The 230,686-nt window shown below is 39.6% G+C and carries 202 protein-coding genes (1 of these 202 cut by a window edge); 179 read left to right on the top strand and 23 right to left on the bottom strand.

Going from position 1 to position 230,686, the window contains the following annotated elements:
- The 4 genes from T375_RS00005 to thrC form a co-directional block, all read left to right on the top strand.
- A partial coding sequence (locus T375_RS00005) for an integrase core domain-containing protein (RefSeq protein WP_044933647.1) occupies positions 1-283 on the top strand: 283 nt, incomplete at its 5' end.
- Positions 284-710: 427 nt separating this feature from the next.
- Positions 711-1,412 (top strand): ABC transporter ATP-binding protein, encoded by a 702-nt coding sequence (locus T375_RS00010; protein ID WP_033153693.1) that lies wholly within the window; start codon positions 711-713, stop codon positions 1,410-1,412.
- 25 nt (positions 1,413-1,437) lie between these two features.
- Positions 1,438-4,263: an ABC transporter permease gene (locus tag T375_RS00015; protein WP_044933648.1), complete on the top strand. Its 2,826-nt coding sequence runs from the start codon at positions 1,438-1,440 to the stop codon at positions 4,261-4,263.
- Between the two features lie 105 nt (positions 4,264-4,368).
- Entirely contained in the window at positions 4,369-5,859 is a 1,491-nt protein-coding gene (thrC, locus tag T375_RS00020; protein WP_044933649.1) for a threonine synthase, read from the top strand.
- Between the two features lie 152 nt (positions 5,860-6,011).
- Here thrC and T375_RS00025 read toward each other — a convergent pair whose 3' ends face one another.
- Both T375_RS00025 and T375_RS00030 read right to left on the bottom strand, forming a co-directional pair.
- Positions 6,012-6,893 carry a hypothetical protein gene (locus tag T375_RS00025; protein ID WP_044933650.1) on the bottom strand — a complete coding sequence of 294 codons (882 nt, stop codon included), beginning with the start codon at positions 6,891-6,893 and terminating at the stop codon, positions 6,012-6,014.
- 3 nt (positions 6,894-6,896) lie between these two features.
- Positions 6,897-7,277: a response regulator gene (locus T375_RS00030; protein WP_033153704.1), complete on the bottom strand. Its 381-nt coding sequence runs from the start codon at positions 7,275-7,277 to the stop codon at positions 6,897-6,899.
- A 200-nt stretch (positions 7,278-7,477) separates the two neighbouring features.
- Between T375_RS00030 and T375_RS00035 the strand changes: the two genes are divergently transcribed.
- The 3 genes from T375_RS00035 (at position 7,478) to T375_RS00045 (ending at position 10,259) form a co-directional block, all read left to right on the top strand.
- A complete protein-coding gene (locus T375_RS00035; protein ID WP_044933651.1) occupies positions 7,478-7,828 on the top strand; it encodes a hypothetical protein in 351 nt (116 codons plus the stop codon).
- Positions 7,829-7,911: 83 nt separating this feature from the next.
- Positions 7,912-8,583, top strand: a complete 672-nt coding sequence (locus tag T375_RS00040) for a response regulator transcription factor (protein ID WP_044933652.1) — start codon at positions 7,912-7,914, stop codon at positions 8,581-8,583.
- Between the two features lie 14 nt (positions 8,584-8,597).
- On the top strand, positions 8,598-10,259 hold the full coding sequence (locus tag T375_RS00045) for a sensor histidine kinase (RefSeq protein ID WP_044933653.1): 1,662 nt from the start codon (positions 8,598-8,600) through the stop codon (positions 10,257-10,259).
- A gap of 29 nt (positions 10,260-10,288) precedes the next feature.
- Here T375_RS00045 and T375_RS00050 read toward each other — a convergent pair whose 3' ends face one another.
- A complete protein-coding gene (locus T375_RS00050; protein ID WP_044933654.1) occupies positions 10,289-10,933 on the bottom strand; it encodes a phosphoribosyltransferase in 645 nt (214 codons plus the stop codon).
- 238 nt (positions 10,934-11,171) lie between these two features.
- Between T375_RS00050 and T375_RS00055 the strand changes: the two genes are divergently transcribed.
- Positions 11,172-13,184, top strand: a complete 2,013-nt coding sequence (locus T375_RS00055; protein WP_044933655.1) for a methyl-accepting chemotaxis protein — start codon at positions 11,172-11,174, stop codon at positions 13,182-13,184.
- Between the two features lie 29 nt (positions 13,185-13,213).
- Here the strand turns inward: T375_RS00055 and T375_RS00060 are convergent, their stop codons facing one another.
- Positions 13,214-14,074, bottom strand: a complete 861-nt coding sequence (locus T375_RS00060) for a patatin-like phospholipase family protein (RefSeq protein ID WP_044933656.1) — start codon at positions 14,072-14,074, stop codon at positions 13,214-13,216.
- Positions 14,075-14,250: 176 nt separating this feature from the next.
- Here T375_RS00060 and T375_RS00065 point away from each other — a divergent pair, with 176 nt between their 5' ends.
- The 16 genes from T375_RS00065 (at position 14,251) to T375_RS00140 (ending at position 31,158) form a co-directional block, all read left to right on the top strand.
- Positions 14,251-17,064 (top strand): glycoside hydrolase family 3 protein, encoded by a 2,814-nt coding sequence (locus T375_RS00065; protein ID WP_044934859.1) that lies wholly within the window; start codon positions 14,251-14,253, stop codon positions 17,062-17,064.
- Between the two features lie 17 nt (positions 17,065-17,081).
- The gene (locus T375_RS00070; protein ID WP_044933657.1) at positions 17,082-18,164 is read left to right on the top strand and encodes a PTS sugar transporter subunit IIC; all 1,083 of its coding nucleotides are present in this window, start codon (positions 17,082-17,084) and stop codon (positions 18,162-18,164) included.
- Between the two features lie 113 nt (positions 18,165-18,277).
- Entirely contained in the window at positions 18,278-18,619 is a 342-nt protein-coding gene (locus tag T375_RS00075; RefSeq protein WP_044933658.1) for a hydrogenase maturation nickel metallochaperone HypA/HybF, read from the top strand.
- A 21-nt stretch (positions 18,620-18,640) separates the two neighbouring features.
- A complete protein-coding gene (locus T375_RS00080; protein WP_044933659.1) occupies positions 18,641-19,480 on the top strand; it encodes a formate/nitrite transporter family protein in 840 nt (279 codons plus the stop codon).
- 26 nt (positions 19,481-19,506) lie between these two features.
- Complete coding sequence (locus T375_RS00085; RefSeq protein ID WP_044933660.1) at positions 19,507-20,202, top strand: MgtC/SapB family protein; 696 nt, start codon at positions 19,507-19,509, stop codon at positions 20,200-20,202.
- A 21-nt stretch (positions 20,203-20,223) separates the two neighbouring features.
- Entirely contained in the window at positions 20,224-21,801 is a 1,578-nt protein-coding gene (locus T375_RS00090) for a helicase HerA-like domain-containing protein (RefSeq protein ID WP_044933661.1), read from the top strand.
- 79 nt (positions 21,802-21,880) lie between these two features.
- Positions 21,881-23,143 (top strand): transglutaminase domain-containing protein, encoded by a 1,263-nt coding sequence (locus tag T375_RS12990; RefSeq protein ID WP_049960209.1) that lies wholly within the window; start codon positions 21,881-21,883, stop codon positions 23,141-23,143.
- 6 nt (positions 23,144-23,149) lie between these two features.
- Positions 23,150-23,857, top strand: a complete 708-nt coding sequence (locus T375_RS00100; RefSeq protein WP_044933662.1) for a cysteate racemase — start codon at positions 23,150-23,152, stop codon at positions 23,855-23,857.
- 14 nt (positions 23,858-23,871) lie between these two features.
- On the top strand, positions 23,872-25,380 hold the full coding sequence (locus T375_RS00105) for an amino acid adenylation domain-containing protein (protein WP_044933663.1): 1,509 nt from the start codon (positions 23,872-23,874) through the stop codon (positions 25,378-25,380).
- Between the two features lie 111 nt (positions 25,381-25,491).
- Positions 25,492-25,725 (top strand): phosphopantetheine-binding protein, encoded by a 234-nt coding sequence (locus T375_RS00110; RefSeq protein ID WP_044933664.1) that lies wholly within the window; start codon positions 25,492-25,494, stop codon positions 25,723-25,725.
- 3 nt (positions 25,726-25,728) lie between these two features.
- Positions 25,729-27,321, top strand: a complete 1,593-nt coding sequence (locus tag T375_RS00115; protein WP_044933665.1) for an MBOAT family O-acyltransferase — start codon at positions 25,729-25,731, stop codon at positions 27,319-27,321.
- A gap of 12 nt (positions 27,322-27,333) precedes the next feature.
- Positions 27,334-28,392 (top strand): SGNH/GDSL hydrolase family protein, encoded by a 1,059-nt coding sequence (locus T375_RS00120; RefSeq protein WP_242839243.1) that lies wholly within the window; start codon positions 27,334-27,336, stop codon positions 28,390-28,392.
- 114 nt (positions 28,393-28,506) lie between these two features.
- On the top strand, positions 28,507-29,319 hold the full coding sequence (locus T375_RS00125) for a flagellin (protein ID WP_044933667.1): 813 nt from the start codon (positions 28,507-28,509) through the stop codon (positions 29,317-29,319).
- Positions 29,320-29,475: 156 nt separating this feature from the next.
- Positions 29,476-30,348, top strand: a complete 873-nt coding sequence (locus T375_RS00130; protein ID WP_044933668.1) for an NAD(P)/FAD-dependent oxidoreductase — start codon at positions 29,476-29,478, stop codon at positions 30,346-30,348.
- Between the two features lie 30 nt (positions 30,349-30,378).
- Entirely contained in the window at positions 30,379-30,690 is a 312-nt protein-coding gene (trxA, locus tag T375_RS00135) for a thioredoxin (protein WP_044933669.1), read from the top strand.
- A gap of 21 nt (positions 30,691-30,711) precedes the next feature.
- Complete coding sequence (locus tag T375_RS00140; RefSeq protein WP_044933670.1) at positions 30,712-31,158, top strand: MarR family winged helix-turn-helix transcriptional regulator; 447 nt, start codon at positions 30,712-30,714, stop codon at positions 31,156-31,158.
- Here the strand turns inward: T375_RS00140 and T375_RS00145 are convergent.
- Complete coding sequence (locus T375_RS00145) at positions 31,151-32,335, bottom strand: hypothetical protein (protein ID WP_044933671.1); 1,185 nt, start codon at positions 32,333-32,335, stop codon at positions 31,151-31,153. The genes T375_RS00140 and T375_RS00145 overlap by 8 nt on opposite strands.
- 9 nt (positions 32,336-32,344) lie before the next feature.
- Positions 32,345-33,292 carry a tetratricopeptide repeat protein gene (locus tag T375_RS00150; protein WP_044933672.1) on the bottom strand — a complete coding sequence of 316 codons (948 nt, stop codon included), beginning with the start codon at positions 33,290-33,292 and terminating at the stop codon, positions 32,345-32,347.
- Between the two features lie 163 nt (positions 33,293-33,455).
- Between T375_RS00150 and T375_RS12995 the strand changes: the two genes are divergently transcribed.
- Both T375_RS12995 and T375_RS00160 read left to right on the top strand, forming a co-directional pair.
- Positions 33,456-35,786 (top strand): hybrid sensor histidine kinase/response regulator, encoded by a 2,331-nt coding sequence (locus tag T375_RS12995; protein WP_049960210.1) that lies wholly within the window; start codon positions 33,456-33,458, stop codon positions 35,784-35,786.
- 10 nt (positions 35,787-35,796) lie between these two features.
- Positions 35,797-36,039 (top strand): hypothetical protein, encoded by a 243-nt coding sequence (locus T375_RS00160; protein WP_044933673.1) that lies wholly within the window; start codon positions 35,797-35,799, stop codon positions 36,037-36,039.
- 44 nt (positions 36,040-36,083) lie between these two features.
- On the opposite strand, the gene T375_RS00165 is transcribed toward T375_RS00160, so the two are convergent.
- Positions 36,084-36,539 carry an acyl-CoA thioesterase gene (locus tag T375_RS00165; protein ID WP_044933674.1) on the bottom strand — a complete coding sequence of 152 codons (456 nt, stop codon included), beginning with the start codon at positions 36,537-36,539 and terminating at the stop codon, positions 36,084-36,086.
- A gap of 119 nt (positions 36,540-36,658) precedes the next feature.
- Between T375_RS00165 and T375_RS00170 the strand changes: the two genes are divergently transcribed.
- Both T375_RS00170 and T375_RS00175 read left to right on the top strand, forming a co-directional pair.
- Complete coding sequence (locus T375_RS00170) at positions 36,659-37,999, top strand: butyryl-CoA:acetate CoA-transferase (protein WP_044933675.1); 1,341 nt, start codon at positions 36,659-36,661, stop codon at positions 37,997-37,999.
- A 153-nt stretch (positions 38,000-38,152) separates the two neighbouring features.
- Positions 38,153-39,709 carry a family 43 glycosylhydrolase gene (locus T375_RS00175; protein ID WP_049960211.1) on the top strand — a complete coding sequence of 519 codons (1,557 nt, stop codon included), beginning with the start codon at positions 38,153-38,155 and terminating at the stop codon, positions 39,707-39,709.
- Between the two features lie 2 nt (positions 39,710-39,711).
- Here T375_RS00175 and T375_RS00180 read toward each other — a convergent pair whose 3' ends face one another.
- Positions 39,712-40,500: a biotin--[acetyl-CoA-carboxylase] ligase gene (locus T375_RS00180; protein WP_044933676.1), complete on the bottom strand. Its 789-nt coding sequence runs from the start codon at positions 40,498-40,500 to the stop codon at positions 39,712-39,714.
- 197 nt (positions 40,501-40,697) lie between these two features.
- Between T375_RS00180 and leuB the strand changes: the two genes are divergently transcribed.
- The 35 genes from leuB (at position 40,698) to T375_RS00355 (ending at position 86,672) form a co-directional block, all read left to right on the top strand.
- Entirely contained in the window at positions 40,698-41,789 is a 1,092-nt protein-coding gene (gene leuB / locus T375_RS00185) for a 3-isopropylmalate dehydrogenase (protein WP_044933677.1), read from the top strand.
- 2 nt (positions 41,790-41,791) lie between these two features.
- Positions 41,792-43,462, top strand: coding sequence for a dihydroxy-acid dehydratase (gene ilvD / locus T375_RS00190; protein ID WP_044933678.1), 1,671 nt, complete (start codon positions 41,792-41,794; stop codon positions 43,460-43,462).
- 1 nt (position 43,463) lies between these two features.
- The gene (gene ilvB, locus T375_RS00195) at positions 43,464-45,134 is read left to right on the top strand and encodes a biosynthetic-type acetolactate synthase large subunit (protein WP_044933679.1); all 1,671 of its coding nucleotides are present in this window, start codon (positions 43,464-43,466) and stop codon (positions 45,132-45,134) included.
- 4 nt (positions 45,135-45,138) lie between these two features.
- Positions 45,139-46,221: a 3-phosphoserine/phosphohydroxythreonine transaminase gene (serC, locus tag T375_RS00200; protein WP_044933680.1), complete on the top strand. Its 1,083-nt coding sequence runs from the start codon at positions 45,139-45,141 to the stop codon at positions 46,219-46,221.
- Between the two features lie 14 nt (positions 46,222-46,235).
- Positions 46,236-47,399 carry a phosphoglycerate dehydrogenase gene (locus tag T375_RS00205; protein ID WP_044933681.1) on the top strand — a complete coding sequence of 388 codons (1,164 nt, stop codon included), beginning with the start codon at positions 46,236-46,238 and terminating at the stop codon, positions 47,397-47,399.
- Positions 47,399-48,634, top strand: a complete 1,236-nt coding sequence (locus tag T375_RS00210) for a DUF1015 domain-containing protein (RefSeq protein ID WP_044933682.1) — start codon at positions 47,399-47,401, stop codon at positions 48,632-48,634. The genes T375_RS00205 and T375_RS00210 overlap by 1 nt, the downstream gene beginning before the upstream one ends.
- Positions 48,635-48,928: 294 nt before the next feature.
- Positions 48,929-52,711, top strand: coding sequence for a DUF7604 domain-containing protein (locus T375_RS00215; protein ID WP_044933683.1), 3,783 nt, complete (start codon positions 48,929-48,931; stop codon positions 52,709-52,711).
- 37 nt (positions 52,712-52,748) lie between these two features.
- A complete protein-coding gene (locus tag T375_RS00220; RefSeq protein WP_044933684.1) occupies positions 52,749-53,786 on the top strand; it encodes a DUF5979 domain-containing protein in 1,038 nt (345 codons plus the stop codon).
- Positions 53,787-53,809: 23 nt separating this feature from the next.
- The gene (locus tag T375_RS00225) at positions 53,810-54,328 is read left to right on the top strand and encodes a hypothetical protein (RefSeq protein ID WP_049960212.1); all 519 of its coding nucleotides are present in this window, start codon (positions 53,810-53,812) and stop codon (positions 54,326-54,328) included.
- Between the two features lie 11 nt (positions 54,329-54,339).
- Complete coding sequence (locus tag T375_RS00230) at positions 54,340-55,083, top strand: hypothetical protein (protein ID WP_044933685.1); 744 nt, start codon at positions 54,340-54,342, stop codon at positions 55,081-55,083.
- A 14-nt stretch (positions 55,084-55,097) separates the two neighbouring features.
- The gene (locus tag T375_RS00235; protein ID WP_044933686.1) at positions 55,098-55,940 is read left to right on the top strand and encodes a hypothetical protein; all 843 of its coding nucleotides are present in this window, start codon (positions 55,098-55,100) and stop codon (positions 55,938-55,940) included.
- A 1-nt stretch (position 55,941) separates the two neighbouring features.
- On the top strand, positions 55,942-56,982 hold the full coding sequence (locus T375_RS00240; protein ID WP_044933687.1) for a MucBP domain-containing protein: 1,041 nt from the start codon (positions 55,942-55,944) through the stop codon (positions 56,980-56,982).
- 101 nt (positions 56,983-57,083) lie between these two features.
- The gene (locus T375_RS00245; protein WP_197019829.1) at positions 57,084-57,953 is read left to right on the top strand and encodes a mechanosensitive ion channel family protein; all 870 of its coding nucleotides are present in this window, start codon (positions 57,084-57,086) and stop codon (positions 57,951-57,953) included.
- A 12-nt stretch (positions 57,954-57,965) separates the two neighbouring features.
- Complete coding sequence (locus T375_RS00250) at positions 57,966-60,875, top strand: insulinase family protein (RefSeq protein ID WP_330371717.1); 2,910 nt, start codon at positions 57,966-57,968, stop codon at positions 60,873-60,875.
- A 16-nt stretch (positions 60,876-60,891) separates the two neighbouring features.
- Complete coding sequence (gene era, locus T375_RS00255; RefSeq protein WP_044933690.1) at positions 60,892-61,806, top strand: GTPase Era; 915 nt, start codon at positions 60,892-60,894, stop codon at positions 61,804-61,806.
- Positions 61,807-62,532 carry a DNA repair protein RecO gene (gene recO, locus T375_RS00260; RefSeq protein WP_044933691.1) on the top strand — a complete coding sequence of 242 codons (726 nt, stop codon included), beginning with the start codon at positions 61,807-61,809 and terminating at the stop codon, positions 62,530-62,532. It begins immediately after the preceding gene.
- Complete coding sequence (locus T375_RS00265) at positions 62,529-63,308, top strand: hypothetical protein (RefSeq protein ID WP_044933692.1); 780 nt, start codon at positions 62,529-62,531, stop codon at positions 63,306-63,308. Before recO ends, T375_RS00265 begins: the two co-directional genes overlap by 4 nt.
- Positions 63,309-63,328: 20 nt before the next feature.
- Positions 63,329-64,726: a glycine--tRNA ligase gene (locus T375_RS00270; RefSeq protein WP_044933694.1), complete on the top strand. Its 1,398-nt coding sequence runs from the start codon at positions 63,329-63,331 to the stop codon at positions 64,724-64,726.
- Between the two features lie 17 nt (positions 64,727-64,743).
- Complete coding sequence (locus T375_RS00275; RefSeq protein ID WP_044933697.1) at positions 64,744-65,382, top strand: coiled-coil domain-containing protein; 639 nt, start codon at positions 64,744-64,746, stop codon at positions 65,380-65,382.
- A 21-nt stretch (positions 65,383-65,403) separates the two neighbouring features.
- Positions 65,404-67,047 (top strand): putative manganese-dependent inorganic diphosphatase, encoded by a 1,644-nt coding sequence (locus T375_RS00280; protein WP_044933699.1) that lies wholly within the window; start codon positions 65,404-65,406, stop codon positions 67,045-67,047.
- A gap of 32 nt (positions 67,048-67,079) precedes the next feature.
- Positions 67,080-69,026 (top strand): EAL domain-containing protein, encoded by a 1,947-nt coding sequence (locus tag T375_RS13000; RefSeq protein ID WP_049960213.1) that lies wholly within the window; start codon positions 67,080-67,082, stop codon positions 69,024-69,026.
- Positions 69,027-69,144: 118 nt separating this feature from the next.
- Entirely contained in the window at positions 69,145-70,563 is a 1,419-nt protein-coding gene (gene rho, locus T375_RS00290; protein ID WP_033153785.1) for a transcription termination factor Rho, read from the top strand.
- A gap of 27 nt (positions 70,564-70,590) precedes the next feature.
- Positions 70,591-71,742, top strand: coding sequence for an NAD(P)-dependent malic enzyme (locus T375_RS00295; RefSeq protein WP_033153786.1), 1,152 nt, complete (start codon positions 70,591-70,593; stop codon positions 71,740-71,742).
- A gap of 35 nt (positions 71,743-71,777) precedes the next feature.
- Entirely contained in the window at positions 71,778-72,293 is a 516-nt protein-coding gene (locus T375_RS00300; protein ID WP_033153787.1) for a DUF4364 family protein, read from the top strand.
- Between the two features lie 3 nt (positions 72,294-72,296).
- Complete coding sequence (locus tag T375_RS00305) at positions 72,297-74,279, top strand: ATP-binding protein (protein ID WP_049960214.1); 1,983 nt, start codon at positions 72,297-72,299, stop codon at positions 74,277-74,279.
- Entirely contained in the window at positions 74,279-75,127 is an 849-nt protein-coding gene (locus T375_RS00310) for a response regulator (RefSeq protein ID WP_044933702.1), read from the top strand. Before T375_RS00305 ends, T375_RS00310 begins: the two co-directional genes overlap by 1 nt.
- A gap of 136 nt (positions 75,128-75,263) precedes the next feature.
- Positions 75,264-75,470 carry a 50S ribosomal protein L31 gene (rpmE, locus tag T375_RS00315; protein WP_015550865.1) on the top strand — a complete coding sequence of 69 codons (207 nt, stop codon included), beginning with the start codon at positions 75,264-75,266 and terminating at the stop codon, positions 75,468-75,470.
- Positions 75,471-75,536: 66 nt separating this feature from the next.
- Positions 75,537-76,466 (top strand): DUF1385 domain-containing protein, encoded by a 930-nt coding sequence (locus T375_RS00320; protein WP_044933705.1) that lies wholly within the window; start codon positions 75,537-75,539, stop codon positions 76,464-76,466.
- Positions 76,467-76,468: 2 nt separating this feature from the next.
- Positions 76,469-77,299 (top strand): peptide chain release factor N(5)-glutamine methyltransferase, encoded by an 831-nt coding sequence (prmC, locus tag T375_RS00325; protein ID WP_044933707.1) that lies wholly within the window; start codon positions 76,469-76,471, stop codon positions 77,297-77,299.
- A 56-nt stretch (positions 77,300-77,355) separates the two neighbouring features.
- Positions 77,356-78,429 (top strand): peptide chain release factor 1, encoded by a 1,074-nt coding sequence (gene prfA, locus T375_RS00330; protein WP_044933709.1) that lies wholly within the window; start codon positions 77,356-77,358, stop codon positions 78,427-78,429.
- Between the two features lie 22 nt (positions 78,430-78,451).
- Entirely contained in the window at positions 78,452-79,213 is a 762-nt protein-coding gene (locus tag T375_RS00335) for a LytR/AlgR family response regulator transcription factor (RefSeq protein WP_242839244.1), read from the top strand.
- 218 nt (positions 79,214-79,431) lie between these two features.
- Positions 79,432-80,571: an ATP-binding protein gene (locus T375_RS00340; RefSeq protein ID WP_197019830.1), complete on the top strand. Its 1,140-nt coding sequence runs from the start codon at positions 79,432-79,434 to the stop codon at positions 80,569-80,571.
- A gap of 95 nt (positions 80,572-80,666) precedes the next feature.
- A complete protein-coding gene (locus tag T375_RS00345) occupies positions 80,667-83,027 on the top strand; it encodes a glycoside hydrolase family 3 C-terminal domain-containing protein (protein WP_044933712.1) in 2,361 nt (786 codons plus the stop codon).
- A gap of 104 nt (positions 83,028-83,131) precedes the next feature.
- Entirely contained in the window at positions 83,132-83,683 is a 552-nt protein-coding gene (locus T375_RS00350) for a GtrA family protein (RefSeq protein ID WP_044933714.1), read from the top strand.
- A gap of 43 nt (positions 83,684-83,726) precedes the next feature.
- The gene (locus T375_RS00355; RefSeq protein WP_044933716.1) at positions 83,727-86,672 is read left to right on the top strand and encodes a glycoside hydrolase family 3 protein; all 2,946 of its coding nucleotides are present in this window, start codon (positions 83,727-83,729) and stop codon (positions 86,670-86,672) included.
- A 56-nt stretch (positions 86,673-86,728) separates the two neighbouring features.
- On the opposite strand, the gene T375_RS00360 is transcribed toward T375_RS00355, so the two are convergent.
- The gene (locus T375_RS00360) at positions 86,729-87,799 is read right to left on the bottom strand and encodes an HD-GYP domain-containing protein (RefSeq protein WP_049960215.1); all 1,071 of its coding nucleotides are present in this window, start codon (positions 87,797-87,799) and stop codon (positions 86,729-86,731) included.
- A gap of 242 nt (positions 87,800-88,041) precedes the next feature.
- On the opposite strand from T375_RS00360, the gene T375_RS00365 reads away from it, so the two are divergent.
- The 57 genes from T375_RS00365 to nifU all read left to right on the top strand — a co-directional run bounded on the left by T375_RS00365 (position 88,042) and on the right by nifU (position 155,741).
- The gene (locus T375_RS00365; RefSeq protein WP_044933718.1) at positions 88,042-89,058 is read left to right on the top strand and encodes a glycosyltransferase family 2 protein; all 1,017 of its coding nucleotides are present in this window, start codon (positions 88,042-88,044) and stop codon (positions 89,056-89,058) included.
- Between the two features lie 831 nt (positions 89,059-89,889).
- Positions 89,890-90,702, top strand: a complete 813-nt coding sequence (locus T375_RS00375; protein ID WP_155952382.1) for a PDDEXK family nuclease — start codon at positions 89,890-89,892, stop codon at positions 90,700-90,702.
- Positions 90,703-90,945: 243 nt separating this feature from the next.
- On the top strand, positions 90,946-96,117 hold the full coding sequence (locus T375_RS00380) for a SpaA isopeptide-forming pilin-related protein (RefSeq protein ID WP_044933723.1): 5,172 nt from the start codon (positions 90,946-90,948) through the stop codon (positions 96,115-96,117).
- Between the two features lie 22 nt (positions 96,118-96,139).
- On the top strand, positions 96,140-97,546 hold the full coding sequence (locus T375_RS00385) for a SpaA isopeptide-forming pilin-related protein (protein WP_044933725.1): 1,407 nt from the start codon (positions 96,140-96,142) through the stop codon (positions 97,544-97,546).
- Between the two features lie 98 nt (positions 97,547-97,644).
- Positions 97,645-98,538 (top strand): class C sortase, encoded by an 894-nt coding sequence (locus tag T375_RS00390; protein ID WP_044933727.1) that lies wholly within the window; start codon positions 97,645-97,647, stop codon positions 98,536-98,538.
- Positions 98,519-99,400: a class C sortase gene (locus tag T375_RS00395; RefSeq protein ID WP_044933730.1), complete on the top strand. Its 882-nt coding sequence runs from the start codon at positions 98,519-98,521 to the stop codon at positions 99,398-99,400. Before T375_RS00390 ends, T375_RS00395 begins: the two co-directional genes overlap by 20 nt.
- Positions 99,401-99,417: 17 nt before the next feature.
- A complete protein-coding gene (locus T375_RS00400; protein WP_044933732.1) occupies positions 99,418-100,491 on the top strand; it encodes a DUF5979 domain-containing protein in 1,074 nt (357 codons plus the stop codon).
- A 13-nt stretch (positions 100,492-100,504) separates the two neighbouring features.
- Entirely contained in the window at positions 100,505-101,083 is a 579-nt protein-coding gene (locus T375_RS00405; protein ID WP_044933733.1) for a hypothetical protein, read from the top strand.
- Positions 101,083-101,853 (top strand): hypothetical protein, encoded by a 771-nt coding sequence (locus T375_RS00410; RefSeq protein ID WP_044933734.1) that lies wholly within the window; start codon positions 101,083-101,085, stop codon positions 101,851-101,853. Before T375_RS00405 ends, T375_RS00410 begins: the two co-directional genes overlap by 1 nt.
- Before the next feature lie 12 nt (positions 101,854-101,865).
- Complete coding sequence (locus tag T375_RS00415) at positions 101,866-102,720, top strand: hypothetical protein (protein ID WP_044933736.1); 855 nt, start codon at positions 101,866-101,868, stop codon at positions 102,718-102,720.
- A gap of 1 nt (position 102,721) precedes the next feature.
- Positions 102,722-103,915, top strand: a complete 1,194-nt coding sequence (locus tag T375_RS13670; RefSeq protein ID WP_049960216.1) for a hypothetical protein — start codon at positions 102,722-102,724, stop codon at positions 103,913-103,915.
- A gap of 123 nt (positions 103,916-104,038) precedes the next feature.
- Positions 104,039-104,392 (top strand): hypothetical protein, encoded by a 354-nt coding sequence (locus T375_RS00425; RefSeq protein ID WP_044933738.1) that lies wholly within the window; start codon positions 104,039-104,041, stop codon positions 104,390-104,392.
- A gap of 4 nt (positions 104,393-104,396) precedes the next feature.
- Positions 104,397-105,641: a class B sortase gene (gene srtB, locus T375_RS13010; RefSeq protein WP_049960217.1), complete on the top strand. Its 1,245-nt coding sequence runs from the start codon at positions 104,397-104,399 to the stop codon at positions 105,639-105,641.
- A gap of 155 nt (positions 105,642-105,796) precedes the next feature.
- A complete protein-coding gene (locus T375_RS13495; RefSeq protein ID WP_049960218.1) occupies positions 105,797-111,508 on the top strand; it encodes a hypothetical protein in 5,712 nt (1,903 codons plus the stop codon).
- 133 nt (positions 111,509-111,641) lie between these two features.
- Positions 111,642-112,664 carry a hypothetical protein gene (locus tag T375_RS00440; protein WP_044933739.1) on the top strand — a complete coding sequence of 341 codons (1,023 nt, stop codon included), beginning with the start codon at positions 111,642-111,644 and terminating at the stop codon, positions 112,662-112,664.
- Between the two features lie 67 nt (positions 112,665-112,731).
- Positions 112,732-114,225, top strand: a complete 1,494-nt coding sequence (gene asp2 / locus T375_RS00445) for an accessory Sec system protein Asp2 (protein WP_044933741.1) — start codon at positions 112,732-112,734, stop codon at positions 114,223-114,225.
- A 147-nt stretch (positions 114,226-114,372) separates the two neighbouring features.
- Positions 114,373-116,550: a hypothetical protein gene (locus T375_RS13015; protein ID WP_049960219.1), complete on the top strand. Its 2,178-nt coding sequence runs from the start codon at positions 114,373-114,375 to the stop codon at positions 116,548-116,550.
- 100 nt (positions 116,551-116,650) lie between these two features.
- Positions 116,651-117,856 carry a hypothetical protein gene (locus T375_RS00455; RefSeq protein ID WP_044933742.1) on the top strand — a complete coding sequence of 402 codons (1,206 nt, stop codon included), beginning with the start codon at positions 116,651-116,653 and terminating at the stop codon, positions 117,854-117,856.
- Between the two features lie 12 nt (positions 117,857-117,868).
- Positions 117,869-119,479: an accessory Sec system protein Asp1 gene (gene asp1, locus T375_RS00460; protein WP_044933744.1), complete on the top strand. Its 1,611-nt coding sequence runs from the start codon at positions 117,869-117,871 to the stop codon at positions 119,477-119,479.
- Positions 119,480-119,923, top strand: coding sequence for an accessory Sec system protein Asp3 (gene asp3 / locus T375_RS00465; RefSeq protein WP_044933747.1), 444 nt, complete (start codon positions 119,480-119,482; stop codon positions 119,921-119,923).
- Positions 119,923-122,262: an accessory Sec system translocase SecA2 gene (secA2, locus tag T375_RS00470; RefSeq protein ID WP_242839245.1), complete on the top strand. Its 2,340-nt coding sequence runs from the start codon at positions 119,923-119,925 to the stop codon at positions 122,260-122,262. Before asp3 ends, secA2 begins: the two co-directional genes overlap by 1 nt.
- A 24-nt stretch (positions 122,263-122,286) precedes the next feature.
- On the top strand, positions 122,287-123,783 hold the full coding sequence (gene gtfA / locus T375_RS00475) for an accessory Sec system glycosyltransferase GtfA (protein WP_044933750.1): 1,497 nt from the start codon (positions 122,287-122,289) through the stop codon (positions 123,781-123,783).
- Positions 123,756-125,108, top strand: coding sequence for an accessory Sec system glycosylation chaperone GtfB (gene gtfB, locus T375_RS00480; RefSeq protein WP_044934886.1), 1,353 nt, complete (start codon positions 123,756-123,758; stop codon positions 125,106-125,108). Before gtfA ends, gtfB begins: the two co-directional genes overlap by 28 nt.
- A 199-nt stretch (positions 125,109-125,307) precedes the next feature.
- Positions 125,308-127,944, top strand: coding sequence for a pyruvate, phosphate dikinase (gene ppdK / locus T375_RS00485; protein ID WP_044933751.1), 2,637 nt, complete (start codon positions 125,308-125,310; stop codon positions 127,942-127,944).
- Positions 127,945-128,904: 960 nt separating this feature from the next.
- Positions 128,905-129,708 carry a MerR family transcriptional regulator gene (locus tag T375_RS00490; protein WP_031543276.1) on the top strand — a complete coding sequence of 268 codons (804 nt, stop codon included), beginning with the start codon at positions 128,905-128,907 and terminating at the stop codon, positions 129,706-129,708.
- Positions 129,709-129,766: 58 nt separating this feature from the next.
- Entirely contained in the window at positions 129,767-130,513 is a 747-nt protein-coding gene (locus tag T375_RS00495; protein WP_044933754.1) for a GNAT family N-acetyltransferase, read from the top strand.
- 299 nt (positions 130,514-130,812) lie between these two features.
- Positions 130,813-130,989 carry a hypothetical protein gene (locus T375_RS00500; RefSeq protein WP_176757607.1) on the top strand — a complete coding sequence of 59 codons (177 nt, stop codon included), beginning with the start codon at positions 130,813-130,815 and terminating at the stop codon, positions 130,987-130,989.
- Complete coding sequence (locus T375_RS00505; protein WP_026504805.1) at positions 130,982-131,605, top strand: Fic/DOC family protein; 624 nt, start codon at positions 130,982-130,984, stop codon at positions 131,603-131,605. Before T375_RS00500 ends, T375_RS00505 begins: the two co-directional genes overlap by 8 nt.
- Before the next feature lie 303 nt (positions 131,606-131,908).
- Positions 131,909-132,193, top strand: a complete 285-nt coding sequence (locus T375_RS00510; protein WP_330371718.1) for a helix-turn-helix domain-containing protein — start codon at positions 131,909-131,911, stop codon at positions 132,191-132,193.
- A complete protein-coding gene (locus tag T375_RS00515; RefSeq protein WP_044933757.1) occupies positions 132,190-132,507 on the top strand; it encodes a hypothetical protein in 318 nt (105 codons plus the stop codon). Before T375_RS00510 ends, T375_RS00515 begins: the two co-directional genes overlap by 4 nt.
- 138 nt (positions 132,508-132,645) lie before the next feature.
- Complete coding sequence (locus T375_RS00520; protein WP_044933759.1) at positions 132,646-133,266, top strand: TetR/AcrR family transcriptional regulator; 621 nt, start codon at positions 132,646-132,648, stop codon at positions 133,264-133,266.
- 64 nt (positions 133,267-133,330) lie between these two features.
- Positions 133,331-134,029: a transglutaminase-like domain-containing protein gene (locus T375_RS00525; RefSeq protein ID WP_044933761.1), complete on the top strand. Its 699-nt coding sequence runs from the start codon at positions 133,331-133,333 to the stop codon at positions 134,027-134,029.
- A 59-nt stretch (positions 134,030-134,088) separates the two neighbouring features.
- Entirely contained in the window at positions 134,089-134,700 is a 612-nt protein-coding gene (locus T375_RS00530) for a class I SAM-dependent methyltransferase (RefSeq protein ID WP_242839246.1), read from the top strand.
- 363 nt (positions 134,701-135,063) lie between these two features.
- Positions 135,064-135,402 carry a flavodoxin family protein gene (locus T375_RS13855; protein WP_330371719.1) on the top strand — a complete coding sequence of 113 codons (339 nt, stop codon included), beginning with the start codon at positions 135,064-135,066 and terminating at the stop codon, positions 135,400-135,402.
- A 39-nt stretch (positions 135,403-135,441) separates the two neighbouring features.
- Positions 135,442-135,756, top strand: a complete 315-nt coding sequence (locus tag T375_RS13860; protein WP_330371720.1) for a hypothetical protein — start codon at positions 135,442-135,444, stop codon at positions 135,754-135,756.
- 78 nt (positions 135,757-135,834) lie between these two features.
- On the top strand, positions 135,835-137,133 hold the full coding sequence (locus T375_RS13760) for a cyclophilin-like fold protein (RefSeq protein ID WP_242839247.1): 1,299 nt from the start codon (positions 135,835-135,837) through the stop codon (positions 137,131-137,133).
- Positions 137,134-137,205: 72 nt separating this feature from the next.
- Positions 137,206-138,003 carry an alpha/beta fold hydrolase gene (locus T375_RS00545; protein ID WP_044933764.1) on the top strand — a complete coding sequence of 266 codons (798 nt, stop codon included), beginning with the start codon at positions 137,206-137,208 and terminating at the stop codon, positions 138,001-138,003.
- A gap of 92 nt (positions 138,004-138,095) precedes the next feature.
- Positions 138,096-138,506 (top strand): peptide deformylase, encoded by a 411-nt coding sequence (locus T375_RS00550; protein WP_044933766.1) that lies wholly within the window; start codon positions 138,096-138,098, stop codon positions 138,504-138,506.
- 52 nt (positions 138,507-138,558) lie between these two features.
- The gene (locus T375_RS00555; RefSeq protein WP_044933767.1) at positions 138,559-138,822 is read left to right on the top strand and encodes a hypothetical protein; all 264 of its coding nucleotides are present in this window, start codon (positions 138,559-138,561) and stop codon (positions 138,820-138,822) included.
- Positions 138,823-139,106: 284 nt separating this feature from the next.
- Entirely contained in the window at positions 139,107-139,706 is a 600-nt protein-coding gene (locus T375_RS00560; RefSeq protein WP_044933769.1) for a hypothetical protein, read from the top strand.
- A gap of 74 nt (positions 139,707-139,780) precedes the next feature.
- Complete coding sequence (locus tag T375_RS00565; protein WP_044933771.1) at positions 139,781-141,067, top strand: hypothetical protein; 1,287 nt, start codon at positions 139,781-139,783, stop codon at positions 141,065-141,067.
- A gap of 17 nt (positions 141,068-141,084) precedes the next feature.
- Positions 141,085-141,669, top strand: a complete 585-nt coding sequence (locus tag T375_RS00570; protein WP_044933773.1) for a TetR/AcrR family transcriptional regulator — start codon at positions 141,085-141,087, stop codon at positions 141,667-141,669.
- A gap of 177 nt (positions 141,670-141,846) precedes the next feature.
- Complete coding sequence (locus tag T375_RS00575) at positions 141,847-142,860, top strand: NAD-dependent epimerase/dehydratase family protein (protein WP_044933775.1); 1,014 nt, start codon at positions 141,847-141,849, stop codon at positions 142,858-142,860.
- 30 nt (positions 142,861-142,890) lie between these two features.
- On the top strand, positions 142,891-143,244 hold the full coding sequence (locus tag T375_RS00580; protein ID WP_044933777.1) for a hypothetical protein: 354 nt from the start codon (positions 142,891-142,893) through the stop codon (positions 143,242-143,244).
- 105 nt (positions 143,245-143,349) lie between these two features.
- Positions 143,350-143,898, top strand: coding sequence for a GNAT family N-acetyltransferase (locus T375_RS00585; RefSeq protein ID WP_044933778.1), 549 nt, complete (start codon positions 143,350-143,352; stop codon positions 143,896-143,898).
- Between the two features lie 23 nt (positions 143,899-143,921).
- Positions 143,922-144,578 (top strand): hypothetical protein, encoded by a 657-nt coding sequence (locus T375_RS00590; RefSeq protein WP_044933780.1) that lies wholly within the window; start codon positions 143,922-143,924, stop codon positions 144,576-144,578.
- A gap of 538 nt (positions 144,579-145,116) precedes the next feature.
- The gene (locus T375_RS00595; protein ID WP_044933781.1) at positions 145,117-145,593 is read left to right on the top strand and encodes a GNAT family N-acetyltransferase; all 477 of its coding nucleotides are present in this window, start codon (positions 145,117-145,119) and stop codon (positions 145,591-145,593) included.
- 123 nt (positions 145,594-145,716) lie between these two features.
- Positions 145,717-146,652 (top strand): methionyl-tRNA formyltransferase, encoded by a 936-nt coding sequence (fmt, locus tag T375_RS00600; RefSeq protein WP_044933783.1) that lies wholly within the window; start codon positions 145,717-145,719, stop codon positions 146,650-146,652.
- A gap of 14 nt (positions 146,653-146,666) precedes the next feature.
- Positions 146,667-147,947, top strand: a complete 1,281-nt coding sequence (gene rsmB, locus T375_RS00605; RefSeq protein WP_044933785.1) for a 16S rRNA (cytosine(967)-C(5))-methyltransferase RsmB — start codon at positions 146,667-146,669, stop codon at positions 147,945-147,947.
- Entirely contained in the window at positions 147,926-148,999 is a 1,074-nt protein-coding gene (gene rlmN / locus T375_RS00610) for a dual-specificity RNA methyltransferase RlmN (protein WP_044933787.1), read from the top strand. The genes rsmB and rlmN overlap by 22 nt, the downstream gene beginning before the upstream one ends.
- On the top strand, positions 148,999-149,718 hold the full coding sequence (locus T375_RS00615) for a Stp1/IreP family PP2C-type Ser/Thr phosphatase (protein WP_044933788.1): 720 nt from the start codon (positions 148,999-149,001) through the stop codon (positions 149,716-149,718). The genes rlmN and T375_RS00615 overlap by 1 nt, the downstream gene beginning before the upstream one ends.
- 26 nt (positions 149,719-149,744) lie before the next feature.
- Positions 149,745-151,700, top strand: a complete 1,956-nt coding sequence (gene pknB / locus T375_RS00620) for a Stk1 family PASTA domain-containing Ser/Thr kinase (RefSeq protein WP_044933791.1) — start codon at positions 149,745-149,747, stop codon at positions 151,698-151,700.
- Positions 151,700-152,587, top strand: a complete 888-nt coding sequence (rsgA, locus tag T375_RS00625; protein WP_044933792.1) for a ribosome small subunit-dependent GTPase A — start codon at positions 151,700-151,702, stop codon at positions 152,585-152,587. Before pknB ends, rsgA begins: the two co-directional genes overlap by 1 nt.
- A 5-nt stretch (positions 152,588-152,592) precedes the next feature.
- The gene (rpe, locus tag T375_RS00630; protein ID WP_081821948.1) at positions 152,593-153,246 is read left to right on the top strand and encodes a ribulose-phosphate 3-epimerase; all 654 of its coding nucleotides are present in this window, start codon (positions 152,593-152,595) and stop codon (positions 153,244-153,246) included.
- The gene (locus tag T375_RS00635; RefSeq protein WP_049960221.1) at positions 153,243-153,917 is read left to right on the top strand and encodes a thiamine diphosphokinase; all 675 of its coding nucleotides are present in this window, start codon (positions 153,243-153,245) and stop codon (positions 153,915-153,917) included. The genes rpe and T375_RS00635 overlap by 4 nt, the downstream gene beginning before the upstream one ends.
- A 151-nt stretch (positions 153,918-154,068) precedes the next feature.
- On the top strand, positions 154,069-155,277 hold the full coding sequence (gene nifS, locus T375_RS00640) for a cysteine desulfurase NifS (protein WP_044933795.1): 1,209 nt from the start codon (positions 154,069-154,071) through the stop codon (positions 155,275-155,277).
- Between the two features lie 26 nt (positions 155,278-155,303).
- The gene (nifU, locus tag T375_RS00645) at positions 155,304-155,741 is read left to right on the top strand and encodes a Fe-S cluster assembly scaffold protein NifU (protein ID WP_044933797.1); all 438 of its coding nucleotides are present in this window, start codon (positions 155,304-155,306) and stop codon (positions 155,739-155,741) included.
- Here nifU and T375_RS00650 read toward each other — a convergent pair.
- The gene (locus T375_RS00650; protein WP_044933799.1) at positions 155,738-156,142 is read right to left on the bottom strand and encodes an Rrf2 family transcriptional regulator; all 405 of its coding nucleotides are present in this window, start codon (positions 156,140-156,142) and stop codon (positions 155,738-155,740) included. The two genes, nifU and T375_RS00650, sit on opposite strands and share 4 nt — an antisense overlap.
- A 220-nt stretch (positions 156,143-156,362) precedes the next feature.
- Here T375_RS00650 and T375_RS00655 point away from each other — a divergent pair, with 220 nt between their 5' ends.
- The 7 genes from T375_RS00655 to cysK all read left to right on the top strand — a co-directional run bounded on the left by T375_RS00655 (position 156,363) and on the right by cysK (position 162,295).
- Positions 156,363-156,593 (top strand): SGNH/GDSL hydrolase family protein, encoded by a 231-nt coding sequence (locus T375_RS00655; protein WP_177175568.1) that lies wholly within the window; start codon positions 156,363-156,365, stop codon positions 156,591-156,593.
- A gap of 22 nt (positions 156,594-156,615) precedes the next feature.
- Positions 156,616-157,515, top strand: coding sequence for a transporter substrate-binding domain-containing protein (locus T375_RS00660; protein ID WP_044933801.1), 900 nt, complete (start codon positions 156,616-156,618; stop codon positions 157,513-157,515).
- Positions 157,516-157,553: 38 nt separating this feature from the next.
- Entirely contained in the window at positions 157,554-158,213 is a 660-nt protein-coding gene (locus T375_RS00665) for an amino acid ABC transporter permease (protein ID WP_044933803.1), read from the top strand.
- A complete protein-coding gene (locus tag T375_RS00670; RefSeq protein WP_044933805.1) occupies positions 158,194-158,868 on the top strand; it encodes an amino acid ABC transporter permease in 675 nt (224 codons plus the stop codon). The genes T375_RS00665 and T375_RS00670 overlap by 20 nt, the downstream gene beginning before the upstream one ends.
- A complete protein-coding gene (locus tag T375_RS00675) occupies positions 158,868-159,623 on the top strand; it encodes an amino acid ABC transporter ATP-binding protein (protein WP_033153837.1) in 756 nt (251 codons plus the stop codon). Before T375_RS00670 ends, T375_RS00675 begins: the two co-directional genes overlap by 1 nt.
- 377 nt (positions 159,624-160,000) lie before the next feature.
- Positions 160,001-161,335 (top strand): O-acetylhomoserine aminocarboxypropyltransferase/cysteine synthase family protein, encoded by a 1,335-nt coding sequence (locus T375_RS00680; RefSeq protein ID WP_044933807.1) that lies wholly within the window; start codon positions 160,001-160,003, stop codon positions 161,333-161,335.
- Between the two features lie 27 nt (positions 161,336-161,362).
- Positions 161,363-162,295 (top strand): cysteine synthase A, encoded by a 933-nt coding sequence (gene cysK, locus T375_RS00685; protein WP_044933809.1) that lies wholly within the window; start codon positions 161,363-161,365, stop codon positions 162,293-162,295.
- 36 nt (positions 162,296-162,331) lie between these two features.
- Here the strand turns inward: cysK and T375_RS00690 are convergent, their stop codons facing one another.
- Positions 162,332-163,060 (bottom strand): N-acetylmuramoyl-L-alanine amidase family protein, encoded by a 729-nt coding sequence (locus T375_RS00690; RefSeq protein WP_049960223.1) that lies wholly within the window; start codon positions 163,058-163,060, stop codon positions 162,332-162,334.
- Positions 163,061-163,155: 95 nt separating this feature from the next.
- Positions 163,156-164,304, bottom strand: a complete 1,149-nt coding sequence (locus T375_RS00695) for a D-alanyl-D-alanine carboxypeptidase family protein (RefSeq protein ID WP_049960224.1) — start codon at positions 164,302-164,304, stop codon at positions 163,156-163,158.
- Between the two features lie 179 nt (positions 164,305-164,483).
- On the opposite strand from T375_RS00695, the gene T375_RS00700 reads away from it, so the two are divergent.
- The 10 genes from T375_RS00700 (at position 164,484) to T375_RS13020 (ending at position 176,663) form a co-directional block, all read left to right on the top strand.
- Complete coding sequence (locus tag T375_RS00700) at positions 164,484-165,026, top strand: glutathione peroxidase (RefSeq protein WP_044933811.1); 543 nt, start codon at positions 164,484-164,486, stop codon at positions 165,024-165,026.
- A gap of 198 nt (positions 165,027-165,224) precedes the next feature.
- Positions 165,225-167,201 (top strand): amylo-alpha-1,6-glucosidase, encoded by a 1,977-nt coding sequence (locus T375_RS00705; protein ID WP_044933812.1) that lies wholly within the window; start codon positions 165,225-165,227, stop codon positions 167,199-167,201.
- A gap of 15 nt (positions 167,202-167,216) precedes the next feature.
- Entirely contained in the window at positions 167,217-168,953 is a 1,737-nt protein-coding gene (locus T375_RS00710) for an ABC transporter ATP-binding protein/permease (RefSeq protein ID WP_044933814.1), read from the top strand.
- Positions 168,953-170,641, top strand: coding sequence for an amino acid ABC transporter ATP-binding/permease protein (locus T375_RS00715; protein ID WP_044933815.1), 1,689 nt, complete (start codon positions 168,953-168,955; stop codon positions 170,639-170,641). The genes T375_RS00710 and T375_RS00715 overlap by 1 nt, the downstream gene beginning before the upstream one ends.
- Before the next feature lie 24 nt (positions 170,642-170,665).
- Complete coding sequence (locus T375_RS00720; protein ID WP_143064495.1) at positions 170,666-171,061, top strand: hypothetical protein; 396 nt, start codon at positions 170,666-170,668, stop codon at positions 171,059-171,061.
- A gap of 126 nt (positions 171,062-171,187) precedes the next feature.
- The gene (locus T375_RS00725; protein ID WP_242839248.1) at positions 171,188-171,784 is read left to right on the top strand and encodes a GTP pyrophosphokinase; all 597 of its coding nucleotides are present in this window, start codon (positions 171,188-171,190) and stop codon (positions 171,782-171,784) included.
- 12 nt (positions 171,785-171,796) lie between these two features.
- Positions 171,797-172,468, top strand: a complete 672-nt coding sequence (locus T375_RS00730) for a response regulator transcription factor (protein WP_044933820.1) — start codon at positions 171,797-171,799, stop codon at positions 172,466-172,468.
- A complete protein-coding gene (locus tag T375_RS00735) occupies positions 172,461-173,771 on the top strand; it encodes a sensor histidine kinase (protein WP_049960225.1) in 1,311 nt (436 codons plus the stop codon). The genes T375_RS00730 and T375_RS00735 overlap by 8 nt, the downstream gene beginning before the upstream one ends.
- 100 nt (positions 173,772-173,871) lie before the next feature.
- Positions 173,872-174,864 carry a histidine kinase N-terminal 7TM domain-containing protein gene (locus T375_RS00740; RefSeq protein ID WP_044933821.1) on the top strand — a complete coding sequence of 331 codons (993 nt, stop codon included), beginning with the start codon at positions 173,872-173,874 and terminating at the stop codon, positions 174,862-174,864.
- Between the two features lie 17 nt (positions 174,865-174,881).
- Positions 174,882-176,663 carry an HD-GYP domain-containing protein gene (locus T375_RS13020; RefSeq protein WP_049960226.1) on the top strand — a complete coding sequence of 594 codons (1,782 nt, stop codon included), beginning with the start codon at positions 174,882-174,884 and terminating at the stop codon, positions 176,661-176,663.
- A 711-nt stretch (positions 176,664-177,374) separates the two neighbouring features.
- Here T375_RS13020 and T375_RS00750 read toward each other — a convergent pair.
- Complete coding sequence (locus T375_RS00750; protein WP_044933822.1) at positions 177,375-177,857, bottom strand: helix-turn-helix domain-containing protein; 483 nt, start codon at positions 177,855-177,857, stop codon at positions 177,375-177,377.
- A 164-nt stretch (positions 177,858-178,021) separates the two neighbouring features.
- Between T375_RS00750 and T375_RS00755 the strand changes: the two genes are divergently transcribed.
- From T375_RS00755 to T375_RS00825, 15 genes are all read left to right on the top strand, one after another.
- Positions 178,022-178,219: a PspC domain-containing protein gene (locus tag T375_RS00755; RefSeq protein ID WP_044933824.1), complete on the top strand. Its 198-nt coding sequence runs from the start codon at positions 178,022-178,024 to the stop codon at positions 178,217-178,219.
- A gap of 16 nt (positions 178,220-178,235) precedes the next feature.
- Positions 178,236-178,451, top strand: a complete 216-nt coding sequence (locus T375_RS00760; protein WP_044933825.1) for a hypothetical protein — start codon at positions 178,236-178,238, stop codon at positions 178,449-178,451.
- Between the two features lie 145 nt (positions 178,452-178,596).
- Positions 178,597-179,502 (top strand): alpha/beta hydrolase, encoded by a 906-nt coding sequence (locus T375_RS00765; protein WP_044933827.1) that lies wholly within the window; start codon positions 178,597-178,599, stop codon positions 179,500-179,502.
- Between the two features lie 35 nt (positions 179,503-179,537).
- Positions 179,538-180,176, top strand: a complete 639-nt coding sequence (locus tag T375_RS00770) for a class I SAM-dependent methyltransferase (protein ID WP_044933829.1) — start codon at positions 179,538-179,540, stop codon at positions 180,174-180,176.
- Between the two features lie 16 nt (positions 180,177-180,192).
- Positions 180,193-180,693 (top strand): hypothetical protein, encoded by a 501-nt coding sequence (locus T375_RS00775; RefSeq protein ID WP_044933831.1) that lies wholly within the window; start codon positions 180,193-180,195, stop codon positions 180,691-180,693.
- A gap of 84 nt (positions 180,694-180,777) precedes the next feature.
- Positions 180,778-181,356 (top strand): ATP-binding cassette domain-containing protein, encoded by a 579-nt coding sequence (locus T375_RS00780; RefSeq protein WP_033153850.1) that lies wholly within the window; start codon positions 180,778-180,780, stop codon positions 181,354-181,356.
- A 6-nt stretch (positions 181,357-181,362) separates the two neighbouring features.
- Complete coding sequence (locus T375_RS00785) at positions 181,363-182,655, top strand: hypothetical protein (RefSeq protein WP_044933833.1); 1,293 nt, start codon at positions 181,363-181,365, stop codon at positions 182,653-182,655.
- Positions 182,656-182,875: 220 nt separating this feature from the next.
- Complete coding sequence (locus tag T375_RS00790; protein WP_044933835.1) at positions 182,876-183,460, top strand: 50S ribosomal protein L25; 585 nt, start codon at positions 182,876-182,878, stop codon at positions 183,458-183,460.
- A gap of 128 nt (positions 183,461-183,588) precedes the next feature.
- Positions 183,589-183,909, top strand: a complete 321-nt coding sequence (locus T375_RS00795; RefSeq protein WP_044933838.1) for a nucleotide pyrophosphohydrolase — start codon at positions 183,589-183,591, stop codon at positions 183,907-183,909.
- Positions 183,910-183,997: 88 nt separating this feature from the next.
- Complete coding sequence (locus tag T375_RS00800; RefSeq protein ID WP_242839249.1) at positions 183,998-184,936, top strand: DMT family transporter; 939 nt, start codon at positions 183,998-184,000, stop codon at positions 184,934-184,936.
- A gap of 40 nt (positions 184,937-184,976) precedes the next feature.
- Positions 184,977-187,115 (top strand): DNA/RNA helicase domain-containing protein, encoded by a 2,139-nt coding sequence (locus tag T375_RS00805; RefSeq protein WP_044933840.1) that lies wholly within the window; start codon positions 184,977-184,979, stop codon positions 187,113-187,115.
- A gap of 35 nt (positions 187,116-187,150) precedes the next feature.
- Positions 187,151-187,384: a GlsB/YeaQ/YmgE family stress response membrane protein gene (locus T375_RS00810; RefSeq protein ID WP_044933843.1), complete on the top strand. Its 234-nt coding sequence runs from the start codon at positions 187,151-187,153 to the stop codon at positions 187,382-187,384.
- 18 nt (positions 187,385-187,402) lie between these two features.
- Positions 187,403-187,804 carry a (deoxy)nucleoside triphosphate pyrophosphohydrolase gene (locus T375_RS00815; protein ID WP_044933845.1) on the top strand — a complete coding sequence of 134 codons (402 nt, stop codon included), beginning with the start codon at positions 187,403-187,405 and terminating at the stop codon, positions 187,802-187,804.
- Between the two features lie 176 nt (positions 187,805-187,980).
- A complete protein-coding gene (locus T375_RS00820) occupies positions 187,981-188,205 on the top strand; it encodes a hypothetical protein (protein ID WP_044933847.1) in 225 nt (74 codons plus the stop codon).
- Between the two features lie 72 nt (positions 188,206-188,277).
- Positions 188,278-189,126: an FKBP-type peptidyl-prolyl cis-trans isomerase gene (locus T375_RS00825; RefSeq protein WP_044933849.1), complete on the top strand. Its 849-nt coding sequence runs from the start codon at positions 188,278-188,280 to the stop codon at positions 189,124-189,126.
- 83 nt (positions 189,127-189,209) lie between these two features.
- Here T375_RS00825 and T375_RS00830 read toward each other — a convergent pair whose 3' ends face one another.
- Entirely contained in the window at positions 189,210-192,554 is a 3,345-nt protein-coding gene (locus tag T375_RS00830; protein WP_044933851.1) for a UvrD-helicase domain-containing protein, read from the bottom strand.
- 185 nt (positions 192,555-192,739) lie between these two features.
- On the opposite strand from T375_RS00830, the gene T375_RS00835 reads away from it, so the two are divergent.
- The 6 genes from T375_RS00835 (at position 192,740) to T375_RS00860 (ending at position 198,117) form a co-directional block, all read left to right on the top strand.
- A complete protein-coding gene (locus tag T375_RS00835) occupies positions 192,740-193,783 on the top strand; it encodes a DUF2971 domain-containing protein (RefSeq protein WP_044933852.1) in 1,044 nt (347 codons plus the stop codon).
- A gap of 231 nt (positions 193,784-194,014) precedes the next feature.
- Entirely contained in the window at positions 194,015-194,476 is a 462-nt protein-coding gene (locus T375_RS00840) for a hypothetical protein (protein WP_044933854.1), read from the top strand.
- A gap of 95 nt (positions 194,477-194,571) precedes the next feature.
- Positions 194,572-194,874 (top strand): hypothetical protein, encoded by a 303-nt coding sequence (locus T375_RS00845; protein ID WP_155952388.1) that lies wholly within the window; start codon positions 194,572-194,574, stop codon positions 194,872-194,874.
- A gap of 60 nt (positions 194,875-194,934) precedes the next feature.
- A complete protein-coding gene (amrS, locus tag T375_RS00850) occupies positions 194,935-195,771 on the top strand; it encodes an AmmeMemoRadiSam system radical SAM enzyme (protein WP_081821922.1) in 837 nt (278 codons plus the stop codon).
- Between the two features lie 15 nt (positions 195,772-195,786).
- Complete coding sequence (gene amrA, locus T375_RS00855) at positions 195,787-197,172, top strand: AmmeMemoRadiSam system protein A (protein WP_044933860.1); 1,386 nt, start codon at positions 195,787-195,789, stop codon at positions 197,170-197,172.
- A gap of 96 nt (positions 197,173-197,268) precedes the next feature.
- Positions 197,269-198,117, top strand: a complete 849-nt coding sequence (locus T375_RS00860; RefSeq protein ID WP_044933862.1) for a DegV family protein — start codon at positions 197,269-197,271, stop codon at positions 198,115-198,117.
- Between the two features lie 2 nt (positions 198,118-198,119).
- On the opposite strand, the gene T375_RS00865 is transcribed toward T375_RS00860, so the two are convergent.
- Complete coding sequence (locus T375_RS00865) at positions 198,120-199,277, bottom strand: MFS transporter (protein ID WP_044933863.1); 1,158 nt, start codon at positions 199,275-199,277, stop codon at positions 198,120-198,122.
- A gap of 78 nt (positions 199,278-199,355) precedes the next feature.
- Positions 199,356-199,823: a methylglyoxal synthase gene (locus tag T375_RS00870; protein ID WP_044933864.1), complete on the bottom strand. Its 468-nt coding sequence runs from the start codon at positions 199,821-199,823 to the stop codon at positions 199,356-199,358.
- Between the two features lie 110 nt (positions 199,824-199,933).
- On the opposite strand from T375_RS00870, the gene T375_RS00875 reads away from it, so the two are divergent.
- Entirely contained in the window at positions 199,934-200,749 is an 816-nt protein-coding gene (locus tag T375_RS00875; protein ID WP_044933866.1) for a Cof-type HAD-IIB family hydrolase, read from the top strand.
- Here T375_RS00875 and T375_RS00880 read toward each other — a convergent pair.
- A complete protein-coding gene (locus T375_RS00880) occupies positions 200,746-201,867 on the bottom strand; it encodes a 5-methyltetrahydropteroyltriglutamate--homocysteine S-methyltransferase (RefSeq protein WP_044933868.1) in 1,122 nt (373 codons plus the stop codon). The genes T375_RS00875 and T375_RS00880 overlap by 4 nt on opposite strands.
- A 199-nt stretch (positions 201,868-202,066) precedes the next feature.
- Between T375_RS00880 and T375_RS00885 the strand changes: the two genes are divergently transcribed.
- The 20 genes from T375_RS00885 (at position 202,067) to T375_RS00980 (ending at position 225,084) form a co-directional block, all read left to right on the top strand.
- Positions 202,067-202,969, top strand: a complete 903-nt coding sequence (locus T375_RS00885; protein ID WP_044933870.1) for a LysR family transcriptional regulator — start codon at positions 202,067-202,069, stop codon at positions 202,967-202,969.
- Between the two features lie 177 nt (positions 202,970-203,146).
- A complete protein-coding gene (locus tag T375_RS00890) occupies positions 203,147-203,860 on the top strand; it encodes a LytR/AlgR family response regulator transcription factor (RefSeq protein ID WP_044933872.1) in 714 nt (237 codons plus the stop codon).
- A gap of 2 nt (positions 203,861-203,862) precedes the next feature.
- The gene (locus T375_RS13025; RefSeq protein ID WP_049960227.1) at positions 203,863-205,158 is read left to right on the top strand and encodes an ATP-binding protein; all 1,296 of its coding nucleotides are present in this window, start codon (positions 203,863-203,865) and stop codon (positions 205,156-205,158) included.
- 121 nt (positions 205,159-205,279) lie between these two features.
- On the top strand, positions 205,280-208,309 hold the full coding sequence (locus T375_RS00900) for a glycoside hydrolase family 3 N-terminal domain-containing protein (RefSeq protein ID WP_155952389.1): 3,030 nt from the start codon (positions 205,280-205,282) through the stop codon (positions 208,307-208,309).
- A gap of 114 nt (positions 208,310-208,423) precedes the next feature.
- On the top strand, positions 208,424-210,232 hold the full coding sequence (locus tag T375_RS00905) for a methyl-accepting chemotaxis protein (protein WP_044933876.1): 1,809 nt from the start codon (positions 208,424-208,426) through the stop codon (positions 210,230-210,232).
- 140 nt (positions 210,233-210,372) lie between these two features.
- Entirely contained in the window at positions 210,373-210,810 is a 438-nt protein-coding gene (locus tag T375_RS00910) for a hypothetical protein (protein WP_044933878.1), read from the top strand.
- Between the two features lie 17 nt (positions 210,811-210,827).
- Positions 210,828-211,556: a hypothetical protein gene (locus T375_RS00915; protein WP_044933880.1), complete on the top strand. Its 729-nt coding sequence runs from the start codon at positions 210,828-210,830 to the stop codon at positions 211,554-211,556.
- A gap of 11 nt (positions 211,557-211,567) precedes the next feature.
- The gene (locus tag T375_RS13030; RefSeq protein ID WP_049960228.1) at positions 211,568-212,035 is read left to right on the top strand and encodes a hypothetical protein; all 468 of its coding nucleotides are present in this window, start codon (positions 211,568-211,570) and stop codon (positions 212,033-212,035) included.
- A 179-nt stretch (positions 212,036-212,214) separates the two neighbouring features.
- On the top strand, positions 212,215-213,066 hold the full coding sequence (locus tag T375_RS00925) for a YitT family protein (protein ID WP_044933882.1): 852 nt from the start codon (positions 212,215-212,217) through the stop codon (positions 213,064-213,066).
- A 241-nt stretch (positions 213,067-213,307) separates the two neighbouring features.
- Complete coding sequence (locus T375_RS00930; protein WP_044933884.1) at positions 213,308-214,786, top strand: AAA family ATPase; 1,479 nt, start codon at positions 213,308-213,310, stop codon at positions 214,784-214,786.
- 259 nt (positions 214,787-215,045) lie between these two features.
- Positions 215,046-216,434, top strand: a complete 1,389-nt coding sequence (gene mgtE / locus T375_RS00935) for a magnesium transporter (protein WP_044933886.1) — start codon at positions 215,046-215,048, stop codon at positions 216,432-216,434.
- A gap of 18 nt (positions 216,435-216,452) precedes the next feature.
- Positions 216,453-217,337 carry a ribokinase gene (locus T375_RS00940; RefSeq protein WP_044933888.1) on the top strand — a complete coding sequence of 295 codons (885 nt, stop codon included), beginning with the start codon at positions 216,453-216,455 and terminating at the stop codon, positions 217,335-217,337.
- A 164-nt stretch (positions 217,338-217,501) separates the two neighbouring features.
- Entirely contained in the window at positions 217,502-218,785 is a 1,284-nt protein-coding gene (locus tag T375_RS00945; RefSeq protein ID WP_044933890.1) for a PhoH family protein, read from the top strand.
- Positions 218,786-218,986: 201 nt separating this feature from the next.
- Positions 218,987-220,240, top strand: coding sequence for a DUF3298 and DUF4163 domain-containing protein (locus T375_RS00950; protein ID WP_044933892.1), 1,254 nt, complete (start codon positions 218,987-218,989; stop codon positions 220,238-220,240).
- Positions 220,241-220,261: 21 nt separating this feature from the next.
- Positions 220,262-221,203 (top strand): DUF4349 domain-containing protein, encoded by a 942-nt coding sequence (locus T375_RS00955; protein WP_049960229.1) that lies wholly within the window; start codon positions 220,262-220,264, stop codon positions 221,201-221,203.
- 118 nt (positions 221,204-221,321) lie between these two features.
- A complete protein-coding gene (gene ispF, locus T375_RS00960) occupies positions 221,322-221,867 on the top strand; it encodes a 2-C-methyl-D-erythritol 2,4-cyclodiphosphate synthase (protein ID WP_044933894.1) in 546 nt (181 codons plus the stop codon).
- Between the two features lie 2 nt (positions 221,868-221,869).
- Positions 221,870-223,297 carry a cysteine--tRNA ligase gene (gene cysS / locus T375_RS00965; protein ID WP_044933896.1) on the top strand — a complete coding sequence of 476 codons (1,428 nt, stop codon included), beginning with the start codon at positions 221,870-221,872 and terminating at the stop codon, positions 223,295-223,297.
- Positions 223,282-223,719 carry a Mini-ribonuclease 3 gene (locus T375_RS00970; RefSeq protein ID WP_044933898.1) on the top strand — a complete coding sequence of 146 codons (438 nt, stop codon included), beginning with the start codon at positions 223,282-223,284 and terminating at the stop codon, positions 223,717-223,719. Before cysS ends, T375_RS00970 begins: the two co-directional genes overlap by 16 nt.
- 56 nt (positions 223,720-223,775) lie before the next feature.
- Positions 223,776-224,516 carry a 23S rRNA (guanosine(2251)-2'-O)-methyltransferase RlmB gene (gene rlmB / locus T375_RS00975; protein ID WP_033153880.1) on the top strand — a complete coding sequence of 247 codons (741 nt, stop codon included), beginning with the start codon at positions 223,776-223,778 and terminating at the stop codon, positions 224,514-224,516.
- The gene (locus T375_RS00980; RefSeq protein ID WP_044933900.1) at positions 224,488-225,084 is read left to right on the top strand and encodes a sigma-70 family RNA polymerase sigma factor; all 597 of its coding nucleotides are present in this window, start codon (positions 224,488-224,490) and stop codon (positions 225,082-225,084) included. Before rlmB ends, T375_RS00980 begins: the two co-directional genes overlap by 29 nt.
- Positions 225,085-225,174: 90 nt before the next feature.
- Here T375_RS00980 and T375_RS00985 read toward each other — a convergent pair whose 3' ends face one another.
- The 6 genes from T375_RS00985 to T375_RS01010 all read right to left on the bottom strand — a co-directional run.
- On the bottom strand, positions 225,175-226,146 hold the full coding sequence (locus T375_RS00985; protein WP_081821950.1) for a TRAP transporter substrate-binding protein: 972 nt from the start codon (positions 226,144-226,146) through the stop codon (positions 225,175-225,177).
- 59 nt (positions 226,147-226,205) lie between these two features.
- The gene (locus T375_RS00990; RefSeq protein ID WP_044933904.1) at positions 226,206-227,495 is read right to left on the bottom strand and encodes a TRAP transporter large permease; all 1,290 of its coding nucleotides are present in this window, start codon (positions 227,493-227,495) and stop codon (positions 226,206-226,208) included.
- Between the two features lie 2 nt (positions 227,496-227,497).
- Complete coding sequence (locus tag T375_RS00995; RefSeq protein WP_330371721.1) at positions 227,498-228,136, bottom strand: TRAP transporter small permease; 639 nt, start codon at positions 228,134-228,136, stop codon at positions 227,498-227,500.
- Between the two features lie 159 nt (positions 228,137-228,295).
- The gene (gene aroD / locus T375_RS01000; RefSeq protein ID WP_044933906.1) at positions 228,296-229,057 is read right to left on the bottom strand and encodes a type I 3-dehydroquinate dehydratase; all 762 of its coding nucleotides are present in this window, start codon (positions 229,055-229,057) and stop codon (positions 228,296-228,298) included.
- Positions 229,058-229,073: 16 nt separating this feature from the next.
- Complete coding sequence (locus T375_RS01005; RefSeq protein WP_044933908.1) at positions 229,074-230,279, bottom strand: MFS transporter; 1,206 nt, start codon at positions 230,277-230,279, stop codon at positions 229,074-229,076.
- A 16-nt stretch (positions 230,280-230,295) separates the two neighbouring features.
- A protein-coding gene (locus tag T375_RS01010) for a shikimate dehydrogenase (RefSeq protein WP_044933910.1) crosses the window boundary here: on the bottom strand, positions 230,296-230,686 show its final stretch. It continues 485 nt past the right edge of the window; the window shows 391 of its 876 coding nt (coding positions 486-876); the start codon falls outside the window, past its right edge — the gene reads right to left on this strand; its stop codon occupies positions 230,296-230,298.

Genomic DNA, 230,686 nt, shown 5'->3' on the forward strand with positions numbered 1-230,686 from the left:
ATCTAAAAACTTTAATGAAATACTGCCACTTTATAACATAATTCACTCTATGTCCCGTGCGGGAACTCCTACTGATAATGCTGCTATGGAAGCGATTAATGGTTGGATTAAGGCAGAGATATTTAGTGATCTACATATAACAAGCAATGCCACCATTGAAAAAGACATTGCCAGATACATAGTGTTCTTCAATGAAGAACGCCCTGCCTACTCTCTGAGTTATCTGACTCCAAAACAGTATCGAGAGTATTACAGTGGAGAAACTATGTGTAAAAACACGTAAACCTGTCTACTTTTGCTTGACTAGTGCAAAATAGAAAAACGGCGTGTTTGAGCAGCTAGAAATTGACACGCGGAATTGAAGGTATGGTCAAAGCGCGTGTCTGAGACCTACAAAACAGACACGCCGAATTAAAGGTTTGGAAAGCCCGCGTGTCCTTCCCCTCCCTTAGCACTGGTGGCTTCGCCACAGTCTCAGTTTCAAACCTGCTTGACTAACATTTATCTGCCAAAAGTTATGAAGTCAAGGGAGCGTAGCTCCTGAGGCTTGCCCTTGACTGAAATAACTTGGCAGATACGATGTGTCTAGCAGGTTGAAACAAAGTGTATTTTAAACAGCATCCTTACACTACTTTTCGCTATTGCGTCACACTTATGTGATACTATTAAATCGCTAGCCACCATTTTGTGTTTTAGGCGGAGGTATTTTCATGAGTTTTGTAGAGTTTAAGAATGTTGGAAAAATATATAAGACTGGAGAGGTGAAGATAGAGGCTCTCCACGATGTTAATTTTGAAATAGAAGAAGGGGAGTTCTGCATCATTGTAGGGGCTTCCGGCGCAGGTAAGACTACGATTTTGAATATCCTGGGTGGAATGGATACTCTTACTTCGGGAGGCGTTTATCTGGCTGATAGAGATGTGTCAGGATATTCACCTAGGGAGCTGACAAGCTATCGCAGATATGATGTGGGATTTGTTTTTCAGTTTTATAACCTGGTTGGAAATCTTACAGCAAAGGAAAATGTAGAGCTGGCTGCCCAGATTTGTAATGATCCAATTCCGGCAGAAGAGATTTTAACTCAGGTGGGGTTGGCAGATAGAATGAATAACTTCCCGGCTCAGCTTTCTGGTGGTGAGCAACAGCGAGTTGCCATAGCAAGAGCTCTTGCAAAGAATCCTAAGCTACTGCTTTGCGATGAACCAACTGGTGCCTTGGATGATGCTACAGGTAGAGCGGTTTTGAAGCTTCTTCAGGATACTTGCAAGAAGAAGGGCAAAACAGTTGTGGTAATTACTCATAATCATGCCCTTACAGGAATGGCGGATAGAGTTATTTCTGTTAAATCAGGCACGGTTGTTGATATTACTTTGAATGAACATCCTAAGAGTGTGGACGAGATAGTTTACTAGTGGTTATTTGTTTTGGAGAAGATAAATGCTAGCAAAATCAAGTTTTAGAGAAATAAAAGAGACCATAGGTCGATATATCGCTCTTGTTCTTATCATTGCCCTTGGTGTTGGATTCTTTTCGGGACTGAAGGTAACGGATCCTGCTATGCGTCAGGCTATGCAACAGTACTTTAAGGATACCAGCTTCTATGACTATAGATTGATATCAACATTGGGATTTGAAGAGGAAGATGTAGACTATGTGGCAGAGAATGTCAGTGCAAGGGCCGTAGAAGGGTCGATTTCCTTTGACGTTTTGGCTGACTATGCAGATTCATCACATGCCATTAAAGCTATTAGCATTCCAACTAACGTAAATACCATAGTATTGGAGTCAGGCAGATTGCCAGAGAGCGATGATGAGTGTCTTGTAGATTCATATTTGTTTGATGCATCCACTATCGGAAATACAATAAAAATATCCAGCAATAATGAAAAAGAGGACAGGGAAAACTTTAAATACAGCCAGTACACAATTGTTGGTACAGTAAAATCCCCATTATACATTCAATATGAACGTGGTAGCACAACCCTTGGAAGTGGTGTGCTAGACGGTTATATCTATATAAATAAAGGTGGATTTGATGTAGAGTATTACACCGATATTTATGTGAAGCTTGATAGCGACTTGGAGATCTATTCTGATGAATATAAGGACCTTATTGATGCGAAAGAGGATGAGGTCCAGAAGGCTCTTGATGAGGCTGCTGATAATAGATTTAATCGAATAATAGCAGATGCTTATGATGAACTGAATGATGCTAAGGAAGAGTTTGAAACCAGCAAAGAGGATGGGGCAACAGAATTGGCTGATGCTAAAGAAGAGCTGGATAGTGCTAAGAAACAGCTGGATTCAGCAAAAGCTCAGATAGAAGAATATGAGACTCAGGAAAGTCAGCTGAAAGCGATGCTTGATATGCTGCTTCTTGATCCAAACCAGCAGGCAGCTGCCGGTGAGCTTAGTGTGCAACTCTATACTCTTCAGGTGGGACTTGAAACAGCAAAGACAGAGTATGCAAACGGTCTTGCAGAATATAATGATGGACTTGCAGAATACGAAGAGGGGTTAGAGGAGTACAATACAAAGATAGCAGATGCGGCGGCTGAGATAGCAGATGCAGAAGCTGAAATCGAAGATATTGAGGAAGCAAATACATATCTTTTAATGCGAGACAGCAATGTGGGATATGTTTGTTTTGAAAGTGATTCTACAATTGTAGGAGCTATAGCTAACGTATTTCCAGTTTTCTTCTTCTTGGTTGCGGCGCTTGTATTTATGACCACCATGAACAGAATGGTTGAGGACCAGCGAACCCAAATTGGTGTTTTAAAGGCTTTAGGATATAGCAACGGAAGCATCATGGGGAAGTTTGTATTTTATTCTGGTTCAGCTGCATTTATAGGAACAGCATTAGGCTTTGTGGCTGGAACAATTGCATTTCCTAAGGCTATTTGGTTTGCCTACAAGATGATGTACAACACATCAGAAATTACATATTTCTTTAGCCCGGCTATGTTGATAATCAGTTTTGTTGTAGCTTTTGTATGTTCTGTTGGAGTTACATTTATATCCTGCAGGTATGAAATGGGAGAGATGGCTGCATCACTTATGCGTCCAAAGGCTCCAAAGGCAGGCAAGCGTATCTTCCTAGAATATATACCATGGTTCTGGAACAGGCTTAAGTTCTTAAAGAAGGTTAGCCTTCGTAATATTTTCCGTTATAAAGGCAGATTATTCATGATGGTTCTTGGAATTGGCGGATGTACAGCTCTACTCGTGGCAGGATTTGGTATTTATGATTCTATTGCAGACATTGCTGTAAATCAGTTTACGAATATATCTAAGTACGATATGGATATTACCCTGAAAGATGGTGCCAAAGATACAGTAGCACCACTTGAAAACAGGGGATATACGGTAGATGATTATTTGCTTTACTATCACACTTCCGTGGATTTAAAGGCAGGTAAGCATACCAAGAATGTATACTTAAATGTATATGATAACGATGCGAATATAGATTACTTCTATGATATGCATGATGGTTCAGAGGAGCATATTGTATTTGCGGATTTAAAGGATGATGAGATAATCGTCAACAAGGGACTCAGCGACCGATATGGTATAAAAGTTGGTGATAAAGTAACCATATCATCCGATTCAATGAATGCTACCACTTTTAAGGTGGCAGCCATAAACGAAAACTTCATATACAACTATGTATATCTAACAACTAGCGGATATGAAACAAACATTGGAACACTTCCAGAAAAGAAGAATGTGTACTTGAATATCAAAGAGGATGAGGATGCTCATTCAGTTGGCGCTGAGCTTATGAATAATAAGAGCATTTCTGTGGTTTCAGCCACCATAGATACTTTGGATCGAGTAGACAGTATGATGAAGAGCTTGAACATCATAGTTTATCTTGTAATAGGTAGTGCAATGGCTCTTGCAGCAGTTGTTGTTTACAATCTGACCAACATTAACATTGCTGAGCGTGTAAGGGAAATTGCTACGGTAAAGGTGCTGGGATTCTACAAGGAAGAGACTAGTGCCTATGTATTTAGAGAAAATATACTTCTGGCGATAATGGGAGCAGCAGTGGGACTTGTTTTAGGTAAGATTCTCCATGCTTTTGTTATGAGCGAGATAGTGGTTGATTTGATTACCTTTGATGTTAGAGTCACTGCTTTTAGCTATGCATTGGCCTTTGTTTTGACGGTATTATTTACATTTATTATCAATCTGTTAATGGGCAAAAAGCTTGACGAAATCAGCATGACAGAATCTCTTAAAGCAGTAGAGTAATTTACAGAAATTACTAGCATTTAATGCTTTACTGTGCTACAGTATGTGTAACTGTTTGGGACTAGCTGAATAGTTAAACAAAAATATAGTTAGAGAGGAATAATCATGGGAATCAATTACGTTAGCACAAGAGATGCATCAAAGCAGCAGATTACAGCTTCACAGGCTATTTTAAAGGGTTTGGCTGATGATGGAGGCTTATATGTACCTACATCCATTCCAGCTCTAGATGTTTCACTTGAGAAGCTTTCTGAAATGACATATCAGGAGGTTGCTTATGAAGTGTTAAAGCTTTTCCTTACAGATTTTACAGAGGACGAGCTTAAGCATTGTATAAATAGCGCTTATGATAGCAAGTTTGACACAGAGGAAATTGCACCACTTGTTTATGCTGATGGAGCATACTATTTGGAGCTTTTCCATGGTTCAACAATTGCATTTAAAGATATGGCACTTTCGATTTTGCCACATCTTATGATTACTTCCGCTCGTAAAAATAATATCAAGAACGATATCGTCATTCTTACAGCTACATCAGGTGATACAGGAAAGGCTGCTCTTGCAGGCTTTGCAGATGTAGAGGGCACTAGAATCGTTGTATTCTATCCAAAGAATGGTGTATCAGCAATCCAGGAACGCCAGATGGTTACTCAGAAGGGTGCTAACACTCATGTTGTTGGTATCAAGGGTAACTTCGATCAGGCTCAGACTGGTGTTAAGCAGATGTTCAACGACAAGGCTCTTGAGAAAGAGCTTGATGCAGCAGGCTTCCAGTTCTCATCTGCAAACTCAATCAATATTGGCCGTTTGGTTCCACAGATTGCTTACTATGTATACGCATACGCAAAGCTTCTTTCAGAGGGAAAGGTACAGTCTGGTGAGACAATCAATGTAGTTGTTCCTACTGGAAACTTTGGAAATATCCTTGCTGCATATTATGCAAAGAACATGGGACTTCCTATTGATAAGCTTGTTTGCGCATCAAATGAAAACAAGGTCCTTTATGATTTCTTCACTACAGGAGAATACGACAAAAACAGAGAGTTCATTCTTACAAACTCTCCATCAATGGATATCCTTATCTCTAGCAACCTTGAGAGATTGATCTATCACATTGCTGGTGATGATGCCGAAAAGAATTCTGAACTTATGGAGTCTCTTAAGACAACTGGTAAATACGAAATCACTTCAGATATGAAGGCTAAGCTTGAAAGCTTCTATGGAAATTACGCTTCAGAAGAAGAGACAGGCAAGACTATCAAGAATCTTTATGACAAGACAGGCTACATCATTGATACACACACTGGTGTTGCATCATGTGTATGGGAGAAATTCAAGGCTGACACACAGGACGACAAGGTTACAGTCATTGCTTCAACAGCCAGCCCATTCAAGTTTACACGTGCTGTCATGGGTGCAATCGACTCAGCCTATGAAAGCGAGGAAGACTTCGTACTAGTAGACAAGCTTTCAGAGCTTGGAAAGGTTGCAGTACCTAATGCCATCGAAGAGATTCGCTCAGCAGAGGTTCGTCATGACACCGTCGTAGAAGTAGCGGACATGTGTGCAGAGGTAAAACGCTTCCTCGGAATCTAATAATCGTAAAAAGCCGTGCATAGCACCAAATCATATTTACGTAAAGTAAATGAGCTACCTGTAGTCAACAAGCTCTACTATTTCTCAAGCGAGACGTGTTGTCGAGCGGAGAAATCAGTAGGCTTGTAGACGTAACAGGTAGCTCTCATAGTTTAAAAGCATATGATAAGGTGTATGGTTCCGAATGGGTAGGCGACTGGGAAGTCTACGCATTTGTTAGCTCCGTAGAGAACGCCGTCGGCGGTGATTTCTGGTGGAGCAAGTGATATGTCTTTTGATAAGGCGTTGGAAATATTTACTATGAAGAGTCCATTGTGGAGGTTGAGGAAGTCCTCAAGGGCTGCAACAACGTACTCATCGAAGTCTCCAAAGTCTTCTTTTGCGTAGCGGGAAGCAAATGCAATGGCTGTTTCCCTGTCGCAATCAATATGTGTAATAAACTCTCTGTCACTGGATATTTTCTGCGAAACACCAAATGTGACAGGAAATTCATCAAGTACCATAGGAGTGAGAGGAGAAAAGTCCTCTCCAACAAATCTAATTAAGCTGTTGAACATCAGCTCCAAATACATAACGTTTTCTTCACTTACAGGCATTTCTGCAAGAACAAAGAAATTGGAAATGATTGCACGGACAGCTTCTTCATTTTCAACATCTAGACTTAAATCATATATTTCAGTTTCATTTTTATAATCGAAAAGAATACGCTCTAACTCTTCGTAAGAAAATATTCCATCTTCAACAAGATTTTGGCCAAGTAAAATAAAATCAGGAGTCTGTCTTGTAAGTAAATCGTTTACCTGATCATCTGTAAGATATCCTCTATTAACAGCTATTTCACCAAAGCGCCTGTCTTCACGAGTTTGCACATATAAGCATTCATCCACTTCTTTTGCGGTCATGAAACCTTCGTGAATGGCAATTGTGCCAAGCTTAATATGTGTTTGCGAAAGACGAGACATTGCATTGAAAAGCTGCTCTTGATTTACAATTCCTTTTTGAAGCAAATAATTCCCCAAGAATTGTGTATACATAGATTATTTTCCTCCAAGTCGAAGCTCGATTATTTCTTGAATTTGATTGTTCTCGAAAGGCTTCTGAATAAAGTCCTTTGCGCCGAGCTGAATTGCCTTTTTGAGTTGATCCTGAGTACCAACTGAAGAAACAATGATAATGATTGCATCATTGTCGAATTCTCTGATTTCAGATAGAGCAGTAGTGCCGTCTTTCTCTGGCATTACGATGTCCATAAAAACTAAATCAGGTTTTTCTGATTTGTACAAGTTTACAGCCTCTGCTCCGTTTTTCCCCTCAATAAAAGTAGCACCTGTGCTGACTTCTTTAACTGCATCCATGAGTTGTTTTCTAGCAAGGACTGAATCATCGCATATTAAAATCTTTTTGCCTGTAATATCCATATGTCTTATCCCTCCTGCACAGTATAGAATAATAATACAATAAGAACAGCTTTTATTCAAATGGATTTATCTGATATTTTTGTTAATTTTCATGGAATTGCGGGAAAACTTTTGAGGATAATAAATGGCCTGTTTTTATAGAAAAGAGAATAAATAATCTATATAATATTAGGCGAGAATAATTTATTGGAGGATTAAAAATGGATATTAGTTTTATGAAAATATTTGATGTTGTAATCGGGGTATTGGGAGTATACCTGGTATTTGTTAGTATCAAAAGCCTTAAGGCAGGAATTGTTGATCCTATGATGATTACAGCAGAGGAGCTTGCAAAGTGTGCTGATATCAAAGGATTATCAAAGTATTTGATGCCAAAGTCAGCTATTTTTGGAGCACTTTGTATTGTGTTTGGAATTCAGGGATTGCTTAATGACACTGGTTATGTAAAGTTCCCGCATGCAGTAAATGTAGGATTTCTCATTGCTTTTGTTGTAGTATGGTGTGTTTTCTCATACTTTATCCGTAAAGCAAAGAAGACATATATTCAGTAAAAAATACTAATATCGTCACTTAGAATTCACATTTAGGGGGGATTATATAATAATCTAAGCTGGGTTAGCTATAGGAGGTCAGTATGAAAAAGATTTTGGTGGTAGATGACGAAGAAAAGATTCGTTCACTTATCCGTAAGTACGGTGAGTTTGAAGGCTATGAAATATCAGAAGCATGCGATGGTATGGATGCAATAGAAAAGGTAAAGGCAAACAGCGATTATGATGTTATCATCATGGATGTTATGATGCCAGAGCTTGATGGATTCTCAGCTTGCAGTGAAATCAAAAAGATAAAGGATATTCCAGTTATCATGCTTTCAGCAAGAGGAGAGGAATACGATAGAATCCACGGTTTTGAAGCAGGCGTTGATGATTATGTTGTAAAGCCATTCTCACCAAAGGAACTTATGATGCGTGTGAATGTTGTTACAAGCCGAAGCAAGTCTGATGAAGGTGCGGTAGATATCTTCCGTTATGAAGGCCTGGAAATTAACTTTACTGCCAGAACAGTTTCTATTGATGGCAAGCGTGTAGATATGTCGCCAAAGGAATACGAGCTTCTTTTCTACCTGGTTCGAAATAAAAACATAGCACTTGAACGTGAGCGTCTTATTACCGAAGTATGGGGTTATGACTACTATGGTGATGACCGCACACTGGACACACACATAAAGCTACTTAGAAACAGTCTAGGTGAGTATCGTCGCCTGCTTGTTACACTTAGAGGAGTAGGTTACAGATTCGAGGCTTAATTGTGGAGGACCCATTGAAAAAAAGTCAAATTAGTATTAAATGGAAAACCTTTTGTATATTCTTGATTTTTGCCATAGTACTTTTAGGAGTACTATGGTTTTTTCAGATTGTCTATCTGAATGATTTCTACAAAATGATAAAGCAAAAGGAAACAGAAAATGTTCTAGATAAGGTTGAGGCGCTTCTTCATGAATCTGATGATCCTGCATCTGAAATAGACCAGCTTGCGGCCAACTACAACCTGGGCGTATTCATTACAGATTCAGAGGGCAACTCCCTTTATAATGCGGAATATATTTCAAATTCCCAGATGTCTTCATTGCCACATTTTATGTTCAGTCTGTTTTACGATGAGGCTGTTGCTAATGGTGGCGAGGCTGTCATTGAGTTTAAAGGTAGCGAAATGCAGCGAAGCATCAGGGAAAACCTTAATCAAGGAACGGGCATGGAACTGCCAGAGGGTGTAGATGGAGAATCTGAAGCTACACCAGAATCCGACGAGGAACAACCTGAAAACATTTTAGAGAATGCTCCTGATAGTGCAGATGAAACCTCAGAAGAACAATCTGGTCAGGGTGAAGGAAAAATCGAATACACAATCCCTCCGGAAAATGAAATGACGAAGGAGCAGTTCAGACAAAACATTGGTAATGAATTGGCTGAGTCTGTTATTTATGTTCGTATAATCGAAGTAGATGGTCAGGAAGAAGTTGTCATGATTAACTCAGTGTTAACACCTGTCGATGCTACAGTTACTACACTGAAAGCTCAGCTTCGAATTATCACTGTCATCATAATTATCATTGCATTTATTCTTGCAGCAGCCACAGCTAAAAGCACATCTCGCTCTATTATCAAATTGAACGATGGCGCCAAGAAGCTTGCAGCTGGTGACTACAGTGTTAAATTCGATGCAGATGACTATATGGAGGTTGCAGAGTTATCAGCTACTCTAAACTACGCCGCAAAAGAACTTGGAAAGGCAGACAGCTTACAAAAAGAACTAATTGCAAACGTATCCCACGACCTTAGAACTCCGCTTACTATGATAAAGGGATATGCTGAGGTTATGAGAGACATCCCTGGCGAGAACACGCCAGAAAATGTTCAGGTTATCATCGAAGAGACGGAGCGCTTAACAGGTCTTGTAAACGACATGCTGGACATTTCAAAACTCAAGGCTGGCACAATTTCCATCCAGCCAGAGGAATACAACTTTACTGAAAGTATTCGTCACGTTCTTGAGCGTTACAACAAGCTTCGCGAAGTAGAGGGCTACACTATCGATTTTGTATACGATGACGAAGTCAACGTATATGCAGATGAGCAGAAGATGTACCAGGTTCTTTACAATCTGGTAAACAACGCCATAAACTACACCGGCGAGGACAAAAAGGTCACCGTCATTCAAAAGGTCATCGGCAATACCCTCCGCATCGAAGTAGTGGACACTGGCGATGGCGTAAAGCAGGAAGACATCCCATACGTATGGGACCGCTACTACAAAGACAAGACAACCCACAAGCGAGCCCTTCAAGGCACCGGACTTGGCCTCTCCATCGTAAAGAACGTACTGGAGCTCCACGGTGCCAAATATGGTGTCTCATCCATCACCGGCCAAGGCGCCACCTTCTGGTTCGAAATCAAAATCGACCCCTTCGCCGAAGAGGAGTAGGGGCCACCTGTGGATGGTGGCCCCTGGGATTAGCGAAGCTCTGAGTAGCCGAAGGAGTTTACGATGGCGTCGATTGGGGTGCCGGATTTGCAGAGAGGGCACTCGTGGAGTGGGTACGACTGGTAGTTAGGGATGTCCTCGTCGTGGAATACGGCTGTTACTGGGATGTTGTCCACTTCTCGAACGGCTGAGAAGATGGCGCAGGCACCGCTGATGGTTGCCCCGTAGTATTGTACACATTCGGCTAGACTTTCGAGAGTGCGGCCGGTAGTTAGTGATCCAAATAATAATAAAACGTGTTTGTCGCGGATAGTCAGTTGTAGATTATCGCGGAAAATATGCAGGCCGGATGGAGCAAGCTCTGGGGCAGTGACATAGATTGTCTTGTGCTGATTGTAGTTTGCTACGCCGGCTTTTGTTAGTTCTTCGGCAAGATATGTTCCAACTACTTCCATGCCATCGGCACATACGATTGTGTCTACTGGTGTGGATACGGAATAGTGCATTGCAAGAAGCTGGGCAACACCGTGAGCCTCATTACATCTGGTCTTTATGGTTCCGATTTCCATATAGTTTGTGATGTGGGAGTGGTTGGTTGCGAAGTGACCAGGAATTATTTTCAAAACAACATCTGAGTTTAGTGGAGCAGGAATTTTAGTATAGTCTTTTAACATAATAAACCCCTTTCTTTTATGAACCTCATAGTTCGAATTTCCCCTTTGATATTTACATCATATCATACTTTTGTCAGATATCTAGTGAATAAATTTTGTATTACATATTAAATATAGAAAACATATCGAATTCACAGACAAGACATAGAAATTTACAAATTTGCACATCCAAATATGCTAGTGTTTAAATTAGTACATTCTACGTTTACGTTTCATATTATACAGAAGGAGGGGGCTTATGGCGAAAGGACAAGCTAAGCAAAAGCGTATTAGTGCACAATTATTGGCGGTTTTGATACCTCTTGTAATTGTGGCAATCGCAATTGTAACCACTATTTTGGCGTTGCAGGCAAAGAAGGTAATTGTGTCAGAGGCTACTGAGGGATTACATCAGGAATCTAGAGCAAATGCTGCTGATATTGCACAAACAATGGATAGCATGACCAAGTATTATGATGGCTTGGCAGATGCTATTGAGGGTGGAACCTTTGAAAGTGATGTTCAGGTTAATAATCTGCTGACTGAATCTTTGAATGAGTTCCCAGGTGTTGTAACAGATGCTTATATCGCAATCGGCAGAACTGAGTTCTATGATGGTAGCGGATGGTTCCCGGATTTAAGTGAATATGATGCAACTACCAGAGGTTGGTATCAGAATGGTGATGGCCAGGCAGAGATTTTTATAGGTGCACCTTCTCTGGATTTAACAACAGGAAATATGGTTGTGTGCGGTTCACGTTCTATCACTTTGAATGGTCGTAAGGGTGTAATGTCTACAGATATTGCCCTTGCTGGTATTTCAGAGATGGTTAGCCAGTATACTCCAGGTGGAAAGGGTGCCAGCTTACTTGTTCAGGGTACTCAGATTATTGGTTCAGTAGAGTCAGAATATGTTGGTACAGATGTATCTGAACATACAGATGACGGCTTCTTGCAGAGAATGTCAGAAGTTGTTGCTGCAGGCGGAAGTGATACTGTTGTTACAATGAAAGGAAATAATGGAAAGAATTATTTCGTTTCATTTGATAACGTAGATGGTACAGAGTGGACTCTTATTTCATATGTACCTCAGGATGCAGTATTAGCAGAACTTAGACAGTTCATACTCATTAGTATTGTAATTGCTGCAATTATTGTTTTGGCAATGGCAGTAATCCTTCTTCAGTTAATCAATTCGAAGATTACAAAACCAGTACGTAGTCTTACAGAGAATATTACAAGAATTGCAAATGGTGACTTTACAGTGGATATTCCAGCAGGCGGCGGAAATGAGATTGGCACCATGAATAACAACATGCATGATTATGTTGAGCAGATGCGAAGTACTCTTACCGAGATTAAGAGTATGACTGATCAGCTCGCTTCAGAGGCTACAAATAGTAAGAATGTATCTGGTGATTTGAACGAGCGTGCTGATGAGCAGGCAAGTGCTATGCAACAGATTCAGCATACAATGGACGATATGTCTTCAGCAGTTGCTGATCTTGCAGAAAATGCAACTACATTGGCTCAGCAGGTTAATGATTTGACTATGCAGAGTGAGACAACCAAGCAGACAATGGATGATTTGGTTAGCACAGCAAGAGATGGTCAGCGTGACATGCAGGCAGTTCAGTCTGGTATGACAAATGTTGCACAGTCAATGCGTGAAATGAATGATGTTGTTAACAACGTAGATGAGTCTGCTAAGCAGATTGATTCTATTGTTGATATGATTAATTCTATTTCCAGCCAGACCAACCTTCTTTCACTTAATGCTTCTATTGAGGCTGCACGTGCCGGCGAAGCTGGAAAGGGATTCGCAGTTGTTGCTGATGAGATAGGTGCGTTGGCTCAGAACTCTGCAGATAGTACTCAGCAGATTTCAGCTATTATCAAAGAGATTACAGCTCAGATTGCAGAGCTTTCAACAAAGGCAGAATCAAATGTTGAAGAAATCAACACCAGTATGGAATCTGTAAACCAGGCTGGAGAGACATTTGAAAAGATATTCAAGAGCCTTGATGAAGCCAGCGATACTGTTGGTGATATGATTGATAAGATTGGTAGCGTTGATGAGATTGCAACTTCTATGGCTGCTATTTCAGAGGAGCAGTCAGCTAGTACACAAGAGGTTAGTGCTACAGCCACAACTCTTGCTGAAGGTGCAGAACAGGTTGCAGAAAACTCTCGTGGTGTGGATAACAGTGCCACTGTAGTATCTGAATCATCAGATAAGATTGAAAATCTTATTAACCAGTTTACCGTATAGACGAAAGAATAATAAAAGAGCTTATTTGACTAAGCGGTCAAATAAGCTCTTATTTTTTCTAGATTTTCTGTGGCAATGCGTCGTCCGATATCGTAAACACGTTGTAATTCGTCAGGGTTCTTTTCTGTGGCACCAATGTTGAGAGGGGCATCTGGCCTGATTACGAAAGCCTTGCCATTGGCAACCTGCTTTTTAACGTATGCTTTTTGCGCATTATACATGTTGTGCCTGTTTTCCATTGTGTCAATCATTCGTGGATATTTTCTCAAAATCCATCTAATAATTTTCATGTATTTCTGAGGCTTTTTAATATAGTCAGCAGGCTGGGTTTCGATAACAAGGATTTTGTCGCAGCCTTGCTTTTCCATAAAACGAAGAGGAATGGAATCTGACATTCCACCATCTAAATACAAATCATCTCCGATTGGAACTGGCTTTGACACTGCAGGCATTGAAGCTGATGCACGTATCCAGCGAATGTCTATTCCATCTGGAGTGCCGTCACAGTTATCGCATTTATGATATACCGCATTTCCGGTAGATAATTCTGTGGCTACACAGTAGAAATCCATAGGATTCTTGTAAAAGGTATCGTAATCCCATTTATCAAGCTCGTATGGGAGAGTGCCATAGCAGAATGGCACATTATAAATGTCTCCTGTTTTAATCAGGGAGCTGAAGCTAGCATAGCGTTTGTCGTTGCAATATTTTTTGTTGTAGCGAAGACCTCGTCCTATCTGTTTTGATTTAATATTAAGTCCAAATGTGGCACCAGCTGAAACACCAACAGCACTGTCAAAATCAATATTGTTTTCCATGAGAACATCGATTACGCCGCAGGTAAACATGCCTCTCATGGCTCCACCTTCCATTACTAATCCTTTTTTCATAATAATTCCCTCAATTCTCTATAAATAAAAATTTATCATTGTGCACAATTAATTGCAAGTTTTATTGATAAAAAAGCCCAAAAATGAAGATGAATTTTGTATAAATAAATGATGCAAGCCATGAATCTGTAATGTATACTCTTGAAAGAATGTTTTGGAGAAAGGATATTGGAGGAATGTCGGGAAAGCTATTTGACGAGAATAAATTTGCAGCTGTGGCGAGACGCGCAGTTGCAGAAGGTGTGGTACTTTTGAAGAATGATGGTGATGTTTTACCACTTCAGAAAGGTACCACTATTTCATTGTTTGGACGTAGTCAGTACAACTACTATAAAAGCGGTACAGGCTCAGGCGGTATGGTAAATACCAGGTATGTTATTGGAGTAAAAGAAGCACTTGAGGCTGATGATAGATATAATCTTAACCAGGATTTAAAAGCAATCTATGATGAATGGATAAAGGAAAATCCATTTGATGCCGGAATCGGATGGGCCAGTGAACCATGGTTCCAAAAGGAAATGGTAATCACTCCAGAAATAGCAAAGGCGGCAGCAGCAAAGTCTGATGTTGCAATTGTGCTTATTGGTCGTACAGCAGGTGAGGACCAGGATAATAGTGTAACGGCAGGCAGCTTCCTTCTTACAGAAGATGAGCACACAATGCTTAAACACGTCACTGATGCATTTGAAAGGACAATCGTTCTTTTGAATGTAGGTAATATTATCGATATGAAGTGGGTTGAAAAGTACAACCCAAGCGCTGTGGCATATATTTGGCAGGGAGGCCAGGAAGGCGGAAATGGTGTTCTTGATGTTTTATCAGGTGATGTAAATCCAGCAGGTCGTCTTTCTGATACTATTGCCTATGATATTGATGATTACCCATCTACAGCAAACTTTGGTAAAAAGAAGAGAAATATCCAGCAGGAAGATATCTATGTTGGATACAGATATTTTGAAACATTTGCTAAGGACAAAGTTTTATATCCATTTGGATTTGGTTTATCCTACACAAGCTTTGATATTAAATGTAGTAGCCTGGAGTTTGATATTACAAATGGTGCTACAGTTGTAGCAACAGTTACTAACACCGGTGCACGCAAAGGACAGCAGGTTGTTCAGCTTTACTTAGAAAAGCCACAGGGCAAGCTGGGAAATCCATCAAGAGTATTGGTAGGATTTGATAAGACTAAGGAAATCGAACCTGGTGAAACAGTGGAATGTGAAATCCACGTACCAGCATACTATATGTCTTGCTACGATGACTCTGGCGTTACAGGCCACAAAAGCGCCTATGTGCTAGAGCAGGGAACATATACATTCTACGTGGGCGGCGATGTGCGAGCAGAGGAGTCGGCTTCAGTAGATATTTCTGAAACTATTGTGGTGGAACAAAAGTCAGAGTTGATGGCACCACCAATTGAATTTACAAGGGTTAAGCCTGAGATAAATGCAGATGGAATATTCTCAGTTGTTTACGAAGCTGTTCCAACTGCATCAAAAACTACAGTTGAGCATCACCTAGAGGAGCTTCCAACAGAAATCACCCAGACAGGTGATAAGGGCTACAAGCTTGTGGATGTTGCCAAAGGCAGAGTATCAATGGATGATTTCATTGCTCAGCTTTCTGATGATGATTTGGTTGCCATCGTTAGAGGCGAGGGAATGAGCTCACCAAAGGTTACACCAGGAACAGGCGGAGCATTTGGTGGTGTTACAGATTCACTTTTAGGTTACGGTATTCCTGTTGCCTGCTGTACAGACGGTCCTTCTGGAATCAGAATGGATTCTGGCAAGAAAGCTTTCGCTATGCCAAATGGAACACTTTTAGCAAGCACTTGGAATCTTGAATTAATGGAAGAGCTTTATCAGTGGGAAGGTTTGGAGCTTCGTAAAAACAAAGTGGATGTATTGCTTGGACCAGGTATGAATCTTCACAGAAATCCTTTGAATGGTAGAAACTTCGAGTATTTTTCAGAGGACCCATTCTTAACAGGTAAGTGCGCTGCATATCAGCTTAAGGGTATGCATAAATACCATATCACTGGAACAATAAAGCATTTTGCTTTGAATACACAGGAGACCTCACGTCACTATGCTGAGCATGTGGCATCTGAGCGCGCAATCCGAGAGCTCTATTTAAAGGGATATGAGATTGCTGTTAAAGAAGCTGGCGCTCATGCTGTTATGACAACTTACGGCCCAGTAAACGGAAGATACACATCTTCAAACTTCGATTTGGTTACAAAAATCCTTAGGGATGAATGGGGCTTTGAAGGTATCGTAATGACGGACTGGTGGGCAAAAGGCGGAAATGCTGGAGCAGGAGACGGAGCTGATATGGCAGACATTGTAGCAGCTCAAAACGACCTTTACATGGTTACAACAAGTGCTGCTGACAACACAAACAATGATAACTCATTGGAGGGCCTTGCAAATGGTACAGTAACTAGAGCTGACTATCAGCGTTGCGCTGCAAACATTTGCAGATTCATTATTTCAAAGCCAGTGTTCTTCAGACTTATAAATGAAAACAATGAGATAGATAATCAGCTTTTAGACGAGGCAGATGAGGAAGAGCTTTCATATGACAATATGATTGACTGCAACTTCAAAGAAAGTGATGTTTTTGCTGTTGATCCAGCTGAAATCAGAACAGGTCGTGACAGTGCCAATATGCTTTCCGTTGCAATCAAAGAACGCGGCGACTACAGACTTACAATGACTGTACGTGCAAAAAATCTTAGCGCACTTGCACAGATTCCTTTGACAGTTTTCAGAGATAGAGATATCGTAAAGACGATAACCCTCACCGGAGAGGACAGAGAGTGGCAGACAGTTTCTGTTGATTTCGCAGACTGCTTTGCAAGCTTCTATATTAAGCTTTACTTTGCCCAGGACGGTATGGAGATAAAGGATGTTAACGTAGAATTTGTATGCTCAAAGGAGCAGGAAATTCACGATATGTTAGCAAGACTTGGAGAAGATTAATTAAGGAGAATTGATAAATGAGAGAATTTTTGAAAAGAAAAAACATCGAGATTTCTGTTAAAAGATATCTTGTAGATGCTCTTGGGGCAATGGCTCAAGGATTGTTCTGTTCACTTCTTATTGGAACAATCATCAATACCATTGGAACTCAGTTTGGAATTGGCTTTTTAACTGTGCCGGTAGCTACAGTTGCCGGTGTGGAATACACAGTTGGTGGTCTTGCCACAGCAATGAGTGGCCCTGCCATGGCAGTTGCAATTGGATATGCTCTCCAGGCACCTCCTCTTGTACTGTTTTCACTTATCACTGTAGGTTTTGCTTCAAATGCTCTTGGTGGAGCAGGTGGTCCACTTGCAGTTTTATTTGTGGCAATCATCTCAGCAGAAATTGGTAAAGCAGTTTCAAAGGAAACAAAAATCGACATATTGGTTACACCTCTTGTAACAATCGGTGTAGGTATTGCCCTTTCAGCATGGTGGGCTCCAGCACTTGGCAAGGCAGCTAGCTCAGTAGGAACTCTTATTATGTGGGCAACAACAAAGCAGCCATTTATTATGGGAATCCTTGTATCAGTAATCGTAGGTATTGCACTTACACTTCCTATTTCATCTGCAGCTATTTGTGCAGCACTATCACTTACAGGACTAGCAGGTGGTGCAGCAGTAGCAGGATGCTGTGCTCAGATGGTAGGTTTTGCATTCATGAGCTTTAAGGAAAACAAATGGGGTGGTCTTATTTCTCAGGGCATTGGTACATCAATGCTTCAAATGGGAAATATTATCAAGAATCCTCGTATTTGGATAGCACCTATTCTGTGCTCAGCTATCACAGGCCCTCTTGCAACATGCCTTTTCAAGCTCGAGATGAACGGTCCTGCCGTTTCATCTGGTATGGGTACATGCGGTCTGGTAGGTCAGATTGGTGTGTACACAGGATGGGTAAATGATGTGGCAGCTGGCTCAAAAGCGGCAATCACAGCATTTGACTGGATTGGCCTAATCCTTATTTGCTTTATCCTTCCAGCAGTTCTTTGCCCAATCTTCAACAAGATTGCAATGAAGCTTGGATGGGTAAAAGAAGGGGATATGAAGCTTCAATAAATATTTTGGCAGCAGATTTCTGCTGCCTTTTTTATTGTCAAAAAATATTTGTTTATAGCATCAATATGAAATAAAATAATAAGAAAAGTAAGGTTTTTACATGAGAGGTTGAAATGCACGAACTAGCAGTGACACAATACGTTTTTGAATTAGTCAATAAACAGGCCGAAAAAAACAATCTTTCAAAAGTAAATATTATTCATTTGCTGATTGGGGATCAGTGTGATTATGTACCTGAGATTATCGAAGAATATCTGCAGGTCATGAGCGAGGGAACACCTCTTGATGGAGTAAAGGTGGATGCCACAGTTAAGGAATCGAAAGTTGTATGCAAGGACTGTGGGGCAGAGTTTACCAGACACGAATTCAAAGATGTTTGCTTGAAATGTGGAAGTGACAATTTAAAACTTAATCGATGCACAGATTTTATAGTGGAAAGAATCGAGGCAGAGTAAAGTTTTAGAAGGGGAGGTCATATGGACAAAATTTTTAATTCACCTGAAGAGGTGATTGAGGCAAATATTTGTGGAGGGGAGAAGAAGGTCAGCCTTCCACTTCCAAAGATGATATTGCTTGGAATTATGGCAGGAGCATTTATCGCTCTTGGAGCTGCCACCAGTTCAACAGCTGCCCATGCAGTGACAAATGTGGGGCTTTCTCGTTTTGTGGCGGGAGCTATTTTCCCAGTAGGACTTATGCTTATCACATTTATTGGTGGAGAGCTTTTCACAGGCAACTGTCTTACATCAATGGGGGCAATGGACCACAGATTTTCATGGGGAAAGGTGATCAGAAATCTTTGTATCATTTGGTTATCTAATCTGGTTGGAGCCTTAATCATAGTGGCTCTCACTTATTTCTCAGGAAATCTTGACTATTCAGCAGGTTTGCTAGGTGCATACTCAATAAAGGTTGCTCTTGGCAAAGCTACAATCACTCCTATAAAAGGAATTGCATCGGGAATACTTTGTAATATTCTGGTTTGTGCCGCCATCTTAATGGGAGCAGCATCAAAGGATGTTTCTGGTAAGGTTTGGGCTATTTTCTTTCCTATCATGGCATTTGTGGTAGGTGGATTTGAGCACTGTGTGGCAAATATGTTTTATATTCCAATGGGCATGCTTGCCGCTACCAATGATACATACGTTGCAAAGGCAGCCGAGGCATACGGTATCACCGCAGATCAGCTTGCTAATCTTTCTGTGGCTGGATTTTTTGCAAATCAAATTCCAGTTACAATCGGAAATATCTTAGGCGGAATGATTTTTGTTGGTTTGCCATGCTATTTGGCTCACTGCAAAAAGAAACAGGCATAATTTTAGACTAAAATGAGGTGGTTTATATGGTAAATACGATAATAGATTACTTGCAGGGCATGGATGATTTGGCAGTAGCAATTAGATTGGTGATAGCAACATCCTGTGGCAGTCTTATTGGCTGGGAGCGTGTAGTTAGAAGACACAGCGCAGGTATTCGTACCTTTGCACTTGTTAGCTTAGGTTCAGCAGTTGCTACAGTTTTAAATATCTATCTGGCACTCATTCCAGAGCTTAATGCCGATGTTAGCCGTATTCCAGCAGGTGTTGTAAGTGGAATTGGTTTTCTTGGTGCAGGTACAATTCTTGTTACAGGTAGAAATCAAATAAAAGGTCTTACAACAGCTGCAACACTTTGGGTTGCTTCATGTATGGGCATGGCTTTTGGTGCTGGATATTTATCGGTGGGGTTTGTATGTTTTGGTCTTGTGCTTATTGCAAATCTGCTGCTCATGCACCTTAGCACACGTGTTGAGGAAAACAGCCGTTATGTAAGCTTGTACATCGAAGTAGAAGAGACAAACGGTATTAAGAAGCTTCGTAAAAGCTTCATGGAAATGGGCTATCAAATCACTAGCATGAACAAGACAAAGGATAAGACCTTATCTGGTACTGATACAGCACTTATGATTGATTTGGATTTCAAGAAGAGACATTCACACTTAAAGCTTATAGATGATCTTAACAATCTTGATTTTGTAAGTTATGTTGAAGAGGTTTAAATAAATATTGGGAGGGCGATTATGATTAGAGAAGGTAAGATTTGGGTTGCAAATACGGAAAAGTCAGAACCGGTATATTTATTACCACAGATGTCAAATAGACATGGGCTTATCGCTGGTGCCACAGGTACAGGAAAGACCATTACGCTGAAGGTTTTGGCAGAATCATTTTCCGACATGGGAGTGCCTGTCTTTCTTGCAGATGTAAAAGGGGACATTGCAGGAATGATTAATCCAGGCCAGGATAGTGCCGATATGCAGGAGCGAATTAAAAGGTTTGGACTTGATAAGGCCGGCTTTGAGTACCATGGATATCCTGTTACTCTTTGGGATATCTACGGCAAAAATGGTATTCAGGCACGTACTACAATTACGGAAATGGGCCCACTTTTACTTTCTAGAATTCTTGGCTTAAATGATAATCAAAGTAGCATACTTTCCATCGTGTTTAAAATTGCAGATGAAAGCAATCTTGCCTTAATAGATACAAAAGATTTAAAGTCCATGCTTAACTATGTGGCTGATAATAACAAGGAATTTGAAGCTGACTATGGAACTCTTAATAAGCAAAGCATCGGTGTTATTCAGAGAGCTGTAGTTGCTCTTGAAATGGCCGGAGGAGACAAGTTCTTCGGAGAGCCTGCCCTTGATATCAGAGATTTCCTTACACTTGGGGAGCAGGGCAGAGGCATGATACATATTTTGGATAGTCAAAGCCTTGTGAACGATGGCAGATTATATTCTACATTCCTTCTTTGGCTTCTTTCAGAGCTTTTCGAAACCATGCCAGAGGTAGGTGATTTGGACAAGCCAAAGATGGTATTCTTCTTTGATGAAGCTCATCTTTTATTCAACGATACACCAAAGCCATTGCTTGATAAGATTGAACAGGTGGTAAAGCTTATTCGTTCAAAGGGAGTAGGAGTATTCTTCGTAACTCAGAATCCACGAGATATTCCAGATGGAGTATTGGCACAGCTGGGAAATAAGGTGCAGCATGCGCTTCACGCGTATACTCCAGCAGAGCAAAAGGCTGTAAAGGCAGCGGCAGATTCCTTCAGAGAAAATCCTGCATTCAAGACAGCAGATGTAATCGAAGCCCTTGGAACAGGAGAGGCGGTTGTTTCGTTCCTACAGGAGGATGGCACTCCATCAATTGTAGAAAAGGTTGCTATTTTGCCACCTCAGTCCCAGATGGGTGGAATTGATGATGCTTCTAGAGATAAGGCTATAAAGTCTAGCATGCTTTATTCTAAATACGCAAATGCGATAGATGCTGAGTCAGCCTACGAACTACTCCTTCGTATGGGTGTAGAAAAGGAACAGGCAGAAGCTCTTGCAAAAGAAGAGGAAGAAGCTGCAAAAGCCAAGGCAAAAGAGGAGGCTGCAGCAGCAAAAGCAGCAGAGCGTGAGAAGGAAAAGGAAGCCAATCGCAAGAAGCGTGCTGCTAAATCAGTAGGCACAACTGTGGCAGGCACTGTAGGACGTGAGCTTGGCAAAAAGGTCGGCAAGCAAATCGGAGGTAAGTTTGGCCAGACACTTGGAGGCAACACTGGCGCTCAGTTGTTTAGAGGTATACTTAATACCTTAATCAAGTAAAAATCTAGCTAAATTTGACTATAATATCCATGATTGCTAAAATTATCCTTGAGTGTAAACGCTCGGGAGAATATGTATCATGGGAATGACAAAATCGTCAAAAAATAATAAGAAAAAAACTAGAAAGATATATAGGCTTTTCATACCATTAGCAGCTGTTATTGCAGTCTGCTTAGGTGTGGGAGCCTATTTTTATTATGACTACTCAAGCAGGGTATATTCCAGCTGTGTTGTAGAGCTTGGTGGGGAAGTATCTGCAGCAGATTTTCTGAAGAATCCGGATCAGACTGCGGAGTTTACAAGTGACACAGTTATCACCACTGATTTCCCAGGCACCTATGATGTAGGGATTGTATCTGGCAAATATACCTATCAGTGCACTTTGGAAGTGCAGGATACTGTTGCTCCAGAGCTTACTGTAAAGCAGCTGACCCGCACAAAGGAAGAAGTTCCAGCAGCCCAGGATTTTGTTGAATCTGTAAGTGATTTATCTGGAGATGTTTCAGTATATTTTGGTGAGGCCATAAGCTTTGATAATTATGGTCAGATTCCTATCACTATTGTTGCTGAGGATGGCTCAGGCAACAAGACAGAAGCAGATACAGTTCTAAATCTCGTTCAGGAATACGATATCGAGCCGCCAGTTATTGAGGGCCAGCTTGATAAAACTGTTTACGCAGGTACATCTGTAAGCTTCAAAACGGACGTGGTTGTCACTGACAATGTGGACACCGATATTGAGGTTCAGGTGGACAGCAGCAAGGTTGATTTGGATACCCCTGGTGAGTACACCGTAGTTTATACCGCCACAGATTCCATGGGCAACATGGATTTAAAGGAAGGCACAATCACCGTTATTCAGCAGGAATACACAGAGGAAGAAGTATTTGCTTTAGCAGATGAGGTCCTTGCAGAGATAATCACTGATGATATGTCTGCTTATGACAAGGCTCATGCCATTTATGTGTGGGTGCAGGGTAATATTGGTTACAGTGAAAGTGATGATAGCGGAGATTGGCTAAAGGGGGCCTACGATGGCCTTAAAAACAGGCATGGCGACTGCTACAATTATTTTGCCGTTAGCAAGGCCTTGCTTACAAGGGCAGGCATTCCAAATGAGGATATCGAAATCATTCCAACCGCCACAAGACATCATTATTGGAATGTAATTGATTGTGGTGAAGGCTGGCGCCATTTTGACACTACACCACGATTGGACAAAAGCTTCAAAGGCTTCTATCTGACAGACGAGGAATTAATGACATACTCAGATGCTCATTATCATTCTCACAACTACGATAGAGAAATTTACACATATTTTAACGACAATCAGGAGCAATAAGGGAGAATGAAAAAGTTAGGTATAATAGGTGGCCTAGGACCTATGGCTACAGCATATTTTATGCGCCGCATTATAGAGATGACAGATGCAGCCACCGACCAGGATAATATTGAAATGGTGATTTATAATTCGCCATCTATTCCAGACCGCACAGGCTACATTTTGGACAATACAAAGGATAGTCCACTGCCAAAGATTATAGACTTGGCAAATCGCCTGGAGTTGCAGGACGTTGATTACATAGCAATTCCATGTATCACTGCACATTATTTCCATCAGCAGATAGCAAAGAGTGTGGATGTGCCAGTTTCCAATGGAATTAGAGAAGCAGCAGATTATTTATCAGAGCATGGTATAAAAAAGGTTGGCATTATGGCCACCGATGGAACAGTTTCCACCAGGCTTTTTGACTCCGTGTTTATGGATTATGGCATTCAGTGTGTTTACCCGGATGGGGAATATCAAAAGCTTGTAATGAGCATCATTTATGATGAGGTAAAGGCAGGCAAGCCTGTTTCCATGAAGGAGTTTGAGCTGGTTAAAAATCAGCTTTTAGCTTCCGGGGCAGAAGTAGTTATTTTAGGATGTACAGAGCTTTCTATAGCAAAAAGAGATAATCATATAGAAGGTGTTCTTGACATAATAGATGTTTTGGCAAGGGATTGTGTAATGAAATGCGCAAGACTCAGGCCAGAATACAAAGAATTAATATAAAGAAGGATAATGAAATGCAAAACAATGTTTTAGACTATATTGATGATAGTCTTGTAAGAGTACCAGACAAGATTGCATACGCTGATGATGAGGTACAGCTTACATTTTCAGATGTTAAAAGCATCATGGATTCTGTAGGAACAAACCTACTTGAAATGGGATGCAGCAGAGAACCAGTTATTGTATTTATGAAGAAGAGCCCAAATACAATTGCTACTTTCTTCGGAGTAATCAATGCAGGATGCTACTACGTTCCAATCGATAGCGAAATGCCTGCTACACGTATTCAGCTAATTCTTGAAAACTGCAAGCCAAAGGTTATCATCTGTGATGATTCAACAGTGGATATTGCAAAAAACTTTGAGTATAAAGCTAAGGTAGTATTGTTCAAAGATATGGTAAATACTAAGCCAGATGTGGATAAGCTTGCTTTAGTTAGAAAGAAAGCTATCGATACTGATCCAATCTATATCGTATTTACATCAGGCTCTACAGGAGTGCCAAAGGGAGTATGTGCATGCCACCGTTCAGTAATCGATTATATCGAGCAACTTTCAGAGACACTTGGATTTAATGAGGATACAGTTTTCGGAAACCAGACACCACTTTATTTTGATGCATGTCTCAAGGAGCTTTATCCAACACTGAAGTTTGGGGCAACCACTTATCTGATTCCACATTCATATTTTATGTTTCCTATTAAGCTTGTGGAATACATTAACGAGCACAATATCAATACAGTTTGCTGGGTTGTATCAGCTCTTACAATGATTAGTGCTTTCAAGACCTTTGATACGGTTGTACCACATACATTAAAGACAATCGCATTCGGCAGCGAAGTCTTCCCAATCAAGCAGTTTAGATTGTGGAGAGCAGCAGTGCCAAAAGCAAAGTTCTTCAATCTCTACGGACCAACAGAGGGCACAGGAATGTGCTGCTACTATCCAGTGGAAAGAGAGTTTGCTGACGATGAGGTTATTCCTGTAGGCTTCCCATTTAAAAACACAGAAATCATGCTTTTAAAGGAAGACAATACACTGGCCGCTGATGGAGAGCAGGGGGAAATCTGCATCAGAGGAACATCAGTAACACTTGGATATTACAACAATCCAGAGAAGACTTCTGAGGCTTATGTTCAGAATCCATTGAACACAGCGTACCCAGAAATCATATATAGAACTGGCGACATAGGGCACATCAACGAATATGGTGAGCTTGTGTTCCATTCTAGAAAAGATTTCCAAATCAAGCACATGGGACATCGTATCGAGCTTGGGGAAATCGAAGCTAACGTAAATCTTGTGCCAGAGATAAAGCTTTCGGGCTGCATCTACGCAAAGGAACAAGGGAAAATAGTGCTTTACTATGTAGGTGACATCACAGAAGGTGACCTTATCAAAGCCCTGAAGACCAAGCTTCCACGCTACATGCTACCAAACAAGGTGAATCGCCTGGAGAACATGCCATTCACAGCAAATGGTAAAATAGACCGTGTAAAGCTAACACAAATGTATAATAATTAAATGAGCTTAGTAGTAAACAAGCTCTTAGGTTTCTTAAGCGAATCGTGTTAGATGAGCGAAGAAACACTAAGGCTTGTTGACGTAACTAAGCGGACTAGGAGGATTAGAAAGATGAACGAGTTATTAGAGATTTTGGAGGATTTACATCCTGAGGTTGATTTTAAGACAGCCACAGATTTAGTTGATGGAGGTATCCTTGATTCATTTGATATTGTTTCGCTTATTTCAGAGATTAACGAGACATTTGATGTAACTATTGGAGCTGCAGAGCTTACACCTGAAAACTTCAATTCCGCAGAAGCAATCTATGCTTTGATTAAGGAAAAGCTAGACGACGAGGACTAAATAATGCTTTTTACTTCATATGGATTTATAGGATTTTTGCTGGCAGTATTTGTGCTGTATTATCTGATTCCTAAAAAGATGCAGTGGCCATTTTTACTTATTGCCAGCTACATTTTTTATTTCATAGCAGATCCTAGATATTTGATTTTTATTGCTATCACAACTGTTTCTACCTTTTATGGTGCAAAGGTTATTTCAGATAAGAAGGTGGCCTTTGATGGATGGTTTAAGGAGCATAAAAAGGAATATGAAAAGGAAGAACGCAAGGCCTTAAAAGCAAAGGAGCATAGTGCTGAAAAGAAAATCTTTTTGGCATGCCTTCTATTCAATTTAGGTATTCTTGCGGTTACAAAATATACCAACTTTACCATCGCCAATATCAATTCATTGTTGGCAGCATTTGGTAGAGCAGACGGGATTTCTTTTGTAGATTTAATCATTCCAATGGGAATTTCTTTCTACACATTCCAGTCTATGGGCTATCTCATTGATGTTTACAATGGTAAGCATGAAGCACAGGATAACCTTTTCAAGTTTGCTCTTTTCGTATCATTTTTCCCACAGTTAGTTCAGGGACCTATTAGCAGATACCATGATTTGAGCCAGACACTTTATGAGGAGCACAGCTTTAATTGGAAGACAGTAAGCTTTGGATTAGAGCGTATTCTATGGGGCTTTTTCAAAAAGCTTGTTATCGCAGATAGAATCCTTGTGGCTGTTCAGGCAATCATTGCAGACACAGATACTTACAACGGTTTCTATGCATTTGCTGGCGCAATGTTTTATGCACTTGAGCTTTACGCAGATTTCACCGGTGGAATTGATATTACCATTGGTGTGGCAGAGACTATGGGAATCAAAGTTACAGAAAACTTTATTCGCCCATACTTCTCAAAGAATATCAAGGAATACTGGAATAGATGGCATATCACCATGGGTACATGGTTTACCGATTACATTTTCTATCCAATCAGTGCCAGCCAGTTTATGATGAAGCTTTCAAAGAAATCAAGAGCACGCCTTGGAAACAACCTTGGTAAGAGAGTGCCTGTTTATCTTTCAAGCTTTATTGTGTGGTTTACAACAGGTATTTGGCATGGTGCAAGCTGGAACTTTATCGTATGGGGACTTGGCAACTTTGTAGTTATCATGATTTCCCAGGAGCTTGAGCCATTTTATCGCTGGTTCCATTCAAAGGTACATGTGCAGGGAACTTTCGGTTGGAGATTATTCCAGGTGGTAAGAACCGTTCTTATTATGTCCAGCCTTCGTATGTTTGATTGCTACAGAGATGTGCCACTTACATTTAAAATGTTTGGAAGCATTTTCAGCCAGTCAAGCCTTAGTCAGCTAAATGCTGAGGCTTTCATTGGTATGGGACTTACAGGATTTGATTATCTTGTGGTGTTTATAGGCATGCTTATTCTTGTGACAGTCAGCCTTATTCAAAGAAGTGGCTGCGTACGTGAAAAGATTTATGGATTTGCTGCACCTGTTCGTTTCATTATTTGGTATGGACTATTTATGGCTACATTAGTATTCGGTGCATATGGCATCGGTTATTCAGCCAGCCAATTTATTTACAATCAGTTTTAGTCGGAGGGTATGATGAAAAAGTTTATAGCGATTATATTATCTTTAGTCATTGCTCTCACCGGCGTTTTCCTTGCCTCCAAGCTGCTTGAGCCTAAATATATGTCAGGCATTTTGGAAGGAGCAATGATTGAGGAATACTATGATGATCCTACAGATCATAATGTGGTATTTATTGGCGACTGTGAATTATACGAAAATATTTCTCCTGTTTATCTTTGGGAGAATTATGGTATCAATTCATATATAAGAGGAAGTGCGCAGCAGTTGATATGGCAATCATATTACCTTGCTGAGGAGACAGTCAAAATGGAGCATCCAGATGTGATTGTTTTCAACGTGCTTTCTATGAAATATAACGAGCCACAGAACGAGGCATACAACAGAATGACTTTGGATGGCATGAAATGGTCATCAAGTAAAGTAAATTCCATAAAGGCCTCAATGACAGATGAGGAAAACTTTATTGACTATGTTTTCCCTATTCTAAGATATCACTCTAGATGGAGTGATTTATCTGCAGATGATTTTAAATACATGTTCCACAGAGATAAGGTTTCCTTCAACGGATACTATATGCGAGTAGATGTAAAGGCTGCAGAGGATGTGCCAGAGGGAAGACCTCTTGCTGACTATCAGTTTGGCGAGAATTCCTACTATTATCTTGATAAGCTAACAAAGCTTTGCAAGGATAATGATGTTAAGCTTGTCCTTGTAAAGGCGCCTACACTTTATCCTTATTGGTATGACGAGTGGGATCAGCAGATAAAAGACTATGCTTCAGCTAACGGCTTGGACTACATCAACTTCCTTGAGCTTCAGGATGAGCTTGGTCTTGATTGGAGCCAGGATACATATGATGGTGGCCTTCATCTTAACTTAGCAGGAGCAGAAAAGCTTTCTGATTATGTGGGAAACATGCTTACCACTGAGTACGGCATTCCAGATAGAAGAGACGAGAGAGCTCTCAACGAATATTGGGATAAGGTAATTGAAAGATATAATGCTGAGATAGATAGACAAACTACCAACCTAAAGCTCTATGGCACTGTCCACGGCCCAGAGGAACAGTAGTATAGAATAATCACATAAAATTCACATGACTTTATGAAAGTGCAGTGTTATAATACGGTTACAAATTGGAAATTTATGTAGTTATATAACGTTTTAAGATTGAGGTGAGTTATTATGAAGATTCAATCTAATGTAAACACAGCACAGTATCAGAACACAATTAATAAAAGAAAGGAAACTGAGGAGCAGCAGAAGAAGGCTTCGAAGGAACTTTCTACAGGCAAAAAAGTAAATACAGCGGCAGATGATGCGGTTGCATTATCCATTTCACAGCAGATTATGAAGGAGGCTAAGTCTCTTACAACAGGCAGCAGTAACATTTCTTATGGAATAGATGCTGCAAATATTGCAGATGGAGCTCTTTCTAATATTACTGATTCTCTTGGAGATATTGAGCAAAACACTGTTCGTGCAATGAACGGTCTTTATTCAGAAAGCGATAGAGCTATTCTTCAGGAGGCAAATGAACAGTCTGTAGCTACAATCAATCAGACTATTAATCAGGCACAGTACAATGAAAAGAATCTACTTGATGGTTCAACAGGAGATATTAATATCTACACTGGTACATCAAGCACTACAATCCAGGAAGCAGATGCAAAGGCTGCAATTGCTGATTTAGAAAACTTTGATGTTTCTGGAAATGGAAATAATATCAGCACTGATGCTTTGGATAAAGCATATTCGTCAATTAGTGATATGCGTAGCCAGATAGGTGCCGAGACTAATGGTTTATCAGCTGCTTATAATGTAAATAACAATACAGCTGAGAACCTTACAAGTGCACAGGCTCAGAAAGAGGATGCTGATTTTTACAAGTCAGTTACTAAAATGAAGTCAAGTGGAGTGGTTGGAGCTGCTCAGAATATGGCTTTGAAGAACCAGATGGAAAGCCAGGAAAATCTTGTATCAAAGATGTTCCAGTAAACTATGTATTTTAATTGCCCTAGACAATAAAATGTCTAGGGTTTTATTTTATAAAAAATGAGTTGACAAATGCAATTCAATTGAGTACAATTAAATCAACTTAAAAGATTGCACGCAATTATTATAGTTTTAAAAGAGCTATGGAGGTTTTAAAACATGGAAAGATATGATATTGCAGTTATAGGTACAGGCCCTGCTGGATTAGAGGCTGCTATTACAGCAAAGGTTAGAAATAAATCAGTACTTCTTATTGGTGGTAAAGGTTCTTCTGATAAGGTTTCAAAGGCACACACTATTCAGAATTACTTAGGTCTACCTGATGTTGCTGGTGCAGATATGGCAAAGGCATTTCTTGATCATGCCACAGGAATGGGCATTGAAATCACAGAAGATAAAGTAAATGCTGTTTATTCAATGGGGCAGTATTTCGCAATTCAGTGCCACAACGGTGATTATGAGGCAAGCTCAGTAATTATTGCAGCTGGTATGACTACAATGAAGCCATTCCCTGGTGAAATGGAAAACCTTGGAAGAGGCGTAAGCTACTGTGCAACATGTGATGCAGCTTTATATAAAGGAAAGACAGCAATCATCCTTGCATACAGCGAAGAGGATGAGCCAGAGGCTGAATTCTTAGCAGAAAGAGCTGACACAGTTTATTATTTGCCACAATACGAGTATAATGGAAATCTAAGTGGTAATATTAAAGTAACTTGCGATGTAAAGCCAGGCACAATCGAGATGAAAGATGGTGCAGCTGTTCTTACAACAGACGGCGATACATTCTCAGCAGATGGAATCTTTATTTTAAGACAGCAGATTGCTCCATCACAGCTTGTTCCAGGCTTAAAGATGGATGGAAATCACGTTGAAGTAGACCGTCAGATGAATACAAACATCAAAGGTTTATTTGCATGTGGCGATATTACTGGTACACCATATCAGTACATTAAGGCCGCTGGTGAAGGAAATGTAGCAGCACTTTCAGCTGTTTCATATTTAAATGAACTAAAAAAAGCGCAAAATTAGTTATTGATTTAGAACGAAAGGAGATATACTATGGTAAAGAAAATTAATCAGGATGAATTTAAGTCAATGGACAAGTCAGGTGTTTCTGTTTTAGACTTCAATGCTACATGGTGTGGTCCATGTAAGATGCTTGCTCCAGTTTTGGAGGAGGTTTCTGAAGAGCTTTCTGATAAGGCTAACTTCTACAGTGTCGATACTGATGAAAATCCAGATTTAGCAAGAGAATATGGTATTATGAATATTCCTGCAATCGTTGTCTTGAAGGATGGCGAAAAGGTAGACATGAATGTTGGTTTCGTTCCAAAAGAAGCACTTTCTGATTTTGTGTCTAAGAACTTATAATTAATAAGAGGTGAGTATTAAATGAGTGATAAATTTGATTGCTTGAAAATTTCAAATCAGCTTTGTTTTCCGCTGTATGCTTGTTCAAAGGAGATTGTAAAGAGATATAAGCCATATCTTGATCCAATCGATCTTACATACACACAGTACATTACAATGATGGTAGTTTGGGAAGAAAAGGAGATTACTGTTAAGGCTCTTGGAGATAGATTATTCCTTGATTCTGGCACACTTACTCCAGTTCTCAAGAAGCTTGAGCAGAAGGGTTATGTTAAGAGAAGTCGTTCAAAAGATGATGAAAGAAATCTTATCATCACACTTACTGACGAAGGATTGGAATTAAAAAAGCAGGCATGTGAAATACCTGCTAAGATGGGCAAATGTGTAAGTTTATCACAAGAGGAATCTTCACAGCTTTACAGTTTACTATACAAGATTCTTGGATCTTTCCCAGAAGAAACTAATTAAATAGATTAAACAGATCCACATTTTCACGAGCTTTAGAAATGACATCGTCTACGAAAGAGGCGGTGTCATTTTTTATTGTATCCCAGTCGATTACTTCAACTTTGGACAAATCTACACCAGCATTATCAAACACGTCTCCCATATTTTCTACAGTCTGGAGAGTGCCTTTTATGTATCCTTCCCCTAAAACTTCCTCATTTTTTGCTACCTCGATATTGGTAACTTCTGTTTTCATACCAGAATCAATAAAGTTTAATAAAACTCCACAATCGATGGTATATACATCTCCGTTTGATGCATAGTAGGAAAGATTATCTGTAAATGAGTTTGTGTATGTAGTGCTTCCGTCGCGCTTGATGGTGACAACTGCAAGCTCATCATCTGGAAGAGGAGCGTAGAACTCCATGGTGCTAAGGTTCTTACCGTAGATAGCAAGATACTCACCATCGTTCTTATAAGATAAATCAAACACGATTTTTCTAGTGTGATTCCACTTATCTAAATAAAGAGAGCATGTTATATCGTGGTCAGGAGTTTTCATTCCAAGCAAATCCCAAATGAAATCACCCTCACCGGCAGGAATTGTGATTTTGAACTCAGAGGCTTCAGTGCCATCCTCATCAGTGTACACCTCACCGGTTTTTTCTATTTCAATGCTGTGAACAAAGTTCCAGATATTTCGTTTGTTGTTGTGGAACCATTCTCGGGAAATATCGTTGTTTAGATTTGGAGCTTTAAGGAATAAATCTTCTCCGGTATCAAATCCGTAGGAGATGTCTCCTAAAAGAGGTGCAACAAGATAAACGGTATCATCCTGGGCATAGATATCCAATTCACCTACATTTAAAACTAATACATTAAGATTAGAGTTGCAGGAGAATTTTTTTTGCTCATATGAGCGCTCGCCCTTTATGCTACCGCTAATTGAATATGGAAAGCCCTTTACTTTTTTGATGTAGGCATTTCCTGAATAGCGAATGTCGGAATTAGTGTAATTTCTAAATAAATCCTTCAGGTCGATATTGTAGGCCAAGTAATCTGGACTGTTGAGTGTTGATTCTGAAAAGTTAATAACTGAAGCTAACACTCTTACTTTAGGATTAAAGTCCAATTCTGCCTTAATTAATATAGCTATTGTAAATACGATAATAAATGTTATTCCAATTTTCTTCTTCATAATAAGAAATTATAAAAGTTCTATTGGAGTATCTGCAATAGACAAAGCGATGGCAGTGTCCATCTCAAGTAGATGTTGTGTGGCTTCTGTATCTGCAACTTCGATTGTACCTTCAGCAAAGCGAACGCAAGCCTGTTGATATTTTTCTGTATCACCACTGTTGCGATATACCATCATATAAAGCTTCGAAGCTTCTAGCTTCATATGAATGTTGTTGGCAATTGTTGCGGAAGAATCCAAGCTAAGAGCCACAGCCTCAGCACGGTCATATTCTTTCATTCCACAGAAGGTCTCGATAAGGAGCTTCAAGTCCTCGATGTAATCCTGAATAGTGATTTTTGAGTTTTGAATAAAGGTTACCAATTCGTCTATATGGTCATATACATATTGATTATCGCCCATGCGATGATGTAAGTTTGCTTCCAAGACAGAAAGACTAAGGTCGTGATGGTGCATGTCGTTTTTGGTGGCTATTTCAGAACCTCGTTTTAAATAGCTTTCAGCTTCTGCATATCTGTGCATATGTAAGTAGCAATAAGCAAGGTTAAGGCAGGCTACTAAATAAGAATGAGGTTCGTTTGGAAATTTATCTCCGTGGTCTTCCAAATCCTGAAGAGCCATCTTTCCGTAGTTAGCAGCACTATCGTAATCGCCTAGTATCATATAACGATTACAAATAGTGGTATAGAAGAAATGCTTCGCACCAAGTATATGATGCTTATCAATAATATCAAGAGCGTTTAGACACTTATGAAGCATCTTACTATCATAGCCCATTATTCCATAAGCTATAGCAAGACCTCTGAGAGTGAGGATGTATTGCTTATAATCTTGTAATTCTTCATAGATGCTTGAAGCCATATTTAGATTGTCGATACCTGGCTCCAAGTTGTTGGAATGAACCAAATAAATTCCTTTGTCATAATACTCTTTTGCAATTTGTTCTGAACTGGCCATAGTAACCTCCTATGCAAAAACCACTAATACATCAATCTAAGTATATCATTTAATAATAGTACTAATATTTAAAATTCTGTGACGTTTTTCGTAATTTGTTGTTTTGAACGAAATTAAATATTACAATTACTGTAGTGTTTGTAAGAATTACGGGGATTGAATTATGAAAAGGACTAGTCTATTTATCTATGAAATTGTGCTCGTAGCCGGAGTACTAATCTATGTGTTTATTATTGGGCTTTTAATTTGGGGTGAGAGTTATTTAAAAGAGGAGCGAACCTACACCTCATTTGAGCTTGAAAGCTATGATGATGGATGGTATAGAATCTACTCTGATGGCACCAAAGAAGCCATAGATATTCCAGGACAATATCAGCCTGAATCTTCACATGAGTTTGTAATTGAAAAAGAAATCAATGTAGATGTGCCTTTGTTTGTTAGCTTTGATTCTGCAAAGCAGGATATTAACGCCTTCGTGAATGGTGAATTGAGATACAGCTATTCAACCAAGGATTCACGATTATTTGGTGACAACAGCCCAGGTGCGTTAATGTTTATTCCAGTTTATCCAGAGGATAATGGTCAAAACTTGCAAATAGTTTTTATAGGTGACAATAACTATTCGGGAGTTCTTGGCGATATATGCATAGGAACTCAGCTTGGTATTACCAAGAATCTTTTTGCTAAAGAGAAGTATGCTCTGATATTGACTTCGATGCTATTAATACTTGGCTTTATTGCTTTTGTAATAGGCCTTGTGGTACGGGCTACCTACGGACGAACTATGCCTTTGTTCTACGCAGGCTGGGTAGTTATGTGCGCGGGACTGTGGTCACTTGCCGAGTCTAACATAAGACAGTTCATAGCGCCGAACTTTTCACTTTTATCCTATATGACATACCTAAGTCTTATGATGCTTCCGTTTGCCACGGCTTTTTATTTTGACAGGCTTCAGGAGGGACGTTATCGCATTTTCTATTTGATTGTTTCTGTGCTTGATGTTTTCTGTGGCTACATAGCAATAATGCTGCAGTTCTTTAATGACACTGATTTAATAAATGTGTTGATATTCGCTTTCATTGCAATAGTTCTTACGATGCTGATATTTACTATCTCCATTGTGATAGATTTTATCCAAGGTCGTTTAAAAAACAATTGGGCAGATTTGGTTGGCGTAGCCGGCGCTCTTGTAGCTGGATTTGCACAGATTCTTTCCTACAACAGTAGACCAACTACTGTGGATAGAGGAATACTTTTATGCGGTTTACTGTTTTTCATCGTCATGTCGTATATTCGTGCTCTGACAGATGTGCGAACAATGGAAAGAGACATGTATGCAGCAGTTAAGGCTCAGGATGCCAGCACGGCATTCTTAACAAGAATGAGCCATGAAATGCGAACACCAATTAATGCAATCCTTGGAATGAATAAAATGATTCTTAGGGAAAGCAGAGAAGATAATATTCTGGATTACGCCCGTGATGTAAACAGCGCTGGCAACTATCTCCTTGGAATTGTAAATGAGGTTCTAGATCTTGCAAAGGTTAATGCAGGCAAGATTGTGATAGAAGAAGAAGAGTACGAATTAATGGATATGGTCCGCGAATGCTACGCGCTTGTTCGACCTAGAGCAAAGGCTAGTCGATTATCCTTTGAAGTGGATATGAGCGATGTGCTTCCAGAAAAGCTAAAGGGTGATAAGGAGCATATCATACAGGTAGTAACAAATCTTCTTACTAACGCAGTAAAATATACACCTGAGGGAAGAATTACTCTTTCAGTACAGGGAAAGATATCAGAAGGAAAACTGCTTTTGATAATTACGGTAAGTGACACGGGAATTGGTGTGGCAGAAGAGAGCATTCCGTTTTTGTTTGATTCATTCAAGCGAGTAGGAGAGTTTGCGCAAAGCAAAATTGAGGGAACCGGTCTTGGTCTTACAATCACTAAGCAGCTTGTAGATTTGATGCATGGACAGATATCTGTAGAATCAGAATTAGGTAAGGGCACGTCATTTACAGTTGTAATCCCACAAGAGATATGTTCCGTGGAACCATGTGGCACATTCTCTATGGGACCTAATGGTGACAGACGTGTGGCTGACAGACATGAAGTATTTGATGTGATTGGCGCAATACTTGTAGTTGATGATGTGGCTATAAATCTTAGGGTATTCACTATGCTTTTGAACGACACTGATGTCACTGTGGATACAGCAATCAGTGGAGCAGAAGCAATAGAGAAGATAAAAAGAACAAAATATGATATTATATTCATTGATCATTTGATGCCTGGCATGGATGGCCTCCAGCTAAAGGAAATCATGGATACCATAGAGAACAATCCAAACAAGGATACACCTCTTATCATGCAGACAGCAAATGCAGTTGTAGGCGCTAGAGAAGAATACGAAAGCTTTGGCTTCAGCGACTACATCGAAAAACCAATCAAAGAAGAGGAGCTAAAAAAGCTTCTCAGAAAATACATGATATAAGGAGATTACCATGGCATTTAATCCAGCAGATTTATTTAGAGTTAGAAGTGCAGCAGCCACTTTCAATGCAAATCATCCAAAGCTTCTTCCATTTTTCGGAGCAGCTAAAAACAAAGCAATGACACCAGGTTCAGTTATTGAAATTGCAATCACTGATCCAGCTGGTGAAAAAATCGAAACAAACCTTAGAGTTCAGGAATCAGACATTGAGCTTATCAATCTTTTAATGGAAATTGGTTCTAAGGGAATGTAAAAAATAAACCTTCCTGCATTTGCAGGAAGGTTTTTCATTATCTGTTATTTAAATTCAAAGAACTTTGTATCAAGCTCAGGATAAGCCCTCTTCATAGAAATAGGGATTCCTGATTTATTCATAAAGCAGTGTCTAGTTTTTGCTACGGCACGGTCCTCTCCGGTAACCTTATCGTAAATACGATAAGCAACTTCCATTTCATGACCATCGTAGGAAACCAACTTAGTATCTACCACGATAGTCTCATCAAATTTTACCTGGCTTCTATATTCAATAGAATGAGAGATGACAGGGGAAGTGATTTCCATATCAAGCATCTGCTTAAATGAAAGTCCCATCTGCTCCATAAGGTTCATTCTTGCATCCTCAATCCAGTTTAGATAATTGGAAGTGTGAATGATTCCCTGTTGATCTGTCTCATGATATTTTGTGTGATGCTCAAAAGGGGTAATCTTTATCTGCCTTTTAGCACCAGCAACTTCAATTTCTTGTTTTGCCATAGTGTTACCTCCTGATGAAATTTACTATGTTAATTATATCACAAAATTTAGATTGATTGTGTAGGATGATAGTGGTAAAATGACGTTAATTGATAAAAATTTAACGAGCGGAGGTTATTATGGATTTTCAGGCTGAGTATAAGAAGAAGCTGACTACTGCAGCTGAGGCTGTAAAGGTAGTAAAAAGTGGGGATTGGGTTGATTATGGCTGGTGTACTGGCACACCAGATGCTTTGGATAAGGCTTTAGCTGCGCGTACTGATGAGCTTAGAGATGTAAAGGTACGTGGTGGTATTTTGATGAAGATGCCTGCAATTTTTGAGCGTGAGGATGCAGGTGAGCATTTCTGCTGGAACTCATGGCATATGGGCGGTCTTGAGAGAAAGCTTATTGCAAGAGGATGCTCTTATTATGCACCAATCAGATACTCTGAGCTTCCTAGATACTACAGAGAGCATATTGAGCCAAATGATGTTCTTATGATTCAGACTACAACTATGGACAACCATGGTTATTTCAACTTTGGTCCTAATGCATCACATCTTATGGCTGCAGTTGAGAAGTCAAAGCACATTATTGTAGAGGTTAACAAGAACATGCCACGTTGCCTTGGCGGATTTGAAGAGGGAGTTCATATCTCTAAGGTAGACGCTATTGTAGAGGGAGATAATCCAGCTATCCTTGAGATGGGTGGCGGCGCTGCTCCTACAGATGTAGATAAGGCTGTTGCAAAGCTTATCGTTGAGGAAATTCCAAACGGTGCATGCTTACAGCTTGGTATTGGCGGTATGCCAAATACAGTAGGCGCCATGATTGCTGAGTCGGACTTGAAAGATTTGGGTGTTCATACTGAGATGTATGTTGATGCATTTGTTGATATTGCAAAGGCTGGAAAGATTAACGGTTCTAAGAAGAACATTGATAGATTCCGCCAGACTTATGCATTCGGTGCTGGTACAAAGAAGATGTACGACTACATGGATGAGAATCCAGAGCTTATGAGTGCTCCTGTTGATTATACAAATGATATTCGTCAGATTTCTGCACTTGATAACTTCATCTCTATCAACAATGCTGTTGATGTAGATTTATTTGGTCAGATCAATGCTGAGTCAGCGGGAACAAAGCACATTTCAGGTGCAGGCGGACAGCTTGATTTCGTACTTGGTGCTTATCTTTCAAATGGTGGAAAGAGCTTCGTATGTCTTTCATCTACATTCACAACAAAGGATGGCACAGTAAAGAGCCGTATTCGTCCTACACTTGCTGAGGGTTCAATTGTTACAGATACTCGTTCAAACACACACTACCTTGTTACAGAGTATGGTAAGGTTTGCTTGAAGGGACTTTCAGCTTGGGAGCGTGCAGAAAAGATTATCGGTATTGCACATCCTGACTTCCGTGATGAGCTTATTGCTGAGGCAGAGAAGATGCACATCTGGAGACGTTCAAATAAATAATCATTGATTTTCAGGGACTTCGCTAATTGCGGAGTCCTTTTTTTGTTGAATATTTCACGTCTATTTCTATTGAAAGTGGGACACATTAATGTTATACATAATTATAAAATAGTTTAACGAAAGCTAAACGAAAACAACTAGGGGGATAATTACATGAAGAAAAAAGCGATGGTTGCAGTGCTGATTGCAACGACGGCTGCAAGCCTTGTGGGCTGTGGCTCGCCTAAGGAAGTGGTGCTTGAGAAAGAGGATGGGGGAAATCCTTTAGTATCTTCTAATGAGGACTATGTGTACGGTGGCGACCCTTCGGTGCTTGTGGATGGAGATACAGTGTATCTGTACACGGGCCATGATGCTTCTACAGATGAGGAGGTTGGAAAATCTATTTATAACATTCCTGAGTACTTGTGCTATTCATCTACAGATATGGTGAATTGGACCAGCGAGGGAGTGGTAATGTCCATGGAAGATGTTAGCTGGACTAGCAACGACACATCTGCATGGGCATCCCAGGTGATGAAGCATACAGATCCTGCAGATGGAAAAGATAAATACTACTTATATTATTGTAGTTGGGACAAGACAGGAAAGCAGTGTATTGGCGTTGCAGTTTCTGATTCACCAACTGGTACCTTTGTTGATATAGGGGCTCCTCTTGTGAAGAGCACTGTTACAAAGCCAAACACCAGCACCTTCAATGATATCGACCCTACGGCCTGGATTGAAACAGATGAGGATGGCGTAGAGCACCGTTATCTTGCTTGGGGAAATGGCATGTTTTTTGTGTGTGAGCTTAATGAGGATATGACTTCTGTGACGGATGTTAATGGTGATGGAAAGATTACTAGCGGCAAGGTAGCAGGAGAGGATGATGTGGTAATTCGTACTGATGGATTGGAAAGCTACACAGAAGCACCTTGGATTTATCGAAGATCTGATGAAAATGGCAATTACTATGGCGATTACTATCTGTTCTTTGCCCACCAGTGGAGAGAGTGCATGGCCTATGCAACTACTGACAATTTGTTAAGCGGTGATTGGAGCGAGACTAAGAAAATCATGAATCCTACTGCTACATCAAACACTAATCACATGGCAGTATTTGATTTTAAGGGCAAGACTTACTTTGTATATCACAATGGTTCGCTTCCTGCAGGAAGTGGCTTCAGAAGAACTGCCTGTGTTGTGGAGCTTCAGTTTAATGACGATGGAAGTATAGATTTGTTTGAGGAAAGTGCAGCAGGAATTTCAGGCAAAACATCAACCATTTCTACTATGGATGAAGTTTTGATTGCTCATAATCCATTTGTTTGCTCTTCAGCAGATAGCGATTATCCATACAAGGATGTTGCCATTGGAATTAATCTTGTTGAAGGAGACTCTAAGGATTTTGATTGGGTGATTAGAAGCGGAAAGGCAGATTTTACCAATGAGTCATATGTCTCAATCGAATCTGAAAACAAGCCAGGGCTTTACATCACAGCAAATTCTGATGGAACTGTAACCCTTTGCCAGGATACAAAAGCAAGTGAAGGCACTGCTGCTAATCAGACTTTTAAAACAGTGGAAGGACTTGCAGATAAAAGTGGGGTAAGCCTAGAGAGCGTGGCTCAGCCAGGAAAATACGTAACCTTAGTAGATGATGTGTTAACACTTACAGATGGTTCAGATAAAGAAAGTGCAACTTTCAAAATAAAAGTTGCACAGTAAAATTATTTCAGTATACGGTTTAGAATATCAGCTACTAGCTGATTTCTTGTGATGGTGATGTTGCCATCGGAGAATAGGCTAGTAGCTTTGTTTTTTATCTCATCCGGAAATGCGTTTATATCAGAGTTAAAATTGATTCCGATTCCAATAACAATCCACTGGAGACGTCCAGTTTCAAATTCAGTTCCGGCTTCTGTCAGGATTCCACAAATCTTTTTATCTCCAACGAAAAGGTCGTTGATTGGCTTTAGTGTAGGCTTTACATCGGTGAGGGATGCGATGGCATCGCAAACGGCATTTCCAATGAAAGTGGTGATTTCATCTGAATCGGTGCTTGGTAAATGCTCTGGAGTCATTACCACACTCATGTACAATCCACCTTTTGGTGAATAAAAGCTGTGGTCTGCTCGGCCACGGCCTTCACTTTGTTCGTTGGCAATAACAAGTGTGCCATATCTTAAATCTGTGATGGCAAGCTCCTTGGCCTTGCGATTGGTAGATGGAATGGAGTCGTAGATGTGAATCAGACTGTCATTTCCTTTGTAAATGTCAGCTACATCTTCCTTAAGGTATGAGCTTATGCCGGCAGAAGAGAGAATATCATTTTGCCCAGCAAGTCTATAACCTTTGTTGCTGACTGCTTCTATTTCATATCCGTTTTTTCTAAGGTCATTGATGGCTTTCCATATGGCGTTTCTTGAAATTCCAAGGAATGAAGCCATTGCTTCTCCTGAAAGAAATGTTGATTTATTGGCCTCTAGCAGCTCTAGAATTTTATCTTTAGAACTCATAAAAAATCTCCTAAAAGAATTTTATAGTAGAATGTCATACTTTAAAGTGGTAAAGTTTACTAAACACTTCATATGTATTTTAGAAGTATTTGGGCTATTTTGTCAAAGATATCAAAATGAGGTTTAATTTAATTGAATTTCACACTTTAGTGTACTAAAATGTAACTATTAATTAGAATGGTAATTAGGAGAAAGCTATGAAATGTAACATTGGCGTTATTAGGGGAGACGGAATTGGTCCGGAGATAGTTACTGAAGCAATAAAAGTTCTTGATGCTATCGGTGCTAAATATGGACACACATTTAACTATACTGAAATCCTCATGGGAGGCTGCTCAATCGATGCAACAGGAGAGCCACTTACAGATGAGGCAGTAGAAAAAGCTCTTGCAAGTGATGCAGTGTTAATGGGTTCAATAGGTGGCAACACATCTACCAGTCCTTGGTACAAGCTACCAGCCGACAAACGTCCAGAGGCCGGCCTTTTAAAGCTTCGTAAAAGTCTTAATCTTTTTGCAAATCTTAGACCAGCATATTTATATGATGAATTGAAAGAGGCATGCCCACTTAGGGACGATATCATCGGCGATGGTTTTGACATGATGATTATGCGTGAGCTTACTGGTGGTCTTTATTTTGGAGAACGTTCTACAAAGGAAGAAGATGGTCAGCTTGTTGCCAGAGATTCTCTTACTTATTCAGAAAATGAAATTCGTAGAATTGCAAAGCGCGGATTTGATATAGCAATGAAGCGCAGAAAGAAAGTTACATCAGTTGATAAGGCTAATGTACTTGATAGCTCCAGATTATGGAGAAAGATAGTAGAAGAGGTTGCAGCAGATTATCCTGAGGTTTCCTACGAGCACATGCTTGTTGACAATTGCGCAATGCAGCTTGTGAAAGACCCAGGTCAGTTTGATGTAATTCTTACAGAGAACATGTTTGGGGATATTCTTTCAGATGAAGCATCTATGGTTACCGGTTCAATTGGAATGCTTTCATCTGCTTCCCTTAACGATACAAAATTTGGATTGTACGAGCCTTCCGGTGGAAGCGCACCTGATATTGCAGGCCAGGGTATCGCAAATCCGATAGCCACAATCCTTTCGGCAGCAATGATGCTTCGCTACAGCTTTGACTTAGATGCAGAGGCAGATGCAATCGAAGCAGCCGTAAAGAAGGTGCTTAAGGCTGGTTACCGAACAATCGACATTATGCCTCGCGACGGCAGCGCCGTAACTCGCGTCGGCACAGTGGAGATGGGTGATTTAATTGTAAAGGAGTTATAAATATGAGAAGTGATAACGCAAGAGCTGGTATGCAGCAGGCGCCAGCCAGATCATTATTTAATGCATTGGGATTTACTCCAGAAGAAATGAAAAAGCCAATGGTTGGTATCGTATCTTCGTACAACGAAATCGTGCCAGGCCATATGAATATTGACAAGATTGTGGATGCCGTAAAGCTTGGAGTTGCTGAGGCAGGCGGTGTTCCAGTGGTTTTCCCAGCTATCGCAGTTTGTGATGGTATCGCTATGGGACACATCGGAATGAAGTATTCCCTTGTAACTAGAGATTTGATTGCAGATTCCACAGAGTGTATGGCACTTGCTCATCAGTTTGATGCACTTGTTATGGTGCCAAACTGTGATAAGAACGTTCCAGGACTTCTTATGGCAGCAGCTCGACTTGATTTACCAACTGTATTTGTATCAGGTGGTCCAATGCTTGCAGGTCATGTAGGAGGTCAGAAGCGTTCCCTTTCTTCTATGTTTGAGGCAGTTGGCGCTCATGCCGCTGGCAACATGACAGAGGAAGAGGTTGAAAACTTCGTTGAGAATGTTTGCCCAACATGCGGAAGCTGCTCAGGTATGTATACAGCCAATTCCATGAACTGCCTTACAGAGGCACTTGGAATGGGACTTAGAGGAAACGGTACAATCCCAGCAGTATATTCAGAGAGAATTCGTCTTGCAAAGCATGCTGGTATGGCTGTTATGGATATGTATAACAAGGGTATTACAGCTCGTCAGATTATGACAAAGGATGCAATCCTCAATGCCCTTACAGTAGATATGGCACTTGGATGCTCAACAAACTCGATGCTTCATTTGCCAGCAATCGCTCACGAAATCGGATTTGATTTTGATATTGAGTTTGCAAATCCTATTTCTGAAAAGACTCCAAACCTTTGTCACCTTGCACCAGCAGGTCCTACTTACATGGAAGACCTTAATGAGGCTGGCGGCGTATGGGCAGTTATGAAGGAGCTTGCAGATATAGGCCTTCTTAATACAGATTGTATGACTGTTACAGGAAAGACAGTTGGTGAGAATATTGCAAATGCAGTAAATAGAAATCCAGAGGTTATCAGACCTGTGGACAATCCATATACAAAGACAGGTGGTCTTGCAGTTCTCAAGGGAAATCTTGCACCAGACGGTTCAGTTGTAAAACGAAGTGCAGTAGTGCCTGAGATGCTTGTACACGAAGGACCAGCAAGAGTATTTGACAGCGAGGAAGATGCTATCGCAGCTATCAAGGGTGGCAAAATCGTAGAGGGAGATGTTGTAGTCATTCGCTACGAAGGACCTAAGGGTGGCCCTGGTATGAGAGAAATGCTTAATCCTACATCAGCAATTGCAGGTATGGGACTTGGTTCATCAGTTGCTCTCATTACAGATGGTCGTTTCTCAGGTGCCAGCCGTGGTGCTTCCATCGGACATGTTTCACCAGAGGCAGCTGTTGGCGGACCAATTGCACTTGTAGAAGAGGGCGACATCATCGCCATCGACATACCAAATTACACTATGACTCTTAAGGTTAGCGACGAGGAGCTTGCAGCTCGCAAAGCTAAGTGGAGTCCTAGAGAGCCTAAGGTTACTACAGGTTATTTGAGAAGATATGCTGCGCAGGTAACTAGCGGAAATAGAGGGGCAATTTTAAAAACACCGGAGGTTTAAGATGTTATTAAATGGTTCAGAAATAATTATAGAATGTTTGAAAGAGCAGGGAGTTGATACAGTTTTCGGCTATCCGGGTGGAGCAATTCTTAACTTATATGATGAGCTTTATAAGCATAGTGATGAGATTCATCATGTGCTTACAAGCCACGAGCAGGGAGCAGCTCACGCAGCAGATGGCTATGCACGCTCAACTGGCAAGGTTGGTGTGTGCTTCGCTACTAGTGGTCCTGGCGCAACAAATCTTGTGACAGGTATTGCAACAGCTCATATGGATTCGGTTCCTATTGTTGCCATCACATGTAATGTAAATGTATCTTTGCTTGGTAAGGATTCTTTCCAGGAGATTGATATCACTGGTATTACAATGCCTATCACAAAGCACAACTTTATCGTTAAGGATATCAAGGATTTGGCAGAGACAATCCGCCGTGCATTTACTATTGCAAAGAGTGGTCGTCCAGGTCCAGTACTCATTGATGTACCAAAGGATGTTACAGCTCCTACTAACAAATACGAATACATGCCAATGAAGCCAATCCCAGTTGGCCGAGTTAAAAAGAGCATTACTGAGGATGCTATCAAAGAGGCAGTTAAGCTTATCAAGAAGTCTAAAAAGCCAGTTGTCTTTGTTGGTGGTGGTGCAGTTCTTGCAAATGCTTCAAAGGAATTAAAGAAGTTTGTAGAGCTTGTTGATGCACCAGTTTGCGACACTCTTATGGGTAAGGGTGCATTCGATGGCAGAGATGAAAGATACACAGGAATGCTTGGTATGCATGGCTGCAAGGCTTCAAACCTTAGCGTTTCAGAGTGCGATTTGCTTATCGCTGTTGGTACCAGATTCTCTGATAGAGTTCTTGGAAATCCAGACAAATTTGCTAGCAATGCAAAGATTCTACAGTTTGATGTAGATCCTGCTGAAATTAATAAAAATATTCTTACTGATCATGCTATTGTTGGAGATGTAAAGGAAATTTTATCTAGATTAAATAAAGTTCTTGAGCAGGCTGATCATGCTACTTGGATGAAGCATGTTAAGGAACTATCTGAAAAGTATCCTCTGGTGGTTCCAGCAGAAGGCTTGTCAGGTCAGTATATCGTTGCTGAAACTTACAGACAGACAAAGGGCGATGCAATTATCGCAACAGAGGTTGGTCAGCATCAGATGTGGGCGGCTCAGTACTACAAGTTCAAGAAGCCTCATCAGTTGTTGACATCAGGTGGCCTTGGAACAATGGGATATGGCCTTGGCGCTGCAATCGGTGCGAAGACAGGTAATCCTGATAAAAAGGTTATCAATATCGCCGGCGATGGTTGCTTCCGCATGAACATGAACGAAGTTGCAACAGCTGTAAGAGAAAAGCTTCCAATCATCGAAATTGTTATTAATAATCACGTGCTTGGAATGGTAAGACAGTGGCAGACAATTTTCTATGAAAAGCGTTATTCAGCAACAGTCCTTGATGACGTAGTAGATTACGTTAAGTTAGCTGAGGCTATGAGTGCAACAGGCTACAGAGTTACAACTCAGGAGGAATTCCAAAGTGCCTTGAAGGAGGCCCTTGTCTCCGAGAAGCCTGTGCTTATTGACTGTATCATCGATTCAGATGACAAGGTATGGCCAATGGTAGCACCAGGAGCACCTATTAACGAGTTTTTCAAGGAGGATTAGTGTAATGAGTAGAGTTTATAATTTTAGTGCTGGACCAGCTGTTTTACCAGAGGAGGTTTTGAGAGAAGCCGCTGATGAAATGCTTGATTATAAGGGATGTGGAATGTCTGTTATGGAGATGAGTCATCGCTCAAAGGTATTCGATGACATCATCAAAGAGGCAGAAGCTGATATCCGCACTCTTATGAATATCCCAGATAACTATAAGGTTCTTTTCCTTCAGGGCGGTGCAAGCCAGCAGTTTGCAGCAATCCCTATGAACCTTATGAAGAACAAGAAGGCTGGATATATCATCACAGGTCAGTGGGCTAAGAAAGCTTATCAGGAAGCTAAGATTTACGGTGAGGCAGTAGAGCTTGCAAGCTCAGCAGATGAGACATTTAGCTACATTCCAGATTGCTCGGATTTACCAATCACAGATGATATGGATTACGTATACATCTGCGAAAACAATACAATCTATGGCACAAAATTTAAGACTCTTCCAAATACAAAGGGGAAGGATTTGGTAGCAGACGTAAGTTCTTGCTTCCTTTCAGAGCCAGTAGATGTTAGCAAGTACGCTATTATCTACGGCGGTGTTCAGAAAAACGTTGGACCTGCAGGTATGGTAATTGTTATCATCCGCGAGGATTTAATTCGTGACGACGTTCTTCCTGGCACACCAACAATGCTTAAGTACAAAACACAGGCAGATAACGACAGCCTTTACAATACACCACCTTGCTATGACATTTACATCTGTGGAAAGGTGTTTAAGTGGCTTCTCAAGAATGGTGGTCTTTCAGCAATGAAGGAGCTTAACGAAAAGAAGGCTAAGATTTTATATGATTACCTTGACTCTTCAAAGCTTTTCAAGGGAACTGTTAGAAAGGAAGACCGTTCACTTATGAACGTGCCTTTTGTTACAGGTAATGAGGAGCTTGATGCTAAGTTTGTAAAAGAGGCAACAGCAGCAGGATTTGTAAACCTTAAGGGACACAGAACTGTTGGCGGTATGAGAGCTTCTATTTACAACGCTATGCCAATCGAGGGTGTTGAGAAGCTTGTAGAGTTTATGAAGAAGTTCGAAGAAGAAAATGCATAAGGAGGGAATGACTAATGTTTACTTATAATTGCTTAAATCCTATTTCTGACAAGGGCTTAGTTAATTTCTCCACAGACTATAAAAAGGTAGAGAATATCAGCGAGGCTGACGCAGCTTTAGTTCGTTCAGCAGCAATGCATGATTTGGAGCTTGGGGATAAGCTTAAGTGCATCGCTAGAGCAGGAGCTGGCGTAAACAACATTCCTCTTGATAAATGTGCAGAGGAAGGAATCGTAGTATTCAACACACCAGGTGCAAATGCTAATGGTGTAAAGGAGCTTGTTTTCGCAGGAATGCTTTTATCTTCACGTGATATCGTAGGTGGTATCGATTGGGTTCTTGAAAACAAGGACGACGAGAACATCGGCAAGACTGCAGAGAAGGCAAAGAAGGCTTTTGCCGGAACTGAAATTGCAGGAAAGAAGCTTGGTGTTATCGGACTTGGTGCTATCGGTGTAAAGGTAGCCAACGATGCAAATCGTCTTGGAATGGAAGTATTAGGATACGACCCATACATCTCTGTAAACGCTGCATGGAATCTTTCTAGAAATGTAAAGCATGTGACAAACGTAGAGGATATTTATAAGGAATGTGATTTCATCACAGTTCATGTGCCACTTCTTGATTCTACAAAGGGCATGATTAACAAGGAAGCAGTCCAGATGATGAAGAAGGGGGTTGTAATCCTTAACTTCGCTAGAGACCTTCTTGTTGATGAGTCAGCTGTACTTAACGGTATCGAATCAGGTAAGGTTCGCCACTATGTAACAGATTTTGCAAATCCTACTGTTGCTGGAAAGAAGGGTGTTATTTGCACTCCTCATCTTGGGGCTTCAACAGAGGAGGCAGAGGACAACTGTGCAGTTATGGCAGTTAAAGAAGTAATGGACTATATGGAGAATGGTAATATTACTCACTCTGTAAACTATCCAGATTGCGATATGGGAATTTGTACAGCAGAAAGCCGTGTGGCTATTCTTCACAAGAACAAGGCTGGTCTTATCGCTTCATTTACAACAATCCTTAGTAAGGACAATGTCAATGTAGAGGATATGACAAACAAGAGCCGTGGGGATTTCGCATACACATTGCTTGATATTGGAAGCAAGCTTACAGATCAGGTTATTTCAGAAATAGAGAAGGTTGATGGTGTTATAAAAGTTAGGGTGGTAAAATAATGGCGCTAATTGTACCGTTTAAGGCAATCAGACCAAGTAAAGAAGAGGCTGCTACAATAGCAGCCCTTCCTTATGATGTATACAATAGAAGTGAGGCATATCAAAAAGTAAAGGAGCAGCCTGGTTCATTTCTGGCAATCGACAGACCGGAAACTCAGTTTGAGCCAGATGTAGACATGTATTCAGACAAGGTTTATAAAAAGGCTGCTGACATGCTTGATGAGTGGATATCTAAAGGGAGATTCATTCAGGATGATATGCCTTTTTATTATGTCTACGAACTTACAATGGATGGACGCTCACAAACAGGAATAGTTGCCTGTGCATCCATAGATGACTACGCTAATGGCGTTATCAAAAAGCACGAGAATACAAGAGCAGAAAAGGAGCAGGATAGAATCCGCCATGTGGATACCTGCAGTGCCCAGACCGGTCCAATATTTCTTGCATACAGGGCAGACGCTACAATTGCCAGCATTGTTGCAAAGGCAAAAAGTCGCAAGCCAGTATATGATTTTGTGGCAGAGGATGGCATATCACATCGCTGCTGGGTAATTGATGATATGATGACATGCGCATTGATAGCTACCACATTCGATAAGATGGATTCTATCTACATTGCAGATGGTCATCACAGAGCTGCATCTGCTGTAAAGGTGGGATTCAAACGCCGTGAGGAGAATCCGGATTATACAGGAAAGGAAGATTTCAATTTCTTCCTGTCAGTTCTATTCCCAGACGATGAGCTGAAAATCTATGATTACAATAGAGTAGTTAAGGATTTGAATGGCATGGCTCCAGAAGAGTTCCTCGAGGAACTGGATAATGTGGTGGATTTACTATCTACTTCAGAAAAAGCAATCAGGCCAGAGAAAAAAGGCCAGTGGAGCATGTATTTGGATGGCGTCTGGTATTTGTACCAGGTTAGAGAAGAGCTTTTATCTGACGACCCAGTAGAGGGCCTTGATGTTTCATTGCTACAGAATCTGGTTCTTGAGCCACTTCTTGGAATCGATGATCCTAAGACTAGCGATAGAATTGATTTCGTAGGAGGCATCAGAGGTTTAGGTGAATTGGAGCGCAGATGTGCTACAGATTGCAGAGTGGCATTTGCCATGTACCCAACCAGCATTTCAGAACTATTTGATGTGGCAGATGCAGGACTTTTAATGCCACCAAAATCCACATGGTTTGAGCCAAAGCTAAGAAGTGGGTTGTTTATACATAGAATATAAAATGAAACGGGACAGCGTAAGCTGTCCCGTATTTTTTTCTCAGTAAACGTTTCAGTGTTCGTTTTCTACCATCATATTTACGAAAGTCTATAAAGTTATTTCGTGACTTTGTTCACAAAATTCTCACAAGTTGTATAGTAAATTAATTACGTTCTTGCCAATATTCAGATAATTCTTGCCAGTTCACAGACTTGTCACACAATATATGTTAACTTGAACTCACAAAAAGTTATGCAATGTAACGTTTTGTAGGAGACATTGTTGATTGGCAAATATTAAGTGAGGAAGAAGCGTATGAAAAGAAATCTACCTATTTTACTTAATAAGATCATGTCATTAGGTCTTATAGTACCACTGTATTTGGCAATGTCAATAAGTGCATTTGCTGATATAACAGATGCGCCTTCAGAGGATACTCCTACTCCTACAGAGGAAGTTGCTTCTGTTCCTGAGGCAAGTGCACCGACAGAACCAAGTACATCTTCAACTGAGGAACCAGTTACAGAGGTTACAACACCTACAGATGGTGTAACACCTGATAATCCAGGTGAAGCTGATCCAACTGGCGACCAAACTCCTAATAACGATCTATTAGGAGATGGTTTAAATCAGGATGGTGATGGTCAGGATGATGGCAATCCAGATGACGGCAATCCAGATGACGGAAATCCAGATGATGGCGACCTCGATGGTGAATTGGATGATGAGTCTGACGACGAGTTAGACGACGAATTGGATGACGAGCTTGATGAAGAACTTGAAGAAGAGCTAGAGGAAGAAGAGGAAGAAGAGGAAGAAGAATGTGACCACGAACTCATCTACACATCCAATGAAGATGGAAGCCACACAGTAACATGTGCTCTTTGTGATATGGAAGAGTATATAGAGACATGTGAATACGACGATGACGGTATTTGCGTTAAGTGTGGTTACAAGCGTCTTCCTGATCCAGTACTCGTTTATGAAGATGAATATGTAATAGTAACAGTTTCAGGTGCAATTCCTGAAAATGCTGATTTAAAGGTTAAGCCTATTACAGAAGAAAATGAAGAAACTAGAGATCTTTATAATCACACAGCTGACAAGATGGAAGAGCTGTTAGCTGATTCAGAAAATGAAGTATATGGATTCCTGGCATACGATATTTGTTTTACAGACATTGAAACAGGCGAAGAAGTTGAGCCATCTGATAATGTAACTATTTCAATGGAATACAAGAGCGAGCAGCGTCCAGTTGAAATGGAAGATGTAGACAACGCCAACGAGTTAAAAGTTGATTTAGTACACATTAATGATAAGACAGACCAGGTTGAAAATCTTACAGAAGCAGGTAGTGCTACTGTTTCAACTGCATCTGATACTTCAGTAAAGAGTGCAAGCTTCACAAACGATAGCTTCTCAGTATATACATTACTTTGGAATGGAAATACAAATAGACAGATAGAATTAACCTTCAATAATAAATTTGTTGAGGTAGTAGAAGATGAAGAAATTCCAGAGTATGAGGAAGAGCGAGATACAATCAATGTCAACGAAGGTACTCCTGAAATTGTTATTGCAGATAAGATTGATGATATTCCAGGCTACAAATTTAAGAGAGCTGAATTTGTTGTAAATGGAATGCATAAAGATGTTGATGGTCTTAAATTCAGAAAAAATAATAATTCATATTATCTGGATTTATGTAAGGATGGGGCAGTTGTTTTTTCAGTTGCATTAAGTTCACATGCTAAGGCAAAGCTGGACATCTACTACGAGAAAAACATCAATCTTACAGTACAGAAAATTGCAACAGGTGCTGCAAAAGAAGATACTACTACAACTTATGAATTTGTAATCAAGAATTCAGAAGGTGTTCCAGTAGGCGCAACAAAATATTATGTAGGTGAAGAATTAAGAACTACAGACGCTGCATCTGGAATGTTTACATTACTTTCTGGACAAAAGGCTGAATTCCTAGGCCTTGCCGAAGGTAATTATTACATTACTGAAACAGGCACATCCGATGGAAGTGCTTATAAACTAAAGGATTTCACAACAAAGATTTTAGAGGTAAAGAAGAATCAGGCAGATACATTATTAGTTCAATATGAAGCTGCATCACAGGATACAAGAGTAGTAGAAACATCTGTTGATGATGAGTCTACAAAAAATATTAAGTTTAAGAACTGCTATACAACAGTTAGTGGACCAATAGAAACTGTATCAGCATCAGTTGCAAAGTATATTAGATACCATGCAGAAGATGACAATTATGATCTTACAATCAAGTTTAAGGGTCCAGAACAAAAAATAGTTACTACTATTGATACATCAGAAGAACTTGAACAGCAAGAAAATATCAAAGTAGACATTATTCTTGTGGTTGATAAATCAAATTCAATGGGATATGCAACAACAGATCCTGTATTAAATACAAGAATCAAATGTGTAGTAGCAGCAGTTGATTCCATGGTTGAGACCATGAAGGATAAAGATGATGTTGATGCTAAGTGGAAGGTTATAGATTTTGGTAAATCTGCAAAGCTAATGACAAATGGCTGGGTGGACACAGGAGATGTTGTAGTGACAGAAAATCTTGGACCAGCAGAAGACATTGGTGGTGGTACAAACTATTGTGCTGGACTAAAAAAGGCCAATGATCAGGTGGCTGGAGCAAGATCAGATGCAAAGACTATTATTATCTTCCTTACAGATGGATGTCCTACATATTACCAGATAGGAAATTCAGTTTATGGAAACGGATCTAATCTTACAACAACCATAGAAAGTGAAACATATAAAGCAGCTGAAAATGTAACATGTGATTATTTCTACGCAATAGGAATGGGACTTGGCTACAACTCATATAGTGATACATCAGGTGGTATAGATGCATTTACACTTTTACAGAATATGAGCGCCAAAGTAAAAGCTAAGGAAACAGCGCAAGCATACAATATTTCACCTGAAAAGGTTGGCGCTATCTTTGATAGCTTGGCTGGAACAATCAGCGGCATTGCAACAGGTGGAATTGAAACTAGTACAGAGATGCTTTTCTCATCAAATGTAGTTATGACAGATACACTTAGCGAATATGTAGACATCGTTCCAGATAGTACATTCAAGATTAACGTAACCTTAGACTTACAGGATGTACAAGATGAGAGTGTAGCTAGTGTGCCAGGTGTCATCAAAAACGGAATTCAGGAATCACCTGCCACATACACATTACCTGATGGAACAGTTCTAACAGCAAATTACATCGTTAAAAATAATGCTGATGGAACAGTTGTAAGAACAATTAGCATGGTATTCCCACAGGGTTATCTGTTAGATGATGGATATGAGTATCAGGTTAAGTTCTACGTACAGCCAAGCGATTTTGCATACGATTGCTACTACGAGCGCATTGAGGATGAAAATCCATATCCACACAGAGGAGATGATAAAACAGACCATGGTAACAACGATCCTATTACATCATCATTATTACCTGGCTTCTATTCAAATGGTTTAGCTAATACAACTTATGTAATAAACAACCAGTCAGGCAAGCTTGATTTCCCTAAGCCTGTAGTTCAGGTACATTTCACAAATGTTTGGGAAATCTACAAGGTAAATCAGAGCGGTGATTACTTAGATGGTGCAGAATTCGTACTCGAAGAACAGGCAGAAGAAGGAACAGTGGCTGCATCTTATACAGGAACTAGCCAACAGGTTGAACAATTATCAGGATTGGTTGTTTGGAATGAAACTGTAGCAACTGGAAAGATTTACAAGTTGAAAGAGATGCAGGCTCCTACAGGATATGTTACTAGCGATGACAAATGGATAATCACAATCTCTGATGAGAATGTTCCTACAGTAAGAATTGTAACATCTGATGGCAATCCAGAAGGAACAGAGTACTTGGTTGAACCAGTGAGAGACGGAAAGGTTATTACTTACAGATTCCAGTTCACAAACAAAAAAGCATCAGCTTTACCTTACACAGGTGGAAGCGGAGTATACAAAACTACAGTAACCGGAATTGCAATGATGATTTTATCAGCATTCATGTTCTACTTGAACAGAAGAAAAAAAGCAGGTTTTTAACATGGTAAAGTCATAGTGACTTGGAAGGGAGTCGCCAATGAAGAAGGCAGTATTTAAATCAAAAGGATTAATAGGAATAATTCTTGGGGCTTTATTAATCATAGGCTGTCTACAGATAACTGGGTTAAAAGCTGCTGGAAGGATTAATCCTAATACTCCGATTACTATTACAGCTAAAATAGCTGAAAATGATCAATCGATATTTGCACAGGAATTTGACGGTAAGCTTCAAATCAGACTATATAAGATAGCTGATATTGGAGAGACAGGCAAAGCCACTGTAGAAGCTGGGTTTGAAGATATAGATTTAAGTATTTTAGATCAAAACCCATCGCCAGAGGACATCATAGATAATATAGTGGATATTGCCGAACCTATTGCAAAAGACATGGAAGACTACACCACTATTGAGATAAATAGAGGAGATGGTGAATCTGAAAAAACAGTTACCATGCCAGAAGGAGCTGGAATCTATTTATACGTACCACAGCCAGCAGCAGATAGAAGGTATACATACACATTTACAAGCTATATCCTCTATGCACCAACCAGTACATACATTATGACAGGACAGGGAAGTGACCAGTGGCAGTACGATGTAGAATTTACGATCAAATCAGAGGCTGAGCAAGCATATGGTGATCTTGCTATAACAAAGACTCTGGATACATTCAATAAGTCACTGGGAAAAGCATCATTTGTTTATAAAGTTACAGCAACGCTGGATAACGAGGTAGTTTTAAACAATGTGTATTCAATTGACTTTGACAAAGCTGGAAGCAAGACAAGAACAATAAAGGACTTACCAGCATCAGCAGTTGTCACAGTAGAAGAGATATACACAGGTGCTAGCTATGAAGCAGTAGGGAATGAGATAGTTTCAGGATTAGTGATAAAACCGGGAGATACAGTAACAGCTAATTTTGAAAATGACTACAACGGAAATCTTATCTCCGGTGGAATTAGCGCAGAAAATCAGTTCACCGTAGATGAGAATGGCAACATTATATGGACTGACAAGGATGGCAATCCAAAGGAACAGTTACATATGGAACCAGCTGAAACTTTTAGGTAGATGTGAGATGGAGGTAGCTAATTATGAAAGTAAATCGATTAATATTAGTGGCTGCAGCCATTGCCTTAATTGGTGGTCTTGCAGTGAAACCGGCCATAGCATATTTTACAGACACCGCTACTGTTAGCAAAACAATTCCAATTTCCATTGGAGATGTAGAGCTTCCAGAGATGGATGATGATGTGAATCACATGATTAAAACAATAGCGATTTCGAATACAGGTGATTACGACATATTTGTTAGAGCTAAGGCTTTATATCCAGACACCTGTACGATTACAAAGCAAACATCTACTAATTGGTCGGATTTAGATGGTGGGTATTATTACTACAGCGAAATCCTAAAACCTGGTGAAAAGACAGAAGACCTTAACCTGAAAATTGATTTTGACGGTAGTACAAGCGATTTCAATGTAATCATCATTCAGGAAGCAACAAAAGTTCTTTACGACGAGGAAGGAAATGCATATGCTGATTGGACAAATGCAATTTCCAACGAAGATCAAGTGCAACCTGTTGAAGTGATTGAGCAGATGCGATAGGAGGGATGAGTATGAAAAAAATATATAAGAACCCTCTGATAATATTAGCACTTGGCTTGATAATCATTATTTCAGCATCTGCTGGGGCAGCAAGAGCAGCAATTGTTTATCAGTCAGCAGCTGAGAGAGTAAACTTCTCAACAGCTACAATTTCAGTTGAGGTTCAGGAGAAAACAGACGAAGGATACGTTGCAGTAGAAAATGAATTGAAGTTCAGTGAAGTGGCAAAAGATGAGAAATTCAAAGTAGGAAAAATATACAACGAGAGTGTAAGAATTGTTAATAACTCTAATCAGGAAACTGGCTACAGTGAATATGTAAGAGTTGTAGTTAGAAAGAATTGGTACAAGGATGGTAAAAGCACAAATCTTGATCCTGATTTGATTGAGTTAGGAATCGCTGATGGATGGTATTTAAATCCTGATGAAACTACAGCAGAGCAGGCAGTTTATTACATGACAACACCTCTTGGTTGTGGAAATGCAGCAGAGTTTTTAGTATCAGTACAGGTAAATAATAAGCTTACATCCTTCGTAGAAACAAAGCCATATGTAGAGAATGGCGTAGAAATTAAAGGAACCATAGTAAACGAATATCTTTACGATGGACAAGCCTTCCAAATCGAAATTCAGGCAGACGCAGTTCAGACTCACAACAGTGAAGATGCAATATATGCAGCCTGGGGAATCAAGGCAACATGTGATGGACAAGACGACGGAAACATACTAACAATTGGTGGTAAGCCTGTTAATTAAGAAAGGAGCAAGAGATGAAAAAGAAAATATTTAATACAGTCCTTGCTCTAGTAGTTACAGTGGCAGGGCTGATGACAACAAGTTTTGAATCTAATGCAGCTACACAAACAACAGGATGGAATGTTGAATATGATGGACAGGGATTTAGCTCAGACTACAATGTGGATAAATCCACCATTACCAGTGTAATGCCTGGGGACACAGTAGTATTTCAGGTTAATTACAAAAACAACTCTAGCGCAACTACAGATTTCTACTTAAGTACAGATGTAATTGCATCGCTGGAAGAAAAAAATGCAGATGGAAGCTCAGCAAATATCAGTGGCGGTGCCTATTCTTACAAGATTAGTTACAACTTAAATGGCAACACAAACGTCTTATATGATAGTGAAACCGTAGGTGGCGATAACACTACAGTAGTTGGCTTGAAACAGGTTCAGGGCGGATTGAAAAATGGAGAAAACGCATTTATGAGCGTAGGTTCATTAGCAAGTCAGGCCAGTGGAACAGTTGTTATAGAAATCAAGCTTGATGGAAATTCGCAGGACAATGATTACATGCAAAAGCTTGCACAGCTGGATGTAAGATTTGGAGCTGAGAAGCAAACATCACCGGAGAATGTAGTAGTAAACAATTCTGAAACAAAGCGAGTAGTGTACACCATACCAGGAGGAAGCCAGGTAGTAGTATTAGAGGAGCCAGCAGTTCCACTTGCTAATACTAATACACTTGGAAGCCCTCAAACAGGAGATTCCATTATTCCTATTATTGTATGTAGCATGATGTTACTTATAGGATTATTACTTGTAATTAGTTACTTTTGGATCTCAAAAAATAATAGAGAGAAGGTAGCGTGATATGAAGAAATTAAAAAGATTATTCGGATTTAGTTTAATAATGACCATGTTATGTTCTCTTATTTCGCCTATGTGGGTGAGAGCTGAAGAGTACACATATCAAATAAGTATAATTCGTGGTGGTACAGAGGAAATAGGAGCAGGTTTTGTTTCAGATATGTCAGATTCGTTGACAATTGTAAGTGCAAGTGATGAGGTTTCTGTTTCGTCAAATAAGGATTCGGTTATAATCAAGGGTCTTAAATACAATGACCAGATTTCCTTCAATCCTAAATCAGCAGTGGAAATACCTGATGATTCAAACGATAAGTACTATGTAAAGGGAATGAGAATCAGTGGATCAAACGATGTTGTTTCTGAATCTACTTTCTCAGTTACAAAAGACAATTCCTATGTTGTAGCTTATGGCGTAGGAGCAGTTGTTCCATATACAGTTAAGTATTTGGACGGCGCAGGAAATGCACTTGCTCAGCAGAATACCTTTTACGGAGCCATTGGTGATGAAGTATATGTTCCATATAAATATATCGATGGATATATTCCAAATGCTTTAAATCTTCATACTGCAAGCTTAAAGGAAAATGACGAATTCGTATTTACATATACTAAGGCATCTGCATCTGGTGGCCAGACAATCTATAATACAACCACTTCCACATCATATGGTGTGGTTGAAGGTGAAGGCCAAATGACTTATCAATTTGTACCAGCAGCAGTTAGAGAAGTTGCAGGCCAAGGCCAGGCTGGTGGCGCAGCAAATGGAAATGGCACAAATCAAGCTGGCGGTGCAGCAGGCGGAAACCAGAATAATGAAGCAGCCAATGGAAATAATGAGGTTGCTATCGAAGATACTCAAACACCTACAACTGCAGATGTCGTAGACATTGATGATGAAGATGTTGCTAAAGCTGGTGAAACAGAAAAAATGTTTGATACTCTAGAGAGAACAGCAATGGTTATTGCAATACTTGGAGTGTTGTTAATACTTCTAACAATTGGAGCAACAATAAAAGAAAAGCATGATATTTCTAAATATGACTAGTTAATAGTTATATTACTTTGAGGCGGCAGGAGTTCCTGCCGCTTTTTTCATGTCAGTAAATATGATACAATATAACAGATTGTAAATAAATGGAGGGTGTTATGGACACAGTAGAGACAGTTACAGCGGATGAACTAGTGGAAGACATACAGACTGGTGTGCTTCAGCAGCAGCTTGAAGCCATGATACCAAAGTTTTGGAGCTTCTTTTGGAGTGCAGTTCTTGCGCTTATAGTTTTTTTCATTGGAACCCGTATTATTAAAGGTATAATCAAGCTTTTTCATAAAGCTATGAACCTTAAGGAAGTTGATCCAGGTGTGGAGACCTTCCTTGAATCTGTTCTTAAATGGATTCTATACATAATTCTACTGACAATTATTCTCGGCTTATTTGGTGTTACAACTACATCAATATCTGCAGCTGTAGCAGGCCTTGGGGTTACAATAGGTCTTGCTTTACAGGGAGCTTTGTCAAATTTTGCAGGTGGCATACTTATCCTTGTTATGCATCCATTTAGAGTTGGGGATTATATTATTGAGCATGCTTCAGGGCAGGAAGGTACAGTTGATAAAATCAACATCATCTATACTACCTTAAAGATGCTAGATGGCCGTTTGGTTCAAATTCCAAATGGAACACTTTCAGCTACATCACTTACAAACTGCACAGCTCAAAGCTATCGTTTGTTTAACGAAACAGTTGGGATTAGCTATGGCTCTGATATTGCAAAGGCAAAAGAAATCCTTCAGGATATTGCGGAAAAGGCAGAGCATAGGCTTGAGATTTCTCCTATTCAGGTTTTTGTAGCAGAGCTTGGAGAAAGTGCTGTACAGATTGGTTTGAGATTCCCAGTGGATATAGACAATTACTGGACTACAAAATGGGACACATTAGAAGAAATTAAAAATAGATTTGATAAATCGGGAATCGAAATTTGCTACAATCAGCTAGATGTACATATCACACAATAGAAAGGCATTAATTTGAACAAGGCATACGAATTACTTAAAGAAGAAAAGCTAGAGGGATTAGATTCATTAGGCTTCATATTTGAACATAAGAAAACAAAAGCTAGAATTTGTTTTATTTCAAACGATGATACAAACAAAGTTTTTTACATAGGTTTTAGAACACCACCAAAGGATTCTACAGGTGTAGCTCACATCGTTGAACACACAGTCCTTTGTGGCTCAGATAAATATCCTGTAAAGGACCCATTTGTTGAGCTTGTAAAGGGAAGCCTTAATACTTTCCTTAATGCAATGACGTATCCAGATAAGACAGTTTATCCTATAGCCAGCACAAATAATACTGACTATATGAATCTTATCGATGTATATATGGATGCGGTTTTCCACCCAAATATCTACAAATACCGTGAGATATTTGAACAGGAGGGCTGGCATTATGAAATGGAAAATGAGGACAGCGACTTAACAATCAACGGCGTTGTATACAACGAGATGAAGGGCGCATATTCATCACCTGATGATGTGCTTTCACGTCAGATTCTCAATTCTCTTTTCCCAGATACAACTTACGCTATTGAATCAGGCGGTGACCCAAAGGTTATTCCTAGTCTTACATACGAGGATTTTCTTGCCTTCCACAGCAAGTATTATCATCCAAGCAATTCATACATCTATGTTTATGGTGATGTGGATATCGATGATTTGCTTGAGTATTTGGATACAAAATATCTTCGCTACTACGATTACCTGGAGGTAGATTCAGAGATTAACATGCAGCCTGCCTTTGATAAGCCTGTAGAGGTTACAGTAGATTATCCAATCGGGGCAGACCAGGATACAAAGAACAATGCTTATCTTTCATATAATGTCTGCATAGGAGATGTTCTTGATCCAAACATGTATCGAGCCTTCGATATATTAAATTATGCTCTTGTTTCTGCACCGGGTGCTCCTTTATATAAAGCACTTATTGATGCGAATATTGCAGAGGATGTTGAGTGCTCATTTGAATCGTCTCAGCGTCAGATGTATTTTTCAGTAGTAGCACGTGGAGCAAACGAAGAGGACAGAGATCGCTTTGTAGATATTATCGAGACTACGCTTCAAAAGGAAATCAAAAAGGGTATTGATAAAAAGACTCTTTTTGCTGCAATAAATGGCGAACAGTTTAGAGCTAGAGAGCTTGACTTTGGTAGTGCACCAAAGGGCCTTATCATTGGACTTCAGCTTCTTGATAGCTGGTTATACGATAAGAATCAGCCATTCCTTCATCTACATGCTGTCGAAGTATTAGATAAAATTAAAACCAGAGTTAATAACGGACTTTTTGATTATATTGCCGATGTTTATTTGCTTTCAAACAATCATAAATCTATCGTTACTCTTAGACCAAAACAGGGACTTACAGCAGCAGATGACAATGAATTAAAGGAAAAGCTTGCTGCTAAAAAGGCTAGTCTTTCAAAGGAAGAAATTAAGCAGATTGTTGAACATACAGCTCATCTGAAGGAATACCAGGAGACTCCTAGTTCAAAGGAGGATTTGGCAAAGATACCTATGCTTTCCAGATTCGACCTTACAAGAGAAGCACGTCCTATTGATTTGGCGGTATATGATGAGGATGGAACAACAATTCTTCATCACAAGGTTAGTACAAATGGAATCCATTATTTCAATATGGTTTTTGATATTAGCGATATTACATTATCAGATATTCCATATGTATCATTGCTGGAACGATTCATCGGATTGATGGATACAAAGCATTATACATACGCCGATTACACTAATGAAATGTATCTTCATACAGGTGGCATCACCACCACTACAGCAGTTCATGAAGTGTTTGGCGAGCATGATAAATATCGCATCACCTTTGAGGTTCGCTCGAAATTCATTTATGAAGAAGCGGATGTGGCCAAAGATCTTGCAATGGAAATGATATGCAATACCTTATTCTCGGATGAAAAGAGATTAAAGGAGCTTATCGTAGCAGAGAAATCCCACATGGAATCAATCCTCAATTCAAGAGGCAATCAGGTGGCTGCTACAAGAGCAAGATGCGGTTTCTCAAAGAAGGCCAATATTTCAGATTTAGCAAATGGAGTTCGATTCTACAGATTCCTGGTAGACCTTGAAGAGAACTTCGACGATAGAAAAGATGAAATTATATCTAAACTTAACAAAATGTGCGAAACAATATTTGCAAAGGATAGATTGATAATATCATCTACTGGTAAGACAGAGGTACTGAATCAGGCAAGAAGGCTTGTCAATGATATAAGACCATTACTTTCGCAGGAAAAGCTTTCCTTCGAGGGAGATAATGAGTTTGAGCTTCATCCAGTAAAGGAGGCCCTTAAGGATGCTTCTCAGATTCAGTATGTAGCAATGGCAGGTGATTTTGTTAAATCAGGATATAAATATAACGGAAGCTATAAGCTTCTCAATACAATCCTTGGTTATGACTATTTCTGGATTAAGGTTCGTGTTCAGGGTGGTGCATATGGTTGCAACATGAATTCAAGTCGCCAGGGAGATATGGTGTTTGTTTCATATCGTGATCCAAACCTAGCTGAGACTCTTAAGGTATTCGAAGAGACAGGTGATTATCTTAGAAACTTCGATGCTGACGATAGAGATATGACAAAGTACATTATAGGTACTATAAGTGGTATGGATACACCACTTACACCTTCGCAGCGTGGCCTTCGTGGATTGAATTGCTATATTTCAGGCATCAGTTACGAGGATTTGCAACGCACTAGAGACGAAGTCTTAGATGCAACAGTAGAGGACATCAGAGCCTTGGCTGAGCCAGTAGACGCCGCTATGTCACAACGCTACATCTGTGTTGTAGGCAATGAATCCGTGGTGGAAGCGAATGCGGAGCTATTTACCGTAGTAGAGAATTTATATTAGTTAAGAGGAATTTAGAATGAGTGATAATTTTAGATCGGGTTTCGTTACTATAGTGGGGCGCCCAAATGTTGGTAAGAGCACTTTGATGAATCATATCATAGGGCAGAAGATTGCTATTACAAGTAACAAGCCACAGACAACAAGAAACAGAATCCAAACTGTTTATACAGATGAGGAAGTTGGTCAAATCGTATTCTTGGATACACCAGGTATGCACGAAGCTAAGAATAAGCTTGGCGAATACATGATGTCTGCAGCAAAAAGCACAATCAACGATGTTGATTTGATTCTTTGGCTTGTAGAGCCTGATACAAAGGTTGGCGCCGGAGATAAGAAAATTGCTGAGCTTTTATCCACAGTAGATGCTCCGGTAATGTTAGTTATCAACAAGATTGACATGGCTGATGGTGTAAAAGTGGGAGAGACAATTTCAGCCTTCAAGGATTTATGTGATTTTGTTGAGGTTGTTCCAGTTTCTGCTTTACATGGAGAAGGCTGTGATGATCTTCTTTCTACTATATTTAAATATTTACCAGAAGGACCTGCCTTCTATGACCCTGAGACTGTTACCAATCAGACTCTCAGAGAAATTACAGCAGAGATTATCCGTGAAAAATCTCTTCATGCTTTAAATGATGAGGTTCCACACGGAATAGGAATTCTTATTGATTCCATGAAGGAACGCCCTGGTAAGCGTCCAATGTGGGATATCGAAGCAACAATTGTCTGCGAGAAAAACTCACACAAGGGAATCATTATTGGTAAGGGCGGTGCCATGATCAAAAAAATCGGTACAAATGCTCGTTACGAAATCGAAAAGCTTCTTGAAGCAAAGGTTAATCTTAAGCTCTTTGTTAAGGTTAAAAAGGATTGGAGAGAAAGCGAGTACGATTTAAAGACTTTCGGTTACAAGAAAGAGGATTTAGGATAAATGGGACTGGTTACCCTGACAGGATTAGTGCTTTCCAGCTCTGATGTTGGTGAATTTGATAAGCGCCTTGTTATCCTTACAAAGGAGGCAGGACGAATCACAGCTTTTGCCAAAGGAGCAAGAAGGCCAAACAATCCACTTGTTGCTGCATGTTCACCATTTTGTTTTGGAGTTTTTGATGCTTTCGAAGGCCGAAATTCCTACCATATTAGTAAAGCCAATATCTCCAATTACTTCAGGGATTTGGTCTTGGATTATGATAAGGTGTGCCTGGGCTCGTATTTTTTGGAGGTAGCTGATTTTCTCTCAGTGGAGGGAATGGATGAACGAAATAGGTTGGCTCTTTTGTATCAGAGCTTGAAAGCCTTAGAATCGGGCAAATTTAGCCATCGCCTTCTGAAAAACATCTACGATTTAAAAACCTGGGTAATAGATGGTGAATATCCTAATGTATTTAATTGTACATGTTGTGGAAAAAAGGGAAATTTAACGGCCTTTTCGTTGAAAAGACATGGAATGCTCTGCAAAGAGTGTGCAAATTTAGAAGCAGGTTCAAATATTTCCAGCTCAACACTGTATACAATGCAATTTATAGTTTCCTCAACCATTGAAAAGTTGTATACTTTTGTGTTGAATGAGGAAACTGAAGAAGAATTAACTAGAATTTTAGACGGCTATAGATTAAACTATAGGTCGCATAAATATAAGAGCGAGGAATTTCTATGACTAATAACAGACCCCGCCAGGGTTCTGGCATGCGGAGTCGTAATAGTGCAAAAAGTCCTACAAGACAAGGAGTTGCTGCTAGGGAGCTTCAGGAAGCTCGTAGGAAAAGAAGACAGCGCGAGGTAATGCGCAATCGCATTATTCTAGGTGTTGTTTGCATTTGTATTTTTGCACTTCTCATTACACTTATTGTAAAATTATTAGGTGGGCTGATTGGTTCAGGTAACACAGCCGACACTTCTACCATTACTTTCCAGAAAAATGGACAGGTCGTTTTTGAAGAAGTGATTGATTTTGATTCAGATACATATTCAAAATCGGAGCTTAAAAGCTACACAAATGATTTAATAAGTAGCTTCAACGAAACCTATGGCGAGGAAGCAATCAAGCTTAACAAGCTTTCTGTTAAAGGGGACGAAGCCTACATTAAAACTACATATAAGGATGCCGATTGCTACACAGCTTTCACTTCTTATGAAACTTTTGATGCTTCTTACGAAGATGCAGTTTCCGCTGGCTACGATTTTGGTGAGCTTTTTTCAACTGTAGCTGATAATGTAGTAGGGGAAGCACAGGTGGTGGACACTGACAGCTTATTCGCTGGCATGCAGGTGGCCATTGTCAAAGAAAACGTTACTGTTGTTGTGCCTGGCACAATTACATATATATCAAATGCCAATGTTGATTTGGTAGAAGCTGACACAGTTACAATTTCCCAAGCTGATGGGAATGAGGATGCTTCAGATTTAGTATATGTTATATATACTTTGGAATAATATTAGAAGGGAACATAATCATGGAAAAAACAATGGACAAAATTATTGCTCTTGCCAAGGCAAGAGGCTTTGTATATGCAGGTTCCGAGATTTACGGTGGTCTTGCTAATACATGGGATTACGGTAATCTTGGCGTTGAGCTCAAGAATAACGTAAAAAAAGCTTGGTGGCAGAAATTCGTTCAGGAAAATCCATACAACGTAGGTGTTGATTGTGCGATTCTTATGAACCCACAGACATGGATTGCTTCTGGTCACCTTGGTTCATTCTCAGATCCACTTATGGATTGTAAGGAATGTCACGAAAGATTTAGAGCTGATAAAATCATTGAGGATTTTGCTGCTGAAAAGGGTATCGAGCTTAAGTCATCAGTTGATGGTTGGAGCAAGGAAGAGATGAAGGATTTCATCGATAGCAACAACGTTCCATGTCCTACATGTGGCAAGCACAACTTCACAGATATTCGTGAGTTCAACCTTATGTTCAAGACATTCCAGGGTGTTACTGAGGATGCTAAGAACACAGTTTACCTTCGTCCTGAGACAGCACAGGGTATTTTCGTAAACTTCAAGAATGTTCAGCGTACATCTCGTAAGAAGGTTCCATTTGGTATTGGCCAGATTGGTAAGTCATTCCGTAACGAGATTACACCTGGTAACTTCACATTCCGTACTCGTGAGTTCGAGCAGATGGAGCTTGAGTTCTTCTGCAAGCCTGGTACACAGGATGAGTGGTTCCAGTACTGGAGAAGCTTCTGCCGTGATTGGCTTACAAGCCTCGGCATGAAGGAAGACGAAATGAGACTTCGTGACCACGACCCAGAGGAGCTTTCATTCTACTCAACAGGTACAACAGATATCGAGTACTTATTCCCATTTGGTTGGGGTGAGCTTTGGGGTATCGCTAGCCGTACAGACTACGACCTTACACAGCATCAGAACGTATCTGGTCAGGACCTTACATACTTCGATGATGAGACAAATGAAAAGTACTTACCATACGTAATCGAGCCATCTCTTGGTGCTGATCGTGTTGTTCTTGCATTCCTTTGCGCAGCATACGATGAGGAAGAGGTTGGTAAGGATGGAAAGAGTGATGTTCGTACAGTTCTTCACTTCCACCCAGCTCTTGCACCAGTAAAGATTGGTGTGCTTCCACTTTCAAAGAAGCTCAACGAAGGCGCTGAAAAAGTATTTGCAGAGCTTTCAAAGAAATATAACTGCGAATTTGACGACAGAGGAACAATCGGTAAGAGATATCGTCGTATGGACGAAATCGGAACACCATTCTGTATCACATATGACTTTGATTCAGAAGAAGACCATATGGTTACAATTCGTCATCGTGATTCTATGGAGCAGGAAAGAATTGCGATTGCAGATTTGGATGCATATTTTGCAGACAAATTTACATTTTAACATAGGAGGAGAGTGCTATGGAAAACATTAATGTAGAGGGAGCAGCTGAAAAGCCTGTTGCACAGCCAGTTGTTGACAACGGAGAAGACTTACTTTTAGAACAGATTGACGCATTCCGTGAGAAGGCAACACAGCTACAGCAACTCATTGCTCAGAAAGAGCGTAAGGCTGCAGAGTTAGAAGCTTTAGTTAGAGAGAAAGAAGCAATTAATGTTAAGCTACAGGAAGAGCTTTCAAGAAAGCAGCAGGAGGCAGATAGCCTTGTTGCTGATGTAGAAACTCAGGTAGACCGTATGATGCAGGTTGTTAAAAACAACATGGATCAATTAGAGATTGACATTAAGGGCCAAGTGAGTGATAATCAAGAGTCCTACGAGACCCACAATAGAAATCTTCAGGATACACTTAAAAATGTATCAGATGGTTTGGATAATATTCAAAACGAGCTTTCCGAGAAAACGCACTCAGAATCAGTTCATTTATATCGTTTGATTCAGGATTTATTAAAGGAACATGACAATAGCGAGGAGCAGGCTATTAAAGCCATCGAGCATTACAGCTCATTAAAGAAGCTTTCAGTTGTAGTTATTGTTCTACTTGTATTAACAATGGGGGTATCTATTGCATCACTTATTCTCTCGATAGGATTATTTTAAGATAGAATAGATGGAGGGATTATGCCGAATTCAGTTTTTATTATCGGACACAAGAACCCTGATACCGACAGTATTTGTGCCGCTATAGGATATGCATACCTTAAAAATGCACTTGGCACAGGAGTAAAATATATACCAAAGAAAGCGGGCGAGCTCAATAAAGAGACTCGTTACGTATTGGACCGTTTTGGCGTTCAGGAGCCAGAAACAATATCAGACGTTGGAGCTCAGCTCATGGATATTGAGTACAGACAGCTCGAGGGCGTTGATGGTCATATTTCTCTTAAGAAGGCATGGGAAATCATGCTTGAGAGAGACGTTGTTACACTTCCAGTTATTGCAAAGACAGGCAAGCTTGAAGGCGTAATCGTAAACGGAGATATTGCGTACTCATACATGGATGTATACGACAACAGCATCCTTTCAAGAGCACGTACACAGTTCTCAAATATCATTAGTACACTTAGTGGACGTCTTGTTACAGGAAATCCACATGCATATTTTGTAAAAGGTTCTGTAGTTATTGCATCAAACAACAGAGAGGATCTTAAAGAAGATATCAACAGAGACGACCTTGTTATTGTTGGTAATATCACAGCTCGTCAGCTCATCTGTATCGAAGCAGGATGTAGCTGCTTAGTAGTTTGTGGCGCTTCATCAGTAGATCCTGAGGTTGAAAAGGCAGCTATAGATCATCAGGTAGTGCTTATCACTACTGAGTACGACACATTTACAGTTGCTCGTCTTATTCATCAGTCAATGCCTATCCGTCAGTTCATGCAGAAGGAAGACATTATCAGCTTTGAGTTAGACGATTATGTAGATGATGTTAGAGAAGTTATGAAAACAGTTCGTCATCGAGATTTCCCAATCCTCGATGAAAACAGACATTACATTGGAATGGTTTCACGTCGTCTTCTTTTAAATATGCAAAAGAAGAAGGTTATTTTAGTAGACCACAATGAAAAGTCTCAGGCAGTAGATGGTATCGATCAGGCAGAAGTACTTGAAATCATCGACCACCACAGACTTGGTTCACTTGAAACTGTTTCACCAATTCTTTTCAGAAATCAGCCACTTGGCTCTACAGCCACAATTGTATCGCTGATGTTCCAGGAAAGAGGAGTACAAATTCCAAAGGAAATTGCTGGTGTACTTTGCTCAGCAATCCTTTCAGATACTTTGATGTTTAGGTCACCAACATGTACACCAATAGACGAAGAGAGAGCAAGAGAGCTTGCTAAGATCGCCGGTGTTGATGTTACAGAGCTTGCAACTTCTATGTTTGAAGCAGGCAGCGATTTCAAAGACCGTACAGCTGAGCAGATCTTCCATCAGGATTACAAGATCTTCACTAGCGGAGACACAAAGTTTGGAGTTGCCCAGGTAAGTTCAGTATCAAAGGGGCAGCTTAATTCAATTAAGGGTGAAATCAGAAAGTACATGGATTCTGTACTTAATTCATCAGATTTGAATGCAGTATTTGTAATGCTTACTGATATCCTTAATGAATCAACAGAGCTTCTATTCGTTGGCGGGGAGGCTGACAAAATAATTGCCGATGCATTTAGAATGCCTGTTGCTGCAGATAGCTACATTTTAGATGGTGTAGTTTCTAGAAAGAAACAGCTTATACCACCTATCATGGAATCTCTACAGGAATAAGCAAAATATAAATTAAAGGGCAGAATTTTGTTATGTTAATCAACGGATTTAATATTGCAGCAGAGAGAGTAGACTTACTAATAGCACTTGTAATGCTTTATTTGACAGTGGCCACCAAACCAAGGAGGACCGCTGTCCTTTCCGTTGTTTTTTATGGTCAAATCTTATCAGTGGCTAATATTATTTTGCACATGGCATCCATTTTTCTTTTGAGCTTTGATACAGCCTTAGAAGGATTCTTATTTAGGATGTCTGTGCTGTTTTATTATGTCACCTATCTTGGAATTCTCGTTTTATTGTTTTCCTATATACATTTGCTTAGTTTAAAGCAAAGAGAAAATTTAGATACGTTAAATGTTGTTGTTATTGTCTTCATCGCAATTTACATGGTTGTTGTAGGAGGAGTATTTATCTCTGATAGTTATGTAACTGTTATTGATGGAGCTTACAAATTCACTGAATGGTCTAGTATTAATGTTTGGTTTGCATTGCTTGATGTTGTACTTATTATGCTTTCAGCCTTTCAGAATAGAAATGAAATCCCAAGAGTTCTTATGAACCTTATATTCATATTTGTACCATTTGAAATACTTACACTGGTTATTCAAATGATACAGCCACAGTATGTAATCCTTAGTGTTACATATGTAGTTCCATTTATGCTTTGCTATATTACTTTCCATAGCATTTTGTACGATGAGGTGACAGGCTGCCAAAATAAGCAGGCTTTCGAAGCTCATCTTTTGTCGCTTCAAAAGAAGAGTAAAAATGGAAAGCATATTGGTTTCATCTATATTAAGTTCCCTCGTCTTGAGGTTGTAGATAACTATGAGCTTATGTATGTTGCTAAGCGTAGAATATCTGCACAGATTAGAAATCTGGAACATCACAATCCAGACGCTAGAGTTTACTCTATCAATGAGTTTACATATGGCATCATTTTCCCAAATAATAGCGAGCATATCACAAGAGAGACGATTGAGCTTGTTAAGAAAGATCTTGACGATGCTATGTCGAGTTGGGAATATTCAAACAGCCCAGAATACAGAATGGTTGTTATTAAAAATGATTTAGAAAAGTGTGATTTACAGACACTTGACGCATATTCTAATTTCTTGTTCGACAAGGCAGCTAAAAAGAAAGTGAGAGTCTATGAGGCGACACTTTCTGATTACAACATCTGCATGGAGCAAAAGGAGATTGAGAGAGTCATTGTTGATATCAGAAACAAGGACGATTTATTGGACCCAAGAGTTGTAGTTTATGTGCAACCTATTTTTGATGTTACAAATAACAACTATAGAAATGCTGAAGCATTAATGCGTCTTGAGGTTCATGGTAGATTGATATCACCGGATATCTTCATTCCTTTGGCTGAAAAGGTTGGATGCATTCATACTCTTACAAGAATTATTCTTAACAAGGTGTGTGCAAAGATATACGAGATTCAGGATTACTACAATTTTGAAGCTGTATCTGTAAATGTATCCCTTTCTGAGTTTATGGATTACTGCTTGCATGATGAATTGATTGATATCATCAAAAATAATGGTATTACATGCGATAAAATTCGCCTTGAAATGACAGAATCCATGACTAGTGATGAAATTGAAGCAATCAGTCACAACATGGAAGAGTTTAATGCCGCAGGCGTACATTTTTATCTTGATGATTTTGGAACAGGTTATTCTAACCTTGAAAGAATTGTCAGCTTACCATTTAGAACAATTAAGTTCGATAAGAGCTTACTATATAAATCAATGGATGACCCTATTTTGCTTAGATTGATTCAAAATATGGTTGATGTGTTTAAGAGCCATGGATTAGTAGTACTTGTAGAAGGTGTTGAGAACAACAAACAGGCTGAACTTTCTATAGGTCTAGGATTCGAATATATCCAGGGATATAAATACGCAGCACCAGTTCCAATCAACAAATTAGAGGAATTCTTTGAGCCTAAGCTAGAGCGCTTGGCCTAAAATAAAGTTATGGACAGATGAAGATTTTGGTTATATAATGCAACTATCATCAAAGTTATTCGTTAGTCGATTCGACTTTTATTTCCATGACGTTTTTTATTTTATTAAGGAGAGTTAGATGAGAGAAAAATATGAAAGTTTATCAGTAACAATTTTGCGCGACTTAGCAAAAGCTAGGGGAATAAAAGGCGCATCAGCAATGAAAAAAGCAGATTTGGTAGAAGCTATGCTTGCACAGGACGAAATTGACAAGCAGAACGAAGCTGCATCTGCAGAAAAGTCAGAGCCAGTAGAAAAGGCTGAAAGACCAAAAAAGGTAGAAAGAACAGAAAGACAGGAGAGACCAGAGAAGGCTGAAAAATCTGAGAAGGCTGACAAGACAGAGGTTCCAGCGGACATCCCTATGGACAATCTTATTCCAGCAAGTGGAATTCTTGAGGTAATGGGCGACGGCTTTGGTTTCATCAGATGTGACAACTACATGCCAGGTACAGACGATGTATATGTTAGTCAGTCACAAATCAAAAAGTTTAACCTTAAGACAGGCGATATTATCATAGGTAAGAAGCGTTTCAACAACCCTACAGATAAGTTCGCTGCTCTTATGATTATAGATTCAATCAACGGTTACGATCCTTCAAGAGCTAGTAAGCGTCCTAATTTCGAGGATTTAACACCTATTTTCCCAAATGAACGTATTCGTCTTGAAAGACAGCGCAGCTCAGTTGCAATGCGTATCGTTGATTTAGTTAGCCCAATTGGTAAGGGACAGCGTGGTATGATCGTTTCCCAGCCAAAGGCAGGTAAGACTACACTTCTTAAAGAAGTTGCTACATCAGTTAATTACTCACATCCAGATATGCATCTTATCATTTTGCTTATCGACGAGCGTCCTGAGGAAGTTACAGACATGAAGGACACTATGAGAAACAGCAAAAATGTTGAAGTTATCTATTCAACATTCGATGAGAGTCCAGAACACCACAAGCGTGTTTCAGAAATGGTTATCGAAAGAGCAAAGAGATTAGTAGAGCATGGCCAGGACGTTATGATTCTTTTGGATTCTATCACACGTCTTGCCCGCGCATACAACCTTACAGTACAGCCATCAGGCCGTACACTTTCAGGTGGTCTTGATCCTGCAGCTCTTCACATGCCAAAGAAGTTCTTTGGTGCAGCCAGAAACATGCGTGAAGGCGGTTCCCTTACAATCCTTGCTACAGCACTTGTAGATACAGGTTCCAAGATGGACGATGTTGTATTCGAGGAATTCAAGGGTACAGGTAACATGGAGCTTATTCTTGATAGAAAGCTTTCAGAAAAGAGAATATTCCCAGCTATTGATATCACAGGTTCTGGTACTCGTAGAGAAGATCTTCTTCTTTCAAGAAAAGAGCTTGATGCAATGGAAATTATGAGAAAAGCAATCAATGGTGCCAGAAAAGAAGACGCCGTTGAAACTATTCTTAATATGTTTGCTCACACAAAGAGCAATGACGAATATATCGATATGATTATTCGTAAGAGAGTTATCTAATTCAATTGATATTCAAGGAGGGAAATCATGGCATCAGTAGACGAAACAGCGGTATTTTTACACAAGCAGTGGAACGGTAAAATCGAGACATGTGCAAAGGCGCCAGTTAAAAGCAGAGAGGATTTATCGATCGCTTACACTCCAGGCGTTGCAGCTCCATGCCGAATCATTGCTGAAGACCCAGAAGCAGCGTATAGCTACACACTTAAAGCAAACACAGTTGCTGTTGTATCTGACGGTTCTGCTGTCCTTGGCCTTGGAAATATTGGACCACTTGCAGCAATGCCAGTTATGGAAGGCAAGTGCGTATTGTTCAAGGAGTTCGGTGGTGTTAATGCATTTCCTATCGTTTTAAATACTCAGGATCCAGACGAAATAGTTGCTGCAGTAAAGGCTATTGCTCCAACATTTGGTGGAATCAATCTTGAGGATATTTCTGCTCCACGTTGCTTCGAAATCGAAGAGCGTCTTAAAAAGGAGCTTGATATTCCAGTATTTCATGATGATCAGCATGGTACAGCAATTGTTGTACTTGCTGGCATTATCAATGCGTTAAAGGTAGTTAACAAGAAAAAAGAAGATTGCAAGGTAGTAGTTAATGGTGCAGGTTCTGCAGGAATAGCCATTACAAAGCTTCTTCTTAGATATGGATTTAAGGATGTCACAATGTGTGATAGGGAAGGAATCATTGGTCCGGACTATCCAAATCTTAATTGGATGCAAAAAGAAATGACCAACGTCACGAACCTTTCACATAAGACTGGTACACTTAAGGATGCCTTAGTTGGTGCGGACATTTTTGTTGGTGTTTCAGCTCCAGGTATCGTATCAAAGGAAATGGTTGCATCTATGGCAAAGGATTCAATTCTTTTTGCAATGGCCAACCCTACACCAGAGATTATGCCTGACGAAGCAAAGGAAGCAGGAGCTAGGGTAATTGGTACAGGACGTTCTGATTTTCCTAATCAGGTTAACAATGTAGTTGCATTCCCTGGTATTTTTAGGGGCGCCCTTGAAGCGAGAGCTACAGCTATCACAGAAGAAATGAAATTGGCAGCAGCAGAAACTATTGCCGGTCTTGTTGACGAAGAGAATCTATGCGATGATTTCATTTTGCCAGAGGCTTTTGATCCACGTGTTGCAGTAGCAGTAGCAAATGCAATTAAAGCATTGGTTTAAATCAAATAAGTTATAAGTAGTTAGTGAGGAAAATCATGGCAGAACCAAATTTAATATACAAGATTACAATACTAGAATTATTACATCGTAGTGGTTTCCCGCTTAGCAACAGTCAAATCACAGACTTCTTTTTAGAGGGTGATTTGACTGATTATTTCACAGCCCAGCAAGCCATCAGCGACGATGAGGAAGCAGGGCTGATTTTTTCGAAAACTAATCATAACAATACGACCTATTCAATTACAGATGATGGTGTAAAGACCTTGGAGCTATTCAAAGAAAAGATTTCTCCAGCTCTTTCAAAGGATATTAACAAATATCTAAAGGTCAATTCCATTTCCATGAAGGAAGAGAATTCCTACAAGGCAACGTACTTCAAAGCCGATAGGGGTGGCTATGTTGTACAGCTTCGTATTACGGAAAACGATGTTCCGACCATGGATTTAAGCTTTCATGTAGGCTCTAAGGAGCAAGCAGAAACACTATGTAACAATTGGAAGGTTCGTAGTGATCAGGTATATGAAGCGGTGATGGATATACTTATGGGGTGAGGTATGAAATCTGTTTACATTAAAATGATTTTAATTGTAACAGTAGTATTATTTATTGTAGTGGGGGCACTACTAGCTTCAGTTGCCGTCATTTCTGACGGCACGCTTAGTAGAAATCAATTCATTAAACTAATCGTTGTTTTTTCCATTTTTTTAATCTTTGCCATTATTGTGGCACTTAGAATTGCACAGAATGTTATAAAAGAAATAAATAGCATGAATGAGTTTATGCAACGTCAGCTAGATGCTATAGATTCTGCAAGTAAGGCAAAAAGCCAGTTCTTAGCAAACATGTCTCATGAAATAAGAACGCCTATTAATGCTATCCTTGGTATGAATGAAATGATTATCAGGGAGAGTTCTGATGAACAGATAGTTGAGTATGCAACTAACGTTAAGCAGGCTGGAAAGGCACTATTGGCCCAGGTAAACAGTGTTTTGGATTACTCAAAGCTGGAAGAGGGCAAGATGGAGATAATCCAGGTTGAGTACGATTTGGCCACAATGATAAATGGGTTTGTTACGGCTGTAACTACTAGAGCTAAATCAAAGGGCCTGAGGATGGATGTAAATGTAGATACCAATCTACCTACTACTTTGTTTGGCGATGATGTCAGACTGGGGCAGGTTATCAATAACTTGCTTACAAATGCTGTAAAATACACTGAAGTAGGTGTAATAACCCTTAATATATGGGAAGAATCCAGATCAGATGGAGCAATTGATATTGGCGTAAGTGTGCAGGATACAGGAATTGGTATTAAGCCTGAGGATATGGAAAAACTATCTGCTTCATTTACTAGAATAGAGGAGGAGCGCAATAGAAATATAGAAGGTACTGGACTGGGAATACCAATTGTAATAGAAATTCTTAAGCTGATGGGAAGCGACCTGAAAGTGGAAAGTGTGTATGGACAGGGTTCTACCTTTTCATTTGTAATCAGACAGGGAATCATTAATGACGAGCCGCTGGGGGATTATAGAAAACGTGTTAAGCGCAGCTATATGCGAAGGAATAAGTATACTTATCCATCTATGCCGACAGCCAACATTATAGTTGTAGATGATTATGAAATGAATCTGGTGGTAGCCAAGAACCTTATGAAGGTCTATGATTTCATTCCTGATTTGGCAGAATCAGGGCCAGAATCTCTTTCAAGAATAGAGGAAAAACACTACGATATCATTTTCATGGATCATATGATGCCGGATATGGATGGCGTAGAAACGCTGGAGATTCTGAAAAAGCGACAAATGATAGATGAGTCCACAGCAGTAATTGCTTTGACGGCAAATGCTATCGCAGGAGCTAAAGACTTTTATATATCAAAGGGATTTAACGACTATTTGACTAAGCCAATAGATGCAGAAGCTCTAGAACAGGTGCTGACAAAATACGTACCGGCAGAAAAGATAGTAAAGAAATCTATCAGTGATTTAAAGAATAATAAGTCTTTAACGTCCAATGATGACGAGAGAAAAGCGCTGATTAAAATCTTTGTATCCACGATTCAAGAAACAGCAAAGAATTTGGATCAATTGTTAGAAGCAGAAGATATTAAAAACTACACTATCAAGGTTCATGGACTGAAGAGTACAGCTAGATTGATAGGTGAAATGTCCATTTCAAGTAAAGCGGAAGCTTTGGAAAAGGCAGGAAATGAAAACGACTGGGATTATATAAAATCTCATCACAAGGAATTAATAAGAGAATACCTAAGCCTGGAAAAATCATATAAAGAAGTAAAAGAAACAAAGAAAACGTTGGATTCAGGGGAATTGAAGGATGCTATTTATTCAATTATAGAAATGGCCAGCGTTTGTGATTACACATCTACAGAGATGGTTTTAGATTCATTAGATGAATATGCTATGCCGGAAAATGTAGAATCGGAAATGAAACATGTACGAGAGCTTTTACAGAAGCTTGATTATGAGGGTGTTGTTGAATCAGCTAAAAAAATGCTTAACAATGGGGGTAACTAATGGATTACGGATTTTCAAATGAAAAGCAAAGTAAAGTTGCGCTTATCAGTTCAAAGTCCAGCTTTTCAGTAATGGGAATTCAAAAAAAGCTGCAAGAATCAGGAATTGAGGGAGTGCCAGTTCGTCCAAGTATATTTCAGATAGAGGAGGCTATTGATGAGAGTGAGCCCATAATCTACTATCTGGATGACGAGATTTACACTCCAAGCGGAGAAGATTTTTTAAACGAAATGAGAAAGCTATGCTTGGAGCAGGAACGTTTGCTTATACTTGTAGGGGAAGAAGCGGAGTATGAAAAGGCTACAGAAATCATCCCTAAATCAGCAATCGTAGGATGGTTTAATAGGCCTGTTGATATGGATGCCTTGCTGGAAACATTGGAAAAGGCATTAGGGGGCGAAATCAAACCTGCAAGACAGCGTCACATTCTAATAGTAGATGATGATGCAACTTATATGCGAATGCTTCATGAGTGGATGAAGGACAGATATCAGATTACTATGCTTGACGCTGGTACAAAGGCTATCCATTGGCTGATGGACAATTCGCAAAACGTAGATTTGATTTTACTGGATTGCGAGATGCCATCAATGGATGGTCCTACAGTTTTTCGCATGCTAAAGGAAGATCCGGAAGCCAGAAATATTCCAGTAATGTTCTTGACTGGCAAGAGTGATAGAGATATGGTTATAAGAGCCGTTGGCTTAGGGCCAGAGGACTATATACTTAAATCAATAGATAAAAAAGAACTTATGGATAAGCTGGAAGATTTCTTTGGTCGACTGAAGACTATGGAGGATTCAGACCAGGAAGAAGCATCAGATGGTAAAACAGGGGTTGTATTTTAGCATATTCCATGTTATACTTGAGAAGCTGTTAATCGGGATGAAATGCGAGACCCTCGCATTTAAGCAGTATTCGAGATTTTTATCTCACAAATTACAGTTGGAAATTGTAAAAAATTATTATGAGAGGTGAAATTAAATGAGACAGGGTATCCATCCAGATTATTACCAGGCTACAGTTACTTGCAACTGCGGTAACACATTCGTAACAGGTTCTACAAAGGAGAGCATCCACGTAGAAATTTGTTCAAAGTGTCATCCATTCTACACAGGCCAGCAGAAAGCTACACAGGCTCGTGGACGTATTGACAAGTTCAACAAGAAGTATGGTATTGACGCAAAGTAGTCATTTATTTGGACTTTTAAGGGTTGAGATTCGTCTCAGCCCTTTATTTCGTGTAGGGGGCTTAAAATGAAGTATTCAGGCATAGGCGGACAGGCTGTAATGGAAGGCGTCATGATGCGAAACGGCAACAAATATGCCGTAGCAGTTCGTACACCAGACAAATCTATTGCAGTAGATGTTAAAAATACAAAAGACATAAATGACATATGGCACAAGATTCCAATTATCAGAGGAATGGTATCATTTATTGATTCACTTGTGATTGGCCTTAGCACACTTATGTATTCAGCTAGCTTCTTCGAGGACGAAGAGGACGCCGTCGATAAATCAAAGCTTTCAGAGGAAGAGCTCAAAAAGCTTGAGAAAAAGGAAAAAGCTGAAATGGGTGGCACATTGGTGTTGTCATTTGTGCTTGCTCTTGGTATTTTCTTTGCATTGCCTTACTTTATTTCCCTTGGGTTAAACAAATATATTGAGTCGCAGGCGTTGATTGCTCTCATCGAAGGACTTATTCGTATCGGTATTTTTATTGGTTACATCGTGATGATTTCTCATATGGATGATATCAAGCGTACCTTTATGTATCACGGTGCAGAGCACAAATGCATTAATTGTATCGAGGCAGGAAAGCCTCTTACAGTTGAAAATGTTCGCACAGCCACACGTTTTCATAAGAGATGTGGAACTAGCTTCATTTTCATTGTATTCATTATTTCAGTTTTTGTTTTCATGTTTATCTCTTTCGATAACACATGGGTAAAGCTCATTGCAAGACTTTTACTTATTCCAGTTATCGCTGGTATTTCTTATGAGTTTATTAGGCTTGCAGGTCGTCATGAAAATGGCTTTGTAAATATTTTTTCAAAGCCAGGGCTATGGCTGCAGCGACTTACAGTAATGGAGCCAGACGACGATATGATTGAGGTTGGAATTGCCTCAGTAGAAGCAGTGTTTGATTGGGAAGGATTCATCGAAGAAAACAGGGAGTGTTTTTAGGTATGACTTTTAAACAGGCTTTAGATAAAGGAATAGTATTACTGGAATCAGAAAATATTGCTGATGCAAAGATAGATGCTTGGTATCTTCTTTCATATGTTAGCGGTCTTTCAAAGGCTCAGTATTTTCTGAAGCAATCAGAAGAAATCGATAATAATATTCTTTATAAATATAAGGATGTCCTTTTAAGGAGAGCAGGCCACGAGCCACTCCAGCATATCACTGGAGAGCAGGACTTTATGGGCATCACATTTTGGGTAAATGAAAATGTTCTCATCCCTCGTCAGGACACCGAGACTCTCGTAGAGGAGGCTCTCAAGGTTATTCCTAGTGGTAGCCATATTTTGGATTTGTGTACTGGCAGCGGATGTGTTATTCTATCTCTTGTTGTCCTGGGCCAGGGGCTTTCAGGAATAGGTGTAGATATCTCGGAGGAAGCACTTGCTGTTGCCCGCGAGAATGGCGCTAGGCTTGTAGGCCGTAAGGCGGATTTTGTTAAAGGCGATATGTTCCAGCCAGTTAGTGGCAAGTTCAACGCCATAGTATCAAATCCACCATATATTCCATCTGCAGTAGTGGATGAGTTGGAGCCAGAGGTAAAGGATCATGAGCCTCGTCTTGCATTAGATGGCACAGAGGATGGCCTTTTCTTCTATAAGAAAATCACTGCTGAGGCAGGAGATTATCTTAACGATGGTGGCTGGCTTTTAGTTGAAATCGGCTATGACCAGGGGCCTGATGTTTCTGCACTATTCAAAGAGGCAGGATTCAAGGACGTTGAAGTAATAAAGGATTTAGCAGGCAACGATAGAGTCGTTAAAGGACATCTATAGCGACGCAGGTGTATTGTGTCTGTTAATAAAGTGGTTAATAACATGGAGGTTTTAGCATGTTTGATAGATTAGAAGATTTAGTATTAAGATACGAGGAAGTAATGAACTTGCTTTCTGAGCCAGATGTGGCTAATGATAATGCCAGATTTAGAGCACTCATGAAGGAGCAGGCTGAGCTTGCACCTATCGTAGAGGCTTACAAGCAGTATTCAGCTCACAAGCAGAATATTCAGGATTCGTTAGAGCTTCTCGAGCTTGAATCAGATGAGGAAATGAAAGAGCTTGCAAAGGAAGAGATGAAGGAATCTCAGGCAGAGGTTGAGCGCCTTGAGCAGGAGCTTAAAATCTTACTTCTTCCTAAGGACCCTAACGATGATAAGAACGTTATCGTGGAAATTCGTGCAGGTGCAGGTGGAGAGGAAGCAGCACTTTTCGCAGCAGAAATCTATCGTATGTACGTACATTACGTAGAGTCACGTGGATGGAAGGTTGAGCTTCTTGAAGCAGACGAGACAGGTATCGGTGGTATGAAGAATATCGAGTTCATGGTTAAGGGAACTGGTGCATACTCAATCCTTAAGTACGAGTCTGGTGTACATCGTGTACAGCGTGTTCCAGAGACAGAGTCTCAGGGCCGTATCCAGACATCTACATGTTCAGTAGCAGTTATGCCAGAGGCAGAAGAAGTAGATATCCAGATTGATGAAAAGGATATCCGTATTGACGTAATGCGTGCTTCAGGTAATGGTGGTCAGTGTGTCAACACAACAGATTCAGCTGTTCGTCTTACTCACTACCCAACAGGTATTGTTATCTACAGCCAGACAGAAAAGTCACAGCTTCAGAATAAGGAAAAGGCTTTCGCACTCCTTCGTGCAAAGCTTTATGATTTAGAGCTTCAGAAGCAGCAGGATGCAGAAGCTGCAGAGCGTCGCTCACAGATTGGTACTGGTGACCGTGCAGAAAAGATTCGTACATACAACTTCCCACAGGGACGTGTAACAGACCACCGTATCAACCTTACACTTTACAAGCTGGATAAGATTATGAACGGTGACATCCAGGAAATTCTTGATGCACTTATCGCAGCAGATCAGGCTGCTAAGCTTGCAAAGATGTCTCAAGACTAATAGATTTTTAAGGTTCTTGCCTATGGCAAGGACCTTTTTTAATCTTGCGCACAATTCAAATTTGTATTATTTTAATAGCATGATTAATGTTTGTATAGTTGAAGACGAGCTGGAGCAGGCTTCAGTTTTAAAGAATTATATAAGTAAATATAGTACAGCAAAGAATCAGCAGTTTAATATTACATATCTGCCAGATGGAATTGATTTGGTGGATGATTATAAGGGACAGTTTGATATTATCCTTTTGGATATTCAGATGAAGCATTTGGATGGTATGGCGGCAGCAGAGAAAATCCGCCAGGTGGATTCTGATGTTATCATTATTTTTATCACATCCACAGTTCAGTATGCAGTGCAGGGATATGCAGTGGATGCGCTAGGATATGTTCTTAAGCCTGTACCATATCATCAGTTTGAGCAGATTTTCGACAAGGCAATAGTCAGAGTGCAGGCCAAGCAACAGCATGTTTATATAAAGGTTGCTGTTGATGACAAGCAGCTGAAGCTGGATTGCAACAATATTATCTATATTGAAAGTCAGCGTAACAATGTGGTTATACATTGCAAGGATGCTGATTACGTTACAGCGGGACCTCTCAAGCGTTTTGATGAGATGCTTATGGACCATGGCTTCAGCAAGTGCCATAATGCATATTTGATAAATCTATCAGAGGTTGAAGCTGTACAAAAAGAGGAAGTTTTATTAACAAATGATGTAATGCTTCCAATAAGTCGCGCCAGAAAGAAAGAGTTTATGGCTGCGTTGACGGAGGACATTTTATAATGGATTTTAGTGCATTTTTAAATCCTGTTAATATACAGGACACCCCAAGACTTTTTACCGCTATTGCTGAATGGCTAGCGGTTTTTGTTTACTTTAATATCTACAAGAAAAAGAGGCATGATAAGGAATTTGCTATTTACTGTATTGCTATATTTATTATCTTGGTCGCATTTCAATTTATAGCGGGTTTGTTGCCACTGGGTTTTTGGATTCCTACTATGATCGGTGCAGTAGGACTTATGTACTTTTCACTTTATATTGTTTTGGATATAAAGCCTAGGGATTGTGCGGTTCTTACGACTCATGCATTTGTACTGGCAGAGTTTGCTGCCAGCCTTTATAAGCAGCTTTATGTGTGGAGCGTAAAAATTACTGAGCAGGAAGGTATGGGCGAATCTGTTTTCAATATGCTCCTGGTGTACACTGTAACTTATATTGTTTATTACAGATTCGAGCGAGGCAATGTGCCATCTAATAGAAACCTTAACATCAGTAATAAAGAGATGATAAGTGTTATCGCCACAGGTATTGGCGCTTTCATTATGTCAAACATCAGCTTTGTAAATAGCAGAACGCCATTCTCTGCTACAGAGAACATGCTTTATGTTCGTACGTTGGTAGATTTCGGAGGCATGCTGATGCTAATGACAGAGATGGGCCGCAGAAACGAGCTTGCCCTTCGAAAGGAAAGTACAGAGATTAATCAGCTTTTTCAAAAGCAGTACGAGCAGTACAAGCTTGCAATAGATAATTCAGAAGCATTGCGTAAGGAGATGCATGACATGAAACACTATGTCATGGCTTTAAAAAATGAGGATGACCCGGAGCGTCGCTCAGAAGTTCTTGCAGATATGGAACAGGCAATTGCAATCCAGGAATCCTTTATGAACACTGGAAACAAGGTTCTTGATGTGGTGCTTACTACAAAGAGCCTTCAGTGCCAAAAGAAGAACATCACTTTAAATGCAATGGTTGATGGTGATTTGCTGTCAGATATCCACGTAAAGGATATATGTTCTTTATTTGGTAATATTTTGGACAATGCCATCGAGGCATCGCAGCAGGTTGCTGATAAGGAAAAGCGTCTTATCACGCTTTCAGTTCGCAAAAGAAACCAATTTATCATTGTAGAGTGTGATAATTACTCTGACAGTGAAAATGTAAAGCTTCGCAACAATCAGAGGCGTAGTTTTTTTGGAAAGAACAACCTACCTAAAACTACAAAGGGAGATAACGTAAAGCATGGCTATGGACTTAAGTCCATTACTCAGGTTGCTGAAAAGTACGGCGGCGCAATGAATTGCAGCTATGAAGATGGCTGGTTTAAGCTGAAAGTGCTGTTAGCTGCAAGCAAATAATGCCAGTTATCCGTGATAAATGACAAGTTGTCCTTCGGGATGGCTTGTCTTTTTTTATTCGTGGTAAATTATTATCAAGAAAACGGAGGATTAGTATGGACGCTAAGGAAATTATTTCACAGCTTACACTTATGGAGAAGGCAGCTCTTTTGAGCGGAAAAAATGAGTGGGAATCACGAGATATTCCAAGACTTGGAATTCAGTCGGTTTCTTTTTCAGATGGTCCTCACGGCTTACGTCGTCAGGAGGGGGCAGGAGATCATTTGGGGCTTAATGCATCTCTTCCAGCTACATGTTTTCCAACAGCAGCTACAGTAGCAAACAGCTGGGACGAAAGTCTTGGTGAAGAAATTGGAGCAGCTCTTGGTGAGGAGGCAGTAGCACAGAACGTTGATGTACTTCTTGGTCCAGGCTTAAATATGAAACGTTCTCCACTTTGCGGACGAAATTTTGAATACTTTAGTGAGGATCCAATCCTCGCCGGCAAGATGGCAGCTTCTTATGTAAGGGGTATACAGAGCAAGCATGTTTATTCTTGTCCAAAGCATTTCGCAGTTAATTCTCGCGAGTATCGCCGAATGGCAATGAATGCAGTTGTTGATGAGCGTACACTTCGAGAGATTTACCTTACAGCATTTGAAATTGCTATTAAAGAGGGTGGAGCAAAGACAATCATGTCTGCTTACAACGAAGTTAATGGCAAGTATGCAAATGAAAACGAGCATTTGCTTGTGGATATCCTCAGAAATGAATGGGGATTTGATGGAATCGTAGTTACTGACTGGGGTGCAAGTAATGACCACGTTGCTGGTGTTAAGTGTCAGTCAAATGTGGAAATGCCAAACCCAGGACTTGATTCAGCTAGAGAGCTTATCAAGGCAGCTACAGAGGGCGAAGGTCGTATTACAGAGGAAGAAATCGACAGAGCAATTCTTCCTATTATCGAAGCAGCAATCTACTTCAAAGAAAACGACCACACAAAGGGCTTTGATAAAGAAGCTCACCACGCGATAGCAAAGAAGGCAGCTGTTAACTCAGCAGTTCTTCTTAAGAACGACGAGGACATCCTTCCACTTGCAGCAGGCACAAAGGTATGCCTTAGAGGACCATTCGTGGATAAGCCACGTTATCAGGGTTCAGGAAGCTCACAGGTTAACTCAACAAAGGTAGAGACCATCAGAGAGCAAATCGCAAATTACGATTTACAGGTTATTGATGATCCTGAAGCAGCAGATGTTGTTTTATTCTTCTTTGGTCTTGATGAAATCGCAGAGAGCGAGGGAGCAGATAGAATGTCTATCGACGTTCCTGAGTATCAGATTAAAGAGCTTGAGGAACTTACAGTTTACAACAAGCACATCGTTGGTGTTATGAGTGCTGGTTCATCAGTAAAGATGCCATGGCTTTCAAATCTCCAGGGATTGCTTCACGGATACTTAACAGGTCAGGCTGGAGCGTCAGCTCTTCTTGATATCATCACAGGAAAGGAAATTCCTACTGGTAAGCTTTCAGAGTCTTATCCATTCGCATATGCGGACTGCTCAATTGTTAATTACGCAGGTCAGGAAAAGAGAAATCTTCAGTATCGCGAAGGACCTTTCATTGGATATCGTTATTACGATACAGCAGATGTGGCAGTTCAGTTCCCATTTGGATATGGACTTAGCTATACAACATTTGAGTATTCAGCACTTTCTGTTACAGAGGATGGTGTTAAGTTCACTATCACAAATACAGGAAAGCGCGACGGTGCTGAAATTGCTCAGCTCTATGTTGGTAAGAGTCAGTCAGGACTTATCCGTCCTAAGAAAGAGCTTAAGGGCTTCAAGAAGGTATGGATTAAGGCTGGAGAATCAGTGGAAGTAGAGATTCCATTTGATGACAAGACATTCCGTTATTTCTCAACTGTATCAAACAAGTGGGAAATCGAAGGCGGTGAGTATCAGATTTACGTTGGAAAGAACGTTGCTGACATCGTACTTACAGGAACAATCACAAAGGAAGGCACAATTACAGAGCTTCCTTACGACATCGAAACACTTCCAAGCTACAAGACAGGAAAGGTTCGAAACGTTCATTACGAGGAGTTTGAAAAGCTTTATGCTAAGCCACTTCCTGAGGAAAAGGTTGGACCACTTGATATCAACGATGCTCTTTGCCAGATGAAGGATGCCAAGAGCGGACTTTGCAGATTGGTTTACAAGATTCTCAAGAACAATCTTGATAAGTCTTATGAAAAGGGTGTACCAGACTTGAACACAATGTTCATTTACAACATGCCTTTCAGAGCAATCAGCAAGATGTCAGGCGGAATGGTTAGCCGTGAAATGGTTGAGTCAATCGTAACAATCGCCAATGGACACTTCTTCAGAGGTCTTGGTGGTGTGATTGGAGGATTCTTCCGCAACCGTCGTATGAATAAAAAATATGAGAGTAGATTAAATCATAGAGAATAATAAGTGAGTCTGTAACTAACAAGCTATTATGTTTCTCAAGTGAATAATGTATGAACGGAGAAACATAATGCTTGTGAGTGTAACAGACGGACTGGAGGATTTTGATGAATATATGGAATAGTTTCGCCGAGAAGCATCCGGCAGCAGCAAAGTGGGTGCGCGAAGGTGGCTTGTTTGTAATAGTAAGTAACTTGATTACAGTATTTAAGTATTTGTTACTTACATTTTTACCAGCAGCCTTCGCATTCTTAGGCGATAGAGCATTTGGATGGCCAGGAATTCCACTTACAATCGCAGGTGAGACTTTTGATTGGAATATCCTTGGTTATGACCAGGCACACGGAGGACTTGCTTACTTTACAGCTTACATGATTGCAATGGTAATTGGTGAGTGCATCAATTTCCCAATCCAGAAGCTTTTCGTTTTCCGTAATCACGATAAGCCTGGCAAGCAGATTGCATGGTATATTGCAGCATTCATTGTAATCACATGCATCGTTAACTCAATTAACTGCATCTGGGTAGCAGTTGCAGGAATGTTTGTACCAGCTTGGCTGTACAACATCGGAACTACAGTACTCAACGGCGGAGTTTCTATGGTGGTGTTCTTCTTTGTAAATAAGATCATCTTCCCAGAAACACCAAAGGCCGAATGAGATATATCTTTTAACGTTAGTTGAAAGGAAGGAGAAGAAGAAAATGTTATCAATCAACATTGCGGACGTTATCGCCGTACTACAGACAATGATTCCACAGCTTATCGTTTTAGGCGTGGCACTCGTTGCAGCAATCATCGTTACAATTTGCGCGATGAAGGCTAAGAAGCCTCTTAAGGGCTTTATCAGAAAAGAAGCTTGGTTAGCTTTCTTATTAGTAGTAGTTGTAGTAGTTAATACAATTCTACTTGGACCAGTTTACTCTATGGTAAACATGGCAATGGGAGGTGGCACAATCTCAGATGAAGCCATCGAAGAGGCAAAGGCTCTCGCAACAGAAATTGCTGAAGAGGGTATTGTTCTTTTAAAGAATGATGATGCAGCACTTCCTCTTGCAGAAGGCACAAAGGTCAACGTATTTGGTTGGTCTTCAACAAACCCAATTTATGGTGGTACAGGATCAGGTGCACTTTCAGATGCATATCCAACAGTTGATTTCCTTACAGGTCTTACTGATGCAGGTATCGAGTACAATCAGGACCTTGTAGATTTCTATACAGGATGGAGAACAGAAAGACCTACAGTAGGTATGATGGGACAGGATTGGACAATTCCTGAGCCAACAGTTTCTGAGTATGGCAGCCTTATTTCAGATGCTAAGGACTTCTCAGATACAGCAATTTTCTTCATCGCACGTTCAGGTGGTGAGGGAGCAGATCTTCCACAGTCATATGATGGAGAAGAGACATACAGCGATGATGGCTCTAGCTTCTTTGGAGCAACAGGTGTGCGTTACTCAGATCAGAAGGATGATCTTGATGCATCTAAGTCATACCTTGAGCTTTCAAACAGAGAGCAGGCACTTCTTGATGAAGTAACAGCAAACTTTGACAAGGTTATCGTAGTTGTTAACTCAGCAAACGCTATGGAGCTTGGCTTCGTTAACGATTACTCACAGATTAAGTCAGTTCTTTACTGCCCAGGTACAGGTCAGACTGGTTTCGACGGACTTGGCGAGATTCTTGCAGGTCAGATCAACCCATCTGGTAAGACAGCTGACACATTTGTAGCAGACTTATTTGCTACACCAACAGCAAACAACTTTGGGGATTTCGATTACACAAACATGGATGAGTACGGATATGAGAATATGTTCGCTGAGGGCGGCATGGCTTATCCTACATTCGTAAATTATGTTGAAGGTATTTACGTTGGTTACAAATATTACGAGACAGCTTACGCTGAGGCAGAAGCTGGCAACATGGAGTTCGATTACGACTCTGCAGTAGTTTATCCATTCGGTTATGGATTATCTTACACAACATTCTCTCAGGAGATGGGACCTATTACAAATGATGGTACAACAGTATCATTTGATGTAACAGTTACTAACACAGGTGATGTTGCTGGTAAGGATGTTGTAGAAGTTTACTACAACCCACCATACACAAACGGCGGCATCGAGAAGGCAGCTGCAAACTTAATCCAGTTTGCAAAGACTTCTACACTTGAGCCAGGTGCATCAGAGACAATCAACATCTCATTTGCACTTGAAGATATGGCTTCATACGATACATACGGCGAGGGCTGCTATGTACTTGAGGCTGGTGATTATGAGATTTCTATCAACTCAGATTCACACAACAAGATTGCTACAGATACAGTAACAGTTGGCTCTACAATCGTTTATGATGAGTCAAACAAGCGTGAGTCAGATCAGGTTGCAGCTACAAACCAGTTTGGCTTCGCAGAAGGTGATGTAACTTACCTTTCACGTGCAGATGGCTTCGCTAACTATGACGAGGCAACAGCTGCTCCAACAAGCTATGAGATGTCTGATGAAGCAAAGGCTACATACTTCAACGAGACAAACTATGATCCTACTGATTACAATAATGATTCAGATGTAATGCCTACAACAGGCGCTGACAATGGTGTTAAGCTTGCAGATCTTCGTGGTCTTGATTACGATGATCCAATGTGGGATACACTTCTCGATGAGCTTACAGTTTCAGATATGAACACACTTATCGAGCTCGGTGGATACGAGACATCAGCAGTTGATTCAATCGGCAAGGTTATGACATACGATTGTGATGGTCCTGCTTCAATCAACAACAACTTCACAGGCCAGGGTTCTATCGGATTCCCTGCAGCAGTTATGATTGCTTGCACATGGAACAAGGACATTGCACTTGCATTTGGTGAGTCAATTGGCCGTATGGCAAACGACATGGATGTTTCTGGTTGGTATGCTCCAGCTACAAACACACACCGTTCAGCATTTGCAGGACGTAACTTCGAGTACTACTCAGAGGATGGCGTACTTGCAGGTTGGATGTGTGCAAACGCTGTAAATGGTGCAAGAGAGTGGGGCGTATACTCATACGTTAAGCACTTTGCAACAAATGATCAGGAAACAAACAGAACAAACTTCCTTTGCACATGGCTCAATGAGCAGTCATTGCGTGAGATTTACTTAAAGTCATTTGAAATTGTATTCAAGAACTCAAACCCAGGTGCAACAATGGTTGCATTCAACAACATCGGTACAGTACCAGCTGAGGCTTGCTCAGAGCTTCTTAACACAGTACTTCGTGGCGAGTGGGGATTCAGAGGTCTTGCAGAGACAGATTACTTCGGTGGATACGGATATCAGGATTCTGACCGTATGATTAGAAATGGTTGCGACCTTATGCTTGCAACATACGCTACACCACAGTCTACAGTTACAGATCAGGAATCTGCTACATCAGTAATTGCTATGAGAACAGCTTCTCACAACATTCTTTACACTGTAGTAAACAGCCGTGCATATGATTCAGAAATCAACGCAGGCCTTCCTACATGGGAGAAGATTCTCTTCGCTATCGATGCAGTACTTGTTCTTCTCATTGCTTGCCTTGAGTACTTTGCAGTAAAGAAATACCTTGCAAAGAAGAAAGAGGTAGAAGTAGAAGCAGTTGTAGAAGAGACAACAGAAGAGTAATAAAGAAATAAAATGGGGCAGCTCGAAAGAGCTGCCCTTAGTTTTTTTATAAGGTTTTATTTAACAATTACAGTGCTAAGATAATTGCGATCATTTGATAAATCAACAACCGTTTGAATGCTTGTAATCTTAATAACTGGTCGAAGTGGATATGCCCTATTCTGACGAACAACCACACCTTCCTCACCGTTGCTAAGCTTGATGGTAGAACCATTTGGATAGATGTTTACGATTGTAAGAAATGCTCTGAAGTATTTCAGATTAAACTTATTACTCATTGTAAACATTATTTCAATTGCTTCTGCAGGAGTGTAGGCTCTCTTGTATGGCCTTGCAGTAACAAGCGCATCATACACATCTACGATAGAAATGATTTGAGCCATCTTTCCAATCTGGTCGCCAGAAAGACTTCTAGGATATCCTGAGCCATCAATATTTTCATGATGGTTAAGGATTGCCTGGCGCATCTCCTCTGTAAGGTCAGGAGAGTTGGCAAGCAGGCGATATCCTCTTACTGGATGAGTTTTGATTAATTCAAACTCTGTGGCTGTAAGCTTTCCTGGTTTGTTTAATATATCCTTTGGAATTTCTTCTTTTCCGATATCGTGAAGAAGTCCTACAACGGTAATATCCTTAACAAATGAATCAGATTCTCCTAAAGCCTTTGCTAATATGGCTGCCATTGTACCTACATCCACTGAGTGTCTGTAAGTGTACTCATCGCATACCTTTAGCTTTGAAAGGTTAAGGCTCAAAGATTTAGAGTCATTTATAATGCTGCAAACTTTTTCGCCAATTTGAATGATTCCTTTAGTCAAGCTATCTATATCATCGAGATTAGCATATAGCCTAGCTAAAGACTCCATGGCGTACTCTCTGAAGCTTTCATCAAAACATATGGAATCATCTGGAAGTGGAAAATCATCCTCTAATTCGAATTCATCCGCATCTGAATAATAAATTGTAGCGTGAATTTTCCCGTGATAGTCAGACAACGACTTTAAAATCTTTTGGTCGATGACTGTCATTTTTGGGCAAAGAAGTGCCCCCGAATCTGTATAGATGTCAGTTTCTGTAATACATCCCGCCGGTAGATCACTGACATATCCATATACATCTTTAATCATACATTACTGTCCCTTTAAAACGCAAAAATTTCTTTGTGTTGATAACAATGTTATTATACACCCTTAATAATGTGTTGACAACGAAAACTGTAATGTTGTATGAAAAACTTTTTCATCTTAGTGAATTCATGTTTTTGGGGAAACTGGGCAATAATTGATGGTTCAAATAGGATGATGTGCCGTTGAAGAATTCAGTATGATTTGTTAAAATTGTAAAGGTTAAATTAGTTAGGAGAGTATTTATGAAATTACTAAGTTTTGCAGTACCATGTTACAACTCAGCAGCTTATATGGAGCATTGCGTAGAGACACTTTTACATGGTGGTGAAGATGTAGAAATAATAATAGTAGACGATGGTTCTACAAAAGATAGCACAGCAGAAATCGCTGACAGACTTGCAGCAGAACACCCTACCATTATCAAAGCTGTTCATCAGGAAAACGGCGGTCATGGTCAGGCTGTTAACACAGGTCTTAAAAATGCCACAGGCTTATTCTTCAAGGTTGTAGACTCAGATGACTGGGTAGACCCAGATGCATATGACAAAATCTTAAAGGTATTACGTAGCTCAGTTGAAAATGGCAAGCAGCTTGATATGCTCATTTCAAACTACGTATACGAAAAGGAAGGGGCTCATCACAAGAAGGTTATGTCATACTCAAACCTTCCAAAGAACAAGTACTTTTCTTGGGATGAGACAGGCCACTTTAAAAAGGGCCAGTACATTTTGATGCATTCAGTTATCTATCGCACAAAGCTTTTACGTGATTGTGGAATGGAGCTCCCAAAGCACACATTCTATGTTGATAACCTTTATGTATTCTACCCACTTCCATACGTTAAGACTATGTACTATTTGGACGTAGACTTCTATCGTTACTTTATTGGTCGTGATGATCAGTCAGTTAACGAGAAGGTTATGATTTCTCGTATCGACCAGCAAATCAAAGTCAACAAGCTTATGATGGAAGCTTACGACTACAAGAATATTAAGGATAATCATGTTAAGAAATACATGTTCAATTACTTAGAGATGATTACAGTTATCTCTACAGTTCTTCTTATGAAGAGTGGCACAAAGGAACATCAACAGAAGCGTCATGATCTTTGGAGATACATCAAAGAGCAGGATTACTATTTATATAGAAAGCTTCGCTATGGTTTCATGTGTGCAACTACAAACCTTCCAGGCCACGGCGGCCGCGCAATCTCTATCACAGCATACAAGATTGCCCAGAAGGTAGTAGGATTCAATTAATCATCAGATTAGTTGAAACTGTTGCTTACACTGGCAATAGTTTAACCCCAGGATTCAACTAGACATTAGGCTCATCACTGTTGTGGTGAGCTTTTTTGTTGCTTTTTCACATAGACTTTAGTGGGGGAGCATGCTAATATCTTTCGTATCGAAACACGATTCTTTTGAACCTGGTTCACAGGTTCATGTCCTGGAGTGCAAACAGGGCATTATTTCCATTTTATACTTTCGGGGAAACAATAGGTGGCTTTCTTGCAGTGCGCCTTTTTGGAAAGTTGGCGTTGGCAATAGCAAAGGTTGTGAAATTGGTAGGAAAATAGATATTTGATTGGGCTGGTGATTAGTTTAAAGTGGCTGGATTGGGGCTGGGGATTGGCTGGTCTGGTAAAAGAGGAATGTTGGACTATATATGCTGACTAAGCCTGGGAAATATAGTCGAGATTTACTGGCTGGACTATATATGCTGACTAAGGCTGGGAAATATAGTCGAGATTTATTAGTTGGACTATATCAGGAGAAAAGATAGAGGATATATAGTCGGTGGAGATGGGCTGTGACTATATAGGAGCCTTCTAGCGGGCTATATATAGTCAAAATTGGGCTATCGGACTATAAATTACGAGACGATAGGGAATATATAGTCAATTATTAGTCAAAATGACTATATGGACAGGCGGATGGAAATATATATAGTCCGAGACGGCGAAAATGACTATTAAAGGACTGGCTTCTATTGTATTTATAGTCAGTGGCCTATATTGCTGACTATAAATAGGAAGGGGATGGGGAGTTCTATAGTTAAAAGATAGATGAGAAATGGAAAGGAAACATATGACAAGTTACAAACAGATTTTAAAACTATTGAATGCTCGCAAGGTGGAGCTTGATACGATTATTGAAACAAAGAAGATTGAATTGAAAAATGCTCCAGAAGGAGAATTACGTACTGCAAAGTGTAGAAATAAGATTCAGTATTTTAAAAGAGAAAAAGGCGGCGATTCAAATGGAAAATACATAAAGTATTCTGATATAGATTTGGCGAGTCGATTAGCACAGAAGGAATATGATAATTACGCTATACAAGCAGCCGAGAGGGAAGTGAAACTGTTAAATAGTATGAAAAGATTGTATGATGGGAGAGCTATTGAGCATATTGGATTAAAAATGGTTAAAGCCAAAATGGCCTTGGTTACACCAGTGGAGAAGTCTGACGAGGAATATGTGGCGGAATGGTTGGCGCAGGAGTATGAGCTATTTGACTATTATAGTGAAGCTCTTACATATGAGAATAGTAAGGGAATAAAGATGAGGTCGAAGTCGGAGGTGCTGATTTCGAATATATTGGATGAGCTGGGGATTCCTTATTTGTACGAGAAGCCACTGAAGCTTTCAAAATACAAGACGGTGAGTCCAGATTTTACTTTGCTTGATATGCGGACTAGGCAGGAGGTCTATTTGGAGCACCTGGGAATGCTGGATAATATGGATTATGTAGAGAAGAATATGAATAAGATACGGGCCTATGAAGAGGCTGGCATTTATATAGGAAGTAGGCTGTTGATTTCGCATGAGGCAAGAAATGCCCAATTTAACGCGAAAAGTGTGAAAGGAATGCTGTCGGAATACTTTGATAAAAGAATTTAAGTAATAGGTTTTAGCAAAAACGCAATATAAGAGAATAATGGCTTTGGCTATATTTACGATACTTTTACTCCAAGTTTTCAGCCTTGTGGTATTTTCTTGCCAAATTTTTGCACTTCCTGCCAACCCACTTTAAAAACGTTACACGGTGTAATAATATATCATTTGGACACAAGGTGAACACATTTTATATACATTATCGTCACATATACCGTTTCAGTTAACGTTTAAGGGAGTATTTGTTAAATGAAAAAGAACAGATTACTTAACAGAACATTATCTTTTGGTCTTGCGCTTGCGCTATTTATTTCTTCACCTGCATCAGTGTACGCTGGAGAAATGAATGATGCGTCTGTGGAGACCATCGTTGAAAATATTGACCAAGGAGGTGCTTCTGATGAAGGGGAGTCATCAGGTAGCGATTCTACAACAGCCTCTGAGGAAACAAATTCTGAGACTGGTTCAGAATCTAAAGATTCTGACCAGGTAAGCTCAGATGCTTCTACATCTGAGAATGATTCCAATTCAGACGAGCAAGTTAATAAAGGTGAGACACCAGAGTCATCTGATACAACAGCTGACGATGCAGAGGCAGATGCTGATAAGAAAGCTGACGCAGAAGCAGATGCAAACGCTGATAAGGATACAGAGGATGACGATGAGGAAATCACATACGATTACGAATCTAACAATGATGGTACTCATGTAAAGAAGTGGGATGACAAAGATGGTGTGGCTCACGAAGAAACAGAGGACTGCGAGTTCGGTGAGGACGGCAAGTGCGTTCATTGTGGATATGAGAAGGAAGAAGAGGAAGATGATGAAGAAATCACTCTTCAGGACGAGGATGGCCTTGTTACAATCACAGCAAAGAAGTCTGTTTTAAATGGTGCTAAGGATGTTAAGGTTGAAGAAATCACAGTTGAGACTGATGAAGATCAGTACAATGAGATGTCAGATGCTCTTGATAAGACCACTGATACAGAAACATCAGTAATTGATTTTATAGCCTATGATATAAAGTTATTTAATAAAGATGGAGATGAAGTAGAACCAAAAGGAGAGGTTAATGTTGTATTTAATAATCTTTCTGTAGATGGTCTTGATGTAGAGGAATACACTACTGAGGTATATCACTATGAAGATAGTGAAAATGTAGACAAGATGGAAAATGTAACACCAACTGATGATGGTAGTACGGTTGAGATGGTTACTGATCATTTTTCTACTTACATTATAGCTGTTAAAGGCGTTGATGGAGCCTTAGCTAGTCAGTATGCAAATGTTTATTCTGTATATTATAACGAGGGGGCTAGTAATAAATGGCCATATACAGAATGGCATAGCAGAAATGATTTACCTACAGTAGTACAAGACGGAAGTAGTTATAAAGTTGGCCAAAATGATAAATACTACATAGCATCTGTTAGAGTATATATAAATGGTAGTGTAGTTGAAAAAAGAGACTATGCATATACTACAGATTCGGCAAAACAGTACTTTTACGTATATCCAAAGTCTGGTTATAGTCTTGCTGGTTTCGCAGCAGGGTACGGAACTGATTCAAGTGCAGCTACACGAATAAATGACACTGTTAATGGTCATTATTATTATGAACTTCAGAATTATTGTACCGATAATAACTGTTATAACACTGATCATAAGAAAATAAACTATATAAATATATATCTTACAGGAGAGTACGATAGTCAATTCAAAGTTGATTTGTTCCGTTATAATGATTCTTTGGTATTTTTTAACAACTCGACATCTGCGATTAATTATGCTTCATATTTAAATAAAAAATGGGTTAGTAGAACAACCTATCGTTATTTAGAGATGAATACTGGTCAAGGAAGTGATGCGTGGAACAAAGATCATTCAGGTCCTTCATATGCTTACCAAGGAATTGCTGATTCTACTCTAGATTCTAATGGAATGATTACGTTTAGTAACTATGGCGCTCCTGAGTATTTTAATGTAGATAACAAACAAAATGATACAGATTATCACACTTATACGTATTATGTACCTAATACAAGGCAATGGTACAACGAAGCATATTATAATGTAGGATTTCCATTTAATTATGAAAATGGCTACTATGTATTTGACAGTTCAACAACGGCAACCACTTTTGATGCAAAAACAGGAATAGTAAAAGCTGAAAGTACAACTGGAGGACAATTTTGGCCATTTAAAAAGGATACGGATTCAAGCAGTGATGTGAGTGCTTATGACCATTTTGGTATGCATTTCACTCAGAAGTTTGATATGACTAAAACAGGAACAAATAATAGCAATCCATGTATATTTGAATTTTCAGGCGATGATGATGTTTGGGTATATATAGATAATAAGCTTGTTCTTGATTTAGGAGGAATCCACGGAAAAGTTTCAGGTACGATAGATTTTTCAACCGGAGAATGCACCATAAGTGGAGTATATCCATATAAACAAAATGTAACATATAATATGTATTCTGGTGAAAGTAATAGTAAAAATATTTTCACAAAGAGTGACATTTTGAATAACGGTGAGCATACATTACAGGTATATTATCTTGAACGTGGGTCAGGTCAAAGTAACTGTATGATTAAGTTTAATCTGCCTGTAAAGGATGATACAGCAGAACCAGTTAATCCATTAGACTTTACAAAGGTAGATGCGGATACTTCTGCTACTGTTGAAGGTGCAAAGTTTACGCTTAAGTCATCAGATGGTGTTTACACTGCATTAGATGATGATGGAAATGAAATAGTTGTTTCAGATGCTAATGGAAAAGTGGCATTCACTCAGCTTAAAGATTCCAATGGAACAATAACACCTGGAATTAAACAGGGAACATATATCCTTAAAGAGGTTGATGCTAAATCTGGCTATGAATTGCCAACGGAAGATTGGTATGTATTAGTCCAGGCAGATGGAAATGGCGGTTCGGTATTTACAATAGAAGGAACGGATGTTGATAAAACCGATGCTGGTTATGTTATAAAAAATCACAAGGGAGCATCACCTACAACTACGGTGTTTACTGAAAAAACTGCCACAGTAAGCAACTGGGAAAGTAGAGTGTATGAGATTGCGCTAGGTGCATCTGCAACAACAGTTACTTCTGGAACAAAGCAAGATATTGTTCTTGTTTTGGATACATCAGGTTCCATGGGGGATGAAGTAACTATCACTACGACTACTACATATTCTAAGGCTGATATAGAGAGTGATTCATCACTCTGGGGGATAAGTTTTAAAGTAGAAGATACTTACTATTACTACAATGAGCAGTATAGGGTCTGGTGTTATTACAAAAATGGATGGCAGTACGCGTATTATACGACTGATGTACCTGATAGTTTTACTATCACAACGACAGCAACAACAACTCGTCTTCAATTAATGAAGGATGCTGCAAAAGATTTTGTTTCAAGCTTAGAGGGGACAGGTTGTAGAGTTGCTATTGTTAGTTTTGATTACGATGCTGATAAGGTATTAGGTTTAACTGAATGTACATCAGCTAATATCTCAACAATAAACCGTAAGATAGATGGATTGCAAGCTGATGGTGCAACAAGAATTGATCTTGGCCTTGAAAAGGTTATTGAAGAGATATTTACAGGAAATTCGAGAACTGACTCATATAAAAACAATATAATATTATTTACCGACGGTGTTCCTACTACTTATAAAGATTTTGATGATACTGTGGCTTCTTCAGCAAAAGGTGTTGCAGATGCATTAAAAGCAGGTACAAATGTTAGTATGAGTTGGGATAGTTATTCATATGATTACAATCGGGACGCAGGTAGTACCACTAAAAAGACTGCATCAGGCTGTGCAGCAAATATTTACTTTATCAAATATGATAATGGCAGTCCTACAACAAAGATGACAAACTTTGCTAATTACGTTGCAGGTTCTGAAGATAGGGTACATTCAGTATCTGATATGAGTAAAGTGACTACGGCATTCCAACAGGTTATTGGAGATATCTATCAAGGTGCTATAGGAACTGTAGTCGATGTTATCGATCCTAGATTTGAACTTGTTTACAAGGAGGGAAACCAATATAAGACTTATGCTAATGGTTCAACAATAACAGCTTCCATTAGAAATGCTTCTGGAGAAAGACAGGATGTTAATGGAACAATAAGTGTTGACCAGAATGGAAATCAGGTTATTACATGGAATGATATATATATTGGTTATAAGTTGAGCGATAGCAATGGATTTGATTCTAGGTTCCTTGTAAAAGCAAAAGATGATTTCATGGGTGGTAATGTTATTCCAACAAATGGTCCTGCCTCTAGAGTAATAGTTGGAGATGCAACAAAGAATTTCCCAATGCCAACCGTAAATGTTAAGTTGCTTGGATATTCATTGGCTGATAATGAAACAACAATCTTGTTAAATGATGCATTTGATGTTTCAAAGCTCTCATCTGATGAAGAAATATTAGCTTTCTTGTCAGGAATTGAATGTGAGTACACTGATGAGTTTAATACAAAGCACACATCGACAAACGTATTTACAAATAGTAGCTTGGCAGTTACTACAGATACTTCAGGAAATAAGGTAATTACTTATTCATATCCTGGAACATCTGATGGAGTTGGTGCTCTTACAATTGAAGATGCTGAGAAGGTTGGTCCTGAAGGTAATGCAACAACAGGTGATAATCTTTACTATTATGAGACAGCAGTGAAATATACAGCAATTAAGCAGACTGATAGAACGTTAGGTTCAATGATTGCACCAGATACAACAAATAATGAGGTTACTGAGTATACAGGTACTGGTAAGTATTACGTTAATGTTGTAGATGCTGGCATATATTTCGATAAAGTTGGAGGAGTAGGACTTACAAAATTAGCTGGTGCGAAATATGGTTTATACTCTGATAAAGAGTGTACTAAGAAGATAATGGATATGGATTCTTCTGATGGTAGCCAATACAAGCCGTTGTTAGTAGACGGACTTGGAATAGGTACATACTATGTTAAAGAAATTTCAGCACCAAATCAGTTTGCATTAAGCAATGAGGTTTTCAAGATTGAAATCAATAAGGTTGAAAGTGCTGTAGGCACATATATCATGAAGATTTCATCTGATGGTGATAGTATTTCTGAAACAGTATCTAAGACATTTAGTGTTCTTGGAGAAACAGTTGATAAGGGCTACTATTTCGATGCAACAGATAAGGCTATTGTTAAGAATGATACATGCTATAGACTAAAGGATTACACAGTAATCGTTGGAACAGAACAGGAAAAAGTATTATTCTCAGCTATCGACAAGGTTGCTTACACACTTCCAGAAACAGGCGGAAGCGGAGTTTATGTTTATACAATCGGCGGTATCCTACTAATGATTGCGGGGGCGCTGTTGTTATATAAAAATAAGAATAATAAAAGCAAATAAAGGAAAAGGAGAGAAAAGAAACATGAAAAAGATCAGAAAAATCGTTGCTCTTGCACTTGCAACAGTAATGATGATGGCAATGAGCATTACAGCTTTTGCCGACGAGACAGTTGACGCTACTAAGTCAACAATCACTGTGACAAACATTGAAAAGGGCGCTACAGTAACTATTTATAAGATTGCAGAGGTTACAGCAGCTGGTGAAGTAAAAGTCACAGCTAATTGGGCAAAAGAGGCTGGTTTTGAGCCAAAGGATGCCGTTCTTAAAGATGGTAAGTATGAGATGCCTCAGATGGATGCACAAGTAGCTCTTAAATTAAAGGCAGCTTTACCTACTGATGAAGTTGGAAAATCGCTTACAGAAACAGATGGTTCTGTTGAGTTTGTAAACGTTGATAAGGGTGCATACTTTATCACAATTGCGGGTACTGAGTACACATATACATCAATGGTAGCAGTAACATATGCAATTGATGCTGCGACAGGTGCTTACCTTCAGGCAAATGCTGAAGTAGTAGCAAAAGGTACAAAGGATGATTTAACAAAGACAGTTAAGGAAGAAGATAAAATTGTAAGTGCAAATCAGCAGTCTGTTGAGTTCACAATTACAAAGGAAGTTCCTTACAACGTTACAAAGTTTGTTCTTCATGATAAGACAGAGAATCTTTCGTCATTAGCTGATGCTACAGTAACAGTAAAAGTTGGCGATACAGAGGTTGCTGGTAATTGGAAATTCGTTTTAAAAGAAGGAACAACAAATGAGTTTACTCTTGACTTAATTAAATTAGTTGGCGATGAGTATTCAGGAAAGACAGCTACAATTACATATTCTGCAAGCGTAATTGGTGCTAAGGGATATGCTAATACTGCTGATTATGAAACACCAGGTCATGATCCAAAGTTTGATAAGGATAGACAGACTACAGAAGGTTTTACAGGCAGATTTACATTAACAAAGACAGATGATAAGCAGGTTGAGAAACTTGCAAATGCTGAGTTCATTGGAACAATTACAGTTGACGATACTGTAAACTATATCGTTGCAGATGGTAAGGAAGGAAAGTATACATTTAAAGCATTAACAACAGACAAGAAAGAGGCTACAACATTCGTTACATATGGTGATGAAGGACAGTTTGTTGTTGATGGTCTTGATACAGGTGTTTATTCATTCACAGAGACAAAGGCCCCAGCTGAATATGCAGTAAATACTAATCCTGTAACAGTTGAAATCAAGAAGGTTGAGAATAAGTCTAATGTAGAAGGTGAAAGAGTATACCTCTTTACAGATTCTATCAAGGATTCTAAGCTTGCAACACTTCCATTCACTGGTGGTATGGGTACAACAATCTTTACAGTACTTGGTGTAGCTATCATGGCTATGGCTTCAGCTCTTTACTTTGCAACAAAGAAGAAGGCTACAAAGTAATTAGTATTCGCTGAGTTAAAGAAATGAAAATATGATGTGGCCCGGCGGCTGAAAGGCCGCTGGGTACACTATCAAGGAGAGGACAACAGTTAGACACAATGAAAGCATTTTTACTGAAACATTACAAAACTATAGCGACTGCAGCGTTGATGATTGTTGGTTTGTCCTTGTTGGTGTACCCACTGGTTGCAAACACTTGGAACAACCATGTGCAGGCAACTTTGGTAAACAACTACACAGAGGCTGTTGATACAGCTATTTCAGAAGGTTCACTGGATGTTGATGCTGAGCTTGAAAAAGCATACGAGTACAACGAAGAGTTGTTGCCTTCTATTTTGCCAGATTCCTTTGCAGAGGCAGAGGCAAATGGTACAGATGAAACTTACATGAGCTTACTTAACACCAACGGTGATGGAATCATGGGATACATTCAGATTCCTTCAATCAATGTAAAGCTTCCTATTTTCCACACAACATCGGAAGAGGTTTTACAGATTGGTGTTGGCCATTTGGAAGGTTCATCACTTCCAGTAGGCGGAGAGAATACACATTCAGTTCTTTCTGCACATCGTGGTCTTCCAAGTGCTACACTATTTACAGACTTGGACAAAGTTCAAATTGGAGAAGATTTCTTCATTATTATCATGGGCGAGTATTACGCTTATGAAGTTGATCAGATAGAGGTGGTTGAGCCTGATGATACATCACTCCTTCAGGTAGAGGATGGTCAGGATCTTTGTACATTAATTACATGTACACCATACGGTGTAAACACTCAGCGTCTTATGGTTAGAGGCCACAGAGTGCCATACACACCAGAGCTTTTGGCAGATGCAGACACTCCACTTTTCGGAGCAGTCAGCTTACATACAAATTACCTTCTTTGGGTAATAGTTGGACTTGCTATCGTAGGAGCGTTCATCTTAGTACTTTACATAATGGACAAGAAGAGAAGTAAGAAGGACAAGGCAGTTGAAACAAAGAGTTATTAAGATTTTACTAATTCTATTATTCCTTGTAGGTTTTGGCTTGCTGGCATATCCTACTGTATCAAATGAGTGGAATGTATATGTTCAAAGCACACTCATCAATGATTATGAAGATTCCTTGTCGGAAATGACCGAGGAAGATTACACAAAAGAGTGGGAGGCAGCCAGAGCATTTAACGAACAGATTACAGAAAATGCCATTGGCACAGATGTATTCGGGGCAAATGCGGATGGTGATGCAACAACTCCTACAGATGAGTTTTTAAACTCAGAGTACTATTCAGTGCTCAATGTTAATGGCGATGGAGTTATGGGCTATTTGTCCATTCCAAAGATAAATCTAAAGCTATCAATCATGCATGGTACATTTGATGAGTACATCCAGACAGCTTTAGGACACATGAATGGAACAGCACTTCCAATTGGAGGTGAAGGCACACATTCAGTAATAGTTGGTCACAGAGGTTTGCCAAGCGCAGAGCTTTTTACAAACATTGATCAGCTTGAGGTTGGAGATAAGTTTTACATCCACGTTTTAGATGAGACACTTGCTTATCAGGTGGATATGATTTATCCAATGATTGAAGCAGAGGATATTACCTCACTTCAAAACGCAATGAAGGTGGAAGAGGGCAAAGATTACGTCACACTTTTCACCTGTACACCATACGGTGTAAACACTCACAGACTTTTGGTGCGAGGCACCAGAGTTGAGTACCTGGGAGAGGATGAAGTCCCTACCGGTGCAGCAGCTGTTGCTGAGACAGTGAAGAATTACTACTTGATTATGGGCATTGCCGGATTTATTGCGGCAGTGATTATCATATTAATAATAAGAAGGATATTTAAAAAGAAAACCGCATAAGCTGAAGGGAGAACTCAGTGAAAAGTTTAATTTTTAAGAAAAAGAATTTAATAGCCTTTGCGATGGCAGCAGTAGTAGCTGTGGCAGGATTTGGTGCTTACCGAGCACAGGCAGCTGTTAAGATTGATGAGACTAAGCAGTGTTCAATTACTGTGAGGTTTGAAAATCCGAACAATGCGACTGGCGCAACTGATGCTAATGCAATCACTTCATATACTGGTAATGTGGAGGTTGATTTCTATAAGTTGGCTGAGGTGAAAGTAAACGGAGATATAGGAACTCCAGTATCTGGTGTTGATCTTTCAGCATTAAGCAATTCAAATGTTGATGCAGCCCAAGTCAAGAAAATTGCTGCTAATGCATATGAGAAGGTTAAGGATACAAAACCAGATAAAACAGTCACAATCAATCCTAGCGCGAAAAAGCCAGAGTCGGTTGATGTTAACCGAGGTATTTACCTATACGTAGTAAAGGATTTCCAAAACAATCAGTACGAATATACATTTGAAAAGTATATTGTGATGGTTCCTTACAGCACAACCATTTCACAGGGGACAAAGGTTGACGAAGACGGAAATATCGAAAATATAACACCTAGTGATGAATGGATTTACAATCCAGAAATTGCATTGAAATACAGTGTGGAAGAGATTTATGGAAGCCTTGAAATTACAAAAGAGTTAAAGACTTATAATAAATCACTTGGAACTACACCATTTGTATTCGAAGTTGAAGCATCATATGGTGAAGGGGATAACAAGAAAATAGTTTACAGCAATGTGTTCACAATGAATTTTAGTGAGCCTGGCAAACAGACAGTTGAGGTTCCTAATATTCCTGCAAACTCTACAGTGGTTGTTACTGAGGTATATTCAGGTGCTAGCTATAAAGATGTCACACCAATAAATGAGAAACACTCAGTTAAAATCCAAAAGGATGTTACTGCAAAAACAAAATTCACCAATGATTACGATAATCAGACAGATGTGGGAGCAATCAGTATAGAGAACCACTTCAATAAGAATGGTTATGTGGATTCTAATATTAATCCAAATAGCACAACTACAGAAAATGTAGAAACTGAAAACTAAGGAGGAGAGGCAAATGAAATACAAAAAATATTTACTTGTTGCCGCTGCTCTTGTAGTAATCGGTGCAACAAGCATAAAGCCAGCGATGGCATACTTTACAAATTCCCATCAGGCAGCAGGAACTGTTACAGTTCACTTGGGAGATTTGGAAATCACACCAAATGAGAATGCTAAGGAATGGACAAAAGAAATAACAGTACAAAATACTGGTGATTACGATGTGTTTGTTAGGGTAAAGGCAATTTGTGGTTCACAGTACAGCGCTAACCTCACAAGTGGTGAAGGCTGGAGCTACAACGAAAATGATGGTTATTACTACTACAGTGATTTGTTAGCAAAAGATGCAACATCATCAGTACTTAAGCTTACAATTACACCTCCAGAAGGCTTAGAGAACGAAGAATTCAATGTAGTTATCGTTCAGGAAGCTGCAAAAGCAGTGGATGAGAAAGATGCTGATGGCAATAAGACAGGCAAGTTGGTAGCAGCGTGGGATGAAGCAATAATGAAACAGGATAAGTTCGAAGCTAAGTTCCAGGATGACACTACTACAAAATCAACAGAAAGCACAAGTGAAGGGGGGAATAATTAATGAAAAAGTTATTTAAGAACCCTTTGACAATGCTTGTAGTTGGATTAGTTCTTGTAGCAGGAAGCTCAGTTGGTGCCACAAGAGCAGCATTGAGTTATTCTGATTCGGCAGAAGAGGTTTCATTTGAAACAAAAAAATTGCTTGTAGATTTGGTGGAAAATCAAAATGGTGCTCAAGTTAGTGTAGCCGTGAGCAATTCTGATTCGAATCAGAGTAGCACCGTTGGTAAGCTTTCATTTACAAATCTAACTCGCCAGATTACCGATGAGAATCCTCTTCAGGTTAATCATCCTTACGATGAAGATGTTTTCGTACAGAATACATCAACAGACAAAGCCTATAGCGAGTACGTAAGAGTGCTTGTTAGAAAGAGCTGGATTAAGAATGATGGTTCAAAAGACACCAGATTAGATCCTTCAGTAATCACTCTGAAGACAACAGAAGACTGGTTCATTGATGAAAATGAGAGTACAGCAGAAGGTACTGTTTATTATTGTAAGAAGCCAGTTGCGGTTGATGAACAGGTTCAGTTTTTGGATGCCATTTCATTTGAAAGAGAAATCCTTGATGGTGTTACAACTACAAAGGTCAATGAAAATGGCACAGTTGTAGAGAATGTTTACGGCTATGATGGCAAAACATTCGAGATAGAGATTCGTGTTGATGCAGTTCAGACACACAGTGGTGCAGAAGCAATTCTTGGCGCATGGGGTGTTGAGGCAACAATCGATTCAGATGGAAATATTACTTCAATCAATAGTTCTAACTAAGGGAGAGTAATGATGAAAAAGAAATATATGAATATTGTCCTTGCTCTCACTTTGGTGGCAGCAGGATTCATAGGATTAAAAACTGAAGCTCTTGCAGATACATTAGACCCAGTTACATGGACTGTTACATATGATGGGACAGATACTTTCGGCACCACATATGATGCAGAAACAGCTAAGGTTACTGGTGCGATGCCAGGAGATACAATCACATATGAAGTGACATATAAAAATGCATCTACAGAGGCAGCAAACTTCTATATGGATGCAAATGTTGTAAAAACACTTGAGGATAACAAGTCAGCAACAGGTGGTGCTTATACCTACAAAATCCTTTCAGACAAATCCACTACACCACTTTTTGATAGCGAGACAGTTGGTGGTGATAATGAAGATGTGCAGGGTCTTATGCAGGTAAACGGAAATGAAGATGCTTACTTTGACCTTGGTACATTAGCAGTAGGCGAAAGCGGAACAGTTAAAGTAATAATTGTTCTTGATGGTAATACACAGTCTAACAGCTACATGGCTGCAGTAGGTCAGTTAAGTATCATGTTTGCTGCAGAGCCAGAGTCAAATGATAACGAAGGTATTGTTATTACAAAGACTGTTACAAAAACAAATACTGTTTTCAATCAGATTGTAAACCACAGTAAGCAGAAGGTTTCAAAGAAGGTAGAAAGAACACTTCCTAACGGAACACAGATTGTTGTCATCGAGGATGAGGACACACCATTATTTGGAGAGAATCCTTTGACAGGTGATAGCATCTTACCACTTGTTTTCTGCGGTATCACATTATTATTGGGATTATTCCTTATTTTCATGTACTTCAGAATGACTAGAAATAATAAGGAGGTGGCCTAAGATGAAAATCTTAAAGAAAGCTTTTAGCGTAATCTTTACACTTGCCTTCTTATTATCAGTGTTTGCTTTTGATTCTACAGTAGTAAATGCAACAGAGACTACTACAGAAGAGACTACTACAGAAGAAACTACTACAGAAGCCACTACTACAGAAGAAAGTACTACACAAGAAACTACTGCAGTTTCTACATATACCTACAGAATCAAGATTTCCCTTGGTAACGTAAATGCGTATTTTGATGATACAGCAGTTGCAGAACTTGGGAAGACTTGCACAGTATCACAATCAGGTAAGAACCTTGTTATCAGTAAGCTAAATTATGGTGATGATGTTACATTCAACTTCGGTGAGCTTATCAAAGTAACAGCTGACAATACTGAGACAGAGACTTCTAAGTATTATGTAAAGGGACTTAGAGTTGCTGGTAGTGATGATTTAGTAAAAGATACAAATAAGAGCGTAACACTTCATGTGGTAGGTGATGAGTCTTATGTTGTAGCATACGGCGTTGGTACAATCATTCCTTACACAGTTAGATATGTGGATGAAGATGATAATGAGCTTTTGGCTGATGAAACTCTTTACGCAGCTGAGGGCGAAGTAGTTTATGTGCCAGCTCGTCATATCAAAGGATATGTTCCTGATTATTACTTTAGAACAGCATCTAATGGTCTTAAGAAGGATACAGTCTTCACATTTACATATCACAAGCGTGTTATTGGTGAAGAGACAGAGGTAATAGAAAAGACTGAAACATCTTCATCAACAGTGGAAGGTAATCCAGAGTACGAGTATGAATACGAATACATCGATGGCGGTTCTACAGGAACAACAACTGGTGGTGGAAACACAACAGTTACAACTCAGAACAATGGCGGTGGCAACGGTGGTACAGTAAACAACCGTGCCGATGCAAGTGATGGAGCCGGAGCTGGCGATGCAGATGCAGGCGCAGCAGGAAATGATGGCGGCGAAACAATTGAAGATGACAATACACCAGGTGGTATCTTAGACATCGACGATGAAGAAGTTGCTAAGGCCGGTGGAACCCGCGATACATTGATTCGCAATATGATTATTGGAATCATCATCGCAATCATCGCAGTTGCTTCAATTCTTGTTACACTTTACATTGCAAACAAGAAGAGAAAGCAGGAGCTTGTAAAGGTTGAAAAACACGATGATAAAGAATAAATAAGATTTTTAAGAGGAAGCGATTTGCTTCCTCTTTTTTTATTAATACTTGCCATTTTTATTATTTATTTGCCAATTATTTCAGTACGGGGTGAAAATATGTTACACTGTTTATGAGGAAACATGCGTAAAGTTTTTAGAGGTATTATCAGTTTCTTCAGGGGAGCAAAAGAGAATATGAGGGGAAAGATTAAAAAGAGCATTTTAATATTATGCATGAGTTTATTCATAGCCCTGCCGGTTTATGCTAGCGAAGATACTGACAACAAAGAACAAACGCAGGAGCAAGTAGTAGACGAATCAAAGCAGCAAGTGGAAATCGAAGAAGAGGAAGTTCCACTTGGATTAGAAAACATGGCTACCTTTGAGCGATACAAACGTGATGTGGTAGTTATGATAGTCTTTGGCTCGTTGGTTGTTGTGACTACCATTGCCGCAACAATCAAAGAAAAAAACGAGAGGGAAAAATTAAACTAGCACAATGAATACTAGAGTATTAAAAGTAACAGGAAATCTTTTAATTGGATTAATAATTCTAGCATGCTTACCAGTAGCGGTACCAAAGTTGCTAGGTATACAAACATATAATGTAATATCAGGATCGATGGAGCCTTCTATATCAGTAGGCTCCATTGTCTATGTGAAGAATGCTGAGTTTGATGAGCTAGCAGAGGGCGATGTAATTGCATTCGAATCTGGTGCTAGCGTGGTGACTCACCGAATCACATCTATTGATTCACAGTCGAAGCTAATCACTACAAAGGGTGATGCAAACGACACCGAAGATTTTGTTCCAGTAGCATATGTGAATGTTATTGGAAGGGTAGTGGCACATGTGCCATTTTTAGGCTACATCGCATCATGGCTTTCTGAAATAACAGGAAAAGTTATAGCGGTGATGTTATTAATCATTGGATTGTTGCTTTCAAATGCAGGTGATAAAAGTCAGGATAAGGAAAAGGCTGAGAACAAAAAGCAAAATACAAAGGTTAACCCTAAGGTTTTCCTAGCGCTTGGCTTAGTAATCATTGTTGGTTCAATGAGCGGTTTCCTATATATATTTATGGATTATCAAAGCTCAAACAGTTTATATAGCGAACTTAATTCTTCCTATATAAATATAAATGAGCAGGTCAGCGACGATTCATGGGACAGCATGATAGATGTTGATTTTGAATCACTGCAGCAGATTAACCCAGATGTGGTTGCATGGATTTACGTGGAGGGTACTGATATCAGTTATCCTATTTTGTATTCTGGTGATGATGAGACATATCTTCGCACCACAATGGAAGGCGAAAGTGCAAAGGCTGGTTCCATTTTCCTGGAGGGATACAATTATCCGGATTTTACAGATAGTCACAGCATTATCTACGGCCACAACATGAGAAACCTCTCAATGTTTGGTACGTTAAAATATTATAAATCAGAGGAAGGATATTTGGATGAGCATCGATATTTCCAGATAATCACACCTGATTCGAAAATGCGATATGAGATTTTTTCATACTTTGATACGGAGGCTGCATCTTGGGTTTATGCGGTGCCATATTCAGATTGTGAAGAGTTCGATGATTACATTTCAGAGCTGCTTCGTCATTCATACGAAGTAGTGGATACAGAGGAAGTTACCTCAGCAGATAGGGTGGTGACCCTGTCGACATGCTCAACATCGGGTATGAGGTTTACGGTACACGGAGTATTAAGAGAGAATATATCGTTATAAATTATCTCGATTTTTGTTATTTGGCAGAAATGTAACTTTTTTGGCAAAAATAGTTACTAAATTCTATTTAAAAAAATATATTGCGTGATAGAATAACATTAAATGATAATTGGACAATAATTTGTAATGGTATATTAAATAGAAGGAGTACAAGGATGTCAAAGAAGAAGGTCGAGAATTTGTTAAAGGGAGTGGCAATCACAGGTGCTACAGTTGGCGGAGCTTCAGTGCTTGGTGATGCTAATTTAGCTTATGCTGCTGAGCTTGGAGAAGAACAGGCTGCTGCTAATGCCGAAGGCGTTATCGTCCTTGAGACAACACAGGTTCAGGCAGAGCAGGTTGTTGAGACTACAGTTCAGTCAGTACAACAGGAAACAGTAGAAGTAGAGGCCGTTGCTGAATCTACAACTCAGATCGAAGAAGTTGATCTTGAAGCATCTGCCGTTACAAATACAGACACACAGGCTGCAGCTAATCTTGATGAGACTGCACCAGTTGATGAAAATGCATCTAATGTTGCTTCTGAAGTTGCAGTTGTATCTGAATCAGCTAGCACTTCATTATCAACAGAGGATTCTCAGATAGAATCAACATCTGAATCATCTAAAGAATCTCTTTCAACAGAGACTTCTGAAATCGAATCCACATCGGCATCATCAGCAGATTCATTAAAATCAGAAAACGATGAAATTGAAAGTACATCAACATCTAATTCACAGGAGTTAGCTTCAGAGTCAGCTAGCCTTTCTACAGCTATGTCTGAGGCAGAGGCTGCATATGAATCAGCATCTACATCTTTCTCAGAGGCAGGATTAGAGGATGATTATCTTGAGAATCTTATAAAGGAAATAGAGCAGGCACAGGAAGATCTTAAGGCAGCGCAGGAAGTTGCTAAGGCAAATGGCCAGTGGCTCAACCATTCGGAGTCTTCAAACAACTATTATGGATATGGCGATAAGCTTGCAAACCTTCTTATTCAGTATGCATTCTATCAGGAAGGTTATGTAGGTGAAATCGTATATAGCGAGTGGGATTCTAGCAGTTACACAACAAACAGTGTAAAGGTTACATATATCGACGCAGCAGGCGAGACAAAGTATGCATACTTTGATTACGTAACAGTTGATGACAGTGGTAATGCACTTGCAGCAGGAGATGGTGCATCATTTAGCGGAACTGAGAATTCAAATCAGCATGATAATCCATATGTTGTTGGTGGAATCATGGTTGTTCAGAAGACAGTTCAGTATTCTGACGGCAATGGTAACGTACTTACATGGGATTATCAGACTTTTACATCAGAGGATGGCACTGAGACTACAGAGTGTGTTTACTACATCAATGGTGTAGAAACAGATGCTGAGGTTGTTCTTAACGAGGATGGTACATTCTCAATCACAGGAACTTTTGCTATTAATTCTGAAACTACAATTGTAAGAGATTCATGCTGGGGCACATATAAGTCTGCAGATGGAACTACTTATTATGATTTGGGACAGTATTCATCATTAGACAATGATTGGAACAATACATTCGTTGGATTAACAAGAAATACTAGTGATTCAACTGTTGGTGCTATTTCTGTAGATTCATCAGGTGTTACTAGTGTGTCAACTCTTGTAGATGAAAACGGAAATACGGTAAATCTTGTTACACAGAATAAGGTATATAGATATAACAAGTGGGTATGGTTACAGGATTCTTATACTGCAATTAAAATTGGTGATACTACATATTATTATGAGTCATCAAACATTGTGAAGAACAGTGATGGTACATACACACTTACTGCATATACTGATGCTAGTGGATCAACATACAATAAGCAGGTAATCACACTTTACTCTGCAGCAAGCACAGCATCAACATCAAACACATTCTCTCCAAAGTTTGTTGCTAAGAAAAATGATGGTAGCGACACATACACCAACAAGTATGGTGAAGTTAAAGATGGTAACTTTGGAAAGAAGGGTTACGTATATTATTCAGAAGATGATTTCAATACAGGAAAAGATGACTATGCTGAGGAGAGAAGCCAGGTAACATCACTTTCAGAATCAGCAAGCCAGCTTGCATCAGAGTCTTCATCTTGGGAAGCATCTGTAAGTGCAAGTGCTGAGGCTTCACAGAGTGAGTCTGGAATCAGAAGCGAGTCATTATCAGAAAGCGCATCAACATCAGATAGCGCGTCACAGTCACGCAGCCAGTCATTATCAGAGAGTGCAGCAGCATCTGATAGTGCATCATTATCTAGATCAGAGTCACTTAGTGCATCAGCAAGCGAAAGCGCTTCTATAAGTGAGAGCATTAGCACATCACTTAGCGCAAGCTTATCAGAGTATGTAAGCCAGAGCATGTCTGTAAGTGCTAGTGTATCTGCATCAGCAAGTGAGAGCGCTTCAATAAGCACAAGCACATCAGCAAGTGTAAGTGCCTCAACAAGTGCAAGTACATCAACAAGCTTAAGTGATTCAGCATCAGTAAGTGAGTCAACAAGCACATCACTTAGTGACAGCACATCAGCAAGCTTGAGTGAGTCAACAAGTACATCACTCAGTGACAGCACATCAACAAGTTTGAGTGAGTCAACAAGCACATCACTCAGTGATAGCACATCAACAAGTTTGAGTGAGTCGACAAGTACATCACTTAGTGATAGTACATCAGTAAGCTTAAGTGACTCAGTATCAGAGAGTACAAGCACATCACTTAGCCAGAGCACATCAGCAAGTACAAGCGCATCAACAAGTGCAAGTACATCAGCTAGTGAGAGTGCATCAACAAGCTTAAGTGATTCAGCATCAGTAAGTGAGTCAGCAAGTACATCACTTAGCGATAGCACATCAACAAGTTTGAGTGAGTCAACAAGTACATCACTTAGTGATAGCACATCAGTAAGCCAGAGTGAGTCAGCAAGCACATCACTTAGCAATAGTGCTTCAACAAGTGCAAGTACATCAGCTAGTGAGAGTACTTCAATAAGTAATAGTGAATCAGCAAGTGCAAGCACATCAGCAAGCTTAAGTGATTCAGTATCAGAGAGTACAAGTACATCACTTAGCGATAGCACATCAACAAGCTTGAGCGAGTCAACCAGTACATCGCTTAGTGATAGCACATCAGTAAGCTTGAGTGAGTCAACAAGCGCATCACTTAGTGATAGCACATCAACAAGCTTGAGTGAGTCAATAAGTACATCACTTAGTGACAGCACATCAGTAAGTTTGAGTGAGTCGACAAGCGCATCACTTAGTGATAGTACATCAGTAAGCTTAAGTGACTCAGTATCAGAGAGTACAAGCACATCACTTAGCGATAGCACATCAGTAAGCTTGAGTGAGTCAACAAGTACATCACTTAGCAATAGCGAGTCAGCAAGTATAAGTACGTCAACAAGTGCAAGTGAGTCAACAAGCACATCACTCAGTGATAGCACATCAGTAAGCTTGAGTGAATCAACAAGTACATCACTTAGCCAGAGTACATCAGCAAGTGAGAGTGCATCGACAAGTGCCAGCACATCAGCTAGTACAAGCGCTTCAGATAGTGCATCTACATCAGCAAGCCTGAGCGAGTCAACAAGTACATCACTTAGTGATAGCACATCAGTAAGCCAGAGTGAGTCAGCAAGCACATCACTTAGCAATAGTGCTTCAACAAGTGCCAGCACATCAGCTAGTACAAGCGCTTCAGACAGTGCATCTACATCAGCAAGCCTGAGTGAGTCAACAAGTGCATCTATATCAGCAAGTACAAGTGCTTCAACAAGCGCAAGTACATCAGCAAGTGAGAGTGCATCGACAAGTGCAAGTACATCAGCAAGTACAAGTGCTTCAGACAGTGCATCTACATCAACAAGCACATCACTTAGCAATAGTGCATCAGCAAGTGAGAGTGCATCGACAAGTGCCAGCACATCAGCTAGTACAAGCGCTTCAGACAGTGCATCTACATCAACAAGCCTGAGTGAGTCAACAAGTGCAAGTACATCAGCAAGTACAAGTGCTTCAACAAGCGCAAGTACATCAGCTAGTGAGAGTGCATCGACAAGTGCAAGTACATCAGCAAGTACAAGCGCATCAGAAAGTGCCAGCACATCAGCTAGTGAGAGTGCATCAACAAGTGCAAGTACATCAGCTAGCGAGAGTGCTTCAACAAGTGCAAGCACATCAGCAAGTACAAGCGCTTCAGATAGTGCATCTACATCAGCAAGCACAAGCGCATCAACAAGCGCAAGTACATCAGCTAGCGAGAGTGCATCAGCAAGTGTAAGTACATCAACAAGCTTAAGTAACTCAGTATCAGAGAGTACAAGTACATCACTTAGCGATAGCATATCAGTAAGCTTGAGTGAATCAACAAGTACATCACTTAGCCAGAGTATATCAGCAAGTACAAGTGCATCAATAAGTGCAAGTACATCAGCTAGTGAGAGTACTTCAATAAGTAATAGTGAATCAGCAAGTGCAAGCACATCAGCAAGCTTAAGTGATTCAGCATCAGTAAGTGAGTCAACAAGCACATCACTTAGTGATAGCACATCAGTAAGCTTGAGCGAGTCAACAAGTGCATCACTTAGCCAGAGTGAGTCAGCAAGCACAAGTACAAGCATCTCAATTAGTGAGAGTGTATCAGCAAGCTTGAGTATTTCTGAATCAGTGAGCGAAAGCCTATCAGCAAGCACAAGTGCTTCGGAATCTATAAGTGCTTCTGTAAGTGAGAGCTTGTCAGCAAGTGAAAGTGCTTCAACAAGCACAAGTATTTCAGCAAGTGAAAGTGCTTCAACAAGCGCAAGTATTTCAGCAAGTGAAAGTGCCTCAATAAGCGCAAGTACATCAGCTAGTACAAGTGCATCGACAAGTGCCAGCACATCAGCTAGTACAAGCGCTTCAGACAGTGCATCTACATCAGCAAGCTTGAGTGAGTCAACAAGTACTTCACTCAGTGATAGCACATCAGTAAGTTTGAGCGAGTCTGCGTCAACAAGAGCAAGCTTGTCTGAGTCAGCAAGCATAAGTACTTCGCTTAGTGAGAGTGCCTCAACATCAGAAAGCCTTTCAACAAGTGCTTCGCTTAGTGAGAGTGCATCAACATCAGAAAGCCTTTCAACAAGTGCTTCGCTTAGTGAGAGTGCATCTACATCAGAGAGCCTTTCAACAAGTGCTTCAACATCAGAGAGTATTTCACTTTCAGAGAGTGCAAGCATGTCACTTTCAGTTAGCCTTAGCTTGTCAGAGAGCATGAGCCTTAGTGCTTCAGAGAGAGCAAGCTTGAGCAACAGTGCATCAGCAAGCACAAGTGCATCGACAAGTGCAAGTACATCGGCAAGCGAGAGCGCATCAACAAGCGCAAGCATCTCAGCAAGCGAGAGTGCATCAACAAGTGCAAGCACATCAGCAAGCATAAGTGCATCAGAGTCAGCTAGTGCATCTGCAGCTGCAAGCACAGCAAATGACAACACTGGAAATGGTGGAACAAGCACTCCTGCTTCAGCAAGCGAGACAAACGGTACTGCTACTACAACAACAGAAACAGCAAATTCTTCATATAATGAAGTTTCAACAGATGCTTCATCTACAAGCACAGTTTCATCATTCAATGAGATTGGCGGAGCTGAGACAACAATCGAAGAACAGCAGGTACCACTTGCTGTAAGATTAGACTCAACAGATGATTTGGCATCAGAGTTTGAGGATGAGTACACAACAATCCAGGATGAGGAGACACCACTTTCTATCACAAAGAGCGGTTTAGGTGGAAGAGTTTGGTGGTATTGGATCCTTATCATCATCACAGCAATATCAGGAAAGGTTGCTAAGGATAAGAGAAACATTGTTGAAAAGGAAGTTGAAGATACAGATAAGTAGATTAGTTAAAGAAACAGAAGTTGAGAAATAATTCACAAAAGTATGTGGAATGTAACTAGAAAGTGAACTATAATATGAGAGTGGAAGATGTCAGACATTTTCCACTCTTTATATTATGCGCAGGAGGTAATATATGAACAAAAATCTAAAAAGATGCTTAGAATTCCTTGCGATTGTAGTAATCACTGGAATCGTTGCAATATCAAGTCCATTTAATCCATGGATTGCAAACGCCTTTACTGAGGTGCAGGAAGAGATTCTTAATATTGCGTACTCAGTAAGAGAAGGATATCTAGCATATGTTGAATTGGATGGTCACTACGGACCAGTTGTATATGAGTTCTTTGGCCTTGGTTATTTACCAACAGACACTCATTTAGTTCAGTTCATCATGGAGACAGCTCTCAATTTTGTGTCTATATTATTCTTATATAAGACAGCAAAGCTTTACACATCGAATATTTTTGCTTGGGTTGCAGCAGCGGCAATAGCAATTTTCGAATGGGGTGCACTTACCCATGCTGGTGCAGAAGAGATATTATTCTTCGTAATGTCTTTGACATGCTACCATGTGGCACGCCAGCTAAAGAGCGGTATGCTTTCACATCACACATACTTACTTGCTATTGATTTAGGATTAGTTATTTTCCTTCAACCAGGATATGCATTCTTCTGGGCAATATTAATTCTGTTCTTTGCAATCAAATTCAAGGTTGATGGAATAGATGGAAAAGGATATAGAACATTCTGGTTTTCAACAATTGAAGGTTGGATAACTGTAGCAGTTCCAATGGGATTATATTTATGGTATTTCAAAAATGGAGCAGCATTTTTACAGAATGTAGTTTCATACAACATGAGCAATATTGGTTCATTTGGCGAAGGACTAAAGCTAGTTCTTGCAACACCTTGGACTATCGCAATTGCGGTACTTGTAATTGCAATTATCATCAAGGTTGTTATGAATGAAAATGTTGCTGATTTATGTATTTGGCTTGGAGTAGTAATTTGTGCAATAATAGTGGTAGCACTACAGGGGGAGAATCTTGATTCATTCAAGGTAGCAGTTAAAGCACTCTATATTGTTCCAGTTGCTAGTATCCTTTCACTTTTGGATAAGCCACTTGGATTGAAAATAGAGGAAAGAGATAATTAAGATTTATAGGCCCAGCTCGTAGTAATGCTTGCTGGGCTTTTATTTTGCACGAAGGGCTTAAATTTACATGGATAAGATTAGGATTTTACAGATAGGTACAGAAAGTTGGGCAACTAAATATAAATGTCCTGACAATGTAAAGATTATCTTTGCGGGTGGAACCATAGAAAAGAAAAAGGATATTTATGAAATTGTTGTAGTTGAAAGAAATCTGGATGATGAAGAGGCAGAGATAGTTAGTCAGATGTCTATGTCATACTGCGTTTTCATAGTTGGTGATTTCAAGCTTAATAGACCTACTACGAGATTGTTCAACCGAAGAATGGCTAGTAACTTGGCAGTGGAGGATATACAGGACTTCCTGACAAACGAGACAAAGAAATATTTCCCACATCCTTATGGAGAGAAGTTTAAGCCAGAGAATGTTGGTGTAGCTCAAGGTTTCAAGGGCACCATTAGATGGAATGGTCAGTACGCTGTTGAATTGGAAGGTGATTATGGCAACCAGTTTACTCAGGTTGCTTTCTGGAAGAATAATATTCCAATAGTAAAAGACCAAGGATTGGAATTTTGGCTAGAGTACGAAAAAGACGACACTGTAGAAATATCATTATCAATTACTCAGTTTGTGCCAGGCTCTCTATCTGACGTTCGAGATTCCTGGACGTTTAGCGAAGAAGATTTGAAAGAACCAGTTCTTATTGAAGGACGAAATGGTGATGGCCAGCTGTTTGTATCACTTCGTGCGGCAGGTCAGGGAAAGCTGAATATTATAGCTTTACACGACCGAGTATCTAGATGGAATTTAGGAGCATTTTTAGTAGGTGGTAAGCGATATGTCACATCTGAGCGAGAGGAGATTTTCTCTTACTTTGATCCAGGTGATTTCAAACCACCCCTTGCAGTTTATTTCTCAGGATATAAAACTCAGGAAGGTTTTGAAGGATACTACATGATGCGAAAAATGGGATGTCCATTTTTGCTGATTGCAGAGCAGCGCTTTGAAGGTGGCGGATTTTACATGGGAAGCCCAGAGTTTGAAGCACTGATGGTTAAGATAATTGACGAGCATCTAAATAAGCTGGGATTCTATCCGGATCAGCTAATCCTTTCTGGAATTTCCATGGGAACAATTGGCTCATTATATTATGGTTGCAACATGAGGCCTCATGCACTTATTCTCGGAAAGCCATTGGCTAGCCTTGGAGATATTGCTGCTAATGAGACACTGAAGCGACCAAAGGGATTTCCTACTTCACTGGATATCCTAAAGCGATATGGTGGAGGAACAGATAAGGAAGCAATTGAAAGACTTAACGAGAGATTATGGAATAAGATAAGAAACACAGACTTCGGTCATACCAAGTTTATTGTTTCTTATATGATAGAAGATGACTATGATTCAACTGCCTATAACAGGCTAATCACAGAATTGAATTCGGCAGGTGTGCAGGTTTACGGAAAAGGATTACATGGTCGCCACAATGATAATACCGCTGGAATTGGTGCCTGGTTTAAGGGACAATATGAGCGTGTTTTGAAGGAAGATTTTGACAGATAATTCTTGCAGTTTGAACATTCTGTGAACTGGCAAGAAGTGTGAAAATATGGCAATAATAGGCCTTAGGGGAGCAAAAAAAGTTCACAATTTACCGATAAAATATATACAAATAGATGAATAGGAATTTGTGAAAGAGAGGAATGAAAAATGGGTGAAAAGAAAGTAAGAAGTTTATTAAAAGGAGTAGCCATTACAGGTGCTTCAGTAGGTGGAGCAGCTTTACTTGGCGATGCCGATTTAGTATATGCTATGGAAGAAGAGGCAGCTGAAATCGTTGTTGATACTACACCACAGACACAACAGACAGTAGAGGCACAGGCCCCAGCAGCAACAGAGCAGGTTGTTGAAGCTCCAGCACCAGCTGCAGTAGAGGTTGCAACAGCGCCAGTAGCAGAGGCACCAGCAGCAGTGGAGACACCAGCAGCAGAGGCACCAGCTGCGGTAGCAGAGACGCCTACTACACCAGTAGAGGAAGCTCCAGTTGAGACACCAGCAGCTCCAGTAGAGGAGGCTCCAGTTGAGACACCAGCTACTCCAGCAGAAGAAACACCTGTGGCTCCAGCTGAGGATACAAATAACGATGTATTTACCATTCTTAGAGGGGCTTATAGAGATGAAACAATCGATGAAAATGAGTTAGCTGAAAACAAGGTTGAGCTTAAAGCTATGAGAAAGGCAGCTCCTCTTGCAGCTGAATTAACAACTGATGCAGAAACTGATGCAGAAACTGATGCTAGCCTTTCTGATACAGCAGAGGCAGCTACCGTATATACGGAGGAACAGATTTCTGAGTCAGGAGCATCACTTTCTACAGTTGAAAGTGAATTATCATCTACATCTGAGCAACTTTCTACTTCAGCATCAGAGGCAGAATCTGAGTATGAAAGCTATTCAGAAACAATGACTACAACATCAGAGGATTATGAATCTAAGAACTACAACATTGCAAAGCTTGATAAATTAGAGCAAGATGTTAAAGCTGCTCAGGCGATTGAAACAGCAAAGAGAGAAGCATTAGCTGCTAAGAACAAGAGCTTAGATACTGATTATTTTGAACACGCTGGCAGACCTCTTGCAATTACAATGATTAAATATAACCTTGTAGTTGACGGAAAAGCTGATCCTAATTATATTGATAGCGCACAGATTAAATATTACACACCGGATGGATATGATAAAAAGCATTTCTGTACAATTTATTTAGGAACTGATGGACAGGTTCATGAGGAATATTATGATTATGTAACAGCTAATGCTAGAGGAGAAAGTCTCTTTAGATGGTCTGAGCTTTCTGAAGAAGATGTTGCCGCAGGTATTACAATTCCAAGAGGTATTTCTATAGAGAATTATTCTCCTTATGTTTCAGGAATCAATATTGTTGAAAAGTTTTTACAAGACAATGGCATAAGAGCGGGCGGCAATCTGTTTTCATATACATTTACTGGGGATGATGGCACTGTAAAGACATTCAAAATCACAAGACAGAGCTATTCTATGGAGGCAGATGAAAACGGACATTATAAAGGCAAAGATTACTATGGCTACGCATTCATGAATAGCCAGATGGATGAGCGTTTTGAATTAGCATCAGAGATGTTATCATTATCAGGAGCAATTGCATCTACTGGTTCACAGGTTGAGGGATACCAGTCAATGGTAGACGAGTATGTAGCTCGTTCTAATGAGCTTGATAGTGCATGGTCAGAGTATGCTGCTAACAGCACAAAGACTGCAGAAAGTCTTTCTAACAGCACAAGCACATCTGAGAGCGCAGCAAGCACAGCGGCAAGCCAGCAGGCATCTACAGAAGCTAGTGAGTTAGCATCTAATCAGGCAAGTGAGCAGGCTTCAACAGCGGCAAGCGAGGAAGCTTCTACTGCAGCTAGCACAAGCGCATCAGCAAGTGAGTCAGCAGCAGTTGCAGCAACAGTATCTGCTCCTGTAGCATCTGCATCTACAGCAGCACCAGCAGCTTCTGCACAGACAGTTATGCCGGCAGCAGGTGCTATTGCAAACCAGGCAATCACACCTATCGATGATGCAAGAGTTCCACTTGGTGTTGTAAATGACGACACAGTTGGTGGCGAAGAAGTGACAGGTGGCCGCGAGTTAATCGTAGAAGGCCGTACAATCGAGGCTGTAAATGAGGCAGAAACTGAAGTAACAGAAATCGCAGATGATGATGTTGCTAAAGGCATTACAGTCACAGAAGATGAAAGTCTTGCAAGAAAAGGTTTCTGGTGGTGGATTATCGCATTGATTACTGGAAAGGTGACATACGATAAGGTTAAAAAAGAAAAGGAAAAAGAGAAAGAAAATAACTAAGACACTTTTCTAATAGTTGGAGGCAACCGAAAGGTTGCCTCTATTTTTTCTACTTTTAGTGTAGTAAAATAAAAGTGCATAATGGGGGGAGGATAATCAGTTGAGACAAAAATTTTTTCCCAAAACACTTATTCAAAAATTAATATTTACCTTCATAATAATGGGAGTTTACCTTGTTGGTAGAGAGCTTCCTTTATATGGAGTTGATTTAGAAGCTTACAAAGCATTCCAGAATACTTCTGGAGATCTTATCATGGAAACAATCGGAGGAGATAGATACAAAACCAGCTTATTGGCTCTTGGTATTTCTCCTTTTATGTTTTCCATGCTCTTTGTTCAGGTAATAGTTGCTGTTAAACGTGCTGATTCAAAGGCACACACTTCTCCTAAAAAAATCACCATGGCAACTCTTATTTTGATGTTTGTATGGGCTAGCGTCCAGGCATATCTTACTGTTAATTCCACAATTTATGTTTTTGATGGTGGGCTTCAGCTTATCATTGCAAAAATTATATCTGGATTCCAGATGGTGACAGGAGCATTTGTGATTTTATGGCTTGCCACACGAAATGGTAAATACGGTATAGGCGGTCAGACAGTTCTTATTTATGTAAATATCCTGGATAGTGTGGTTCACACAGTCAAGAATTCCGGCCTGTGGGAAATGCATGTTATTGGTGGAATTGGTTTTTTGGCAGTGATATGCACAATCATATTTGAAAACAGTGAATACCGTATTCCTATGCAAAGAATATCTATTCACAATATTTATTCTGATAAAAACTATATCCCAATCAAGCTAAATCCAATCGGAATGATGCCGGTTATGTTTTCTACTGCGTTTTTCATGCTACCAGTGTATGTGTCTATGGGACTTAGTATGCTGTTCCCTAATGACAAAAACTTACAGTGGGTATACGAAAACATGGATACAGCACATACCCTTGGAATTGTTGTATATACGGTAGTGCTATACGTAATTACGATAATATTCTCATTCGTATTTATCAGTCCAAAGAATCTTACAGAATCTTTGCAAAAAGCAGGAGACAGTATCACAGGTCTCAAATCTGGTAAAAACACACGAAGATTCATTTCTATAAGAGTATTTTGGATTGCATTTTTCTCAGCAATGTTTATGGGATTTTTCATTATTGTCCCATTGGTGCTTCATTTAAGAGGCTATGTAGAATCAACAGTTATCAGTTTGCCATCTATTCTTATTGCCATGGCAAGTATCAACTGTAACTTATATCGAGAACTTAGGGCAGTAAGAGATTACGATGCTTACGTGCCTTTCCTATAAGAGGTAATTGCGATGCTTTATTTTATTCCAGCTTGGTATCAACAGAATGAGTGGAGAGAGTCCGAGCAGAGTTGGCACACACGAAGAATGCATACAGAGTTTGATGATACGGTAAAACAGGTTCAGATGTTTTATCGCAGTGGTATGCGTGATTTTAAGATTCTTCTTTTGAGTCATGCTCCAAACTTCAGACATTTCTTACATCGCCAGGGAGTTTTTCATGCTCCATACTGGTCTTGTTTTGATGCCATTCAGGAGGTTAAGAAAAAGAAGGCAGCGGTTTTTTCATTTCACAATCTGGATTGGCCAGAGGGAATCGAATTCGTATATACCCCATTTGTTGTAATTGCATATCTGCATAATACCAAGTACGCCCAGATAGATTTTGGCGAAGCAGGCAACCCTATTCAGGTTAGTATGTACAAGAAAGAGGTGCTTAGCCGTCGTAACATCTACGATGACCGAGGTTTCGTTTCATCTACGGAGGTTTATGATAATGGACGCATGCTCTACACCGATTATCTGACAGAGTCTGGTGTTACAAAGCTTCGTGTGTATGCTGAAACAGGTGCGGTGGAAATCAATGCCAGCTGCAACACCTATCAGGTTTTTAAATCTGATGACACAACAGAGACCAGGACTTTCAAAGAGACAATCTACATGAGTCTTACTGATGTAATCCTGGAAGTGCTTGAAGCACATATTGAGGATGATAATGGAGATGATGTTTTCTGTATTGCCATGCACGAGTTAAACTATCTGGCAGCACAGAACATCATAGGAAAAAAGAAATGTATTCTATCTTTCTACGGAGATAGATATCGCATAAAGGATCATTTGGATTCCAGACCACTTGTAAAAAGGGCAGGATACATCATCACGGATTCTGAGGCAACCACTCGTTATTTGAAGCGAGAGATGGAAGAAGAAATCACTAATATCACAGATATTTCTCCTTACGATTCACGTATGGATTTTGGTATCAGTGAAAAGCTGATGGTTCAAAAGGTTCTTGTACCCGTAGATGGCTTGCCGGAGGAACGTTTTAGGGAAATGATGATTGCTTTGGCCAAGTATCTGCAGATGAATGAAAATGCGGTAATCAGCATTTTTACAAGAAATGCCACCTACGATTTGCCAGAGAAGCTGCTTAATAAGATTGCAGAGATTTTGGAAGAGGCTGGTTTTGACAGACGCATGGTAATCCATGAGGAAGAGGATGACACTGCTGAAAATGAAGAAATGGAAGCTGAGGAGCAGGAAGAAATTCCTATCAGATTCTTTGTGGAGCAGTGTGTGGATGAGCTATCAGTCAGCAAGTGTATTCGTGAGCAGCGTATCATGCTTGATATGCGTCACAATCCTGATTTGTTTCTACAGATTAACTGTATCAGTTCAGCCATTCCTCAGATAGTCAGACGCGAAACTCAGTATATGCAAAATGGCTACAACGGATTTGTCATGACGGAGATTGATAGAATACCTGTTGCATTGGATTATTTCCTTGGAAGTCTTTTCAATTGGAACCAGGCAAAGGTTTATTCTTACGATATAGGACAGAAGTTTACTACAAAGCATCTTCTTGAGAAATGGAAGAGTGTAATTGCAGGTTTGGAGAAATAAATGGAAAAGGCAAGTTGGACAATCTATTGGAACGAATACAGTTCAGATACTTATCTGTATGGTTCGCAAATAGATTATAAAGCGAAGAATTACGTACATTTTGAAAATGAGCTGATGCCACCAGGAACAGTTATAAAGGAGTGGTATTCTCTGACCAACTATCAGGCACAGCGTATCGAACCATCACTTCCTATCATAGATGGTGAGAGTCATTACCGCATAAAAATCAACGTACATACACCTACAGGAGGTGGATATTTGGTGCGTTTGGTTTTCCTGGATAGATACGAAAGAGAGGCAGGAGACTTTACTGTGAGAGGAACAGAGGCAGAGTTTTCATGCCCACTTAAAACCTACAGCTACAGAATGCAGCTGATAAATGCAGGTATGACGGAATTTACATATCATTCAATTACCATTGAAGAGATTGAGGTAGAGCGATAGTGAAAACTAGAAAGCTTGTAAATAAGCTACGAAAAGAACTGAAAAAGGTAAAGGCATACAAGGAGCAGATGGAGCAGCTTACAGATCAGCAATTGTCTGGGCTCACTGCATCCTTCAAGGAGCGCTATGAGAAGGGAGAGTCCCTGGACAAGATTTTGCCAGAGGCTTTTGCTGCCATGTGCGAAGCCGACAAGCGTGTGCTGGGAATGTATCCTTTTGATGTGCAGATTATGGCAGGCGTGGCATTACATCAGGGCTATCTGGCAGAGATGAACACAGGAGAGGGCAAGACACTTACAGCCACCTTACCTATGTATCTAAATGGTCTTACAGGAGAAGGGGCAATCCTTGTTACAAACAACGAATACCTAGCTTTGCGTGATGCGGAGGAAATGGGACCAGCATATCGATTCATGGGCCTTTCTGTTATGGCAGGTGTAAAGCGTGATGAGGATGATAGATTCGAAAACGACGAAAAAAAGGAAATCTACAAAGCAGATATCGTATATACGACACACTCTGCTCTTGGTTTTGATTACCTTATCAACAATCTGGTAAAGTCTGCCAGTGATAGATTCTTACGTCCATTCAATTTCATAATTATTGATGAAGCTGATTCAGTACTTCTAGACAGTGCCAGCACACCACTTGTTATTTCTGGTGCTCCACGTGTCCAGTCCAACCTATACGAATCGGCAGATTTCTTCGTGCGTACATTGAAGGAAAATGAGGACTACGAAGTAGAAGAGAAAAACGTATGGTTCACAGAAAAGGGACTTGAATATGCAGAAGAGTACTTTGGAATCGACAATATTTTCGCTCCAGAGTATTTCGAAATATATCGCCATTTAGTATTGGCACTTCGCGCCCACAAGATTATCGAAAAGGGCACAGAGTACATGATATCTGAAAACGGTGAAGTTGCCCTTATCGACGCCAGCTCAGGACGTACCTTAAAGGGCGTAAAGCTTCGTGGTGGTCAGCATCAGGCTATTGAGTGTAAGGAGCGCTTGGAGCTTTCACAGGAAAACCGTTCCATGGCATCCATCACATATCAGAATTTCTTCTCTATGTTCCCAAAGATGTCGGGCATGAGTGGAACTATCTACGATGCAAAGGACGAGCTATATGATGTTTATGGCAAGCATGTAGTAGTTATTCCTACCAACAACCCAATTCAGCGAGTAGATTGTCCAGATTGGTATTTCAGCGATTCGAAAAAACAGTTCGAGGCTGCCATTCGTCTGGCTGTCAAAAAGCATGATACAGGCCAGCCGGTTCTTATTGTTACAACCATGATTGCAGATACTGAAATCATTTCGCATTTGCTGGTAGAAAAGGGCTTGCCACATTCAGTGCTCAATGCCAACAATGCATTCTGGGAGGCTGATATTATCAAAGAAGCTGGCCAGATGGGAGCTATGACAGTTGCCACATCCATGGCAGGACGTGGTACGGATATCAAGCTTGGACCAGGTGTAAAGGAACTGGGAGGCCTTGCAGTTATTGGTGTAGGTCGAATGCTTAACATCCGCGATGAGCGCCAGGCAAGAGGTCGTTCCGGAAGACAGGGGGATCCTGGATACAGCAGGTTCATCGTATCTTTGGAGGATGATATTGTTGAAAAGGGTACTGACCTGGAGAAGATTCAGAAATACATCGACGGAACAAAACGTATAAGCGATAGAAAAATTAAGCGAATTGTTAATAACGCTCAAAAGATAAATGAAGAGCTTGGCAGTACAAACAGAAAGACTTCAAAGGACTACGATGTAGTACTTCAATTGGAACGTAAGCTGATGTACGACACCAGAGATATGTTGCTTGACGGCGGTACTGTTGAGAAGGAACGTCTCCTTCGTATTGCAGAGGACAATGTTGATCTGTTTTTGAAGGAGAATAAGGAGTTGGATGTAACCACCCTGAATCGTTATTTGCTGGATAACATCTCCTACAGAATGGAGAAGGATTCGGGCTATCTCAATCTTAAAAACAGAAACAGAGTGAAGGCATATATCATGGCAAGAGTGGAGCAGTCACTTGAGGAAAAGAAGGCATCTATTGACTCAGAAAGTGCCATGAATGACTTCGTTAGAGTTTCAGCTTTATCTGCAATTGATGAGGCTTGGATTGAGCAGGTTGACTATTTGCAGCAGTTGCAGGCTGCGGTTTCAGGACGAAGCAGTGCTCAGCGAAATCTTATGTTTGAGTATCATGCGGAGGCTTTGGAATCATTTAGAAAAATGGAAAACTCCATCAAGCGAAATATCATCAGAAATGTATTGCTTTCGGAAGTGAGCATGGATAAAAAGAACCGATTACACATCATACTTCCATAAAAGTTTGGCAGAAAAGGGGCATATATGATTTACAACTTTAATCTAGGAATAGGATGGGCCAGCTCAGGGGTGGAGTATGCTCAAAGCTACAGAGCAAAGGTACTTCGTAACATAGGGGCTGAGGCAAAGTTTATATTTTCAGATATGTTTTCCAAGGACAATCTTATCGACATGACCAGAAATATTGGTTTTGAGGATGATGAGATTATTTGGTTATACACCTTTTTTACGGATTTTAAGCCGGGCCCTGTTACCTATACCTTGGATGATTTGAAAGGGACACTTGGAGATAAAGCTTTTTCCTACGAGCGGGATGGCAAAATAGGAAAGCTGATTTTTGAGGGGGATAATAATTTCTACAGAGTCTACTTCGTAAATACGGAGGAGGATTTCGTTCATCGTGTGGAAATGGTTTCCAGAGGTTGTTTGGTGCGCAAGGACTATTATATGTCTAAGCGTGTGTTCTCGGAATACTATGCTCCACTTGATGGCAAGGCACATCTGTATCACAGACGATTCTTCAATCAGGATGGTAGCCTTGCTTACGAGGAAATCAATGATGATGACAATGTCATGTACAAATTCCCAAATAAATTAATATGTTCAAAGGAAGAGCTTGTAGGTTATATGACAAGCAAGCTTGGGCTTACCAGCGATGATATTGTAATAATCGATAGAACCACCGGCCAGGGCCAGGCTATTCTTGAAAATGTTGGAGATGCAAAGGTTGGAATTGTCATTCACGCAGATCATTTTAGCGAAGGGGCTACGGATGATGATTATATCTTGTGGAACAATTACTATGAGTATTCCTTCTCGATGCATGATGAAATAGATTTCTACATCACTGCTACGGAAGACCAGCGAAAGCTGTTGCTGCAGCAGTTTGATAAGTACTGCGGGGCCAAGCCTAATATTGTAACCATTCCGGTGGGCGCTCTTACTGAGCTTAAATACCCAGCAGGTGAGAGAAAGCAGCATTCTTTAATTACAGCATCACGTCTTGCCACTGAAAAGCACGTTGATTGGATGATAGATGCAGTGGCAGCTGCACATGATAGGGTGCCTGATATCTCTTTAGATATCTACGGTAAAGGCGCCGCTGAAAAGGATTTGAAGGAAAAGATAAAGTCCTTGGGAGCCGATTCGTATATACGATTGATGGGACAGCATGACCTGACAGATGTATACACAAAGTACGAAGCATATCTATCAGCGTCTACTAGTGAAGGCTTTGGCCTTACACTGATGGAGGCTATTGGTTCGGGACTTCCAATCATCGGTTTTGATGTTCGTTACGGTAATCAGAATTTCATTGACCAGGGGAAGAATGGCTACAAGCTGCCTTACGCCACAGGAATGGAAAAGGGACGAAGACAGAAGGCCATGGTTGATGCAATTTGTAAATTGTTTACAGAAGAGGATTTGGAAAAGATGCATAAGCATTCTTATTCAAAGGCCAAGAAATATCTTGCAAGTGAAGTGGAGGCAAAATGGAAAAAACTAATAGAAACGACATAGTTTTGTTGTTCGACTATTTTAATATGGGTAGCCAGGATTTGCTTTTCTCATTTCAGAATGCAGATTATGAGGTGAAGGCGGTCACAATCAATGACGATGGCTTTCTGCCTGATGGTGTTGAAAATGTGTTTGAGCATTTTCTAGGAGATTTTAAGAAGGCGGAAGGCTGTCCTAAAAAGCCTCTTTACTTCAACCAGATTCAGGTACCAAAGTATTGGCAAATCAGTGGAAACAATACCAGTGGAAGCATTCATGACAAAGCGAAGGAGAGAGGTAGAATCTTTTACGCTGAGCCTAAGAATAAAAGGTTTGTTAAGGTGGTGGATTGGCTTGATGAGGACGGTAAAGTGCGAGCCAGCGACCACTATAATAAATACGGCATGCTTTACGCCAGAACTATCTTTAATAAAAAGTCACAGAAGGTAAGCAAGTCATATTTTAATGGTAATGGCCAGGAAATCATTGTTGAAAACTTTGTTACAGGAGACATCATTTTAAATATTGATGATCAGTCACTGTTCTTCAAAAGTCGCACGGAGTTTGTGGTTTACTATTTGAAATCCTTAGGGCTTGAGAATCATAGACTATTCTTTAACTCTCTATCTGTTCCATTTTTTGTTTCCAATGCGTTGCCATCTCTTTCAGATGGAAGGGAAGATATATTGTTCTGGCAGGAGGCAACACGTGATGCAATTCCTGGCAATATGCTGTTGATTTTCGACGGAAAGGCCAACAGATGTAAGAGGGTAATAGTGCAAAATCACCCATCCTATGAGCGTCTTAGAATGCTTAATGCTCCTGAGGACAAAATGGATGAGCTTGGCTATATCTATTCATTTAAGAAGAAAAACATGGGTAGACCATCTGCCCTTATTTGTACAAATACAGAAAATGTCGAAAAGCTGAAGGAACTGGTGGAGGCTTTGCCTGAGATGAAGTTCCATGTTACAGCGATTACAGAAATGTCCGCAAAGCTTTTGGCACATGAGAAATATGACAATGTGGTGATGTATCCAAATGTAAAAATGTCCACATTGGATAGACTTTTCTGGGAGTGCGATTTCTTCCTCGATATCAATCGTGAGGGAGAAATTGTTGATGCAACTAGAAAAGCATTTCTTCATAATCAGCTTATTCTGACATTTAACGAAACTGCCCACGGATTGACGTATACAGCCCGTGAAAATCGTTTTGAGGCGAAACAGTACCTCAAAATGACAGAAAGGATAAAAAGTCTATTAAAAGACGAGAATCAGCTTAAAACTGCGGTTTATAGCCAGCAGAGATACGCTTTGAATGCATCTGTAGATGATTATACATTTTAGCTAATTGAGTCAAAGTTTCAAACAACTTGCTTGTTTGATAAAAATGCACAAAAATCACTCCTGAATTTCTACTAACTGTACAACGAATTTGTTTGTATTGGTGTCTAAATTGTGTTTTAATAATAACGGACTGTTTGAAAACCCCGTTTTTTACAGACAGACAAATCAAAAGTTATATATATGTTAGGAGGATTTTGAAATGGCTAACAAATGGGTCTACATGTTTAGCGAAGGCGACATGACAATGCGTAATCTTTTAGGAGGAAAAGGTGCAAACCTTGCTGAAATGACAAGCATTGGTCTTCCAGTACCACAGGGCTTCACAATCACAACAGAAGCTTGTACACAGTACTATGAGGATGGTCGCAAGATTAATGATGAAATCATGGCTCAGGCTATGGAAGGTGTTAAGAAAATGGAGGAGATCAACGGCAAGAAGTTCGGAGATCTTAAGAATCCACTTTTAGTTTCAGTTCGTTCAGGTGCTCGTGCATCTATGCCAGGTATGATGGATACAATCCTTAACCTTGGTCTTAATGATGAAGTAGTTGCAGCTATGATCGCTGGTAACCCAGATCCAGCTTTCGAGCGTTTCGTATATGATTCATACAGACGTTTTATTCAGATGTTCTCAGATGTAGTTATGGAAGTAGGTAAGAAGTACTTCGAGCAGCTCATCGATGAGATGAAGGAGAAGAAGGGCGTTAAGTATGACGTAGACCTTACAGCAGCAGATCTTAAGGAACTTGCTGAGCAGTTCAAGGCAGAGTACAAGAATCAGCTCGGTTCTGATTTCCCTTCAGATCCAGTAGAGCAGTTAAAGCTTGCTATCGAGGCAGTATTCCGTTCATGGGATAACCCACGTGCAAACGTTTACAGAAGAGATAACGATATCCCTTATTCATGGGGTACAGCAGTTAACGTAATGCCTATGGTATTCGGTAACTTAAATAATGAATCAGGTACTGGTGTTGCATTCACTCGTGACCCAGCTACTGGTGAGAATAAGCTTATGGGTGAGTTCCTTATCAACGCACAGGGCGAGGACGTAGTTGCTGGTGTTCGTACACCAATGCCAATCGCTCAGATGGAGAAGGAATTCCCAGAGGCATACGCAGAGTTCATCAAGGTATGTGAGACTCTTGAGAATCACTACCATGATATGCAGGATATGGAGTTCACAGTAGAGAACAAGAAGCTTTACATGCTCCAGTGCCGTAACGGTAAGAGAACAGCTCCAGCTGCTCTTAAGATTGCTTGTGATCTTGTTGATGAAGGACACAAGACTCCAGAAGAGGCTGTAGCAATGATCGACCCACGTAACCTTGATACACTTCTTCACCCACAGTTCGAGGCTGCTGCTCTTAAGGCTGCAACACCTCTTGGAAAGGGTCTTGGTGCATCTCCAGGTGCTGCATGTGGTAAGGTTGTATTCACAGCTGACGATGCAGAAGCTTGGGCTGCTAGAGGAGAGAAGGTAGTTCTTGTACGTCTTGAGACTTCTCCAGAAGATATCACAGGTATGAAGGCTGCTCAGGGTATCCTTACAGTTCGTGGTGGTATGACATCACACGCTGCCGTTGTTGCTCGTGGTATGGGTACATGCTGTGTATCTGGTTGCGGCGACATCGCTATGGATGAGGAGAACAAGAAGTTCACTCTTGCAGGCACAACATTTACAGAGGGTTCTGAAATTTCTATCGATGGTACAACAGGTAACATCTACGCTGGTATCATCCCAACAGTTGATGCTACAATCGCTGGTGAGTTCGGTCGTGTAATGGCTTGGGCTGACGAATTCAGAACACTTAAGGTTAGAACAAATGCAGATACTCCAGCTGATGCTAAGAAGGCTAGAGAGCTTGGTGCAGAAGGTATCGGTCTTTGCCGTACAGAGCACATGTTCTTCGAAGCTGACAGAATCGCAGCATTCCGCGAGATGATCTGCTCAGATACAGAGGAAGAGAGAGAAGTTGCTCTTGATAAGATTCTTCCTTACCAGCAGGGAGACTTCAAGGCTCTTTACGAAGCACTTGAGGGTTGCCCAGTTACAATCAGATTCCTTGATCCACCTCTTCACGAATTCGTTCCTACAGAGGATGCTGATATCGAGAAGCTTGCAAAGGCTAAGAATAAGTCAGTAGAGGAAATCAGAAACATCTGCGAGTCACTCCACGAGTTCAACCCAATGATGGGTCACAGAGGATGCCGTCTTGCAGTTACATATCCTTCAATTGCTAAGATGCAGACAAAGGCTGTTATCCGTGCAGCACTTGAAGTACAGAAGGCTCATCCAGATTGGAATGTTAAGCCTGAAATCATGATCCCACTTGTATGTGAGGTTAAGGAGCTTAAGTATGTTAAGGACGTTGTTGTAGAGACAGCTGATGCTGAAATCGCAGCAGCAGGCGCTAAGCTTGAGTACGAAGTTGGTACAATGATTGAGATTCCACGTGCAGCTCTTACAGCTGACGAAATCGCTAAGGAAGCTGACTTCTTCTGCTTCGGTACAAACGACCTTACACAGATGACATTTGGTTTCTCTCGTGATGATGCTGGTAAGTTCTTAAATGCTTACTATGACACAAAGATCTTCGAGAACGATCCATTTGCTAAGCTTGACCAGACAGGTGTTGGTAAGCTTATGGAGACAGCTATCAAGCTTGGTAAGCCAGTAAATCCTAAGCTTCACGTAGGTATCTGCGGTGAGCACGGTGGAGATCCATCTTCAGTAGAGTTCTGCCACAAGATTGGTCTTGATTATGTATCATGCTCTCCATTCAGAGTACCAATCGCTAGACTTGCAGCAGCACAGGCAGCTATCGCTAACAAGTAATCTGAGATTACTACACTGCGTTGCATAAAATGAAATAATTGGGCTCAGCCCCTTGGCTTTTTGCCGGGGCTGGGCCTTTTTGGTTATTGTGGGCTGTTTGTTGGAGGGGACTTTTGGGGATAATTCCGGTCAAATTCTAGTTAAAATCTATAAAATGCATCCCAAATGTTGGACTTGTTGTTTTGGGATGCATGTATCTAAGTTGTAATTTTGTATTATGCATCCCAGAGGAGAATTATGTGTTGTTGGGATGCATATGATTTGAGTTGATTTTAGTGATTTTCATCCCGTAGGTGTTTTTTGATTTTTGGGGATGCATATGTATAGAGACTATTGTTAAAGTTAATGCATCCCATAGTCAATATTTTGAGTTTTGGGATGAAAAAGTATTTGGCAGTATGCATCCTGAATACGCATTATCGATATACGGGATGCATTACTGCTAAAAACTGCTTCTAGCACTGCTTGAGAAGATGCTGTGTGGCGGTTCTTGAACGCCAGATTGAAGACGTACAGTTATTATTTAATAAATACATTTTTTAACTGTATGGAAATGCCTAGTTGAAATAGTTTTGAAAGCATTATGACGATATGACAGAGCGTTGCTACTCATGATTAATATTCTGTATAGCAATTTTGTGGAAATAATACACACTAGGAGTGATTTTTTGAGACGGATACAGTTTTTTTCTGAAAGAATACAAATATAACTGTATGATTGATAAAAATATTGCAACAGGACTACTTTAATATTAGGAATATCGATTTGATATTTCGTGAAGACTAAGGATTCTGTATAATTAAAGGCAGGGAAATTAACAAATCGCAATTATTAGAGGCAAATTATATTTCAGTTTTACATTTTATGAAATTTAAAAAAAGTATATTGACTCTCACATTATGTGAGGGATTATCGTTGTAGTGAGCTCAAGAGAAAAACATCCATGGAGGTAGAAGCAAATGCTTAAAATAGGCGAATTTTCAAAACTATCCAGAGTAAGCATCAGGATGTTACGTCACTATGATGATATCGGACTTTTGAAACCGGCAGAAATAGATGATTTCACCGGGTACCGCTATTATCGCGAGGAACAGCTTTTTACCATCGGAAGGATCACATCACTCAAGGATATGGGCTTTGCCCTTGCGGATATTATCAAGATCCTTGACAGCTATGATGATAAAGAAAAGATGGATGCCTTTCTGTCAGAGAGGCAGAAGGAGCTTTCAAAGCTTTCCAAAGAAACGGAGTACAAACTGATGCTTCTGGAAACAGCCAGAAAGAGGCTGAGGAAGGAGCAGAATATGAGTTTTGATGTAATTGTAAAAACAATACCGGAGAGATATGCTGCAACTGTTCATATGGTGGTTCCTCACTATGAGGATGAAGGAATGCTCTGGAATACGATGATGAGTGAGTGCAAGAATCTTGTGCCGGCAGACCCGTGTCTTGCGGCGGCTGAGTTTCTTGATCCCGAGTACAAGGAAGAAAATGTTGAGATCATTGCGTGGATGACCGTGAGTGGTTCTTATAACGATACGGAACATGTGAAGTTTAAAAATCTTCCTGAAGTAAAAGTTGCAAGTTGTATTATTAAAGGCAGCTACGATCAGATGGGTGAGGCATATGCAACTGTGGCATCATGGATCAAAGCTAATGGATATAAAATGAATGGTCCTATGTTTAATATCTATCATGTGAGTCCTGCACAGACACAGAATCCTGATGAGTATGTAACGGAAGCTTGTTTCCCTATTGAGTAAATACTATCTATGCCAAGGAGCTTAAGTGTTCCTTGGCATATTATTGAAAGGAGCGGTCATGGAATATGTTCATGTAACAAAAGATAACCTCGAAGAGGAGCATATTTGCTGCGCGATATCAAATAATAAGGATGTTCAGGTTTCTTCTAAGAAGGCATGGCTTTCGGAGAGGTTTGATGAAGGACTTGTTTTCCTAAAGAGCGTAGAGCGCGGAAAGTGCTTTATCGAATATATCCCGGCGGAAAACGCATGGATTCCGATAGAGGCAGATGGATATATGTACATTGACTGTCTCTGGGTGTCCGGGGCTTTCAAAGGACATGGATATTCTACTGAACTACTTACTGCCTGCATTGAGGATAGTAAGGAAAAAGGAAAAAAAGGGCTTTGTATTCTTTGCGCTTCAAAGAAGAAACCGTTTCTGGCTGATCCGAAGTTTCTGAAGTACAAAGGATTTGTCGTGAGCGATGAAGCTGATAATGATATTCAGCTTTGGTATATGCCGTTCGATAAAAATGCAAAAGCTCCGGTGTTTAAGGAATGTGCAAAACATCCGCATATAGAAGAGAAGGGATATGTTCTGTACTATACGAATCAGTGCCCGTTCAATGCAAAATATGTCCCGGTTTTGGAGCAGACGGCAAAAGAAAATGGTATTGCATTCAAGGCAATACATCTTAAAAGCAAAGAAGAAGCACAGAATGCACCGACACCGATTACGAATTATGCGTTATTCCATGATGGGGAGTATGTTACAAACGAGCAAATGAACGATAAGAAATTCTTAAAACTTACAGGAAAGTGATATTCGTATTAACCGGAATACAATGTAGACCGACAAATCGGCAGTTTGTCGAGCTCTTAATTGAATAATGAACATTACAAATGGCAGTTATCGAAAGATAACTGCCATTTTTTACTTTCAAAAAAAATATATTTAAAGTTTTGAAAATGCGGCGTAAAAATTTACGTTGCATTTGCGTCGGGTTTAATAGTTTTCGCCTGTAAAAATGTATTTCTACACTAATTGAAAAGACTGCGCGGATATAAATCGAAATATATGCCGATATATGTTAAAATATAATAGAAAAGGAGGCGGATATTATGACTAATGCTGACGCATGGAATTATGCAATAGGTATGATTAAAGTAGACGGTCTAGAGCCAACTAAAGATTTTAAAGAATATATAGAAAAAGAAAAACGTGGTGAAGTAACAATGGAGGATGCAAAGCGTTTTTTAGATAAGAAATATAAGATGAAGGAGTCCACAAATGCGTGATCCTTATCTTTATGAGGACGTTCCTGTACTAAAAAATATTCTTGGTATAAAATCTCAAGAATTGCTGGATGAAGCTGAGGCTGATTATGTTGTATATCGATTAAAAGATGTAGCAATTAATCCGTTGCCGGGAGATTATCATACGGAACATTTTCTTAAGATGCATCAGGTTATCTTTCAAGATATATTTGATTGGGCGGGTTCGCCTCGAACTATTTCGATTTATAAAGAGGAAGATGTTTTAGGTGGACAATCTGTAGAGTATTCTGATCCGTTTGATATTGTTTCTGATATTCATCATGTATTGAAAGACATGAGAGAAAAAGAATGGGATGCATTTAATCATGAAGAATTAGCAAATCAATTCTGCGATTCTTTAGCGGCATTGTGGAAGATTCATCCATTTAGAGAAGGAAATACTCGAACCACAATAACTTTTTGCTGTCAATTTATTGAAGCACAAGGAATAATGATTAATCGAAAGCTTTTTGAAGAAAATGCTGGCTATGTTAGAACTGCTCTTGTTGCATACAATGCATTCTTTTCTGATGGAAGTGATTTTAGCAAAAAAGAGTATTTATATAAAATTGTTTATGATGCTCTTTCTGAGCAATAATGTGAACGTTGCAAAAAGTGTCGTAGGATAGCACACCACTACAGGCTGCAATCGCCGAGTCACGTCAGTAAGCGAGACCAGTTGTTTTTGGGGAACTTTTGAAATCTCGAAGTATGAGACAATCAGGTTGATGTAAGAGAATTACTTTTGTTGAATGACTACTTTAAAAGAGATTAAGGCTCGGAATGCCCGCATTGCAGATTACACCTGCTTTGCGGGTATTTTTTTATATTGACATATACGGAGGCCGTATATATAATAAAAGTAGAAAGATATACGGAGGCCGTACATAGGAGGTGCATTATGGCAGATTTAGATTTGAAACTTGATGGTATCGCAAATGGATTATTAATTGAACAAACTGATAAGAAAAAAGCCGATGCGGACAAGAAGAAAAGAATGTATGCAAGCGCCTTTGCGTATATTAGAAGCCAGACTGGAATGAATAAGAAGGAGTTTGCTGAATACTTTGGAATTCCTTATAGAACTTTACAGGACTGGGAGCTTGGAAATACCCAGGCTCCGGAATATGTGATCCGATTAATTGCTTATAAAGTACAGATGGAGAAGGAAAGGGGGAACCTATGATGACAGTATTATATGGTATTGGAACAGTTTTAAGATTTATTCTTAGAGTAGTATTATTGCCGGTACAGGCAGTACTTACACTTGTGATGCTTGCGATGGCATTTATAGGTAGCCTTGCATGCACTTTATTTGAAATCCTTGGAACGCTAGGCGTAATCTGTGGCTTGTATGAATTTATTAGCAGCACAGGTTCTGCTATCTCTGGATGGCAGTTTTTGATAGGCGGCATTCTTCTAGTTATTATCCCTCAAGCTTTGCTAATTTGGGGAGAAGCGGGATTATTGAATTTAAAGGATCTTTTGGCAAGAATATAGATTAATATTAATTTACTAAAAGGAGAGCAGTAAAAGCTCTCCTTTTTTCGTTCCTGCATTGACAGTATAATTTATTGAGAGTAAAATAACAGTGTTACGTAACAGTGTTATCAAAAAAGAAAAACGATGGTGTGACATATGAAAACAGATAATGGAACCAAAGAAAAACTTTTAAATAGCGCAAAAGAAGAATTCATGGAAAAGGGTTTCCAGAATGCTTCGCTTCGAAAAATATGCAGCAAAGCGGGAGTAACAACTGGTGCAGTTTATTGTTTCTTTGGAGATAAAGAAGGATTGCTTACCGGTTTAGTAGAGAATGTGTATCAAAACGTTATGCATACGATTAGCAATCATATGAAGGAAATGTCATCTGATGGCTTTGCTGCTCATATGCATGAGATTGGAGACCATGATTCTTTTGTTGAAGAGTTGGTTCACACGTTATATCAGGACTATGATGCAGTGGTACTTCTGATGTCAAAATCTGCCGGATCAAAATTTGAAAATGTGGTAGAGGATCTAATATCTCAAGTAGAATCACGACTTGGTGATTTGGCGGAAACATATGCTAAATCAGTTCAAGGTAAGAGTGTAAATTACTATATGGTTCATTGGCTATCACACTTGTCAGTAATGTCGTTTGTTCATGCTTTGACACATTTCGAAGATGAGAGTGAAGCTCTAAAATATATGAAACCTGCAATGGAACATCTAATTGTGGGCTGGAGGAATTTTATACTAGAAGATGTAGAGGCGTAGGTTAGTGTTGGACAATTATATTCGAATTAATTGGCATCCGTTTGTTTGAGAGGGTGAAGACATCATGGAAAGATACTTGAAGGAAACACGAATGATAAATTATTCAGATGAGAGTATTCAAAATCTGATCCAAAATAGAGGATGGAAAGAATTAGATACGTATGAATGCTTAAAGTCTATCTACGATTTTGTAAGGGATGAAATACTTTTTGGATACAATGTTGACGACAATATCCCAGCATCAAAAGTTCTTAGCGATGGTTATGGTCAATGCAACACAAAAGGAACGTTGTTTATGGCGTTGCTTCGCGCCTGTGGTATTCCTTGTCGAGTTCATGGATTTACTATCAATAAAGAATTGCAAAAAGGAGCAATGACAGGATTTGTTTATAAAAATGCGCCACAAAATGTTTTTCATAGTTGGGTAGAAGTGTACTTTGAAGATCATTGGTATGAGTTGGAAGCATTTATACTTGATAAGTCTTATGTAAATAAGCTTCAGAAAAGGTTTGCAGATTGTACAGGTGCATTCTGCGGATATGGTGTAGCAGTTAAGGATTTTCATAATCCTGTTTTAGATTTCAATAAGAATAATACTTACATTCAAAGTGAAGGAATTAATCAAGATTTTGGCGTATATGATTGTCCCGACAATCTGCTTGTAGAGCATCATCAGGAGATGTCACCACTTAAGGCATTTGGGTACAAGCACATTGGAAGGCATTTAATGAATCATAATGTTAAAAGGATAAGGAATAAATAGAAAATAATAATACATATGTGAAAGGCTTTGTTATGAGGACAGCGGAAGAATACAAAAATATGACAATTAAAGAATTTACCAAAGCTGCAGATGTATATGAGTCTGATCAGGCTGGTATATATGAAATATGTAAGGATGATTATCCATATATCGCAGCTGAATTAGATAAAGAAGAATATCACGATTTGTTAGACTGCGGATGTGGTACAGGTCCAATGATATCTCTTTTACATAAAATGGACTCAAAAAAACATTATACTGGATTGGATATTACTCCAAGAATGATAGAGGTAGCTAAGGCAAAGAATCTTAGCGGTGTAGATTGGGTAGTTGGGGACTGTGAAGATTTACCATTCGAGGAAAACTCCTTTGATGTAATCATTTGTTCCAATAGCTTTCATCATTATCCTAATCCACAGAATTTTTTCTATAGCGTTAAACGTGTGTTGAGACCAAATGGAAGATTGATTTTGCAGGATTATACAGCGCCAAGTATTGTGCTATGGTTTATGAATCATACAGAAATGCCAATTTCTAATCTTTTCGGTCATGGAGATGTTAAAGCATATTCATTAAATGAGATAAAGGCTTTTTGTGAAAAAGCGGGGTTATCGATTGATAATCTGGAGGCATGTAAAAAGTTTAGAATGCATTTGGTGGCGAGAAAATAAATGTAATAGTTAAAAAATGTGGGTATGACCGACATTGTCTCGTTTTGACTCGTTTTGTCTCGTCTCGACCGACATTAGCACTTTTCTTAAAGATTTAAGCGTCCACATGACCAAACCCTCAAGGTCGTGTGTGGCGTTTTTTTGTTGTCCGAAACTGGAAAGCGCGCGCCGGTGTTTCTATTAAAACTGTCAAAGAACTATTGCAACAGGGTTGCTAATATATCAGGAATATTGATTTGGTATTCCGTGACGACTAAGGATTCTGTATAATTAAAGGCAGTGAAATATACAAATCGGCAGTTTGTAAGGCTCTTATGTTAGAGAAAGAGCTCGAAAACTTCCAGTTTGTAGGAGGCATGTGATATGAAAGTTTTAATCATTAACGGTCAGAATCATCATGGGTCGACGTACCATATTGGCAAAGAGTTGGCAGACAAAATCGGCGGCGAGACAACGGAGTTTTTCCTTCCCAAAGATTTTGGAGAATTCTGTATTGGATGTACCAACTGCTTTGTAAAGGGTGAAGAGCACTGTCCACATCATGAAAAACTAAAGCCAATCGTCGAGGCTCTTGATGAGGCGGATGTTGTAATTCTAACAAGTCCTGTATACGTGATGCACGCAACCGGCTCTATGAAGGCGTTTTTGGATCATCTTGGTTATCGCTGGATGGTTCATCGTCCTGAGGAAAAGATGTTTTAAAAGCAGGGTGTTTGTATCAGTACTGCAGCCGGAGCAGGAATGAAGTCTACCAATAAGGCTATGGCAGACAGTCTTTTTAACTGGGGAATTCCGAAGATATATAAATATGGGATGGCAGTTGCTGCTACCGGTTGGGAGGAAGTTTCCGAAAAGAAACTGGCTAAGATCCATAAGGACATGGATCGACTTGCGACAGATATTAAAAACAATCATGGTAAAGTGAAGCCGGGAATGAAATTAAAAGGCTGGTTTATGATATGTCGAATGATACAAAAGAATGGATATAACCCTTTGGATATGGATTATTGGAAGCAAAAAGGTTGGACGGAGGGCAATCGTCCTTGGAAGGCTTGATGTGACATTGAAATTAGCTCAATAGGAAGAAATAGTTTGAGTTGTTCAGATGATGAATTATATATGAAGAGAGAAAAAATGAAAAAAATACTTAGAATTACTGGGAAGATTTTATTACTACTAGTTATAGTGTTGGTTTTTCTTATTGGTGGAATTTTTATCTATAACAAGATTATGCTTGTATCTGAAGAGGCGCTAATAGAGAAACCTATTGGGCAATATGTCGAGGTGGATGGTCACAAGATGAATATATACACCGAAGGCGAAGGAAAACATACACTTCTTTTCCTTTCAGGTTCTGGAACAGCTGCACCAGTTCTTGATTTTAAAAGTTTGTATTCTCTTTTGAGTAGTGATTATAGAATAGTTGTTATCGAAAAATTTGGGTATGGGTTTAGTGATGTAGTTGATAGTGAGAGATCCTTTGAAACTATTCTTAGACAAGATAGGGAAGCACTCACCAAGGCAGGAATAGAAGGCCCGTATATTCTTTGTCCACATTCTATGTCAGGAATTGAGGCAATAATGTGGGCTCAAAATTATCCGGATGAAGTGGAAGCTATTGTTGGTCTTGATATGGCACTTCCGAGAGCCTACGATAATTGGGACTGGGACAGCACGATTAAAAAGGAAAGGCTTGCAGCTTTTGCTCGTGAACTAGGAATAGTTAGGTTTTTTTATTCTGATAGTCAGCTTCCAGAAAAACTTACAGACAAAGAAAAGAAGATTTATAGGGCGCTTGCTGCAAGTAAAGCAGTAAATACTTGTATCATAAATGAGGGTTTGGCAATTCCGGATGCAGTAACAGAAATTGATAGAAAGCCCAAGCCTGATATACCAATGCTTATGTTTGTATCAGATGGACATGAAACAGGTGTTGAAAATTGGATAGAGATTCAAATTGATTATATTTCAGATCTTACAAATGCAGAAGTTATAGAACTGGATTGTGGTCATTATGTACATAATTTTAGGCAAGATATAATAGCTGAGAAACTCGTAGAATTTATTGAAGAAGATTCAGAGGAAGAGGTAGAGATGATATTACAAATTGATGGAAAAGAAATACCAGTGACCTGGGAAGATAATGCATCTGTGGATGCCTTGAGTGAACTTGCAGCTAATGGCCTAGAAATCCAGATGTCTATGTACGGTGGATTTGAGCAGGTGGGCTCCATTGGCTCAAGCATTGCCAGAGATGATAAGCAGACCACCACAAGTGCCGGTGATATCGTGCTCTATTCAGGCAATCAGATTGTTGTATTCTATGGCTCTAATTCATGGGCATACACCAAGCTTGGTAAAATCAATCTGTCTGAAGATGAGCTGACTGAGTTATTAGGTAATGGGGATGTGACATTGACATTGTCTCGATAATATGGATTTCATAATGCACAATATACACTAGGCAAACTCATCAGTATTTGTTAGGGAGAAGGTACTATAAAAATGCAAAAAAATGGATGTGTGAAAGTTGGTAATACAGTCATGTATTATGTGGCCTTCGGAGAAGGAAAAAAGAATCTTGTAGTTTTACCTGGCTTGTCAGATGGATTGTGGACGGTAAAGGGAAAGGCTATGCTTCTGGCAGGTTCCTACAAAAGGTTTTTTAAGGATTATACTGTTTACATGTTTAGTAGGAAGAATGAGATTCCAGAGGGGTATTCAATAGAAGAAATGGCAGATGATCAGGCAATAGCTATGAGGAATCTTGGGATAGACAGGGCAATGGTTATGGGGGTATCCCAGGGAGGGATGATTTCTCAATATCTGGCGGCGAAGCATTCCGAGTTAGTTGAGAAATTGATTCTCGTGGTTACTGCACCATATGCCAATGAAACAATTAAAAACGTAGTTACGAAATGGATAGAAATGACACGAAATGCTACTCATACAGAGCTGATGCTGGATACAGCGGAGAAAGTTTATACAGAGGAATTCAACGAGAAGAATAAGAAGTATTTACCATTTCTGGCTAGATTTACAAAGCCTAAGAATTATGACAGGTTTTGCAAAAACGCATATGCGATATTAAACTTCGACGCAAGACCGGTTTTATCAAAAATAAAATGTCCTACATATATTATGTCTGGCGACAGTGACAATACAGTTGGAAATGATGCTCCTTATGAGTTAAAGGCTGGGATTGAGCACAGTGAGATGCTTATCTTTGTAGGTTTGGGCCACGGATTGTTTGAAGAGGATAAGGATTTTTACAATAAAGTATTTGAGTTTTGTGAAAGATAAATTCGGGTAAATCGGCAGTTTGTAGAAAAAGGCTTAACGAATGAGAGGAGACTTCTGTCGGTTTTTCCGATAAAAGTTGTGAAGGAGTATTTATGGTAAAAAAAATAGTTAGAGATCCACTGTTTTTACAACAGAAGTCTGAGCCTGCCACAGAGGCTGACGCGCAGGTTATAGTGGATTTAATTGATACATTAAAAGCAAATTTAGATAGATGTGTGGGCATGGCTGCTAATATGATTGGCGTAAAAAAGCAAATCATAGTTGTGGCTGCAGGGCCTTTCATTTTCCCGATGGTCAATCCGGTGATTACTGCCAAGAGCGGTAAGTATGAGACAGAGGAAAGCTGCCTGTCGTTGGACGGTGAAAGACCATGCGTTAGATATAAGGAAATAGAAGTGGACTATCTTGATCAAAACTTTAAGCCTCAGCATGGCAAGTACAAAGATTTTACAGCACAGATTATACAGCATGAAATCCAGCATTTTAGCGGGGAATTAATCTAGTTATAGTAATATGATTTAAGAGGACTTTATTAAACAACAACTGGAGGATGAGATGGAAGATTTGAAAGCCGGTGAGTTAAAAATGACAGTATCATCTGTTTGCAGGAGTGAACAGGGGGATAAGTATGCGTTTGTTACATTTCAGGATGGTGTTAGGACAGCTGAAGGGAAAATTCCTGACTGTAAAATATTAAAAAATGATGGGTTTGCAGAGATTGAAGTGCAGCAGTTGGAAAGATATTTAAAAGAACACCTTACAGAGCTTAAAAAAATGGCTGCTTCCATAGATATTTTTTCTGCTTTCAAAGGTGAATAAAAGAAGCATTTATATTTATTACTAATCCTTTCAAAAATAGGGAAAAGCTTATGCTTGTTACTCGCTTTTCTCTCAGAGTGAATAGTGCCACAAAAATGACAACTAGCCATTGCTAGATGTCATTTTTTTTGTTAGACTACCCACTTTATGAGAGAAAGGATATTAAAAACATGAAAGGATTGAACTCTAATTACACTCGAGCGGGCCACCAGGCCTGTAGTATTATTTTAATCACATCATTATTATTAATATTGCATTGCTATTGCTATCTCAGAAGCTATGCCATGGAAATGGTAGAGGAAGAAGCGATAATTGTTGAAGAAGAAATAGCAATGAAAAGCACAGAAATAATCTCAGAAATTATTGAAGATGCTGGAAGCTCTATAGAAGAAGTTGAAGAAGAAATTGAGGAAGTTGAAAAAACTGTATATGAGATTCCTAGTAGCTATGTAAATCCTGTATCTGGAAACACAGTTAGCTACAAGGGTGGAAAAACCATCGAGCGTTCAAGCAAAATCACATATGGTGATTTAGGAGATATTAATGACTTAGCTGAACCTGATAGCGATGGCTTTATGAAGCTGGACGATAGATATTTGATTGCAGTCGGAAGTAGATTTGATACAGCGGCTGGTCAGTACATTGATCTTGTTCTTGAAAATGGCGTTATTATTGAATGCATAATGGGTGACGCGAAAGCAGATGTAGATACAGATTCAACAAACACATTCACATATAAATCAAGCTGCTGCAGCGAATTCATTATCGATGAAGCATCAATCCGCAACGATATTTATGAAAGAGGAAATGCTTCGCTTAAATATGAATCATGGGATTCGCCAGTTGTTAGTATAGTTGTCTACGATCAGTATTGCGAAATGTAGACAATTGAAAAATAATGGGGAAATTGGTAGCATAACAATAGAATGCAAATAAAGGGGGCTAACAGAATATTGTTATGGGGTTTAATATTGGACCAGTAAGACTGACAGAACTATACCGAAAGAAATATGATGCTTTTACAGAAAATTTGGGATTAGCTATATCTGAAGGTAAGAAAATCTCTTTCGCAGATAATGACATAACCAATCTTTTAAAGCTTCAGCATGAGCGCATCATGGATAAGGGCCTTTCGATTGATTATGAGGTTACCGATAAAGAAGAAGCAGACGAATTAGATTTGGGCCCAATGGTTCTTAGCGATTGGAAAGATGCTCACTATCAGAATTACGTTTGTCTTGAGGAATATGATGTAAAACGAACTGTGAAGCAGGATGGCAAAAAGCAATACAGCGATCGCAGACACAACACACTTCATACTGTCATTACAGATGTGACAAGCGGAATAAGAGCTGATTTGGAACCTTGTACTTGCCCCAACTGTGGCGCAGTAAGTACCATTTCTAGATTGGTGGATGGCTGTCCATATTGCAAAACCATGTACAAGATGGACGATTTGTTCCCACGTATCACCAGATATTATTTTACCGAGGACGCTGCTCCAAAGGAGCGAGAAGACACCAGGCTTCGCGGAAAGGTGTTGCTTGGCGGGTTAATTTTGGGATTCATTATCGGAGCAATCTTGAATCTGTATACCATAAACATATACGATGGGGACTATAATCTTTTTGAACATTTTGTTGTAACTATTTTTGGTATGCTGATTACTTACTCAGCCTTTTGCGTGCTGGATGTTCTAAATCTTATACGCAGGGGTATAGTTAATAATGCAGGTAAATGGGGCACGGCAGGCACACATGGCAAGTTCGAACACATGATGAAGGCCTATAGCCCAGAGTTTTCCTTCGATTATTTTTCGGGAAAGGCCTTATCCCTTATTAAGACAGCCGTGTATTCAAAAGATGAGCAGGATTTGCTTTTTTACAAGGGACCAGCTCTCGATAAAAGATTCAAAGATATTATCGACATGAACTATGGCAATGCCATGAAGCTTATTAGCTTTACGGAAAATAATGGTTCGGTGACCGTTGCCATGGATGTGTTCTTTGATACGCTGTATGCTTTTGATAACAAAATTAGATACAAGCACGAAAAATACAGAGCTGTATTTCGCAGAAGAGTAGATATTCCGTTGAACCTTCAGTTTTCAATGACACGAATATCTTGCCCAAAATGCTCTGGAAGTTTCAATGCAGTCCTCAACAAGAACTGTCCATTCTGTGGAACTGAATACGATATAGAGTCCCAGGATTGGGTATTGTTGGAACTTAGTCAATACAACTAACGAGGAGTAATTGAGCTATGAACAAAAACGAAAGCAAGTATTTCAAATCGGCAGAAAAGATGCACACTGCGCTTATTTCATTAATAGAAAAGAAAGAATTTGAGCTGATTACTGTTAAAGAGATATGTGAAGTGGCAGGGGTTAACAGATCCACATTTTATCTGCATTATGACAATACGAATGATCTTTTAAAGGAGACCATTGAGGCAGTTTATAAAGATTTCTTCAGCAGGTTTTCTGTAGAGGGGCCTAAGGAAGTTAATATTGCTGATAAGACCGATGAGGAACTGTTTTTGGTTACACCTAAATATTTGATGCCATATTTGGAATTTGTGGAGGACAATCGCAAGCTCTTTCTTATTATGTATGAAAAGAATGAGATGATGGGGGCTGAGAAAACCTACGAGAAATGGTTTACAGATATTTTTGGACCGATACTTAGCAGGTTTGGAGTATCTGAAGAAGAACAGCCATTCATCATGATATTCTATTTGAATGGTATCATAGGTTTGATTAACGAGTGGCTGGCTAGGGATTGTGCACAGTCAAAAGAGGAAATAATTAGCATAATTCAAAAGTGTATTTTGAGGCCTGCGCATTAGCAACTAAAACTAAATAAATGAAAATACAACACTTTTCATGAATCGTGTTGGGACCTTAGTCCCTGAAATCAACACTTTTCGTGGAAAGTGTTGTTCTGTTTATAGAATCTTTTTCCTATAATCACATCAAGCTCAAAGCAAGGAGCTAAAAAATGAAAGTGATGGAGGTAAAGATAAATGAGCAAGAAGATTTATTTAGTAACAGGTGCAGCAGGTTTTTTAGGCAGCACAGTATGTAGACAGCTTATTGATCGCGGCGAAAATGTAAGAGCGTTTGTATTGGCTGGAGATAAATCGGCACAATTTCTTCCAAAGGAAGTTGAAATTGTATACGGAGATCTTTGCAACAAGGATGACTTGGAAAGATTCTTTACTATTGAAGATGATGCTGAAGTAGTGGTACTTCACATTGCTAGTATTGTTACCGTAAATCCGGATTACAGCCAAAAGGTTATGGATGTAAATGTGGGCGGAACAGAAAACATAGTAGAAATGTGCAAGTCACATAAGGTATCTAAGCTGGTTTATTGCTCATCAACAGGAGCTATTCCAGAAGAGGAAAAAGGAACAATCAGAGAATGCGAAGGTTCTATTCCACTTGATCCAGAGCGAATCAAAGGATGTTATTCAATGTCAAAAGCTATGGCTACAAATGTAGTATTGAAGGCAGCAGCTGATGGATTAAACGCATGTGTAGTTCATCCTTCTGGCATCCTTGGACCAGAAGATTTTGCAATGGGCGAAACAACAAAGACACTTGTAGATATCATCAACGGTGAAATGCCTGCTGGAATAGATGGCAGCTTCAATTTATGTGATGTAAGAGATTTGGCAGACGGTGTTATTGGCGCAGCAGACAAGGGAAAGAGTGGAGAGTGTTACATTCTTGGAAATGAGCCAGTCAGCTTTAAAGATTTCACCAAGCTTGTCTCAGAGGAAAGCGGCTGCAAGCCATTGAAATTCTTTTTGCCAATTTCAGCTGCAAATTTACTTGCAAAGATGCTTGAAAAGAAGGCTAAGAAAACAGGCGAAAAGCCACTTATGACTACATTCTCTGTATACAATTTGGCAAGAAATAATCGATTTGATTCAAGTAAAGCAGCCAAGGAACTTGGCTATACAACCAGACCATACAGAGAAACAATTCGTGATGAAATCAGATGGTTAAAAGACACAGGAAAAATAGCGTAAATAATTTTGATTATGATGGAGGAAAACAAAATGAACAATTTAGACAAAGTATATGCAGAAAGTATTGCAAAGGACTATATGCCAAAGGAAACAAGCAAGGTGCGCCAGCTGAAGAAGCTTGATGACAAGGCGAAAAAGCCAGCATTTATTACAGCTTTATCGGTAGGTATAGTAGGTGCTTTGATTTTAGGAACCGGAATGTGCTTTTCTATGGGCGTGCTTGGATCTGGCATAGCAGCAATGGTATTTGGAATAATTCTTGGAATTATAGGAATTGCAATTTGCATCATTAACTATCCACTATATTTAAAACTACTAAAAAAGGGAAAGTCTATGTATGCATATGAAATTATAGAGCTAGCAAAAGAAATAACTGAAGAATAATAGTAGGAGACAACAAATTCCAGATAGTGTGAATATTTTTCTTTATTTATGAAGCCATAACATATAGAATAGAAACAATAATTAAGAGAGCAGGGGGAATAAGTCGTGGTTTTTGAAGAAAAAGAAATCATATTAAAAGATGGAAGAAAATGTAAGTTGCGTTCCATTGATAAGAGCGATGCTGCAGATATGATTGAATATTTACGCATTGTCTCTGGTGAAACTGAGTTTCTGCTTCGTTATGCAGATGAAGTGACATACACTATTGAGGACGAAGCAAAGCTTCTTGAGGGCAAGCGCAATGCTCCTAGGGAAATAATGATGGCAGCAGAAGTGGAAGGAAAGCTTGCAGGCACATGTTGCATTATGACAAAGGGAGAGATTCGCAGAATTCGTCATCGTTGTGGCTTCGCAATAGCATTGGCACAGGAGTTTTGTGATGCAGGCCTAGGCACTGAAATGATGAAGTATTCTTTATCTCTGGCTAAAGATATGGGATATGAGCAGGTTGAGTTAGGTGTGGTTGATGGCAATAACCGAGCAAAGCATCTTTATGAAAAGATGGGATTTGTTGAAATCGGCAAGACGCTAAAGGCACTGAAGTATGATGATGGTAGATATCGCGATGAGTTTACTATGGTGAAAATGCTATAGGATGCACAGGAGAAGGAGAATATATGAAAAAAGTACTGAAAGTGTTAGGGTGCGTTTTGGTTTTAATCATCTGCGTGGCTTTGATCGCACTGGGAATTACAGGCATTCGCACAAAGCTTACGCAGGATGATTATTCCAGTGTATATACAGATGAAAAATATCAGACTCCTGTGGGGGCTGAAAATGTTGAGGTAATTACCCAGGATATTTCTTGCGGATATGCTGTAATTGAAATGTTTTCAGCCTGGAATGGTGGCGACATTACAGAAGAAAGCTTGTATGACCAATATGGCAAGGTTGTCACTTCTACAGGAAATAAGTTTTGCCAGGAGATGAATAAACAGTTTCCTGAGTACAAAACAGAGATTCACAAGTATGTGAAAAACACCGAGTTCATCGACATCATGTACGATACTCTGGCATCTGGAAAGCCTGTGCCATTTGAATGGGCAGCTTTGTATGGAGACGAATGGACTTTGCATTATTCATTGATTGTCGCTGCAGATATTCAAAATGACAAAATCACTGTAGCCAATCCATACGGTTATTACGAGGAGCTTACACTGGAAGAGCTACTGGAGCGAACCAGCTTTCAGGCATATGAAAATATGCCACTGTTTATGAAGATGGGATTCGCCATTGGATTGTTTGAGAAGAATACAATTTATTCGGTTGAGTAGGTTTGGTGCTCTGTAGATTGATACATTAATGTGGATTCATAATTCGTGACTTGAGGAGAAATTTAGTTAAGTTAAAATATGAAAACCTATTTTTCACTTAAAAAGTGATTTGGCAGTTAAGTGAATATGGGAAGAATAAAAATAAACTTAAAATAAGTTAAAATATTTTAGATAAAGTTAAGTCAATTATTAGATAATCAAAAATTAACTTAATAAACAGTGTGATTGAGTTAAGTTTATTTTGCTTATTACATAATAAACTTAAGAAGCGGAGATTTTAGGATGAAAAAGTTAAGTTTATTTTGAGATATTTTTAATACACTTAATGCCATGTTTCATTTTTAAGTGAGATTAAAAAATTTTTAGATTCACTTAACTTTTATTCAATTTGCATGTAAGTGAATTTGGGGATTTCAGTAATTCACTTAACTTGGCTCCAGAAGGAGAGAGTTTAATTACAATTAGACAGATGTGGATGACTTTTGGATAATAAAACAAGATAATTGCCATAAAAAAGACATAAGAAAGAATATCCTATATGATAGAGACTAGAACAATAGACACAACAAACATAGCTGACGCTATAAAAATATACAATTCAAATACAGATTTTTTAATTCATCATTTAGGGGAAGATTATATCGATGAAAGCTTCCTTAAAAATGAGCTTGAAGAAATGCAGGCCCATGGTTTTACATCGAACTATATATTTGTAGATAATGAGCCAATCGGCATCCTTGACTATATGATAAATGCTGAAGGATATGTATATCTTTCTTTGCTTATGCTTACAAAGGAAAAGCAGAAAAAAGGTTTAGGTACGATTGTTTACAAATACTTTGAAAACTGGGTTCGTAATTCTGGAGCACAAATTATTAGAATTGATGTGGTTGATGACTATGAAAATAATGTTCTTCCGTTCTGGGAGAAGATGGGATTTAAGACAAAGAGACGGGATGAATTGACTTGGGGCAACAAGAAATCATCAGTCTCAGTTATGGAGAAGGTATTATAAAATGCCCTACGTATATTATGTCAGGTCACTGCGATTGTACAAAAACGTCTTAAAATGTTACACTTAGAAGTAGCGTCTTGAGACGTTTTTTCTTATGCAATACAGCAGAAAGGATTGATATAGATGAAAGTAGTATTTATGGGTACACCGGATTTTGCGGTGGAGACTTTAAAGGCAATATATGAGGCTGGGCACGAGGTTATCCTTGCAGTGTCTCAGCCAGATAAGCCAAAGGGACGTAGTGGTAAGCTTCAGCCTACTCCAGTAAAGGAATTTGCAATGGAGCATGATATCCCAGTTTATCAGCCAGTTAAAATCAGGGCAGAGGAGTCAGTTGAGTATTTAAGACAGTTCCAGGCAGATGTATTTGTTGTGGCTGCATTTGGACAGATTCTTCCAAAGGTTATCCTTGATATGCCACGCCTTGGCTGTGTAAATGTGCACGGCTCACTTCTTCCAAAGTATCGTGGTGCAGCGCCAATTCAGTGGGCTGTTATCAACGGGGAAAAGGTTTCAGGAAACACAACAATGCTTATGGGCCCAGGTCTTGATGATGGCGATATGCTTCTTAAATCAGAGATTGAGCTCGCTAAAGACGAGACAGGCGGCAGCCTTTTTGATAAGCTTGCTCTTGATGGTGGACAGCTTGCAGTAAAGACAATTGAGGCTCTTGATAGAGGAGAAATCACACCAATCCCTCAGGATGAATCACAGGCTACACACGTAGGCATGATTTCAAAGGATATGGGAAATATTGATTGGACTAAGCCAGCAGAGGAAATCGAGCGCCTTATCAGAGGTCTTAATCCATGGCCATCAGCATTTACATTTATTAATGGTAAGCAGCTAAAGCTTTGGAAAGCAACTGTAGTTGATAAATCAGGCGAGCCAGGTACAGTTATCGATGTAAATAAAAACGTATTTACCATAGCTTGCGGCAGCAAGGCGCTTGAGATTAATGAGCTTCAGCTTGAAGGCAAAAAGCGTATGGCAGCTGGTGATTTCCTTAGAGGATATCAGCTTGAGACTGGTGCCAAACTATCAAATAGTAAGAATTAATTAGAGGATATTTGATGTCAGATAACAATAAGATAAACACGAGAATGATTGCTTTTGAAACTCTACTTGAGATTCTTGAGCATGGTCAGTTCTCTCATATATATTTAAAAGCTGTTTTAGATAAATACGCTTATCTTGATAAAAACGAGAGAGCATTTATCACGCGTCTTGTAAACGGCACAGTGGAGCGAAAGCTTCAGCTTGATTACATCATCGACAGCTTTTCAAAAACAAAGGTTAAAAAAATGAAGCCTGTAATTCGCACCATTATGCGAATGGGAGCTTATGAAATTTTTTACATGGATTCCGTTCCAGACTCTGCAACCTGCAATGAATATGTAAAGATTGCAAAGAAAAAAGGCTTTACTGGTTTGTCGGGATTTGTTAACGGAGTACTTAGAAACATATCTCGACAAAAATCAGAAGTTAAGTTTACAGATTTGTGCACAAAGTACTCTATGCCACAGTGGATTGTGGACAAGTGGACTTCAGAGTATGGCAAAGAACAGACAGAAGAAATTCTCAAGGGATTCTACGAGCCACAGGATCTTTGCATTAGGGTTAACCTTAGCAAAGTGACCAGGGAAGAACTGAAAGAGAAACTGGAAAGCAGAAATATTTCAGTACGTATATGCGATACAATTGACAGCGCATGCTACATCAATGGATATGATTCTCTGGCAAGTATTCCAGAATTTAATCAAGGGCTTTTCTATATTCAGGATTATTCTTCACAGCTTGTACCATACAAGGCAGGCATCAAGGATACTGATAAAGTCATAGATGTGTGTGCAGCACCGGGAGGCAAGGCACTTCATGCGGCGCAGATTGCTTCCCAAGGAAGTGTAGAAGCCAGAGACCTTACCGAGGCAAAGGTTTCACTTATAAATGAAAACATACAGCGTACTGGGGCTACAAACATCACTGCCAAGCAGTGGGATGCCACAGAATTTGACCAGGCAGCAGAAAATCAGTATGATGTGGTAATTGCTGATTTACCATGTTCAGGTCTTGGTATTATCAGAAAGAAGCCGGATATTAAATACAATCAGACAGAAGAAAGCTTGAATGAGCTGGTTCAGCTTCAGGCAAATATTCTAGATACTGTTTGTAAGTATGTAAAGGACGGCGGAACATTGTGCTATAGCACATGTACTATTAATAAAGATGAAAACGAAAATCAGGTAAGCAACTTCTTATCATCACATAAGGACTTTACAATGGTTAACATGGAACAGCTATTGCCTGATTCTAGTCACGATGGATTTTTTATATGTGTAATGAAAAAGAACTAGTAGACCTTAGGTCACTAAACTTAAACGAACTAACAGAATTTGTTACAGCTGACTTGGGAGAGCCAAAGTTTAGAGCAAAGCAGCTCTATGAGTGGATGCACCAGCATTTGGCACAGGATTATGACGAGATGAAAAACATTCCAAAGTCTCTCAAGGAAAAGCTTGCAGACAGATGCAACTACCATCCATTGAAGCAGATTGATTTGCAGGTTTCCAAAATCGATGGTACTCGCAAATACCTTTTTGAGCTTTATGATGGAGAAATGGTAGAGAGTGTTTGGATGAGCTACAAGCATGGCAACTCTGTGTGTATCAGCTCTCAGGTTGGATGTAAAATGGGATGCCGTTTCTGCGCATCTACACTCAACGGATGGGTGAGAAACCTGACAGCTTCAGAGATGCTTGGACAGATTTATGCCATCCAAAGGGATACAGGAGAGCGTGTTTCAAACTTGGTTGTTATGGGCACAGGCGAGCCAATGGACAACTATGATAATATAGTTAAATTTGTTAGACTATTATCAGATGAAAACGGACTGAATATCTCACAGCGAAATATCACAGTCAGCACATGCGGTATTGTTCCTCGCATAAAGCAGCTTGCGGATGAGGATTTGACAATCACACTTGCCATTTCTTTGCATGCGCCAAACCAGCAGAAGCGAGCAGAGCTTATGCCAATTGCAAACAAGTATGAGATTCACGAGTTAATCGATGCTTGTGAATACTATTTCAACAAGACAGGTCGAAGAATCACCTTCGAATATTCTCTTGTTGGTGGCGTCAATGATAGAGACCAGGATGCCACAGAATTAGGTGAATTAATAGGCCATCTTAACTGCCATGTAAACCTTATTCCGGTGAACCCAATTAAGGAGCGCGATTTCGTTTCACCAAGCATGGACAGGGCCTACGCATTCCAAAAAAAGATTGAAAAATACGTGAATAATGCTACTATTAGAAGGGAAATGGGTCGCGATATTGACGGGGCCTGTGGACAACTTAGAAAGCGAACAATGGACGCAAAAGACGCTTCGAAAGGGACTACTTAATGATAAGCTATGAAAAAACTGATGTCGGTGTCAAGAGAAAGGTAAATCAAGACACTATCTATGCATCTGACACAAGGGTTGGAAAGCTTCCAAACCTTTACATTGTGGCCGATGGCATGGGTGGAGAATTGGCAGGTGATTATGCTTCTGCAAAATGCGTGGAAATCATAATCGATTCAATTACCAATTCAAATGAGCTTGAGACTGTCAGAATCTTAGAGCAGGCAATTCAGACAGCAAACAATCGCATATTTACAGAGTCTCATAAGGATTCTAGTAAAACTGGTATGGGGACTACTTTGGTCTTGGCTACAGTTTTTGATGGACATCTTTATGTGGCAAATGTGGGTGATAGTAGACTCTATGTTGCTAATGGAGCAATGTTAAAGCAGGTTACAAAGGACCACTCTGTTGTTGCTGAACTAGTTAGAACTGGTGAGTTAGATAAAGACGATGCTAAATATGACAAACGTAAGAACATGATTACTCGAGCTATCGGGGCCGAAGAAACTATTACACCAGATTATTTTGATGTGGAAATCAGCGGTAATGAACACATCCTACTTTGTTCAGATGGATTGACCAACATGGTCGAGGATCAGGAAATTTATGAGATTCTCACATCTGAGGAAACCATTGAAAGCAGGGCAAACAAGCTCGTTGAGCGTGCCAATGCAAATGGTGGCAAAGACAATGTTTCAGTTATTATTATCGAATAAGAAATAGGTTGTATAAAGGAGAATACATGATTACACAAGGCGTATTTATAGCGGATAGATATGAAGTAATAGATAGAGTTGGATCAGGCGGAATGTCTGATGTTTATCGTGCAAAGGATCACATTCTTGGTCGTGAAGTTGCAATAAAAATATTAAAGCAGGAGTTTTCCGAGGATGCTACTTTCGTAGCAAAGTTCAGAACTGAGGCTCAGTCAGCAGCAGGTCTTGAACATCCAAATATCGTTAATATATATGATGTAGGTTCTGAAAACGGAATGTACTTCATTGTTATGGAGTATGTAGAGGGGATTACTCTCAAGACATACATCGAGAAAAAGGGACAGCTCAATTTCAAGGAAGCTATCTCAATTGCCATCCAGGTTGGACGTGGTATCGAGGCAGCTCATCAAAAGGGCATTATCCATCGTGATATTAAGCCACAGAACATTATCATTTCCACAGAAGGAAAGGTTAAGGTTACTGATTTTGGTATTGCTCATGCAGCAAGCTCAAACACAATCCACGCTGATGTGATGGGATCAGTTCATTATTCATCACCAGAGCAGGCTAGAAACGGTTTTGTTGATGGAAAGAGTGACATTTATTCACTTGGTATTGTTATGTACGAAATGGTCACAGGCCGTGTTCCATTCGATGGAGACAATACAGTTGCAATCGCAATCCAGCATTTACAGGAGGAGATGGTAGCACCTTCAGCATATGCTCCAGATCTTCCAATTTCACTTGAGAAAATCATCCTCAAGGCTACAATGAAGTCACCAGATAGAAGATATCCAACTATCTCTGACATGCTTATGGATTTAAAGAAAGCACTTGTTAGCCCTAATGAGGATTTCGTTACAATCGTTGGTGCAGCAGATCTTGGCCAGACAAAGGTTATGCCTAAGGTTCCTGTTGAGACAGAGGAATCAATCACAAAGAAGGCTGCAGCAGCACTTATCTTCGACGATGATTATGACGACGAAGAAGAGTACTACGATGACGATGAATATTACGATGATGACGATTATTATGACGACGATGACGAGGATGAAGAAGATTCTAAGATGGACAGAATCATGACATTCGCAGGCATTGGTGTTGGTGTTGCTATCGTTGCTATCTTAGTTGCTATTCTTGGAAATGTATTTGGCGTTTTCAACTTTGGCGCAAAGAAAGTAACAATGATTAACGTTGTTGGTTCATCTTATGAGGCAGCTGTTGAGCAGTTGGAAGGGCTTGGTCTTGATACAGAGGACAATATTGTTGTTTCATACGAGGAAAACGACGATTACGAAGATGGCACAGTTATTTACCAGTCAGTAGCAGAGGGCGAGGAGTTCTCTCTCAAAGATACATTAAGACTTACTGTTGCAGGTGAAGATACATCAAGCAGCTCAGGTGATTCATCAAGCTCAGATAGTTCAAGCTCTAGCGACTCAAGTAGCTCTAATAGCTCAAGCAGTTCAAGTAGCTCTAGCAGCTCTAGCAATGACAACTCATCATCTAGCTCAACAGATTCTGATTCAACAGTTGCAGTACCAAGCGTAGTTGGTCTTTCACAGGCAGAAGCTACAACTGTTTTGGATGCAAAGGGAATCGTTGTTACAAGCACAACACAGGAGTACTCAGATGATGTTGCATCTGGCTCAGTAATCAGCCAGTCAATCGAAGCAGGTGAAATGGTTGCACCAAACACAAGCATTACACTTGTTATCAGTAAAGGTAAGAAAGAGACTACATACAGCTACACAGTTTCAAACCCATTTGATGGTCCATGTACTTACTCAATTGCAGAGACAAACCAGTCAGGTAATATTCCAAAGAATGGTGCAATCAACATTAGCAATTCACCAAAGTCATCACTTACTATTACTTTGACTTACACTCCTACAATTACTGCATCAGATGGAAGCACAGTAGCTCTTGATGATCAAACTGAAACCAAAACCGAAACTATACAGGGTACAGTTGAGCAATAATGACAGGAAAAATAATTAAAGGTATCGCCGGGTTCTACTACGTATACGTGGAGGACCAGGGCGTATACGAGTGCAAGGCAAAGGGAGCCTTCAGAAAAGATAAAATAAAGCCTTTGGTAGGGGATGACGTTACAATTGACGTCATCTCTTCCGAGGAAATGACGGGCAATGTTATAAGCATTTTGCCGCGAAAGTCTGAGCTTATCAGACCGGCTGTTGCAAATGTTGATCAAGCATTGCTCATTTTTGCAACTAAAAATCCTGAGCCAAATCTTAATCTTTTGGACAGATTCCTCTGTATGATGGAAGAGCAGGATTTGCCTATCGTCATATGCTTCAACAAAGAAGACATAGCAGACGATGGCTTTGAAGAGAGAATGCGAGCTACTTACGAAAAAGCAGGATACAAAGTTATTTTCTGTTCTGCAAAAAACGACGAGGGCATAGATGGCATTCGAGAAATATTAAAAGGCAAAACATCTACCGTTGCAGGACCATCCGGTGTTGGCAAAAGCTCTATAGTCAATAAACTGACTGAGGGCCAGACCATGGAAACTGGAGAGGTTTCTGAAAAAATCGGTAGAGGAAAACATACGACACGTCATTCCGAGCTTTTATATTTAGGTGACGACACATTCATTATGGACACACCAGGTTTCTCATCTTTGTTTGTTCCAAAGATAGAGCCTGTGGATTTATATACCTTATTTCCAGAGTTTATTGAGCCAGCTTCTTACTGCAAGTTTACAGGCTGCGCTCATGACAAGGAGCCTAGCTGCGGCGTAAAAGATGCAGTAGCATCTGGTGAAATCGCAGCCAGCAGATACGAGAACTACCTTCAGATTTATTCTGAAATGGTTAATGAAAGGAATAATAAATACAGGTAATGATTATGGAAAAATGTTTAGCACCTTCAATTTTGTCAGCGGATTTTGGAATTTTAAAACAACAGCTAGAAGTCATTGATGAGGCTGGAGCACAGTACGTTCATTTCGATGTAATGGACGGTGTTTTTGTGCCAAGCATCAGCTTTGGACTTCCTGTTCTAAAAACAATTCGTAAATACACAGACAGAATGATGGATGTGCATTTGATGATAGTGGATCCTGAGCGTTACGTTAAGGATTTTGCTGAGGCAGGAGCAGATATTATTACAGTTCATGCTGAGGCTTGTAAGCATTTGGATGCAACGATTGAATTGATTAAGGCCAGTGGTGCTATGGCCGGTGTAGCAATCAATCCAGCAACTCCACTTAGTGCAATTAGCCATGTTTTGGAAAAGGTAGATATGGTTCTTATCATGACAGTTAACCCAGGTTTTGGTGGACAGTCATTGATTCCATACACACTTGATAAGGTAAGAGAGCTATCACAGCTTTTAAATCAAAAGGGATTAAAGATTGATATTGAAGTTGATGGTGGCATTAATAAAGACACTATTGATGATGCTTTAGATGCAGGAGCCAATATTATCGTAGCTGGCTCAGCTGTGTTTAACGGCGATATTTCAGCAAACGTTGAAGCTCTTATGGAGAAAATGCGATGATAGCAATTATTGGTGGCGGTAGCATCAATAAGAATTTCATAAGTGAGTTCATAAGCAAGCTTGATGAAGCTTCGTTAAGTATAATTGCTTGCGATAGTGGCTATGAAAACTGTCTGGATATAGGGCAGGAGCCAGATATTGTTATAGGAGATTTCGATTCCATATCAAAGGACGCATACGAAAAGCTTCAGCATAGCAATGCCGAGGTAATCAAGCTCAATCCTGTAAAGGATGATACAGATATTGAAGCAGCGTTAAATATAGCTATTCGCAAGTCAATGGTAGGGGATTATATTTACCTTTTAGGTGCCACAGGCAAACGCCTGGATCATTTCCTTGGAAATGTAAATCTTCTTGGTATGGGTTGTTTGAAGCAGCGTAAAGTTGTAATTGTAGATGAGTATAATTACATTCAAATGATTTCTGCCGGGCAGGTTCTTAATCTTTCTAGAGAGGGAGCGGAAGCACAATTTGGTCATTATATTTCAATATTCCCTTATGGAGGCAAGGCCACGGGCGTGACTATGACAGGTTTCAAATATCCTTTGGAAAATGCCACTATAGAAGGATTCAATACCCTGACTGTTAGCAATGAAATTACAGAAGAGGTTGGCAGTATTTCATTAAAAGAAGGATATTTAATAGTGTGTGAAACAAGAGATGCAATTTAGCATCTCTTTTTTTAATGAGAAGATTTCTTAATAAGGCTAAAAGATGCAAACACCTATTGACCTAGTAGGTGTTTGGTGATATCTTCATTAACAGACTAGGTTACTAGGTAAAAGGAGCAACTTAGAATAATGTTAAAGAAAGGTAGTAGTTATGTTTGTATATGCAGATAATGCAGCGACAACAGCTGTTAGTAAAAAAGTAGTGGATGCCATGCTTCCATATTTCACAGAAGTATATGGAAATCCATCAAGCCTTTATTCGGTAGGCCAGAAGGCAAAGGAAGTATTAGAGGAATCAAGAGAAAAGGTGGCAGCCATTTTAGGTGCGAAGCCTAGAGAAATATATTTTACATCAGGCGGAAGTGAGGCAGATAATCAGGCAATCATGTCTGCCGCAAAAGCAGGTGCAAAGAAGGGGAAGAAGCACATCATTTCTTCGAAGTTTGAGCATCATGCAGTGCTTCACACACTTCAGGCATTGGAAAAGGAAGGCTTTGAAATCACACTTGTAGATGTACATGAGAATGGTGTGGTAGATCCAAAGGAAATCGAGGATGCGATTCGTGAGGATACAGCACTTGTTACTATCATGTATGCCAACAACGAAATCGGAACAATTCAGCCAATCGCAGAAATCGGAAGAATCTGTCGTGAGAAGAAGGTATGGTTCCATACAGATGCAGTTCAGGCTATTAGCCATGTTCACATCAATGTTGAAGAGCAGAATATTGATATGCTTTCAATTTCTGCCCACAAGTTCCATGGCCCAAAGGGTGTAGGAGTTCTTTATGTAAAGGGCGGTATCCCAGTGTCTAACGTAATCTACGGTGGCGCTCAGGAAAGAGGAAAGAGAGCAGGTACAGAAAATCTTGCAGGCATTGTAGGTCTTACAGTTGCACTTGAGGATGCTGTTGCAAATATTGACGCAAATAATGAGCATCTTGCACCTCTTCAGGAAAGACTTATCCAGGGATTATCTCAGATTCCCTACTCAGAGTTAAATGGAGACAGACATGCTAGAGTTACATCAAATGTAAACTTCTGCTTCGAGGGAATTGAGGGAGAATCACTTTTACTTTTACTTGACGATAAGGGTGTAGCAGTTTCATCAGGCTCAGCTTGTACATCTGGCTCATTAGACCCAAGCCATGTACTACTTGCAATTGGTAGACCACACGAGGTAGCTCACGGCTCACTAAGAATCTCACTTGGCGAGGATGCAACAGAGGAGCAGGTGGACTACATTATTAAATCTGTTTCAGAGGTAATTGAGTATCTTAGAAGCTTTTCACCATTCTGGGGTGATTTAATTAGCGGCAAGAGAAATCACGTATTTGCAGAGCACAAGGAAATCGCTTAAACACACAAGAGAGAAGGAGTAGAAAGATGGCATTATATAGCGAAAAGGTCATGGACCATTTTAGAAACCCAAGAAATGTAGGAGTTATTGAAGACGCCGATGGAGTAGGTGAAGTTGGAAATCCAGTCTGTGGCGATATCATGAAAATATATCTTAAGATTAATGACCAGCAGATTATCGATGACGTTAAGTTTGAGACATTTGGATGTGGTAGCGCCATTGCATCAAGCTCAATGGCAACAGAACTTATTATGGGAAAGCCGGTATCAGAAGCTTTACAGCTTACTAACAAGGCTGTTACTGAGGCACTAGATGGGCTTCCACCACATAAGCTTCACTGTTCAGTTCTTGCTGAAGAAGCAATAAAATCTGCTGTAAAGGACTACTACGACAAAAATGACATAGAGTACGATCCAGCAGATTTTCCTGAAGAGCATGATTGTGAAGCTTGTCACGTAAACTAAGCTTCGTTTACAAGATCACTGAGCTTCTTTCCATAGAAGAAATCACGCTCTAACAAATAAAACTCGGTCCACATAGGAAGAGTTTTGCATACACCTTCACGAGGGCAGTCTTTTGCACCGTCGGCTAAGCAAGCCACAGGAGCAAGGCTGCCTTCAAGCAATTCTATAATCTCACCAATAGAATATTCCTCAGGCTTTCTGGTAAGACGATATCCGCCGCCTTTTCCACTAACTCCAGACACAAGTCCACCTTTAACCAATTCCTTAACTATTATTTCCAAATACTTCTTAGAAATATCCTGGCGCTCAGCAATATCCTTAAGTGGAATATAAGCCTCGCTATCTTGCTGCGCCAAGTCTATCATTACACGAAGTGCATATCTACCTTTAGTACTAAACATATCGTACCTCCTTAATAACACTATAATATCCTAGGTAAATAGGTAAATCAAGGGGGATTAGGTGGATGGTGGCTTGCTATAGGTTTTGTTGATAACGGTGTATAGGAAACCTTGATTATAAAACCTATTGACCTAGTAGGTAATAAGGGGTAAGATATCACACATAACAAGGAAGGAGGTAGCAGATGAAAAACATATCATCCTGGTGTCACCTATTCATTTGGGAGAAAAGGTATGGCAGAACAATTATGATCCTGAATTCAATGAACACTCTGTAGTGATTTCTAAAGAATTGAAAGCAGTCTTTAGAAAGCTCGCCGAGGAGTATGACTGTAAGTTTTTGGCAGCATCTGATGTGGCGGAGCCATCAGAATTGGATCAGGAGCACATGGACGCCAAAAGCCATGAGTTACTCGCGGGAGCAATATATGAAAAGTTGGTAAAAATATAAAGATAGAAAGAGGACGATTAATATGAAAAACAACTTACTTAAGAAATTATCAAGCGGATTACTTATTACAGCACTTACAGCTACAGCATTTGTTGGATGCGGAAACTCAAGTGCGGATGCAGGAGAGGAAGTAAAGGATGCAAGTGTGGAGGCAGGCGCAGAGGCAGCTGATTCAAATGCAGGCTTCAGAACACTTGATGAGATTAAGGAAAGCGGAACAATTAACATCGGCGTGTTCTCAGACAAGAGCCCATTTGGTTATGTAGATGAGAATGGTGAGTATGCAGGATACGATGTTTATTTTGCAGAGAGAATTGGTGAGGATCTTGGTGTTGAGATTAACTACGTATCAACAGAAGCTGCAAACAGAATTGAGTATCTTCAGACAGGAAAGGTTGATATCATTCTTGCAAACTTTACTGTAACAGAAGAGAGAGCTCAGGAGGTTGATTTCGCACTTCCATATATGAATGTTGCACTTGGCGTTGTATCACCTTCAGATGCTGTTATTGAGAGCCTTGATGATATAGGTGAGGATGATCAGGTAATTGTTATTTCTGGTACAACAGCAGAGACATACCTTACAAAGAACTATCCTGATATCAAGCTTCAGAAGTACGATGCATATGCAGAGGCAAAGACAGCATTTGAGAACGGCAACGGCGTAGCATGGGCAAACGATAATACAGAGGTTATCGCATTTGCGATAGAGAATGAAGGATACACAGTAGGTATTCCAGAGCTTGGTGACCAGGATACAATCGCTCCAGCTGTAACAAAGGGCAATGAGACACTTCTCAACTGGCTTAACGAAGAGCTTGATACACTTGGCGATGAGAACTTCTTCCACGCTGATTACGAGGCAACTCTTCTTGATACATACGGTGCTGACTATGAGGATACACTTGTAGTAGAGCAGTAAGATTCCTAAAGAAAATTTGAAAGGCTATTTATTTAGTAATGGATATAAGTATTCTTAGAGAATATATTCCACTATATAAAGAAGCACTTTTACTTACAATGAAGATAGGATGGCAGGGCATATTAATGAGTCTAATCATTGGACTCGTAGGCTCTGCTATCCTGCATTTTAAAGTTCCAGTGCTTAAAACAATAATTGGAATATATATTGAAATTTTTAGAAACACGCCACTTTTGGTTCAACTATTTTTTATTTACTTTGCGTTGCCAAAGGTGGGTATCAAAATAACTGCAGAAACATGCGGTATTCTAGGACTTGGCCTTCTAGGTGGAGCCTATATGATTGAAACCTTTAGAAGTGGTCTGGATGCAATTCCTGTAATACAAAAAGAAAGCGCACTTAGCCTTGGCATGAGTGAGTATCAGACCTTGTGGCATGTAATTATGCCGCAGGCAATTTCTATCAGCGTGCCGGGACTTTTGGCCAACGTAATATTCTTATTAAAAGAGACATCAGTGTTTTCAACAATCAGTCTTATGGACCTGATGTTTACTGCAAAGGATTTAATAGGAATGTACGCAAAGACAATTGAGTGTCTGTTTCTTTTGGTTGTATTCTACCTGATTATGCTCCTTCCAGTATCGATTGTAGGAGCGATTGTGGAAAGGAGGTTGCGCTATGGCCAGTTTGGGGATTGATGTTCTGTTCAAAGGAACAAACTTCATGAGATTGCTTCAGGGCTTGTGGGTTTTAATTGAAATCAGCCTTATATCCGTTGCAATTAGTATTTTACTTGGACTTGTTGTCGGTGTATTGATGACAGTCGATAATAAGATTTTAAAAGCGGTATTGAAGCTATATCTTGAAACAGTAAGAATCATGCCACAGATGGTGCTTCTTTTCATTGTGTATTTCGGAACTACCAGAGTTTTTGGTTGGGACTTATCAGCAGAAGCTTCAGCAATTTTTGTATTCACCTTCTGGGGCACAGCAGAGATGGGAGATTTGGTAAGAGGTTCTATAAAGAGTATTCCTCGTATCCAATTTGAATCTGCATATGCTCTTGGAATGGATAAGCTTCAGACCTATTTATACATAATACTGCCACAGACAATAAGACGTCTGATTCCGCTATCAATCAACCTTATAACCAGAATGATTAAGACAACATCACTTGTAATGATGATTGGTATTGTGGAAGTTTTGAAGGTAGGGCAGCAGATTATCGAGGCAAACAGAAACACTTCACCAAATGCTGCATTTGGCGTGTTTGGGGTTGTTATGCTTATGTATTTCCTTGTTTGCTGGCCAATCAGTAGACTTAGTATTTATTTGGAGAAAAGGTGGGCGTAATGAGCGAATTATTAAAGGTTACACATTTACATAAGGAATTTGGAAACAATGTTGTTTTGAAAGACATCAATCTTTCTGTAAAAAGAGGAGAGGTTGTAGTAATCATCGGACCATCAGGCTGTGGTAAAAGTACATTTTTAAGATGCTTGAATGGTTTGGAGGAAATTCAGGGAGGCATCATTACCGTTGATGGACTTCCAGTGGAGGCTGATAAAAGAGATATCACAAAGCTTCGTCAGAAGATTGGAATGGTGTTCCAGTCTTACGAATTGTTCCCTCACAAGACAGTAATTGAAAACATCATACTGGCACCTACTAAGGTTCAGAAGAGAAACAAGGAAGAGGTTACAAAGGAGGCAATAGAGCTTCTAGACAAGGTCGGTCTCTCTGATAAAAAGGATTATTATCCTAGACAGCTTTCTGGTGGACAGAAGCAGCGAGTTGCAATTGTACGTGCACTTGTAATGCATCCAGAGATTATACTTTTTGATGAGGTGACAGCGGCTCTTGATCCAGAGATGGTTCATGAGGTACTTGAAACTATGATTAAGCTGGCTAAAAGTGGCCGCACTATGCTCATAGTAACTCACGAAATGAGTTTTGCAGAGGCTGTTGCAGATAGAATCCTATTCTTCGACAATGGCGAGATAGTAGAAGAGACAGAAGACGTAAAGGGATTCTTTAAGGAACCTGTTACAGAACGAGCTCAAAAGTTCCTTAGAACCTTTGAGTATGATAGTGCCTTGTATATATAAACAAGCACAGTTGTCCTAGTGGTGACTAGAAAAACGTAACAAACATTTGTAGTTGCAGAAAATAGGCACAAAACCGTACTTATATTTTTTTTCTAATTCAACTGTTGATATTTCAAACATTTTGCGGCACATAGGGCAACGAAGTTTTACCATATCCATAAAAAACACCTACCTTTACTGTTTTATAAGGATATAGTAGCAACTAAATGTGAAAATAAAATATTAAAAATGTGACTATAGCTAGTTATAAATTCAATTTATAGCTAGCTATAGTTTTTGCTTATTGTAAAACCTATTGACTAGGTAGGTAATTAAATGTATTATCATTTCAACACAAAAACATATCAACCAGATAGGCAAAAAAAGGAGGAAGAATTATGAGCAATTATAGATTTGAAACTTTAGCACTTCATGTGGGCCAGGAAAACCCAGATCCAGCATCTGATGCAAGAGCAGTACCTATTTACCAGACTACTAGCTACGTATTCAGAGATTCACAGCATGCAGCAGATAGATTTGGTCTTGCTGATGCAGGTAACATTTATGGTCGTCTTACAAATTCTACTCAGGGTGTTTTAGAGGAGAGAGTTGCAGCACTTGAAGGTGGAAGCGCAGCACTTGCAGTTGCATCTGGTGCAGCAGCAATCACATACACAATCCAAGCACTTGCTGCAAACGGTGGACACATCGTAGCACAGAAGACAATCTACGGCGGAAGCTACAATCTTCTTGCTCATACTCTTACACAGTATGGAATCACAGCAACATTCGTAGATGCCCATAACTTAGATGAGGTTAAAAACGCAATTCAGGATAACACAAGAGCAATCTACTTAGAGACTCTTGGAAATCCTAACAGCGATATTCCAGATATCGATGCAATTGCAAAGATTGCACATGAAGCAGGTCTTCCACTTGTTGTTGACAACACATTTGGAGCAGCTTATTGGGTAAGACCAATTGAGCACGGCGCAGACATCGTTGTTCATTCAGCAACAAAGTTCTTCGGTGGACACGGAACAACACTTGGTGGTGTTATCGTAGAAGCTGGAAAGTATGATTGGAAGGCAAGCGGAAAGTACCCTAACATCGCAGAAGCGAATCCAAGCTATCATGGTGTATCATTTGCTGAGGTTGCCGGTCCTGCAGCATTTGTAACATACATCAGAGCTATTCTTCTTAGAGACACAGGGGCAACAATCTCACCATTTAATGCATTCCTCCTTTTGCAGGGAATTGAGACATTGCCTCTTCGTCTCGACAGACATGCAGAAAATACAAAGAAGGTTGTTGAGTTCTTGAAGAATCATCCAAAGGTAGCTCATGTAAATCATCCATCACTTGAGGATCATCCAGATCATGAGCTTTACAAGAAATACTTCCCAAAGGATGGCGGAAGCATTTTCACATTCGAAATCAAGGGTGGCAAGGAAGAAGCTTACAATTTTATTGATAGCCTTGAAATCTTCTCAATCCTTGCAAATGTAGCAGATGTAAAGAGCCTGGTTATTCACCCAGCGACAACAACTCATTCTCAGCTTACAGAGGAAGAGCTTTTAGATCAGGGAATTACACAGTCTACAATCAGACTTTCAATTGGTACAGAGCACATTGATGACATCATTGAGGATTTACAGAAGGGCTTTGATGCAATTGATGCAGAGAAGATTGAAGAAGTTTTTAATGCAGAAAAAAACGCAAATGCGGTATAATATAAAAAAACTAGGAGGAGACTTGAAATGTCAAAGATTTATAAAGGAGCTATTGAGTTAATTGGAAAGACTCCACTTGTTGAGGTGGTTAATATTGAAAAGGAGCTTGGGCTTGAGGCTACAGTTCTTGTAAAGCTTGAGTATTTCAATCCAGCTGGATCAGTAAAGGATAGAGTAGCAAAGGCTATGATCGAGGATGCAGAGGAGAGAGGTCTCCTCAAGGAAGGATCAGTAATCATCGAGCCAACTTCAGGAAACACAGGTATCGGTCTTGCAGCAATCGCAGCATCAAAGGGATACCGTGCAATCCTTACAATGCCAGAGACAATGTCAGTTGAGCGTAGAAATATCCTTAAGGCATATGGCGCTGAAATCGTTCTTACAGAAGGCTCAAAGGGTATGAAGGGGGCTATCGCAAAGGCTGAGGAGCTTGCAGCTGAAATCGAGGGAAGCTTTATCCCTGGTCAGTTTGTAAATCCAGCAAATGCAACAGCTCACAGAACAACTACAGGTCCAGAAATCTGGGAAGACACAGATGGAAATGTTGATATCTTCATCGCTGGTGTAGGTACTGGTGGAACAGTCACAGGTGTAGGTGAGTACCTTAAGTCACAGAAGCCAGATGTTAAGATTGTTGCACTTGAGCCAAAGGATTCACCTGTTCTTTCAGAGGGACGTGCAGGTGCACACAAGATTCAGGGTATCGGCGCAGGATTTGTTCCAGACGTATTAAATACAGAGATTTACGATGAGATTTTCGTAGCAGACAGTGCAGATGCATTTGCAGCAGCAAAGCTTCTCGCAAAGAAGGAAGGAATCTCAGTTGGTATTTCTTCAGGAGCAGCTCTCCACGGAGCAATCGAGCTCGCAAAGAAGCCAGAGAATAAGGGAAAGACAATTGTAGCTTTACTTCCTGATTCAGGTGATAGATATTATTCAACACCATTATTCACAGAATAAAAAAAAGCCAACCTTTTTATAAAGGTTGGCTTTTTTTTATTTCTGTGTGAAGTAGCTATCTATACCGTTTGTTATGCCCTGGGCGAGCTTTAACTGGTATTCGTCGTCCACTAGCTTAGCTTCTTCGTCGGCGTCTGTGAGGTCACCAACTTCTACGATGGCGGTAGGAGATGCACACCAGTTGATGATAGGTTTGTCATCGTCTTCGGTGACGCCTGAGTTATCACACTCAACTTCCTGGACAACAGAGCCTAGGATTGCATCTGATAATAATCTAGCATCATTGTAATTTCCATAGTTGTATGGATTATCTTCTGACTGACATACAACAGAAACTCCATTGTTTTCCCCAGTCTGAATTACTATAAATGCATCGGCATTTGCAGTGTTGGCAATCATTGCACGGTCGCCACTGCTAAGATTTACATCGTTTTCATTTCTGGTAAGGAGTACGGTGTAGCCCTGCTTGCTAAGAAGAGAAGATGTCTTCAAGGCAATCTGCAGATTCAGCTCATATTCGTGAATTCCTGTTTCGGCTCCATCCACACCAGTTGTGGCACGTGCAGTTGTTTTGAAAGCTCCAGGCCCAATTGGTTCCTTTCGATTGTTGGCATTCATCTGACAGCCAGGATCAATCACAATTACTTTCTGGGTAGATGTCTCTTTAACAGGTTGTTTTGCATCTACAGTGATAGAAGGACAAACCATTGCAACTAGGAGCATTACTACAACATATTTTCGTAAGAGCTTTCTAATTGGTTTCATTTGTAAATCACACTCCCTTCCAAAAATCTCTCTATAATGATTATCGGACACTGATGTGAAAAAACTATGTAAATTCTGTATATTTTAAGGCTTTTTTACCAGTAATTTGCAAAGCCAAGTTCTATTAAACGATTAGTTTCATAATAACGTGATGATTTTACGGTTCCATCGTACATTGTGCGGTTCTTTCCACCAAGTACAACAGTGATAATTGTCTTGCCTTCTCTTGAAGCAACAGTCACAAGACACTGGCCAGCGCGGTTGGCTGTTCCTGTTTTGCCGCCTACTACGTATGGGTTGTAGTAAGCGGAGTCTGGAATTACGAGAGCGTCAGTGTTTACAAGTGCTCTAGGAGCAGCGCACATGTTTGTGGCTGGAAGCACAGCGCTTGCCATACCAAAATACTGCTTGAACAATGGATGAGCGTAAGCGTTAGCTGTAATCAAATACAGTGAGTAAGCGTTTGTGTACATGTTTTTATCTGGATAGCCAGATGGATTAGTAAAGTTTGTATTTACACAACCAAGCTGAGTTGCTCTAGCATTCATAAGTGCTACGAAGTTTGATACGGAACCGGCAACGGCCTCAGCAAGAATATTGCAGGCCTGGCAATCAGAGCTAACCATCATTGCTGTAAGAAGCTGATCAACTGTAAGGATTTCTCCTGCTTGAAGTCTTGGCTCCACATGGCTTGCGTCTGATGGAAGAGAAGCAACTGCTGTTGCAGAAGTCAAAACAGGTGTATCTAAAGTAAGCTGTCCAGCTTCGATTGCTTCTATTACAAGAAGAGCAGTCATGATTTTGGTTGTGCTGGCTGGCTCAAGCTTGTCGTTTGCTCCCTGACTATAAATGATTTTGCCAGATGCTGCGTTAGCAACAAGGGCTGCATTCACATCATATGAAGTAAATCGAACAGCAGTAGTGTTTGCTGCAGCAGAAAGTGCCTGCTGTGAAATATAGTAAGTTGCGCCATCAAGGCTAACCTGCCAAAAGCCATTTGATGTCTGGCCGGTAACCTGTACAGGTGTATTAACTGCGAGAGTTTTTACGAAAGTGGTGGTATCTGCATCAGCAAATACTTCAGTACCATTGCAGGACAAAAGCACTGCAGATATAGGTGTAACAGAATAATAAGCAGCCTCAGCCTGAAGTGATGCCATAGGCACTGTAAAACTAATAGTCAATGCCAAGGCTAGGGACAAGGCAGTCTTAGTAAAAATCTTTTTTAATTTTTTTAGGTTCAAATTAATATTTCCTCCATATTCAAATGTTATTTTTATTTTATCAGAACAAAGAAAAAAATAAAATTTGAAAAAAGGTGTTGACAAATAAAATTTAATTGCGTACAATTCAATCATAATCAATTGCACACAATTAAATTAAAAGAAATATGAACATGTTTTTCTGTGAAGGAGGAAAAGTAATGAGATTTTATGATCTTACAGTTGAAAAGACAAATGGCGAGCAGCAGGCTATGAGCGATTATCAGGGAAAGGTTGTCATGATTGTCAACACAGCTACAGGATGCGGTTTCACACCACAGTACAAGGACATCGAAAGCATCTATGAGCAGTACCACGCTCAGGGCTTCGAAATCGTAGATGTTCCTTGCAACCAGTTTGCAGGTCAGACACCTGGAAACGACGAGGAAATTCACGAGTTCTGCCAGCTTCACTACAACACACAGTTCCCTCAGATGAAGAAGGCTGATGTAAATGGCGAAACAGCTATCGAGCTTTTCAAGTATCTTAAGTCTCAGAAGGGCTTTGAAGGATTTGGTAAGGGTGCTAAGGCACTTGCTATGAGCGCAATGCTCAAGAAGATTGACAAGGATTACAAGAACAATCCAGAAATCAAATGGAACTTTACAAAGTTCATCGTTGACCGTCAGGGTAATGTAGTTGCCCGTTTCGAGCCAACAGCTGACATGAAAGAAGTCGAGAAGTGTGTAGCTTCTTTGATTTAGTCTAATATATTCGTATTATTTCTCCCTTTTTGTTAGGACTAGGCACGCCCATGCCTGGTCCTTTTATTTTTGCCAGACATCATGTAGAGGTTAGCATATGATTTATATACGGTTTTTTTGCAAATTTAATGAAGAAATGGGGGGATTTTTGTGTATAATGTAGATGTAAACTTTTGCGTGTACGATGGAGAATAATAAATGAATTTTGAATTTGCTTTAGATAAGCTTAATAATTATAAGAATAATTTAAATAGAGAATGGCTTTTGACAAATGGCCTTGGTGGATATGGAAGCAGTAGCATTATCGGTGCACACTCGAGAATTCATCAGGGCTATTTGATTGCTAGCTTGCAGGCGCCGGTTGATAGAGTGCTTGCGTTTTCAAAGACAAATGAGCGCCTTGTGTGTGGTAGCAGAATTTATGATTTGACTACAGCTCAGCATAAGGGCCCTTATACTAGCGAGTTTAATCAGGGTAATATGCACTTGAGTCAGTTTAAGTATGATGGCAATGTTACCTTTATTTATGAGGCGGGTGGTATGCGTCTCACAAAGACAATTACTTTGGTTCATGAGAAGAATCAGTGTACTATCGCATATACGTTGGAGAATAATGGTCCGGCAGCAGGTGTAGTTATCACACCTCTTATGAATTATAGAAAGCACTCAGCTCATATGACTATCAATGATTTGAGATTTGAGTTGCCAGAGGAAGTTTTCCAGGAGATTCGTAACGAGAATAATGGCAATGTAGGTTTTTACTATAGTCCTGTTAGCAATTCAGATGTGAGAATTTCTCTTATTTCTGCAGGCTGTGAGATGGTAAAGCGCAACAACGTGTACGATGAAAATATGGAGCTTCAGCATGAGCTTGATGATGGCAAGGATGGTTTGGATTGTCATATTAAGCCATACGATTTTGTTATGGAAGTTGCTGCAGGTGGAGTTTCAAAGGCTTCATTTGTTTGTTCTGTGGATGTGAAATCCAGCACTGGTCGCAAGAAGGTTAACTGGCCAGATTTTGAAGATATTGATAGAGATACAGCTTTTGTAGAGGCTGAAAAAGAGAAGAATAGAGTCCAGGCGCTTATTGAAACTGCTGGATTTGATGAGGATGATGAGCTTGCACAGGTTCTTACTGTTGCGGCAAATCAGTTTATCGTAAAGAGAAAGTCTTCTAATAAAAAGAGTATTATTGCAGGCTATCCATGGCTCACAGACCGTGGTAGAGATGCAATGGTGGCGTTCACAGGCATTTGCCTGGAGACAGGTCACTTTGATGATGCCAAATCAATTCTTCTTACATATGCAAAGTATATTAAAAATGGTTTGCTTCCTAATGAGTTCCCAGAGGAGGGAGGCACACCTTCAAACAATACAGCGGATGCGTCACTTTGGTATTTCTATGCAGTTTATAATTATCTGAAATACGTTGATAACGATGAGGCATGGAAGTTTGTTGAGGATGAAATTTATCCTCATCTTCAGGAAATCATGGGAGCGTACAGAAAGGGTACATCATATTCTATCAAGATGGATGATGATGCTTTGATGCAGGTAGGCAAGTGCAAGCCTGTTGATATTAATGCTCTTTGGTACAACGCACTTATGACAATGGAGGAAATCTCACGAGGAATCGCCAGAAGAACTCACAACAAGCCAGAGAACTATCTGGCATACGCAGGTGGTTGCAGCCAGCTTGCTATCTGGGTTAAGGAGGCATTCAACACAGATTTCTGGTACGAAGAGGGCGGCTACCTATACAATTCCATCAGCGAGGAGGAGAAGGATACAGCGCTCTGCCCTGATCAGCTTTTTGCTATCAGCCTTCCATTTACAATGCTTGACGTTGAAAAGGAAAAGTCTGTAGTAAAGGTCGTAAAAGACAATCTGTATGTTGGTGTTGGTATCAAATCATTGGAGGAAGGCACAGCCTGGGGCTTCATGCTAGGTGCATTTATTGAGGCATATCTTAAGGTTGGCGGACATAGCGCACAGGCTATCGAAGAAGCAAAGGCTATGTTTGAGCCAGTAGAAAAGCATCTTGTAACAGAATGTATTGGCAATTACTCAGAGAACTTTAACAGTGAAAAGCCATATCAGCCAAAGGGATGCTTTGCGCAGGCTTGGTCTGTAGGCGAAATACTTAGAGCATATGCACTCCTTAAAAAATAGTTTTGAGGGAAGAATATGATTAAAACAAGATTACTAAAAATGATGAAGCAAGGCACACGCCACGTGTTCATGTCAATTCTATGGCAGTGGCTTGGTCTTGTTGCTCAGATTATCATAGTAGGTTGCTTTGCCAGAATTATTGGCGGCACATACGCCGGCAAATTAGATACAAAGCACCTGGTGATTTATCTTGCAGTTGCCTTGTTTTGCATTTTTTCTAGATTAGTTTTTGACAGACTCTACACTGAAGCTTCTTTTGAAGCCAGTGTAGATGTGAAAAAAACGATGCGAGAGGAAATCTACAGCAAGCTTCTTCGTCTTGGAAGCAGCTACCGTAGCAAGGTATCCTCTGCGCAGATTACCCAGATGATGGGAGAGGGCGTTGATCAGCTGGAGATATACTTTGGAAAGTATATCAGCCAATTCGTATATGCGTTAATTGCTCCCCTCACATTATTTGGAATTCTATTTCAATACAATTTGAGAGCGGCAGTTGTTCTACTAGTCGCAGTTCCACTTATTCCAATTGTTATCATGATAGTTATGAAGGTTGCCAGAAAGCTTTTGGACAAATACTTCAAAGTGTACTATGGCCTGGGAGATACATTCCTTGAAAAGCTTCATGGTCTTACCACTCTAAAGATTTATGAGTCTGATGGACAGGCAGCGGAGGAGATGGATGTAGAGTCAGAGCGTTTTAGAAAAATCACCATGAAGGTTCTTTCTATGCAGCTCAACAGTACCATCGTTATGGATATTGTTGCCTATGCAGGAGCAGCAGTGGGAATCATCACCACAATCAGTGAGTTCCTAGATGGAAATATGACTCTCGTTAGCGCCATTATGTTTTTGCTTTTATCGGCAGAGTTTTTCCTTCCAATGAGACTCCTTGGCTCATACTTCCACATTGGTATGAATGGAATGAAGGCGGCAGACAAGATATTCGAGTTCTTAGATTTGCCAGAGCCTGAGGCAGGGAAGTATTTAATTTCAGAGGGACCATACGACATTCGATTTAAGGGGGTGTCATTTGCTTACAATAAAGAGGAGACATTAAAGGATATCTCCATGGATATTCAGGCGGGACAGCTTGTTTCAATTGTAGGTGTGTCAGGCTCAGGAAAGTCCACAATCGCCAGCCTCCTAAGACAGCAAAACAGAAACTACAAGGGATCAATTACTGTTGCAGGCAAGGAGCTTAAAAATATCTCCGAAGCATCACTTATGTCTGCCATGACAGCCGTTTCTTTGAATAGCTATATTTTCCATGGAACAGTTCGTGACAATCTTCATTTGGGTAAGCCAAAGGCTAATGATACAAAGCTTGTAAACATTCTAAAGCTTCTAAATCTTTGGGATGAGCTTGCGCCTTTAGGCGGACTGGAGTTTGAATTGGCAGAAGGCGGAGCCAATATTTCAGGCGGTCAAAAGCAGCGCCTATGTATAGCAAGAGCCTTGCTTAAAAACTCACCAATTTATATTTTTGATGAAGCTACTAGCAATATAGATATGGAATCAGAAGAAATCATAATGAATATTATCCGCAAGCTTTCAAAGGAGCTAGGAAAGACGGTTATCCTTATATCACATCGTCTGGCAAATGTTGTGAAGTCTGATCAGATATTTATGCTGGATGGGGGAAGTATTGTAGAATCTGGAACTCATAGTCAGCTGATTAAAAAGAATGGAGCCTACGCTACTCTTTACAAGAAGCAGCATGCTTTGGAAAACTATGCAGGAGGTGCCATGTAATGAAGAATCAAACATCTGGATTAAAAATCATGGCACGTCTAATCGGCCTGGTGAAACCACTGATATTTATTATGATTCTTGGAATTTTGCTGGGAAGCCTTGGGCATTTATGCGCCATTTTTGTAACAGTGCTTGGAGCTGAGGGCATAGTTATGGTAATCAACAGTCTGGAGAACCCAGTACTTGTTCGTACCTTGCCAAAGTTTTTCCAGCTTATTGTAGTAGTTGCAATACTTAGAGGTTTGCTTCATTATGGGGAGCAATATTGCAATCACTACATCGCCTTTAGAATTCTGGCCATCATCAGACACAAGGTTTTCGATAAGCTTCGTGTGCTGTGCCCAGCCAAGCTAGAAACAAAAGAAAAGGGTAATCTTATTACCATGATTACCACTGATATAGAGCTTTTGGAGGTGTTCTTTGCTCACACCATTTCACCTATCGCAATTGCGATAATAGTGTCATTGTTTATGTCAGGATTTTTGTGGCTACAGTATCCAGTGGCAGGTATTATTGCTGCTATTGCTTACCTGACTGTAGGTGGAATGATTCCTGTTTCTAACGAGATGAGTTCTGCCGAGGCAGGGCTTAAATTCAGAAACAAGTTTGGCAAGATGAACAGCTTTATCCTAGGTGCTTTATATGGCATCGATGATACCATTCAATTCAAAAATGGTCATAAGCAGCTAAACAGATTAAATGCAAAATCAGATAATCTGGCTGAAATCAAATCTGATTTGGTGGACTACGAAAAGAATCAGAAGCTACTTACAAATCTGTCTATACAGGCGTTTTCATTAATCATTTTGGCGGTAATGGTTGTTGCCTACAACAAAGGCCGTGTCTCATTTGAACAGGTGATGATAGCTGTTGTTGGTATGATGAGTTCATTTGGGCCAGTGGTTGCCCTTGCATCATTGTCAAACAATCTGAATCAGACTCTTGCCAGTGGCGAGCGAGTCCTAGCACTTCTTGATGAAAAGCCTCTTGTAGAGGAAGAGACTGATGGGGTGGATTTGGAAATGGTTGCCAACTCAAAGGGCAATATCGCCACAGTAAACAATGTTTCATTTGCCTATGAGGATGTGGAGGTCATCAAGGACAGAACCATCGATATTCCAAAGGGACAAATCCTCGGAATCCATGGTCCAAGCGGCTGCGGCAAATCCACATTGCTTAGACTTTTAATGGGATTTTGGAAGCCTGATAAGGGGCAGATTTATTACTACGACAAAACTGAGGGGCCTATCCAGATAGGTGATGTGAACACGGCGTCCCTCAGAAAGAATCAATCCTTTGTCACCCAGGAAACCTGGATTAGCCAGGACACTATTGCTAAAAATATAGCAGTGGCCAAGCCAGATGCAACCATAGAAGAGATTATGGAAGCAGCGAAGAAAGCCAGCATTCATGAGTTTATTATGAGTCTTCCAGAAGGCTATGATACAAAGGTGGGAGAACTTGGCTCTACACTTTCTGGTGGAGAAAAACAAAGAATTGGTATAGCCCGTGCATTTTTGCATGGTGGTAATATGCTCCTTCTTGATGAGCCTACCAGCTCACTGGATTCTTTAAACGAAGGAATCATCCTGAAATCCCTCAAGGAAGAGGCCAAGGACAAGACTGTAGTGTTAATTTCTCACAGAAAATCTACCATGGGTGTGGCGGATTCCGTAATAGATTTTTAAAAAAGATATGTTAAACTATGGCTTATGAAGAAATATCTTAGTTTATTATTAGTATTTACCATAATCATTAGCTTCGTAGGATGTGGAAAGAGCTCTGAAGTAGGAGACGTGGATGTGGATTTAACCACAATGTCATCTACCATGGTTTATTCCTATGTGGCAGACATGCTTGCAAATCCATCCAACTACAAGGGGCAGCTTGTGCGAATGGATGGGGACAGCAACACCACTCATGGTGGCACACATTCTTGTATTGTTTACGACGCTTTGGGGTGCTGCACTGAGGGAATTGAGTACCTGCTTCCTGAGGACGAGGAGTACCCGGACGACGGTGAGGCAATCACAGTAGTTGGTACTTTTGCCACATATACAAAGGGCGAGGGTAAATATTTTGTATTGATTGACGCAGTCATCGAGTAAAGTTCAGATAAATTTTAGAAAAATTTAAGAGAGTTTACCAAGGTTTTTTGGTAAACTCTTTTTATGTGGAATAATTATCATTGAAACTAAATTTGTTTAGGATTCAATAAGAAATAGGAGAAAGTTTTGGAAGAAAGTATATATGGCAACCATCGCAGTGAGATGGAAAATGTTATGAATATAATCCTTGGTTCAATTGATGAGCTGAGGGAGGATATGATAAAGGAATTTGGCAGTGATCCGGTGGAACATTGTCTGGCTCGTATTAAGGACGAGGAAAGCATGCGTGAAAAATGCAGAAGGCAGAATCTTCCTGAGACTACAGAATCAGCATTGGAACAGATTCATGATGCTATCGGAATCAGAGTAGTATGTGCCTTTATCAGCGATGTTTATTCTGTCCGCGACCACCTTAGAACACTTGATAAGGTGGAAGTAATCGAGGAAAAGGATTACATCAAACAAGCTAAGCCAAACGGCTACAGAAGCTTGCACATGATTCTGAAATACGATAATAAATATTTTGTAGAGATACAGTTAAGAACTATTTCTATGGATACTTGGGCTGCGTTAGAGCATCATATGCGCTACAAGAAAAAGGTATCCAAAAGCGATGCACTTATTAGCGCAGAGCTAAAAAGATGTGCCGATGAGTTGGCGTCTACTGATATGTCTATGCAGACCATCAGAGATTTGATTCGCTCAGAAAGCATTGACGAATAAGAGAGGAAATTTATGAAAATATTACTTGCTGAAGATACACTTGATTTAAATAAGGTTATTACATCCATGCTGGAAATGCAGGGATTTGTAGTAGACAGTGCCATTGATGGAGCACAGGCTTTAGAGCTTGCACTTAGCAATGGCTATGATGGCATCATCCTAGACATCATGATGCCAAAGATGGATGGACTTGAAGTATTAAAGGAAATCAGAAGAAGAAACATTGTTACACCAGTGCTGATGCTTACAGCAAAGGCAGAGGTGGATGACAGAGTAGAAGGACTGGATGCAGGAGCGGATGATTATCTTACCAAGCCATTTGCCATGAAAGAGCTGATGGCTAGAGTAAAGGCCATGACAAGACGAGGCAGCCAGTACGCAGCCAAGGAGCTTTCTTTTGGTGATATCACACTTAAATCCGAAAGTCTTGAGCTTATTAGTGCCAACACAGTTCGTCTGTCATTAAAGGAATTCTCATTGATGCAGGCTCTTCTTTTAAATCAGGAACATCCAGTGGACACAAACTATCTAATCGAGCATGTTTGGAATGATGAGACAGATGTTGAGGAAGACACAGTTTGGCTTTATGTAAACTTCTTACAGGGCAAGCTGGAGTACATTAATTCTGGAGTAACTATTAAAGGTGAAAAGGGCGGTTCTTTCCAGGTGGTAGTGAATGAGTGAAAAATCAATTCGAGCATTAAAGAATAAGTTCATAATTACTGCAATGGTGTCATTCTTTATTGTAATGAGCTTTATTGCAGGCTGCATTTATGTTATTAACTCACTGATGACTCGTGGACAAATCAAAGATAACATAATGTACATTGTTGAAAATGATGGTATCTTGCCTATGCAGTATGAAAGCATCGAATCAGATGATGCTAATGATAACAAAGATACAATCGATAATAACAACGATTTAGTGTATCAGCTTGAAAAGCTTTTTGGAGTGGATAGCGATTACAAATCTGATGAATTCTATTATTCAACCAGATATTTTGCGGTCACCTACACTGAAGACGGAGATGTTGAAAAGGTAATTACATCCCACACTGCAGCAGTGGAGGCGGATCAGGCAGTTACATATGCCAACACGGTCATGAAGCGCTGGTTCAAGTTTGGAAGCTACGATGACTATTATTATATGGTTGCCGCAAGAGATGCCGGTGGCACAATCGTTGTAGTTTTGGATTGTAGCACTCAGGTTGCTATCAATCGTCGACTTGTATTACTGGCTTGTATCCTGATTGGATTTGGTATGGTGATTTCTGCAGTTGTTATCAAATCCTGGGCTGGTAAGATTATTCAGCCTGAAATCAAGAATGCAGAGCTGCAAAAATCATTTATTACAAATGCCAGCCACGAGCTTAAAACACCACTTGCGGTTATCAAGGCAAATACAGAAATGCTTGAAATCATGGGCGTTGAAAACGAATGGACTCAGTCTACCATGCGTCAGGTAGATAGACTGACAGGCCTCATTCAAAACCTTGTTCTAGTTACACGAGCAAGTGAAAAGGATAGTAAAGAGGATAGAGTGGAGACAGATTTCTCGGCTATCGTCACTGACACTGCAAAATCCTTTGAGGCAGTTGCCATTTCCGATGAAAAGACAATGGAGCTTAGCATAGCTTCCGATGTAAAGCTTCTAGCTCACGAGGGGGATATCCGACAGATTACAACATTGCTTATAGATAATGCCATTAAGTATTGCGATCCAAAGGGCAAAGTCACTGTTGGACTTGGAAGTGACAAAAAGCATAAACATATCTATCTGCGTGTTTCAAACAGCTATGAATCTGGTGCAGGCATTGATTACCACCGATTCTTTGATAGATTTTACAGAGGTGATGAAGCCCATAATATCGACAAGGAAGGCTATGGCGTTGGTCTGTCTATTGCCCAGGGGCTTATGGAGCGCTATCACGGTGATATCAAAGTAAACTGGCGCGATGGCATCATCACATTCACTTGTATTTTTTAAGTATTTTCAAGAAACTGGTTAAAAAATCTTACGTTATATGGCATAATGATTGATAGGGAGAATAGATAAGAAGGAATAATACATTAGGTGGGGGATTGGTATGTATTATCTGGTTTGTTTTATCTGTTCGCTAGCCATATTAGTATGGATAATATCTAATGAAAGAAAACTTGGCACAAACGCGATTCTTGTAGCCTTTGTTACTGTTATAGGTGACGCAGGTTACTATGCTCTGGCCAGCTCCACATCTTTGAATGAGGCGCTGCTTAGCAATGAATTGATCTACACTATAGGTCTGTTTGCGCCAATGCTTTTCTTTTTTAATATCTGCGATATCTGCAAAATTCATTTATATACAAAGACAAAAATCGTTTTGTATTTGATTCAGATAGTTCTATTTTTATCTGCCTGTACGGCAGGCCAGCTTGATATTTTCTACAAAACAGTGGAATTCCATTATGGACCTTATGGTGGTTATTTAATTAAAACATACGGATTTGCCCACACCTTGTACCTGATATCTCTGGCATTTTATTTCATTATTTCAATTGCAATTTCATTTAAATATAGCAGAAAAAAGAATGTCGTTAGCGCAAGAGATGTGGACATTCTAATCTTTTTATACTTCCTGATGTTCAGTGCATATGCAGTTGAACGACTGATTCATATGAAGGTTGAATTGATGCCTTTTATCTATACGATTGGTATCTTTGGAATTCTGATTCCGGTGGTAAAAATCGCCAACTATGCAATTGAAACCAACCCGGAAATCCTGGAGGGAGAGCTGAAGGATACAGGCCTAATTGTTCTGTCAAATAAGCTTTTATTTATGGACTGTAATGAGAATGCTTTTAACCTTTTCCCCGAGCTTAAACAGTGGGAGAAGGAAGAAAAGATTCCTGGAAATGGTGGCAGGTTTAACACCTTCCTTAGACAGGATTTGATGAAGTATGTTGAATCGGGCGCTGAGGATAGTATGGCTGGCAAGGAATTCACCATGCAGGAGGAAGATTATTACTTAGAGTTTTCAAGGCTTCACAAGGGAAAGAAAGCAATAGGATACTTGATTAAGTTTACCAGGAAGAACGGATAGTTGCGGGAAGGTATTGTATGGATCATAAAAAATCCTTGATTGAAAATCTAGTGGAATGGTGTGTTTACTCCATTATAGCAATGTCGCTTTTTATGGATGTTGTAGCTATTTTTTCCACGGACGTGGCACACGAGGCACCAGTGGGCTCTTTTGCAGCCCAGGATTTCAACCAGGATTGGATTTTGGAAATGGAAGATGGCACCAAGGGGATTATACAGCTTCCATTTTTGACTGATTTTAATGGAGAAGAAGTTTATGTAATTACAAATACATTGCCAGATAATCTGCAGGACAACAGTAGCCTTATGTTTCGCGCAAACATCGAGGATGTTTATGTTTACATAGATGGCAAGCTCAGGTCAGAGTATTCCACAGAATCCATTCCATTTATGTCCTACTATATTCCTAGTGCATATGTGGTTACCAAACTATCTTCGGAGGATGCATCAAAGGAAATCACAATCAAAATCCGCGCAAAGGTGTATGGCATCATAAATGAAATAAAACTAGGCGATGGAAATAATGTCTGGTTCAATGTAATCTATCAGAATATCCCGGTAAATCTTGCAGCCGAAATGATTTTATCGCTGGGAATAATTCTTCTTGCGCTTTCACTTATTTTTTCAAAGTCTAATTTGAATCATAGATTGGTGTTTTATCTGAGCTTGCTTATGATAGACATCTCGATTTGGATGTTTGCGGAATCGATGATACGCCAGCTGATTTTTGCGAAGACAACTATGATTCAGTATTTTTCTTATTCATCAATGGAGCTAGTGGGAGTGCTGGCTTGCATGTATTTTGATGAAGTTCAGCATAAGTATTATCACAAATTCTATTTTATAGCGGAGTTAGTGGGCACGATTGTAATAACCGTAAACTTCACCTTGCATTTTGCAGGATTGGTAGAGCTTTTCAAGAGTTTACCAGTAGCCCACCTGATAATGGTATTGAGCCTTTTGATGAGTATGTGCACAATAGTCAACGATGTCAGAATAGGCAGGATAAAAGAATATCAGGTAGTAGCAGTGGGCATGGATTTGATGCTTGCTACATGTGGAATGGAGATAATTGCATTCTATACTACTGAAAATCATGCCTTTGGATTATTTGCATGCATTGGTTTGGTATGTTTGATGATTACAACCGTGGTTCAGATTCTTGTGGATTGGACTGCAGAGACAAAACTACGTGAGGCGGAGAGTGCAAGAGCTACCGTAAATACGATAAAAACTATCGCTGGCACAATCGATGCCAAGGATGAATACACAGGTGGTCATTCAGAAAGAGTGGGATATTATGCATCTATCCTGGCCAGGGAAATGGCTGCTGATTATGACTTTACCGAGGAAGATATTGAGCGCATTAAATACATTGGCAACATGCACGATATTGGAAAAATTGGTGTTCCTGATAGCGTCCTTAACAAAACTGAGAGGCTAAACGATGAGGAATATGAAATCATAAAGAAGCATGTGGAAATTGGATCGGCCATTATGGATGGCATGGATTCAACAATACAGGATTTGAAGGATGGAATCAGATATCATCATGAAAGATTCGACGGCAAAGGCTATCCTGATGGCCTGAAGGAGACGGAGATTCCACTTGTTGCCAGAATCATCTGCCTGGCGGACTGCTATGATGCCATGACATCGGACCGTGTCTACAGAAAACGTCTGGACGATGAAACAGTGCGAGCTGAAATCCTTAGATGCGCCGGCACCCAGTTCGACCCAGCTCTGGCGGAGATATTTGTCAGGCTGCTGGATAGAGGAGATATGAAGGCGGTAAGGTAGGATTATTTAGGATTGAGATTGGAATTGTAGAGCCAGTGCTTTTGCACTGGCTCTTTTTTGTGGGGCGGGGCTTGTTTTTGGCTGCGCGGGCTTGTTTTTGGACTGGCTGCGGGCTTGTTTTGGGCTGGCTGCGGGCTTGTCTTGGGCTGGCTGCGGGCTGTGCGGGCCGGGACTACTGCCTGAGAGAAGATTTTGAATTTAGGCAGTAGTGGAATTGGTCGGGACTACTGCCTGAGCGAGGACTTTTGAATTTAGGCAGTAGTGGAATTGGCCGTGGCTACTGCCTGGGGCGAGATTTTGAATTTAGGCAGTAGTGGAATAGGTCGGGACTACTGCCTGAGAGAGATTTTTGATATTAGGCAGTAGTAGAATTGGCCGGGGCTACTGCCTGAGCGAGGACTTTTGATTTTAGGCAGTAGAAAAAATGGCCGGGCTTACTATCTGGGATGAAAAAGAGATTCCAGATAGTAAGAAAGTAGGCAAAATTTACTATCTGAAAAGAAAAAGCAAATCTAGAGAGTAAGAAAGTGGAGAAATCCTACTATCTGAGGAGAGAAAGTGATTCCAGAGAGTAAGAAAGTGGAGAAAGCTTACTATCTGAGGAGAAAAAGAGATTCCAGAGAGTAAGAAATCAGGAAATGACTACTATCTGTGAGTAAAAAATTATAGTGGGATTTATATATTTGAAAGTAGTAGATTTACTGTGCAAATCTAGCCATTGATTTTGCCTTCAGCAATAGTATTTGCAACCCATAGCTTGAGTGATTCGACAGTCATGTCGATTTGCTCAAGCTGTTTTTGTATGGCGAGGAAATCCTCAAGCTCGTCATCGGAAATGACGCCATCAGCGGTGATGTCGATGAAGCGTTCTTTTTGGTTGTTGAGAGAGTTTAAGGCTGAGAGCATGCCAAGCACAATCTCTGGAAGGGAGGACATCTTTGCTTCAGGTACAGTTTTCTGGCCAATTTTGCATTCATGAGTGCAGTAGTAGTTGCATAAATCCTGGCGCTTGTATGCAGTAGCCAGGTCCACCACATCTTCTGGATAGATAGCAACCTTGCCAGTTTCGATTTTTTCAAGGCGGCTTTCAGTCATGGAGCCGATCAGTTCACTAGCCTGAGCTCTGGTCAGTCCAGCCTCCTCGCGAGCCTTGAAATATACACTTTTGTCTTCTCTAATTGATTTTCTTCCCATCGGTATCATCCTCCTAATAAAATTATTATATCTATTTTGCTAAAAAAGAAAAATAGTATATATTCATTTGCTGAAATAGTGATATATTAGTAGGAAATACAAATGTAAAATCTAAGTAAGAAATCAAACAAACCACTTATTTATAGAAAGGGAAGGTACTTAATATGAACGGAAAAAGATTATACAAAAGCAACAATAAAAAGATTTGTGGCGTTTGCGCCGGAATCGCAGAATACTTTGATGTAGATCCAACACTTGTAAGATTGATTTGGGCAGCAGTTACACTTGCGGGTGGAAGCGGAATTATCATCTACATCATTGCAGCTCTTGTAATGGATGATAATCCAGTAGACGTTGTATAACGAAGGAGGCATTGTTATGTCAGTTTTATTTGGAATTTTATTTTTTATGATTTTTGGAAAGATGATTGGTTTAGCCTTCAGAGCTACATGGGGCATTTTTAAAATAATGCTTTATATCGTTTTTCTACCATTGTTTTTGTTAGCACTTGTATTTGGTGGATTGATGTATTTGGCATTGCCAATACTGATAGCAGTAGGTGTGATTTCACTGATTGCAGGTGCAGTTGATTAAGTAAAAAGTTTCAGATGCCATGCTATTTGAGTTGTTCAGATAGCATGGTTTTTTATGTTTTGACTTTCTATTTTACGTTAGACATATCTAACTCAAAGTGATATATTTGACACGAAGCAAAAGATTAATGGGAGGTTATGTCAAAATGAGTTTTGCAGCAAATCTAATTAATGTTTCTTTAAAACTATCTAGAATCAAAAAAATGTACCATCTGAGTGATGATAAATTCCTTGAAAAAGTTGAAAAAATGAACAAAAAAAGGGGCTTTTATATGCCAAAGGATAATAAGGCTTTTTATAAAGAGCACACTGTTTTAGGATGCAAATGTCTTATTGTTCAGCCCAACGAAAAACCGGCTGAGCGTTCCATTCTTTACATGTTTGGTGGAGGGATGATGCTTGGCCCTGATAAAGGTGACATCGATGTTATTGTAAAACTTGCCCAGAAAACAGGCTGTGATGTGTGGTTTCCTATCTATCCCCTTTGCATAGAGCATTGCATAATAGATAGTTTTGAAATGATTTTTGAATGCTATCGACAAATGATCAATCAATATGGTGCCAATAATGTTAGCACCTGTGGATTTTCATCTGGCGGGGCTTTAGCCCTTGGTGTTGCTGCTTATAACAACACGCTTTCAGAAAAACTTCCTATGCCGAGACACATTGTTGCAGTATCACCTGGAGAAGTCCCATGGAATGAAGAAGAAAAAAGAATTATGCAGGCCAATAATCAGACAGACTATATGGTTGACTATGCCTTCATGGAACGTGTAGAACGATTTGAACGTAAAGGTAGAAATGACATTCCGGATTATATGATTAACATTTCTAAGGGAGATTATTCTGGTGTAGATAATATTCATTTTGTGTATAGCGAAAACGAAGTTCTTTATGGCGCAAAGCAAAACTTTATAGATGCCTGCGAAAAATACAATGTTAAATACACTATCCGTCAGCGTAAAGGTCTTTTTCACTGCTATGCAATGTTGCCATATTTCAAAGAAGCAAAGGAAGATTTTGATGAAATTGCAGAAATTTTAAAGAAGTAACCAATTATTTGTAAAGAGAGAGAGTGGGGAATAAAATGAAATCAGCTGAAGAATATAAGGAATTAACAATAAAAGAATTTTCAAAGGCCGCAGATATTTATGAAACAGGCCATGCTGGAATCTATGAGATGTGTAAGGACGACTATCCATATATTTCGGAGGAGTTGGAGAAGGAAGATTATCAAGATTTATTAGATTGTGGATGCGGCACGGGACCGATGATATCGTTACTTTATGAAAAGGATTCAACAAAAAATTACACAGGTCTTGATATCACTCCCAAAATGATTGAGGTGGGAAAAGCTAAAAACTTGAATGGTGTCAAATGGGTTGTCGGAGACTGCGAGGATTTACCCTTTGATGATGATAGTTTTGATGTAATTATTTGTTCCAATAGTTTTCATCATTATCCAAATCCGCAAAAATTTTTTGATAGTGCAAAAAGGGTATTAAGACCAGGAGGAAGGCTTATTTTACAGGATTATACGGCACCAAGTATCATTCTCTGGTTCATGAATCATACCGAAATGCCTTTGGCTAATTTGATTGGCCATGGTGATGTGGCTGCTTATTCATTGGATGAAATCAGAAGTTTTTGCAACTGCGCAGGGTTAAAAATAGAAAAATTAGAGGCTGGTAAGAAATTTCGAATGCATTTGGTAGCAAGGAAATAATGATTTGGAGGGTAGTATGTCTGTTACAATTGCTTTAAGTGTAATTATGATGTTAGGACTTTTTCTAATGTTATTAGGCGGAGTAGGATTTGTTCAGGATAAACGTTTTTTCTCATCAGCACCCAAGGAGGTGTTAGATGTTGTTCCTGAAACGAAGTCACAACGATTTGCAGGACAGCATATTTTAGGATGGATTATTATTTCGCTAGCAGTAGTGCTTATGATTGCTGCTGTTATTATTGAGGGTTATTACGGTGTAAAAAATGAATCTAGATTTTTACAACAGTTTCTTAGATTTATGTTAATGTTTTTGGGTTTAAAAGCTTTTGACATTGGTTTCTTCGATTGGTTCTTGCTATGCAATGCAGGACTCAATTTTTTCCCACATTTTTATCCGGAAACAAAACCTGTATTAAACAAGCATTTATTTGGTTATAACTGGAAGACGCATTTACTTCATGTGATATGTATTATTCCTGTTTCTGCACTTTTAGCAGGGATGTGTTTATTGTTTTAGTAAGGGGGCGCTATCTGTGATTACTGGATTGTGCCAGATAAAATTGATAATCCTAAGTAGAAGGAAAAGTTACGGGGGAATAATATGACAATCATATTAGAAAACATTAGCAAATCATATGATGGTAACAAGGTTCTGGAGAATCTTAATGTGGAAATAGAAGATGGCAGATGCTATGCATTTGTTGGGCCTAAGGGGTCAGGCAAGACTACAGCTCTCAAAATCTTTATGGGGATGGAGAAACCGGATGAGGGAAAAGTGTGTAGGATGGGAGATTACAAGTATCCTACATTGCAAAGTGCATATGTTTCCCAGGATGGCCAGCTGAATCTGAAGAAGGATGCCATCTGGAATGTAAAAAAGGCTCACAGATGGGCCAGCAAAGGAAGAGCCATAGAGGAGCTGACCCGCTTTATAGAGCCTGACAGACAGTGCATCCCAGTGTCGGAACTATCTGTTCCAGAGCGTAGGTTGGTGGAGCTGGTAAAGGCTTTGTTCACGCCAGCAGATTTTATAGTGCTGGATTCTCCATTTGAGGGAATGGATGCTGATACCAAGCAGAAGACCATAGATTATCTGCTAGATATAAAGGGTAGCAGACCGCTTATAATTGCCCAGGAAGATGCTGAGGGGCTGGATTTTGCTAGAAAGGTTTGCTTGTAGGAATAGATGAATTTGACGGATGATAAAATAGAAATCAAATATAATTGGAAATATAGATTTACTTATATATTTTTTTCTTTAGCAGTTTATGCTTTTGCGGCAATTTGTATAGTAGATGTGCTGTCCTCGGAAGAAAGACGTGTATACTGCATTACTGACAATATATGGCATATAATCGGTTTTTTAATATTTTTAGGAGTTATATTATTGTTTACATATGGAGCTGCTTCTGCTTTATATGACCGGATAATCATAGAAGGAAGTTACATCACTATTAAGCAAATATTTACAAAAACAGCTGATGGTGATTCTAATTTGATAGAGTATTTTTCTTTAAAGAAAGATAGCAAGGTAAAAAATGCGAAAGCCCTTGAAATCTATTATCAAGGAGAGTGCTGGTCGTGCTCAACTGCAGATTTAACGTCCAATAAACATGAACTAATTGAGTATTTGCAAAAAAGATGTAACAAGAGACCGGTGAATAAGAGTGCTTCAAAGAAGGAGGAAAAGCAGGAAAAACGAGAAAAAATGTATTTTAAACCACCTTCATTGATTGCTAGATACTATGTTATGATTTCACGCTATTTGTTTAATATAGCAGCTTTGATATATTTCTTTTTTATTCAAGGTGGGGAGATTGTTCCTACAAATCTATTGTGGAAAGTGTGTATGGTGGCCTTTATATGGGTGGCTGCGAGAATCATTTTCTGGCAAGATGCTATGTTGTTTCAATGGAACGACGAGTTTCCGGACAAAGTCAATTGCAAAAGAAAGTTTTGGTTCAATCCAGATTTCTTTTTGGCTACACCGATAATTGGAATCGTATTATTGTATATGCGTGCTCGTTACGCTTGTAATAATTATCATATATACGAATTGGGCTATATGAATGTAGCTATTTTAGTTTTTACGTTTGCTTTTTGGCTAGTAATGTCAATCATAAAAAATGTTTTTTATGGAAGAAATACGATGCCAATCAGGACAAATATGGTAAGGCAGCTTTTAATTTTGTTTGTGATATTGATGCTTTCAGGGCAGATTGTGTACTGTGGTTCTATTATGCTTTGCAGAGAGCCAACAGTAATTACTGCAGAATTACGTAGCAAACACAGTTATAGTAGTCGAAGAGGAGGCACCACCTACATATTTCAAGTTATAGATGATGATGGACTATACGAAGAGTATAAGGTCTGGTCAAATACATACAGCCAATACGAAGAGGGCGATGCGGTAACCATATTGGTTTACGAAAGTGTATTTGGCACAGAGTTTAGACATTTGGAGGAAGAGTACGACTAAATTTAATAAAGGATGGATAAAAATAGCATCTTATTTGACGTGCGTCAAATAAGATGCTATTTAAAGGATGTAAAAGGAGAAGTAACAAGTAACACTTGACTATTAAATAAAAGAGGACTATAACAGAGTCGAACACGAGAAACAAACGAAACGCCAATTGAATATCGACATTCCGCAAATTTCCCTGCTCAAATATTTGTATTTTAGGAGGAAGAGACAAATGGATACTTACAGAGTACAAAGACGTGACATGGAAAAGAAGGCAAAGAGGTTGAGAAGAGAAGGCTACGTTACAGGTAACCTGTTCGGTAAGGATATCGAACAATCAATCCCACTCCAGTTCGAGGTTAAAGAGGCTGAGGCTCTTAGAAAGAGCGGACACACTCAGATGACTTTGGATTTGGAAGGAAAGAAGTACAATGTGTTACTTAAGGAACTACACTATGATGCAGCTAAGCATCAGATTGTAGAGATGGATTTCCAGGAGCTTGTTAAGGGCGAGGTTATCCACGCAACAGCAGAAGTTGTTCTTGAAAACAAGGAAGCTGTTACAGAAGGTGTTTTAGAGCAGCTAGTATCAGAGGTAGCTTACAAAGCAAAGGCCGAAGATGTAGTTGAGAAGATTGAAATAGACTGCAGCTCACTGAGACTTGGTGATACAGTAACTGTTGCAGATCTTGCTATTTCAAAGAACAAGAAAGTTGATGTAACCACAAACGCTGACCAGGTAGTTGTTGAGGTTATTGCATCAAAGAACCAGGTTGCTGATGCTGAGGATGAGGATTCTGAGCAGGCAGCTTCATAAAAGATATGATTTAGGGAGTCTCCGTTGGAGGCTCCTTTTTTGTAGGGATGGATAAGAAAATAAAGTGCCATAAAAGTACTGCTGTGCTATACTAGCATTGTTAGAAAACACAAGAAAAGGGATATGTTATGACACAGGAAACTATAGATCGTATAAGAAAAATGACAATAGATCGTGATTGGGACCAGTTCCATACACCAGCAAACTTGGCAAAGTCTATTTCCATCGAGGCAAATGAATTGCTTGAGTGCTTCCAGTGGAGCGACGATGATTACGACATCAACCATGTGAAGGAAGAGCTTGCAGATGTAATCGTGTATTGCAGAAACATGCTCGATAAGCTTGGCCTTGACGAGGATGAAATCGTAAATGAGAAGATGGATAAGAACGAGGCAAAGTATCCTGTGGAGAAGTCTAGGGGAAGCAATAAGAAATATACAGAATTATAAGAATAAGGCTGCACTTTTTGTGCAGTCATCTTTTTAACGTGGGAAGAGTATTTGAAAAAGAAAAATGATTAAAGAGAGAAATTGTTAATTGGAATCAATCAAGAAAAATAAAGTATCACTTAGTAATAAATATGTAGTTTGTGCTTTAGCTATAGTCTGTTGCTTGCTGTGGGGCAGCGCATTCCCTAGCATCAAAATCGGATATCGTATTTTCGGAGTGGATGCAGCAGATTCAATGTCGCAGATTTTATTTGCAGGAATTAGATTTTCGCTTGCAGGAGTGTTGGCGGTAATCTTTGGAAGCATTTCACAGAAGAAGGTATTAGTACCAAAGGCAAGCTCATGGAAAATGATATGCACTCTTAGCATTTTCCAAACTATACTGCAGTACTTTTTCTTTTATATAGGCCTGGCACATGCTTCAGGAGTCAACGCATCAATCATTAATGGAATGAGCACATTTTTTGCAATCCTGCTTGCATGCTTGGTGAAAAAGCAGGAGCACATGACAGTCAGCAAATTGACAGGATGCATTCTTGGAGCAATCGGAGTAATCCTTGTAAGTTTGAGTAGCGGTAGCATCGGAACTGGCATCGCTTTTAATGGTGAGGGATTCATCCTTATTGCATCTGTATCCTATGCAATTTCTTCGGTGCTTATAAAGGAGTATTCTCAGCATGAGAATCCGGTAACACTTAGCGGATACCAGTTTATCATCGGCGGCATAGTGATGATTTTAGTTGGCCTGGCAGGCGGAGGCAGACTTCACCAATCATCAGGACAGGGAATTCTTTTGATAGTATACCTAGCACTGGTTTCATCAGTTGCCTACTCAGTGTGGGGACTTTTGCTGAAGTACAATCCAGTTTCTACCGTTACTGTATACGGATTTACAAATCCAATCTTTGGAGCGTTGCTATCAGCCATTTTCCTGAGAGAGTGGGGAAACATTTCATGGAAATCATTGGTAGCGCTGGCGCTTGTAAGTGCGGGTATTTATATTGTTAATAGTGGGAAGATGAAATAAAGAATATTTATGATAAGAAATAGAATGAGGGGATTGTTCGATGAATAAAAGTAGTCGTTGTTTATACAATGGTTCTTTTGAAGAATTTTTGAATGAGACAGAAGAGTCTATTTTAGGCACAATTTGTCAGAATTATCATGGAGATATAGGAACAACTTCGAGAAATGCTTGGGTTGATGAAATATCTATTATGAAAAATATTATATCTGAATTTAGAGTGCCAAATAGTCAGATCATTTTTGAATATGATATTCCACGTCTAGGAAAAAGAATAGATGTGGTCCTTTTGCTCAAGGGAATTATATTTTGCTTGGAGTTTAAAGTTGGCGAAAAGCATATTCTTGAAGCAGATGTTGATCAAGTTCTTGATTATGCTTTAGATTTAAATAATTTTCATAAGTACAGTCAGAATAAGGTGATAGTACCTATTCTTGTTGCTACCAAGCATAATGGAGCATCAAGCGTTATACAACCATCTGGATATACGGATCGAGTGATGAATCCTTTAATGACAGGAACCGAAGGATTATATAGTTTAATATCTATGGCACTGAACTCATTTCCAAAAGAAGAAGCCATAAATGAAAAATGGATTAATAGCCCATATGCTCCAACACCTACAATAATAGAAGCTGCAAGATCTCTTTATGAAAATCATTCAGTTGAAGATATAACTAGACATGAGGCTGATAAGGTATATACAGACAGAACGATAGCATATGTTCTTGATGTTATTCATAAGAGCAAAGCTAAGGGTGAAAAAAGCATTTGTTTTGTTACTGGAGTACCGGGAGCTGGAAAAACTTTGGTAGGTTTAGATGTTGCAGTTAAACAAACATATCAAGGTGGTGATTCTCCAGTTGATGATGAAGGCGCAGTATATTTGTCAGGAAATGGTCCACTAGTAGCAGTACTTACAGAAGCATTAGCTAGAGATAATTATGAAAAGTGTAAGGTACTAAATAAAAAGAAAACTAAGACAGATTCAAAACGAGAAGTTGGCAAATCGATCCAAATGATTCATAGATACCGAGACAATATGCTACATAAAATAAAGAATCCTGTTGAAAATGGAAAGCTGGAAATCGACCCAGAAAAAGCTGAGCGTAATGATACATCAGGCTTTGGTGAGGTTGAGCATGTGGCTATTTTTGATGAGGCACAACGAGCATGGACACATGAACGTTTGGCGGCATATTTAAAGAGAGGAGGTACTTACGGTAATAAACTAAAAGTGCCTAATTTCCCTGTTTCGGAAGCAGCATTTTTAATATGGTCTCTAGATCAAAGAGAAGACTGGGCAACTATTATTTGTCTTGTTGGTGGTGGACAGGAAATTAATACAGGTGAGGCAGGTATCTCAGAGTGGATTAATGCTATTAATGAGCATTTTCCACACTGGAAGGTATATATATCACCAATGCTCACTGAGCCTGAGTATGCTGAGGGAAAGGTAAACGAATTACTGGAAGTAAACAATAATGTAACTTTTTCAGATGATTTGCATTTAAAGGTGTCCCTTCGCTCATATAGAGCAGAAAAGCTATCTGCATTTGTACATTCCGTTTTGACTTTTAATCCTAATGCAAAAAATATATATGAGGAAATAAAAGACAATTATCCAATTGTTTTAACAAGAGACATGGATAAGGCACGAGAATGGTTACATAAAAAAGTTAGAGGTACAGAACGTACTGGGGTTTTAGTTACAAAGGAAGCGGCACGTTTTAAACCTTTGGCTATTCATATCCTAGAGACAGGAGATGAAAATGCCGTTCATTGGTTCTTGGAAGATAAAGATGATACAAGATCGTCAAATTATCTTGAAGACGCGGCTACTGAAATTCAGGTTCAAGGATTAGAACTAGACTATACATGCCTTCTTTGGGATGCAGATATGAGATATGATAATGGTAAATGGAGATATTATCGTTTTAATGGAAGCACTAAATGGATAGAAAGGACCGGTAAAAGCGAGAAAGAACAGGAGCAGATGAAATATATGCTTAATGCGTATAGAGTTTTACTTACTCGTGCAAGAGCGGGAATGGTAATCTGTGTGCCTAAAGGTAATTCAAATATGACACCTAGTGGCTTTTATGAAGACAATACTCGTTTACCTGAGTTTTATGATGGAACATATGAGTATTTGAAAAGTGTTGGATTGATGGAGATTTAATATAAGTATCGCATACTATATGGAGGTTATAATTTATGAGTTTAATATTTGGACTATTATTTGGAGCATTAGCAGGCTTTATCGCTAGCTTTATTATGGGAGAAAAGTCTGGATGGATTAAGAATATCATCCTCGGTATAGCAGGTGGTTTTGTAGGAGGATTTGCATTTGATATTTTAGGGCTATCTGCCAGCGGGCAATTCGGAAGTCTTATTGTATCTGTGGTAGGTGCATGTATCTGTATTTGGTTGGGCAGAAGATTATTCTAGTATCGAAAAGGAATTCATATGAAAACAGTACGTGTGGTTGCAGCAGTCATAAAAGCTGAAAATGAGAATGGCCAGCCAATAATATTCGCTACCCAAAGAGGATATGGTGAATACAAAGATGGTTGGGAATTTCCTGGCGGAAAAATCGAAAAAGGTGAAACTCCACAGCAAGCATTAAAGCGTGAGATTATGGAGGAGTTGGACACAGAGATAAGTGTTGGTGAATTGATTGACACTATTGAGTATGACTACCCAGCATTCCACTTATCAATGGATTGTTTCTGGTCTGAAATTGTAAAAGGAGATTTGGTTCTTAAGGAACATGAAGCAGCTAAGTGGTTGACTAAGGAACAGCTTGGTGATGTTGATTGGCTGCCAGCGGATATTACGTTGATTGAGACGCTTGAAGAGAAAATGTAGATATACGGCTAAAAGATGATTATAAGAAAAAGAAGTAATCGCCCCGGCCAAGGTTCGATTACTTCCTATCTTATAAGTAATTAATTAACCAAAGGGCTGTCCGTCTATCGGTAGCGCCTTTTCTTATATTGAATAATACTATAGATTGATTAAGTTTTCAACAAAAGAGAATAGATATGACTTACCAAATTAAGAAAATCCTAGAAGCAGACTATGGATGTGAAGAGCGACCTGCAGGTTACGTACCGCAGGTCCTTGTGATATTACAAGATGAGGCCGGCAACCAAATTGAGCGCGAAGTCCCTGATGCAGATTTATATGCTAGAAATATCAACGAAGGTGACCTAGTGTATTTTGACGAGGCGGGCCAGATTCAAAAGGAAGTAAATGAAAAGCATTAAAGCGTAGTCATTTGCTTAATACTCCTTTTGCAGTTATAATAGCAAGGACTTTGTTTTTAAAAGGAGTATAAAATGAGAATAGCAGTTACATATGAAAATGGTCAGGTGTTCCAGCACTTCGGACACACTGAGCAGTTTAAGATTTACGAAGTAGAAGATGGCAAGGTTGTTTCATCAGAGGTTATCGGTTCTGACGGACAGGGCCACGGTGCTTTGGCTGGTCTTCTTAGCAACAATTCTATCGACGTACTTATCTGTGGCGGTATCGGTGGCGGAGCACAGGCAGCTCTTAGCGAGTGTGGAATCGAGCTTTGCGCTGGTGCTTCAGGAGATACAGATGCAGCAGTTGAGGCATACCTTAAGGGTGAGCTTATCAACTCTGGTGTAAATTGCAATCACCATGGCGAGGGTCACACATGTGGTGATCACGAGGAAGGACATAGCTGTGGCGGCCACTCTGGTTGTGGCGGATGCCATTCTGAGCCAGCGTTCGAGGGCAAGAATGTAGGCAAGACATGCCGTACGCACTACAGAGGTACATTCAACGATGGTACACAGTTCGATTCATCATACGACAGAGGCGAGCCACTTGAGTTCGTTTGTGGCGCAGGCATGATGATTAAGGGCTTCGACAAGGCTGTTGCAAACATGGAAGTTGGCGAAAAGGTTGATATTCACCTTATGCCAGAGGAAGCTTATGGCCAGCGTGACGAGGAAGCAGTTTTCACAATTGAAATTGCACAGCTTCCAGGTTCAGAAAACTTAGAAGTAGACCAGCAGGTATACTTACAGGATCCATATGGCAGACCATTCCCAGTAAAGGTCGTTGCAAAGGATGATACAAACATCACTCTTGATGCAAACCACGAGATGGCTGGCAAAGAACTTAACTTTACAATTGAGCTTGTAGAGGTAAAATAACACACAATAGAGCGGTGCTTGGCACCGCTTTTTTATGGGGAAAAACCATAAAAAAAGAAGTAATCGCACCGGTCAAGGTTCGATTACTTCTTTTCTAATTGCTCTTTTAAATTTTTTAGTTGTTTCTCAGAAATAGCATCGAAATAATTATTGCATTCATATGTAGGATGGAGCTTAGGAATATGTTCTTTAGTTTGTAATATATAGTGATTCTCTAAGGACCAATTGACTATCTTAATAATCTCTATGTAAGACATGCTAGCTAACATTCTATACTCTGGGACGGTATAAAGCTCATACTTTTTTATTTTGTCAGAATTTCCTCCGTTTAAAACAGTAACTAAGGTTTCTGTATTGAAATAATGGTTTTCACTTATATGTATTAAACAATTAAGAGTAGTATGTAGAAGCTCATTTACATGGTAATCTTTGTACATAACTTGGTTTAATCGTTCTATTTTTTTTGTGTAGTCAGAAACATCCTGTTTTGATTTCGTATTTACGTTAGTAGATGATGAGCTTTCTACATCAGGAGTTATATTTTCTTCCTTCTCGGTTGTTTGTTTAATTTTCTGTTTATATTCATTTGTAAAATTGTCAGGGATGATTTCTTCAAATACTTTTTGAGTAGAGTATTCCTGAGGGCTCATGGTATTATTACAGCCAGTACCATCAGTTTTGTAATTTGTGCATGCTAAGAAGTACTCACCACGAGCTGCTTTAACAATTAAATATCCGTCTTTGCAACATTCACATTTTAAAATTGAGAGCTTTCCTGCTCGGTATTCATTTGTCATGAAACCGCATACTTCAGGTTCATTCGTACAAATAAATAAACGAAGACCGTAGGAATTTTTGTATTTATATTGCATTGGATAGCCACAAATAGGACACTGCTTTATTGCTAATTTATTTTCTACAGGGTTATCGTTCCATGAGCCTTTAAGAACCACATTCTTATAATCTTTTTTTATTTCTAGCAAAAATTCAGAAGGATTTTGTTCTGGCGCCACAAAGTAAACTCGATTTTTGGTTCGAGTCATTGCTACATAGAATAGTCTACGCTCTTCAGCATAATCTATAGAATTATCTCCTTTAATTACAAATTTTAAAACAGGGTCATCCTGAATTTTTGAAGGAAAACCATATGTCTCGTTTTTTCCATTAACTACTATGACATTATCGTAACCTAAGCCTTTTGACATATGTACTGTCATAAAGGTGATTTTAATTCTAGGATATTTAACTGACTTGAGGATATTTCCTCTGTTCTTAAACTCAAATAGACCAGTACGTTCTAAGTGGTCACCTTCAAATGTATAACGACCTAAGAGTAGAACAGTACCAACATCTTCTTTACCTTCAGCTTTGTTATAAGCAACAATTTGATCAAGTGCATATTCAACTGCCTGTGCTTGAGCGTACAAAGCTCCTGTTCGGCGATTAGCTCCAGGAATCTTCGCAGCAGAATCATAGGTATAGATGATTACAGGGTCTTGAATAGTTTTAGGTGAAATAAGTGATTTTGTAATTTGGCTAGGGTTTTTCTGTACAAAGTTTCCTGCAATATCGATTATATCTTGGGCATTACGATATGTTCGAACTATCTTCAGTAATTTAGCATAGCCCATTTTTTCTTGAAACTTTGTAAATAGTGTTATATCTGAGCCACTGAAAGCATAAATCGATTGCCAATCATCACCAACTGCAATGATTTTTGCATCACAAATGTCAGATAAGGCTGATGTTAGATCGAATCGTTGCCGAGATATATCTTGATATTCATCTACAATAATATATTTAAAATGAAGGCGTTGTTTCATTTCCTTCTTTTCGCGTAGTATCCTGGCCGAATTGTTAATCATATCTTCGAAATCGACTAGATTATTCTCTTTGAGGTATCTTTCATATTCTAGATAGCAATCCTGACAGATGTTTAAGAAAAGGCGAGAACGCTCATTTTTTGTAGAATGGTACATTCTGTCAAATTCCTCAACACCATATCCATTTGTTTTGAAATTATTGATAAAACGGCATATCAAGTTTACAAGTCTTCGAATATATCTAGTTTCTTCGGTGGAAACAAGTTTTTCCATCAATTCTTTATTAGTTTTACGTTGCAGAACAAAGCCAGCCTTCTCAAGCTTTTCTTGGAGATGCTCAGTAATAGAACGGTGGTCTTTGAATGATGAAAAAGTGTATATCAGTTTTGTATTATGTTCTCTATGCAGAAGAATTTTGTCATTAATGGAGCTCTTATAGCGAGCTAATTCAGCCTCTGAAAATCTGTTATTTGTTCCTTCTTCAGTAATACCAAAATGTTCTATATAAGCGACTTTATCACCTTGTTTGATTATGAAATCTGGTGTGTATGGCTTGCGTGCATACATTATGTTATATGGATATCTTGGCTCATATTCGTAGTTGATATTATTGAGATATAAAAAGTTTGCAATTTCAACTTCTTCATATGAACGTACAACCTCATTCTGGATTGTGACCATTTTTTTAGTGCGTTGATCCAGAACTTCACGTTTGAAATCTTCCAGGTCGCTTCGCATAGTAGAAAAATTAGATTTTGCTATTTTATTGAAAAACTCATTTAAATCAGATCCTTCATACGGAGCATCAAAATAAGACGAGAAGAATAGAATCATATTGTTTACTAGACTCTCGTTGGTAAGTACAGATTTTTTAAAATAATCAATAATAAGAAAATACAAACGGTATCCATCAAAGATATTAAGTTGCTCTGGGCTATTGATGTGTAGTATCGCATTTCCAGTAGAGTGGAAAGTGGTGATAGGACAGTCAATTTTTAAATCTTTATTAATTTTGTCACGAAGTTCACCTACTGCTTTATTAGTAAAGGATATTACCAAAATATCTTTAGGATCAATATTTTGTTTTTCCACTAGATATTTTACTTTAGCAGCGACGGTAGTTGTTTTACCTGCACCCGCACCAGCAATAACTAGTGAATAATCTTCATCAGAAAGAATTACTTTTCTTTGGTCTTCATCTAAGGAAATGGCAGGGTCTACATCATGAAGAATGTTATCAAGATACTCTTTTTCGCTAATTAAATGCTTGGCTATGTATGCATTATTGAAATTATCAATTGTAGATTCTAACGATTCAAATGTGTCTACTGTTTGTTTGACAAGTGTCTCGTCAAAAGAGTTTTGTGCGCAGTAAGAAGAAAGCATACCGCTTTTGATTAGGATATTAAAAGTCTCAACGGTATCCTTATAAGTATCTATTAGGCCTAAATATTCGCTCTTAGCTATATAATGGTCGGATTCGAGTAACTTATTTAGAGTCTCATTTAAGTTAAGAATTTCCACGCAGTCTTGAGGTAGATCTTCACGTGAAAATGTGATGCTGGCCTTTTCTTTTCGGTTGAATAGATTATTTAGAAAACCCATTTCAACTGGAAATAGACAAAGCTATTTCTCGTGCTCCCTTCTTATAGTTTACATAATAAATTATGATAATACATAAATGCGAAAATTTTGTTACTTAATTCTTTAAATGCATATGATTATATAGAATTCGTATATACGATAATATATAATTGGCATAAATATATATATATAGGGAGAAGGATGGTATGTATTATATAAACAAGGAAGATATAGAAAGCTATCGTTTTGCTATAGCGAAAATTGCTTTTCTAGAAACACAAGATGATTTTAAATTGGTTCAGGATATTCCAAAGAGCAATTGTTTGGAGTGTTTCTATAAACAAGATAATAAAGTAATAGTTTCATTATTTAGAGAACCGACAATTAAAGTAGATAAGAATAAAAAGGCATTTTATTTTTATCAAAAAACTCATGTAAAAAGAGCAGTGGCAAAATATGAAGGGCATAATAGAATTCATATTGAAGAGTTTTCGCCAGTGTTTGATGAAAAATATAATATTTATTTTGAACAGGCTATAAGTAGCCCGAAAGCTTTTATGGAAAATAAACAGTATTTGGAGTTCTTAGATGGAATTCTTTTAAAGCGAGAAGACATAGAAGAGAACGATGAAAAAAAGTGGTATAAATACTATTCTAAAGAATCCATAATTAGTAACAAACATGGATTAGTAGACGGAACTATTTCGTTTAGTAATCCCAACAAATTTAATGATCCATTTGATGTAAATTGTTCATTTGCAAATAGTCAGGATATAAGTGATTTGTTTAGAATCTTTTGTGTGGCCCCTTCGCCAGAAGAAATATTATTATGGTCATATTATAGTTCTGACCATAAGGGATATTGTTTTGAATATCGCCATAAAGATATCATGGAGGCTGTATTAGCGAGCATTACCGATGGATTATTTATCATTGGGAACGTCACATATAGCAATTATAGACCGAAACAAAAATCTAAATTAAATAGGATTTCATTTTCCGAGGTGAAATTCTACATAGAGGCTGCCTTTACTAAATTTGAAGAATGGAGTCATGAAAAAGAATTTAGATTTGTTTTATTATCACAGAACTTTAAAGACGCAGACGACTACATTTCATATAAAGTTGATGTTGTAAATATTTATAAAGGTATAAAAGGTGATGGAACGCTAATAAAGGATGGTAAAGGCAATATTATTACTCCAAAGCCAATATCAAAGGATAGTAGCAAATATTTATTACATAGTTAGTAGATTTTGAATGGCATATTGAAATCATATAATAAAATAGAATTGCATGTTATTGAGCAAGTTTTACTCAAAACGATGTAAGATGCCAACGAAGAACGCTTGGAATGCTACCCAAAGTGTGTGTGGTGACAGTATTATGAAGTAGCTGATACAGATTTATATACTAGAAATATTGACGAAGGTGACCTGGTTTACTTCAATGAGGAGGGCCAGATTCAAAAAGGGGAATAAATGAAAATACTATATAGAGTTTTACAATGTACATGGGGATTGCCACAGACATTAGTAGGGGCAATATATTTTTTATTGAACAGAGACTGCAAGCATTATTCCTACAAGGGGGCGATAGTCACAGAGTGGAAGAGCAAATCTAGCCTGTCCCTAGGGATGTTTTTGTTCGTTTCGGATGACCCATTTTGTTTCTATCCAAATCAGAAAGAGGAGTATACCAAAGAGGACTTTTTAAAAATGCTTATGGTGCATGAGTATGGACACACCATCCAGTCGCTGATATTTGGGCCGATGTATTTGATTGCTGTAGGAGTGCCATCTATTGCTTGGAGCTTTCTACCTGTTTACGTAAAGAGACGCGAAGTGGAGAAGATATCTTACTTCTCGGCTTATCCAGAGCGATGGGCCAATCACTTGGGAGAGAGGATCTCCGGGGACGTGTCTATAGGTGAGCCAGTGTAATAATGTATATAATATGGGATATTTAAGGCCTTAAATATATCAATGCTTGATTGGTGATATTTACATATGATGTTTCTTCTGAATTTATTGCGTTGATGAAATTCATTGAATATAATGAAGATGAAGAGACAAATAACATCATGGCCTCATCAATTCTTGAAAAAATAAAAGCACGAGTCGCAAGGGTGAAGGCCAGCGAGGAAGTGGGTGTTAAATATATGCAGAAATGGGAAGAAGAGGCGCTTATTAGGCATGAAGCGATAGAGCAAGGTCGTAATGAGCAGTTAATAGAATCAATAAAAACTTTGATGTCTAATATGGGCATCACAGCGGAAGAAGCAATGAAAAACCTTGGAGTAAATCCCGAAGATTATGAGAAATATTTAAAGCTAATATAGATTACAGAGCGGTGCGTAGCACCGCTTATTTTCTAAGAAAAACTGGAAATGGGAGGAGTTATGGCAGTATGTAACCTATGCTACAGGCATTGCAACATTTCAGAAGGTAAATATGGTTTCTGTCAGGTGAGAACCTGCAGGGAGGGCATAATCGTGCCGGAGAATTATGGGATGCTCACGGCGATTGCTATGGACCCGATTGAGAAGAAGCCGTTGAATCGATTTTATCCGGGCAGCTATATTCTATCTGTGGGAAGCTATGGCTGCAATTTGCGATGCCCATTTTGCCAGAACTATCACATTTCATGGGGCGATGAAGTGGATGATAGTAAGAGAGAGGCAAGGTTCGTATTGCCTGAGACGCTGGCCCAGATAGCTGATGAGCAGCGTGCAAATGGAAATATTGGAGTGGCTTTTACTTACAATGAGCCTTTGATCTCGTACGAATACATTTTAGATACAGCAAAGCTCCTTTCGGCAAAGGGCCTGAAAACTGTTTTAGTATCAAACGGAATGGCCGATGTAGCTACGGTGAATGAGTTGTTCTCCTATGTAGATGCCATGAATATCGATTTGAAGGGCTTTACAGATCATTATTATGAGGAAGTGTTAAAGGGAAACAGGCAGATGGTAATGGACTTTATCCAGGAGGCGGCGAAGCATTGTCATGTGGAGCTTACCACGCTGATTATTCCAGGGGAGAATGACTCTGATGAGGAGATGGATAAGCTAAGTGGTTGGATAGCTTCAGTAAATCCAGAAATACCTCTGCACATTTCCAGGTTTTTCCCAAGATTTCATATGGTAGATAGGGACGCTACGCCAGTGGAGACTATCTATCATTTAAAAGATATAGCGAAGCAACATTTGAAATATGTTTACACAGGAAACTGTTAAGGGAGGGGTTATACTATGGCAATTCTAGCAGCATTTATGGTTCCACATCCACCGATGATTGTGCCGGCTGTAGGCCGCGGTGGCGAGGCACAGGTTCAGGAGACTATCGATGCCTATGAAAAGGTGGCAGATGAAATAGCGAAGCTTGAACCGGATACAATCATCATCACTAGTCCCCACAGCATTATGTATTCGGACTATTTCCATATTTCTCCAGGGAAGGGAGCGAAAGGTTCATTCGCCAGATTCAACGCACCGGAGGTATCTTTCCAGGAAGAATATGACACAGAGCTTGTAGATAGAATCAACGAAATTGCCTATGACGCTAGCTTTCCAGCGGGCACACTAGGTGAGCGTGACCCTGAGCTTGATCATGGCACAATGGTTCCTCTTTGGTTTATAAGGAAGAAATATGCCAAGGGGCAGATTGTGCGCATCGGGCTTTCCGGCCTTGGTTTGTTGGATCACTATCGCTTAGGTCAGATGATACAGGAGGCTGTGGATGAGGTTAATCGCAAGGTAGTTTTCGTTGCCAGCGGTGATTTATCTCACAAGCTTCAGGACTATGGGCCTTATGGATTCGCCAAAGAGGGACCTGTCTATGACCAGAGGATTATGGACGTGGCCGGCCGTGCAGCTTTTGAGGAGATGTTTGAATTTAAAGAGGATTTCTGCGAGAAAGCAGCAGAGTGTGGTCATCGTTCATTCGTCATAATGGCTGGCGCTTTGGACGGAAAGGCTGTAGATGCCCATGTATATTCTCATCAGGATGTGACAGGTGTTGGCTATGGAATTGCATCTTTTTATGTGACGGGAGAGGATGAGAATCGTCGTTTTAGAGATACTTATCTGGCAAAGCTGAACGCTCATTTACGGGATTCACAGGAGCCGGCTGACGAATATGTAAAGCTTGCCAAGAAATCCCTGGAAAGCTATATATTACGGGGCAAGGTGCTAGATATGCCAGATGATTTACCTAAAGAGCTGGTATCAAAGCAAGCCGGAGCATTTGTATCCATCCACAAGGCTGGTCGTCTGAGAGGCTGCATTGGAACAATCCTTCCTACCACCGAGTGCGTGGCAGCAGAGATTATTCAAAATGCCATCAGCGCCTCCACCAGAGACACGCGCTTTAATCCAATCAGCCCAGAGGAGTTGCCTGATTTGGAAATCAACGTGGATGTACTAAGTGAGCCAGAACCTATATCTTCACCAAATGAACTAGATGTGAAACGCTACGGTGTAATTGTAAGCAACGGAAATCGTAGAGGCCTATTGCTTCCAGATTTGGATGGGGTAGACTCTGTCGCACAGCAAATTTCTATCGCCCGCCAAAAGGGCGGTATCGGCATGGACGAACCAGTTCAGCTTCAGCGATTTGAGGTTATAAGACACAAGTGATAAGAAAAAAGGCTTGCATTCCTAATTGCAAATAATTAAAATAACTGAATTAAGATATATTTAATTTTTTAGGTAATTAGGAAAGGACACAATAGAATGGCAATAAGAATAATCACAGATTCCGCTAGTGATATCTCGCAGGATGTAGCTAAGGAATGGGGAGTGACAGTATTACCCATAAATGTAAGATTTGGGGATGAAGAGTATTTAGATGGTGTTACACTTTCCGCAGAGGATTTTTATCATAAACTAATCGAAACTGATGAAGTGCCTAAGACAAGCCAGATTTCACCTTATGTTTATGCGCAGGAGTTTGAGAAGGCTGATGAAGCTGGGGATGAGCTTATTTATTTCTGCTTATCATCTGGAGTTTCTGGATGCTATCAAAGTGCCATGCTTGCAGCAGCGGATTACTCAGACAACATACACATCGTTGATACAAAGCAATTCTGCATATCTGAGTACATCATAGTGCAAAGAGCAGTTATGCTTAGAGACGAAGGAAAATCTTGTGATGAAATTATTTCTATCATCCAGGAAGAAATGAAGAGTGTGCATGTAATATCTGCCTTTGATACTTTGGAGTATTTGAAGCTTGGCGGAAGACTTTCTTCAGCGGCAGCTTTTGCAGGAAATATGCTAATGATTAAGCCTGTAATCACAATCGAGGATGGCTTGGTTAAGGTTATCGGCAAGGCTAGAGGCTCAAAAAAGAGCCACAATATGCTGACAGAATTTGTTACTAATTCTGGTGGGATAGATTTTAGCAAGCCATTGTGCCTTGCTTATTCAGGTTTCTCCCAGGAAGTACTTACTAAATATGTCGAAGATTCAAAGGCTATTTACGAGGGCCATGAAGATCAACTTCAGTACACAGTAGTCGGCGCTACAATTGGTACATACGCAGGCCCAGGCGCAATAGCACTTGCATATTTTTCGTTATAAAACTAATCTTTTTTAATCCAGCGAATCTTTAATATTATTACTGATATTAGTGATAAGACGAAAAATGCTGACAGCATCATAACAGCCTGGCGGAGGCCATACATATCTCCTAAATACCCAGTGAGGGCAGTGAATACCACGCCTCCGATACCAGTGGCTGTTGTGATTAAGCCTGTGGATGTAGCCTTGTGATTGCCAGACAAAGGCATGGCAAGATTCAAAACACATGGATAGATTGCGCCGCAAGCGAAGCCCAGTGGAATGCAAAGCAGAAGCACTGCCACATCACTGGAAAGCTGGGCGATGAGTACGGTTATAGAAGGAATTGCTACTATTGCACTAATTAGTATTTTGTAAGCATGTTTAGCGTTATGGCCTACTAATACTCGCGATGGAATCATAACAATCCAAAACAGACTTAAGGCATATTTTCCTAAGGCAGATTTAAATTCATTAGCAAATAGAGTATCTACAAAGAAAGCAAATCCATTTTCATACCCAACATAAATACACATAACCACACAAAGCATGATGATTCCGGCCAGAATAAATGGACCAGCGGACGTAAATTCTTCCGTAGTGGTATCTGCTAATTCTCTGAATTCATTTTTAGATGAAACTATGTCTATCAGTGCAGCAGCACTGGCTACACATAGAAAGACAAATAATATTTTCCAACTGAATCCCATATTCAAATACGCAGCAACAACTAGAGGCGCTACAAATGCACCTAATGCATACATGGATGTGAGATAGCCTATTTTTTTGTGGTAACTGATAGGATAGTAATCAGCAAGAGCTGCAATGGAAATAAACTGGAGGGCACTTGTAGTGAGTCCTAAAAAGAAGACTCCACCTACAAAAAGCACCTTCGATGTCAAAAGGCCAATCAGTAAAGCTGCTATCACTTGTATGGAAAGCAGGATTTTAATACATTTCAATTTATTAGTTCTATCTGCCCATGCGCCAAGCAGTATTGGCGCAAGCATTGTGGCAAAAAGCTCTACAGAGGCAAATAACCCCTTGGTTGTTGTAGATAAATCGTATGTATTTCCTATATTTAGTAAACTGGCCTGATAACCTCCAGCTTCAAATCCATTGATAAAGATTATAAAAAAGAATACCAACCATAAAAAATCATTTCGATCTTTAGTTCTCATACTCAACACATCCCCAATAAAAACTATAAAATGATACTAGAAAAGTATATCAAGAGAATGTGTCTATTTTGGGTGGTACTATAGTGTGTTTGCTCGATCAGCAATATTTTTTTGGAAATTGATAACGTCGTGGTCGTAAGGTGTATCCATAAACTCTGATTTAATCATGAAATCAGCGGATGCCTTGTTGACTGCGATAGGAATGTCGTAAACCTGAGCGATTCGCATCAGAGCCTTTACATCAGGATCGTGTGGCTGAGCTGTGAGAGGGTCAGAGAAGAATACGATTAAATCGATTCTGCCTTCTACAACCTTTGCGCCGATTTGCTGGTCACCGCCGAGAGGGCCTGAGTTGTAGCCTCTAACAGGAAGTCCTGTTTTGTCGGAAATCATTCTGGCTGTAGTTCCTGTGCCGCATAAGAAATGATTCTTAAGAATTTCTTTGTTGTCTTCGCACCACTGAATAAGAAGTGGCTTCTTTCCATCATGTGCGATAAGAGCAATGTTTTTTTGTTTCCCAATAGTAAGTGTAATTTTATCTTCCATAAAAACCTCCAGTCATTATTTTTGCTAGTGCTATTTTAATGTTTGAGGAGGGATATCTCAAGTGAAAAATCCATTTGACGTAACCTAATCGGCTTGCTATGATATGCCTTATGAAATATAAAGCAATAGCACTAGATTTAGACGGAACTCTTTTAAATAGTAAAAAAGAGGTTAGTAACAAAAACAAAGAAATAATAATGAAAGCTGCAAAGGCAGGGGTAAAGATTATACTTGCATCTGGCCGTCCAGTACCAGGCATTAAAAAGATTGCAAAGCAGCTTCACCTGGAAGAGGTAGGAGGATACATACTGGCGTATAACGGTGGTATGATTATCGACTGCAAGACAGGAGAGGTTGTCCGCAGAGAAACTATTCCTGAAAAGTACTATGCAGATATTCTTCGTTGCGCAAACAAATTCAATGTTGCCACACTTACATATGATTCAGAGGGCATCATTTCAAACGACGAGAATAATCAGTACGTGCAGCTGGAATCAAAAATCAATAACATTCCAATCAGACAGGTATTCCACCTGGATGAGGAAGCACAGCTTGATCCACCTGTTAAGTTTTTATGCGTGGGTGATCACAAGGTTCTTAGAAATGTAGAAGCACAGCTTAATGAAAAGTTTAATGGCACTGTTAATGTGTTCTTCTCAGAGCCATTTTTCCTAGAGATAATGCCACAAGGAATTGAAAAGGCATCATCTCTAGAAATATTGTTAGGAAGTCTTGGCATTGATCGCAAGCATCTGATTGCCTGCGGCGATGGTTTCAACGACATTCCTATGATGCGTTACGCAGGTCTTTCTGTTGCCATGGCAAATGCACAGGATGAGACCAAGGAATGGGCTGATTTTATTGCACCATCCAATGATGAAGATGGAGTAGCAGTAGCAATCGAAAAATTCATCGAGCTGAATTAATCGTTCTGCCATACCTCTTCAGCAATTTCTTTTACTAGCTTCAGCTTAGCCCACTGTTCTTCTTCGGTAAGCTTGTTGCCAATTTCGCAGGAAGCAAAGCCACACTGTGGGCTTAAAGCTAGACGCTCAAGTGGAATATATTTTGCTGCTTCGTAAATACGTTTTTTGATAGATTCTTTATCTTCAAGCTGAGGACGCTTTGTTGTAATAAGCCCCAGCACCACCTTCTTATCAGAAGATACCTTTGCAAGAGGGGCAAATCCACCAGAGCGAGCATCATCGTATTCAAGGAACAAAGCATCCACATTTTCTTTTGCAAATACATAGTCAGCAACTGTGTCGTATGGGCCACTTGTAAAGAAAGTAGAGTGGTAGTTTCCTCGGCAGATGTGTGATGTGATTGTCATATCTGCAGGCTTGTTTTCAAGTGCCAGATTATTAACTTCAAGAAGCTGTCGCTTCACTTCTTCAATATCAATTCCAAGGCTAGCATATCTCTGCTTTGCAGCAGTGCCGACAATAGCACCCCAAGTACAATCATCAAACTGAAGATTACGGCAACCAGCATCGTAGAATTGTTTAATAACATCCTGATAAGCAGCCGCAATATCATGAATCAATTCATCATTGTTAGCATAGAATTTTCTGGTAGATTCAAAGTTTACAGGAACAATCATCTGCTGAAATGTTTGAGCTGGGGCAGGGATAGTATATTTAGCAACTGTATTTTCATCCTCAAACTGCTTTAAGAATTTATAATACTCAACAAATGGATGAGCCTTTGCTTTGATTTTGCCTACAAGATAAGTGTCATCAAGTAAAGCAAGCTCACCATCAAAATCAACTCCGCCGCCTGTATTTTCATGGGCAACTCCCTCGAATCCCCACATAAAATCAAGGTGCCAGAATGATCTTCTGAACTCGCCATCGGTGATTATATGAAAACCAAGCTCTTTCTGCTTAGCAACAACCTTTGTGATTTCCTCATCAACCACCTTGTTGAACTCATCCTCGCTGATTTTGCCAGCTAAGAAGTCAGCCTTTGCATCCTTAAGGGCCTGTGGGCGTAGAAAGCTTCCTACAAAATCGTATCTGTATGGTGTCTTAACATTACTCATTTTCTTATTCTCCTTTTGATTACTATAAATATATTGCGCAACGTTCATTAACTTATGTTGAGGATTATAGGCCTAGTTGATTAGTAGGTAAAATATAAAAAATGATAGTTTGACCATAGATAAAATCTATTAAGAAAGTTATAATTATAAATAAATCTATTGATGGTTATTAAGGGGCAATATTTAGGAAGGTTAGAAAATGACTTTAAAACAGCTTAGATACGTAGTAGAAGTAGCAGAAACAGGAAATATTACAGAAGCAGCAAAAAGGCTGTTTATCGCACAGCCAAGCTTAACATCTGCAATCAGGGAACTGGAAAATGAATACCACATCACCATATTCAACCGTTCCAATAAGGGAATCGAGATCACTCCAGAGGGAGATGAATTCTTAGGATACGCCAGACAGGTGCTTGAGCAAACAAATCTTATAGAAGAAAAGTACACAGGAGCTGGCCACAGCAAGCAACGCTTTTGCGTATCAGCCCAGCACTATTCATTTGTAGTGGAAGCCTTTGTAGAGTTGCTAAAGCAGTATGGCGGTGACAAATACGAATTTCATATGAGGGAAACCCAAACCTACGATATTATCGAGGATGTGGCAAGGCTCAGAAGTGAAATAGGTATTCTGTATCTGAACAAATTCAACGAAACTGTCATAAAGAAAACTTTACGTGACAATGGCCTGGTGTTTCATTCTTTATTTAAAGCTAAGCCTCATGTCTTCATTGGAAAGAACAGTCCACTTGCAAAGAAGAAAGCGTTGACGTTGGATGATTTAAAGGACTATCCGCGCCTTTCTTACGAGCAGGGAAGCCACAACTCCTTTTATTTTTCAGAGGAAATACTTAGCACCATCGATAGTGACAAGGAAATAATTGTAAGAGATAGAGCGACGCTCTTTAATTTGCTGATTGGCCTTAACGGATATACCATATGTAGCGGTGTTATCAGTGAAGAATTAAATGGTCCAAGCATCATCGCAAAGCCACTAAAGGTGGATGACTATATGGAAATCGGTTACATCTTACCTAGCAATGTGCCACAGACCACGCTGACAAAAAACTACATAGAAATGCTTATGAAGTATACTAAATCTTAAGAAAAATGGAGAAAGAGCCAGTCACTATAAAATACATAGCAACTGGCTCTTTTAAAATGTTATCAATCAATAAGTATGTTAACAGATATCTTGCAAAGTTCTATTGGTTTGGCATATTATGTCGATTTGAAGACATAAATGGTATACTTACACTAGAATATAGAAGGGGGATAGTAGATGCTTAGAATTGCGATTGTTGAAGACGAAAAAGAATGTCAGGCTAGCTTGATAGAGCATTTATCCAGATATGAGAAGGAACATGCAGACAATTTCATCGTCAGAACATTTTTTGATGGAATTGATATCTTGGATGATTATACTTCAGAATACGATTTGATTTTCTTGGACATCCATATGAAATATCAGGATGGAATGACTACGGCGAAAAAGATTAGAGAGCTTGATGATAGCGTAATCATTGTTTTTATCACAGCTCTTGCACAATATGCCATTGATGGATACAAGGTCAACGCATTAGACTTTATACTGAAGCCGGTGGTATATGAACAATTCCAAGGAACTATGGACAAGGTTTTAAAGACTGCTGACAAATATCAAAAGAGCAAGGAACTAATTGTCGCAGAAGATGGAGCCAAAAGAAAAATAGATACAGAGGATGTCTATTACATAGAGGTAGTTGGGCATACTATTGTTATTCATAGTAAATCTGGCATCTTTGAAACTAGAAGTAAAAGTTTAAAAGCCATAGCGGAAGATTTAAAAGAATATGGATTTGTTCAAAGTGGACAATCCCATCTTATCAATCTTAAATATGTGGATAGAATAAAGGGGGATGTGGTTACCGTGGCAGGAGAGGAGCTTTTTCTTAGCCGAAGCAGAAAAAAGGAATTCATCACAGCCTTTGGTGATTATGTAGGAATGGAGATATAGCTATGGATAATTCTTTCAATGTTGGATATCTTCTGGAAATGCTAATACCTGTTTTGGGAATATGTAGTGTACTTAATAAAAAGAAATATCCATTGATAAGAGGTGCGTCTTGTGTTTGTTTGGGGCTTCTTCTTGACTTTGCCATGACAGGAGTACTTATTCTGTTTGGATATGAGGGGTCAGATTATTCGGATATAACTTCATCTACATATATATTCCTTTTGTTTTGGTTTATGGCCATATGGATAGCGGTGATATTTGGAATATATTTTGCTACAGAGGTAAATTTTCACGAGGCAATCTATCTGTTTGCAATTAGCTATTGTATTGAGCATATTTTTTACTGTATAAGAGAACTCTTTGATTATTGCACAGGCGGCAGGATACCGGATAATCAACCAATACTATATACCGTCTGTCTTATAGGCTCTTTTATAATGGCTTATTTTTGGTTTGCTAAATCTACAGTAGTTGATGGCAAATATTTGATAGAGACTCTTTCTGCTACATCTGCCACAGTTGTAATTTTGCTTGTAGTTTGGTTTTTAAGCATTATTTCGAGTTTTAATAATATTGGCCATATCCATGCTGTATATGCTATTTTAGCAAGTCTGTTTATTCTGATAAATCAAAGAGCTCAGCTTATCAATGAAAAAGAAAGAAGAGCATTTAGAATTAAGGAACAACTTTGGAAAGATACCCAGGTGAGATATCAGTTTTCAAAGGATGCCATGGCAGTAGTCAATCAGCATTATCATGATATGAAGCACCAGATTAATGCTTTGGCTAATATGGAAAGCGATGAGAAAAGACGAGGTATTCTATCTGAGATGGAAAATGACATAGCAATATATGATGCTGTAGTTCGTACGGGTAATGATCTTCTAGATACGGTTTTGACTGAAAAAAAGCTGATATGTCATAGCAAAGAAATAAGGATGAGCTGTATGGCAGATGGGGAGCAGCTTAAGTTTATGGATGAAATCGATTTGTATACTTTGCTAGGAAACGCGTTAGACAATGCGATTGAAGCAAATGAAAAGATTTTAGATAGAGCAAAGAGATGGATATCAGTGCAGATTCAAAATAAAAAAGGGATTGTTTTAGTAGAAATCATTAATCCATACACGGGTACAATTAAAATGCAGCATGGCCTGCCTATCACATCTAAAAGTGACAAGCTAAGCCATGGATATGGCACCCAAAGTATCAAAGCTATTGTAGAAAAATATGATGGCAATCTAACTATTAAAACTGAAAATGATAAGTATTTACTTAGAATTATTTTTTCTGAGTAGAGATGCAGATTATGACAAAAAATGTGCAGGCTGTGACAAGGCCTGCATTTTTTTTAATGATTTTGTTATTCTCTCGATAAAGTTATCAATCGGGGTATGCCCCAAGAAAAGGAGAATGCAAATGAGCAAGGGAAGAAAAATTATTGGAACATGCATCCGCTCAATTCTTATTATCGTATTTGCGATTATAATTGTAGCGGTTAACAGCATCTTACCAAACTATGCAAGAATGGTAGACAGCATGCTGGGAGGCATTAACACAAAAATCGATAATTCGGATGTTGATACTACAGGTCTTGACTTGCAGTACAACAAGGCGGATTACGATGCAGATTCTATTAAGACTGCAGAAGCAGATCTTCATCAGAGGATTGCTGATGAAGGAACTATTTTGCTTGAAAATGAGGATGGTTTTTTACCTCAGACAGCTGATGCTACATTTAGTTTCTTTAGTGTGAATTCAGCAACAGTAGCAGCAAATGATAGTATGATGGGTGGTAGAAGCCTTGCTGATATTTTTGATTCGGCAAATGTATCTATCAATAAGACACTTTTTGATTACTACAAAGAGCAGTCTGAAAATTATGGTTTGGGGGCTGGTTCAATTTCATATGGTGATGCTGAGGATTTCTCAATTAATGAGGTTCCATTATCAGAGCTTCAAGCCAATGATGAGGTTATGAACTCAATCAAAGATACAGTTCCTGTTTATTTCTTAAAGAGAGTAGCAGGCGAAGGTCGAGATATGCCACGCTCTATGTACAACCATGCTGATAATGCGCAGGATCAGGCAAAGACATATCTTGAACCAGACAGCACAGAGCTTGAAATCATCTCATATTTGAATGACAACTTTGATGGAGTTATTCTTGTGAGCAATTCAAATGCAGCACTTGATCTTGATTTTGTAAAGGATTATCCAAATATCAAGGCAGTAATCTCAGCAACAGCAATTGAGGCATTGCCTTATATTTTAACTGGTCAGGTTAATCCATCAGGTAGAACAGTAGATACTTTTGCTTCAAATCCACTTGAATCACCAGCTGCTATGAACTTTGGTGATTATCAGTATTCTGATTCAAACGGTGACCTCACAAAGTACAACTATGTTACTTACGAAGAAGGAATCTACGTTGGATACAAGTATTATGAGACAAGATACGAGGATGTAACTCTTGGCCGTGAAAATGCAGGAGACTTTGATTATGATTCAGAGGTTGTTTATCCATTTGGATACGGATTGTCTTACACCACATTTGAATGGTCTGATATGAAGACATCATGGGATGGAGATACTTGTAACATTGAAATCACAGTTACTAACACAGGTGATGTGGCTGGCAAAGATGTAGTTGAAATCTATGCCCAGAGTCCATACACAGATTACGATATTGAAAATGGTGTCGAAAAGGCATCTGTACAGCTTGTGGCATATGACAAAACAAATGAGCTTGCAGCAGGCGAATCACAGACAATGTCACTTAGCTTCGATAAGTCTCAGTTAAAGGCATACGATGCTAATAATGCAAAGACTTATATATTTGATGCTGGAGATTATTACATTACTGCAGCAAAAAATGTACATGAGGCAGTAAATAATATAATCAATACAAAACTTGATGATACAACAGATGAAGCTACATCTGAGTTTGTATCAGTTTACACACCTGATATTACAGAGGTTGACACAGTTACATATTCAAAGGACAGCTATTCAGGCGAGGAAATCACAAATCAACTTGATGATGCAAAGGGGGAGGCTACATATCTTACTAGAAACGATTGGGTAGGAACATTCCCTACACACGATGGTACAGCAAGTGCTCAGATAAGCACTTGGGGAAATGAAATCAATGGAGATGACGGTGCATCTTATACATATACTAAGACTGCATCTGATGAGTTGATAGCACAGTTAGATAGTTTTGAATCAGGAACTACTGTAGATCCAGAAACTCTTTCTGATACAGAGATTGTTTATGACAAAGATAATGGACTTAAACTCATTGATATGCGTGGTCTTGATTACGACGATCCGCTTTGGGAAGATTTATTGGACGAACTTTCTGCTGATGAAATTTACAATGCAATCGGCGTAAGTGGATACGGAATTGAGTATATTGAATCAATTGAAAAGCCATTCAATATTGATGCAGATACTGCTTCAGGTCTTATTTATGGTGGTACAAGTGCTATGTTCCCAAGCGCCATGACTATGGCACAGTGCTGGAATCCATCACTTGCAATGGAATACGGTGTTATGATTGGAAATGAAGGCTTACTTGGCGGTGCGGATGGTTGGTATGCACCATCAATGAATATTCATCGTACTCCATTCTCAGGTAGAAATGGTGAGTATTATTCAGAGGATGCATTCCTTTCTGGTACAGTTGCTTCTAATGAGGTAATGGGTGCAGCTTCTAAGGGAATGTATACATATATCAAGCATTTTGCATTTAATGATCAGGAGAATCATCGTGGTGACAGAGATGGTCAGTACAGTATTGCAACATGGCTTAACGAGCAAAGCGCTCGTGAGATTTACCTTCTTCCATTTGAAATGTGCATGAAGGCAGGAGATGTTACTCTCAATTATGTTGAAAAACAGGATGATGGCTCTTATGCAAATGCATCTAAGGAAATCAGAGCATCACAGGCAGTAATGACATCATTCAACAGAGTTGGTGCTACATGGGCAGGTGGCGATTACGGTCTTATCACAGGTATCCTCAGAAACGAGTGGGCTTTTGATGGTCTTGTTATGACAGATAATGCCAATACTGGTGTATTCATGGATGGTTACCAGATGACAGAGGCAGGAGCAGATGTGAAGCTTACCTCACTTCCTTCAGCGGCCAGATATGATTTTGATAAAAATGATGCTGCAACATACTATTATGCAAGACAAGCTATGCATCACATGCTTTACATTATCGCTAATTCAAAGGCAATGAATGGAGCAATGCCGGGAAGTCATATTAAAGATGGCACAAGAATCACAACTCACATTATGCGTGTTGTAAATGTTTTATTTGTTCTTCTTATACTTCTTGAGATTTACAAGATATTTAGACTTTTTAAGCCTACTGCTAAAAAGCTTGCAAAGCTTCAGGCTAAGGCAGAGAAGAGAGCAGCAAAGAAAGCTAAATAATATTGTGTGCAACATTTTGAATTATCAGTGAACTATCTGTGAAAACGCAAAAATGTCAGAAATTAAATGCTATAGTAAGTGATGTAGTCACTATGCTAAGGAGGGGCTTTTACTATGGCAGGAGAAGCAAAGAAGAGGGGTAGTTTAAAGACAATTCTTGTTGGAGTTGTAATGGCATCTGTAATACTTTCTGCAGCTATTGTTTCGGTATTTTCTATTATCAATACTGTAAACACAAACAATACTCAGGTTGAAGTTTATAGATCGAGACTTGTTGAAGATGATAAGCTTAAATTAAAGCATGAGACAGAAGAAGCAATGAGTATCTGTGCGGTCATGTATGGCAGATACCAGAATGGTGAAATGACACTGGCAGAGGCTGAAAAGGAGTCGGCTGATATTATTCGCGAGCTTAGATATGATGATGGGAACGGTTATTTCTGGGTTGATACATCAAAAGGTGTGAATGTAGTTCTTTTAGGCAGAGATACAGAAGGTCAGTCTAGATGGGATGCTACAGATTCATCTGGAAATAAATATATTCAGATGATGATTGAAAACGGTATGCAAGAGGGCGGTGGCTATACCGAGCTTATGTTTGCAAAGCCAAATGAGACTGAAGAACTTCCAAAGATTAACTATACAGCTTACTATGAACCATTTGATTGGGTAATGGGTACTGGCGTATGGGTTGACGATTTGGATGTAGTTATTGCTGAGTATCAGGCACATGCTCATGAAGCACTGATGAAGACTATCATAGAAACTGTAGTAATTATGCTTGTCCTTGTTATTATAGGTGCTGTTGCAGCCTTCCTGGCAGGAGGCAAAATCACACAGCCTATAACTAAAGCAGCTAATCAGATGATTCGAATGTCTAATAGAGACTTTACAGAAAATGAAGCAATGGAAGAGGTTCGAAAGCTGAAGAGCCATAATAATGAAATTGGCGCAATATCTGAGGCTTTGGATATGATGCATGAAAATATTCGAGATTTGATGATTCAGATTTCCGATACAACATCATCAGTTGCATCAGCATCAGAAGAGCTTTCTGCATCTGCTTCACAGTCAGCTGAGGCCAGTGAGATGGTTGCAACTTCTTGTACAAATGTTGCAAACTCATGCTCAGGCCAGATTAGTGCAGTAACAGATGCTAGTTCAGAGACAGATTCATTTGTTACAAACATGAAGGAGTTCAAGGAAGCAATTAATCGTTCTTCTGAAATGATTAAATCTACAAATGAAGCTGCTATCAATGGTGCGGCAGATATGACTAATGCAACAGATATGATGAATACAATCAAGGATTCTGTTGAGAACTCTGCAAGGGTAGTAGATGATCTTGGTGAGAGATTAAAGAGCATCGACGAATTCGTTGTTACAATTGCAGAAATCGCCAGCCAGACAAACCTTCTTTCATTGAACGCTTCAATTGAGGCTGCTCGTGCAGGAGAGATGGGTAAAGGATTTGCAGTTGTTGCTAGTGAAATTTCAAAGCTTGCTGATGAATCAAATCAGGCAGCCCAGAAGATTAACGAGCTTATTGCAGCTATTATGAACAATTCTAGAGAGGCTGTAGAGGCTATGAAACAGGGCGCTGAAGAGGTTATCAATGGTTCTGAGCTAGTAAACGAAGCTGGAGAAACCTTCAATAATATTGTAAATATGGTTAACTCTATTTCTGAGGAATCCAATACAATGAGCGCCATCGTAGAACAGCTTTCTGGTGGAACAGATACTATTGCAAAGAATATCCATGACATAGAGCAGATGAGTATTTCAGTTGCAGATGAGACTTCAAATGTATCAGCTGCATCTCAGGAGCAGACTGCATCATCTTACGAGGTTGCACAGGCTTCTGACCGTCTTGCAGGTAATGCTCAAGAGCTTCAGGATTTCGTTGCACAATTCTCTTTATAATAGATATGTATATTTTAAGGCAGCTAGTTCACTCTAGCTGCCTTTTCTAGATTTAGTATTAATTTGTCTTTTAGTATACAAATTGTTGTGAAAAAGTGGTAAACTAAATTCAGGATAATACGCATAGAAGGGAGAAGTTTATGCAAAACGAATATAATGGAAAACCTATTTTTAGGCATCGTTATGTAAGCATGGACGAGGAATCCATTCGTGGGGAGATTGATAGACTTCAGGGGGAAATCTACGCTATGCAGCAGACCCTGGAGCTTTTTGGTCATGATAATAATGACATTAAACAGCAGGTGGCGGACAATCAGGAGCGCAATGAAAAATTACTTAAATCTTTAGAGACAAAGGTTAATGACCTAAAGGATTCTCTAGATTATGGCACACCTTTGAAAAAGCAATTGGATAGTGTTACCAAGGATTTTTCAGCAAAAATCGAGGAAGTGTACAATGCGGACAGACTTAAAAAGCAGGAGAGAAGCATGTCCACTTTGACTAGTCTTACCGTAATAAATACTATTCTTTTGATTGTGCTGATAGGACTGATTGGATATTCAATATTATTTATTTAACTTGGAGTAAATGATTTATGAATTGGGTTGCAGTTAATATTTGTGTTATTATTGTAGGCATTTCTGCTCTTGTAGGTTTGCCTTTCTACTTTAAAAGAAAGAACGCTTTGCAGGCGGCAAGAGAAGAATTTGAATACTACCTTAAGCTGATGGTGCAAATGGACAAACAGTACGCACCACATGTGAGATTACTTACAAATAATCTTAATACAATTAATTATTGGTTAAAGACAGGCAGGGATCCTAGCGAGAGTGAAGAGGATTCAGAAAAGGCGGAAAAAGAAAACAGATTCTTTGCAGGCTTGATGAATCCTGTAGAAGCCAAAAAATGGAAGGATGCCGTTAAAAAAGCAAAAGAGGATGACGAAGAGGACTTTGAAATGAAGTCGCTTCGTGTAGATGAATTCGAGGTTACTGGTATGGAGCCTTCGGATGTAGATCAAGCTAGCATGAAGTTTTGGTACTCTACCGATTTTGGAGAGAACATTTTCTACTGCGTTACTCCAAATGCAATCACAAAGCATTTATATAAGAATGTTTTGTTTTTTACTACAGCTAGACCAAGCAACATACCTTTAGTATACCCATACAAGTACGAGGGCGCACAGATGCTTTCTTTATACAAGCACCCAGCTCAGACAGTTTGGTTCTTAAAGAACTGGAAACTTATCAGAGAGGGGCTTGAAGGGGCAGGAGCTGATACTGTAGCTCTTGACGAGAGCATCACAAACGATTTTGATTTATAAGAGGATTTTAAATGGGAACAAAGGCTGAACAAGAGAAATTCACCAAGGAATTTCTTGAGAGAAAACCTAATAGATGTTCAAAATGTAAAGGTCGCATCCGCTATATCGGAGGAGGCCGATACGAATGTTTTGATTGTGGCAATCAAGAAATCGATGATTTCGGCAGAGTCAAGGAATATATCGATGAGCATGGTGCCACACCAGCTATCATCATTTCAGAACACACTGGTGTGCCAGTTGATATTATCAATGGTATGCTTCGCCAAGGCCGTCTGGAGATTCCAGAGGGAAGCCCTGTATATGTGCAGTGCGAAAGCTGTGGCTGCAGCATCCGCTACGGACGCTATTGCCCAGATTGCATTCGTTCTCGCACCAACAGCCTCAAGGGTGTTTTCTTCAACCCGGAGGTAGGAGAGAAGCCTCAGCGCGAGGTCAAGAAGGAAGATGGACGAATGCACTTCCTAAAGTTTGATAAGTAAGTGGATGATAATTAATAAAGCTAGCATGTAGTCGTAACATTCTAGCTTTATTTTTTTATAGGCACTTTAGTCTGCTAATGCGTTACCGTGCTGTGCTGACAAATGTCCGCAAATGGTGTACAATCCAACCTGTTGCGAAAGATATAATCGCAATTAAATTAATTCAAAACAGGTGTGAAATGAAGCAGATATTAAAGACAGCATTGATTGTAGTACTTGGAAATTTTATTTATGCCTTGGGAGTTGCTTTTTTTATTGAGCCATCTGGCTTAATTACTGGCGGAGGCACCGGTATAGCATTGTTCTTTCACCATATGCTTGGTTGGAAGGTCCCTCATGTAGTTTTTGTAATAAACACATGTCTATTCCTTATCGGATGGAAGGTGATGGGGCGCAGGTTTGCGGCCAATTCATTACTTTCAACTTTCTGTTTTCCAGTAGAACTTCATATAGCGGAAATACTTGCAGTTTATTTTAGGCCTACTGATGATATAGTGCTTTGCACTGTGTTTGGTGGACTTTTAATAGGTGTCAGCCTGGGAATAGTTATTCGTACAGGCGCATCCACTGGCGGAATGGATATTCCACCTATAGTACTAAACAAGTTCTTTGGAACCCCTATTTCAGGTGCTATGTGGGTATTTGATATTTGCATTTTAGTATTGCAGGCTTTATTTACAGAAAAGACTTTAGTGCTTTATGGAATAATCCTTGTAATTATATATACAAACACTCTTGATAGAATGCTTATCCTTGGAAAGGCGAGAACTCAGATTAAGGTTGTCAGCAAGAAAAGCGACGATATTCGTAGAGCAATTCTTCAGGATATCGACCGCGGTGTTACTGTGATGTATGGTCGTACAGGCTACCTTGGTAAGGATACTGAAATCACTCTTTCAATTGTAACAGCAAGAGAGCTTGCAAAGACTGAGCAGCTTGTTCATGAAATAGATCCAGAAGCATTTATTATTGTAAGTCGTGTTTCAGAGGTTAAAGGACGAGGCTTTACAGAGCAAAAGAAATATTTATAATCATCTGATTATTATCAAATAATTAATATCATATTGTTGAAAGATAACATGTGGATAACTTATCGAATTTTAAGATAAATTTTGGAGAGTTATCCACATTTTTTATGCAATAGCAAAATATGGCCTCTAAATCAAAAATAGAATGCAAGTATACTTGCAAGATTCTTTCTGAGAACTCTTTACCATGCTAAAGAGTTTTGCTACAATCAAAAAGATAAAAATGGAGTTTAAGGAGAGAAAAATGCCAGTATTTGATTTTGCACAGGAAGAAAAAGACAACAGCGAGGCAGTGAAGACATACACTACTTTTCAATCTGATGAGCCTCAGGCTAGTCCAGAAAAGCCTATTATTATAATAGAAGATAAGGATGGCAAGCTGGGCCATCATGTAAATGGTGTGTTTACAAATCCTATTGCTAGAAGTAGCTTTGAAGCTGAGCTTGCAGATGGGGTTATTTCAAAGGATATATTGCGAGTGGATTCTCGTTTTGTCAGCTTGATTGGATGGCTTGGAGAGAATCACATTCCAGTTAGACTTTCCGGTGCAAACACTGAGGACGGCTATGCAGTTTATAAAATTCGTGAGACATCAACAGGAAACGGAAAACTATCATCAGAGGATGGCTTCCTACAGTTTATGATGGAACGTCTTTTTTCATCTAATCCACCTTCAGAGGAAGAGCTGGATGAGGAGGATGCAGAAGATGGAGATGATATGAAGCTTACCAGCATTCAGTCTATCACCGATTTTATTACCTGCGCTGGCAGAACATTTCCTGATAATATTCGCCTTTGGGCTAGAAGAAATCTGGCTGTAGCAAAATCTGCTGAGGTTACAATTGAGGAGAGACGTCATGCTCAAAGAGCTCTTTCAATCATGACAAGTATCCAGTGGAAGAGTGATTATTTTGAGGCCATTGATCCGGTTGAGGCAAGACGAATTCTTGATGAGGAATTGTACGGTCTTGAATCAGTGAAGCAGCGAATTATGGAGACTGTAATTCAGGTTAATCGTACTCATACCTTGCCAAGCTATGGCTTGCTTTTGTGTGGGCCAGCTGGAGTTGGTAAATCTCAAATCGCATATGCGGTAGCACGTATTCTGAAATTGCCATGGACAACTCTTGATATGAGTTCAATCAATGACCCTGAGCAGCTTACTGGTAGCTCACGAATTTATTCTAATGCTAAGCCAGGCATCATTATGGAAGCTTTTGCAAATTCCGGCACAAGCAATCTGGTGTTTATCATTAATGAGTTGGACAAAGCAAATTCCGGCAAGGGGAACGGCAATCCGGCGGATGTACTTTTGACCCTTCTTGATAACCTTGGTTTCACAGATAATTATATGGAATGTATGATTCCAACTATGGGTGTTTATCCAATCGCTACAGCAAATGTTAAGGCTGATATTTCTGCACCACTTATGTCCAGATTTGCAGTAATTGATATTCCGGATTATACAGTGGAGGAGAAGAAAGAAATCTTCCGCAGATTCTCATTGCCAAAGGTTTTAAAACGTATTGGAATGAGTCCGGAAGAGTGTCAGGTAACCGAAGACGGACTTGATGCTGTTATGGAAAAGTTTGTAATTTCAACAGGAATCAGAAACGTAGAACAGGCCGCAGAGCACCTTGCAGCAAACGCTTTATATCAGATAGAAGTTGATGGTGTAAAATCAGTAGTATTTAATAGAGAAATGGTTGAAAAACTTTGTTAAATGGGGTTTACAAAGTCTTGTTTTTTATGTTATGTTTTTTATGTAAAATTCAAACAATTAATTCAAATTAAAGAAAGGAGAACAGCTATGGATAAATCAGACAGTCATGGGCGATTATGCTGCGACGAGACATTTTTTATACATATGATTAGCTGTTCTTTTTGTTAATATCAAAAGAGCTTTGTTTTCATGTAAGTAAGGAATGTCATCGTCATCTAAATCAGACATGACATTCTTTTTTTATAGCGGAGAAAGTAACATGGAAACAAAGGATTTATTAGAGGACATCAAGTTACAAGAAATCATCGACCTGCTACGTTCTAATATCAGCGCAGAGGAGCTTATGGAGGCTCTGGACGATTATCATGAAAATGATATCGCCGAAGCGTATGAGGCGCTGGAGCCGGAAGACCGTAGAAGGTTGTTCGATATCTTGGGAGCTGAGCGTCTATCAGAGATTTTCCCATATATTGAAGATGTAGGTGAATATTTAGCAGAGATTACACCAGAGCAGGCTGCTGACGTCCTGGAAAACATGGATGCCGATGATGCGGTTGATGCTTTGGAAGATATCGAGGATGAGGAAGAGAGAGAAAAGCTTATCGCCCTCATGGATAAGGATGCATCTGCCGATGTACGACTGATTAATTCTTACGATGAGGATGAAATCGGTAGCATGATGACTACCAACTTCATCGTTATCGCAAAGAACTTCACTGTTAAGCAGGCAATGCGTTCGCTGATTTCTCAGTCAAAGGACAACGACAACATCAACACTATTTATGTTGAGGACGAGGACAAGAAATATTACGGTGCTATCGAGCTTCGTGATCTTATTTTAGCTCGCGATTACACCCCATTGGACGATATCATCAGTCATAGCTATCCAAGCGTAAAGGCTGACGCAATGATTGCTGATACAATCGAAGATTTGAAGGATTACGCTGAGGATTCTATTCCAGTTCTTAATCCAAATGATGAAATCATTGGTGTTATCACATCTCAGGATATCATCGAGGCCGTAGATGATGAGATGGGTGAAGACTACGCTAAGTTGGCTGGTTTGACTGCAGAGGAAGATTTAAATGAGAGCTTGCCAGAGAGTATAAAAAAGCGTATTCCATGGTTGTTGCTTTTACTTGGCCTTGGTCTTGTAACAAGCTCAGTTATCGGTATTTTTGATAAAGTAGTTGCATCAGTTGCAATCGTTGTTGTGTTCCAGTCATTGATTCTTGATATGGCAGGAAACGTTGGAACACAGTCACTGGCTGTTACTATTCGTGTGCTTATGGATGAGGAGATTTCAGGTCTTGAAAAGGCCAAATTTGTCCTTAAGGAAATGCGAGTTGGTGGTACAAACGGATTAATCCTTGGTGTATTGGCATTATTCTTTATAGCCTTATATTTACATGTATTTAAAGGCTATATTTGGTTTGCTGCCTTTAGAATATCAAGTATCGTTGGATTTTCACTTTTTATTGCTATGATAGTATCAAGCTTTATCGGAACTATCATTCCAATTTTCTTCCACAAGATTAAGGTGGATCCAGCCGTTGCTTCAGGTCCACTTATCACAACAGTAAACGATTTGGTTGCTGTTGTTACATATTATGGTTTAGCTGGATTATTATTAGTTGGACATATTTAATTGTCTACGGGGGTGCTTATGAAGGTATTAAATTTCGGCTCACTTAATTTAGATTATACCTATCAGGTTCCACACATTGTCAGGGAAGGAGAGACTATTTCTTCTAACGATGTGCAGATGCATTTAGGAGGAAAGGGCTTCAACCAATCTGTGGCGTTAGCCAGAGCAGGAGTGCCTGTTTACCATGCAGGTTTGGTAGGAGAGGAAGGTCTGGATTTTTATGACGCATGCCAGGAATGCGGCATCAAAACAGACTATATCAAAACTGTAACCGGCAGATGTGGCCACACCATCATTCAGGTGGATGATGCGGGCCAAAACAGCATAGTTTTATTTGGCGGTGCAAATCAAAAGAACACAAAAGAATACGTGGATGAAGTTCTAAAGAACTTTGAAACAGGTGACATACTTCTTCTTCAAAATGAGGTAAATGAGCTCCCATATATAATTGATCAGGCCTTTGCGAAAGGAATGACCATTGTTTTAAATCCATCACCTATGAATGAAATAATAGATGAATGCGATTTGGGAAAGGTTTCCATATTTGTTTTGAACGAGACAGAGGGCCAGCAGCTGACAGGTCAGACAACACCTAGCACAATAGTTGCTGCAATGGAAGCAAGCTTTGCTAATGCAAAAATCGTTCTGACCCTTGGAAAGGGCGGTTCTATTTTCCACCACGGAGATGAGGAATTGTATCAAGCAGCTTTTGATGTGGATACAGTGGATACTACAGCTGCAGGGGATACCTTTACAGGATATTTGATTGCTGGAATTCTTAAAAAACAGCCTATGAGAGATGTGCTTGTGAATGCATCTAAGGCAGCTGCTCTTGCAGTTAAAAAACAGGGAGCCGCACAGTCAATTCCATTTATGTCAGAGGTAGAATTATTCAATATGTAATGATAAAACTGGTGCTTTCGAGTGCCAGTTTTTTTATTTGGGACAGTTCTAGATGTGGTGTCTATTTTCACAAAGTTTACATACTTTAGCACAAAATGTTGTAGAACTTAGTGCTTAATTGGTATAAAATTAGATTATACAAATTAATAAAGGAGCGTGACCCTATGAAGAAAAACTACGTACTAGACACAAACATCTTGATTCACTGCCCTACAGCACTTTTTGGTTTTGATGACAACAATGTTCTCATCACTACAACAACGTTGCAAGAGCTTGATTCAAAGAAAACTGCTTTTGCGGAAGTGGGCTATGGCGCCAGAGAGAGCATTCGAAACATCGAATCTGTTGAAGGCGATTATGCAAAGGGGGTTACGATGCCAAATGGCGGTACTTTTATCATCGCCAAAGAATCTGAATTTGAAAAGCTGATTCCAGCTGAGTTTTCTCTTGATAGGCCTGATAATAGAATAATCAACTGTGTACTGGGAATTGCAAAGCAATCTGAGCTAGAGACAATCCTGGTTACAAATGATATTTCCATGAGAATCAATGCTACAATGTGTGGCTGCGTTGTACAGGGCTATCACAACGAAATGATTCTTGATAATGAGAATTACACAGGTAGAAGGGATATCACTCCAGAAGATATCGAAAGTCCTTTTAATAAGGGCTTTATAGAAAATGAATTTGGGATTTGCAAGGATGGAAGCAATTCTGCTCTTTATACATTTAAGACAGATGGATGGCATTTACTGAAGGACAGAGATTTTTATACACCTTATTGTCAGCCAAGAAACGTAGGTCAGCGATTTGCATTGTATGCGCTATTAGCAAGCCCAGATGTACTTCCACTTGTTATATTAAAGGGTAGTGCAGGTACTGCTAAGACATTCCTTGCGCTGGCAGCAGGTCTTCAGGGGTATTATCATAACGGATACGATCGAATCATGATTACCAGAAGTAACACCCTTTCTGACAATGATTTAGGTTTCCTCCCTGGTGATTTGGAAGAAAAAATGACTCCTTTGATTGCTCCATTTATGGATAACCTGCAGGTTCTTTTGAAGGGCCAAAACGAGGAGAAAGAGCAGATTAAGATTCAAATTGAGGATATGTTTGAAACAGGTATCCTTGAGATTTGTTCATTGGCTTATATGAGAGGACGTTCACTGGTTAATTCATATATTATCGTGGACGAAGCTCAAAACTGTACAATTGGTCAGATTTTGGAAATCATCACAAGAGCAGGCAAGGGCTCAAAGGTAGTTCTTCTTGGTGACCCTGATCAGATTGATTCTCCAAAGCTTGACAGAAAGAACAACGGTCTTACATTTGCGGCAGAAAGAATGAAGGGCTCAACACTATGTGCTCAAATCACTTTCGAAGAAAGTGAAACTGTTCGTAGTCCACTTGCTGCAGAGGGCGCAAAGAGGCTGGTAGTTAAATAGTTTACTATTTCTTTTATTACAATAAATCCTCCTTTCAAGATGGGATCCCCTAAGGGTGCTTTGGGGATCCTATTTTTGTATTTCTAAAGTAAATGTAAAGAATTCTAAAATCTTTACTGTACTACTTGATATAATACAGAGAATGTGTATACTGAACTTAAACATAGTTTTAGAGTTTTAGGTATTACGGAGGAACGATTAATGAAAAAGAGAATAGCTATGCTTACAATCTGTATGGTTACAGCTACATCCATGTTGGCTTGTGCAAAAGATACAGGTTCACAGAATATAGATACATCAGAGGTTACAGAGCAGACACAGGAGGAAGAGAATACAGAAAAAGAGTATTCTAGTGCTTCAGCACCAGAAATTGCATATACATCTGTCAAGGCTGAGGGTTATGATTATTTCGAAGGCCAGGTACAGTGCCTTGAGATTACAGATAACGATCATCCAGAGCTTAAGGCAGCTATCGATGATTATTTCTCAGGCGTAGTATCAAACTTTAATGCTGGCATTGATAGCATGAACGAAGATGCTAAACAGCAGAATGAAGAAATGGGTGACGAAGGATACGAAATGAAGTATTCTGATAATATAACAATAGATTTAAAGCGACTTGATAATAAGGTTCTTAGCTTCATTCTTAATGATTACACATATATGGGCGGAGCACATGGCGGCGGCTCCTTTACTGGGGTTAGCTTTGATGTAGGAACAGGCCAGCAAATCACATTAGATGATTTGGGAGATGCTGATTCTATCAGAGAAACATCAAAGGAATACATATTAAACGCAATAGCTACATCTTCAGAAGAGGCTAGAGCAAACCTATATGAAGATGATGTAATTGATTATAAAGAAGTAATCGAAGAACAGTTTTCAAATGGATATCAGCCAGAGTTTTATTTGGACACATTAGGAATTACATTTATTTTCCAACAGTATGATCTTGCTCCATATGCTGCAGGTATGATTTCATTTACTGTTCCTTATTCTGAGTACGATGAAATTGCCGACAGATATACTCCCCTTGAAGGTGCGTCATATGTAATTAGTCTTTCTAATGCAGGACTTAATAGCAGTGTTGATTTTGATGGCGATGGTGAGCTTGAAAACATCAGTGTAGTCAACACTTGGGATGAAGAATCTGACAAGAACTACTATATTTTAAGAGTAGATGATGAAGAGCTGAAAGAGGAGTCCGGCAATGGAAGCTGGATTACAGGATATTTTATTCACAATGATGAAGGTAATTTCGTTCTTCTTGTAAATGATGGAATCAGCGTAGATTTGTATGAAGTTTCAAATGGAATCGAAGCCAAAGGACATATGGATACGACACTTTACATAGAGGAAGTCACAGATTCAGGCTTTACACTTGGTGAGCATTTCTATGACGATAACAATGTAGGTTATTGGGATAATGAGGAACAGTACGGATTTGATTTTTAATAGCTAAATAAGGAGGGGGTTATGCGAAAAAGATTATTAGCACTAGTAGTTGTAAGTATGATGCTGTTTGCTGCAGCCTGCGGGGGAGCAGATTCAAGTGGTACAACTGAATTTGCAGCTACCGAATCAAAGTCATCTGGATATGATAGCTTTGGCTTAACCGACAGTGGGGATTACGAGGCTTATGAAGAGACTGGCTACTCCAACGAGAGTGATAGTGAAGTAGATGTAGATTTGGAGGAATATGATACCAGCCGCAAGCTGATATACACATCTTATATCAGTCTTGAGTCAAAGACATTTGATGATGATGTGGCTGCTATCAAGGACCTTGTTACATCTAACGGAGGCTATTTCGAAAGCACTTCATCATATGGTAATGAGGAATATGGCAGCAGGAGCGCTAGTTTTACAGCCCGTATTCCATCAGACAAATACGATGCTTTTATGAACAGTGTAGGAGAAGTAGGCTCGCTTGCATCTAAGAGCGAAAGTGTTGATGATATCACATCAAGCTATGTGGATGTACAGGCTAGACTAAAAAGCTTAAATACAAAGTTAGAACGCTTGCAGGAGCTTGAGGAGCAGGCTGAGAATCTGGAGGATTTACTGGAAATCGAAGATCGCATCAATGAGGTTCAGTATCAGATTGAAAGCTACACAGCTCAAAAGAAAGCTTATGATGACCAGATAGATTACAGCACAGTTTCTATCGACATCACTGAAGTTGCCACTTATAGCGAAGTAAAAGCAGATACTGCTTGGAATCGTTTTGTGGAGGCTTTTAGTAGCTCATTTGCAGGATTTGTAGCTTTTATTCAGGCTTTCGTGATAGCTATTATCTATCTATTGCCTTATCTTATTCTTATTGCAATTATTTTATGTATTATATTCTTTGTTAGAAAAAAGAAAGGAAAGGGGTTTTCTTTCAAGAAGAAGGATAAGAAGACAGACCAAAGCTAAAATGGATACATTAATGGAAGAGGACTATCAATAGTCCTCTTTTTTTGTTATAATACAGTAGTTTGATAGGTGATATTCTGCCACTAGTGCAGATTTCTTTATATTATTAGGAGGCAACATGAGAATAGGTACAGGTTATGATGTACATAAGCTTGTGGAGGGCCGCGATTTAATCATAGGTGGTGTTAAAATCGAGCACACACTTGGTCTTTTAGGTCACTCCGATGCAGATGTACTTTTACATGCAATATCAGATGCTGTTCTTGGCGCAGCAGGGCTTAAGGATATAGGGGCACATTTCCCAGATACTGATCCTAAATACAAGGGAGCTGATTCCCAGAAGCTTTTGGAAGAGGTTCGTGAGCTTGTTATGGACGAAGGCTATGTAGTTGGAAATGTGGATGCCACAGTTATTGCGCAGGCACCAAAGCTTCGACCATTCATTGAGCAGATGGAAGAAAATGTAGCTAGGTGTCTTGGTATAGATGTTTCCCAGGTTAATATCAAAGCTACTACAGAGGAGCATTTAGGCTTTACAGGAAGAGAAGAAGGCATCAGCGCTCAGGCAGTCTGTTTACTCTACGAATTTTATGATGGAAGCAATGTAGTGATGGACACAGGACGTAGCTGCGAAGGATGCGCAGGATGCAAAAGAGGAGAATAGTAATGGCAGGAAAATTTACATTTTACAATACTTTAGATAGACAGGTTGAGGAGTTTAAGTCAAACGAAGAGGGCAAGGTTAGCATGTACACATGCGGCCCTACAGTTTATCATTTCGCACATATCGGTAATATCCGTACATACATCATGCAGGATGCTCTTATTAAGTCATTAGAGTACGCAGGATACGATGTTCGCCGTGTTATGAACATCACTGATGTTGGACATCTTTCGTCTGATGCAGATACAGGTGAGGACAAGATGGTAGCTGGCGCAAAGCGTGAGCACAAGACAGTTATGGAGATTGCAAAGTTCTATACAGATGCTTTCTTCAAGGATTTCGATGCAGTTGGAAATAAGCGTCCAGATGTTATCGAGCCTGCAACAAACTGCATTCCAGAGTTCATCCACATGGTAGAGGTCCTTCTTGAAAAGGGCTATGCATATGTAGCTGGTGGAAATGTTTACTTTGATACTAGCAAGCTTGAGGATTATTACGTATTCTCTTCATCAGTTGAAAAGGAAGCCCTTGAGGTTGGCGTTCGTGACGACGTAGAAGAGGATGTTAATAAGAAAAACAAGACTGACTTCGTTCTTTGGTTTACAAAGTCTAAGTTCGAGGATCAGGCTCTTAAGTGGGACAGCCCATGGGGCGTTGGTTACCCAGGATGGCACATTGAGTGCTCATGCATTTCAATGAAGCACCTTGGTGAATATATTGATATCCACTGTGGTGGTGTTGATAATATCTTCCCACATCATACAAACGAAATTGCTCAGTCAGAGGCATATCTTGGTCACAAGTGGTGCAATTACTGGTTCCACAGCAATCACCTTAATGACCAGTCAGGTAAGATGTCAAAGTCAAAGGGTGCAATCCTTACAGTTTCTGTTCTTCAGGAAAAGGGATATGACCCACTTGTATACAGATTATTCTGCTTACAGTCACACTATCGTAAGCCACTTGTATTCTCTTGGGAGAATTTGGACAACACAGTTCAGGCTTACAACAAGCTTGTAAAGCGTGTTTCAGAGCTCAAGAATGATGGAGCAGTTGATGAGGCTGTTAAGGCTGAATACGAGGCAAAGTTCCTTGAGGCAGTATCAAACGACTTAAACACATCAATGGCTATCACAATTCTTTATGATGCTCTCAAGGCAGATACAAACGATGCAACAAAGCTTGCTCTTGTAGAGAGCTTCGATAAGGTATTATCACTTGATTTGATTGGACATGCGAAGGCTTTATCAGATGGTGCAACATCTGTTGATGCTGAGCTTGAAGCATTCATCAATGATGCAATTGCTCGCCGTGCAGAAGCAAAGAAAGCAAAGGATTTTGCTACAGCAGATGCAATCAGAGCAGAGCTTTTAGAAAAAGGTGTAGAGATTAAGGATACTCGTGAGGGAGTAGTATGGCAGTTGATTTAAACAGCTATTTTAATGAACAGTTTGGCATAGAACAAAAGGATATTCGCACATATTCTCCTCTTACCCTTGCGTACATTGGCGATGCAGTGTTTGATATCATCATTCGTTCTATCCTTGTAAATAAGGGCAATACGCCCGTTAACAAGCTTCACCAAAGGGCAAGTCAGGTAGTCAAGGCTCAGACCCAGGCTGCTATGGTATTGGCCCTTATGGACCAGCTTACAGAAGCAGAGTCTGACTGGTATCGCCGTGGCCGCAATTCCAAGCCTCACACAAAGGCAAAGAATGCATCCACAATGGACTACCTGGAGGCTACAGGCTTTGAAGCGGTGCTTGGTTATCTTTACCTTACCGGAGATATGGATCGCATTTGCGAGCTTGTGACACGTGGTGTGGAAGCCGTGGAATTGGATATTCTATAATTATAGTTATTAGAAAGAGTAAGCTAGTAGGCGTAACTAGCGTAGGTTTTAGAAAAATGGAAGAAAGTAGAATTGTAGAAGGTCGTAATGCAGTATTAGAGGCCTTTAGATCTGGAAAAACTATCGATAAGTTGTTTGTTTTGGAAGGCTGCAAGGATGGCCCAATCCAGACAATACTTAGAGAAGCAAAGAAGAGCAAAGACACAGTTATCAGCTTTGTTAAGAAGGAGCGACTAGATCAGCTTTCAGAGACTGGCAAGCATCAGGGGGTTCTTGCATATGCTGCTAGCTATGACTATGTTGAGCTTGATGAAATCATGGAACGTGCAAAGGCTAAAGGTGAGGCGCCATTCCTTATCATCCTTGATAACATCGAGGATCCACACAATCTTGGAGCAATCATTCGTACTGCAAACCAGGTTGGTGCTCATGGTGTTGTTATTCCTAAGCACAGAGCAGTTGGGCTTACAGCAACAGTTGCGAAGGCTTCAGCTGGTGCTATCAACTACACACCAGTAGCAAAGGTTACAAACATCAGCAAGACAATGGAAGAGCTGAAGGAGCAGGGAATGTGGTTTGTATGCGCCGATATGGGTGGCACAACAATGTACGACCTTAATCTTACAGGTTCAATCGGCCTTGTAATTGGAAATGAAGGACATGGGGTTTCTGACTTAGTTAAAAAGAACTGTGACATGATTGCATCAATTCCTATGTTTGGTGATATCGATTCACTTAATGCATCAGTTGCTTGTGGAGTTTTAGCTTATGAAATCGTTAGACAAAGAATACAGTAATTTATCGGACGAAGAGTTAATCATAAAATATCGGGATGGCGATCAAGCCATCCTGAATTTTATATGTGAAAAGTATAAGCCTCTTGTTTTAAAGAATTCTAAAAAGTACTTTTTGGTTGGCGGAGAAAACGAGGATCTTATTCAAGAGGGAATGATAGGGCTTTTCAGCGCTATTGGCGACTATGATATTTCCTCGGATGTTACATTCTTCCATTTTGCGCAGATGTGTATTGATCGCCAGATGATTAAGGCTATCGAGGCCAGCAATCGTAAAAAGCATTCGCCATTAAATGCTTACGTTTCACTTTATGATGAGGATGGCTCGGAGAGAGAAGAGCCTGCATTTACTACCGATGATCCTGCTGAGATTGTTATCGAGGCTGAGGAGAATCTTGACCTTATAGACAGACTGAAAAAAGCCTTGTCTCCTATGGAAAAGCAAGTCTTTGAGTTATATATGCAGGATTATGACTATAGAGAAATAGCTGCAAGATTGGGAAAAACGGAGAAGTCCGTGGATAATACACTTACTAGAATAAAGTCAAAAGCAAAAGAGTTAATAAAATAATCCAATATGTAGACATCAAGCTCTGAGGTTACTCAAGTGAAATATCTTTGAACAGAGTAACTTCAGGCTTGTAGTCGTAACATATTGGATTTATAAGATTCCTTTGGTGTAGATCTCGTATAGTTCGGGGTCTACATTTTCTTTTATGCTGTCATAAACAGGAGTGGCTGCTTCGCGAATCTGTTCTCTTATATCATCGGAAAGTGGAATGATTTCTGTGCCGCTTTCCTCGATAGTAGCGATTCTTGATGCAATACGGTCATCAGACTGCTGACGAGCATATTCTGTAGCGATTGTAGCAGCCTGATTGATTATTTCTTGCTGCTCAGGTGTCAGAGTGTTCATAAACTCATCACTGGCTACAAGGGAGATTAAATGAGGCAGGTGATTGGTTTCAACAACATAATCCTGCTGCTCATATAATCTGTTTGAAACAATAACTTCATATGGATTTTCCTGGGCATCAATTGTGCCTTGCTGTAATCCAATGTATACCTCGGAGAAAGTCATTGGAGTAGGAGAGGCTGAAAGGCACTTCCAAAATGCAAGGTGATATGAGTTTTCCATTGTTCTGATTTTCTGTCCCTTGAAGTCTGAGAGGGAATATACAGGAGAGTTTGTAGTCATGACTCTGAAGCCCTGATCAGCGTATCCAAGTAATTGATAACCGCCTTCTACATAAACTTCTGATATCTTATCCATAAATTCAGGATTATCTACCTTTTCTCGGACATCATCGATTGTGCTGAAAAGACATGGCATATCGAATATAGCAACATCAGGAAGGAATGTAACCTGAGGTGCTGTGTTTTGTACGATAAAAGGAATATCGCCATCTTTGCAGGATTCCAACAACTCCCTATCGCCGCCTAAAACGCTGTTAGGATATACCTGGATAACCATTTGGCCATCGCTAAGCTCGTATACTTCTTCAGCAAATTTTTCGGCATATATCTGAGTGACTGTATCCTCTGGGCTTGATGTGCCAAGAGGCCAAGCGTAAGTCTGGGTTTCAGATACAGCTGTGGATGTTCCGCAAGATGTAAATGATAAAACAATCATTAATGATGTTGATAAAGCTAGTAGTTGTTTAAATCTCATATTGTTTCTCCTGATACGGTTTATAAAAGAACTAAGCTGATGGCTGGAATGAATGTGATAAGTAACAAAGCAACTAAGAACATTAAAATCATAGGCATTGCCTTCTTAGCAATATCCATAACAGGCACATCTGTAAGTGAGCTTGCAACGAAAAGATTTACACCAATTGGAGGTGTTACAAATCCGATTGCAAGGTTAACAACCATCATAATACCGAAGTGAATGCCATCCATGCCTACAGCCTGAACAATAGGAAGCAGGATAGGAGATAAAATGAGGATGGCAGGAGTTGTATCCATAACCATTCCTACGATGAGAAGGAATAGGTTGATTACAAGTAAAAGGATAATCTTGTTGGTAAAATTATCCAGAATATATCCGCTGACAAGCTGTGGCACCTGCATTAAAGTAAGCACTCGTGAGAATGCTGTGGATGCAGCAAGAATGAAAAGGATTGGTGCGTAAGTTTTCATTGCTTCCACAAAAATATTCCATATATCGGAAATGCGAATTGTCTTGTAAACAAATAAGCTGACAACTAATGCATAAAATACTGAGATAACGGCAGCTTCTGTAGGTGATGCTATGCCGGCATAAATACAACCAAGTACGATGATTGGGCTAAGTATTGCAAAGAAGCTGTCTTTGAAGATTTTTCCAAATCCCTTTGCATGAAGTGCGTCGATTTCAGCGTTAATCTTTTCTTTATCTTCCCCGCAGCATTTGCAGTGAATGTAAGCGTAAAGCATTAAAAGCACGCTTATAAGGATTCCAGGAATGATACCTGCAATAAACAGGTTGCCTACTGATTCGCCGGAGGCCATTGCATACATAATAAAAGGAATACTAGGTGGAATGATAACACCAAGTCCACCGGCTACAGCGACAATTGCTGTAGAAAACTTTTTATCATATCCCATATTCAGTAGAAGAGGGATAGTCATGGAGCCAACGGCAGCAACTGTTGCTGGAGCTGAACCGGAAATGGCACCATAGAAAAGGCATGTGATGATTACAGCACATGGAACGCCTGCAGTTTTCTTACCAATAAAATATGAGAACACGTCAAATAACTTTTTGGAAATCTGACCGTGAGCCATAATGATTCCTGATAAAACAAACATTGGAACTGCAAGAAGAGGGAAGCTGTCGATACCGCCCACCATGGAACGGATTACATAGCTGGCACTTGCAGTAAATGAAGGATCAAATGCTCCTGGAAGTACAGCAACTATACCAAGTGAGATTGATACAGGAATGGCTATAATTAAGCAAATTACAAAAAGAATAAGTACAGTGATTGCGCTCATGCTTAATTTCCTCCTTCCTTGTTGCTGGTATTGTCATGTTCGAGTATTTCTTTATTAAAGTTTTCCTGTGAAAGGAGATTACTCATAGAATTCTTGAGATTTGCACGTCTTTCAAGCTCTGCCAAGTGAGATGGCCAATCCTTAAGCTCTTCCTGATGGATGACATTATGCCACTCTAAAAACCATCTTTCTAAGATGCGGATAGCACATAGTGTGAAGCACACAAGTGGAGCTGACTGTACGTAATACATAGGAATTCCGCAGGCAGGAGAAACCTGACCGCTTTCTATAGTTGCCATAAGGTACCTGTATGCAAAAGGTATTAAATATACAAAGAAAACAAATTCTACTGTAAGATTTAATACTTTAACGGATGCCTTTTTTCTTGGCTTGAGATTTCGGATGAACTGGTCGATTTTAATTGAAATACATTTTTTGGTGCATAAGCTTACACTGAAAAATGCTGACCAGATAAATAGATATCTAGTGATTTCTTCTGACCAAGAGAGAGAAGCGCCTAGAATGTAGCGGCAGAAAATCTGAATGCCCATAATGACACTCATTGCAATAAGAAGAACGACCATGATGAATTCTTCAAGGTATTCGTCTACAAAGAAAAAAATACGTTTGATTCCCGTCATATAATGGTACCCCTTTGGCTAGTTTGTATGATATAAGTATAAACATTATGAAATACTTTAGCAAAGTAAAGTTAAAATAATTCAGAATATTTACACTAAATTCTTAAAATTAAAGGGCAATTTGTGCTAAGCACAAACCGCCCTTATAAGACTTAATAATTACATTGAACCATGTATAAGATTAAGTATTGTAGAAAGGTCTGATGCGTTCATCTGGCCTGGTGCAGAAGCTTTTCCAACAGCACCGAATGTGAGAGCAGAGCCGAATGCTTCGCCGCAAAGACGGCTAACAAGTCCTGTGCCTGCCATAGACATTGTGATGATTGGACGATCTGCATAATTGCTTGCCATTTCTTCTGTTGCAGCAAGGAGTGTAACTACATCCTTTTTGCAAGTAGGCATAACAGCAATCTTTGGAATATCTGCGCCAAGTTCCTGCATTTTACGAAGACGAGATACGATATCGTCCTTGTCAGGAGTCTTGTCGAAGTCATGATTAGAAGCTACAACCTTTACGCCGTTTGCATGAGCGCTAGCAACGATATCCTTAACAATATCATCACCTGTGAAAACTTCTACATCAACTAAATCTACCATACCAGTTGCAGCTGCATTCTTATTAAGTGTAGCGTAAGCATCTTTCTCGATAGATTTTTCTCCACCTTCGTTGCTTGTTCTGAAAGTGAAGAGGAGAGGTGTGTCGCCAAGAGCAGCTCTTAAATCCTTAAGAACGTCCTCAACCTTTGAAAAATCAAATACATCATCAAACCAGTCAACACGCCATTCAACTACATCATGTGCAACGCCGTTGAATGAAGCAGCTGCTGCGAGAATGTCTTCTTTTGTTTTTCCAACGATAGGCACGCAAATCTTTGGTACACCTTCGCCAATAACAACATTTCTAACTTTTACTGTATTCATATTATTTTCCTCTGTTTTATGAATTTGCCTCTACCATCTTAGTGTATCTAAGATTTACAAATAATCCAAGTAATACACCAACAGCTGTAAGTACGATGTTCATAACCATAACGCCTGATGGTGTCATCTGTGAAGCAGCTGTAAGGATTGTGTAGTTGCAAAGTGATGAAGCAATCATTACAAGTGCTGTAACTGTACCCTTAATCTTAGGGAAGAGCATGTTACATACTGATGTAGCAATCTGAAGAAGTCCGCCGGCACCAGCCCAACCGATAACGAATGCTGCAACCTTACATAATCCAACTGAAGGAGCTGAAAGAACTAAAATCAATGTTACAAGACAGATAACTGGGTATGCAACGATGAAACGAACGTCCTTAATCTTACGTGTAAGAAGAGCAGTAACGATAAGAGCAAGGATTGTACCCATTGAGTAGTATGTCTGCATGATTGAAGGATCTTCCCAACCAACATTTGTCTTAGCAAAGTTCTGTGCACAGTTAAGCCATAGCTGGAATGTACCTGTACATGTGAAACCGATAAGAATCATAGCAACTGACTCGATAGAGAAGTGAGTGTGCTTTAAGCTATCGATAAGACCTTCCTTCTTTTCAGCTGCAGCTGCATCTGAATCTGGAAGTGGAAGGATAAGGATAAGTACAAGTAATACGATGTAAGCAACGCCGCAAATATAGAAGAGTCTGTTGTAAGAAACAAGACCTGCTGCGTTTGTTGCAACTGTCATTCCAAGGAAGAATGGAAGTAACATCTGTGAAATAGCGATAAAGAACTTAATTCCCATTGTAGCTACACCAGGAGCATCGCTGATAATCTCAGCAACAGCTGGGTAAATACCAGTATCAAGGAATGAGTTTGCAATACCACCAACGATTGCGCAAATGTATGCAATCTGGTATCCGCCGTTAACACCAGCGTTGAATGCCATAGCAAGACCGATGAGGTAGATAGCATATGAAGCTCCACCGATCATAACTGAAATACGACGGCCTAACTTATCTGAAAGAGGGCCTGCGAATGGAAGAGCAATAAGTCTACCAAGACCAAGTGCTGCTGAAATAGCAGTGATTGACATTACCTCTACGCCCCAGCTAGTAGCAAGAGCTTCCTTAATAACTGATTGTCCTAAGATTGAGCAACCAACTCCGTGAATAAAGTAATTCAAATAAAGAATTAAAGCTGCTGGAAAATATTTCTTGTTCATATTTTTCTCCTTAAATTTACTCGTACTTAATTCCAAGTACTTCTTTCATGTGTTCGATTGGCATTTCTTTGCCTGTCCAAAGCTTGAATGCTGCAGCGCCCTGGAATAACATCATTCCAAAACCGTTCATTCTCTTACATCCAACTTCCTCAGCCATCTCAAGGAACTTTGTCTTTGCTGGTGCGTAAACTGTATCAGTTACGATAAGGTCTGGACGAAGATATGAAGTATCTGGTAACCATGTCTGGCCCTCAAGTGGCTTCATACCCATACCTGTTGCGTTTGCAAGAAGGTAAGAATCAGCGATTTCTCTTCTAAGAGCATCAAGGTCTGCTAAGTCATAAAGTGTAGCCTTGCAGTTTGTTCTCTCGTTGATCTTGTTTACTGTTTCCTGAGCGTTATCCCAG

The organism is Pseudobutyrivibrio sp. LB2011 (assembly GCF_000701765.1).
Classification (GTDB): domain Bacteria; phylum Bacillota; class Clostridia; order Lachnospirales; family Lachnospiraceae; genus Pseudobutyrivibrio; species Pseudobutyrivibrio ruminis.

What these genes read in the sequence shown, in the direction of transcription:
- T375_RS00010 (WP_033153693.1), top strand. Translation starts at nt 711, where the DNA reads ATGAGTTTTGTAGAGTTTAAGAATGTTGGAAAAATATATAAGACTGGA.
- T375_RS00015 (WP_044933648.1), top strand. Translation starts at nt 1,438, where the DNA reads ATGCTAGCAAAATCAAGTTTTAGAGAAATAAAAGAGACCATAGGTCGA.
- thrC (WP_044933649.1), top strand. Translation starts at nt 4,369, where the DNA reads ATGGGAATCAATTACGTTAGCACAAGAGATGCATCAAAGCAGCAGATT.
- T375_RS00025 (WP_044933650.1), bottom strand. Translation starts at nt 6,893, where the DNA reads ATGTATACACAATTCTTGGGGAATTATTTGCTTCAAAAAGGAATTGTA.
- T375_RS00030 (WP_033153704.1), bottom strand. Translation starts at nt 7,277, where the DNA reads ATGGATATTACAGGCAAAAAGATTTTAATATGCGATGATTCAGTCCTT.
- T375_RS00035 (WP_044933651.1), top strand. Translation starts at nt 7,478, where the DNA reads ATGGATATTAGTTTTATGAAAATATTTGATGTTGTAATCGGGGTATTG.
- T375_RS00040 (WP_044933652.1), top strand. Translation starts at nt 7,912, where the DNA reads ATGAAAAAGATTTTGGTGGTAGATGACGAAGAAAAGATTCGTTCACTT.
- T375_RS00050 (WP_044933654.1), bottom strand. Translation starts at nt 10,933, where the DNA reads ATGTTAAAAGACTATACTAAAATTCCTGCTCCACTAAACTCAGATGTT.
- T375_RS00055 (WP_044933655.1), top strand. Translation starts at nt 11,172, where the DNA reads ATGGCGAAAGGACAAGCTAAGCAAAAGCGTATTAGTGCACAATTATTG.
- T375_RS00060 (WP_044933656.1), bottom strand. Translation starts at nt 14,074, where the DNA reads ATGAAAAAAGGATTAGTAATGGAAGGTGGAGCCATGAGAGGCATGTTT.
- T375_RS00065 (WP_044934859.1), top strand. Translation starts at nt 14,251, where the DNA reads ATGTCGGGAAAGCTATTTGACGAGAATAAATTTGCAGCTGTGGCGAGA.
- T375_RS00070 (WP_044933657.1), top strand. Translation starts at nt 17,082, where the DNA reads ATGAGAGAATTTTTGAAAAGAAAAAACATCGAGATTTCTGTTAAAAGA.
- T375_RS00075 (WP_044933658.1), top strand. Translation starts at nt 18,278, where the DNA reads ATGCACGAACTAGCAGTGACACAATACGTTTTTGAATTAGTCAATAAA.
- T375_RS00080 (WP_044933659.1), top strand. Translation starts at nt 18,641, where the DNA reads ATGGACAAAATTTTTAATTCACCTGAAGAGGTGATTGAGGCAAATATT.
- T375_RS00085 (WP_044933660.1), top strand. Translation starts at nt 19,507, where the DNA reads ATGGTAAATACGATAATAGATTACTTGCAGGGCATGGATGATTTGGCA.
- T375_RS00090 (WP_044933661.1), top strand. Translation starts at nt 20,224, where the DNA reads ATGATTAGAGAAGGTAAGATTTGGGTTGCAAATACGGAAAAGTCAGAA.
- T375_RS12990 (WP_049960209.1), top strand. Translation starts at nt 21,881, where the DNA reads ATGGGAATGACAAAATCGTCAAAAAATAATAAGAAAAAAACTAGAAAG.
- T375_RS00100 (WP_044933662.1), top strand. Translation starts at nt 23,150, where the DNA reads ATGAAAAAGTTAGGTATAATAGGTGGCCTAGGACCTATGGCTACAGCA.
- T375_RS00105 (WP_044933663.1), top strand. Translation starts at nt 23,872, where the DNA reads ATGCAAAACAATGTTTTAGACTATATTGATGATAGTCTTGTAAGAGTA.
- T375_RS00110 (WP_044933664.1), top strand. Translation starts at nt 25,492, where the DNA reads ATGAACGAGTTATTAGAGATTTTGGAGGATTTACATCCTGAGGTTGAT.
- T375_RS00115 (WP_044933665.1), top strand. Translation starts at nt 25,729, where the DNA reads ATGCTTTTTACTTCATATGGATTTATAGGATTTTTGCTGGCAGTATTT.
- T375_RS00120 (WP_242839243.1), top strand. Translation starts at nt 27,334, where the DNA reads ATGAAAAAGTTTATAGCGATTATATTATCTTTAGTCATTGCTCTCACC.
- T375_RS00125 (WP_044933667.1), top strand. Translation starts at nt 28,507, where the DNA reads ATGAAGATTCAATCTAATGTAAACACAGCACAGTATCAGAACACAATT.
- T375_RS00130 (WP_044933668.1), top strand. Translation starts at nt 29,476, where the DNA reads ATGGAAAGATATGATATTGCAGTTATAGGTACAGGCCCTGCTGGATTA.
- trxA (WP_044933669.1), top strand. Translation starts at nt 30,379, where the DNA reads ATGGTAAAGAAAATTAATCAGGATGAATTTAAGTCAATGGACAAGTCA.
- T375_RS00140 (WP_044933670.1), top strand. Translation starts at nt 30,712, where the DNA reads ATGAGTGATAAATTTGATTGCTTGAAAATTTCAAATCAGCTTTGTTTT.
- T375_RS00145 (WP_044933671.1), bottom strand. Translation starts at nt 32,335, where the DNA reads ATGAAGAAGAAAATTGGAATAACATTTATTATCGTATTTACAATAGCT.
- T375_RS00150 (WP_044933672.1), bottom strand. Translation starts at nt 33,292, where the DNA reads ATGGCCAGTTCAGAACAAATTGCAAAAGAGTATTATGACAAAGGAATT.
- T375_RS12995 (WP_049960210.1), top strand. Translation starts at nt 33,456, where the DNA reads ATGAAAAGGACTAGTCTATTTATCTATGAAATTGTGCTCGTAGCCGGA.
- T375_RS00160 (WP_044933673.1), top strand. Translation starts at nt 35,797, where the DNA reads ATGGCATTTAATCCAGCAGATTTATTTAGAGTTAGAAGTGCAGCAGCC.
- T375_RS00165 (WP_044933674.1), bottom strand. Translation starts at nt 36,539, where the DNA reads ATGGCAAAACAAGAAATTGAAGTTGCTGGTGCTAAAAGGCAGATAAAG.
- T375_RS00170 (WP_044933675.1), top strand. Translation starts at nt 36,659, where the DNA reads ATGGATTTTCAGGCTGAGTATAAGAAGAAGCTGACTACTGCAGCTGAG.
- T375_RS00175 (WP_049960211.1), top strand. Translation starts at nt 38,153, where the DNA reads ATGAAGAAAAAAGCGATGGTTGCAGTGCTGATTGCAACGACGGCTGCA.
- T375_RS00180 (WP_044933676.1), bottom strand. Translation starts at nt 40,500, where the DNA reads ATGAGTTCTAAAGATAAAATTCTAGAGCTGCTAGAGGCCAATAAATCA.
- leuB (WP_044933677.1), top strand. Translation starts at nt 40,698, where the DNA reads ATGAAATGTAACATTGGCGTTATTAGGGGAGACGGAATTGGTCCGGAG.
- ilvD (WP_044933678.1), top strand. Translation starts at nt 41,792, where the DNA reads ATGAGAAGTGATAACGCAAGAGCTGGTATGCAGCAGGCGCCAGCCAGA.
- ilvB (WP_044933679.1), top strand. Translation starts at nt 43,464, where the DNA reads ATGTTATTAAATGGTTCAGAAATAATTATAGAATGTTTGAAAGAGCAG.
- serC (WP_044933680.1), top strand. Translation starts at nt 45,139, where the DNA reads ATGAGTAGAGTTTATAATTTTAGTGCTGGACCAGCTGTTTTACCAGAG.
- T375_RS00205 (WP_044933681.1), top strand. Translation starts at nt 46,236, where the DNA reads ATGTTTACTTATAATTGCTTAAATCCTATTTCTGACAAGGGCTTAGTT.
- T375_RS00210 (WP_044933682.1), top strand. Translation starts at nt 47,399, where the DNA reads ATGGCGCTAATTGTACCGTTTAAGGCAATCAGACCAAGTAAAGAAGAG.
- T375_RS00215 (WP_044933683.1), top strand. Translation starts at nt 48,929, where the DNA reads ATGAAAAGAAATCTACCTATTTTACTTAATAAGATCATGTCATTAGGT.
- T375_RS00220 (WP_044933684.1), top strand. Translation starts at nt 52,749, where the DNA reads ATGAAGAAGGCAGTATTTAAATCAAAAGGATTAATAGGAATAATTCTT.
- T375_RS00225 (WP_049960212.1), top strand. Translation starts at nt 53,810, where the DNA reads ATGAAAGTAAATCGATTAATATTAGTGGCTGCAGCCATTGCCTTAATT.
- T375_RS00230 (WP_044933685.1), top strand. Translation starts at nt 54,340, where the DNA reads ATGAAAAAAATATATAAGAACCCTCTGATAATATTAGCACTTGGCTTG.
- T375_RS00235 (WP_044933686.1), top strand. Translation starts at nt 55,098, where the DNA reads ATGAAAAAGAAAATATTTAATACAGTCCTTGCTCTAGTAGTTACAGTG.
- T375_RS00240 (WP_044933687.1), top strand. Translation starts at nt 55,942, where the DNA reads ATGAAGAAATTAAAAAGATTATTCGGATTTAGTTTAATAATGACCATG.
- T375_RS00245 (WP_197019829.1), top strand. Translation starts at nt 57,084, where the DNA reads ATGGACACAGTAGAGACAGTTACAGCGGATGAACTAGTGGAAGACATA.
- era (WP_044933690.1), top strand. Translation starts at nt 60,892, where the DNA reads ATGAGTGATAATTTTAGATCGGGTTTCGTTACTATAGTGGGGCGCCCA.
- recO (WP_044933691.1), top strand. Translation starts at nt 61,807, where the DNA reads ATGGGACTGGTTACCCTGACAGGATTAGTGCTTTCCAGCTCTGATGTT.
- T375_RS00265 (WP_044933692.1), top strand. Translation starts at nt 62,529, where the DNA reads ATGACTAATAACAGACCCCGCCAGGGTTCTGGCATGCGGAGTCGTAAT.
- T375_RS00270 (WP_044933694.1), top strand. Translation starts at nt 63,329, where the DNA reads ATGGAAAAAACAATGGACAAAATTATTGCTCTTGCCAAGGCAAGAGGC.
- T375_RS00275 (WP_044933697.1), top strand. Translation starts at nt 64,744, where the DNA reads ATGGAAAACATTAATGTAGAGGGAGCAGCTGAAAAGCCTGTTGCACAG.
- T375_RS00280 (WP_044933699.1), top strand. Translation starts at nt 65,404, where the DNA reads ATGCCGAATTCAGTTTTTATTATCGGACACAAGAACCCTGATACCGAC.
- T375_RS13000 (WP_049960213.1), top strand. Translation starts at nt 67,080, where the DNA reads ATGTTAATCAACGGATTTAATATTGCAGCAGAGAGAGTAGACTTACTA.
- rho (WP_033153785.1), top strand. Translation starts at nt 69,145, where the DNA reads ATGAGAGAAAAATATGAAAGTTTATCAGTAACAATTTTGCGCGACTTA.
- T375_RS00295 (WP_033153786.1), top strand. Translation starts at nt 70,591, where the DNA reads ATGGCATCAGTAGACGAAACAGCGGTATTTTTACACAAGCAGTGGAAC.
- T375_RS00300 (WP_033153787.1), top strand. Translation starts at nt 71,778, where the DNA reads ATGGCAGAACCAAATTTAATATACAAGATTACAATACTAGAATTATTA.
- T375_RS00305 (WP_049960214.1), top strand. Translation starts at nt 72,297, where the DNA reads ATGAAATCTGTTTACATTAAAATGATTTTAATTGTAACAGTAGTATTA.
- T375_RS00310 (WP_044933702.1), top strand. Translation starts at nt 74,279, where the DNA reads ATGGATTACGGATTTTCAAATGAAAAGCAAAGTAAAGTTGCGCTTATC.
- rpmE (WP_015550865.1), top strand. Translation starts at nt 75,264, where the DNA reads ATGAGACAGGGTATCCATCCAGATTATTACCAGGCTACAGTTACTTGC.
- T375_RS00320 (WP_044933705.1), top strand. Translation starts at nt 75,537, where the DNA reads ATGAAGTATTCAGGCATAGGCGGACAGGCTGTAATGGAAGGCGTCATG.
- prmC (WP_044933707.1), top strand. Translation starts at nt 76,469, where the DNA reads ATGACTTTTAAACAGGCTTTAGATAAAGGAATAGTATTACTGGAATCA.
- prfA (WP_044933709.1), top strand. Translation starts at nt 77,356, where the DNA reads ATGTTTGATAGATTAGAAGATTTAGTATTAAGATACGAGGAAGTAATG.
- T375_RS00335 (WP_242839244.1), top strand. Translation starts at nt 78,452, where the DNA reads ATGGCAAGGACCTTTTTTAATCTTGCGCACAATTCAAATTTGTATTAT.
- T375_RS00340 (WP_197019830.1), top strand. Translation starts at nt 79,432, where the DNA reads ATGATCGGTGCAGTAGGACTTATGTACTTTTCACTTTATATTGTTTTG.
- T375_RS00345 (WP_044933712.1), top strand. Translation starts at nt 80,667, where the DNA reads ATGGACGCTAAGGAAATTATTTCACAGCTTACACTTATGGAGAAGGCA.
- T375_RS00350 (WP_044933714.1), top strand. Translation starts at nt 83,132, where the DNA reads ATGAATATATGGAATAGTTTCGCCGAGAAGCATCCGGCAGCAGCAAAG.
- T375_RS00355 (WP_044933716.1), top strand. Translation starts at nt 83,727, where the DNA reads ATGTTATCAATCAACATTGCGGACGTTATCGCCGTACTACAGACAATG.
- T375_RS00360 (WP_049960215.1), bottom strand. Translation starts at nt 87,799, where the DNA reads ATGATTAAAGATGTATATGGATATGTCAGTGATCTACCGGCGGGATGT.
- T375_RS00365 (WP_044933718.1), top strand. Translation starts at nt 88,042, where the DNA reads ATGAAATTACTAAGTTTTGCAGTACCATGTTACAACTCAGCAGCTTAT.
- T375_RS00375 (WP_155952382.1), top strand. Translation starts at nt 89,890, where the DNA reads ATGACAAGTTACAAACAGATTTTAAAACTATTGAATGCTCGCAAGGTG.
- T375_RS00380 (WP_044933723.1), top strand. Translation starts at nt 90,946, where the DNA reads ATGAAAAAGAACAGATTACTTAACAGAACATTATCTTTTGGTCTTGCG.
- T375_RS00385 (WP_044933725.1), top strand. Translation starts at nt 96,140, where the DNA reads ATGAAAAAGATCAGAAAAATCGTTGCTCTTGCACTTGCAACAGTAATG.
- T375_RS00390 (WP_044933727.1), top strand. Translation starts at nt 97,645, where the DNA reads ATGAAAGCATTTTTACTGAAACATTACAAAACTATAGCGACTGCAGCG.
- T375_RS00405 (WP_044933733.1), top strand. Translation starts at nt 100,505, where the DNA reads ATGAAATACAAAAAATATTTACTTGTTGCCGCTGCTCTTGTAGTAATC.
- T375_RS00410 (WP_044933734.1), top strand. Translation starts at nt 101,083, where the DNA reads ATGAAAAAGTTATTTAAGAACCCTTTGACAATGCTTGTAGTTGGATTA.
- T375_RS00415 (WP_044933736.1), top strand. Translation starts at nt 101,866, where the DNA reads ATGAAAAAGAAATATATGAATATTGTCCTTGCTCTCACTTTGGTGGCA.
- T375_RS13670 (WP_049960216.1), top strand. Translation starts at nt 102,722, where the DNA reads ATGAAAATCTTAAAGAAAGCTTTTAGCGTAATCTTTACACTTGCCTTC.
- T375_RS00425 (WP_044933738.1), top strand. Translation starts at nt 104,039, where the DNA reads ATGCGTAAAGTTTTTAGAGGTATTATCAGTTTCTTCAGGGGAGCAAAA.
- srtB (WP_049960217.1), top strand. Translation starts at nt 104,397, where the DNA reads ATGAATACTAGAGTATTAAAAGTAACAGGAAATCTTTTAATTGGATTA.
- T375_RS13495 (WP_049960218.1), top strand. Translation starts at nt 105,797, where the DNA reads ATGTCAAAGAAGAAGGTCGAGAATTTGTTAAAGGGAGTGGCAATCACA.
- T375_RS00440 (WP_044933739.1), top strand. Translation starts at nt 111,642, where the DNA reads ATGAACAAAAATCTAAAAAGATGCTTAGAATTCCTTGCGATTGTAGTA.
- asp2 (WP_044933741.1), top strand. Translation starts at nt 112,732, where the DNA reads ATGGATAAGATTAGGATTTTACAGATAGGTACAGAAAGTTGGGCAACT.
- T375_RS13015 (WP_049960219.1), top strand. Translation starts at nt 114,373, where the DNA reads ATGGGTGAAAAGAAAGTAAGAAGTTTATTAAAAGGAGTAGCCATTACA.
- asp1 (WP_044933744.1), top strand. Translation starts at nt 117,869, where the DNA reads ATGCTTTATTTTATTCCAGCTTGGTATCAACAGAATGAGTGGAGAGAG.
- asp3 (WP_044933747.1), top strand. Translation starts at nt 119,480, where the DNA reads ATGGAAAAGGCAAGTTGGACAATCTATTGGAACGAATACAGTTCAGAT.
- gtfA (WP_044933750.1), top strand. Translation starts at nt 122,287, where the DNA reads ATGATTTACAACTTTAATCTAGGAATAGGATGGGCCAGCTCAGGGGTG.
- gtfB (WP_044934886.1), top strand. Translation starts at nt 123,756, where the DNA reads ATGGAAAAAACTAATAGAAACGACATAGTTTTGTTGTTCGACTATTTT.
- ppdK (WP_044933751.1), top strand. Translation starts at nt 125,308, where the DNA reads ATGGCTAACAAATGGGTCTACATGTTTAGCGAAGGCGACATGACAATG.
- T375_RS00490 (WP_031543276.1), top strand. Translation starts at nt 128,905, where the DNA reads ATGCTTAAAATAGGCGAATTTTCAAAACTATCCAGAGTAAGCATCAGG.
- T375_RS00495 (WP_044933754.1), top strand. Translation starts at nt 129,767, where the DNA reads ATGGAATATGTTCATGTAACAAAAGATAACCTCGAAGAGGAGCATATT.
- T375_RS00500 (WP_176757607.1), top strand. Translation starts at nt 130,813, where the DNA reads ATGACTAATGCTGACGCATGGAATTATGCAATAGGTATGATTAAAGTA.
- T375_RS00505 (WP_026504805.1), top strand. Translation starts at nt 130,982, where the DNA reads ATGCGTGATCCTTATCTTTATGAGGACGTTCCTGTACTAAAAAATATT.
- T375_RS00510 (WP_330371718.1), top strand. Translation starts at nt 131,909, where the DNA reads ATGGCAGATTTAGATTTGAAACTTGATGGTATCGCAAATGGATTATTA.
- T375_RS00515 (WP_044933757.1), top strand. Translation starts at nt 132,190, where the DNA reads ATGATGACAGTATTATATGGTATTGGAACAGTTTTAAGATTTATTCTT.
- T375_RS00520 (WP_044933759.1), top strand. Translation starts at nt 132,646, where the DNA reads ATGAAAACAGATAATGGAACCAAAGAAAAACTTTTAAATAGCGCAAAA.
- T375_RS00525 (WP_044933761.1), top strand. Translation starts at nt 133,331, where the DNA reads ATGGAAAGATACTTGAAGGAAACACGAATGATAAATTATTCAGATGAG.
- T375_RS00530 (WP_242839246.1), top strand. Translation starts at nt 134,089, where the DNA reads ATGACAATTAAAGAATTTACCAAAGCTGCAGATGTATATGAGTCTGAT.
- T375_RS13855 (WP_330371719.1), top strand. Translation starts at nt 135,064, where the DNA reads ATGAAAGTTTTAATCATTAACGGTCAGAATCATCATGGGTCGACGTAC.
- T375_RS13860 (WP_330371720.1), top strand. Translation starts at nt 135,442, where the DNA reads ATGAAGTCTACCAATAAGGCTATGGCAGACAGTCTTTTTAACTGGGGA.
- T375_RS13760 (WP_242839247.1), top strand. Translation starts at nt 135,835, where the DNA reads ATGAAAAAAATACTTAGAATTACTGGGAAGATTTTATTACTACTAGTT.
- T375_RS00545 (WP_044933764.1), top strand. Translation starts at nt 137,206, where the DNA reads ATGCAAAAAAATGGATGTGTGAAAGTTGGTAATACAGTCATGTATTAT.
- T375_RS00550 (WP_044933766.1), top strand. Translation starts at nt 138,096, where the DNA reads ATGGTAAAAAAAATAGTTAGAGATCCACTGTTTTTACAACAGAAGTCT.
- T375_RS00555 (WP_044933767.1), top strand. Translation starts at nt 138,559, where the DNA reads ATGGAAGATTTGAAAGCCGGTGAGTTAAAAATGACAGTATCATCTGTT.
- T375_RS00560 (WP_044933769.1), top strand. Translation starts at nt 139,107, where the DNA reads ATGGAAATGGTAGAGGAAGAAGCGATAATTGTTGAAGAAGAAATAGCA.
- T375_RS00565 (WP_044933771.1), top strand. Translation starts at nt 139,781, where the DNA reads ATGGGGTTTAATATTGGACCAGTAAGACTGACAGAACTATACCGAAAG.
- T375_RS00570 (WP_044933773.1), top strand. Translation starts at nt 141,085, where the DNA reads ATGAACAAAAACGAAAGCAAGTATTTCAAATCGGCAGAAAAGATGCAC.
- T375_RS00575 (WP_044933775.1), top strand. Translation starts at nt 141,847, where the DNA reads ATGAGCAAGAAGATTTATTTAGTAACAGGTGCAGCAGGTTTTTTAGGC.
- T375_RS00580 (WP_044933777.1), top strand. Translation starts at nt 142,891, where the DNA reads ATGAACAATTTAGACAAAGTATATGCAGAAAGTATTGCAAAGGACTAT.
- T375_RS00590 (WP_044933780.1), top strand. Translation starts at nt 143,922, where the DNA reads ATGAAAAAAGTACTGAAAGTGTTAGGGTGCGTTTTGGTTTTAATCATC.
- T375_RS00595 (WP_044933781.1), top strand. Translation starts at nt 145,117, where the DNA reads ATGATAGAGACTAGAACAATAGACACAACAAACATAGCTGACGCTATA.
- fmt (WP_044933783.1), top strand. Translation starts at nt 145,717, where the DNA reads ATGAAAGTAGTATTTATGGGTACACCGGATTTTGCGGTGGAGACTTTA.
- rsmB (WP_044933785.1), top strand. Translation starts at nt 146,667, where the DNA reads ATGTCAGATAACAATAAGATAAACACGAGAATGATTGCTTTTGAAACT.
- rlmN (WP_044933787.1), top strand. Translation starts at nt 147,926, where the DNA reads ATGTGTAATGAAAAAGAACTAGTAGACCTTAGGTCACTAAACTTAAAC.
- T375_RS00615 (WP_044933788.1), top strand. Translation starts at nt 148,999, where the DNA reads ATGATAAGCTATGAAAAAACTGATGTCGGTGTCAAGAGAAAGGTAAAT.
- pknB (WP_044933791.1), top strand. Translation starts at nt 149,745, where the DNA reads ATGATTACACAAGGCGTATTTATAGCGGATAGATATGAAGTAATAGAT.
- rsgA (WP_044933792.1), top strand. Translation starts at nt 151,700, where the DNA reads ATGACAGGAAAAATAATTAAAGGTATCGCCGGGTTCTACTACGTATAC.
- rpe (WP_081821948.1), top strand. Translation starts at nt 152,593, where the DNA reads ATGGAAAAATGTTTAGCACCTTCAATTTTGTCAGCGGATTTTGGAATT.
- T375_RS00635 (WP_049960221.1), top strand. Translation starts at nt 153,243, where the DNA reads ATGATAGCAATTATTGGTGGCGGTAGCATCAATAAGAATTTCATAAGT.
- nifS (WP_044933795.1), top strand. Translation starts at nt 154,069, where the DNA reads ATGTTTGTATATGCAGATAATGCAGCGACAACAGCTGTTAGTAAAAAA.
- nifU (WP_044933797.1), top strand. Translation starts at nt 155,304, where the DNA reads ATGGCATTATATAGCGAAAAGGTCATGGACCATTTTAGAAACCCAAGA.
- T375_RS00650 (WP_044933799.1), bottom strand. Translation starts at nt 156,142, where the DNA reads ATGTTTAGTACTAAAGGTAGATATGCACTTCGTGTAATGATAGACTTG.
- T375_RS00660 (WP_044933801.1), top strand. Translation starts at nt 156,616, where the DNA reads ATGAAAAACAACTTACTTAAGAAATTATCAAGCGGATTACTTATTACA.
- T375_RS00665 (WP_044933803.1), top strand. Translation starts at nt 157,554, where the DNA reads ATGGATATAAGTATTCTTAGAGAATATATTCCACTATATAAAGAAGCA.
- T375_RS00670 (WP_044933805.1), top strand. Translation starts at nt 158,194, where the DNA reads ATGGCCAGTTTGGGGATTGATGTTCTGTTCAAAGGAACAAACTTCATG.
- T375_RS00675 (WP_033153837.1), top strand. Translation starts at nt 158,868, where the DNA reads ATGAGCGAATTATTAAAGGTTACACATTTACATAAGGAATTTGGAAAC.
- T375_RS00680 (WP_044933807.1), top strand. Translation starts at nt 160,001, where the DNA reads ATGAGCAATTATAGATTTGAAACTTTAGCACTTCATGTGGGCCAGGAA.
- cysK (WP_044933809.1), top strand. Translation starts at nt 161,363, where the DNA reads ATGTCAAAGATTTATAAAGGAGCTATTGAGTTAATTGGAAAGACTCCA.
- T375_RS00690 (WP_049960223.1), bottom strand. Translation starts at nt 163,060, where the DNA reads ATGAAACCAATTAGAAAGCTCTTACGAAAATATGTTGTAGTAATGCTC.
- T375_RS00700 (WP_044933811.1), top strand. Translation starts at nt 164,484, where the DNA reads ATGAGATTTTATGATCTTACAGTTGAAAAGACAAATGGCGAGCAGCAG.
- T375_RS00705 (WP_044933812.1), top strand. Translation starts at nt 165,225, where the DNA reads ATGAATTTTGAATTTGCTTTAGATAAGCTTAATAATTATAAGAATAAT.
- T375_RS00710 (WP_044933814.1), top strand. Translation starts at nt 167,217, where the DNA reads ATGATTAAAACAAGATTACTAAAAATGATGAAGCAAGGCACACGCCAC.
- T375_RS00715 (WP_044933815.1), top strand. Translation starts at nt 168,953, where the DNA reads ATGAAGAATCAAACATCTGGATTAAAAATCATGGCACGTCTAATCGGC.
- T375_RS00720 (WP_143064495.1), top strand. Translation starts at nt 170,666, where the DNA reads ATGAAGAAATATCTTAGTTTATTATTAGTATTTACCATAATCATTAGC.
- T375_RS00730 (WP_044933820.1), top strand. Translation starts at nt 171,797, where the DNA reads ATGAAAATATTACTTGCTGAAGATACACTTGATTTAAATAAGGTTATT.
- T375_RS00735 (WP_049960225.1), top strand. Translation starts at nt 172,461, where the DNA reads ATGAGTGAAAAATCAATTCGAGCATTAAAGAATAAGTTCATAATTACT.
- T375_RS00740 (WP_044933821.1), top strand. Translation starts at nt 173,872, where the DNA reads ATGTATTATCTGGTTTGTTTTATCTGTTCGCTAGCCATATTAGTATGG.
- T375_RS13020 (WP_049960226.1), top strand. Translation starts at nt 174,882, where the DNA reads ATGGATCATAAAAAATCCTTGATTGAAAATCTAGTGGAATGGTGTGTT.
- T375_RS00750 (WP_044933822.1), bottom strand. Translation starts at nt 177,857, where the DNA reads ATGGGAAGAAAATCAATTAGAGAAGACAAAAGTGTATATTTCAAGGCT.
- T375_RS00755 (WP_044933824.1), top strand. Translation starts at nt 178,022, where the DNA reads ATGAACGGAAAAAGATTATACAAAAGCAACAATAAAAAGATTTGTGGC.
- T375_RS00760 (WP_044933825.1), top strand. Translation starts at nt 178,236, where the DNA reads ATGTCAGTTTTATTTGGAATTTTATTTTTTATGATTTTTGGAAAGATG.
- T375_RS00765 (WP_044933827.1), top strand. Translation starts at nt 178,597, where the DNA reads ATGAGTTTTGCAGCAAATCTAATTAATGTTTCTTTAAAACTATCTAGA.
- T375_RS00770 (WP_044933829.1), top strand. Translation starts at nt 179,538, where the DNA reads ATGAAATCAGCTGAAGAATATAAGGAATTAACAATAAAAGAATTTTCA.
- T375_RS00775 (WP_044933831.1), top strand. Translation starts at nt 180,193, where the DNA reads ATGTCTGTTACAATTGCTTTAAGTGTAATTATGATGTTAGGACTTTTT.
- T375_RS00780 (WP_033153850.1), top strand. Translation starts at nt 180,778, where the DNA reads ATGACAATCATATTAGAAAACATTAGCAAATCATATGATGGTAACAAG.
- T375_RS00785 (WP_044933833.1), top strand. Translation starts at nt 181,363, where the DNA reads ATGAATTTGACGGATGATAAAATAGAAATCAAATATAATTGGAAATAT.
- T375_RS00790 (WP_044933835.1), top strand. Translation starts at nt 182,876, where the DNA reads ATGGATACTTACAGAGTACAAAGACGTGACATGGAAAAGAAGGCAAAG.
- T375_RS00795 (WP_044933838.1), top strand. Translation starts at nt 183,589, where the DNA reads ATGACACAGGAAACTATAGATCGTATAAGAAAAATGACAATAGATCGT.
- T375_RS00805 (WP_044933840.1), top strand. Translation starts at nt 184,977, where the DNA reads ATGAATAAAAGTAGTCGTTGTTTATACAATGGTTCTTTTGAAGAATTT.
- T375_RS00810 (WP_044933843.1), top strand. Translation starts at nt 187,151, where the DNA reads ATGAGTTTAATATTTGGACTATTATTTGGAGCATTAGCAGGCTTTATC.
- T375_RS00815 (WP_044933845.1), top strand. Translation starts at nt 187,403, where the DNA reads ATGAAAACAGTACGTGTGGTTGCAGCAGTCATAAAAGCTGAAAATGAG.
- T375_RS00820 (WP_044933847.1), top strand. Translation starts at nt 187,981, where the DNA reads ATGACTTACCAAATTAAGAAAATCCTAGAAGCAGACTATGGATGTGAA.
- T375_RS00825 (WP_044933849.1), top strand. Translation starts at nt 188,278, where the DNA reads ATGAGAATAGCAGTTACATATGAAAATGGTCAGGTGTTCCAGCACTTC.
- T375_RS00830 (WP_044933851.1), bottom strand. Translation starts at nt 192,554, where the DNA reads ATGGGTTTTCTAAATAATCTATTCAACCGAAAAGAAAAGGCCAGCATC.
- T375_RS00835 (WP_044933852.1), top strand. Translation starts at nt 192,740, where the DNA reads ATGTATTATATAAACAAGGAAGATATAGAAAGCTATCGTTTTGCTATA.
- T375_RS00840 (WP_044933854.1), top strand. Translation starts at nt 194,015, where the DNA reads ATGAAAATACTATATAGAGTTTTACAATGTACATGGGGATTGCCACAG.
- T375_RS00845 (WP_155952388.1), top strand. Translation starts at nt 194,572, where the DNA reads ATGAAATTCATTGAATATAATGAAGATGAAGAGACAAATAACATCATG.
- amrS (WP_081821922.1), top strand. Translation starts at nt 194,935, where the DNA reads ATGGCAGTATGTAACCTATGCTACAGGCATTGCAACATTTCAGAAGGT.
- amrA (WP_044933860.1), top strand. Translation starts at nt 195,787, where the DNA reads ATGGCAATTCTAGCAGCATTTATGGTTCCACATCCACCGATGATTGTG.
- T375_RS00860 (WP_044933862.1), top strand. Translation starts at nt 197,269, where the DNA reads ATGGCAATAAGAATAATCACAGATTCCGCTAGTGATATCTCGCAGGAT.
- T375_RS00865 (WP_044933863.1), bottom strand. Translation starts at nt 199,277, where the DNA reads ATGAGAACTAAAGATCGAAATGATTTTTTATGGTTGGTATTCTTTTTT.
- T375_RS00870 (WP_044933864.1), bottom strand. Translation starts at nt 199,823, where the DNA reads ATGGAAGATAAAATTACACTTACTATTGGGAAACAAAAAAACATTGCT.
- T375_RS00875 (WP_044933866.1), top strand. Translation starts at nt 199,934, where the DNA reads ATGAAATATAAAGCAATAGCACTAGATTTAGACGGAACTCTTTTAAAT.
- T375_RS00880 (WP_044933868.1), bottom strand. Translation starts at nt 201,867, where the DNA reads ATGAGTAATGTTAAGACACCATACAGATACGATTTTGTAGGAAGCTTT.
- T375_RS00885 (WP_044933870.1), top strand. Translation starts at nt 202,067, where the DNA reads ATGACTTTAAAACAGCTTAGATACGTAGTAGAAGTAGCAGAAACAGGA.
- T375_RS00890 (WP_044933872.1), top strand. Translation starts at nt 203,147, where the DNA reads ATGCTTAGAATTGCGATTGTTGAAGACGAAAAAGAATGTCAGGCTAGC.
- T375_RS13025 (WP_049960227.1), top strand. Translation starts at nt 203,863, where the DNA reads ATGGATAATTCTTTCAATGTTGGATATCTTCTGGAAATGCTAATACCT.
- T375_RS00900 (WP_155952389.1), top strand. Translation starts at nt 205,280, where the DNA reads ATGAGCAAGGGAAGAAAAATTATTGGAACATGCATCCGCTCAATTCTT.
- T375_RS00905 (WP_044933876.1), top strand. Translation starts at nt 208,424, where the DNA reads ATGGCAGGAGAAGCAAAGAAGAGGGGTAGTTTAAAGACAATTCTTGTT.
- T375_RS00910 (WP_044933878.1), top strand. Translation starts at nt 210,373, where the DNA reads ATGCAAAACGAATATAATGGAAAACCTATTTTTAGGCATCGTTATGTA.
- T375_RS00915 (WP_044933880.1), top strand. Translation starts at nt 210,828, where the DNA reads ATGAATTGGGTTGCAGTTAATATTTGTGTTATTATTGTAGGCATTTCT.
- T375_RS13030 (WP_049960228.1), top strand. Translation starts at nt 211,568, where the DNA reads ATGGGAACAAAGGCTGAACAAGAGAAATTCACCAAGGAATTTCTTGAG.
- T375_RS00925 (WP_044933882.1), top strand. Translation starts at nt 212,215, where the DNA reads ATGAAGCAGATATTAAAGACAGCATTGATTGTAGTACTTGGAAATTTT.
- T375_RS00930 (WP_044933884.1), top strand. Translation starts at nt 213,308, where the DNA reads ATGCCAGTATTTGATTTTGCACAGGAAGAAAAAGACAACAGCGAGGCA.
- mgtE (WP_044933886.1), top strand. Translation starts at nt 215,046, where the DNA reads ATGGAAACAAAGGATTTATTAGAGGACATCAAGTTACAAGAAATCATC.
- T375_RS00940 (WP_044933888.1), top strand. Translation starts at nt 216,453, where the DNA reads ATGAAGGTATTAAATTTCGGCTCACTTAATTTAGATTATACCTATCAG.
- T375_RS00945 (WP_044933890.1), top strand. Translation starts at nt 217,502, where the DNA reads ATGAAGAAAAACTACGTACTAGACACAAACATCTTGATTCACTGCCCT.
- T375_RS00950 (WP_044933892.1), top strand. Translation starts at nt 218,987, where the DNA reads ATGAAAAAGAGAATAGCTATGCTTACAATCTGTATGGTTACAGCTACA.
- T375_RS00955 (WP_049960229.1), top strand. Translation starts at nt 220,262, where the DNA reads ATGCGAAAAAGATTATTAGCACTAGTAGTTGTAAGTATGATGCTGTTT.
- ispF (WP_044933894.1), top strand. Translation starts at nt 221,322, where the DNA reads ATGAGAATAGGTACAGGTTATGATGTACATAAGCTTGTGGAGGGCCGC.
- cysS (WP_044933896.1), top strand. Translation starts at nt 221,870, where the DNA reads ATGGCAGGAAAATTTACATTTTACAATACTTTAGATAGACAGGTTGAG.
- T375_RS00970 (WP_044933898.1), top strand. Translation starts at nt 223,282, where the DNA reads ATGGCAGTTGATTTAAACAGCTATTTTAATGAACAGTTTGGCATAGAA.
- rlmB (WP_033153880.1), top strand. Translation starts at nt 223,776, where the DNA reads ATGGAAGAAAGTAGAATTGTAGAAGGTCGTAATGCAGTATTAGAGGCC.
- T375_RS00980 (WP_044933900.1), top strand. Translation starts at nt 224,488, where the DNA reads ATGAAATCGTTAGACAAAGAATACAGTAATTTATCGGACGAAGAGTTA.
- T375_RS00985 (WP_081821950.1), bottom strand. Translation starts at nt 226,146, where the DNA reads ATGATTGTTTTATCATTTACATCTTGCGGAACATCCACAGCTGTATCT.
- T375_RS00990 (WP_044933904.1), bottom strand. Translation starts at nt 227,495, where the DNA reads ATGAGCGCAATCACTGTACTTATTCTTTTTGTAATTTGCTTAATTATA.
- T375_RS00995 (WP_330371721.1), bottom strand. Translation starts at nt 228,136, where the DNA reads ATGACGGGAATCAAACGTATTTTTTTCTTTGTAGACGAATACCTTGAA.
- aroD (WP_044933906.1), bottom strand. Translation starts at nt 229,057, where the DNA reads ATGAATACAGTAAAAGTTAGAAATGTTGTTATTGGCGAAGGTGTACCA.
- T375_RS01005 (WP_044933908.1), bottom strand. Translation starts at nt 230,279, where the DNA reads ATGAACAAGAAATATTTTCCAGCAGCTTTAATTCTTTATTTGAATTAC.